The sequence below is a fragment of the Type-C symbiont of Plautia stali genome (assembly GCF_059730935.1).
Genome location: NZ_AP035923.1, coordinates 3,824,406 through 4,055,091, shown reverse-complemented (window position 1 = coordinate 4,055,091; position 230,686 = coordinate 3,824,406). Strand labels below are relative to the sequence as shown.

Annotated in this window: 204 protein-coding genes, 5 tRNA genes, 3 other RNA genes, 1 pseudogene and 1 riboswitch (1 of these 214 running past the window's edge); of the genes and pseudogenes, 135 read left to right on the top strand and 78 right to left on the bottom strand. The window is 58.3% G+C overall.

The features are described from left to right. Positions 1-386: 386 nt before the first annotated feature. Complete coding sequence (gene polA, locus AC6I7J_RS19065) at positions 387-3,176, top strand: DNA polymerase I (protein WP_498006442.1); 2,790 nt, start codon at positions 387-389, stop codon at positions 3,174-3,176. A 275-nt stretch (positions 3,177-3,451) separates the two neighbouring features. Then, the gene (spfP, locus tag AC6I7J_RS19060; RefSeq protein ID WP_071892919.1) at positions 3,452-3,499 is read left to right on the top strand and encodes a small protein SpfP; all 48 of its coding nucleotides are present in this window, start codon (positions 3,452-3,454) and stop codon (positions 3,497-3,499) included. Between the two features lie 87 nt (positions 3,500-3,586). Here the strand turns inward: spfP and yihA are convergent, their stop codons facing one another. Next, positions 3,587-4,228 (bottom strand): ribosome biogenesis GTP-binding protein YihA/YsxC, encoded by a 642-nt coding sequence (yihA, locus tag AC6I7J_RS19055; protein ID WP_031279643.1) that lies wholly within the window; start codon positions 4,226-4,228, stop codon positions 3,587-3,589. A 555-nt stretch (positions 4,229-4,783) separates the two neighbouring features. On the opposite strand from yihA, the gene yihI reads away from it, so the two are divergent. After that, positions 4,784-5,302: a Der GTPase-activating protein YihI gene (yihI, locus tag AC6I7J_RS19050; protein ID WP_058775454.1), complete on the top strand. Its 519-nt coding sequence runs from the start codon at positions 4,784-4,786 to the stop codon at positions 5,300-5,302. A gap of 237 nt (positions 5,303-5,539) precedes the next feature. Continuing rightward, a complete protein-coding gene (gene hemN / locus AC6I7J_RS19045) occupies positions 5,540-6,913 on the top strand; it encodes an oxygen-independent coproporphyrinogen III oxidase (protein WP_498006440.1) in 1,374 nt (457 codons plus the stop codon). Between the two features lie 29 nt (positions 6,914-6,942). Here hemN and AC6I7J_RS19040 read toward each other — a convergent pair whose 3' ends face one another. The 4 genes from AC6I7J_RS19040 to glnA all read right to left on the bottom strand — a co-directional run bounded on the left by AC6I7J_RS19040 (position 6,943) and on the right by glnA (position 11,249). Beyond that, complete coding sequence (locus AC6I7J_RS19040; RefSeq protein WP_021507120.1) at positions 6,943-7,068, bottom strand: YshB family small membrane protein; 126 nt, start codon at positions 7,066-7,068, stop codon at positions 6,943-6,945. Between the two features lie 106 nt (positions 7,069-7,174). Further along, a complete protein-coding gene (glnG, locus tag AC6I7J_RS19035; protein ID WP_031279642.1) occupies positions 7,175-8,584 on the bottom strand; it encodes a nitrogen regulation protein NR(I) in 1,410 nt (469 codons plus the stop codon). A gap of 7 nt (positions 8,585-8,591) precedes the next feature. Next, positions 8,592-9,641, bottom strand: coding sequence for a nitrogen regulation protein NR(II) (gene glnL, locus AC6I7J_RS19030; RefSeq protein ID WP_021507118.1), 1,050 nt, complete (start codon positions 9,639-9,641; stop codon positions 8,592-8,594). Positions 9,642-9,839: 198 nt separating this feature from the next. Further along, positions 9,840-11,249 (bottom strand): glutamate--ammonia ligase, encoded by a 1,410-nt coding sequence (gene glnA / locus AC6I7J_RS19025; RefSeq protein WP_031279641.1) that lies wholly within the window; start codon positions 11,247-11,249, stop codon positions 9,840-9,842. 440 nt (positions 11,250-11,689) lie between these two features. Between glnA and typA the strand changes: the two genes are divergently transcribed. The 5 genes from typA to fabY all read left to right on the top strand — a co-directional run bounded on the left by typA (position 11,690) and on the right by fabY (position 16,605). Beyond that, a complete protein-coding gene (gene typA, locus AC6I7J_RS19020; RefSeq protein WP_058771001.1) occupies positions 11,690-13,510 on the top strand; it encodes a ribosome-dependent GTPase TypA in 1,821 nt (606 codons plus the stop codon). 184 nt (positions 13,511-13,694) lie between these two features. Further along, positions 13,695-14,291, top strand: coding sequence for a glucose-1-phosphatase (yihX, locus tag AC6I7J_RS19015; protein ID WP_021507115.1), 597 nt, complete (start codon positions 13,695-13,697; stop codon positions 14,289-14,291). Positions 14,292-14,297: 6 nt separating this feature from the next. Further along, the gene (locus AC6I7J_RS19010) at positions 14,298-15,164 is read left to right on the top strand and encodes a virulence factor BrkB family protein (RefSeq protein WP_021507114.1); all 867 of its coding nucleotides are present in this window, start codon (positions 14,298-14,300) and stop codon (positions 15,162-15,164) included. Next, on the top strand, positions 15,161-15,598 hold the full coding sequence (gene dtd, locus AC6I7J_RS19005) for a D-aminoacyl-tRNA deacylase (protein ID WP_021507113.1): 438 nt from the start codon (positions 15,161-15,163) through the stop codon (positions 15,596-15,598). The genes AC6I7J_RS19010 and dtd overlap by 4 nt, the downstream gene beginning before the upstream one ends. A 59-nt stretch (positions 15,599-15,657) precedes the next feature. Further along, positions 15,658-16,605 (top strand): fatty acid biosynthesis protein FabY, encoded by a 948-nt coding sequence (gene fabY, locus AC6I7J_RS19000; protein ID WP_021507112.1) that lies wholly within the window; start codon positions 15,658-15,660, stop codon positions 16,603-16,605. A 201-nt stretch (positions 16,606-16,806) separates the two neighbouring features. Here fabY and AC6I7J_RS18995 read toward each other — a convergent pair whose 3' ends face one another. The 3 genes from AC6I7J_RS18995 to AC6I7J_RS18985 all read right to left on the bottom strand — a co-directional run bounded on the left by AC6I7J_RS18995 (position 16,807) and on the right by AC6I7J_RS18985 (position 21,023). Further along, entirely contained in the window at positions 16,807-18,486 is a 1,680-nt protein-coding gene (locus AC6I7J_RS18995; protein WP_498006438.1) for an AsmA family protein, read from the bottom strand. Between the two features lie 122 nt (positions 18,487-18,608). Further along, positions 18,609-19,997: a nucleobase:cation symporter-2 family protein gene (locus tag AC6I7J_RS18990; RefSeq protein WP_132466254.1), complete on the bottom strand. Its 1,389-nt coding sequence runs from the start codon at positions 19,995-19,997 to the stop codon at positions 18,609-18,611. Between the two features lie 90 nt (positions 19,998-20,087). Then, complete coding sequence (locus AC6I7J_RS18985; RefSeq protein ID WP_058771002.1) at positions 20,088-21,023, bottom strand: quinone oxidoreductase family protein; 936 nt, start codon at positions 21,021-21,023, stop codon at positions 20,088-20,090. 69 nt (positions 21,024-21,092) lie between these two features. Here AC6I7J_RS18985 and AC6I7J_RS18980 point away from each other — a divergent pair, with 69 nt between their 5' ends. Further along, positions 21,093-21,578, top strand: a complete 486-nt coding sequence (locus AC6I7J_RS18980) for a MarR family winged helix-turn-helix transcriptional regulator (RefSeq protein ID WP_058780488.1) — start codon at positions 21,093-21,095, stop codon at positions 21,576-21,578. Here the strand turns inward: AC6I7J_RS18980 and recG are convergent. The 5 genes from recG to gmk are packed head-to-tail and all read right to left on the bottom strand — an operon-like array spanning position 21,575 to position 27,437. Further along, complete coding sequence (gene recG, locus AC6I7J_RS18975; protein ID WP_021507107.1) at positions 21,575-23,653, bottom strand: ATP-dependent DNA helicase RecG; 2,079 nt, start codon at positions 23,651-23,653, stop codon at positions 21,575-21,577. The genes AC6I7J_RS18980 and recG overlap by 4 nt on opposite strands. After that, the gene (trmH, locus tag AC6I7J_RS18970; protein WP_058759437.1) at positions 23,650-24,345 is read right to left on the bottom strand and encodes a tRNA (guanosine(18)-2'-O)-methyltransferase TrmH; all 696 of its coding nucleotides are present in this window, start codon (positions 24,343-24,345) and stop codon (positions 23,650-23,652) included. The genes recG and trmH overlap by 4 nt, the downstream gene beginning before the upstream one ends. 3 nt (positions 24,346-24,348) lie before the next feature. Next, the gene (gene spoT, locus AC6I7J_RS18965; RefSeq protein WP_021507105.1) at positions 24,349-26,460 is read right to left on the bottom strand and encodes a bifunctional GTP diphosphokinase/guanosine-3',5'-bis pyrophosphate 3'-pyrophosphohydrolase; all 2,112 of its coding nucleotides are present in this window, start codon (positions 26,458-26,460) and stop codon (positions 24,349-24,351) included. A 20-nt stretch (positions 26,461-26,480) separates the two neighbouring features. After that, positions 26,481-26,756 (bottom strand): DNA-directed RNA polymerase subunit omega, encoded by a 276-nt coding sequence (gene rpoZ, locus AC6I7J_RS18960; RefSeq protein WP_021314198.1) that lies wholly within the window; start codon positions 26,754-26,756, stop codon positions 26,481-26,483. A gap of 57 nt (positions 26,757-26,813) precedes the next feature. Further along, complete coding sequence (gene gmk, locus AC6I7J_RS18955; protein ID WP_021507104.1) at positions 26,814-27,437, bottom strand: guanylate kinase; 624 nt, start codon at positions 27,435-27,437, stop codon at positions 26,814-26,816. Positions 27,438-27,675: 238 nt separating this feature from the next. On the opposite strand from gmk, the gene ligB reads away from it, so the two are divergent. Further along, positions 27,676-29,445: an NAD-dependent DNA ligase LigB gene (ligB, locus tag AC6I7J_RS18950; RefSeq protein WP_498006434.1), complete on the top strand. Its 1,770-nt coding sequence runs from the start codon at positions 27,676-27,678 to the stop codon at positions 29,443-29,445. Here the strand turns inward: ligB and AC6I7J_RS18945 are convergent. Next, complete coding sequence (locus AC6I7J_RS18945) at positions 29,359-29,976, bottom strand: trimeric intracellular cation channel family protein (RefSeq protein ID WP_031279636.1); 618 nt, start codon at positions 29,974-29,976, stop codon at positions 29,359-29,361. The genes ligB and AC6I7J_RS18945 overlap by 87 nt on opposite strands. 288 nt (positions 29,977-30,264) lie before the next feature. Between AC6I7J_RS18945 and AC6I7J_RS18940 the strand changes: the two genes are divergently transcribed. Further along, entirely contained in the window at positions 30,265-30,954 is a 690-nt protein-coding gene (locus AC6I7J_RS18940) for a response regulator transcription factor (RefSeq protein ID WP_021507101.1), read from the top strand. Positions 30,955-31,033: 79 nt separating this feature from the next. Here AC6I7J_RS18940 and AC6I7J_RS18935 read toward each other — a convergent pair whose 3' ends face one another. The 6 genes from AC6I7J_RS18935 to AC6I7J_RS18910 all read right to left on the bottom strand — a co-directional run bounded on the left by AC6I7J_RS18935 (position 31,034) and on the right by AC6I7J_RS18910 (position 36,560). After that, positions 31,034-31,678 carry an oligosaccharide flippase family protein gene (locus tag AC6I7J_RS18935; RefSeq protein ID WP_088516691.1) on the bottom strand — a complete coding sequence of 215 codons (645 nt, stop codon included), beginning with the start codon at positions 31,676-31,678 and terminating at the stop codon, positions 31,034-31,036. 74 nt (positions 31,679-31,752) lie between these two features. Continuing rightward, positions 31,753-32,019 carry a hypothetical protein gene (locus tag AC6I7J_RS18930; protein ID WP_264240994.1) on the bottom strand — a complete coding sequence of 89 codons (267 nt, stop codon included), beginning with the start codon at positions 32,017-32,019 and terminating at the stop codon, positions 31,753-31,755. A gap of 436 nt (positions 32,020-32,455) precedes the next feature. Next, positions 32,456-32,851, bottom strand: a complete 396-nt coding sequence (locus AC6I7J_RS18925; protein WP_021507099.1) for a hypothetical protein — start codon at positions 32,849-32,851, stop codon at positions 32,456-32,458. A 121-nt stretch (positions 32,852-32,972) separates the two neighbouring features. Then, a complete protein-coding gene (locus tag AC6I7J_RS18920; RefSeq protein WP_498006431.1) occupies positions 32,973-34,115 on the bottom strand; it encodes an alanine racemase in 1,143 nt (380 codons plus the stop codon). A 53-nt stretch (positions 34,116-34,168) separates the two neighbouring features. Further along, the gene (gene lpxP / locus AC6I7J_RS18915) at positions 34,169-35,092 is read right to left on the bottom strand and encodes a kdo(2)-lipid IV(A) palmitoleoyltransferase (RefSeq protein WP_021507097.1); all 924 of its coding nucleotides are present in this window, start codon (positions 35,090-35,092) and stop codon (positions 34,169-34,171) included. 604 nt (positions 35,093-35,696) lie between these two features. Next, positions 35,697-36,560 (bottom strand): YicC/YloC family endoribonuclease, encoded by an 864-nt coding sequence (locus AC6I7J_RS18910; RefSeq protein ID WP_058771011.1) that lies wholly within the window; start codon positions 36,558-36,560, stop codon positions 35,697-35,699. A gap of 566 nt (positions 36,561-37,126) precedes the next feature. Here AC6I7J_RS18910 and AC6I7J_RS18905 point away from each other — a divergent pair. From AC6I7J_RS18905 to pyrE, 15 genes are all read left to right on the top strand, one after another. Next, positions 37,127-37,651, top strand: coding sequence for a fimbrial protein (locus tag AC6I7J_RS18905; RefSeq protein ID WP_021507095.1), 525 nt, complete (start codon positions 37,127-37,129; stop codon positions 37,649-37,651). A 63-nt stretch (positions 37,652-37,714) separates the two neighbouring features. Further along, positions 37,715-38,251, top strand: coding sequence for a fimbrial protein (locus AC6I7J_RS18900; protein WP_021507094.1), 537 nt, complete (start codon positions 37,715-37,717; stop codon positions 38,249-38,251). 29 nt (positions 38,252-38,280) lie between these two features. After that, a complete protein-coding gene (locus tag AC6I7J_RS18895; protein ID WP_215480741.1) occupies positions 38,281-40,827 on the top strand; it encodes an outer membrane usher protein in 2,547 nt (848 codons plus the stop codon). A gap of 14 nt (positions 40,828-40,841) precedes the next feature. After that, positions 40,842-41,591, top strand: coding sequence for a fimbria/pilus periplasmic chaperone (locus AC6I7J_RS18890; protein WP_498006428.1), 750 nt, complete (start codon positions 40,842-40,844; stop codon positions 41,589-41,591). Between the two features lie 3 nt (positions 41,592-41,594). Then, positions 41,595-42,125, top strand: coding sequence for a fimbrial protein (locus AC6I7J_RS18885; protein WP_498006426.1), 531 nt, complete (start codon positions 41,595-41,597; stop codon positions 42,123-42,125). Next, positions 42,118-42,624, top strand: coding sequence for a fimbrial protein (locus tag AC6I7J_RS18880; RefSeq protein ID WP_498006424.1), 507 nt, complete (start codon positions 42,118-42,120; stop codon positions 42,622-42,624). Before AC6I7J_RS18885 ends, AC6I7J_RS18880 begins: the two co-directional genes overlap by 8 nt. Positions 42,625-42,633: 9 nt before the next feature. Further along, positions 42,634-43,149, top strand: coding sequence for a fimbrial protein (locus tag AC6I7J_RS18875; protein WP_132466149.1), 516 nt, complete (start codon positions 42,634-42,636; stop codon positions 43,147-43,149). Between the two features lie 9 nt (positions 43,150-43,158). Then, the gene (locus AC6I7J_RS18870) at positions 43,159-44,010 is read left to right on the top strand and encodes a winged helix-turn-helix domain-containing protein (protein WP_282955001.1); all 852 of its coding nucleotides are present in this window, start codon (positions 43,159-43,161) and stop codon (positions 44,008-44,010) included. Next, positions 43,977-44,486: a hypothetical protein gene (locus tag AC6I7J_RS18865; protein WP_127833493.1), complete on the top strand. Its 510-nt coding sequence runs from the start codon at positions 43,977-43,979 to the stop codon at positions 44,484-44,486. Before AC6I7J_RS18870 ends, AC6I7J_RS18865 begins: the two co-directional genes overlap by 34 nt. Positions 44,487-44,522: 36 nt before the next feature. Further along, positions 44,523-45,551, top strand: a complete 1,029-nt coding sequence (locus AC6I7J_RS18860) for a fimbrial protein (protein ID WP_215480744.1) — start codon at positions 44,523-44,525, stop codon at positions 45,549-45,551. A gap of 153 nt (positions 45,552-45,704) precedes the next feature. Continuing rightward, on the top strand, positions 45,705-46,763 hold the full coding sequence (locus tag AC6I7J_RS18855) for a fimbrial protein (protein WP_498006421.1): 1,059 nt from the start codon (positions 45,705-45,707) through the stop codon (positions 46,761-46,763). 277 nt (positions 46,764-47,040) lie between these two features. After that, positions 47,041-48,876, top strand: coding sequence for a PglL family O-oligosaccharyltransferase (locus tag AC6I7J_RS18850; protein WP_498006419.1), 1,836 nt, complete (start codon positions 47,041-47,043; stop codon positions 48,874-48,876). A 7-nt stretch (positions 48,877-48,883) separates the two neighbouring features. Beyond that, complete coding sequence (locus AC6I7J_RS18845; protein ID WP_498006417.1) at positions 48,884-49,288, top strand: DUF3574 domain-containing protein; 405 nt, start codon at positions 48,884-48,886, stop codon at positions 49,286-49,288. Positions 49,289-49,373: 85 nt separating this feature from the next. Then, a complete protein-coding gene (gene rph, locus AC6I7J_RS18840; RefSeq protein ID WP_498006415.1) occupies positions 49,374-50,090 on the top strand; it encodes a ribonuclease PH in 717 nt (238 codons plus the stop codon). A 49-nt stretch (positions 50,091-50,139) separates the two neighbouring features. Then, positions 50,140-50,781 carry an orotate phosphoribosyltransferase gene (pyrE, locus tag AC6I7J_RS18835; RefSeq protein WP_021507081.1) on the top strand — a complete coding sequence of 214 codons (642 nt, stop codon included), beginning with the start codon at positions 50,140-50,142 and terminating at the stop codon, positions 50,779-50,781. A gap of 451 nt (positions 50,782-51,232) precedes the next feature. Here pyrE and slmA read toward each other — a convergent pair whose 3' ends face one another. The 3 genes from slmA to coaBC all read right to left on the bottom strand — a co-directional run bounded on the left by slmA (position 51,233) and on the right by coaBC (position 53,601). After that, positions 51,233-51,829, bottom strand: coding sequence for a nucleoid occlusion factor SlmA (slmA, locus tag AC6I7J_RS18830; protein ID WP_021507079.1), 597 nt, complete (start codon positions 51,827-51,829; stop codon positions 51,233-51,235). A gap of 115 nt (positions 51,830-51,944) precedes the next feature. Then, positions 51,945-52,403: a dUTP diphosphatase gene (dut, locus tag AC6I7J_RS18825; RefSeq protein ID WP_031279631.1), complete on the bottom strand. Its 459-nt coding sequence runs from the start codon at positions 52,401-52,403 to the stop codon at positions 51,945-51,947. Then, entirely contained in the window at positions 52,372-53,601 is a 1,230-nt protein-coding gene (gene coaBC, locus AC6I7J_RS18820; RefSeq protein WP_058759428.1) for a bifunctional phosphopantothenoylcysteine decarboxylase/phosphopantothenate--cysteine ligase CoaBC, read from the bottom strand. The genes dut and coaBC overlap by 32 nt, the downstream gene beginning before the upstream one ends. A 190-nt stretch (positions 53,602-53,791) precedes the next feature. On the opposite strand from coaBC, the gene radC reads away from it, so the two are divergent. The 4 genes from radC (at position 53,792) to mutM (ending at position 55,987) form a co-directional block, all read left to right on the top strand. After that, entirely contained in the window at positions 53,792-54,448 is a 657-nt protein-coding gene (gene radC / locus AC6I7J_RS18815; protein ID WP_021507076.1) for a RadC family protein, read from the top strand. A gap of 243 nt (positions 54,449-54,691) precedes the next feature. Next, on the top strand, positions 54,692-54,928 hold the full coding sequence (gene rpmB / locus AC6I7J_RS18810; RefSeq protein WP_010616494.1) for a 50S ribosomal protein L28: 237 nt from the start codon (positions 54,692-54,694) through the stop codon (positions 54,926-54,928). Positions 54,929-54,939: 11 nt separating this feature from the next. Beyond that, positions 54,940-55,107, top strand: a complete 168-nt coding sequence (rpmG, locus tag AC6I7J_RS18805; protein ID WP_001051798.1) for a 50S ribosomal protein L33 — start codon at positions 54,940-54,942, stop codon at positions 55,105-55,107. A 70-nt stretch (positions 55,108-55,177) separates the two neighbouring features. Then, complete coding sequence (gene mutM, locus AC6I7J_RS18800; protein ID WP_088516674.1) at positions 55,178-55,987, top strand: bifunctional DNA-formamidopyrimidine glycosylase/DNA-(apurinic or apyrimidinic site) lyase; 810 nt, start codon at positions 55,178-55,180, stop codon at positions 55,985-55,987. Here mutM and coaD read toward each other — a convergent pair whose 3' ends face one another. The 8 genes and pseudogenes from coaD to AC6I7J_RS18760 all read right to left on the bottom strand — a co-directional run bounded on the left by coaD (position 55,988) and on the right by AC6I7J_RS18760 (position 64,157). Beyond that, positions 55,988-56,473, bottom strand: coding sequence for a pantetheine-phosphate adenylyltransferase (coaD, locus tag AC6I7J_RS18795; RefSeq protein WP_021507073.1), 486 nt, complete (start codon positions 56,471-56,473; stop codon positions 55,988-55,990). It abuts the gene before it with no gap. Next, positions 56,470-57,246 (bottom strand): glycosyltransferase family 2 protein, encoded by a 777-nt coding sequence (locus AC6I7J_RS18790; protein ID WP_058781675.1) that lies wholly within the window; start codon positions 57,244-57,246, stop codon positions 56,470-56,472. Before AC6I7J_RS18790 ends, coaD begins: the two co-directional genes overlap by 4 nt. Before the next feature lie 3 nt (positions 57,247-57,249). Further along, positions 57,250-58,524, bottom strand: coding sequence for a lipid IV(A) 3-deoxy-D-manno-octulosonic acid transferase (gene waaA / locus AC6I7J_RS18785; protein ID WP_021507071.1), 1,275 nt, complete (start codon positions 58,522-58,524; stop codon positions 57,250-57,252). An 85-nt stretch (positions 58,525-58,609) separates the two neighbouring features. Then, positions 58,610-59,743, bottom strand: a complete 1,134-nt coding sequence (locus AC6I7J_RS18780) for a glycosyltransferase family 4 protein (protein WP_215480752.1) — start codon at positions 59,741-59,743, stop codon at positions 58,610-58,612. Continuing rightward, entirely contained in the window at positions 59,736-60,812 is a 1,077-nt protein-coding gene (rfaQ, locus tag AC6I7J_RS18775) for a putative lipopolysaccharide heptosyltransferase III (protein WP_498006411.1), read from the bottom strand. Before rfaQ ends, AC6I7J_RS18780 begins: the two co-directional genes overlap by 8 nt. A 73-nt stretch (positions 60,813-60,885) precedes the next feature. Then, a complete protein-coding gene (locus AC6I7J_RS18770; RefSeq protein ID WP_072208994.1) occupies positions 60,886-61,887 on the bottom strand; it encodes a glycosyltransferase in 1,002 nt (333 codons plus the stop codon). Continuing rightward, positions 61,868-62,989, bottom strand: coding sequence for a glycosyltransferase family 9 protein (locus tag AC6I7J_RS18765; RefSeq protein WP_058759423.1), 1,122 nt, complete (start codon positions 62,987-62,989; stop codon positions 61,868-61,870). The genes AC6I7J_RS18770 and AC6I7J_RS18765 overlap by 20 nt, the downstream gene beginning before the upstream one ends. A 43-nt stretch (positions 62,990-63,032) precedes the next feature. Beyond that, a pseudogene (locus AC6I7J_RS18760) lies at positions 63,033-64,157 on the bottom strand (glycosyltransferase). A gap of 314 nt (positions 64,158-64,471) precedes the next feature. Here AC6I7J_RS18760 and AC6I7J_RS18755 point away from each other — a divergent pair. Further along, a complete protein-coding gene (locus AC6I7J_RS18755; RefSeq protein ID WP_498006409.1) occupies positions 64,472-65,437 on the top strand; it encodes a polysaccharide deacetylase family protein in 966 nt (321 codons plus the stop codon). Positions 65,438-65,451: 14 nt separating this feature from the next. Here AC6I7J_RS18755 and rfaC read toward each other — a convergent pair whose 3' ends face one another. From rfaC to rfaD, 3 genes are read right to left on the bottom strand one after another with little or no spacing between them, the layout of a single operon-like run. Then, positions 65,452-66,423, bottom strand: a complete 972-nt coding sequence (gene rfaC, locus AC6I7J_RS18750) for a lipopolysaccharide heptosyltransferase RfaC (RefSeq protein WP_498006407.1) — start codon at positions 66,421-66,423, stop codon at positions 65,452-65,454. 2 nt (positions 66,424-66,425) lie between these two features. Next, the gene (rfaF, locus tag AC6I7J_RS18745; protein ID WP_498006405.1) at positions 66,426-67,469 is read right to left on the bottom strand and encodes an ADP-heptose--LPS heptosyltransferase RfaF; all 1,044 of its coding nucleotides are present in this window, start codon (positions 67,467-67,469) and stop codon (positions 66,426-66,428) included. A 17-nt stretch (positions 67,470-67,486) separates the two neighbouring features. After that, entirely contained in the window at positions 67,487-68,419 is a 933-nt protein-coding gene (rfaD, locus tag AC6I7J_RS18740) for an ADP-glyceromanno-heptose 6-epimerase (protein WP_021507062.1), read from the bottom strand. Positions 68,420-68,650: 231 nt separating this feature from the next. Here rfaD and AC6I7J_RS18735 point away from each other — a divergent pair, with 231 nt between their 5' ends. Together AC6I7J_RS18735 and tdh are read left to right on the top strand one after the other, a co-directional pair. Beyond that, positions 68,651-69,862: a glycine C-acetyltransferase gene (locus AC6I7J_RS18735; protein WP_058771026.1), complete on the top strand. Its 1,212-nt coding sequence runs from the start codon at positions 68,651-68,653 to the stop codon at positions 69,860-69,862. Next, on the top strand, positions 69,859-70,887 hold the full coding sequence (gene tdh, locus AC6I7J_RS18730; protein ID WP_058759416.1) for an L-threonine 3-dehydrogenase: 1,029 nt from the start codon (positions 69,859-69,861) through the stop codon (positions 70,885-70,887). The genes AC6I7J_RS18735 and tdh overlap by 4 nt, the downstream gene beginning before the upstream one ends. A gap of 30 nt (positions 70,888-70,917) precedes the next feature. Here the strand turns inward: tdh and AC6I7J_RS18725 are convergent, their stop codons facing one another. From AC6I7J_RS18725 to envC, 4 genes are all read right to left on the bottom strand, one after another. Further along, positions 70,918-71,829, bottom strand: a complete 912-nt coding sequence (locus AC6I7J_RS18725; protein ID WP_498006403.1) for a hypothetical protein — start codon at positions 71,827-71,829, stop codon at positions 70,918-70,920. Next, positions 71,822-73,051: a glycosyltransferase gene (locus AC6I7J_RS18720; RefSeq protein ID WP_498006401.1), complete on the bottom strand. Its 1,230-nt coding sequence runs from the start codon at positions 73,049-73,051 to the stop codon at positions 71,822-71,824. Before AC6I7J_RS18720 ends, AC6I7J_RS18725 begins: the two co-directional genes overlap by 8 nt. Before the next feature lie 67 nt (positions 73,052-73,118). Next, on the bottom strand, positions 73,119-74,024 hold the full coding sequence (locus tag AC6I7J_RS18715; protein ID WP_498007245.1) for a divergent polysaccharide deacetylase family protein: 906 nt from the start codon (positions 74,022-74,024) through the stop codon (positions 73,119-73,121). A gap of 3 nt (positions 74,025-74,027) precedes the next feature. After that, on the bottom strand, positions 74,028-75,329 hold the full coding sequence (envC, locus tag AC6I7J_RS18710) for a murein hydrolase activator EnvC (RefSeq protein ID WP_498006399.1): 1,302 nt from the start codon (positions 75,327-75,329) through the stop codon (positions 74,028-74,030). Between the two features lie 249 nt (positions 75,330-75,578). Here envC and AC6I7J_RS18705 point away from each other — a divergent pair, with 249 nt between their 5' ends. The 5 genes from AC6I7J_RS18705 to cysE all read left to right on the top strand — a co-directional run bounded on the left by AC6I7J_RS18705 (position 75,579) and on the right by cysE (position 78,692). Continuing rightward, complete coding sequence (locus tag AC6I7J_RS18705; RefSeq protein WP_058759412.1) at positions 75,579-76,010, top strand: rhodanese-like domain-containing protein; 432 nt, start codon at positions 75,579-75,581, stop codon at positions 76,008-76,010. A gap of 19 nt (positions 76,011-76,029) precedes the next feature. Further along, a complete protein-coding gene (gene grxC, locus AC6I7J_RS18700; RefSeq protein WP_010616518.1) occupies positions 76,030-76,284 on the top strand; it encodes a glutaredoxin 3 in 255 nt (84 codons plus the stop codon). Positions 76,285-76,324: 40 nt separating this feature from the next. Continuing rightward, positions 76,325-76,789 carry a protein-export chaperone SecB gene (gene secB / locus AC6I7J_RS18695; RefSeq protein WP_021507054.1) on the top strand — a complete coding sequence of 155 codons (465 nt, stop codon included), beginning with the start codon at positions 76,325-76,327 and terminating at the stop codon, positions 76,787-76,789. Continuing rightward, complete coding sequence (gpsA, locus tag AC6I7J_RS18690) at positions 76,789-77,808, top strand: NAD(P)H-dependent glycerol-3-phosphate dehydrogenase (RefSeq protein ID WP_059010949.1); 1,020 nt, start codon at positions 76,789-76,791, stop codon at positions 77,806-77,808. The genes secB and gpsA overlap by 1 nt, the downstream gene beginning before the upstream one ends. Before the next feature lie 68 nt (positions 77,809-77,876). Further along, positions 77,877-78,692, top strand: coding sequence for a serine O-acetyltransferase (cysE, locus tag AC6I7J_RS18685; RefSeq protein ID WP_021507052.1), 816 nt, complete (start codon positions 77,877-77,879; stop codon positions 78,690-78,692). Here cysE and trmL read toward each other — a convergent pair. The 3 genes from trmL to cpxR are packed head-to-tail and all read right to left on the bottom strand — an operon-like array spanning position 78,689 to position 81,269. Beyond that, positions 78,689-79,162, bottom strand: coding sequence for a tRNA (uridine(34)/cytosine(34)/5-carboxymethylaminomethyluridine(34)-2'-O)-methyltransferase TrmL (gene trmL, locus AC6I7J_RS18680; protein ID WP_021507051.1), 474 nt, complete (start codon positions 79,160-79,162; stop codon positions 78,689-78,691). The genes cysE and trmL overlap by 4 nt on opposite strands. A 35-nt stretch (positions 79,163-79,197) precedes the next feature. Beyond that, entirely contained in the window at positions 79,198-80,574 is a 1,377-nt protein-coding gene (gene cpxA / locus AC6I7J_RS18675; protein ID WP_031279625.1) for an envelope stress sensor histidine kinase CpxA, read from the bottom strand. Beyond that, entirely contained in the window at positions 80,571-81,269 is a 699-nt protein-coding gene (cpxR, locus tag AC6I7J_RS18670) for an envelope stress response regulator transcription factor CpxR (RefSeq protein WP_007885339.1), read from the bottom strand. The genes cpxA and cpxR overlap by 4 nt, the downstream gene beginning before the upstream one ends. Before the next feature lie 150 nt (positions 81,270-81,419). Here cpxR and cpxP point away from each other — a divergent pair, with 150 nt between their 5' ends. The 5 genes from cpxP (at position 81,420) to AC6I7J_RS18645 (ending at position 86,219) form a co-directional block, all read left to right on the top strand. Next, positions 81,420-81,932: a cell-envelope stress modulator CpxP gene (gene cpxP / locus AC6I7J_RS18665; protein ID WP_021507049.1), complete on the top strand. Its 513-nt coding sequence runs from the start codon at positions 81,420-81,422 to the stop codon at positions 81,930-81,932. Positions 81,933-82,126: 194 nt separating this feature from the next. Further along, entirely contained in the window at positions 82,127-83,029 is a 903-nt protein-coding gene (gene fieF, locus AC6I7J_RS18660) for a CDF family cation-efflux transporter FieF (RefSeq protein ID WP_498006396.1), read from the top strand. Between the two features lie 207 nt (positions 83,030-83,236). Continuing rightward, positions 83,237-84,199, top strand: a complete 963-nt coding sequence (gene pfkA, locus AC6I7J_RS18655) for a 6-phosphofructokinase (protein WP_021507047.1) — start codon at positions 83,237-83,239, stop codon at positions 84,197-84,199. Between the two features lie 147 nt (positions 84,200-84,346). Continuing rightward, positions 84,347-85,336, top strand: coding sequence for a sulfate ABC transporter substrate-binding protein (locus AC6I7J_RS18650; protein ID WP_021507046.1), 990 nt, complete (start codon positions 84,347-84,349; stop codon positions 85,334-85,336). A gap of 127 nt (positions 85,337-85,463) precedes the next feature. Continuing rightward, positions 85,464-86,219 (top strand): CDP-diacylglycerol diphosphatase, encoded by a 756-nt coding sequence (locus AC6I7J_RS18645; RefSeq protein WP_215480757.1) that lies wholly within the window; start codon positions 85,464-85,466, stop codon positions 86,217-86,219. Positions 86,220-86,287: 68 nt separating this feature from the next. Here AC6I7J_RS18645 and AC6I7J_RS18640 read toward each other — a convergent pair whose 3' ends face one another. The 4 genes from AC6I7J_RS18640 to fpr form a co-directional block, all read right to left on the bottom strand. Beyond that, the gene (locus AC6I7J_RS18640) at positions 86,288-87,595 is read right to left on the bottom strand and encodes an IS4 family transposase (protein WP_498007244.1); all 1,308 of its coding nucleotides are present in this window, start codon (positions 87,593-87,595) and stop codon (positions 86,288-86,290) included. A 127-nt stretch (positions 87,596-87,722) separates the two neighbouring features. After that, positions 87,723-88,490: a triose-phosphate isomerase gene (gene tpiA, locus AC6I7J_RS18635; RefSeq protein WP_031279624.1), complete on the bottom strand. Its 768-nt coding sequence runs from the start codon at positions 88,488-88,490 to the stop codon at positions 87,723-87,725. 121 nt (positions 88,491-88,611) lie between these two features. Then, on the bottom strand, positions 88,612-89,202 hold the full coding sequence (locus AC6I7J_RS18630; protein WP_058771031.1) for a YiiQ family protein: 591 nt from the start codon (positions 89,200-89,202) through the stop codon (positions 88,612-88,614). Between the two features lie 105 nt (positions 89,203-89,307). Then, positions 89,308-90,054, bottom strand: a complete 747-nt coding sequence (gene fpr / locus AC6I7J_RS18625) for a ferredoxin--NADP(+) reductase (protein ID WP_021507043.1) — start codon at positions 90,052-90,054, stop codon at positions 89,308-89,310. Between the two features lie 291 nt (positions 90,055-90,345). Here fpr and emrD point away from each other — a divergent pair, with 291 nt between their 5' ends. Next, positions 90,346-91,539, top strand: coding sequence for a multidrug efflux MFS transporter EmrD (gene emrD / locus AC6I7J_RS18620; protein WP_498007243.1), 1,194 nt, complete (start codon positions 90,346-90,348; stop codon positions 91,537-91,539). Here emrD and glpX read toward each other — a convergent pair. The 3 genes from glpX to AC6I7J_RS18605 form a co-directional block, all read right to left on the bottom strand. Further along, a complete protein-coding gene (glpX, locus tag AC6I7J_RS18615; RefSeq protein ID WP_021507041.1) occupies positions 91,529-92,539 on the bottom strand; it encodes a class II fructose-bisphosphatase in 1,011 nt (336 codons plus the stop codon). The genes emrD and glpX overlap by 11 nt on opposite strands. 95 nt (positions 92,540-92,634) lie before the next feature. Beyond that, positions 92,635-94,146: a glycerol kinase GlpK gene (glpK, locus tag AC6I7J_RS18610; protein ID WP_498006393.1), complete on the bottom strand. Its 1,512-nt coding sequence runs from the start codon at positions 94,144-94,146 to the stop codon at positions 92,635-92,637. 29 nt (positions 94,147-94,175) lie between these two features. After that, complete coding sequence (locus AC6I7J_RS18605; protein WP_021507039.1) at positions 94,176-95,024, bottom strand: MIP/aquaporin family protein; 849 nt, start codon at positions 95,022-95,024, stop codon at positions 94,176-94,178. Between the two features lie 416 nt (positions 95,025-95,440). Here AC6I7J_RS18605 and zapB point away from each other — a divergent pair, with 416 nt between their 5' ends. Further along, on the top strand, positions 95,441-95,680 hold the full coding sequence (gene zapB, locus AC6I7J_RS18600; protein WP_021507038.1) for a cell division protein ZapB: 240 nt from the start codon (positions 95,441-95,443) through the stop codon (positions 95,678-95,680). A gap of 51 nt (positions 95,681-95,731) precedes the next feature. Here zapB and rraA read toward each other — a convergent pair whose 3' ends face one another. The 5 genes from rraA to AC6I7J_RS18575 all read right to left on the bottom strand — a co-directional run bounded on the left by rraA (position 95,732) and on the right by AC6I7J_RS18575 (position 101,319). Continuing rightward, positions 95,732-96,217, bottom strand: coding sequence for a ribonuclease E activity regulator RraA (rraA, locus tag AC6I7J_RS18595; protein WP_021507037.1), 486 nt, complete (start codon positions 96,215-96,217; stop codon positions 95,732-95,734). Between the two features lie 165 nt (positions 96,218-96,382). Continuing rightward, positions 96,383-96,931: a mannitol operon repressor MtlR gene (gene mtlR, locus AC6I7J_RS18590; protein ID WP_193717991.1), complete on the bottom strand. Its 549-nt coding sequence runs from the start codon at positions 96,929-96,931 to the stop codon at positions 96,383-96,385. A 60-nt stretch (positions 96,932-96,991) separates the two neighbouring features. After that, positions 96,992-98,140, bottom strand: a complete 1,149-nt coding sequence (gene mtlD / locus AC6I7J_RS18585) for a mannitol-1-phosphate 5-dehydrogenase (protein ID WP_282954987.1) — start codon at positions 98,138-98,140, stop codon at positions 96,992-96,994. A 94-nt stretch (positions 98,141-98,234) separates the two neighbouring features. Beyond that, positions 98,235-100,169, bottom strand: coding sequence for a PTS mannitol transporter subunit IICBA (locus AC6I7J_RS18580; RefSeq protein WP_058771034.1), 1,935 nt, complete (start codon positions 100,167-100,169; stop codon positions 98,235-98,237). A gap of 433 nt (positions 100,170-100,602) precedes the next feature. After that, complete coding sequence (locus AC6I7J_RS18575; protein WP_010616539.1) at positions 100,603-101,319, bottom strand: DUF3053 domain-containing protein; 717 nt, start codon at positions 101,317-101,319, stop codon at positions 100,603-100,605. A 270-nt stretch (positions 101,320-101,589) separates the two neighbouring features. Then, positions 101,590-101,684, top strand: a riboswitch (guanidine-I (ykkC/yxkD leader). Between the two features lie 63 nt (positions 101,685-101,747). Between AC6I7J_RS18575 and AC6I7J_RS18570 the strand changes: the two genes are divergently transcribed. The 7 genes from AC6I7J_RS18570 to AC6I7J_RS18540 all read left to right on the top strand — a co-directional run bounded on the left by AC6I7J_RS18570 (position 101,748) and on the right by AC6I7J_RS18540 (position 110,001). Next, positions 101,748-102,806, top strand: coding sequence for a putative urea ABC transporter substrate-binding protein (locus AC6I7J_RS18570; protein ID WP_058758070.1), 1,059 nt, complete (start codon positions 101,748-101,750; stop codon positions 102,804-102,806). A gap of 14 nt (positions 102,807-102,820) precedes the next feature. After that, complete coding sequence (locus AC6I7J_RS18565) at positions 102,821-103,633, top strand: ABC transporter permease (protein ID WP_058771035.1); 813 nt, start codon at positions 102,821-102,823, stop codon at positions 103,631-103,633. A 10-nt stretch (positions 103,634-103,643) separates the two neighbouring features. Then, positions 103,644-104,405 (top strand): ABC transporter ATP-binding protein, encoded by a 762-nt coding sequence (locus AC6I7J_RS18560; RefSeq protein ID WP_058758072.1) that lies wholly within the window; start codon positions 103,644-103,646, stop codon positions 104,403-104,405. Positions 104,406-104,416: 11 nt separating this feature from the next. Further along, positions 104,417-105,124: an urea amidolyase associated protein UAAP1 gene (locus AC6I7J_RS18555; protein ID WP_498006389.1), complete on the top strand. Its 708-nt coding sequence runs from the start codon at positions 104,417-104,419 to the stop codon at positions 105,122-105,124. Beyond that, complete coding sequence (locus AC6I7J_RS18550; RefSeq protein ID WP_021507029.1) at positions 105,124-105,759, top strand: urea amidolyase associated protein UAAP2; 636 nt, start codon at positions 105,124-105,126, stop codon at positions 105,757-105,759. The genes AC6I7J_RS18555 and AC6I7J_RS18550 overlap by 1 nt, the downstream gene beginning before the upstream one ends. A gap of 80 nt (positions 105,760-105,839) precedes the next feature. After that, positions 105,840-109,439 (top strand): urea carboxylase, encoded by a 3,600-nt coding sequence (gene uca / locus AC6I7J_RS18545; RefSeq protein WP_498006387.1) that lies wholly within the window; start codon positions 105,840-105,842, stop codon positions 109,437-109,439. Between the two features lie 265 nt (positions 109,440-109,704). Continuing rightward, entirely contained in the window at positions 109,705-110,001 is a 297-nt protein-coding gene (locus AC6I7J_RS18540) for an HTH-type transcriptional regulator (protein ID WP_058781651.1), read from the top strand. 46 nt (positions 110,002-110,047) lie between these two features. On the opposite strand, the gene AC6I7J_RS18535 is transcribed toward AC6I7J_RS18540, so the two are convergent. Further along, positions 110,048-110,641, bottom strand: coding sequence for an HD domain-containing protein (locus AC6I7J_RS18535; protein ID WP_021507025.1), 594 nt, complete (start codon positions 110,639-110,641; stop codon positions 110,048-110,050). A gap of 60 nt (positions 110,642-110,701) precedes the next feature. Here AC6I7J_RS18535 and AC6I7J_RS18530 point away from each other — a divergent pair, with 60 nt between their 5' ends. From AC6I7J_RS18530 to AC6I7J_RS18435, 20 genes are all read left to right on the top strand, one after another. Next, on the top strand, positions 110,702-111,166 hold the full coding sequence (locus AC6I7J_RS18530) for a MarR family winged helix-turn-helix transcriptional regulator (RefSeq protein WP_010616544.1): 465 nt from the start codon (positions 110,702-110,704) through the stop codon (positions 111,164-111,166). A gap of 96 nt (positions 111,167-111,262) precedes the next feature. Further along, positions 111,263-111,691, top strand: a complete 429-nt coding sequence (locus AC6I7J_RS18525; RefSeq protein WP_021507024.1) for an organic hydroperoxide resistance protein — start codon at positions 111,263-111,265, stop codon at positions 111,689-111,691. A 268-nt stretch (positions 111,692-111,959) separates the two neighbouring features. Further along, a complete protein-coding gene (gene eptB, locus AC6I7J_RS18520; protein ID WP_104094238.1) occupies positions 111,960-113,654 on the top strand; it encodes a kdo(2)-lipid A phosphoethanolamine 7''-transferase in 1,695 nt (564 codons plus the stop codon). A gap of 124 nt (positions 113,655-113,778) precedes the next feature. Continuing rightward, positions 113,779-113,855: transfer RNA gene (locus AC6I7J_RS18515), tRNA-Pro, on the top strand. A gap of 38 nt (positions 113,856-113,893) precedes the next feature. Then, a non-coding RNA gene (locus tag AC6I7J_RS18510) (RtT sRNA) lies at positions 113,894-114,023 on the top strand. Positions 114,024-114,458: 435 nt separating this feature from the next. Continuing rightward, entirely contained in the window at positions 114,459-114,860 is a 402-nt protein-coding gene (locus AC6I7J_RS18505) for a hypothetical protein (protein ID WP_498006384.1), read from the top strand. A 574-nt stretch (positions 114,861-115,434) separates the two neighbouring features. Continuing rightward, the gene (dppA, locus tag AC6I7J_RS18500; RefSeq protein ID WP_058758078.1) at positions 115,435-117,045 is read left to right on the top strand and encodes a dipeptide ABC transporter periplasmic-binding protein DppA; all 1,611 of its coding nucleotides are present in this window, start codon (positions 115,435-115,437) and stop codon (positions 117,043-117,045) included. 245 nt (positions 117,046-117,290) lie between these two features. After that, positions 117,291-118,310 (top strand): dipeptide ABC transporter permease DppB, encoded by a 1,020-nt coding sequence (dppB, locus tag AC6I7J_RS18495; protein WP_021507021.1) that lies wholly within the window; start codon positions 117,291-117,293, stop codon positions 118,308-118,310. Between the two features lie 9 nt (positions 118,311-118,319). Then, positions 118,320-119,222 carry a dipeptide ABC transporter permease DppC gene (gene dppC / locus AC6I7J_RS18490; protein ID WP_021507020.1) on the top strand — a complete coding sequence of 301 codons (903 nt, stop codon included), beginning with the start codon at positions 118,320-118,322 and terminating at the stop codon, positions 119,220-119,222. Between the two features lie 12 nt (positions 119,223-119,234). Then, complete coding sequence (gene dppD / locus AC6I7J_RS18485; RefSeq protein ID WP_021507019.1) at positions 119,235-120,221, top strand: dipeptide ABC transporter ATP-binding protein; 987 nt, start codon at positions 119,235-119,237, stop codon at positions 120,219-120,221. After that, complete coding sequence (gene dppF / locus AC6I7J_RS18480) at positions 120,211-121,221, top strand: dipeptide ABC transporter ATP-binding subunit DppF (protein WP_021507018.1); 1,011 nt, start codon at positions 120,211-120,213, stop codon at positions 121,219-121,221. The genes dppD and dppF overlap by 11 nt, the downstream gene beginning before the upstream one ends. A 474-nt stretch (positions 121,222-121,695) precedes the next feature. Next, positions 121,696-122,328, top strand: a complete 633-nt coding sequence (gene bcsO, locus AC6I7J_RS18475; RefSeq protein WP_498006382.1) for a cellulose biosynthesis protein BcsO — start codon at positions 121,696-121,698, stop codon at positions 122,326-122,328. Then, positions 122,319-123,119 (top strand): cellulose biosynthesis protein BcsQ, encoded by an 801-nt coding sequence (gene bcsQ, locus AC6I7J_RS18470; protein WP_349844065.1) that lies wholly within the window; start codon positions 122,319-122,321, stop codon positions 123,117-123,119. Before bcsO ends, bcsQ (AC6I7J_RS18470) begins: the two co-directional genes overlap by 10 nt. Positions 123,120-123,180: 61 nt before the next feature. Continuing rightward, complete coding sequence (gene bcsA, locus AC6I7J_RS18465) at positions 123,181-125,286, top strand: UDP-forming cellulose synthase catalytic subunit (RefSeq protein WP_021507015.1); 2,106 nt, start codon at positions 123,181-123,183, stop codon at positions 125,284-125,286. Further along, entirely contained in the window at positions 125,283-127,802 is a 2,520-nt protein-coding gene (gene bcsB, locus AC6I7J_RS18460) for a cellulose biosynthesis cyclic di-GMP-binding regulatory protein BcsB (protein ID WP_166712363.1), read from the top strand. The genes bcsA (AC6I7J_RS18465) and bcsB (AC6I7J_RS18460) overlap by 4 nt, the downstream gene beginning before the upstream one ends. Before the next feature lie 11 nt (positions 127,803-127,813). Next, on the top strand, positions 127,814-131,617 hold the full coding sequence (locus AC6I7J_RS18455) for a cellulose biosynthesis protein BcsC (protein WP_498006379.1): 3,804 nt from the start codon (positions 127,814-127,816) through the stop codon (positions 131,615-131,617). Further along, the gene (gene bcsD, locus AC6I7J_RS18450; RefSeq protein WP_058758083.1) at positions 131,617-132,063 is read left to right on the top strand and encodes a cellulose biosynthesis protein BcsD; all 447 of its coding nucleotides are present in this window, start codon (positions 131,617-131,619) and stop codon (positions 132,061-132,063) included. The genes AC6I7J_RS18455 and bcsD overlap by 1 nt, the downstream gene beginning before the upstream one ends. Before the next feature lie 9 nt (positions 132,064-132,072). Continuing rightward, entirely contained in the window at positions 132,073-133,077 is a 1,005-nt protein-coding gene (locus AC6I7J_RS18445; RefSeq protein ID WP_031279620.1) for a family 8 glycosyl hydrolase, read from the top strand. 223 nt (positions 133,078-133,300) lie between these two features. Continuing rightward, complete coding sequence (locus tag AC6I7J_RS18440; RefSeq protein WP_058771045.1) at positions 133,301-133,600, top strand: BrnT family toxin; 300 nt, start codon at positions 133,301-133,303, stop codon at positions 133,598-133,600. Beyond that, the gene (locus tag AC6I7J_RS18435; protein ID WP_058775497.1) at positions 133,581-133,883 is read left to right on the top strand and encodes a BrnA antitoxin family protein; all 303 of its coding nucleotides are present in this window, start codon (positions 133,581-133,583) and stop codon (positions 133,881-133,883) included. The genes AC6I7J_RS18440 and AC6I7J_RS18435 overlap by 20 nt, the downstream gene beginning before the upstream one ends. Before the next feature lie 5 nt (positions 133,884-133,888). On the opposite strand, the gene bcsC is transcribed toward AC6I7J_RS18435, so the two are convergent. Genes bcsC through bcsR form a run of 5 tightly spaced genes read right to left on the bottom strand, consistent with a single transcriptional unit; the run spans position 133,889 to position 143,100 of the window. Further along, a complete protein-coding gene (bcsC, locus tag AC6I7J_RS18430; RefSeq protein WP_498006376.1) occupies positions 133,889-137,269 on the bottom strand; it encodes a cellulose synthase complex outer membrane protein BcsC in 3,381 nt (1,126 codons plus the stop codon). Then, entirely contained in the window at positions 137,262-139,547 is a 2,286-nt protein-coding gene (gene bcsB / locus AC6I7J_RS18425; RefSeq protein WP_498006374.1) for a cellulose biosynthesis cyclic di-GMP-binding regulatory protein BcsB, read from the bottom strand. Before bcsB (AC6I7J_RS18425) ends, bcsC begins: the two co-directional genes overlap by 8 nt. A gap of 15 nt (positions 139,548-139,562) precedes the next feature. After that, positions 139,563-142,178: a UDP-forming cellulose synthase catalytic subunit gene (gene bcsA, locus AC6I7J_RS18420; RefSeq protein ID WP_498006372.1), complete on the bottom strand. Its 2,616-nt coding sequence runs from the start codon at positions 142,176-142,178 to the stop codon at positions 139,563-139,565. After that, on the bottom strand, positions 142,175-142,906 hold the full coding sequence (gene bcsQ, locus AC6I7J_RS18415; RefSeq protein WP_021507006.1) for a cellulose biosynthesis protein BcsQ: 732 nt from the start codon (positions 142,904-142,906) through the stop codon (positions 142,175-142,177). The genes bcsA (AC6I7J_RS18420) and bcsQ (AC6I7J_RS18415) overlap by 4 nt, the downstream gene beginning before the upstream one ends. Beyond that, positions 142,906-143,100: a cellulose biosynthesis protein BcsR gene (gene bcsR, locus AC6I7J_RS18410; RefSeq protein ID WP_021507005.1), complete on the bottom strand. Its 195-nt coding sequence runs from the start codon at positions 143,098-143,100 to the stop codon at positions 142,906-142,908. Before bcsR ends, bcsQ (AC6I7J_RS18415) begins: the two co-directional genes overlap by 1 nt. Before the next feature lie 198 nt (positions 143,101-143,298). On the opposite strand from bcsR, the gene bcsE reads away from it, so the two are divergent. From bcsE to AC6I7J_RS18380, 6 genes are all read left to right on the top strand, one after another. Then, on the top strand, positions 143,299-144,843 hold the full coding sequence (gene bcsE / locus AC6I7J_RS18405; RefSeq protein ID WP_498006369.1) for a cellulose biosynthesis protein BcsE: 1,545 nt from the start codon (positions 143,299-143,301) through the stop codon (positions 144,841-144,843). After that, complete coding sequence (bcsF, locus tag AC6I7J_RS18400; RefSeq protein ID WP_010617915.1) at positions 144,840-145,028, top strand: cellulose biosynthesis protein BcsF; 189 nt, start codon at positions 144,840-144,842, stop codon at positions 145,026-145,028. The genes bcsE and bcsF overlap by 4 nt, the downstream gene beginning before the upstream one ends. Then, complete coding sequence (gene bcsG / locus AC6I7J_RS18395; RefSeq protein ID WP_498006367.1) at positions 145,021-146,658, top strand: cellulose biosynthesis protein BcsG; 1,638 nt, start codon at positions 145,021-145,023, stop codon at positions 146,656-146,658. Before bcsF ends, bcsG begins: the two co-directional genes overlap by 8 nt. Positions 146,659-146,862: 204 nt before the next feature. Next, positions 146,863-148,875 carry a biofilm formation regulator HmsP gene (gene hmsP, locus AC6I7J_RS18390; RefSeq protein ID WP_021507002.1) on the top strand — a complete coding sequence of 671 codons (2,013 nt, stop codon included), beginning with the start codon at positions 146,863-146,865 and terminating at the stop codon, positions 148,873-148,875. Positions 148,876-149,107: 232 nt separating this feature from the next. Next, entirely contained in the window at positions 149,108-150,388 is a 1,281-nt protein-coding gene (locus AC6I7J_RS18385) for a dicarboxylate/amino acid:cation symporter (RefSeq protein WP_031279619.1), read from the top strand. Positions 150,389-150,630: 242 nt separating this feature from the next. Next, positions 150,631-152,145, top strand: a complete 1,515-nt coding sequence (locus AC6I7J_RS18380) for a M16 family metallopeptidase (protein ID WP_264249806.1) — start codon at positions 150,631-150,633, stop codon at positions 152,143-152,145. Positions 152,146-152,279: 134 nt separating this feature from the next. On the opposite strand, the gene AC6I7J_RS18375 is transcribed toward AC6I7J_RS18380, so the two are convergent. Continuing rightward, positions 152,280-153,152, bottom strand: coding sequence for an alpha/beta hydrolase (locus AC6I7J_RS18375; RefSeq protein WP_058771051.1), 873 nt, complete (start codon positions 153,150-153,152; stop codon positions 152,280-152,282). Positions 153,153-153,548: 396 nt separating this feature from the next. Then, complete coding sequence (gene kdgK, locus AC6I7J_RS18370; RefSeq protein WP_498006365.1) at positions 153,549-154,487, bottom strand: 2-dehydro-3-deoxygluconokinase; 939 nt, start codon at positions 154,485-154,487, stop codon at positions 153,549-153,551. Positions 154,488-154,770: 283 nt separating this feature from the next. Here kdgK and pdeH point away from each other — a divergent pair, with 283 nt between their 5' ends. Beyond that, on the top strand, positions 154,771-155,544 hold the full coding sequence (gene pdeH, locus AC6I7J_RS18365) for a cyclic-guanylate-specific phosphodiesterase (RefSeq protein WP_498007242.1): 774 nt from the start codon (positions 154,771-154,773) through the stop codon (positions 155,542-155,544). Positions 155,545-155,605: 61 nt separating this feature from the next. Then, positions 155,606-157,666 (top strand): AsmA family protein, encoded by a 2,061-nt coding sequence (locus AC6I7J_RS18360; RefSeq protein ID WP_498006363.1) that lies wholly within the window; start codon positions 155,606-155,608, stop codon positions 157,664-157,666. Here the strand turns inward: AC6I7J_RS18360 and ppiC are convergent, their stop codons facing one another. Next, on the bottom strand, positions 157,667-157,948 hold the full coding sequence (ppiC, locus tag AC6I7J_RS18355; protein WP_498006361.1) for a peptidylprolyl isomerase PpiC: 282 nt from the start codon (positions 157,946-157,948) through the stop codon (positions 157,667-157,669). A 166-nt stretch (positions 157,949-158,114) separates the two neighbouring features. Here ppiC and rep point away from each other — a divergent pair, with 166 nt between their 5' ends. After that, positions 158,115-160,136, top strand: a complete 2,022-nt coding sequence (gene rep / locus AC6I7J_RS18350) for a DNA helicase Rep (RefSeq protein WP_481658016.1) — start codon at positions 158,115-158,117, stop codon at positions 160,134-160,136. A 141-nt stretch (positions 160,137-160,277) separates the two neighbouring features. On the opposite strand, the gene ppx is transcribed toward rep, so the two are convergent. After that, positions 160,278-161,762: an exopolyphosphatase gene (gene ppx, locus AC6I7J_RS18345; protein WP_031279616.1), complete on the bottom strand. Its 1,485-nt coding sequence runs from the start codon at positions 161,760-161,762 to the stop codon at positions 160,278-160,280. Positions 161,763-161,768: 6 nt separating this feature from the next. Then, positions 161,769-163,064, bottom strand: a complete 1,296-nt coding sequence (gene rhlB, locus AC6I7J_RS18340) for an ATP-dependent RNA helicase RhlB (protein ID WP_031279615.1) — start codon at positions 163,062-163,064, stop codon at positions 161,769-161,771. 116 nt (positions 163,065-163,180) lie between these two features. Between rhlB and trxA the strand changes: the two genes are divergently transcribed. The 20 genes from trxA (at position 163,181) to AC6I7J_RS18240 (ending at position 179,114) form a co-directional block, all read left to right on the top strand. Further along, positions 163,181-163,513: a thioredoxin TrxA gene (gene trxA, locus AC6I7J_RS18335; protein ID WP_021313352.1), complete on the top strand. Its 333-nt coding sequence runs from the start codon at positions 163,181-163,183 to the stop codon at positions 163,511-163,513. A gap of 346 nt (positions 163,514-163,859) precedes the next feature. Beyond that, positions 163,860-165,119 (top strand): transcription termination factor Rho, encoded by a 1,260-nt coding sequence (rho, locus tag AC6I7J_RS18330; protein WP_021506991.1) that lies wholly within the window; start codon positions 163,860-163,862, stop codon positions 165,117-165,119. Between the two features lie 280 nt (positions 165,120-165,399). Beyond that, positions 165,400-166,476 carry a UDP-N-acetylglucosamine--undecaprenyl-phosphate N-acetylglucosaminephosphotransferase gene (gene wecA / locus AC6I7J_RS18325; protein WP_021506990.1) on the top strand — a complete coding sequence of 359 codons (1,077 nt, stop codon included), beginning with the start codon at positions 165,400-165,402 and terminating at the stop codon, positions 166,474-166,476. Between the two features lie 37 nt (positions 166,477-166,513). Continuing rightward, a complete protein-coding gene (gene wzzE / locus AC6I7J_RS18320; protein ID WP_021506989.1) occupies positions 166,514-167,563 on the top strand; it encodes an ECA polysaccharide chain length modulation protein in 1,050 nt (349 codons plus the stop codon). 10 nt (positions 167,564-167,573) lie between these two features. Beyond that, entirely contained in the window at positions 167,574-168,698 is a 1,125-nt protein-coding gene (gene wecB / locus AC6I7J_RS18315; protein ID WP_058758100.1) for a non-hydrolyzing UDP-N-acetylglucosamine 2-epimerase, read from the top strand. A gap of 2 nt (positions 168,699-168,700) precedes the next feature. Further along, the gene (wecC, locus tag AC6I7J_RS18310) at positions 168,701-169,960 is read left to right on the top strand and encodes a UDP-N-acetyl-D-mannosamine dehydrogenase (protein ID WP_021506987.1); all 1,260 of its coding nucleotides are present in this window, start codon (positions 168,701-168,703) and stop codon (positions 169,958-169,960) included. Then, entirely contained in the window at positions 169,957-171,033 is a 1,077-nt protein-coding gene (gene rfbB, locus AC6I7J_RS18305; RefSeq protein ID WP_132466023.1) for a dTDP-glucose 4,6-dehydratase, read from the top strand. The genes wecC and rfbB overlap by 4 nt, the downstream gene beginning before the upstream one ends. A 23-nt stretch (positions 171,034-171,056) precedes the next feature. After that, the gene (rfbA, locus tag AC6I7J_RS18300; RefSeq protein WP_021506985.1) at positions 171,057-171,938 is read left to right on the top strand and encodes a glucose-1-phosphate thymidylyltransferase RfbA; all 882 of its coding nucleotides are present in this window, start codon (positions 171,057-171,059) and stop codon (positions 171,936-171,938) included. Then, complete coding sequence (gene rffC / locus AC6I7J_RS18295) at positions 171,916-172,611, top strand: dTDP-4-amino-4,6-dideoxy-D-galactose acyltransferase (protein ID WP_058758102.1); 696 nt, start codon at positions 171,916-171,918, stop codon at positions 172,609-172,611. The genes rfbA and rffC overlap by 23 nt, the downstream gene beginning before the upstream one ends. Next, entirely contained in the window at positions 172,611-173,741 is a 1,131-nt protein-coding gene (gene rffA, locus AC6I7J_RS18290; protein ID WP_021506983.1) for a dTDP-4-amino-4,6-dideoxygalactose transaminase, read from the top strand. The genes rffC and rffA overlap by 1 nt, the downstream gene beginning before the upstream one ends. Further along, positions 173,741-174,994: a lipid III flippase WzxE gene (gene wzxE, locus AC6I7J_RS18285; protein ID WP_058758104.1), complete on the top strand. Its 1,254-nt coding sequence runs from the start codon at positions 173,741-173,743 to the stop codon at positions 174,992-174,994. The genes rffA and wzxE overlap by 1 nt, the downstream gene beginning before the upstream one ends. Next, positions 174,991-176,061, top strand: coding sequence for a TDP-N-acetylfucosamine:lipid II N-acetylfucosaminyltransferase (gene wecF, locus AC6I7J_RS18280; protein WP_498006357.1), 1,071 nt, complete (start codon positions 174,991-174,993; stop codon positions 176,059-176,061). Before wzxE ends, wecF begins: the two co-directional genes overlap by 4 nt. Further along, entirely contained in the window at positions 176,058-177,401 is a 1,344-nt protein-coding gene (wzyE, locus tag AC6I7J_RS18275; RefSeq protein WP_021506980.1) for an ECA oligosaccharide polymerase, read from the top strand. The genes wecF and wzyE overlap by 4 nt, the downstream gene beginning before the upstream one ends. Positions 177,402-177,429: 28 nt before the next feature. Further along, complete coding sequence (gene wecG, locus AC6I7J_RS18270) at positions 177,430-178,164, top strand: lipopolysaccharide N-acetylmannosaminouronosyltransferase (protein WP_021506979.1); 735 nt, start codon at positions 177,430-177,432, stop codon at positions 178,162-178,164. A 159-nt stretch (positions 178,165-178,323) separates the two neighbouring features. Continuing rightward, a tRNA-Arg gene (locus AC6I7J_RS18265) sits at positions 178,324-178,400 on the top strand. Positions 178,401-178,490: 90 nt separating this feature from the next. Next, a tRNA-His gene (locus tag AC6I7J_RS18260) sits at positions 178,491-178,566 on the top strand. Between the two features lie 16 nt (positions 178,567-178,582). After that, positions 178,583-178,669 (top strand) — tRNA-Leu (locus tag AC6I7J_RS18255). A gap of 36 nt (positions 178,670-178,705) precedes the next feature. Then, positions 178,706-178,782, top strand: a tRNA-Pro gene (locus tag AC6I7J_RS18250). Positions 178,783-178,819: 37 nt separating this feature from the next. Beyond that, positions 178,820-178,949, top strand: a non-coding RNA gene (locus tag AC6I7J_RS18245) — RtT sRNA. 35 nt (positions 178,950-178,984) lie between these two features. Beyond that, a non-coding RNA gene (locus AC6I7J_RS18240) (RtT sRNA) lies at positions 178,985-179,114 on the top strand. A 632-nt stretch (positions 179,115-179,746) separates the two neighbouring features. Here AC6I7J_RS18240 and hemY read toward each other — a convergent pair. Genes hemY through hemC form a run of 4 tightly spaced genes read right to left on the bottom strand, consistent with a single transcriptional unit; the run spans position 179,747 to position 183,778 of the window. Then, positions 179,747-180,943: a protoheme IX biogenesis protein HemY gene (gene hemY, locus AC6I7J_RS18235; protein WP_058775512.1), complete on the bottom strand. Its 1,197-nt coding sequence runs from the start codon at positions 180,941-180,943 to the stop codon at positions 179,747-179,749. A gap of 2 nt (positions 180,944-180,945) precedes the next feature. Further along, positions 180,946-182,076, bottom strand: coding sequence for a uroporphyrinogen-III C-methyltransferase (gene hemX, locus AC6I7J_RS18230; protein WP_058758109.1), 1,131 nt, complete (start codon positions 182,074-182,076; stop codon positions 180,946-180,948). Between the two features lie 23 nt (positions 182,077-182,099). Further along, complete coding sequence (gene hemD / locus AC6I7J_RS18225; RefSeq protein WP_058758110.1) at positions 182,100-182,840, bottom strand: uroporphyrinogen-III synthase; 741 nt, start codon at positions 182,838-182,840, stop codon at positions 182,100-182,102. Further along, entirely contained in the window at positions 182,837-183,778 is a 942-nt protein-coding gene (gene hemC / locus AC6I7J_RS18220; RefSeq protein WP_498006355.1) for a hydroxymethylbilane synthase, read from the bottom strand. The genes hemD and hemC overlap by 4 nt, the downstream gene beginning before the upstream one ends. Positions 183,779-184,095: 317 nt before the next feature. On the opposite strand from hemC, the gene AC6I7J_RS18215 reads away from it, so the two are divergent. From AC6I7J_RS18215 to AC6I7J_RS18175, 9 genes are all read left to right on the top strand, one after another. Next, positions 184,096-186,654 carry a class I adenylate cyclase gene (locus AC6I7J_RS18215; RefSeq protein WP_498006353.1) on the top strand — a complete coding sequence of 853 codons (2,559 nt, stop codon included), beginning with the start codon at positions 184,096-184,098 and terminating at the stop codon, positions 186,652-186,654. A gap of 125 nt (positions 186,655-186,779) precedes the next feature. Then, on the top strand, positions 186,780-186,986 hold the full coding sequence (gene lptM / locus AC6I7J_RS18210) for an LPS translocon maturation chaperone LptM (protein ID WP_022548017.1): 207 nt from the start codon (positions 186,780-186,782) through the stop codon (positions 186,984-186,986). Between the two features lie 29 nt (positions 186,987-187,015). Continuing rightward, positions 187,016-187,840 (top strand): diaminopimelate epimerase, encoded by an 825-nt coding sequence (dapF, locus tag AC6I7J_RS18205; RefSeq protein WP_031279612.1) that lies wholly within the window; start codon positions 187,016-187,018, stop codon positions 187,838-187,840. Beyond that, positions 187,837-188,541 carry a DUF484 domain-containing protein gene (locus AC6I7J_RS18200; RefSeq protein ID WP_021506972.1) on the top strand — a complete coding sequence of 235 codons (705 nt, stop codon included), beginning with the start codon at positions 187,837-187,839 and terminating at the stop codon, positions 188,539-188,541. Before dapF ends, AC6I7J_RS18200 begins: the two co-directional genes overlap by 4 nt. Continuing rightward, entirely contained in the window at positions 188,538-189,449 is a 912-nt protein-coding gene (xerC, locus tag AC6I7J_RS18195; protein ID WP_498006351.1) for a tyrosine recombinase XerC, read from the top strand. Before AC6I7J_RS18200 ends, xerC begins: the two co-directional genes overlap by 4 nt. Beyond that, entirely contained in the window at positions 189,446-190,162 is a 717-nt protein-coding gene (yigB, locus tag AC6I7J_RS18190; RefSeq protein ID WP_498006349.1) for a 5-amino-6-(5-phospho-D-ribitylamino)uracil phosphatase YigB, read from the top strand. The genes xerC and yigB overlap by 4 nt, the downstream gene beginning before the upstream one ends. A 173-nt stretch (positions 190,163-190,335) precedes the next feature. Beyond that, positions 190,336-192,498: a DNA helicase II gene (uvrD, locus tag AC6I7J_RS18185; protein WP_152391459.1), complete on the top strand. Its 2,163-nt coding sequence runs from the start codon at positions 190,336-190,338 to the stop codon at positions 192,496-192,498. Positions 192,499-192,819: 321 nt separating this feature from the next. Then, complete coding sequence (corA, locus tag AC6I7J_RS18180) at positions 192,820-193,773, top strand: magnesium/cobalt transporter CorA (protein WP_010617090.1); 954 nt, start codon at positions 192,820-192,822, stop codon at positions 193,771-193,773. Positions 193,774-193,990: 217 nt separating this feature from the next. Continuing rightward, positions 193,991-195,043 carry an AbrB family transcriptional regulator gene (locus AC6I7J_RS18175; RefSeq protein ID WP_150361813.1) on the top strand — a complete coding sequence of 351 codons (1,053 nt, stop codon included), beginning with the start codon at positions 193,991-193,993 and terminating at the stop codon, positions 195,041-195,043. Here the strand turns inward: AC6I7J_RS18175 and rarD are convergent. Together rarD and AC6I7J_RS18165 are read right to left on the bottom strand one after the other, a co-directional pair. Further along, entirely contained in the window at positions 195,014-195,913 is a 900-nt protein-coding gene (gene rarD, locus AC6I7J_RS18170) for an EamA family transporter RarD (protein WP_058771068.1), read from the bottom strand. The two genes, AC6I7J_RS18175 and rarD, sit on opposite strands and share 30 nt — an antisense overlap. A gap of 43 nt (positions 195,914-195,956) precedes the next feature. After that, positions 195,957-196,427 carry a thioesterase family protein gene (locus AC6I7J_RS18165; protein ID WP_031279610.1) on the bottom strand — a complete coding sequence of 157 codons (471 nt, stop codon included), beginning with the start codon at positions 196,425-196,427 and terminating at the stop codon, positions 195,957-195,959. A gap of 164 nt (positions 196,428-196,591) precedes the next feature. Between AC6I7J_RS18165 and pldA the strand changes: the two genes are divergently transcribed. The 3 genes from pldA to rhtC are packed head-to-tail and all read left to right on the top strand — an operon-like array spanning position 196,592 to position 199,950. Continuing rightward, on the top strand, positions 196,592-197,470 hold the full coding sequence (pldA, locus tag AC6I7J_RS18160) for a phospholipase A (protein WP_021506965.1): 879 nt from the start codon (positions 196,592-196,594) through the stop codon (positions 197,468-197,470). A 20-nt stretch (positions 197,471-197,490) separates the two neighbouring features. Next, entirely contained in the window at positions 197,491-199,314 is a 1,824-nt protein-coding gene (recQ, locus tag AC6I7J_RS18155) for an ATP-dependent DNA helicase RecQ (RefSeq protein WP_058758115.1), read from the top strand. A gap of 12 nt (positions 199,315-199,326) precedes the next feature. Then, positions 199,327-199,950: a threonine export protein RhtC gene (rhtC, locus tag AC6I7J_RS18150; RefSeq protein WP_021506963.1), complete on the top strand. Its 624-nt coding sequence runs from the start codon at positions 199,327-199,329 to the stop codon at positions 199,948-199,950. 81 nt (positions 199,951-200,031) lie between these two features. Here the strand turns inward: rhtC and rhtB are convergent, their stop codons facing one another. Further along, complete coding sequence (gene rhtB, locus AC6I7J_RS18145) at positions 200,032-200,655, bottom strand: homoserine/homoserine lactone efflux protein (RefSeq protein ID WP_021506962.1); 624 nt, start codon at positions 200,653-200,655, stop codon at positions 200,032-200,034. A gap of 103 nt (positions 200,656-200,758) precedes the next feature. Between rhtB and pldB the strand changes: the two genes are divergently transcribed. After that, a complete protein-coding gene (gene pldB / locus AC6I7J_RS18140; RefSeq protein ID WP_498006346.1) occupies positions 200,759-201,754 on the top strand; it encodes a lysophospholipase L2 in 996 nt (331 codons plus the stop codon). A gap of 32 nt (positions 201,755-201,786) precedes the next feature. Further along, entirely contained in the window at positions 201,787-202,587 is an 801-nt protein-coding gene (gene yigL, locus AC6I7J_RS18135) for a sugar/pyridoxal phosphate phosphatase YigL (RefSeq protein ID WP_058758117.1), read from the top strand. A 34-nt stretch (positions 202,588-202,621) separates the two neighbouring features. On the opposite strand, the gene glpT is transcribed toward yigL, so the two are convergent. After that, entirely contained in the window at positions 202,622-203,962 is a 1,341-nt protein-coding gene (gene glpT, locus AC6I7J_RS18130) for a glycerol-3-phosphate transporter (RefSeq protein WP_021506959.1), read from the bottom strand. Between the two features lie 404 nt (positions 203,963-204,366). On the opposite strand from glpT, the gene AC6I7J_RS18125 reads away from it, so the two are divergent. Next, positions 204,367-205,245, top strand: a complete 879-nt coding sequence (locus AC6I7J_RS18125; protein WP_088516577.1) for a carboxylate/amino acid/amine transporter — start codon at positions 204,367-204,369, stop codon at positions 205,243-205,245. On the opposite strand, the gene AC6I7J_RS18120 is transcribed toward AC6I7J_RS18125, so the two are convergent. Together AC6I7J_RS18120 and metR are read right to left on the bottom strand one after the other, a co-directional pair. Then, entirely contained in the window at positions 205,242-205,724 is a 483-nt protein-coding gene (locus AC6I7J_RS18120) for a YehS family protein (protein WP_021506956.1), read from the bottom strand. The two genes, AC6I7J_RS18125 and AC6I7J_RS18120, sit on opposite strands and share 4 nt — an antisense overlap. Before the next feature lie 90 nt (positions 205,725-205,814). Beyond that, positions 205,815-206,747: an HTH-type transcriptional regulator MetR gene (metR, locus tag AC6I7J_RS18115; RefSeq protein ID WP_021506955.1), complete on the bottom strand. Its 933-nt coding sequence runs from the start codon at positions 206,745-206,747 to the stop codon at positions 205,815-205,817. A 226-nt stretch (positions 206,748-206,973) separates the two neighbouring features. Here metR and metE point away from each other — a divergent pair, with 226 nt between their 5' ends. Beyond that, a complete protein-coding gene (gene metE, locus AC6I7J_RS18110) occupies positions 206,974-209,244 on the top strand; it encodes a 5-methyltetrahydropteroyltriglutamate--homocysteine S-methyltransferase (protein WP_498006344.1) in 2,271 nt (756 codons plus the stop codon). 53 nt (positions 209,245-209,297) lie between these two features. Here the strand turns inward: metE and AC6I7J_RS18105 are convergent, their stop codons facing one another. Beyond that, complete coding sequence (locus AC6I7J_RS18105; protein ID WP_021506953.1) at positions 209,298-210,137, bottom strand: dienelactone hydrolase family protein; 840 nt, start codon at positions 210,135-210,137, stop codon at positions 209,298-209,300. Between the two features lie 301 nt (positions 210,138-210,438). Between AC6I7J_RS18105 and udp the strand changes: the two genes are divergently transcribed. From udp to tatD, 10 genes are all read left to right on the top strand, one after another. Beyond that, positions 210,439-211,200, top strand: a complete 762-nt coding sequence (gene udp, locus AC6I7J_RS18100; RefSeq protein WP_498006342.1) for a uridine phosphorylase — start codon at positions 210,439-210,441, stop codon at positions 211,198-211,200. Positions 211,201-211,300: 100 nt separating this feature from the next. Then, positions 211,301-212,572, top strand: a complete 1,272-nt coding sequence (locus AC6I7J_RS18095) for a tetratricopeptide repeat protein (RefSeq protein ID WP_498006340.1) — start codon at positions 211,301-211,303, stop codon at positions 212,570-212,572. A gap of 117 nt (positions 212,573-212,689) precedes the next feature. After that, the gene (gene rmuC, locus AC6I7J_RS18090) at positions 212,690-214,201 is read left to right on the top strand and encodes a DNA recombination protein RmuC (RefSeq protein WP_021506950.1); all 1,512 of its coding nucleotides are present in this window, start codon (positions 212,690-212,692) and stop codon (positions 214,199-214,201) included. Positions 214,202-214,276: 75 nt separating this feature from the next. After that, positions 214,277-215,035, top strand: coding sequence for a bifunctional demethylmenaquinone methyltransferase/2-methoxy-6-polyprenyl-1,4-benzoquinol methylase UbiE (gene ubiE / locus AC6I7J_RS18085; RefSeq protein WP_021506949.1), 759 nt, complete (start codon positions 214,277-214,279; stop codon positions 215,033-215,035). 6 nt (positions 215,036-215,041) lie between these two features. Next, positions 215,042-215,647, top strand: a complete 606-nt coding sequence (gene ubiJ / locus AC6I7J_RS18080; RefSeq protein WP_498006338.1) for a ubiquinone biosynthesis protein UbiJ — start codon at positions 215,042-215,044, stop codon at positions 215,645-215,647. Continuing rightward, on the top strand, positions 215,644-217,281 hold the full coding sequence (gene ubiB, locus AC6I7J_RS18075; protein ID WP_498006336.1) for a ubiquinone biosynthesis regulatory protein kinase UbiB: 1,638 nt from the start codon (positions 215,644-215,646) through the stop codon (positions 217,279-217,281). The genes ubiJ and ubiB overlap by 4 nt, the downstream gene beginning before the upstream one ends. A gap of 110 nt (positions 217,282-217,391) precedes the next feature. Next, positions 217,392-217,634, top strand: coding sequence for a Sec-independent protein translocase subunit TatA (tatA, locus tag AC6I7J_RS18070; RefSeq protein WP_010618194.1), 243 nt, complete (start codon positions 217,392-217,394; stop codon positions 217,632-217,634). 9 nt (positions 217,635-217,643) lie between these two features. Next, positions 217,644-218,171, top strand: coding sequence for a Sec-independent protein translocase protein TatB (gene tatB, locus AC6I7J_RS18065; protein ID WP_260641717.1), 528 nt, complete (start codon positions 217,644-217,646; stop codon positions 218,169-218,171). A 2-nt stretch (positions 218,172-218,173) separates the two neighbouring features. Beyond that, a complete protein-coding gene (tatC, locus tag AC6I7J_RS18060) occupies positions 218,174-218,935 on the top strand; it encodes a Sec-independent protein translocase subunit TatC (RefSeq protein ID WP_021506945.1) in 762 nt (253 codons plus the stop codon). Positions 218,936-219,042: 107 nt separating this feature from the next. Next, the gene (tatD, locus tag AC6I7J_RS18055; RefSeq protein ID WP_058758125.1) at positions 219,043-219,825 is read left to right on the top strand and encodes a 3'-5' ssDNA/RNA exonuclease TatD; all 783 of its coding nucleotides are present in this window, start codon (positions 219,043-219,045) and stop codon (positions 219,823-219,825) included. Here tatD and rfaH read toward each other — a convergent pair. Continuing rightward, on the bottom strand, positions 219,822-220,310 hold the full coding sequence (gene rfaH, locus AC6I7J_RS18050) for a transcription/translation regulatory transformer protein RfaH (RefSeq protein ID WP_031279607.1): 489 nt from the start codon (positions 220,308-220,310) through the stop codon (positions 219,822-219,824). The two genes, tatD and rfaH, sit on opposite strands and share 4 nt — an antisense overlap. 209 nt (positions 220,311-220,519) lie before the next feature. On the opposite strand from rfaH, the gene pepE reads away from it, so the two are divergent. The 3 genes from pepE to fre all read left to right on the top strand — a co-directional run bounded on the left by pepE (position 220,520) and on the right by fre (position 223,542). Beyond that, on the top strand, positions 220,520-221,251 hold the full coding sequence (gene pepE, locus AC6I7J_RS18045) for a dipeptidase PepE (RefSeq protein ID WP_058758126.1): 732 nt from the start codon (positions 220,520-220,522) through the stop codon (positions 221,249-221,251). A gap of 73 nt (positions 221,252-221,324) precedes the next feature. Next, the gene (gene ubiD / locus AC6I7J_RS18040) at positions 221,325-222,809 is read left to right on the top strand and encodes a 4-hydroxy-3-polyprenylbenzoate decarboxylase (RefSeq protein ID WP_021506941.1); all 1,485 of its coding nucleotides are present in this window, start codon (positions 221,325-221,327) and stop codon (positions 222,807-222,809) included. Positions 222,810-222,840: 31 nt separating this feature from the next. After that, positions 222,841-223,542, top strand: a complete 702-nt coding sequence (gene fre / locus AC6I7J_RS18035) for an NAD(P)H-flavin reductase (RefSeq protein ID WP_021506940.1) — start codon at positions 222,841-222,843, stop codon at positions 223,540-223,542. A gap of 87 nt (positions 223,543-223,629) precedes the next feature. On the opposite strand, the gene fadA is transcribed toward fre, so the two are convergent. Further along, positions 223,630-224,793 (bottom strand): acetyl-CoA C-acyltransferase FadA, encoded by a 1,164-nt coding sequence (gene fadA, locus AC6I7J_RS18030; RefSeq protein ID WP_498006333.1) that lies wholly within the window; start codon positions 224,791-224,793, stop codon positions 223,630-223,632. A 10-nt stretch (positions 224,794-224,803) separates the two neighbouring features. Next, entirely contained in the window at positions 224,804-226,987 is a 2,184-nt protein-coding gene (gene fadB / locus AC6I7J_RS18025; protein WP_498006331.1) for a fatty acid oxidation complex subunit alpha FadB, read from the bottom strand. A 185-nt stretch (positions 226,988-227,172) separates the two neighbouring features. Between fadB and pepQ the strand changes: the two genes are divergently transcribed. The 4 genes in view from pepQ to hemG are tightly spaced (at most 27 nt apart) and all read left to right on the top strand, a layout consistent with a single transcriptional unit that may run on beyond the window. Then, the gene (gene pepQ, locus AC6I7J_RS18020; RefSeq protein ID WP_498006329.1) at positions 227,173-228,504 is read left to right on the top strand and encodes a Xaa-Pro dipeptidase; all 1,332 of its coding nucleotides are present in this window, start codon (positions 227,173-227,175) and stop codon (positions 228,502-228,504) included. Continuing rightward, on the top strand, positions 228,504-229,121 hold the full coding sequence (locus AC6I7J_RS18015) for an IMPACT family protein (RefSeq protein ID WP_498006327.1): 618 nt from the start codon (positions 228,504-228,506) through the stop codon (positions 229,119-229,121). Before pepQ ends, AC6I7J_RS18015 begins: the two co-directional genes overlap by 1 nt. A gap of 27 nt (positions 229,122-229,148) precedes the next feature. After that, positions 229,149-230,600: a Trk system potassium transporter TrkH gene (gene trkH, locus AC6I7J_RS18010; RefSeq protein ID WP_021506935.1), complete on the top strand. Its 1,452-nt coding sequence runs from the start codon at positions 229,149-229,151 to the stop codon at positions 230,598-230,600. Positions 230,601-230,617: 17 nt separating this feature from the next. Further along, on the top strand, positions 230,618-230,686 hold the 5' portion of the coding sequence (hemG, locus tag AC6I7J_RS18005) for a menaquinone-dependent protoporphyrinogen IX dehydrogenase (protein WP_498006325.1). It continues 480 nt past the right edge of the window; 69 of the gene's 549 nt are visible here — the first part of the coding sequence; its start codon is at positions 230,618-230,620; the stop codon falls past the right edge of the window.

Sequence of the window (230,686 nt, the reverse complement as noted above, 5' to 3'; positions counted from 1 at the left end):
CGCGGTTATCACCCGCCGCTACAGTGAAAACAACCCACACCACATCCTTAATTCACTAAGCTATTCATCCCTCACCGCCAGCGTTTTTTGATTACCCTTTCGCTTAATATCCACATAGACGATCGCCTTTTTAAAAAGGTGTTTCGTATCACGGCAAGATTATAACTGACTGATTGTAAAAAAATTTTAATCGTAAAATGATTGCAATTAACGTAAATAACAATACGTTATGAATTTTACGCACAAAGTTATCCACAAGATGATCCTTGCGATCCGCGCCGCGTAACCGCGAAAAAGATCCTCACTTTCTGCTGTTACTTCAACATTGTTCGCTGGTTGTGGCATCCTTATAACCCTGATTATCGCAACGAAGAAAATACAAACCTATGGCGCAAATTGCAGAAAATCCCCTGATTCTGGTAGATGGCTCTTCCTACCTCTACCGTGCATATCATGCCTTTCCGCCGCTGACCAACAGTGCGGGTGAGCCAACCGGCGCCATGTATGGTGTGCTCAACATGCTGAAAAGCCTGCTGATGCAGTATCAACCCAGCCATGTGGCTGTGGTCTTCGATGCCAAAGGCAAAACGTTCCGCGATGAGCTGTTTGAAAATTACAAATCGCATCGTCCACCGATGCCGGACGATTTACGCGCGCAAATCGCGCCGCTGCATGAGATGGTAAAAGCCATGGGGCTGCCGCTGCTGGCGGTGTCCGGCGTGGAAGCCGATGACGTGATTGGCACGCTGGCGCTGGAAGCGGAAAAGCAGGGGCGTGCGGTGCTGATCAGCACCGGCGATAAAGATATGGCGCAGCTGGTGACGCCGGGCATTACCCTGATCAACACCATGACTAACACCGTGCTCGGTCCGGAAGAAGTCGAGCAGAAATACGGTGTGCCGCCTTCGCTGATTATCGATTTCCTCGCCATGATGGGCGACAGCTCGGACAACATCCCGGGCGTTCCGGGCGTGGGCGAGAAAACCGCACAGGCGCTGCTGCAGGGGCTGGGCGGCATGCAATCCATCTACGACAACCTTGATAAAGTGGCCGGGCTCTCCTTCCGTGGAGCAAAAACCATGGCGGCGAAGCTGGAGCAGAATCGCGATGTGGCGTTTCTCTCCTACCAGCTGGCGACCATCAAAACCGATGTGGAACTGGAGCTGGCCTGCGAGCAACTGACGGTTAACGAGCCTGATGTTGAAGCATTGCAGACGCTGTTCAGCCGCTATGAGTTCAAACGCTGGCTAGCCGATCTGCAGGAAGGAAAATGGCTGCAGGGTAAAAAGAGTAATAGCCAGGCGCAGAAATCGCTGCCGGATGAACCCGTCGTGGCCGCAGCGGAAACGGTCAGCGTGCTGTCATCCGACGGCTATGTCACCATCCTCGACGAGGCGACCTTTGCCGACTGGCTGAAAAAACTGCAAAGCGCCGACGTGTTTGCTTTTGACCTGGAAACCGATTCGCTGGATACCCTGAGCGCCAATATTGTCGGCATTGCCTTCGCCGTGGCACCGGGCGAGGCCGCTTACCTGCCGTTGGCGCATGACTATCTTGACGCGCCACCGCAGCTGGATCGCGCCGCGGTGCTGAAGCAGCTGAAACCGCTGCTGGAGGACAGTAAAGCAGCGAAGGTCGGGCAGAACCTGAAGTACGATCGTGGCGTACTGAAAAATTACGATATTGAGCTGAACGGCATCAAATTCGACACCATGCTGGAGTCTTACTGCCTGAACAGCGTCGGCGGCAAGCATGACATGGACAGCCTGGCGGCCCGCTGGCTTAACCACAAAACCGTCACTTTCGAAGAAATCGCCGGTAAAGGTAAAAATCAGCTCACCTTCAATCAGATCGCGCTTGAGCAGGCGGCGCACTATGCGGCAGAAGACGCTGACGTCACGCTGCAGCTGCACCTGCAGATGTGGCCGAAGCTGGAGCAGGAAGCCGGTCCGAAGCAGGTATTCGAGGCGATTGAGATGCCGCTGGTGACGGTCATTTCCCGCGTAGAGCGCAACGGTGTGCTGATCGATCAGAACATCCTCGCGAAACATTCGCAGGAGCTGACCACGCGTCTGGCCGAGCTGGAGCAGAAGGCGCATGAGCTGGCCGGCGAGCCTTTCAACCTCTCCTCCACCAAACAGCTGCAAACCATTCTGTTTGAGAAGCAGGGGATTAAGCCGACGAAGAAAACGCCGGGCGGCGCGCCATCGACCAGTGAAGAAGTGCTGGCTGAGCTGGCGCTCGACTATCCGCTGCCGAAAGTGATTCTTGAGCATCGCGGCCTGTCGAAGCTGAAATCCACTTACACCGATAAGCTGCCGCAGATGATCAATCCGATCACCGGTCGGGTGCATACCTCTTATCACCAGGCGGTGACGGCCACCGGACGACTCTCCTCGACCGACCCGAACCTGCAAAACATTCCGGTGCGCAACGAAGAGGGACGGCGCATTCGTCAGGCGTTTATTGCAGGCGCGGATAAGCGCATCGTAGCCGCCGACTATTCGCAGATTGAGCTGCGAATTATGGCGCACCTGTCGCAGGACAAAGGCCTGCTGGATGCGTTCGCGCAGGGTGAGGATATCCACCGCGCCACGGCGTCCGAAGTGTTTGGTGTGGCGCTGAGCAAGGTTTCCGGTGAGCAGCGCCGCAGTGCGAAAGCGATTAACTTCGGACTGATTTATGGCATGAGCGCATTTGGTTTGTCGCGTCAGCTGAACATTGGTGCCGGCGAAGCGAAGAAGTACATGGATCTCTACTTTGAGCGCTATCCGGGCGTGCTGCGTTATATGGAAGCGACGCGCGCGCAAGCCGCGGATAAGGGATACGTCGAGACGCTGGATGGTCGTCGTCTGTGGCTGCCGGACATCAACTCCAGCAATGCCATTCGCCGTAAAGCTGCCGAACGTGCGGCGATCAACGCACCGATGCAGGGCACCGCGGCGGACATCATCAAACGTGCCATGATCGCCGTTGACGGCTGGCTGCTGCAGCAGAACAGTGATGAGGTGAAAATGATCATGCAGGTACACGATGAACTGGTATTTGAGATCCACAAAGATGCCGTCGCAGGTGCCAGCCAGACGATCCGCGAACTGATGGAGAACAGCATGAAGCTGGATGTACCGCTGCAGGTTGAAGTGGGAACCGGCGATAACTGGGATCAGGCGCACTAAGGGCCCGCTGCTCGCCACAGATGCTGGTGGCGGGCAGCGTCATAAGAAAAAAGTTTACTTAATCGGTTCAGCCGGTCATCAAAACTGCCGGTAAAATACAGGTTAAGTAACTGCTTATCGGCTAAGCATTTTTTTGGTAATTAAACTACATGCCCTGCGCGAAAATGTGACGAAGCTGGTAAAAAAGATGTCGAATTCTGAAACTTAACAACAAAAAACCCTTTGTTGGTCAGAAAAAATCGGGTAAAGTTCATCGCGTAGGGTACAGAGGTAAGATGTTCTATCTTTCAGACCTTTTACTTCACGTAATCGGATTTGGCTGAATATTAGCCGCCCCAGTCATTTATGACTGGGGCGTTTTTTATTGGGCTTTTTCTGAAAAAAAGCGGACGCAAAGGTCCGCTCAGGCGCTACTCTGACAGCGCTTCACCGTCGCCTTCCTGCGCCGGAGTCAGCTCGCTAAACCAGGTATCAAGTTTCTGACGCAGCTTATCGACGCCCAGTTTTTTCAGCGATGAGAACATCTCGACCTGGACATCGCCCATAAATGCCAGCGATGCCTCACGCACCATGTTCAGCTGCGCTTTACGGGCACCGGAAGCCAGCTTGTCGGCTTTAGTCAGCAGAATCATAACTGGAATACCGCTCTGCACCGCCCACTCAACCATTTGCTGATCGAGATCTTTAAGCGGATGGCGGATATCCATCAGTACCACCAGTCCTTTCAGGGCCTGACGTTTCTGCAAATATTCACCCAGCGCGCGCTGCCATTTACGCTTCATCTCTTCCGGGACTTCCGCATAACCGTAACCTGGTAAATCCACCAGGCGTTTGCCTTCCACCACTTCAAACAGGTTAATCAGCTGCGTTCGGCCTGGTGTTTTACTGGTACGCGCCAGGCTTTTCTGGTTGGTCAGGGTATTCAGCGCGCTGGATTTGCCTGCATTTGAGCGCCCGGCAAAGGCAACTTCAATGCCCGTATCCGCCGGTAGATGACGAATATCCGGCGCGCTGAGCATGAAATGGGTGACGTGATAGTTCAAAGCAGACAATGTAAAACTCCAGCAGAATGATCGGGCAATGGCGCTGATTATACCTGTTATGGCGCAAAAGTGCCCGACAGGCGTCTTAACGCGCCATTTTGTAAGAGATCGCCGCTAACTGCTACCAGTGATGACGGATTCATGCAACATTCATTCGTTATATTACTGTTTATTTTCAATAACTTACGTTAAGCATGAAAAAGACCGCTCTAAATTAGAGACAAGTCTCACTTGTTCAATTTACTGTTTGGTCTACATTTGTTGTCAGTGCACGGCAGCACCCATCAGGATGATGAGCTCAGGAGCGTCGGGGATGACCGCGAGCATGGCAGGAGAGCGATTCAGGCAGGAATCGGACAGGGACAGGGATTACTCGCAGGAGCGATGTGGCGATGGAGCAACCGGGACGTTGTGAGCCGTAAAGGATTTGACGCGTGTTTCCTTCGTATGAAGGTGCGAAATAAGGCGATAGCACAGGCTATCGCCTTTTTTCTTTGTCATCTTTCTGCTAGATTTCGCCGCAATTCTATACTGAACTCACCAGGCATCGCCGAGACCGAACACATGAAGCAACCTGCACCAGCCCAGCGTGGCAAACCTGCTGCTAAAGCGAAACGCAAATCGCGTGAAGAACTGAACCAGGAAGCCCGCGATCGCAAGCGCGATAAAAAGCACAGCGGCCACAAATCCGGCAGCCGCGCCAACCCGGAAACGCAGAGCGCCGGTAAAGGGCACAGCCAAAAGAGCGCCGATCCGCGCGTGGGCAGCAAAAAGCCAGTCGCGCTGGTGGCGGACGGCAAAACCCTGCCCGAGAAGAAAGTGGCGAAGCCAAAGCCCAAAGCCGAAAAAGTGCGTCTGACGCCGCAGGAAGAGCTGGCGAAGCTGGAGAACGATGAGCGTCTCGACACGCTGCTCGATCGCCTTGAGAGCGGCGAAACCCTGAGCGCAGAAGATCAGGCGTGGCTGGATGAGACGCTGGATCGCATTGACGAGCTGATGGAAACGCTGGGCATTGCGCTGGACGACGACGCCGAAGACGAGCAGGCAGAAGAGGATATGATGCGCCTGCTTAAGGGCCACTAACCGCCATTTTTGATCGGCATGCGGCTTTGCGCATGCCGCGCTAAACAGGTATTCACCTATGTTTTGGCCTGGATCAATTTTAGCGCTGCTGCTGACATGTTATCTGCTGTGGTTATTGTTTAAACTACGCCGCCTGTCGCGGCTGAAATCGCGCTTACGGCGGCGTTCCGCCCAGCGCTTCGTCTCCTCTTCTGCCACGCGACCCGCCCTCAGACGACGTCACCGTAAGGAGTGAGCATGTCATCGCAGCAGATTGAGTGGGATCAGCGGCTCATCGAAAAATACAATTACGCCGGTCCGCGTTACACTTCCTATCCCACCGCGCTGGAATTCAGTGAAAGCTTTGGCGCGAGCGATTTTCAGCGCGCGGTTGAGCGCTATCCCGAGCGCGCGCTATCGCTGTATGTGCATATCCCGTTCTGCCATCGTCTGTGTTACTTCTGCGGCTGCAATAAAATCGTGACGCGCCAGCTGCACAAGGCCGATCGCTATCTGGAGGTTCTGGCGCAGGAGATTCGTCAGCGCGCTCCTCTGTTTGCCGGCCGTCGCGTTACGCAGCTGCACTGGGGCGGCGGCACGCCTACCTTCCTTAATCAGCAGCAGGTCAGCCGGCTGGTGGCGCTGCTGCGCAGCCATTTCGACATCGCTGACGACGTTGAGATGTCGATCGAAGTCGATCCGCGTGAAATTGAGCTGGAGATGATCGATCATCTGCGCGCAGAGGGCTTCAATCGTCTGAGCATGGGCGTGCAGGATTTCAACAAGGCGGTGCAGGAGCGGGTTAACCGCGTTCAGGATGAAGAGACCATTTTCGCCCTGGTGCAGCGTGCCCGCGCGCAGGGATTCCGCTCAGTCAGTCTGGATTTAATCTACGGCCTGCCGCTGCAGACGCCAGAGAGCTTTGCCTTTACGCTACAGCGGGTGATTGCGCTCAATCCGGATCGCCTCAGCGTCTTCAACTATGCGCACATGCCTGCGCTGTTTGCCGCTCAGCGCAAAATCAAAGATGAGGAGCTGCCGACGGCGGCGCAGAAGCTGCAAATCCTGCAGCAAACCATCGCGACGCTGACCGGTGCGGGTTACCAGTTTATTGGCATGGACCATTTTGCCAAACCGGATGATGAACTGGCGGTGGCACAGCACGCCGGCGTACTGCATCGCAACTTCCAGGGTTACACCACGCAGGGCGAAACCGAACTGCTCGGGCTGGGCGTTTCGGCCATCAGCATGCTGGGCGACAGCTATGCGCAGAATCAGAAAGAGTTAAAAGCCTGGTATGCCAGCGTTGAGCAGCAGGGCCATGCGCTGTGGCGCGGCTTATCTCTCAGCGAAGATGATTGTCTGCGGCGGGATGTAATCAAAGCGCTGATCTGTAACTTTGCGCTGGATTTTGCCGACATCGAAGCCCGGTGGCCAGTGGTGTTTGAACGCTATTTTGCTGAGGATTTAGCGCTGCTGGCGCCGCTGGTGGCGGACGGCTTGCTTGAGATGGGTGAGCGCCGGCTGCAGGTCACCGGCATTGGCCGTCTGCTGATTCGCAACATCTGCATGTGCTTTGACCGCTATCTGCGGCAGAAAGCACGGATGCAGCAATTTTCGCGGGTAATTTAAGCATAAAGGGAGCCAGCGCTCCCTTTATGTTAACTGAACAGACTGACGCTGATGGCGCAGACCACGGCGGCCAGCGCGGTTTGCGGTGAGTGAGTCACAGCATTACCGATTGCCGCCACGTTATGCGCGATCAGCTGGATGACAGATTGCAACATGTTAGCCTCTCCCGATTGCCGCCCGTATGATACTGAACGGCACCGGTCTGTACAGATGTTACGCGCAGAAAGTGTGCAATAAATAATCCTTTTACACTTTTCCGCGTTATTCCATGCCCAGTTCTTTCAGTTTACGCGTGAGCGTATTACGGCCCCAGCCCAGTAAACGTGCCGCTTCCTGCTTGTGGCCCTGCGTATGACGCAGGGCAGTGGTCAGCAGCGTACGCTCCATCTCCGGCTGTGCTTCTGACAGCAGGTTTTGATGACCGGAACGCAGCGCGCGGTCTGCCCACTGCGCCAGCAGCGTTGCCCAGCTGTCCGGCAGCGACTGCACCGGATTTTCCGGCGTACTCGACTCAAACAGCTCCGGCGGCAGATCCTGAATCAGCACTTCCTGGCCTGCGGCCATGACCGTCAGCCAGCGGCAGGTGTTCTCCAGCTGGCGCACGTTACCCGACCAGTGCAGTCGCGTCAGCGCGGCTTCGGTCTCCGGATGCAGAATTTTCGCTTCTACGCCCAGCTCACGCGCTGCGACCTGCAGGAAGTAGCGCGCCAGACGCGGGATATCCTCGCGACGTTCACGCAGCGGCGGCAGATGCACGCGAATCACGTTGAGGCGATGGAACAGGTCCTCACGGAATTTGCCTTCCTGCACGCGCAGTTCCAGATTCTGGTGGGTAGCGGCGATGATGCGCACATCCACTTTGACCGGCGCATAGCCACCAACACGATAGAACTGGCCATCGGCCAGCACGCGCAGCAGGCGCGTCTGCACATCCAGCGGCATATCACCGATTTCGTCGAGAAACAGCGTGCCGCCGTCGGCCTGCTCAAAGCGGCCCTGACGAATCTGGTTCGCGCCAGTAAACGCGCCTTTCTCGTGGCCAAACAGCTCCGATTCGATCAAATCCTTCGGGATCGCCGCCATATTCAGCGCGATAAACGGGGATTTGGCACGCGGGCTGTGGCGATGCAGCGCATGCGCGACCAGCTCTTTACCGGTACCGGACTCGCCGTTGATCAGCACGCTGATCGACGAACGCGACAGACGGCCGATGATGCGGAAGACATCCTGCATCGCCGGCGCTTCGCCGATGATGTCGGTGGTCGGGCCGCTTACCGGCTGATTGCGCGGCTGCTGCTGCTCCTGATAGTGACTGATGGCGCGCTCTACCAGTGCGACCGCTTCATCAATATCAAACGGCTTTGGCAGGTAATCAAACGCGCCCTGCTGATAAGCGCTGACCGCCGCGTCGAGGTCCGAATGCGCGGTCATAATGATGACCGGCAGCATCGGATGACGCTGTTTGATCTGCTTCAGCAGTGCCAGACCATCCATGCCTGGCATACGAATATCCGACAATAATACGTCCGGGGTTTTGGTCGAGAGCGCATCCAGCACCTCGTTGCCGCTGTCAAAGGTGGCGCAGCTTAAACCGGCTCCAGTGAGCGCACGTTCAAGCACCCAGCGGATGGAGCTATCGTCATCGACGATCCAGACTATCCCTCGTTGCATAGAAACCTCACTGGCGAATAGGCAGGTAAACCGAGAATTCGGTGTGGCCTGGCCAACTGTTAAATTCAATTTTTCCCGAATGCTGATCGATCAGGCTGCGGGCGATAGAGAGACCTAAACCGGTGCCGCCTTCGCGTCCGCTGACCATCGGATAGAACAGCGTATCTTGCAGCTGGGCCGGAATGCCCGGGCCATCATCTTCAATGTCGATACGCGCCACTAGCCGGTAACGCGTGCCGTGTAACGTCAGCTGAAACGCGGTACGGGTACGGATGACAATGGTGCCGCCCGCTTCGCCCAGCGCCTGCAGCGCATTACGCACCACGTTGAGCAGCACCTGCTCAATCTGGTCCGGGTCGTGTGGCAGCTCCGGCAGGCTGGGGTCATAATCACGCACCAGCGAGACGTTTTCCGGCAGCTCCATCGACACCAGGTTAACCACACGTTCAGCCACCTGATGGATGCTCTGGGTCACGTGCAGTCCGGGCTGCTGCGGACCCAGCAGGCGGTCGACCAGGTTACGCAGCCGGTCGGCCTGCTCAATAATCACTTTGGTATATTCATTCAGCGCCGGATCGGGCAGGGCGCGCGATAACAGCTGCGCCGCGCCGCGCAATCCGCCGAGCGGGTTTTTAATTTCGTGCGCCAGGCCGCGTACCAGATCGCGCGCGGCAACCTGCTGGGCATGCTGAATTTGCTCCTGGCTGAGACGACGCTGATTATCCATCGGCGCCATTTCCAGCAGAATAAATCCGTCGGGTAGACGCTGTGCCGTGAGCGACATAATGTGCGCGCGGCCATCCACCACTAACGTGACTTCGCTATCGGTAAAGCCCTGGCCTGCCCCTAAACTCTCGCTCATTACCTCAATGTTCAGCGAAAAATAGCCGGTAAGTTCCGGTAAGGGCGTGCCGAACAATTTTCGTGAGCTTTGCGCCAGTAATTGCTGGGCCGCCGGGTTGGCGTAGTGGATAACCAGATCGTTATCGACCAGCAAAATACTGTTGATCAGGGAGTTGAGAATCTGCCCCGCGTCGGGCAGCGTGCCAGTTGCCATACAGCGTTCCTCTGCACTAAATTAGTGCATTATAGCCTTTGGGGACGCAAATCTATTCGTCGAACGATGAATTCGCGGTGAAAAAAGCCCATCCGGAGATGGGCTAAAGTTTCCACGGCAACAAAAAATCTTCAGCGCCAGGATTAGCACCGTCGCGGCGTTGGCGGCTACGGTGCATCTGCGCGAATCTTTTAAGGATTAAACGCTGTAGTACAGTTCGAACTCAACCGGGTGCGGCGTCATGCGTACGCGGTCGTTGTCAGCTTTACGCAGTTCGATGTAAGCATCGATAGCGTCGTCGGTGAACACGCCGCCACGGGTCAGGAACTCGCGGTCTTCGTTCAGTGCGTTCAGCGCTTCTTCCAGTGAACCGGCCACTTTTGGAATCTCAGCTTCTTCTTCCGGCGGCAGGTCGTACAGGTTTTTGTCCATCGCATCGCCAGGGTGGATCTTGTTGATCACGCCGTCGAGGCCGGCCATCAGCAGTGCGGTGAACGCCAGGTATGGGTTAGCCGCTGGATCCGGGAAACGCGCTTCGATACGACGTGCTTTCGGGCTGGCCACTACCGGGATACGGATAGAGGCAGAACGGTTACGTGCTGAGTAAGCCAGCATTACCGGTGCTTCGTAGCCTGGGACCAGACGCTTGTATGAGTTGGTGGTCGGGTTTGCCAGGGCGTTGATGGCTTTAGCGTGCTTGATGATACCGCCGATGTAGAACAGGGCAGTTTCAGACAGGCCGCCGTATTTGTCGCCAGAGAACAGGTTTACACCGCCTTTAGACAGTGACATGTGGCAGTGCATACCGGAACCGTTGTCGCCAAACATCGGCTTCGGCATAAAGGTAGCCGTTTTGCCGTAGGCGTGCGCGACGTTGTGCACGACATATTTGTAGATCTGAATTTCGTCAGCTTTCTTGGTCATGGTGTTGAAGCGGGTAGCCACTTCGTTCTGACCAGCAGTAGCCACTTCGTGGTGATGCGCTTCTACCACCAGACCCATCTGCTCCATGGTCAGACACATGGCAGAACGGATGTCCTGTGATGAGTCAACCGGTGGCACCGGGAAGTAGCCGCCTTTCAGACCTGGACGGTGACCTTTGTTACCGCCTTCGTACTCTTTACCGGTGTTCCAGGCTGCTTCGATGTCGTCGATAGCCACGTGTGAGCCGGAAGTTGAAGAGCCGAAACGGATGTCGTCAAACAGGAAGAACTCTGGCTCAGGTCCGAACAGTACGGTGTCGGCGATGCCGGAAGAACGCAGGAACTCTTCTGCGCGCTTGGCAATGGAGCGCGGGTCGCGATCGTAGCCCTGCAGCGTGCCTGGCTCGAGAATGTCACAGCGGATGATGAGCGTCGGATCTTCGAAGAACGGATCCATTACGGCAGTTGTTGCATCCGGCATCAGCACCATGTCTGATTCGTTAATGCCTTTCCAGCCGCCGATGGAAGAGCCATCGAACATTTTGCCTTCTTCGAAGAAGTCAGCGTTAACCTGGTGAGCAGGGATAGTAACGTGCTGTTCTTTACCTTTGGTATCGGTAAAACGCAGGTCAACAAACTTAACTTCGTGCTCGTTCATCATCGAGAGAACGTGTTCAGCGGACATACTCAACTCTCCTGGAAATGGTCATTTTGTCGTCGTGGTGAGAGAACTTCTGTTGCCGGGAATGTGTCACGACTACTGACCACCCCTGACCAAGATCTCGGCAAGCTCTTCAACCGTTGTGCAACTGTCGTTTTCGCTTAAAAGATATAAAGCGAATTCTGTGCCAACTTTATTACAATGGTGAAAATGGCGCTGTGATGCGCCCTGCGGTGAGACGACGGCTGCACCAGCGTGGATGGAATGCACCAAAATAGTGCCGTCAGTTTAGGGGTAAGCACTTAAATGGTGCAAAGCGCCATCAAAGTGCAGCTTAATGCACCGTTATTGGTGCTAAAAACGCGCACTGCGAGAATCTTTCGGCGAAAACTGTGATCATGTTCAGTCTTTCGCTTAATCCGTGTACAATACCGCGTTATTTCTATAATGCCTGAGGCAAAGCTGTGATCGAAAATTTGCGTAACATCGCCATCATCGCGCACGTTGACCATGGTAAGACCACCCTGGTTGACAAACTGCTGCAACAGTCCGGTACTTTTGATGCCCGTACCGAAGCGACTGAGCGCGTGATGGACTCCAACGATTTGGAGAAAGAGCGTGGGATTACCATCCTCGCGAAAAACACCGCCATCAAATGGAACGACTACCGTATCAACATCGTTGATACCCCGGGACACGCCGACTTCGGTGGTGAAGTTGAGCGCGTCATGTCCATGGTGGATTCGGTGCTGCTGGTTGTAGACGCGATGGATGGCCCTATGCCGCAAACCCGCTTCGTAACCAAGAAAGCCTTTGCCCACGGTTTGAAGCCGATTGTAGTGATCAACAAAGTTGACCGTCCTGGCGCGCGTCCGGACTGGGTTGTTGACCAGGTATTTGACCTGTTCGTCAACCTCGATGCGACCGACGAGCAGCTCGATTTCCCGATCATTTATGCGTCTGCGCTGAATGGTATCGCCGGTCTGGATCACACCGACATGGCTGACGACATGACCCCGCTGTATCAGGCCATCGTCGACCACGTTTCTCCACCGCAGGTTGAAGTTGAAGCCCCCCTGCAGATGCAGATCTCGCAGCTGGACTACAACAACTACCTCGGCGTAATCGGTATCGGCCGCATCAAGCGCGGTAAAGTGAAGCCAAACCAGCAGGTTACTGTGATCGACAGCGAAGGGAAAACCCGTAACGCGAAAGTCGGTAAAGTGCTGGGCCATCTGGGTCTGGAGCGTATTGAATCCGATCTGGCTGAAGCGGGCGACATCATCGCTATTACCGGTCTGGGCGAGCTGAACATCTCCGACACCATCTGCGACACGCAGAATGTGGAAGCGCTGCCAGCGCTGAGCGTGGATGAGCCAACCGTAACCATGTTCTTCAACGTCAACACCTCACCGTTCTGTGGTAAAGAAGGTAAGTTTGTGACGTCGCGTCAGATCCTTGAGCGTCTGAACAAAGAGCTGGTGCACAACGTAGCGCTGCGCGTAGAAGAAACTGAAGATGCTGATGCATTCCGCGTATCCGGTCGTGGTGAGCTGCACCTGTCAGTTCTGATCGAGAATATGCGTCGTGAAGGCTACGAGCTGGCGGTATCCCGTCCGAAAGTTATCTACCGTGAATTCGAAGGCCGCAAGCAGGAGCCATTCGAAAACGTTACCCTCGACATCGAAGAAACCCATCAGGGTTCAGTGATGCAGGCGATGGGTGAGCGTAAAGGCGACCTGAAAAACATGGATCCGGATGGTAAAGGCCGCGTACGTCTCGACTACGTGATCCCAAGCCGTGGTCTGATCGGCTTCCGTAACGAATTCATGACCATGACTTCCGGTACCGGTCTGCTGTACTCCACCTTCAGCCACTACGACGACGTGCGTCCGGGCGAAGTGGGCCAGCGTCAGAACGGCGTGCTGATCTCCAACGGTCAGGGTAAAGCGGTTGCCTTCGCCCTGTTCGGCCTGCAGGATCGCGGTAAGCTGTTCCTCGGTCACGGTGCGGAAGTGTATGAAGGCCAGATCATCGGTATTCACAGCCGTTCTAACGACCTGACCGTAAACTGCCTGACCGGTAAGAAACTGACCAACATGCGTGCGTCAGGTACTGACGAAGCTACCACCCTGGTACCACCGCAGAAAATGACGCTGGAGCAGGCTATCGAGTTCATCGATGACGACGAACTGGTAGAAGTGACGCCGCAGTCAGTACGTATTCGTAAACGCCACCTGACCGAGAACGATCGCAAACGCGCGTCTCGCGGCAGCAAAGAGTAAGCGAAATCGTCTGATAATGAGCCCCGCACCCGCGGGGCTTTTTTTTTGCCTGCCGTCTGAGGCAGCGCGACCCGCACGAAATCAGACCCCGCTTGCGGAATGCGGATTTCCCCTAAGCGTACCTGTTCAGGCTTGCCTTTTACCGCTAGAGTGAATGATCCAGGGAACGTAGAGGAGAGGTGTCATGCTGTACATCTTTGATTTAGGCAATGTGATTGTTGATATCGATTTCAATCGGGTACTCGGCGTCTGGAGCGATCTGGGACGCGTGCCGCTTGCCACGCTGCAGAGTCGTTTTCGCATGGACGAGACTTTCGAGCAGCACGAGCGGGGCGAAATCAGCGACCCGGAGTTTGCCGCGCGGCTGTGTGACCAGCTCGATATTGCCCTGAGCTATCCGCAGTTCACCGCTGGCTGGCAGGCGGTGTTTGTCGGCGTGCGTCCGGAAACACTGGCGATCATGAACCAGCTGCGCGCCAGCGGCGAGCGCGTGGTGATTCTGTCTAACACCAACCAGCTGCATTTCGAGTTCTGGCCAACGCAGTATCCGGAAGTGCAGCAGGCTGCCGACCACATCTATATGTCGCAGGATATCGGCATGCGCAAACCAGAAGCGCGCATCTGGCACTACGTACTGGAGCATGAAGGCTTCACCGCCGATCAGGCGGTATTCTTTGATGACAACCAGGCCAATGTTGATGCGGCGCGCGCGCTGGGTATTGAGAGCGTGCTGGTCGAAGATGCGAAAACCGTGCCTGACTGGTTTGCGAGCCGTCGCTGAGTGACCATGCGAACTCATCTGCGCCACTCGGCGCATGCGTTTTTCCTGTGGATCAAACTGCTGTGGCGCCGCATCGATGAAGACAACATGACCACGCAGGCTGGTAACCTGGCCTACGTGTCACTGCTGGCGCTGGTGCCGCTGATTGCCGTGGTATTCGCGCTGTTTGCCGCCTTCCCGGTGTTCTCGGACATCAGCGTGCAGCTGAAGAACTTCATCTTCACTAACTTCATGCCAGCCGCCGGGGATGTGATTCAGCGCTATCTCGATCAGTTTGTCGCCAACGTCAACAAAATGACGGCGGTGGGGGCGGTCGGGCTGATTGTCACTGCGCTGCTGCTGATGCACTCGGTCGACAGCGCGCTCAATGCCATCTGGCGCAGCGACAAGCCGCGCCCGATGGTCTACTCCTTTGCGGTCTACTGGATGATTCTGACGCTGGGACCGCTGCTGGCCGGTGCCAGTCTGGCTATCAGCTCCTATCTGCTGTCGCTGCGCTGGGTGAACGTGACCGGCGTCACCAGCCTGATCGATCAGGCGCTGCGCATCTTCCCGCTGGTTTTGTCGATTCTCGCCTTCTGGCTGCTGTACAGCATTGTGCCGACGCGGCGCGTGCCGGGACGCGATGCGTTGATAGGTGCGGTGGTCGCGGGTCTGCTGTTCGAGCTGGGCAAAAAAGGCTTTGCGCTCTATGTTACGATGTTTCCTTCGTATCAGTTAATTTACGGCGTGCTGGCGGTGATCCCCATCCTGTTTCTGTGGGTTTACTGGACCTGGTGTATTGTGTTGTTAGGCGCGGAAGTGACCGTCACGCTGGATGACTATCGCCAGTTAAAACAGCAGGAACGCGATAAAGAACGAGAGGAAACATGATTGCTTTGATTCAGCGTGTGACGCGCGCCAGCGTCAGCGTGGATAACGCCACGGTGGGCGAAATTGGCGCCGGTCTGCTGGTGCTGCTGGGGGTAGAAAAGGGCGATGACGAGCAGAAATCACAGCGCCTGGCGGAGAAAGTGCTGGGCTACCGCATCTTTGGCGATGAGAACGACAAAATGAATCTCAGCGTACAGCAGACAGGCGGTAGCGTGCTGGTGGTTTCGCAATTCACCCTGGCGGCCGACACGCAAAAAGGCATGCGTCCCTCTTTCTCTGGCGGCGCGCACCCGGCGGAAGCCGAGCGCCTCTATCACGACTTCAGCGATCGCTGCCGGGCGCTGGGTGTCACCACCGCCAATGGGCGCTTCGCCGCCAATATGCAGGTTTCGCTGATTAACGATGGTCCGGTGACCTTCTGGTTACAGGTGTGAGATTTTTAGCCGAGCGGCAAGGGATCAGCCACGCAAGCTCCGAACGAGAGAATCACTTTATGTATCATCTTCGCGTACCGCAAACGGCGGAAGAGCTGGATATGTATTACCAGTTCCGCTGGGAAATGTTACGGAAGCCGCTGCGCCAGCCGCAGGGCTCAGAACGTGATGCCTGGGATGCGCTGGCGCATCACCAGATGGTGGTGGATGAGCACGGCAAACCGGTAGCGGTAGGCCGGCTGTATATCAATGCGGAAAATGAAGCGGCGATCCGCTTTCTGGCGGTGCATCCGTCGGTGCAGGGCAAAGGGCTGGGTACGCTGGTGGCGATGACGCTGGAGTCGGTGGCGCGCCAGGAAGGGGCCAAACGCGTCACCTGTAGCGCGCGCGAGGATGCGGTGGAGTTCTTTGCCAAGCTCGGCTTTGTCAATCAGGGCGAAATTACTGCACCGCAAACCACGCCGGTGCGCCACTTCCTGATGATTAAACCAGTGGTGACGCTGGATGATATTCTGCATCGCGCCGACTGGTGTGGACAGCTGCAGCAGGCGTGGTACGAACACATCCCGCTGAGCGAAAAGATGGGCGTGCGCATTCTGCAGTATACCGGGCAGAAGTTTGTTACCACCATGCCGGAAGCCGGCAACCAGAACCCGCACCACACGCTGTTTGCCGGCAGCCTGTTTTCACTCGCCACGCTCACCGGCTGGGGATTGATCTGGCTGCTGCTGCGCGAACGCCATCTCGGCGGCACCATCATTCTGGCCGATGCGCATATACGCTATAGCAAACCCATCAGCGGACGGCCCGGCGCCATCGCCGATCTCGGCTCGCTGAGCGGCGATCTCGACCGGCTGGCGCGCGGACGAAAAGCACGCGTACAGATGGAGGTGGAGCTGTTTGGGGATGATGAACTGGGCGCGGTGTTTGAAGGTGTTTACATCGTGTTACCCGCCGATCCCGACGGACCGCTGGAAGAGGGCGGTTCAGGCGCGCGTATTAATTAACCACGCAGCGCGCAAAAAACCACAGGGTCACTCTGCATGGCGTAATGCTTGCCAGCTAAGATTCAAATGCATTCAACAACAGTTGCATTTTTGGTAGCGGCGCAATTTATTGCGCGATAAATCGCGCCGCTACAAATATTGTGCGATTGGCGATGACCTGACGCGCCCGCATCGCGCTTTTCAGCGCGATCGGTCATGCAATCACTGCACCTGCCCGCCACGCATCGTCTGCTGCAGCGACTGCGTATCCGTCGTCACCGACAAACTGCCTTCTGCGCTGGTACGTAACGGTGCGCCCGCGCTGAGCGAGCCCTTCAGCTGCAGCTGCAAATTACTGCTGCCGCTCAGCGGCAGCGCAGGCCAGCCCCAGTTTTGCAGCACGTTTGCCGGTACCGCCTGGCCTTTCAGGTTCAGCGTAAACGGACGCTGTGCTTCCTGTCCTGCGGTTGCCGTGCCTTCCAGTAATCCGCTACCGTTGAAGGCGCTCATCTCGCTGACCTCAATCTGCCGATCGCTGGCGTTCAGGCTAATCGACGGATGGCGCAAATCGGTGCGGTTAAAGGTGGCTTCCGCCGCGTTAAAGCTGGCTTTGCCCGCCCAGATGCCCCATTGATGCTGGCGCGCCAGCAGCAGATTCTCTGCATTACCATCAAGCGCGGTCATCTGGAACGGGAAGGCCGGATTAATATCAATCACCAGATTACGGTTAGCGGTTGCACGCTTCACCAGCACGCTATCCAGCCAGCCCGGCAGCGTCTGCTGCCAGCGATCGCGCCAGTTTTGCGGCAGCGTGTATTCCAGGCCGGCAATGGCTAAATCGTCAAGCGTCAGGCGCTTGTCGCTGCGCGTCCAGCTGCCGCTGGCGCGAATCACGCCGTTGACCCAGCGTGAGCTGAACTGCGTCAGCTGAATGCCCTGCGGTGAGAATTCGGCGTTGACGATCGGATCGTTGAGTTCAAAGCTGCCGTTAATAAAGTTGCCGGCGTTCATGGCCAGCGAACCGTCGTCGCTCTGCCAGTCATCGCCGCGCAGCGTGATGTTTTTCAGGGTCAGATCGAGATCGGTCACCGCCCAGTCCGGCCCCTGCAGGCGCGCATCGGTCATATCCAGCCGGTTAATGCTCACCGAAGGCACGTCACGCAGCGGACTGAGGAACTCGCTCAGGCTCTGCTGGGTTTGCAGGCGAATATCGTTAAGACGCAGCTGGTTGATTTGCCAGTTACCCCGCGCGTCGCGCTCGGCCCGTCCGGTCATTGAGCCGCGCGCCAGATCGGCGCCGATATTGCTCAGCACCAGCCGGCGTTTGGCGATATTGCCCTGCAGCAGCACGTTGTTACCGGCGACGCCGTCCAGCGTCATGGCACCTGCGCTCATCTGGAACTGCGCATCGCTGCCCAGCATATCGTCAGGCGTGGGCTTCCACGGCACAATGCCGCCGTTGACCCGCTGCGCCGCCAGCGGCAGGGCGCTGTGCGGGCTTTCGATCTGCACATTATTGAGCTGCAGCCGGTTGGCCTGGATCGGCAGCGTGGTTTGTGGTGACTGGTTAGCGAGGTTGATGTCGCCGTCGCGCACTTCAATGCTGTCGAAATGCAGCGGATCGCTGAACTGCACCAGTGCCAGTCCGAGATCGACGCGCTTCGCCACCAGCACCGCCGGCTGGCCGTCGTGGCCGAAGCTGAAGTCATCCAGGATGATGTGGGAAGGCGAGGAGAAGTTGTGCTCAATCTTACTCAGCGACAAATGCCAGGCGGTTTTATCGCTTACCCAACGGCTAAACCAGCCTGCGCCCCACTGGGTTTGCAGCAGCACATAGAGAACCACCAGCGCCAGCAGAATCAGTAGTAACAAGGTAAGGAAAAACTTGCCTAAAAATTTCATCGCATCCATCCATCCCGATATTTATCCGGTGAGTGGTTGTTATGCCTGAATTACCGTTACAGCTCAACAGCCTGGATGAAAAAGCGGATAAATAACAGGCAGGCCGTAGCCTGCCAGCAGCATTACTTTTCCTGCGGAAAGACGAGGTTAAGCACGATAGCGGTGATACCCCCGGCGGCGATGCCGGATGACAGCAGGGTTTTCAGCCAGTCCGGGGCAAATTGCAGAATCAGCGGCTGTTGCGATACGCCGAGGCCCACCGCCAGCGACAGCGCGATGATCATGATGGCGCGGCGATTGAGCGGTTCGCGCGACACGATGCGCACGCCAGAAGCGGCAATGGTACCAAACATCACGATGGTGGCTCCGCCCAGTACCGGTTCCGGAATATGCTGCACAAAGCCGCTCACCGCCGGGAACAGGCCGAGTACGATCAGCATCAGCGCTACCACAAAGCCCACGTAGCGGCTGGCCACGCCGGTCAGCTGAATCACCCCGTTGTTCTGACCGAAGCAGGAGTTAGGGAAGGTGTTGAACAGCGCCGACACAAACGAGTTGAGACCATTGGCCAGCACGCCGCCTTTCAGACGCTTCATATACAGCGGACCGCTGACCGGCTGTTCGGAGACATCGGAGGTGGCGGTAATATCGCCGATGGTTTCCAGCGAGGTCACCATAAACACCAGCATCAGCGGGATCAGCAGATTCCAGTCAAAACCCAGGCCGTAATAGAGCGGCGATGGCACGGCCAGCAGCGCCTGGTTGGTGGGTGCAGGGGTAGCGGGCAGCATATCCAGCGCCCAGGCCAGCGCATAACCCACCGCCATGGCGATCACCAGCGACGCGACGCGCAGATAAGGGTTGCGCTGGCGGTTGAGCAGGATGATAACCACCAGCACGGCACCGGCCAGCAGCAGATTTTTCGGCGCCCCAAAGCTGTGATCGTTCATGGCGGCGAAGCCACCGCCAATCGAGGTCAGGCCGACCTGAATCAGCGACAGACCGATAATCATCACCACAATGCCGGACACCAGCGGCGTGATGATGCGGCGCGCGAGGTGCAGCACGCGTGACAGCAACATCTCAGTACAGGAAGCCACCATCAGGGTACCAAACAGCGCCGCCATCATGGTTGGCACATCGGCACCGCCGTTTTTCAGCGCCATACCGCCCATGATCAGCGGCGTGACAAAGTTAAAGCTGGTGCCCTGGATCGACAGCAGGCCAGAACCCACCGGTCCCCAGGTTTTAATTTGCAGAATGGACGCCACGCCCGAAGCAAACAGCGACATGCTGATGATGTGCTGCGTGTCCTGCGCCGGTAAGCCGAGCGCCTGGCAGATCAGCAGTGCCGGGGTAATCACCGCCACAAACATCGCCAGCAGATGCTGGCAGGCAGCAAACAGCGTTTGCGGCAGCGGCGGACGATCTTCAAGACGGTAAATCAGTTCACTTTTGCTCTCGCCTGGCGCAGTGGCAGGCTGGCGGGATTCAGCAGTATTGACGGACATGGTGGCTTCTCAATAACAACAAAGGGGCGATTTTAAACGGTTGCGTTGTGAAAGCAATCGTTTGCAATGCCCCTTTTAGTTGCGATTGATTTAGAGCGTAAACACCGTGCGGCAGCGGCTGTCATCCTGCTGCCACGCCTGCTCTACCTCACTCAGCGGACGCTGCTGAAAAGCGATGGAAAAGTCACTTTCAGCGGCGGCGTTCAGCATCTCACCAATGCAGGCGATCAGTTCGCTGTCAGAGACGCTGCCCAGTCCGCTGCCCATCAGCGTTAGCCCGGATGAGCGCAGCAGTTTACTGTGCAGCGCGATCTCCTGCCCGCTGAGCGAGCCAATCTGCACGAAGCGCACCGTTTTCTCACCGCCGGCCACCGCCGCGTGCATGATGTCGAGCGCACTCTGGCCCCACAGATAATCCAGCACCACATCAATGCCCTGCTGCATCAGCGCTGGCAGCGCGCCGGGCAGTTCATCCAGCGTCAGGATGATATCCGCGCCCTGCGTGCGCAACTGCTCCAGCACCGCGCGGTTACGGCCGGTGGCGATGATTTTCCCGGCACCGAGGTGACGCGCAATGCGCACCGCCAGCCCGCCGGAGGTGCCGGTTGCGCCGTTGATCAGCACGGTTTCACCCGCCTGAAACTGCGCGCGACGCGTCAGTGCGGCCCACGAGGACATGCCGGGATTGGCGATTGCCGCAGCCAGCAGCGGATCAAGCGTCGGCGGCAGCGCAACCACCGCCGCAGCCGGCACCCGGGTCTGCTGCGCCATACTGCCCCACGGCGCGCTAAAGGCGAGAAAATAGACCGGATCGCCGTTGCTCAACGTGCCGGTGCCATCAATACCGGCGATAAACGGATAGTGGCTACCGGCGCTGTAATGGGCGCCGGCGGCTCGCGCTTTCGCCAGCTGGCTGATGGCGGCGGCCTTCACCGTCACCACCACATGCTGTTCATCGGCCTGCGGTGCCGGGAAATCGGCCCATACCGGTTTCTCACCTGCGGCACTGACAATAGCTGCTTTCATGTTTCACCTTCAGTTCATCGGATAATATGTGTAATATGCACACATTAGGCCTGCTCTGGGATGACGTCAATGAAAAGCGTGCAAAATACACATAATAATGCCGGTTTCGATGATTTGCACAACGCGCTGCTAATGATCGTCGGCACCTTTAATCGTCCGCAACGCGATGAATTATTAATAAAAGAGTCCGGTATCCAGCTGGATCGTGCCCTGTTTCCGCTATTGATCCAGATTGGCCGCTTTGGTCCCCTCGGCGTGGTCGAGCTGGCGGATCGCGCCGGGCGCGATTACACCACCGTCAGCCGCCAGGTGGCGAAGCTGGAAGAGCTGGGGCTGGCGCAGCGGCAGAAAAATGCCAGAGACAAGCGGATCAATGAGGCGGTGATCACGGCGGCGGGAAAAGCGATGACGGACAAAATCGACGCGGCGCGCACGCAGATCTATCAGCAGCTGTTCGCTGGCTGGCCAGCTGAAGAGCGTGCTGAGTTAACGCGCCTGTTACAGCGCTTCGTCGGGGATTTTATGGCGGTGGATCGACAGCCGCAGCTGGATTAAGCGTGGCTGTAGCGCTCGGTTTCCGGCAGCCAGCGCTCGATCAGCGCCTGAGCCTGTTCGGGATAATGCTGGTGGATATGGCGCGCCACGCGCTGAACTTCCGGAATCATGCTTTGATCGCGTAGTAAATCGGCGACTTTAAACTCGGCGTTGCCGGTCTGGCGCGTGCCGAGCAGTTCACCCGGACCGCGAATTTCCAGATCGTGCTGGGCGATGACAAAACCGTCGTTGCTGTCGCGCAGCACCTGCAGGCGTTTCTGCGCGGTTTTACTCAGCGGCGCTTTGTACAGCAGCACGCAGTGTGAGGCGACGGCACCGCGGCCAACGCGTCCGCGCAGCTGATGCAGCTGTGCCAGACCAAGTCGTTCCGGGTTTTCGATGATCATCAGGCTGGCGTTGGGCACATCCACGCCAACCTCAATCACCGTGGTGGCCACCAGCAGCTGGATTTCGTTGGCCTTGAACGCCGCCATTACCGCCTGTTTCTCCGCCGGCTTCATACGCCCGTGTACCAGACCGACCTGCAGGTCCGGCAGCGCCACTTTCAGCTCCTGCCAGGTGGCTTCCGCCGCCTGCGCTTCCAGCACGTCGGATTCATCGATCAGCGTACACACCCAATAGGCCTGACGGCCCTCGTGGCAGGCGCTCTGCACCCGGGTGATGATGTCGCTGCGGCGGGTATCGGGAATCGCCACCGTGGTCACCGGCGTACGGCCCGGTGGCAGCTCGTCAATGGTTGAGGTATCGAGATCGGCGTAGGCCGTCATCGCCAGGGTGCGCGGAATCGGGGTGGCGGTCATGATCAGCTGATGCGGATGGAAACCCTGCTCTTCGCCTTTTTCCCACAGCGCCAGCCGCTGATGCACGCCGAAACGGTGCTGCTCATCAATGATCACCAGCGCCATGCCGTTGAACTTCACCTGTTCCTGGAACAGCGCGTGCGTGCCCACCACCATCGCCACCTGACCGCTGGCAATCGCCTCCTGCTGCGCTTCGCGCGCTTTGCCTTTCTGCTTTCCGGCCAGCCAGCCAACCTCTACGCCAAGCGGCGCAAACCACTGGCGGAAATTACTGGCGTGCTGTTCTGCCAGCAGTTCGGTCGGCGCCATCAGCGCTACCTGCTTGCCGTGGGCGATCACGTTCAGCGCCGCCAGGGCAGCCACCAGCGTTTTACCGGAGCCGACATCACCCTGTACCAGGCGCATCATCGGGAAGTCATGCGCCAGATCGCGCTCAATCTCTGCGACCACGCGCCGCTGCGCCGCGGTGGGCGAGAATGGCAGCGCGGCCAGCAGTTTATCCACCAGTTGGTGGCGTGCCGGCATGGGCAGGGCGTGATGGCGCTGCGCGCCGGCGCGTACCGCCAGCATGCTGAGATTGTGCGCCAGCAGCTCTTCGAGAATCAGACGCTTCTGCGCCGGATGACGGCCGGTTTCCAGCTCGCTCAGGCGCAGGTCCGGCGGCGGCCGGTGCAGGGTGCGCAGCGCCTCCGGCAGGCTGATCAAACCGCCGCTCAATTCCGGCGGCAGCAGCTCGGCAATCGGGCAGCTCTCCAGCAGCGTCAGTGCCTGATCGGTGAGATTGCGCAGCGTGGCCTGGCGAATACCTTCGGTGGTGGGATAAACCGGCGTCAGGGTTTCCTGCAGCTCAACGCCACCCAGCTCGCCCTGGACGCGATACTCCGGATGAATGATTTCAGCGCCGCGCTGGCCGCGTTTGATCTCGCCATAAGCGGTAACGCGACGGCCCGGTGCCAGGCTGTTTTTCATGCCGGCGTTGAAGTTGAAGAAGCGCATCGTCAGCACGCCGCTGCCGTCGCTGATCTGGCATACCAGCATGCGGCGGCGGCCAAAGGTGATTTCGCTGTGCAGCACTTCACCTTCCACCGTCGCCCAGATGCCGGGCAGCAGATCGTTAATTTTGTACAGCTGGGTGCGGTCTTCGTAGCGCAGCGGCAGGTGCAGCAGCAGATCCTGAATGGTAAACAGGCCGAGTTTCGCCAGCTTACCCGCCTGGCTGGCGCCGACGCCGGTCAGGGTACTGAGCGGAATGGCATCCAGCAGACGGCCTTTCATTTTTTACCCGTCGCTTGCATGGTGGCCCACCAGGCGGCATCGGCTTCGACTTCGCCCTGCGCGTTGATGTGCGGATAGGGCAGGCCTTTCTGCTTCGCTACGCGCGCCAGCACCGGATACCCGCCCTCAAACAGCAGACGCTGCTGCTCATCCTCGTCCAGCAGGCTGTGCTGGCGGCGATACATGCCGGCGTTTTGCCGCTGACGCTGGGCTTCATACAGAATCAGCGCGGAGGCCACGGAGACATTCAGTGACTGCACCATACCGACCATCGGAATGATGATATCGCGGTCGGCCAGCGCCAGCGCTTCAGCGGTGATGCCGGTTTTCTCCTGGCCCATCAAAATACAGGTCGGTTTGGTGTAATCGATCTCGCGGAAATCGACCGCTTTGTCTGACAGATGGGTCGCCAGCACCTGCATGCCGCGATCTTTCAGATGGCGCACCGCATCAGCAATGTGGCGATGGGTTTTCACCTTCACCCAACTGTTACTGCCCGCCGACGCGGACACCATGGTGCGCATACGCACGCTGGGCCATACGGCGTGCACTTCGTGGATGCCGACGGCGTCGGCGGTGCGGATCACCGCAGAGACATTGTGCGGCTTATGCACCTGCTCCATGCAGACGGTGAGATCGTGCTGGCGCATGGCCAGCATCTCCTGGATACGAGCAAAACGTTGAGCGTTCATGCACTAATTACGGTTACGGTGAACTTTAATCACGTCCGGCATCACGCGGATTTTACGCATGATATTGGCCAGATGGACGCGATCGTTCGCGGTGAGGCGGATGAAGGCGCTGTAAACGCGACCGTCACGCTCTTCGGTATTGAGGCTTTGAATATTCGAACCTGCGGTATTGATTGCCGCGGTCAGGTTGGCCAGCGCGCCCTGGTGGTTAAACATATCCACCTTAATCTCGGCGACAAACTCCTGATCGGTCACTTTATCCCATTCAACCGGCATGAATTTTTCCGGTTCTTTCTGGTAGCCGCGAATGTTACGGCAGGATTCGTGATGCACCACCAGCCCTTTACCGGGACTGACGTGCGCGACAATCGGATCGCCAGGGATTGGACGGCAGCACTTGGCGAAGGTAATCAGCACGCCATCAGCGCCCTTGATTGGCAGCTTTTTACTGCGCTTGCTGCTGCCAGATGACGGTTCGCTACCGGATTGCAGCAGGTTCTTCGCCACCACCACGCTCATGGCATTGCCGAGGCCAATCTCCGCCAGCAGATCGTCGATGCTGGAGAGCTTCATACGCTCCAGCTCCTGCTGAATATTCTCCGCCGGAATTTCGGCCAGCTTTTTGCTGCCGCCGAGCGCGTGGCTCAGCAGACGACGACCGAGGTTAACGGAATCTTCGCGCTTGAGGTTTTTAAGCAGCTGGCGAATTTTGGCACGCGCTTTTGAGCTCACCACAAAGTTGAGCCACGCGGCATTTGGCCGGGCGCCAGGTGCGGTAATGATTTCAATCGTCTGGCCGCTGGTCAGCGCCTGCGACAGCGGATACGGCTGGCGATCGACGCGCGCACCGACGCAGGCGTGGCCGATATCGGTGTGCACCGCATAGGCGAAATCCACCGGCGTGGCGCCAGCGGGCAGTTCGACGATACGGCCTTCCGGCGTAAACACGTAGATCTCATCCGGGAACAGATCGGATTTTACGCTTTCGATGAATTCAAACGAGCTGCCGGCGCTCTGCTGCAGCTCCAGCAGGCTTTGCAGCCAGCGCTGGGCGCGAATTTGCGCGGTGGTACCGCTTTCGCCGGCTTCTTTATAAGCCCAGTGGGCCGCCACCCCCATCTCCGCCATCTGATCCATATCTTCGGTACGGATTTGCACCTCAACCGGCACGCCGTGCGGGCCGATCATCGAGGTGTGCAGTGACTGATAGCCGTTGGCTTTGGGAATGGCGATGTAATCTTTCACGCGTCCGGGACGCGGTTTGTACAGGCTGTGCATCTGACCGAGCACGCGATAACAGGTATCGAGGTCTTTCACGATGACGCGAAAGGCATAAATATCCATGATCGAGTGAAATCGCTGCTCTTTCAGGTGCATTTTGCGGTAGATCGAATAGAGATGCTTTTCACGTCCGCTGACGCGGCACGGAATGCCGGCTTCCTGCAGACGCCCGTCGATTTCCGACAGGATCTTCTGAATCATCTCTTTACGGTTACCGCGCGCCGCTTTCACCACCTCTTTAATCACGCGGAAACGGTTTGGGTAGAGCGCTTCAAAGCCGAGCTCTTCCAGTTCCGTTTTCAGGTGATGAATACCAAGGCGGTGCGCCAGAGGACTGTAAATCTCCAGCGTTTCCAGCGCGATGCGCCGTTTTTTATCCGGACGCAGCGCGCCCAGCGTGCGCATGTTGTGCGTGCGGTCAGCCAGTTTGATCAGGATGACGCGAATGTCCTGCACCATCGCCATGATCATTTTGCGGAAGTTTTCAGCCTGCGCTTCTTTCTTGTCGCGGAATTTCAGCTTATCGAGCTTGGAAACGCCTTCCACCAGCTCGGCCACGCTTTTTCCGAACAGCTGTTCCATGTCCTGATAGGTGGCGGGCGTATCCTCAATCACATCATGCAGCAGCGCCGCCATCAGCGTTTCGTGGTCGAGCTTCATCTCGGCCAGAATGCAGGCAACCGCAACGGGATGGGTGATATAGGGTTCGCCGCTGGAGCGTGTCTGGCCCTCGTGGGCATCACGTGCGACAAGGTAAGCTTGCTTGAGGCGCTTGATTTGCTCCTCAGGCAAGTATTTTTCAATCAGCTGATTGAGGCTTTCAAACAGATACAAGGTTGACCTGCAGAGTGCTGTTAACGACGACCTTCAGCGATAGCGGTAACGGCTTGTAACTCAGCGGCTTCCTGCTCTTGCTGTTCCTGACGATCACGGACATCCAGAATCTGGTTGGTGATCAGGCCTTCTTCGATTTCGCGCAGGGCGATAACCGTGGCTTTATCGTTCTCTTCCGGAACCAGCGGATCTTTGCCGCCTACCTGCATCTGACGTGCACGACGTGCAGCGACCAACACCAGGTCAAAACGGTTACCAACTTTCTCTACTGCGTCCTGAACGGTTACGCGTGCCATAGGTGTGCTACTCCACAGATGATGAAGAAATGACTGGGCATAATACTGAAAGTGACTTCAGACTGCCAATAGTTTGCTGATTAAAGCATCATGTCGCGCTTTCTGGCGACCCATACGCAGACGTTCTGCGCGAATAATGGTTTTCAGATCCGACAGCGCCAGATCGAAATCATCATTAACAATCAAATAATCGTATTCGGCATAGTGGCTCATTTCTGCCACTGCCTGCGCCATGCGGCGGGCGATCACCTCTTCGCTGTCCTGACCGCGGCCGCGCAGGCGGCGATCCAGCTCTTCGGTGGACGGCGGCAGAACAAAGATACTGCGGGCGGCCGGCATTCTCTGGCGAATCTGCTGTGCGCCCTGCCAGTCAATGTCGAGAAACACGTCAACGCCGGTCGCCAGCACCTGCTCAATCGCCGCGCGTGAGGTGCCGTAATAATTGCCAAACACTTCCGCATGCTCAAGGAAAGCATCCTCGGCGATCATGCGTTCGAATTCAGGCTTTGAGACGAAAAAGTAGTGTTCACCATGCGCTTCGCCGGGGCGCACGCCGCGGGTGGTATGAGAAACAGACACCTGCGTATCGTACAGCGGTTGTGTCTTTAACAGCGCCTGAATCAGGCTGGATTTACCTGCGCCGCTGGGGGCGGAAACAATATAGAGCGTGCCTTGAGCCATGGTTATCTTGAATTGAGTAAAGAGCGGAGTCGATTTCCTGCACAGTATACACGGCTTAAGCGCAGCACGCAGCGTTTGCCGCCCGCGCGCGGCAATTCTTTTTCTGTGCGCGCCCTCCAGCGGCAGCGCAACTTTCTGCAATTCGCACAAAAACCCGTCAGCCTCGCTCCACAATCGGCTTTTTAACGCTGGTGTCACTCACCGCGGCACGCTGCAATCAGCAAAAAAGGAGGCGACGATGAAAGGATGGAGATGGCTGGGTGCGATGTTGCTGGCGGGATGTGCGAATGGGATGGCGGTTTGTCCCAACTGGTCACCGGTGCGCGCTGAACAGGAGATGGGCGTGCTGCACAACCAGCTGCGCTACTGGGATGATGCCTACTACCGTCAGGGGCAAAGCCCGGTAAGTGATGCCGATTACGACAGCCTGCAGCAGCGCTTACAGCAGTGGCAGCGCTGCTTCACGCCGGCGTTGCCCGGCTATGCGGCACAGCTCAGCACCGACGGCAGCACGCTGCACCCGGTGGCGCATACCGGCGTACGCAAGCTGCGTGACAAGCTGGCGGTGGCCTACTGGATGCAGGATAAACCGGCGCTGTGGGTGCAGCCGAAAGTCGATGGCGTGGCGGTGACGCTGGTGTATCGCCACGGCGAACTGGCTGGCCTGATCAGCCGGGGCGACGGACTGCGCGGTGAACAGTGGCTGGCGAAAGCGCCGCACATTGCGGCGATCCCGCAGCATATCGCGACCGACCGTGCGGAAGTGGTATTGCAGGGCGAACTGTTCCTGGCGATGACCGATCACCAGCAGGCGCGCGACGGCGGTCAGAATGCGCGCGCCCAGGTGGCGGGCGCCATGATGCGGCGCGAAGCCAGTCCGCTGTTGTCGCGCATTGGCGTGTTTATCTGGGCATGGCCGGATGGGCCGCCGATGATGCAGGCGCGGCTGGCGCAGCTTACGCAGTGGGGCTTTGCCCTGACGCAGCAGTGGAGCCGCCAGGTCAGTAATGAAGAGGAGGTCGCGGCCTGGCGTGAGCGCTGGTATCGCCAGCCGCTGCCTTTTGTCACCGATGGTGTGGTGATTCATCAGTCACCGCAGCGCGTCGGACGCGACTGGCAGCCCGGGCAGGGCAGCTGGTCGGCCGCGTGGAAATATCAGCCTGCTGAAGTCAGCAGCGAAGTGCTGTCGGTGGATTTCAACGTCGGACGCACCGGCAAAATTGCAGTGGTGCTGAACCTGCAGCCGGTGCAGCTGGAGGATAAAACAGTCCGGCGGGTCAATCTGGGCTCGCTGCGTCGCTGGAAGCAGTGGGATGTGATCGCCGGCGATCAGGTCACGCTGTCGCTGGCCGGGCTGGGGATCCCGCGGCTGGAACGGGTGATCTGGCGCGTGGCGCAGCGCGACTATCCGCTGCCGCCACAGGACGACGCATTCAATCCGCTGAGCTGCCTGCACTTCAGCGCAGGGTGTCGCGCGCAGTTTCTGTCGCGCCTCAGCTGGCTGAGTCATAAGTCAGTGCTGGATATTGCTGGCATGCAGCGCAGTAGCTGGCAGCGTCTGCTGGACGGCGGCAGCATCAGCCACCTGTTCTCCTGGCTGACGCTCACGCCAGAGCAGATTGCGCAGGCGCAGGGCATCTCCACCGTACGCGCCCGGCAGATCTGGCATCGCTTTAACCTGACGCGCCAGCAGCCGCTGCGCCGCTGGATCAGCGCGCTGGGCTTACCGCTGCCGCGCACGGCACTCCAGGCGTTGCCCGATACGCAGTGGTCGCAGCTGCTGGCGCGTTCAGCCGACAGCTGGCAGCAGCTGCCGGGTATCGGCAACGTCCTGGCACAGCGGCTGGTGACGATGCTGCAGGATGCGCGCCTGCAGTCGCTGATTCACTTTCTGCAGCAGCAGAATATCCCGGCGCAGCCGTCAGTGCTCGGGGTGGGGGTAGTTGAAAATCGGCAGACCGAGGCGGAAGCGCAGCGCCAGCAGGCGGGCGAAGAAGCCGAACAGTAGCGTGATGATCACCACCACTTCATGCGCCAGCGGTGTTTTCAGCAGCAGGATATACATCCAGCCGGAGGCAAAAGCGATGCCGGCGTACAGCTCTTTCTGGAACACCAGCGGAATGCGGTTGCAGAACATATCGCGCAGCACGCCGCCAAAAACGCCGGTGATGACTGCGGCGATGGCGGCGATGATCGCCGCATGGCCGGAATCCAGCGCAACCTGTGCGCCGATAATCGAGAACACCACCAGACCCAGCGCATCCAGCACCAGAAACACTTTACGCAGATGATTCATCAGCGGCGCGACAAAGGTGGTGACCACGGCCGCCGCCGCGACGATCATGATGTATTCCGGGTGTTTCACCCAGCCGAGCGGATAGTGGCCCAGCAGAATATCGCGCACCGAGCCGCCGCCAATCGCCGTGACCGACGCAATAATAATGACGCCGAACAGGTCCATTTTGCGTCGGCCTGCTGCCAGCGCACCGGTCATTGCTTCGGCGGTAATACCAATGATGTACAGGACGGTTAATAACATAGAGCACTCCAGTAAACTGGCGGCAAGGCTAAAGATTTCCCAGAGTGTAGACCACTGAGATTTTCTAAAAAAATGTTTTCGGATTAGCCATCCTGATGGCGAGCCTGCTGATGGGCTTGCTACAGAGGAACTACGGTTATCAGCTGGTGTTTTCGCATCAATAAAAATGATGCGAGACGGCGGATCGGCCCTGATTTAAGTTTCGCCGATGATGTGTCGTACCTGATTAATGCCTGCTCATTCAGGCTCATCATTTACGGGCGCGACGTGCAGCAACTCTGGACAGGCATGAAAAAACACAGCGAAGACATCCTCTACTACTCCTCCGATAAGCTGGCGGCACTCGGGCTGGAAAGCCTGCTGACGGCATTACCGGTGGGCTGCCGGGCGCATGAGCTCTGGTCGCTCAGTACCGTCATCTCGCAGTGTGAAAAGCTGCGACCCCGCTTGCTGGTGTTTATCTTTCACGAAAATATGCCGCTGAGTGGCACCTTCAAAGTGCTGTATGCGCTGCAGCAGCAGTTTCCGGCTATGCAGGTGCTGGTACTGACGCGACGCCTGTTGCCGATGATGCACGCCCTCAGTCGTTATCTGCCCGGACTCAGCGTCCTCGATTTAAAATCCTCACACACCGCGCTGTGTCGTTGCCTGCTGGCCTGTATCGCCGGCGGGATACCGCAGTTGCAGGAGGGGGCTGACATTCTGCTACCGGACCGGCAGCTACGGGTGCTGCTGATGTTGGCGTGGGGCTATAACACGGAGCAGATTGGTAACCGGCTCGGTATCAGCCATAAAACGGTCAATGCACACAAGCTGAATGCGCTAACCCGCCTGCAGGTGAAAAGCAAAAACGACATGGCCGATCTGTTTATGGTGATTGACGAGCTGCGCATGCTGGTGGGATGGCTGCGCCTGCACCGCAATGGCAAGCTGAGCGAGCTGGCTTATCATTCGCTGGAAGAGTTACTGGAAGCATAAAAAGAAAAAAGCGTGCTGGTAACCAGCACGCGAACGCATCTTGCAGATGCCCAGAGCCCACCATACAGACTTGTTGTTATTATCCGTTTCTTGCTCGCACTGCGGCGAAAGCTTTCAGGCTAAAACGGTATTCCGGCTGGAACCAGGGACGCCCGTAGTAGCAGTAGATCAGCATTCTGATGGAAACCATCGCCAGGTAACCCCAGATGGCGCACAGCACTGACGGCGTCAGCCACACGGTAAACAGCGTGACCGCCAGCCCTGCCAGCACGGAAGACGTTTCCGTAAAGGCAATGCGCGTAAATTGTTTTTCCCGTTGCAGGATGGCGCGATAGTGCTGCCCCTGCGGAATAATAATAAAGATAACGGAAATCATCTCCAGCATAATTGCCAGTTCCGGCTGTCCCATTATTCGGCTGTAAATGTCACTGCCGATAAACAGCGCGGCAAAAATAAATAAACCGCTTAATACATTACCCCAGTAAAGCGTCGAGAGTTCGCTGTTATTTAAACTTTGATAGCGAATAAGTGCGTTACCGAAGCCGCGATCGGCTAGTGTATCAATTACTAATAATATCACTACGGCAATCGCGAGCAAATTGAGCTCATTTGCCTGCAGGATTTGCGCCAGCAGTGAAAGCTGTAATACCCCAATGCCAACGATTTTTATGGATGACAACACTGACCATTTGGCGCTGGCCAGATTTCTTTCGCGTATCGCCATACTCTGCTCATTATGGTACATGTACCAGTGCAATTAAGGGTTCACCCGGGCGGCGGCCCAGAGTACAGATCACATCAATGCAGCGCTTCCTGTCGCAGTCCTGAGATACCTTTCAGGGCCGGCCACGTTGCGATGCTGTTAATTAAGTGATGCTCTGATAATAAAATGATGCCCCTGGCGCGTAATTGTTGTGGCGTCTGCGCGGTATCTCCTCCGGTCAGGAGGAAATCCGCGAGATCGTTATAAAATCCTTTTGCATTATTATATTTTCCGGCCAGTATCCGTCTGGCAACCTCAACGAATTCTTTTTCAGATAACAAAGGATAGGTTGAGCGATCCATGTTATGTCCCTGCTGTTTTTATTATTAAGTACTGCTGTGTGTGAAGGAGTTATACCGTGTTTTATTTAAATTAACACCATAAGAAAACTCCTATAAATCGACTGCAGGAATAAATGGTTTCAGAATATGGATGTGAATATATAAGTTCTGGTCTTTACAATTTATTAGTCCTTTTCCACCTTTTATGGCGCTGCAAAGTTGAACAAGTCAGTGCACAGGAAAAAACAGAGATAAATCAGAAGCACTCAGCTCTCGCCAGTCCGGCACGACCAGGAATTTTCCCGGTTATGACGCTTTAGCCAGACTAGTGAATGGTGCGAAAATGCGCTTTGCGCGCGGTGAAACAGTTAAACACCGCTGCGCGAAAAAAATGCCGCTTTTTAGTGATTGCGTCCAGCGCAGGATAAAGGGCGGCTGGTGGGATAATGCATTGATTCTAATGGGTTAACAGATGCAGGAGACGCTCGAGATCGCGTTTTACCCAGGCAACATCCCCGGCGAACTTCTCGTCAGACATCAGCGGCTGGCGATAAACCACCATGACGACTTCGGCACCCTGCTCGTTGGCAATGACCCGCATCGGCATATAAATCTCTTTACCGCTGCCGGTGTCGATCCAGTGATCCATCACGCCAAACGGGTTATAGGGGGTAAAACGAATCTTCACTGTGCCTTCCGGGCCTTTCGCTTTCCAGTACTGGCCTTCCTGCGTCAGCGTGCTGCTACTCAGGCCGCTGGCCCACTTTGCAAAACATTCGGGTTTCCAGATGGTTTCGTACAGATCTAACCAGTTACGGGGAATGGTGAGCGTCACTGTCTGAGATGGCAGCATGGAGCCTCCGCGGGGCAGGTAAACGACAAATTAAACCTGAAGCATCGCCTGTCACCTTAACTGAAGGGCACCGGACTGCAAACGGCCCGGTGACGGAAGTGTGCTGCAACAGCGTTTTTTGTCAGATAAAACGGCCGCGCCCCTGAATGTCATGCAGTCCGGCGCTGCCGTCGGCCTGACGCAGCACGAAGCGATCGGATTGCGCCACCACCGCGCAGCTGTGATTAGGGAAGATGCGCAACAGGGCGCCAACTGCAGGCGCATGTTCGCCGTAGGTTAAAAAGCCGTGCTCTTCCGACAACTTCTGCACTTCATACTGATGGCCATGCTTGTCCACCGCGATGCCGAAACCGCTGGCATTGGTGCCGTGCGGGCCTTTGTCCGAGCTCAGCATTTTGGAGCCAGCATCAATGATGGCGTAATAAGGATTAACGGCCACCACGCGCGTCACGACCGTTAACGCCAGCGCATCCGCCTCACACAAGCCCAGACGCCAGGCAGTGAGATCCAGCAGGGCATAATTGCCGGGACGAATTTCATCGCTGCCAGCGGCTACCGGTGCCGCCAGCGCCGTGGGCGTGGAGCCAACCGAGACGGGACAAGGGGCAAAACCGGCATCCAGCAGCCGCCGTTGCAGGTCACGCATCAGCGCGATCTCCTGCTGCGCCACCTCAGCTATCGCCGTGGCATGACCCGCAGCGTACGCATGACCCGCATGCGAGATCAGCCCGGCGAAGGGCAATCCGCTGGCGACAATCTGCTGCGCCAGCGTCAGCGCGCTATCGCTATGCGGATCGACGCCAACGCGATGCAGACCCACATCCACTTTAATTGCGATCGCCAGCGCGCAGTCCGGCTGCTGCTGATGGGCGGCGGCAATGGCGCTCACGCCCGCCGCGCAATCTGCGATGCAGGTAATGCGTGCCTGATGCTGTGCCGCCAGCTGCAACAGTTCGGTCAGCGCGGCGGCGTGCACCACGGGATAGGCCAGCAGCACATCGCGTGCCCCGCCGAGCACAAAAGCCACGCCTTCGCTCGGTTTCGACACGGTAATGCCGCGCGCACCCAGCTGGTGCTGCTGTTCAGCGATCCAGACGCTTTTATGAGTTTTGATGTGGGGACGCAGCGCGACGCCGGCGGCATCGGCTTTCTGTTGCATCAGTTGCAGGTTACGCTGCAGGCGCGCAGCATCAACTTCCAGGTAGGGCGTAAGCTGGTCGGCGTGCAGCGGTCGCAGCCAGCCTGCTGTCTCAGAGTGTTCCATTATAATAGTCCGCAGGTTATGTCTTGGTGCGGACTATCATTCACGAGCGCCGGTTAGACGTAAAGTGAAGCTTCGCCTGGCGGACGGGTTTTAAAGCGGCGATGCAGCCACAGATATTGCTCAGGTGCACGCAGAATTTCTTTCTCAATCACCCGATTCATGTACGCCGCGGCGGCCGCTTCATCATCATGCGGGTAGTTTTCCAGCTGCGGCTGAATGATCAGCTGATAGCCGTCTTTGCGCGCATTACGAATCAGCACGATGGTCAGCATCGCCGGTTTCGCCAGCCGCGACAGCACAAAGGTGCCATTAGTGGTGGCCGCTTTCTCGACCGCGAACAGCGGGGCAAACACGCTGCCTTTCGGGCCGTAGTCCTGATCCGGCGCGAACCAGACGGCTTCGCCCTGTTTCAGCGCCTGAACCATGCCGCGCAGATCGCGTCGATCAATCATTGCTTTATTGGATCGCATGCGCCCTTTGGTTTGCGCCCACTCCATCGCCTGATTATTGTGCGGGCGATACATCGCCATCATCGGCTGGCACAGTCCGGTAATACGGCCGCCCAGCTCCAGCGACATAAAGTGCACGCCAATCACCATCACGCCGCGCTGCTGGCTCTGCGCATGCTGAAGATTGGCGATGCCGTGCACCTGAAACAGCTGCCGCACGCGCGCATCGGACCAGAACCAGGCGATGCCGGTTTCCGCCAGCGCCATGCCCAGCGACTCAAAATTGCCGGCAATCATCATCTCTTTCTCGTCTTCATTAATGTGCGGGAAGCAGAGTTCGATGTTACGCCGCGTGATGCGTTCGCGCCGCTTCAGGAAGTGGCGTGATAACCGGCCCGCCGTCGCACCCAGCCGGATTAATAAAGGATAGGGGAGCTGCACCAGCAGCCAGAGCACTGCCAGCCCGAACCAGGTAAACCAGTAGCGGGGATGCAAAAGTTTGGAACAGAACTGCCCGGTTTTCTTCATAGCGCCTTCATGTCAGGAGTGAATGTAACGCGCGAAGAAGTCGGTCCATGGTTCCTGGTGCGGTACAACTGTAGTTATTACGACCGGCACTTTAGCAAATAGTGCCGTATAAGATATGTAAACTCTGCAATCTTCAGGATTCAGATGATTGATGGATCGTGCACTAACTGGCGTGAGAATGAAATCGGATTGGGTTTAAACTGCTTAAAAACAATAGGTTGGTGGATTGGCTGGCTAAATTTATATGTCATTTTCGGTCAGTAACAGACACAGTTGTTCATCATTCAGGCAATAATCCTTACATTGCGAAAATTAAATATTGGTCTACCACTGCAACTGGTAGCTTCTGCAAGCCAGTTCCAGACACAGTAATGTCCATTTGACGCTAAAAAAGCCATGCTCAGACACTATTGTGTCTATATGGAAGCGTTATAGCTCAATCAGGCTTACCCTATGGCTACGGTGTGCAGCAAAATCTCACCGCATACCTGCGGCAGGCCGTAAAACCGTGGGATCCAGCAACCAGGCGCTATACAAACCGGCGTAATGGCTGCTGTTAGCAAGGAAAGATAAAGCCCTGAGCAGGGCTTTACAGAGATAAGCGTTACTCGATGTTCTGGATCTGCTCGCGCATCTGCTCGATCAGCACCTTGAGCTCAATTGCCGAGGCGGTGATGTCCGCATTGATCGATTTCGACGCCAGCGTGTTCGACTCGCGGTTGAACTCCTGCATCATAAAGTCGAGGCGACGGCCGACGGCTTCTTTCTTCTTCAGAATGTTGTAAGTCTCTTTTACGTGCGCATCGAGGCGATCCAGCTCTTCGGCTACATCAATACGCTGGGCCATCATCACCAGTTCCTGCTCAAGGCGATTGTTCTCCAGCTGAACCTCAGCTTCTTCCAGCTTGCTCACCAGACGCTCGCGCTGCCATTTCAGCACTTCTGGCATCTGCGCGCGCACTTTGCTGACCTGCTCGGTCACGCCCTGCAGCCGCTGTTCGATCAGCGCTTTCAGCGCGTTGCCTTCACTTTCACGCGCAATGATGAAATCGTCCAGCGCGCCATCCAGCGCTAGCAGCAGTTCCGCGTTGATGGCATCCAGATCCTGCTCCTGCGCGGTCATCACGCCCGGCCAGCGCAGAATATCCAGCGGGTTAATTGCGCCTTCATCACTCTGCATCTTCACCCAGTTCGCCGCCTGCACCAGCTGTTTAGCCAGCGACTCATTCAGCTGCAGCTCACCCTGGGCGCTGGCATCGGCGTCGAAGCGCAGGTTGCACTCGATTTTGCCGCGCGTCAGGCGGTTGCGGATGCGTTCGCGAATCACCGGCTCCAGGCTGCGAAACTGCTCCGGCAGGCGGATGTAGGTTTCGAGGTAACGCTGGTTGACGGAACGCAGTTCCCAGGCGGCGCTGCCCCAGCTGCCTTTGGCTTCACGGCGGGCGTATGCGGTCATACTGCGGATCATAAGCTTCTACTCATTCAGGAAATGTTCTTCGAATTATAGCGAGGGTGCTCCCGGCATGATAGGCGTAAACGCACAGCAGGGTGCCAGGCCTTTGACAACCGCGTTTATTGTTATTTACCGATGTTTTCAGGCGATAAAAATATCAAGGTTGTGAATGCAGAGATAAATAACGTTTTAATCTGGCGAAAAAATAGCTACTGCGTGAATTGACCTGCGGTAATTATCGCCAGCTTGTGAACGGGCAGGGTTTTTCCCTTGATTAAAATCATTAAAACACTGATGCAAAGCTGTGAATTGTGTCAATACCTTGATTTTAATAGCTTTAATAACCGTTAAAACATAATGGATTTGTGAGTGTTGTTTTTGATCATATATAACGAAAATACCGTTGCGCAGGGCAAAATTGATCTCTATCGTTGGCACCACTTGAGGACGACAACCACAAAAATGATGTGGACGGCCATCAGGAAAAATATAAGTAATTAAATTTTTCTATACACAGCAAATTGAATAAGACCGACGCAGAACGCGCTCCTTGTTTTATTCACCTAAATGGAAATCAGCAAATGAACATGAACAAAATCGTTGTGGCTTTAGGTCTGTCTATGTCTCTGGTGGCGGGTTCTGCGATGGCAGCAGGTGAAGGTAACGGTACTGTGACGTTTAAAGGTGCGATTGTTGATGCGCCATGCTCCATCGAACCAGGTTCAGTCGATCAGACGGTTGAGCTGGGTCAGATTTCCAACCTGGCGCTGAAAGACGGTGGCCGTTCTACACCGCGTCCATTCCAGATCAAACTGGAAAACTGCGACACCGCAACGAAGAAAGAAGTGACCGTGACCTTTGCCGGTACTGGCTCTCAGGTTATCCCGGGCAAACTGGCTATCACCGGTACTGCATCAGGCGCGGCGATCGGCATCAACTTCGGCGATACCGAAATTGAACTGGGTACCGCAACACCAGCGCAAAAACTGATGGACGGCAACAACCAGCTCTCCTTCGCAGCCTTCCTGCAGGGTGGCGGCGCTTCTGAGACTATCGTCCCGGGCGAATTCCAGAGCGTGGCTGACTTCGCACTGAACTATCAGTAATGGTCAGAGACTGGCGGGCTTCCTTGCCCGCCACTCTATCTTTTCGCTTAAGGAACTGCGGCGATGAGTCGTTTTATGCCTGCGGCGATAGTTTCGGCATCGGTGCTTTTCATCAATGACTGCCGCGCCGAACAGTTGATCGACCGCGGCCGCGTTGCGTTACGCGGCGCCATTCATCAGGGTGCCTGCGCCATTAAGGTCGATGATGCTGAACAAACCATCGCGATGGGGGTGCTGCCGCTGGCGCGCCTGCAACGTGACGGTAAAGGGCCGGGTTTTCCCTTCTCTATCCAGCTGGTGAATTGTCCGGTGGAGTACAGCGCGTCGGGAGGCGTGGCACGCACCTTTTCTATCACCTTTGACCACGATGGCCCGCCGGGTCAGCAGCGTTTTGCTGTGTATGGCGATGCCAAAGGGGTAGAGCTGATGATTACGGATACGCAGGGCAACACCATTGCTCCCGGTGAGGCGCAGCCGATCGATCAGCATCTGACGCAGCAGCACGACCTGCGTTATCGGCTCACGCTGGTCAGCAACCAGCAGCAACTGCACAGCGGGAGTTACGCCGCCGCGATTCGTTTTCACATTAATTACAACTGATCTTTCACGGTTTACGGACACCGCTTGCCATGAAAAAGGCTTCATTAACTGCGCCAGCCTCATGTGCGCGCAGGCAGCGTATCAGGCTGACGCCGCTCAGCGTGGCGTTAATGTTAGCCCTCGGCTACAGTGCTCCGCTCTTCGCTGCCGGTGCAGTGTCATTCAACACCGATATTCTTGATCTCAACGATCGGCAAAACATCGATCTGTCGCAGTTTGCTCAGGCTGGCTACATCATGCCGGGCGAATACATGATGGAGCTGCGCGTCAACCAGACACAGATTCCGGAAATGCTGGTGCGCTACTACGCGCCCGAAAACGCGCCGAATGAAAGTCTGCCCTGCCTGACACCCGAAATGGTGGATAAACTGGCGCTGAAACCGGAAGTGCTGAAAAACGCGTCGTGGCTGCAGGACGGCCAGTGTCTGGCGGTGGATTCCATCTCCGGCATGCAGGTGCGCGGCAATCTGGGTGAATCTCGCCTCAACATCACCATTCCACAAGCATGGCTGGAGTACAGCGCCGCCAACTGGGAACCGCCGTCTCGCTGGGATAACGGCGTCCCGGGCCTGTTAATGGATTACAACCTGTTTGCCTCCACTACGCGTGCGCAATACGGCGCTAAAAGCCAGAGTGTGAGCGGCAACGGCACCGGTGGCGTTAACGCCGGTGCCTGGCGCCTGCGTGCGGACTGGCAGATGCAGCAAAATCGTGGCACGGGCAGCCATCGCCAGGAATTCACCTGGACACGCTTTTACGCCTATCGGCCGCTGCCTTCTCTCCAGGCGAAAGCCACGCTGGGCGAGAACTATCTCGATTCCGGCATGTTTGACAGCTTTCGCTATCTTGGTGCGGCGATCACCAGCGATGACAACATGCTGCCGCCCAACCTGCGTGGCTATGCGCCGGAAGTAACCGGTATCGCCAAAACCAACGCCAAAGTCACCATTAGCCAGCAGGGACGGGTGATTTATGAATCGCAGGTGGCTGCCGGTCCATTTCGTATTCAGGATCTCAATGATGCCGTCTCCGGCCAGCTTGACGTGCGCGTCGAGGAGCAGGACGGCAGCGTACAGACCTTTAGCGTCGATACCGCCACCATCCCGTATCTGACCCGTCCGGGCCGCGTGCGTTACAAATTCGCCAGCGGCAAACCAGGCAGCGAAGAGCACAAAACGCAGGGCCCTACGTTTGCCACCGGCGAATTCTCCTGGGGGATCAGTAACGGCTGGTCGATGTACGGCGGCGGGCTGGCCGCAGGCAATTACAAAGCGTTATCGATGGGTCTGGGACGCGATCTGCTGTTGCTGGGCGCCATTTCGTTTGATGCCACCCAGTCTCAGGCTGGCTTGCCGCAGCAGGGCAACAAAAGCGGCGGCTCTTATCGCCTGAGCTATTCCAAACGCTTCGAGGAACTTGATGGTCAGGTGACGTTTGCCGGCTACCGCTTTTCGCAGCGCAACTTTATGAGTCTGCCGCAGTATCTCGACGCGCGTTATCGCAACCAGCAGGTTTCTAACAGCAAAGAGCTCTACACCATTACGCTCAACAAGCACTTTCGCAGCCTGAACCTGAGTAGTTACCTCAGCTACAGCCATCAGACCTATTGGGATCGTGCCCCGCTGGATCGCTGGAGCTTTTCCACCTCGCGCTACTTTGATGTCGGCCGGTTTAAGAATCTGAGTTTAAGTCTGTCGCTCAACCGGACGCAATATAACGGCAAAAACGATGACAGCGTTTACCTCAACTTCAGTATGCCGATTGGCGGTGACAGTAGCCTGAGCTACAGCCAGCAAACCAGCGGTAAGCAAACCACCCACTCGGCCAGTTTTTATGACCGGCTGGACAGTAACAACAGCTACAGCCTGAGCGCCGGCCTCAATAACGATCGCCGTCAGTCGTTCAGCGGGTTTTACAGTCATCAGGGCAGTCTGACCAGCATGACGGCCAGCGCCAGCGCGCAGCAGGGTCAGTACCGCAGCGCCAGCCTGTCACTGCAGGGCGGTTTAACGCTCACGCCGCAGGGCGCGGCGCTGCACCGGCTGGGTATGCCCGGCAGCACGCGTCTGATGGTCGATACCGATGGCGTCTCCGGCGTGCCGGTCAACGGTGGCGGCAGTAACACCTACACCAATTTCTTTGGCAAAGCGGTGATTTCGGATGTGAACAGCTATTACCGCAACACCGCCAGTATCGATGTCACCGGACTGGCTGACAACGTGGAAGCGTCGCGCCCGGTAACCCAGATCACTCTGACCGAAGGCGCCATCGGTTACCGGCGTTTTGGTGTGATTAAAGGCATTAAAGCCATGGCTGCTATCCGGCTGGAAGATGGCAGCTGGCCGCCCTTTGGTGCCAGCGTCCAGAGTAACGGACGCGAAGTGGGCATTCTGGATGATGACGGCCTGGTATGGCTGAGTGGCATTGAGGCCGGTGCCAGCATGGATGTGCGCTGGAACGGCGAAACCCAGTGTCAGCTGGCATTGCCCGATCCTCTGCCGCAGCAGTTGCTCGACGAAGGACAGAACTTGTTATTACTTTGCACGCGCCGCGCCGCGCCTGCTTCTTCAACGTAAGGAAAGAGTTAATCATGCTGGTAAAAACGCTGAGCGGCGCCTTGCTGCTCTCCACGCTGACGCTATCGCTGCAGGCTCACGCGGCGATTGCGCTTGATCGCACCCGGGTCATTTTTAACGGTAACGAAAAAAACGTCTCACTGAATATCAGCAATGAAAACAAGCAGCTGCCTTATCTGGCGCAGGGCTGGATTGAAGACAGCAGCGGTAAAAAAATTACGTCACCGCTGGTGCTGCTGCCACCGGTGCAGCGCGTCGAACCGGGCGAACGCAGCGTGGTGAAAGTGCAGGCGCTGCCAGCCATCAAGGCGCTGCCACAGGATCGTGAATCGGTGTTCTATTTCAGCATGCGTGAAATCCCGCCGCGCAGCGAGAAGAGCAACGTGCTGCAAATCGCGTTGCAGACGCGTATCAAGCTGTTCTATCGCCCGGAAGCGATCGTGGTGAGCAATCCGTCAGTGGTGACGCCATGGCAGGAAAAACTGACGCTGACGCGCAAGGGTGCACGCTACCAGCTGAATAATCCCACGCCTTACTTCATTACGCTGGTGGATGCACAGCCAGCGAAAGGCCAGTCGCTGAAGAAGAGCTTTGAACCGGTAATGGTCGCGCCAAAAACCAGTATCGATCTGGGCGTGAACGCAGCAGACCTGGGCAGCGCGCCGCTATTAACCTACATCAACGACTACGGCGGCCGTCCAACGCTGGCGCTGAAGTGTGCCGGCGACAGCTGCAGCGTCGTCAGTAACAAGGTGGAGCAGTAAGCGATGCGTGTGCTGTTGCTGGCGCTGACGCTGTTGAGCCTGACTTTGCAGGCAGCAACCAACGGCGTGGTGCATGTGTATGGCGCGCTGCAGGAGAGCCCATGCTGGCTTGACGTTGGTAAAAATGATCAGGCGGCTGGCCTCGATACCACGCCGACTGCCGCGCTGCAACAGGTCGGCGAGCAGGTGATGAAGCAGGCGTTAACGCTGCATTTGCAGGACTGTCCGTACAGTATCCGCAATGTCGCCGATCCGCTATGGCTGCAACATGTGCCGTCCATCAGCATCGACTTTTTTGCCCCGCAAAGTCTGGCCGACCCGCAGCTGATTCGCGTACAGGGCTCTGACGGCGTGGGCCTGCAATTGTTTGATGAGAACCATCAGCCGCTGCCGCCCACCTTCCGCAATCTGCGCGTGCCGCTCAGCGCTGGCAGCAATGTGCTGAGCTGGCTGACGGTAGAGGAACGCACCGCGCTGCCGCTGCAGCCGGGTGCCTGGTCAGCCAGCGGTCAGTTACAGGTGAACTATGACTAAGCATCGACTTGTTCCGTTGATGAAGTATTACAGCAGGCTGCCGATCGGTAGCCTGCTGCTGTGTATCTGCTGGCCGCTGCATGCGGTGGAGCTGCGCCTGCACGGTACGCTGATTGAGAATCCGCCCTGCACGCTGAATGACAACCAGAGCCTGATGATTGAGTTTGGCGATGCGCTGAGCGTGAAAAAGATCGATGGCGTCAACTATCTGCAGCGTAAGGCGATACCGGTCAAGTGCACCGAGGATCCGGGTGCGGCATTGCAGGTGCGTCTGACCGGTACCGCTTCCGGTTTCGACAGCAGCGCGCTGCTCAGCAGTGTGAGTGCGCTGGGTATTCGCTTTTATCTGGCCAGCAAGCCGCTGGCGGTCAACAGCACGTTGCCGATTGTTTTCCCCGGCACACTCGATCTCAGCGCGGTGCCGGTACAGCAGCCGGGCGTGACGCTGGAGGGTGGGGAGTTCACCGCCAGCGCGGCGCTGCTGCTGGAATATCAGTAAGGAGAGGCGATGAGAGCGGGCGTAATGCTGGTACTGGGATGGCTGCTGGTGTCACAGGCACAGGCGATAGAGATGCAGCTGCACGGCACGCTGGTGGCGGAACCCTGTTCGCTGGAGCCGGATCAGCAGCAGCTGGAACTCAACTTTGGCGATATCGTCGCGAAATCGCTGTATCAGAATCCGCGCACGCCGGCGCGTCCGCTGGTGATGCGTCTGAGCGGTTGTGATACCGAACTGGGTAAAGACGTCGAGCTGGTGTTCAACGGCATTGCCGATGCCGAGCAGCCCGATCTGCTGGCGCTGGCCGGTGATGCCGGTGCCAAAGGCGTGGCCATTGGCCTGAGTGATGCGGACGGAAAGCTGGTGCCCATTAACCGCGGCGTGATGCATTTTCCGCTGCAGCAGGGCGACAACCAGCTGCAGTTCAGTGCCTGGCTGCAGGCTTCGGCGAGCGCGATTGCCGAGCGCACCATTGAGCCTGGCAACGTATCGGCGATTGCTACTTTTTATCTGAACTATCCCTGAGTGCCTGTTATGTGGTTGATAAATCAACATATCACGTTTGACCCGGATCGGCGCCTGTTGCGCGATCGGCATGATAACGAGCTGCTGCTCAACCAGAGCAGCGCACGCTGCCTGGCGCTGTTTCTGCAAAAGCCGGGTGAGGTAATTAGCCACGAAACGCTGCTGGATGAAGGCTGGCGTAGCCAGGGGGTGCACGTGACGGAAAACTCGCTGCGCCAGATGCTATCGATGCTGCGTAAGCAGTTTCTGCAACTGCGGGTGGAAGGAGAAACCTTTGTCACCGTTCATCGTCAGGGCTACCGGCTGCATGAGTCGGTGCGGGTGGAAGCCTGTTTACCGCTGGCTGAAGCCGTAGAAGAAGCGCGCATTGCGTCGGAAGCACGTATTCAGCCTCTGGTGACCACCCATGTGCACACGGCGCCGCTGCCGGTGATAGCGCCGCCGATCACCGCCACAGTGGAGGAGGAAACGCCCGCTGCGGCGCCACGCAGCCGTTCCGGGCTGGTGCTAATCGGCATGTTGATCAGCGCGGTGCTGTTACTGGTGCTGGCCTTACTCGGTATTAAAGTGCTGGAGATTCGCGACGTGGTGACTGTGACCTATGCACCCTATCGCCACGTGCAGGGCCGACAGTGGTATATCCAGGACGACTTCAGCGCCACCGAGCGTGAAGAGATCGATCAAAATCTGCAGCTGGTGAGTGACAGCATGGCGCGCTTTATCCAGCTGGCCGAAGAGGAACGCCACATTTATATCAACCGCACCAAGCTGGCTGACCGTTACAGCTGGTTTATCTGTCAAAACCCTATCGAGCAGAAGGATGCGTTATGTCGGTCAGCCATATATTTCGTCGCCGAGTAACCTGGGTGTTGCAGGGGGGATTACTGATGCTGGCGCTGGTACTGGCGGCCATCCTGATTTATCAGCTGTCACGTCGCATTCCCCATTGTGAAGCGGATTCGATTCTGATTTCCAGAGAGGCGGGACAGCTGGTGGTGTCGCACGGGCAGTGGAAAGTGCAAAACAGTCTATTTCAGGCCACCGGCAATTACAGCGGCATGATCAGTTATTACTCGCCACAACAGCAACTGCAGCGCCGCGAACCGGTTGATGTCTCTTTTGAACTGCGCCACAGCTTCTCCGGCGCCGCGCTGCGCAGCGAAACCACTGCTATCTCCTACAACCTCGCTAATCGTGCCTCACCACAGAATATTGAACGCTATATTTCCGCCGGACTGGCGCCCGGCCATGTCAATTACGGCTGGATTTATCGTCTGCAGAATGTGCGTTATGTGATTGGCAATAATGCGAATCCGTCTGTGATTTGTAAGAAATAACATTATTTTTAAGCTTTAAAATTAAGGGCGCTACAAATGGGAAAATTAATTATTATCTTCATTTCTTTCACGATGATTAATTCGGTAGTCGCTTATGCAAGGAATGAAAACGCATGCTGGGGAGAACCCGTAAATATCACGGCAATTTCAGCAACTTCAATTGGCTCTTTCCCTTCTAATAGAAAAGGTACAGAGAAAAGAATTTTCTTTAAGACAGAGCCAACAACATTTCCTGGTTATTGTAATAAAAGTTTTGCGGGAACACCGAATGGCATGCATTATTATGGGGATATGAATCCATTATTTTCTCTTTCTGAGTTAAATCAAGGGTACTATAAATTAAGTGAAGATGTTGATATCAGAATATCTCTTGGGACAATTTATAAAAGTTATAAGTTTCCTATGATTCCTCCGAATTCTGTAAGCGGAGCTGTCAAGCCAAATGGTGTGGGTGAAAGAATATACGTTAATAATTTTTCAGCCGCAGGTGAGGGTTTTATAGATTTAGTACTTAGGCGGGATATCATTGGTGGGGCTATAATTATACCGGCTGGTGTAAAGCTCTACGATATGTATAGAGTTTTAACTATATCTCCATACCCACCTAAACCTGAAGATCCACTTCTTCAAGGTGTTATTATGGGCGGAGGAGTTATAATCCCAGTTCCTGTTGTCTGTAAAATTAATCAGGATAATCTAATTCAGGTAGAGTTTGGTAATTTAAGTATTGCAGCTGTTTCTGATTCTGAATCAAATCCGTCCTTCATCAAAGACATTCCTATTGACGTGTCGTGTAGTGAGAGTATCACAAAAAAGGTTGGAATAAAGCTGGTTTCAGAGTTCTCTCCATTTTCGAGTAATCTGGTGGCAACAAGTAATCAAAGTTTAGGTCTTGCCATGCTTCATAATGGGGTAATAATAAAGCCGTACGACTCTTTTCCAATGGATATATATGATGGGTTAGGTCATGCTGCCTTTAGTATATTTCCTGTAAAAAATAAAATGTCCAAGTTAGAATCAGGTGAATTTACTGCTTCTGCGATCTTAATTGTGACACCAGACTGAGCTCTGTTTAAATAAAGCATGATGGTTGTTGTATTGCACATTGTAAGTCTGGCTCGATTCTGATTTCTCAGGAGGCAGGTATCTTTTGCGATTCTTTGCAAAATAACAACGGTCTAATTTGATTGTTTTAAAATATTTGTGCGTGAATAGACTATGATGATTATTTTGTTGCGAAGGAAATATATATTATTTATTGCTAAGGCTTTTTTCATGAGCACCTTTTCTCATCAGGCTCATGCTGGTCTTGATTATGCCTGCTGGACTGACCCCTTAGCGGTAATGGTGTTGACATCAGGCCGTTTGGCTAGCTACACGCCTCCTAAAGAAGGAGCGAGTGGCAGGATATTCTTTGATGAATCATTAGGGTATTTTTCTGGCATATGTAACAACCCTGGAAAATATGAATGGAATAGTGTGCGTATCGAGGCTGACCTTGGCGCCTATTTCATCCCATCAGTTAAAAATAGCGGATATTACAGGCTCACCGATGAAGTAGACGTGAAGGTGCAAGTATATGCGCCAGACTGGTATCCTTATCCAGTGCGCTTCGAAGATGGTAGATATAAAGGTCCTGGTCGTGGGGTAATAAAGCCAGGTTTAGGTAGGGTTCATGATGTTTTTTCAACTGCTGGATATAACCTGACTGATTTTATTATAACTAAAGATATTGTGGGTGGAGCAATTTTTGTTCCACCCAATGTAGAGATTGCCACCATTTATACTATTGGATATGTAACGCGGCCTTATCCTCCGAGACCCGAAAAACCCTTGCTAAAAATCGTTATCGGACCTCACGGCATTATCATCCCGGTACCCATTGTCTGCGATATCAATAACGGCACGGATATTAACGTTGAATTTGACCGCATCGCCGTGAGCTCCGTTTCTGAATCAGTGTCCAATACTGCCAACTACAAAGATGTGCCGTTAGAAGTTAAATGCAGTTCTGCATTAAATCAGGAAGTTAATTTACGCCTGGTCGCCGGAACCACCTCTTTCTCGGATGAACTCATCGCCACCAACTATCCTGATCTGGGGATTGCGGTTAAACATAAAGGACAATTGCTCAAACCGATGGGCACTTCTGCTGTCCGGTTAATCAACGGCATGGCGTCAGAAGTTATCACCGTGTTCCCGGTGAAAAAGAAAGGACAACCGCTGAGCGGTGGTGAATTCAATGCTTCAGCAACATTGCTGATCAGCCTGCCATGATGATGCTTTAATCCGCGTTATTGATATTAATGTTAATTAATCTTTTTATCATGGTTAAAGTTAAACACTTATCAGAGGGAGATCGGCTTAATCTGAAGCGGCACAGGTTAACGGTGCTTGAAAATATTTTTCATCATCACAGCTGTGTGAATCACCATGATTCACGGGGGTTTTCACACCATTCACAGCTTTTTGGCCGTACATTTTCTGTAGCCAAAGTCTATCAACCATTATTCAACGAGACAGTTTTTGGCCTGTTTCGGCAATTGGGTTTGCTATGCTCTTTCTCTGTTTTATGTCGTGGTATCTGTCCGGACGAGACCCGCGCGTCACGCCGCCTTTGCTGATGCAGCAATTTCTGCAACGGCGGCGTCGGGGACAGTGCGGTGAGAAAGTCGCTTCTTTCCCTTTCGCTTCGCTGGCCTGCCTTATCTGTTTTCTCCCCACGCTGATTTATCTGCCCAACAGTGGTGGCAATGGCTTTGATCTGCCGCTGAATTTGCTCACTGCAGGCTGCCTCGCGCTGCTGGCGGCCACGCTGTTGTTGAAGAACTGGCGCCAGCCGCGCGATTTAATTGATGACAACGTCATGACGCATGCGCTGTTGCTGATGCTGTTTTGCTTTGCGCTGGCGGTGATCCTGCAGGAGAACGATAACGGACTGCTGACCGGCGTTATCCGACTACTGGGGCTCAGTGCCATACTCATTCTGTGGCTGCTGCTGGGCCTGATGCCGCAGCTCTGGCAGCAGCGTCAGCAAATCATTGCCGGCATCGTATTGCTCAGCACCTTGCAGGCGCTGCTGGCGATTGCGCAAACCTGTTTTCCGGCCCAGCTGCAAACGCTGATGGAGTTTCGTTATCACGCCGGCCAGATTCGCCCTTACGGTATTTTTCAGCAGTTCAATTTGCTGGCCAGCTTTCTGGCGACCGGTCTGGCGGCAACGGTCTGGCTCTGTCTGCAATCTGACACCAGGCACCGCTTCTTGCTGCTGCCGGCAGTGCTGATCAACAGCCTGGCGCTGCTTCTGACGCAGTCGCGTACCGGTGCGTTTGGTTTTGCGCTGGCGCTGCTGGTGATGCTGCTGGTGTGCGATCGTCGCCAGCGCGCGGTAATCATCAGGATTGTCATGGTGATGGCGCTGGCCGTGCTGTGCGCCCTGCTGCTGCGCAATGAATTCGCGCCTGGCATGCGTGAATTTGCGGCGTCCGACCTGGCGCGCCAGCAGCTGCTGGAATACACGCTGCGGATGATCATGGAAAAACCGTTCAGCGGCTGGGGCTTTGGTCAGTTTGAGTATCATTTTTCGCGGATACGCATGGTGGACGCGATCCACCTGAAAGATTTCAACGCCACCCATCCCCATAACGAGTGGCTGTATAGCTGGGTGGAGGGCGGTGTTTTGCCGATGGTAGGCTTCACCGCCGTGTTGCTGGCCTGGCTGACGCCGCTGTGGCGCTGGCGCAGTCAGCCGCAGCGCCTGATGCTGTGGAGTCTGACGCTGCCCGTCATGCTGCACACCATGGTCGAATTTCCGCTCTATCAATCGCTGCCGCATCTGTGGCTGCTGATGCTGCTTACCCATCTGGCGTTACGTCAGCCCGAAGATCGGTCAATGATTGAACCTGCGACGCCGGGGCTGCCGTCGCGTATGCTGCGCCTGAACATGGCCGGCGGCGCGATTGCGCTGATGCTGTTTTTCTTCAGCGGCCTGCAGACCAACGCGCTGCTCACCCAGGCGGAGCGCGGTCAGTTCCTCTCCTATCCTTCACGCGATCAGCTGTGGAATCCGTGGATTCAGGGCGAGCGCTATGAATTCGGCGAAATGGTGCATTGCCTGATGCGCTACAACCAGACGCGGGATGAGCGCCTGCTGGCGCGCTTTGTGCAGCAGTCGTCGCTGTGGCTGGAGCGCCATAACGACCTCAACGTATTCCGGAATGCGGTGATGATTGAGTGGCATCTGCGTCACTATCAGCGCTCGCGCAGGCTGCTGCGTCAGGCGCTGACCCTCTATCCAGCAGATGAAAGTCTGCTGCAGCTGAAAGCAAAAATGATGACGGAATGGTCATCGGCGGCCTATGCTGTGACAGATGAGACAGGCAACTTCTGAGGCTAAGATGTTGAATAAATGGATGAGGCCGCTGGGCTTCGCCATGATGTTAAGCGGATGTCAGACTTCTCCGCCCACCCCGCAGGTTATTCCGCCGCACACCGCGCCCGTGGCCGTGTGCGGGGCCGGCGAGATGATGATGCAAACCACGCTGTGGTTTGACCTGCCGTCCTCCGCTGGCGCAGCGGGCTGGTCGCAGTTTGCTGAACGCGACATCACGCCGCACTTTCCCTCGCCGCTGACGATTTACGATGGCCGCGGCCCGCAGGGCAATCGCAAGGTACTGGTACTGCTTCATCCGGCGGATCGGGCCAGCTCCGAAAGCATTAACGCGCTGCGCGACAAGTTTAAACATCGTTTTGCGACACAACCGGTGACGCGTATCGACTCGCTGGTGTGCGCGGCGCTGTAACACGCGCTGGCTGCACGCGGGCAGGACAGCCGCCTGTGAAGTCCGTATAATGCGCAGCCAAACCCAAGCAAGCCGGAGAGAAACCATGCGTCCAGCAGGCCGTAGCACTTCTGAAGTGCGTCCCGTCACCCTCACTCGTCACTTTACCAAACATGCGGAAGGCTCGGTTCTTGTCGAGTTCGGCGAAACCAAAGTCCTGTGCACCGCGACCGTTGAAGAGGGCGTGCCGCGTTTTCTCAAAGGCAAAGGTCAGGGCTGGGTAACCGCTGAATATGGCATGCTGCCGCGTTCGACGCACAGCCGTATGGCGCGTGAAGCCGCCAAAGGCAAGCAGGGCGGACGTACGCTGGAAATCCAGCGCCTTATCGCCCGCTCGCTGCGTGCGGCGGTTGATCTGCAGGCGCTGGGTGAATTCACCATCACGCTGGACTGCGACGTAATTCAGGCCGACGGCGGCACGCGCACCGCGGCAATCACCGGTGCCTGCGTGGCGCTGACGGATGCGCTGAACGCGCTGGTGGCAGCCGGTAAACTGAAAGCCAGCCCGCTGAAAGGTATGGTAGCGGCGATCTCGGTCGGCATCGTAGCCGGTGAAGCGGTGTGTGATTTAGAGTATGTCGAAGACTCCGCCGCTGAAACGGATATGAATGTGGTGATGACCGAAGATGGCCGCATGATTGAGGTGCAGGGCACCGCAGAAGGCGAGCCGTTCAGCCATGACGAATTGTTGCAGCTGCTGGCGCTGGCGCGCGGCGGCATTGAGCAGCTGATTCAGGCGCAGAAAGCGGCGTTAATTGATTGATGTAACAGGCGACCACAGAGTCGCCTTTTCTTTATTTGAGGAGTGAGAAATGAAAGCCTGGCAGCGTCAGTTTATTGAGTTCGCCCTGAACAAAGGGGTGCTGAAGTTTGGTGAGTTCACCCTGAAGTCTGGCCGTAAAAGTCCCTATTTCTTTAATGCCGGTCTGTTCAATACCGGGCGCGATTTAGCGCTGCTGGGCCGTTTCTATGCGCAGGCGCTGGTGGATGGCGGCGTCGATTTCGACCTGCTGTTTGGCCCGGCCTACAAAGGCATTCCGATTGCGACCACTACCGCCGTGGCGCTGGCCGATCATCATGACCGCGATGTGCCGTACTGTTTTAACCGTAAAGAGGCCAAAGATCACGGCGAAGGCGGTTTACTGGTGGGCAGCCCGCTGCAGGGCAAAGTGATGCTGGTCGATGATGTGATCACCGCCGGCACGGCAATTCGTGAATCGATGGACATCATCAACGCCCACAACGCCACGCTGGCCGGTGTGCTGATTTCGCTCGACCGCCAGGAGCGTGGCCGTGGCGAGATTTCCGCGATTCAGGAAGTGGAGCGCGATTATCAGTGCAAGGTCACCGCGATCATCACGCTGAGCGAGCTGATTGATTACCTGGCGGAGAAGCCAGAGATGGCCGACCATCTGGCGAAGGTGAAGGCGTATCGCAAAGAGTACGGTATTTAAGATTTGCCGCGGTCGCCATGAATGGCGCCCCACAGTCGCAGGATGCCAGGGCGTAGGGTGCGCATTGATGCGCACCAGGTGGCGAAGGACGGGGCGTATCGCAAAGAGCACGGTATTTAAGGTTTGCGGCGGTCGCCATGAATGGCGACCCTACAGTAGCAGGATGTTTGAGCGTAGGGTGCGCATTGATGCGCACCTGGTGGCGAGGGTGAAGGCGTATCGCAAAGAGTACAGTATTTAAGGTTTGCTGCGGTCGCCATGAATGGCGCCCCTACAGTTGCAGGATGTTTGGGCGTAGGGTGCGCATTGATGCGCACCTGGTGGCGAAGGTTGGGGCGTATCGCAAAGAGTACGGTATTTAAGGTTTGCCGCGCTAGTCAGCGCCGCACGATAGCGTAGCGGCGCAATTTATTGCGCGATGGATCGCGCCGCTACAAATCCGCTGTGCGTATTAAACCAGCTGCGCGGCAATCAGCGGCCAGCGGCTGTCGAAATCGGCGGTCGGACGATAACGGAACTCCGAGCGCACATAGCGTGACAGCAAACCTTCGCAGAACGCCAGCAGCTGGCTGGCGAGCAGCGTCTCATCGGTCTGGAAACCTTCGCCGTCGCGCATCTTCTTCTCTTTCATCACCTGGCGCAGCTGAACTTCGATACGCTCAAACAGCTGATTAATGCGCCCCTGCAGACGATCCTGTTCAAACATCAGCGCGTGGCCGGTCAGGATGCGCGTCAGCCCTGGATTACGCTCACCAAATCCCAGCAGCAATTGCACAATCAGGCGCAGGCGCGCCATCGTCTCTTTTTCATCTTTCAGGATCAGATTGATGCGGGTAATCAGACTGTCTTCAATAAACTCAATCAGGCTATCAAACATGCGCGTTTTGCTGGGAAAGTGGCGATATAACGCCGCTTCCGAAACGCCGACATTGGCGGCCAGCTTGGCGGTGGTGATACGCTGACTGCCATCGCCCGACTCCAGCATTTGCGCCAGCGCCTGCAAAATCTCTTCGCGACGATTCCGTTTCGCGACTTTTTTTTCTGCCATGACCTTCAACACCCCTGAAATTCACCAAAAACAGGCAATACTGCCTTATCTGCCACAGATAAAGCGGCCTGTGGCGACAAGAAATAAAAAGATGGCTATGCGAAAAGTGAGCGTATTACTGACGGCCAGAGTGACCGAAACCGCCTGCGCCGCGATCGCTGGCGTCAAAATCTTCCACCAGGTTAAATTCGGCCTGCACCACCGGTACAAACACCAGCTGAGCCAGGCGATCGCCAGGCTGCAGCGTGAAGCTATCCTGGCCACGGTTCCACACTGAAACCATCAGCTGGCCCTGATAGTCGGAGTCAATCAGCCCCACCAGGTTACCCAGTACGATGCCGTGTTTGTGACCGAGACCGGAGCGCGGCAGGATGACGGCGGCCAGTGACGGATCGGCAATGTGAATCGCCAGGCCGGTCGGCACCAGCGTGGTCATGCCCGGTGCGATTTCCAGTGCGTCATCAAGGCAGGCGCGCAGATCGAGACCCGCGGAGCCAGAGGTCGCATAGGTGGGTAGTGGAAATTCCTTGCCTACGCGCGCATCAAGTATTTTTACGTCGATTTTTTTCATCATAACGGCTGACAATCTCGTCTATTAATTGTTGGCCAAGGAGCGTCTTATCACTGAGCGGTAAGACTTTCTCTCCCTCCTGCCAAAAAAGGTGAAGAGCATTGGTGTCGCTATTGAAGCCCTGCCCGGCCTGCGCCACATCATTGGCGCAAATCAGGTCCAGGTTTTTCCGCACCCGTTTTTGCCGCGCGTATTCTTCCACATTCTGGGTTTCGGCAGCAAATCCCACCACGAAAGGGCGCTGCACTTTGAGCGCCGCGACGCCTGCGACAATATCCGGGTTCTTCACCAGCTGCAGCGTGACGTTATCATCGCCACCCTGTTTTTTAATTTTCTCTGCGGCAATGTTTGCCGCCCGGTAGTCTGCCACGGCTGCGCTGGCAATGAAAATATCTTGTTGGCTGATTTGCGCCATCACCGCCGCTTCCATCTCCAGTGCGCTGTTGACATCAATGCGCGTCACGCCGGCGGGCGTGGCTAAGTTCACCGGACCGGAAATCAGCGTCACGTTTGCGCCGCGCTTTGCCGCCGCCGCCGCAACCGCATAGCCCATCTTGCCGGAGCTGTGATTACTGATATAGCGCACCGGATCCAGCGCTTCACGCGTCGGACCGGCGGTGATCATAATGTTGAGATGTTGCAGATCGTTGACGGGCGCGGCCCACTCCAGCGCATGCGCAACGATGGCCAGCGGGTCCAGCATACGGCCCGGGCCGATATCACCGCACGCCTGGCTACCGCTGTCCGGTCCCCAGACCAGCACGCCGCGCTGCGCCAGACGCTGCAGATTCTCCTGCGTGACTGCCGCGCGGTACATCTGCTGGTTCATGGCTGGCACGATGGCGACCGGTGCCGCGCTGGCCAGGCAGGCGGTGGTGACCAGGTCGTTTGCCATGCCAGCGGTAATACGTGCAATCAAATCGGCGGTTGCGGGCGCAAGCACAATCAAATCGGCCCATTTTGCCAGTTCGATATGGCCCATTGCCGCTTCGGCCGCCGGGTCGAGCAGGTCATCAAACACCGGATAGCCGGAAACCGCCTGCAGGCTGAGCGGCGTAATAAAGGCTTTGGCCGCATCGGTCATCATCACGCGGACATCCGCGCCGCGATCGCGCAGACGGCGCACCAGTTCCGGTGCTTTATAGGCCGCGATGCCGCCACTGACGCCCAGCAGAATTTTTTTTCCGGCTAATCCCATCATGTTGTTTGCCTCACTTCAACGCAGAGTGCCGCGCCTGGCGCGACAGATGCAGGCAACTTTATCACAAAATCGGCAACCCGCCTTTTCACTGCCTGCGCCCTTTGCGAGCCGGCTCTGGAATTTGTCACGCGCCGCTGGTGGCCTGCAATGCACCGGCGCAGAATGGCGGCATTGCAGGGAGGGCGGAACGATGACGGAACTGGCACCACGGGAAAAACTGACGCTGCTGGGCGCCGAGGCGCTAAGCGATGCCGAACTGCTGGCGATCTTTTTACGTACCGGCACGCGCGGCAACAGCGTGATGGGGCTGGCGCGGCTGATGCTGAATGAATTCGGTTCGCTGTATCGCATCATGACCGCCAGTAAAGAAGAGCTGGGGCAGATAAAGGGCGTCGGCAGCGCCAAAATGACGCAACTGCATGCCATTGCGGAACTGGGACGGCGCTTTTTTGCCAGCCAGCTGGCGCGCGAAAATGTGATGGAGAATCCGCAGGTCACGCGCCACTACCTGCAAAGCGTGCTGGCACATCAGGAGCGTGAAATCTTTATGGCGCTGTTTCTGGATAACCAGCACCGCGTTCTGCAGGCGCAGAAGATGTTTTCCGGCTCCATTGCCAGCGTGGAAGTGCATCCGCGTGAAATCGTGCGTGAGGCGCTAAAGCTCAACGCGGCGGCGGTGATACTGGCGCATAATCATCCGTCCGGCATGGCGGAACCGAGCCGTGCCGATCGCGAGATTACCAGCAAGGTGGCGCAGGCCTGCGCGCTGCTGAATATCCGCTTATTAGATCATCTGGTGATTGGTCACGGCGAGTTTACCTCTTTCGCCGAGCGCGGCTGGCTGTAATTCGCGGCGTCAACTGGGCAGAAATCCGGCGTTTTTGCGCGATCCGGAGGGATCTTTATCTGTTCGGGACTTGAGCACTTCGGCTTAGCGGCGTATACTACGCCACCTTTGAGAATCTCGGGTTTGGCGTTTGGGCCAGCTTAGCGGGTTCACATGGAACTCGCCTGGGCGGGCTAAGGCCTGACGAGGCGGCCAAAACCTAGTTTTTAAAGCTCGAGCTGATTTGATTTTTGGAGAATAGAAATGTCACGAGTCTGCCAGGTAACTGGAAAGCGTCCGGTGACCGGTAACAACCGTTCCCACGCAATGAACGCGACGAAACGCCGTTTCCTGCCGAACCTGCACTCTCACCGTTTCTGGGTTGAGAGCGAGAAGCGCTTCGTTACTCTGCGTGTATCTGCTAAAGGTATGCGTGTTATTGATAAAAAGGGCATCGATACGGTTCTGGCCGAAATCCGCGCCCGTGGTGAGAAGTACTAAGGAACTGAATCATGGCTAAAGGTATTCGTGAGAAGATCAAGCTGGTTTCCTCTGCTGGTACAGGTCACTTCTATACCACCACGAAGAACAAACGTACTAAACCTGAGAAACTGGAACTGAAAAAGTTCGATCCGGTTGTACGTCAGCACGTGATCTACAAAGAAGCCAAAATTAAGTAATTTTGGTGTTCTTGCGAAAAACCCGGCTCCGGCCGGGTTTTTTGTTTCTGCGCTACGTTGAGGAGATGAGATGCCTGAATTACCTGAGGTAGAAACCAGCCGACGCGGTATAGAACCTCACCTGGTGGGAGAAACCATTCTGCATGCCATTGTGCGCAATCCGCGTCTGCGCTGGCCGGTTTCCCATGAAATCCACGCGCTGAGCGACCAGCCGGTGCTCAGCGTACAGCGCCGCGCCAAGTATCTGCTGCTGGAGCTGCCGCACGGCTGGATCATCATTCATCTTGGCATGTCCGGCAGCCTGCGCGTCCTGCCCGGCGAACTGCCGGCTGCGAAGCACGACCACGTCGATTTGGTGATGAGCAATGGCAAAGTGCTGCGCTATACCGATCCGCGGCGTTTTGGCGCCTGGCTGTGGACTACCGATCCGGAAGGCAGCAGCGTGCTGGCGCACCTCGGTCCGGAACCGCTGAGCGATGCCTTCAGCGGCGGGTATCTGTATGAAAAGTCGCGCGGCAAACGCACGGTGATCAAGCAGTGGCTGATGGATAACAAAGTGGTGGTGGGCGTGGGGAACATCTATGCCAGCGAATCGCTGTTTACCGCCGGGATCTTACCCGATCGTCCGGCGATGAGCCTGAGTGAAGCGGAAGCGGAACTGCTGGCGAACACCATCAAAGCCGTACTGCTGCGTTCGATTGAGCAGGGCGGCACTACGCTGCGTGATTTCCTGCAGACCGACGGTAAGCCAGGCTATTTTGCGCAGCAGCTGCAGGTGTATGGCCGCACCGGCGAGCCTTGTCGCGCCTGCGGTACGCCGATCCTCAGCGGTAAACACGGTCAGCGCAGCACCTTCTGGTGTCCACGCTGCCAGCACTGATTACGGCTGCGCCAGCTTCGCCAGCAGCGCCTGATGCACCACGGCAGGCAGAAATGCCTGCACGTCACCCTGATGACGCGCCACTTCCTTGACCAGCGACGACGAGACAAATGAGAAGCCTTCGGAGGGCATCAGAAACACGCTCTCCAGCGTGGGCAGCAGATGACGATTCATGTGCGCCAGCTGCAGTTCATACTCAAAGTCCGATACCGCACGCAGACCGCGCACCAGCACGTTCGCGTTCTGCGCCTGGGCAAAATTCGCCATCAAATCGCTAAAGCCAACCACCTCAACATTTGGCAGATGGGCCGTAACCTGGCGCGCCAGATCGACACGTTCATCAAGGCTAAACAGCGGCTTCTTACTCGGGCTGGCGGCGATTGCCAGCACGATGCGATCAAACATCTGCGCTGCGCGCGTGACGATATCCAGATGGCCCAGCGTCATCGGGTCAAACGTGCCGGGATAAATCGCTTTAGTGCTCATACGCGGCCCTGTGTTGAGGTGTGATGCAGCGCCCAGAGCGCCGAGTATTTATTAAAGGTGTATTGTGCGTTGACCACCGCCAGAATCCAGCCCTGTTTACCATCGAGAAAACCGGCGCGCAGCAGCAGCGTCTTAATAAACGCGCCTGCGGTGTGGCTGAAAACAGAGAGAATACTGCAGCGCTTGCCGCGCTGAAAGCGCTCCTGCGCCCAGGCTTCGGCATAGTTCATCTGCTTGCGCTGGAAGGCGATCAGGTCGCGGCAGGTCAGGTGTTGCAAATCACCCGGCAGCGCCACCACCGGCGTGCCCTGCGTCTCCAGCGATTCGTGCACCAGATTGTCGTTATAGCGCAGATGGCGCGGATAGAGGCGCAGCACGCGGTCGGGATACCAGCCGCTGTGGCGCATAAAGCGGCCGAGAAACAGATTACTGCGCCCGAGGCTGTAAACCTTATCGCTGGGTGGCTGTGTCAGCACCTGCTCAATGGCGCGGCGCAGTTCTGGCGTAACCCGTTCATCAGCATCCAGCATCAGAATCATATCGCCGCTGGCAAAGGCCTGGGCGCGCTGACGCTGCTTACCAAAGCCGGCCCAGCCGTCTGCGTGATAGACCTGCGCACCGTGCGCGCGTGCCACCTCGATGGTCGCATCGCTGCTGCCCGAATCCAGCAGAATGATTTCATCTGCCCAGCTGACGGAAGCCAGCGCCTCCGGAAGGAGTTCAGCTTCGTTTTTGGCGATCATCACCACGGAAAGACGTTGGCGTTGCGACATGCGTTAATGAGCTCGTGGAGGCAGATGCGGTTCGAGTAACTGTAGCAGACGCTGCAGTGCGCCCTGATTCTGGTGCAGCACGTCTACCGCGTGGCGGCCGTAGTAGCGGCGATAATCGTCATCCTGCAGCAGGTTCGCCACTTCTTTTTCCAGCGACACCACATCAGTAACGGTAATCAGCCCTTCCGCCTGTTGCAGACGGGCGCAGATATCTTTGAAGTTCCAGATGTGCGGGCCCATCAGCACCGGAATGGCATGTGCAGCGGGCTCGAGCGGATTGTGGCCGCCGCGCTCCACCAGGCTGCCGCCAACAAAGGCCAGATCGGCGATGCCGTACAGCAGCATCAGTTCGCCCATGGTATCGCCAATCACCACCTGCGTGGCGCTGGAGGGGATCTCGCCGCTGCTGCGCAGGGTAAAGCTGAAGCCGCGTTTTTGCGTCAGGTTGCAGGCATCTTTAAAGCGTTCGGGATGGCGCGGCACCAGAATTAGCAGCAGATCCGGGAACTGTTGCAGCAGGCGGCGATGGGCGTCGAGCACGATGGCCTCTTCGCCTTCGTGCGTGCTGGTGGCGATCCACACCGGCCGGCGCGATGCCCACTGGCGGCGCAGTGTCACCGCGCGTGCCGCCAGCTCCGGCGTAACGGAGATATCAAACTTAAGACTGCCGGTCACGGCCAGGTGCGAGCGCTTCAGGCCAAGGCTGAGGAAACGATCGCCGTCCTCAACGTTCTGCGCGGCGATCAGCGTAATGCGCTGCAGCAGGTCACGCATGAAACCGCCGAGCTTTTTATAACCTCTGGCGGAGCGTTCAGACAGGCGCGCATTGGCAATCACCAGCGGAATCTGGCGCTGATGCAGAATGCGAATGATGTTCGGCCACAGCTCGGTTTCCATGATAATCACCAGCCGCGGGTCGACGGTATCGAGGAAACGGTTGATTGAACCGGGCAAATCGTACGGCAGATAGACGTGGTGCACGTCTTTGCCAAACGCCGACTGGGCGCGCTCGGAGCCGGTGGGCGTCATGGTGGTCACGGTAATGGGCAGCGTCGGATAGCGATGACGCAACGCGCGCACCAGCGGTACGGCGGCGAGCGTTTCACCGACCGAAACCGAGTGCAGCACAATGCCGTGCGGCGCCACTTTACCGCTGCAGTAGCCGTAGCGCTCCGCCCAGCGTTTGCGATAGGCCGGTGCTTTTCGACCGCGCAGCCACAGGCGCAGCCAGATCAGTGGCTGAATCAGATAAAGCAGGGCTGTATAGAGAGTCGTCATAGTTAAGGTTACGACCAGTTCGCGTCAAAAAACACAGGAAAGGCGGCATGTTAACAGAAACTGACCGCCTGCTCATACCACTTCGTCAACGGGTTTGCAGGACGTGCTGATAAAGCGAAGTCAGTGCCTGCGCCAGTCTCTGTGGACCATAAGGTTCAATTTTGCGACGTGCGGCTTCGCCCAGCGCCGGATTGAGCGAAAGTGCGGGCGTTGCGATTACCGCTTCGTTTAACGCTTTGATATCCAACGCATCGCAGACAAAACCCTGTTCACCGTTGGTGATAAATTCTGCGCCGCCGCAGCCGGTGCTGGTAATGATTGCCAGCCCGCAGGCCATCGCCTCCAGCACCACATTGGGGAACGGATCGTACAGGGTTGGCAACAGCAGCGCATCGGCGGCGTGATAAAACGGCTGAACGTCCTGCTGCACGCCCGCAAAGCGCAGGCGGTCAAGACAGTTAAGCTGGTTCGCCAGCTGCTGATAGCGCGCCAGCTGTTTGTCCTGGCCGACCACCACCAGGTAGCGATCGCTATTAGCGACCGCTTCGATAGCGGCCTTTAGCCCTTTGCGTTCGAAGCCGGAGCCGACGTAGATCATCACCGTGGCGTCCTGCGGCAGGTTGAGTCGCTGACGCGCGGCGTGACGCAGCGTATCGCTGGCAGGCTGAAAACGCTGGCTATCAATGGCGTTGTGAATCACGTGGATTTTGCTGGCATCCAGCGCGAAGTGGCGCAAAATATCCTGCTTCACCATGTGCGAATTACAGATCACCGCTTTCAGCGAGGGCGCGTTGAACATCTCCGCTTCCGCCTGCAGCACATAGCGATGGTACGGGCTCAGGCTGGCGCTCAGCCGCTGCCACGGCGAAACAATGCGCGCGCGCTGCTCCAGCCATACGCGATGCACACCGTCGCCGGCGCGGAAAATATCGCAGCCGGCGATGCGCTCGTGGCTCTGTACGATATCGAACTTTTCCCGCTCCCAGCAGGCGCGCGCCGCGCGGGCAAAGCCGCGTTCACGCGAGATGCGGCCGAACTTTGCCGGATTGCAGATGTGCAGGTGCCAGGCCGGGTTCGGCGTGCCCTGCCAGCTGCGGGTAATGATGTTGAGATCGAGCTGCTCGCCGTCCAGCGCTTCCAGCGCGCGTGAGATAAAGCGCTCGGCACCGCCGTCCGGCCGGTATTTCTGCCGGACAATCGCCAGCCGTAACTTAGTCATGCAAAAGGCTCCTGGCGGCGGCAAGCACATCCTCAACCGGGATGGCAGACAGATAGCGCTGCTCGGTATTGGTATTGATCGAATCCGGTGACGGCAGCGGCGCATAGTCGCCCGCCCAGATAACGCGGTTATTGTCGCCCCACGGGCGCCAGTGCTGCAGCTTGGTCGGGCCGAACAGCGCCAGGCACGGCGTCTGCAGCGCCGCGGCCATGTGCATCGGTGCGGAATCGACGCCAATAAACAGCTGTGCCGCGTCGATCAGCGCCGCCAGCTGCGGCAGCGAGAGCTGGCCCGCCAGCGACACCACGTTCGGCGTGCGGCACAGCGACTGGATATGGGCGATCATCGCCAGCTCTTTCTGATCGGGCGCGGCGGTCAGCACCACGCTGCGACCATCAGCGGCCAGTGCATCTATCAGCTGCGCCACCTTTTCATCTTCCCAGCACTTAAAAACCCAGCGCGAGGTGGGCTGCAGCACCACAAACGGGCCGGTAATCGACTGCTGAGCGAGGACGTCCTGCACTTTTTGCTGGTCGGCGGCGCTGAAATGCATGGAGGCTGTCGCCCCGGCGGTGGGAATGCCGAGCGGCTGCAGCGCCGTCATGTTTTGTTCCACGGTGTGCAGCTGATGGTGACGGTCGGTGGAAACCAGCTGGTTATGGCACCAGCGCCAGAACGCGTTGTCGCGCTTGCGGTAGGCAAAGCCAATGCGAACCGGCGCACCGGACAGGCCGGTAATAATGGCGCTGCGCCACTGGTCGGCCAGATTAATCACCACATCGTAATGGCAGGCGCGCACCGCCCGCACCAGCGCGAGCTCATGGCGAAACTTCTGCCAGCCGCCTTCCTTTTTCCAGTTGCGATCGATGATATGCAGCTGACGGATCGCCGGATGCGCTTCCAGCATCGGGCGCGTCTCTTTGTACAGCAGCACATCAATGTTGGCCTGCGGATAGCGCTGGCGCAGCGCATTGATGGCAGGCGTGGTCAGCAGCATATCGCCATGATGACGCAGCTTTATCAGCAAAATATTTTGCGGTGCAAAGTGGGCTGGAATCGGGCTTGCCATACTCAAATCATCTCAAAATTCAGTGAGCTGATTGTAGGGCAAACCCTGGAGGGGTTAAAGCCGCGGCGGGCGCTTATTTATTGCGCCAGCGATAAATGCGGCTCAGCCACAGCAGCAGCTGATACCACTGACGCGCGCCGCGCGCATTGCGCAGCATGCGTTTGTGCGTCTGGCTGCTAAACAGATCGGCGATCATTGCCTGGCGCGCTGCGGCGTCCGGTTCGCGCCGGATAGCGTGGCACACGCTAAGCGCTTCGCGGGTAATCTGCGCGTGGAAGCTCGGGTAAATCTTCACCTTGTGACGATAGCGCGTATTAATCTCTTCCAGCATGCGCGCGATTTTCAGGTAGTGACGCTGATAGTCGACGTTGTGCTGGCCGGTGCGCTTGCGGTTGCTGATCGACGCATCGTGCATGTAGTAGCGATACAGCACCCGATCGGTGTAGCGCACGCGCTGTACGTTGAGCATGAACTCAGTGGTCCACGGGATGTCCTGATGATGCAGACCGGGTTCAAACTGCAGATTAAGCTGTTCGATCAGCTCACGGCGGTAGATACCGAGCCACACGACGTGCAGGTAACGCCGGGTTTTCAGCGCCTTGTCGAGCCACTCCGGCCCGCTTAACACGCCGGTGCTGGTGAGGCGATCCCGCGGAATCATCGGCTTAATTGTCTGGCTGGCCTTGAAAAACCACTCGGCGTTGCACTGCGCAGCGTCCAGACGATCGCGCTCCGCCATGTCGACCAGCGTCTGGTACATCGCCGGGTCCATGGTGTCGTCGGCGTCGGGAAAGCTGACGTATTTACCCCGCGCCACAGCCAGTCCGGCATTGCGCGCACGCGACACGCCACCGTTCGGCTGATGAATCACCTGGATATGTGGGTACTGCTGCGCCAGCGCGTCGGCGCGCTCGCCGGAGCCGTCGGTGGAGCCATCGTCAACAATGATGATCTCCAGCGACGTCAGGGTTTGTGCCAGCAATGCATTGATACAGCCGGTAAAGTCAGCACCAGCGTTAAACATCGGGATAATGAGACTGAGTAGCGGGGATGAGCTATCGGGCTGCGCTGTCATGTTCTTCGTTGTTCCGTCGCGCCAGGCGCTGCTGCTGCCGGGTGCGGATAAAATCATGGATATCATTTAGCTTGCGTTCATCCAGCTCGAACAGCTGTTCAACCGGATGGGCAAATTTGTATTGCGCAGCGAACACAAACGAAGAGGGCGCGATGTGGTTCGGGCCAATTAAGAGCACGTCACCCAGCGGCCTTTGCTCCTCTACGCAGCAGGGACCATAAATTAAAATCACCGGTACCTGTTGCGCGTCGGCAATATACACATTGCCGGAATCCGAGGCGATATAGAAATCCATCTCGTTAATGGCGGCAGGCAGCGCCTCGAGCGGAATTTTACCTACCAGACTCACCAGATTGTTTCGCTGACCGGCAACTTTAAACAACTCCTGAACGCGTGATTGTTCATTCGGTGCGCCGAAAGCAAAAAAAGTGCAGGGGAGATCGCTCAGGTGGTCGAAAAGCCGACACCAGATTAACGGCGGAATGGTTTTGGCCTGATTCCCTGCCGTTACGCTAATACCAATGCGGATGCCCGGCGCCTGCGTAATTTCCGCGGGCAGCGTTTCCGGTTGCCACAGTGGCAGGGTGGCATGTTTGGGATAACTCTCTTTGGTAAAAGAGCGATCGGCCAGTTTCAGGTAATTTTCCAGCGTTAAGGTATTTTTCTCGTGATAAACCACGCCGCTGGCCGTTAAATAAAACAGGCCCTGATAGCCTTTGCGCCGATAGCTGGAAAGAAATTGTTTGTTGCTGGCATTGCAGCAGGCGGCAATAAATAAATTGAGATTGGTGGGATGCAGCAAATAAATATTGTCGTAGCGATTGAGCAACTGCCACACCAGTTTTATTTTTTTCATCAAACCGGAGCGGTGATCTTCGATATACCAGATGTGCTCCAGCGTGGCGTCACGTTCAGCCAGCGGGGCGACACTATAGCTCAGCAGGGCATCGCTTTTTCCCAGGTGGGATAATAACGGCGTGATATTAATATAGTCGCCAATTTTAGCGGTCTGTATCACCAGATTTTTACCGGTGCGGCCATGAACAAACTTCATCACCCATTTGACCGGCGAAAAAAGAATAAACAGTAGTACGTACGTCAAGTAGTCATCCCCATGATTCGGTCACACCGTCATGGGGGACCTGTTAACCTGAAACGTGCTGCGTGGTTGAAAATGACGTCTCCGCCACCTGAATAAGCTGCAGGTATTGCTGGCAAACAACGCTCAAACTATAAATGCTTAAGTCCAGATGTTGCAACCTGGGGGGAGTTGTCTAAATTTCTCGCATTTTTTCTGCCAGCGATGTTGCATTCATCTCTGCCAGACCGCGTGACAGTTCGCCGGTGAGGATCGAAACAGGACCGCCCGGACAGCGCGTACTGACCACCGGGGTGCCGCAGCTCAGGGCTTCGACCAGCACATTACCAAAACCTTCACTGTCGGAACTGACCACCAGCAGGCGCGCGTGCCGTATCCAGGGGTACGGATTGCGCTGAAAACCCTCGAAGCGCACGCGCTCCGCAATGCCTGAATTCTGCGCCTGCTCACGCAATTTTTGCGTTATTTTTTCGCTTCCCTGTCCCAGCAAAACCAGCGGCGCGGTGATGCCACTCAGGGCATAGGCTTCGAGCAGGCGGTCATGGCGTTTGGTTTCATGGAAGCGTCCCACGTGCACCAGGAAATCGGTGCCGGCCAACGGGCAGGGTTCAGCCGCCAGTCGGGCGAGGCTGTCAAAATCGAAAGGATTGGCGATCACTTTGGCCTGGCGGGGCTGTACGCCAATGTTTTGCACCATATCGTCGATGACGTACTGCGAAACCCCAACGATTTGGCGATCCTGATAAACGTGACGGATTTTCAGCCGCTTCAGCCACAGCGAGAAGCCGGTTTTACGTGCCAGATACGAAGCAGAAAACACGCCGTGCAGACAGAACCAGGTCTTGTCTCCATCGAGCGCCGGCGTTTGCCTGACAATGCGGTCAGTTTTATGCAGATGAGAGAGGATCAGATCAAATTTGCCGTGCCGCGCTTCACTGTCGCGCACCGCACGATCCAGCAGGCGCGCGCGGCGCCATGTTTCTGTCAGCTTGCGCCACGGGTGGTTACAGCGATCAAGAATCACCTGGTAATCCACGCCAGCCGGAATAGGGTAATCACATACCTTCCGCAATGAGAAGATCGAAACCTGGTGTCCCTGACTGAGGAAGCCCCCCGCCAGAGTCAGTACGACTTTTTCGGCGCCGCCGCCCGGCAGGCCATCAATCACCATTAAAATGCGTTTCGACAAAATTTTTTACCCCTACATGCCAGTCTGCTGTAAAGACTTAGCTGCTATCATTCCCGGTGCTATCAGGACTAAATATAAGAAAATTCAATTAATTATTTTTATGGCCAGGTAATTTTACACGAACGTGCGCTCGGTTAATTGATAAAATTCAGGCCAGTGAAGAGTTTAAATTATTCTAGTTTAACTAATCTTATACCGCTATCGACTTCCCCCTGAACCCGCATGGGAAAAGTTTGCGCCCGTCAGGAGCGTTGCGTACCATAGCGATTATAACACTGTAATTCACCGGATAAGTTATGGAAAAACCTGCCTTTTTAATTACCCTTGATACCGAAGGGGATAACCTGTGGCGCAATCGCAGCGGCAAGGTCACTACCCATAACGTCCGGTTTTTACCGCGCTTCCAGGCGCTGTGTGAGAAATACGCTTTTAAACCGACCTGGCTGACCAACTATGAGATGGCCAGTGACCCGGCTTATGTCGAGTTCGGGTGCGATCTGCTGGCGCGCGGTCAGGGCGAAATCGGTATGCATTTACATGCCTGGTACAGTCCACCTGAATATGCGCTGACCGACGATGAGTGGCGTTACCAACCTTATCTGATCGAATATCCGGAAAACGTCCTGCGCGATAAAGTCGCCTTTATGACCGATCTGCTGGAGAACGCTTTTCAGCGTAAAATGACCAGCCACCGCGCCGGCCGCTGGGCATTTAATGAAGTGTACGCCCGCGCCTTGATCGATCAGGGCTATCTGGTTGACTGCTCGGTTACGCCGCGCGTGAGCTGGCGTAATGCGCAGGGTGCACCGCAGGGACAGGGCGGAACGGATTACAGCCATTTCCCCGATCGCGCTTATTTCCTCGATGAACAGGATATTTCCAGGCCGGGCGGCAGCCCGCTGCTGGAACTGCCAATGAGCATTCAGTATCGCTATGGCACGTTCACCAATCAGCTCAAACAAGTGTGGAATGGCATCCGCGGCAGGCAGCGTGGACCTTCAGTGAACTGGCTGCGTCCGGTGGGGGGAAATCTGGCCCAGATGAAACAGGTGGCAGAAAAGACGCTCGCACAGGGCAACGACTATGTGGAGTTCATGCTGCATTCATCCGAGTTTATGCCAGATGGCAGCCCCACGTTTAAAACGGAGGCTGATATTGAACGCCTGTATGACGATCTGGAAGGCCTGTTCAGCTGGCTGGCGACCCGGACGCAGGGCATGACGCTCACGGAGTTTGCCCGGCTGAAGCAACAGCAGCGCTAAGCCGCCCAATCGCGTTACAGCGCGATCTCAGCCAGAATGGCCATCACGTCGTCAGGCTGAATGTCTGCCATGCTGCTGCTGCCCTGTGCGGGCCGTAACGCATGCTGATTCCTGCCGTAGCCACCAATCAGCCCCGGATCGGTCGGGCCGAACAGCGTGATGTTGGGGCGATCCAGCGCGGCGGTCAGATGGCTCAGACCGGTATCCACCGAGACCACTGCCCGGGCGCCCGCCAGCTGCTGCGCCACCTGCTCCAGCGTCAGCTTCGGCAACACCTCTGCATGATCAAACCCTGCTGCCAGCCGCTGCGCGCGCTGGTGCTCGTGTTCGGCGCCCCACGGCAGCCTGACGCGCAGGCCAGTGGGCTGAACCTGCGCGATGAGCTGGCGCCAGTGATCTTCCGGCCAGTGTTTGTTGTCGCGCGTTGTGGCGTGCAGAAACACCAGGTACGGTTGGCCATCCTGCGGTTGTGCCGCGAGAAAATGACCGGCAATGGCATAGTCGCCCTGCGTGGCCGGTTTTTCATAGCCCAGACTTTTCGCGAACAGTTCGCGCGTGCGTTCCACGGCGTGCTGCTGCTTACCAATCTCATGACGCTTGTCATACCACCAGCTGGCGAACGGTTCACGTGCGCTGCGGCTGTCCTGGCCATGTTTGATGCCTTTGGCCAGGCGCGTCACCAGCGCGGCGCTTTTAATCAGCCCCTGGGCATCAATCACCACGTCGTACTGACGTGACTGCAGCTCGCGTTTGAATTGCACGCGCTCTTCGCGCTGCTGGCTACCAAACCAGTGTTTGCGCCAGCGACGAATCGCCACCGGCAGGACTTTGTCAACGGCCGGATGCCAGCCGGGGATCTGCGCAAAATTCTCTTCCACCACCCAGTCGAAGCGAATGCCGGGAATCGCCTGCATCGCGTCGGTCAGCGCCGGCAACGTATGCAGCACATCACCCATCGACGAGGTTTTAACAATCAAAACGTGCATGGTTACTCCTGCACCGGATGCAGTAACTCGTTGAGTTTCTGATGCACGCGTGCCGGTTGAATATCAATCAGGCTCTGGTGATAGCCCTCTGCGGCATCGCCTTTGCGCACTTTGTGGTAGCCGGTAATCAGGCGAATGATGCGCGCCTGATGGGACAGTGGCGGCGTGAAGTCCGGGCTGCTCGGGCCATACAGCGCCACCAGCGGCCGGTTGAGCGCGGCGGCAATGTGCATCAGTCCGGAATCATTGCTGACGACCGCAGCACAGTGGGCGATCAGAATCACCGCCTGCTCCAGCTGCGTTTCGCCCGCCAGATTGCGGCAGTGCGCGCGTGCCGTGTCCGGCAGCGCCTGCAGGATCGCCTCGCCGGTTTCCCGATCTTTAGCCGAGCCGAACAGCAGCACCTGATAGCCTTCAGCAATCAGCTGTGCCGCCAGCGCGGCGTAGTGATAGTGTGGCCAGCGCTTCGCGGGACCAAACTCGGCACCGGGGCAGAAGCCGATGGCCGGGCGATCGGCCGACAGCGCAAACTGCGCCGCGGTCATGCGTTTTTCATCGTCGTCGACGCGCAGCTGCGGCCACAACAGCGGCTGAGGCAACTGTGCTGCCGCCGCAACCGGCTGGTCATAGCCCAGCGCCACATAGCGCTCCACCATTAAGGGAAACGCGGCTTTGTCCAGCACCCGCACGTCATTCAGCACGCCATAGCGCATTTCGCCGCGCCAGCCGATGCGGCGTTTGATGCCGGCAAAAAACGGCACCAGCGCCGATTTAAAAGAGTTTGGCAGCACATAGGCGCGATCGTAACCGCTGGCCCGCAGCGCTTTGCCCAGGCGACGGCGCTCACCCAGCGCCAGCGCACCGTGGCCAAGCGGCATCGCCAGCGCCTGATTCACTTCCGGCATGCGTGACAGCAGCGGCCGGCACCAGGCCGGCGCCATCACATCAATTACCGCCTCAGGGTGCGCCTGTTTCAGCGTGCGATAGAGACTTTGCGACATCATCATATCGCCGACCCAGGAGGGGCCAATAACCAGAATTTTCATCGCCGGTGCCGGTTTCCTTATGCGTGACGGTTCAGCCAGGCCATGTATTCGCCCACGCCCTGCGCAACGGTTTTAAACGGTTTGTCATAGCCCGCGGCGCGCAGTTTGCTGAGATCCGCCTGCGTAAAGGCCTGGTAGCGCCCTTTCAGTTTGTCCGGGAACGGGATGTATTCGATCTGGCCTTGCTGGTGGAACTTCAGCACCGCATCCGCCACTTCCTGGAAAGATTCGGCGCGGCCGGTACCACAGTTATAGATGCCGGATACGCCGTTTTCCCAGCACCACAGATTGACCGCCACCACATCATCGACGTGGATGAAGTCACGACGGAAGCTGTCGCTGCCCTCGAACAGCTTAGGATTTTCACCGTTGCTGATCTGCGTATTGAGGTGGAACGCGACGCTCGCCATGCTGCCTTTATGGCCTTCACGCGGCCCGTACACGTTGAAATAGCGGAAGCCGCACACTGGCGAATCCGCTTCCGGCAGAATCTGGCGGACATAGTGGTCGAACAGCATTTTTGAGTAGCCGTACACGTTGAGCGGCTGCTCGTACTGGCGCTCTTCAATGAAGTTCTCGTTACGCCCGCCGTAGGTGGCGGCCGATGAGGCATACAGGAACGGAATTTCACGTTCGAGGCAGAAGTGCAGCAGATCTTTTGAGTACTGATAGTTGTTATCCATCATGTACTTACCGTCCCACTCGGTGGTGGCTGAACAGGCACCTTCATGGAACACCGCTTCAATCGGACCCAGATCTTCACCCGACATGATGTAGGTGAGGAACTCCTCTTTATCCATGTAATCCGCGATGTCCAGATCCGCGAGGTTCACGAATTTGGTGCCATCTTTCAGATTATCCACCACCAGGATATCGGTATGACCGCGATCGTTGAGCGCTTTCACAATGTTGCTGCCAATCATGCCCGCGCCGCCGGTTACGATAATCATATGCTTTGCCTTTAAACAGTTGGGGTGAAACAGGAGGTTTCACGCACGAATACCTAACATCATAACATTTCAGCCCGATGCGGACAGCCAGATGACGCCGATCGCGCTGCACAAATCCTGCGCGCCGCGTGAACTATGCTGCAAAACGGAGATTTCCCTGGCTGAATTGTCGTCCATTCGCTTTTCGATCAGTAATATGTGCCAAAATTTTGCTATCTGAGGAGCAGAATCATGTCCGATCAGTTCTATTCACAAATCCGGCAACAGCTTGAGACAACGCGGCAGGACGGATTGTTCAAACAGGAGCGCACCCTGACCTCGGCGCAGCAGGCGGAAATCAACGTCGCCAATAGCCCGCCGGTGATCAACTTCTGCGCCAATAATTATCTCGGCCTTGCGAACCATCCGGCGCTGATTCAGGCCGCCAAAGACGGCATGGACACGCATGGTTTCGGCATGGCGTCGGTGCGTTTTATCTGCGGCACGCAGGACAGCCATCAGCTGCTGGAACGCCGGCTGGCGGAGTTCCTCGGCATGGAAGAGGCCATCCTGTTCTCCTCATGCTTCGACGCCAACGGCGGGCTGTTTGAGACCCTGCTGGGCGCGGAAGACGCGATTATCTCGGATGCGCTCAACCATGCGTCGATCATCGACGGCATCCGCCTGTGCAAAGCCCAGCGCTATCGTTACGCCAACAATGATATGGCTGAGCTGCGCGCGCGCCTGCAGGAGGCCCGTGACAAGGGGGCGCGCCACCTGCTGATTGCCACCGACGGCGTGTTCTCCATGGATGGCGTGATCGCTAACCTGCAGGGCATTTGCGACCTGGCCGATGAGTTTAATGCGCTGGTGATGGTGGATGACTCGCACGCGGTGGGCTTTGTCGGCGCAAGCGGACGCGGCACGCATGAATACTGCGGCGTGATGGATCGCGTGGATATTCTGACCGGCACGCTGGGTAAAGCGCTGGGCGGTGCGTCCGGCGGTTACGTGGCGGCAAAACGCGAGGTGGTTGAATGGCTGCGTCAGCGCTCGCGCCCTTATCTGTTCTCCAACTCGCTGGCACCGGCGATTGTGGCCGCGTCGCTGCGCGTGCTGGATCTGCTGAACGAAGGCGATGGGCTGCGGCAGCGGCTGTGGGAAAACGCCCGCTTCTTCCGGGAAAAAATGACCGCCGCGGGCTTTACGCTGGCCGGTGCCGATCACGCCATCATTCCGGTAATGCTGGGCGATGCCAAAGTGGCGCAGCAGTTTGCCAGTCTGCTCCAGCAGGAAGGCATCTACGTTACCGGCTTCTTCTATCCGGTGGTGCCGCAGGGCCAGGCGCGCATTCGCACGCAGATTTCTGCCGGCCACACTCAGGCGCAGCTGGAGCACGCGGTAGCGGCCTTCACGCGCATCGGACAACAGTTAGGGGTTATCACTGCAGGAGCCAACGGATGAAAGCACTGGCTAAACTGAAAGCGGAAGAGGGGATCTGGATGGTGCACGACGCGCCGGTGCCGGAGCCCGGTCATAACGATCTGCTGATTAAAATCCGCAAAACCGCCATCTGTGGCACCGATGTGCATATCTATAACTGGGACGACTGGTCGCGCAAAACCATTCCGGTGCCGATGATCACCGGCCACGAATACGTGGGTGAAGTGGTCGGCATCGGTCAGGAAGTGAAGGGTTTCGCCATTGGCGATCGCGTATCGGGCGAAGGTCACATCACCTGTGGCCACTGCCGCAACTGTCGCGCCGGCCGTACCCATTTATGCCGTAATACCGTGGGTGTCGGGGTTAATCGTCAGGGCTGCTTCGCTGAATATCTGGTGATCCCGGCGTTTAACGCATTCAAAATTCCCGACAATATTTCCGACGAGCTGGCGGCGATTTTCGATCCGTTCGGTAACGCGGTGCATACCGCGCTCTCGTTTGATCTGGTAGGTGAAGACGTGCTGATCTCCGGTGCCGGACCGATTGGCATTATGGCGGCAGCGGTGTGTAAGCACGTCGGCGCACGAAACGTGGTGATCACTGACATCAATGAGTACCGCCTCGGGCTGGCGCGTGAAATGGGCGTGACGCGTGCGGTCAACGTGGCGCAGCAGAATCTGCGCGAGGTGATGACGGAACTGGGCATGACCGAAGGCTTTGATGTCGGACTGGAGATGTCCGGCGCGCCGCCGGCGTTTCGTACCCTGCTGGAGACGATGAATCACGGCGGACGCATTGCGCTGCTGGGCATTCCGCCGGGTGAGATGTCGATTGACTGGAATCAGGTTATCTTCAAAGGGCTGTTTATCAAGGGGATTTACGGCCGTGAGATGTTTGAAACCTGGTACAAAATGGCCGCGCTGATTCAGTCCGGCCTCGATCTGACGCCGATCATCACGCATCGCTATCACATCGACGACTTCCAGCAGGGCTTCGACGAGATGCGTTCCGGGCGTTCAGGCAAAGTGGTGCTGAGCTGGGATTAAACGACACACCGGCCTGCGGGCCGGTGATGCTCAGGATTGCTGTTTTTCCGCATCGGTCAGGTAACGCACCTTACGCGTGTAGTCCTGGCCTTTGAAGCTCAGCGGCTGGTGCGGATCCTGCAAATATTTTTGCCATTCACTTAAGGGAAAACCGCCATGCGCGCCAATCACCTGCGGTGGAATCACGGCCGACTGACCACCAATGCGTTTCGACACCGGCCAGTTAGCCCACTCGCCCAGATTGACCGTGCGGATATCCAGCAGGTCGAGCAGGGCCGCGAGCGGTAGCTGATCGGTCGGTGGCTGGTCGTCGTTCATCAATTCCCAGGTATCATTAAATAACGTCAGCCACAGCGGACAAATACGCTGCCATGTGCGACGGGAGGCCGCCAGATAGGCGCCATTCACGTGATCCTGCAAATAAGGGCGAACGGTGTGGTGGTAATAGGCCGGAATATGTTCTTCTGGCGCGCCGGCCAGTTTGGCGATCATCTTGCCCTGACGGAAGCTGCTGTACAGATGATGCTCACGCATCGCAATATCCGGCGTTTTTAATAAATTGAGATCGGAATCGATCATCAATATACCTTCACCGGTCGCCTGCAAGGGGGCCTGAAGTTTAATCAGGCGGCTGCGGTAGATCTGTTTATAGCGGTAGTTTTCTTCACGAAACGGCACCTCCAGCGTCACCACAAGCACGCGTGCCGGCAGCGGCGGAAAAGCGCTGGAAGGCTGATCGCTGACGATGACAATTTCGCTGATGGTGTCGGCGCAGCGGCTGGCAAAATAAGCGCTGAGCACCGCTTCTTCAATGTAATCAGCGCCGGTACAGGGGATGACGACGGAACTGACGGCAATTGTGCCCTGCGCATCCGCCTGCGTGGCGGGAATGTTGTGGCGCGAGAGAATATAGCGACGGTGTTTATTTAAAAAATCAAACATGCTTTTTTCTCTCCATGACGTTTTCCAGAGTGTTTTCCACGCCCGATACGTAATGTTCAATGCTATAGCGCTCGCGTACCCGGGCGGCGGCGGCGGCGACTAAACGCTGGCGCAGTGCAGTATCCTGCCACAGCGCGCTAAGATGCTGGCTAAGCTGTTGCGTATTGCCATAGTCAAACAGTAAACCGGTCTCGCCGTGTTGAATTAATTCCGACGTACCGACGACATTCGAACCTATCACCGCCGTATTCACCAGCATCGCTTCCAGCACCACGCGCGGCAGCCCTTCACTGGCTGAGGCGAGAATAAACGTATCGAATGCCGCCAGATAATCCAGCGCGTTATTTTGAAAGCCGGTAAAAATAACCTGCGCGGCGATACCCTCTTTTTGCGCCAGCTGCTGTAAGTGCTGCTGCTCCGGGCCGGCACCGACGATCACCATTTTCCATTTAGCGGCAGGATGCGCGCGGCTGAATGCACCCAGCGCCTGCAAAATATGATGGTTAGATTTACGCGCAATCAGAGAACCGATGGAGCCGAAAATAAAGGTATCCGCGGGATAATCAAAGCGCTGACGCACCGCCTCACGCACCGGCAGCGGCTGATGAATATCGATAGCGTTGGATACGGTAAAGCAGCGCTGCGCATCAACACCGCTTTCGCTCAGGGTGCGGTGTACGCCCTGTGACACGGCAATCACCGCATCACAATGCCGATTAATCATCTTGACCAGCGCATTATTGAGTAATGGATCAATGCGGCAGTGCTGAATTAACGCCACGTGAGTCTGTTCAGCGGCGAGATAGCCTTCAACGTTGGTGCTGGGCTGATTATTCATGTACAGCGCATCATAGCCACCGTCGCGTAAAATCGTCGCGATTTGGCGGGCGTTAGGCTGCATGCGCCACTGGCGATCGATGCGGTCGATGGCGTTTTTTTTCACCGCGCGGTTAAAAAACAGCAGGGTGCGCAGCAACTCTTTGGTGATTTTTGCCCATAGCGGCTGGCGACGCTGCGCAATAAATATCACCGGAATGCCGATCGCGTCTAATACCGAGGCAATGGTCTCCTGATTGCCACGCGCATAATTCTGATAAAAACAGCAGGTGATAGCGAAACGCTGGCGATCAATGCGCTTGAGTAATTCCAGCATGCTGTTGGTGCCGCCGCCCCATTCGCGCCCGGTATCCAGCAGCAGAATTTTCTTTCTGGTTGACGTCATCTGTTCCGATATCCTTGCGCGGAAAAGGTGTGGCGTTAAATAAGGCGCAGCACGCTGCGCCTTATAATCAGAATAGCTGTTTAAGCGACTGCACGAGTGGACTGCCGGTAATGCTCTCTGTCACCACCTCCACCGCACGACTCTGCGGTACGGCAGGCAGCGGCTGGCCCGGCTTACACACGCCCGGCGCACGGAACACCGGGGTGCGCGGTTTCACCGGCGTGCTGGCCGGCGGCGTAGCGCCCTGGCGCAGCGGTTCGTTGAGCAACTGGCTGGGGCGGACCAGGGTGATATCGCCCGGTAGCGTCGGCAACATCTGCTGCAACACCCGTACCGTGGTGGGATGCGGATGGCCAATAGCGATGGCGTAGCCATCACGCTGTGCCAGCTTCACTGCGCGGGTGAACTGGGTGCGAATCGCCGCTTCATTCTGGCTGTCGTCGAGGAATACGCGCCGCTTCAGCACCTTAACCTGCGTACCCTGTGCGGCCGGGACCGACTGGCTGTTGCCAATGGTCATGCTATCGAGGAAGTAGTAGTTGTAGTGATTGAGCACCTGCATCACTTTCTGCATGCCGGGCAGGCTGGAGGTCATTTTGCTGCCCATATGGTTGTTCAGGCCAACCGCATACGGCACTTTGTTGCTGGCGTCACGCACGATGCGCGCGATCTCTTCGCTGCTCATCTCCGGCGTCAGCGTGTCCTTCTCCAGCGGCTGTTTGCTCAGCGGCGCCATCGGCAGGTGAATCAGCACTTCATGACCGCCCTGATGCGCTTTGGTTGCCATATCACGCGCATGAGGCGCGTTGGGTAGCACCGCTACAGAAATCGCGGCAGGCATCTGCAGCACTTTATTCTCTTCAGCCGGGCGGTAGCCGAAGTCGTCAATGACGATAGCCAGTTTTCCCGCATGGGCGGCAAAGGTTAAAAACAGCCCGCACAGGGCGGCGCTAAGCTTTTGGGACTGAAACAACACTTATCTTCCTAACCACGGCAGTGGATTGACGGCCTGTCCCTGACGACGAATTTCAAAGTAGAGCGAGGGCGTGCCGCGGCCGCCGCTGGTGCCCACGAGGGCGATAGGCTGTCCTGCCTTCACCTGCGCACCGACGCTCACCAACGCGCTCTGATTGTAGCCATAAAGGCTCATATCGCCTTTACCGTGTTCGACGACCACAACCAGGCCGTAGCCTTGCAGCCAGTCGGCCATCAGCACGCGACCATCAGCAATGGCTTTGACTTCAGTGCCTTCCGACGCATCAATCACCAGACCTTTCCAGCGCAGTTCGCCCTGCATTGCTTCACCAAAGCGATGTTCAATCCGACCGCGTACTGGCCAGATGGCCTGTCCGCCCGGCCGGCCAAGGCCGCCGGTGCGCGCCATCAGCTCGCGCTCGCTTTGCGTAGGGGAATAGCTGGAGCCTTTGGCTTTTGCCTGAGCCTGACGCTGGCGCACTTTTTCCGCCTCGCGCGCTTCGCGTTGCGCCCGTTCGCGCGCCTCACGTTCGGCTTTGGCAATTTTGTCCTGCAGGCGGCTTTCGTTCTGGCGCATCTCGACCAGATCGGCCTGGTCTTTCTCCAGCGCGCTCTCCAGCGCGGACAGCGTTTTCTTGCGTGCGGCGCTGGCGGTTTCCAGCTTGTTCTGTTGCGTCTGCTGCTGGGCTAATAGCGACTTTTGCTGCTCCTGCTTGCCCTGCAGCGCCTGACGCTGCTGCGCCAGCTCCTGCTGAGTCTGCTTAAGCTCGTCGATGTTTTTCTGCCGGGCGGCATTGAGGTAGCCAAAATAGGCCAGAATGCGTTCGCTACGCTGTGCTTCTTCACCGCCGAGCAGCAGCTGTACGCCGTTGTGCTGGCCCTGACGAAACGCGGCATCCAGCTGCTGCGCCAGCAGTTTTTCCTGCTGCGCCTGCTGCTTTTCCAGCCGGGCAATCGCGGCGGTGGTTTGAGCGATTTCGCCGTTCAGCGCGCTCAGGCTGTTGCGGGTTTCACGCAGCTGGCGACTGGCCTGGGCAATCACTTTTTCCTGACTCTGCAGCTGATCCAGCAGCTTACTGCGCTGCAGCTTCTGCGCTTTAACGCTTTTCTCTTTTTCGGCGATGTCCTGCTGAATGGACTTTAGCTGCGTTTTGCTGTCATCGGCGCTATGCGCGGCGACGGGCAACAGCAACGCACCCGCACAAAGCAGGCTGAGGGAGATATCGGACCAGCGAAATGACAACGGAGATGCCGGGTCGTTGTAACGGGTCCTTGTGTGTGTAACGGTCGCTTTTCCCTTCATAGTCGATAATTATTCCACGATGAACAGCCGCTTACCAGTTATCCCGGCCGGGTTTTGCTTTACGAAAGATGTCGGCCACAGCTTACCGGGATAAAGATTGTCTCAATTTTGCGATTAGAACACTTTTTTTGGAAAATGACGCACAAATCGTAACTCTGCCCGCTTCGCGACTGTACATGCGAAGTGGCGCAGGTATACTCAGAACCCTTGTTTTAGCTTATTAGCCCCGGTCTGGAGTCGTTACCCCTCATGCAAGAAATTATGCAGTTTGCAAGCAATCACCCCATCCTTAGTCTGGCATGGGTCGCTTTACTTATTCTGGTGATTGTAACCACCGTTAAAGGTATGTTCTCTAAGGTAAAAACCATCAGCCGTGGTGAAGCAACCCACCTGATCAACAAAGAGGACGCGGTGGTGGTAGACGTTCGTTCACGCGACGACTATCGCAAAGGACACATTTCAGGGGCTATTAACATCGCCGCAGCCGATATCAAAAAAGGCAGCTTCGGCGAGCTGGAAAAGCACAAGTCGCAGCCCATAATTGTGGTATGTGCCACCGGCCAGAGCGCCGCAGAACCGGCAGCCACCCTTAGCGCAGCGGGTTTTGACAAAGTGACCGTGCTGAAAGATGGTGTGAGCGGCTGGAGTGGCGAAAACCTGCCGCTGGTTCGCGGTAAATAACTTCCTGAGGTATCACCGCATGGCTAATGTTGAGATTTACACCAAAGTGACCTGTCCTTACTGCCACCGGGCAAAGGCGTTGCTGGATCAAAAAGGCGTGTCATACCAGGAGATTCCCATTGATGGGGACGCGGTAAAGCGCGAAGAGATGATCAAACGCAGCGGCCGCACCACGGTGCCACAGATCTTTATTGACGCGCAGCACATTGGCGGCTGTGACGATCTCTACGCGCTGGACGGGCGTCAGGGACTCGATCCCTTGCTCCGCGCATAACATTTTCGACCGACAATTTTCACTTAAAGGATTCAGTAACATGTCAGAGCATAGCAGCAACGAAATGCAGTTCCAGATTCAACGCGTTTACACCAAAGACGTCTCATTTGAAGCGCCTAATGCACCTCAGGTTTTCCAGAAAGAGTGGGAACCGGAAGTGAAGCTGGATCTGGACACCGCCTCTTCTCAGCTGGCGGATGAAGTGTATGAAGTCGTGCTGCGCGTTACTGTCACCGCCACCGTGGGCGAAGACACCGCGTTCCTGTGCGAAGTACAGCAGGCCGGTATCTTCACCATCAGCGGTATCGAAGGCACGCAGATGGCACATTGCCTCGGCGCTTACTGCCCGAACATTCTGTTCCCGTATGCGCGTGAATGTGTCACCAGCCTGGTGTCACGCGGTACCTTCCCTCAGCTCAATCTGGCGCCGGTCAACTTTGATGCGCTGTTCATGAATTATCTGCAGCAGCAGGGTGAAGGCGAAGCGCCACGTCAGGATGCCTGATGACTACACTCAACGCTTCGATTAGCGTCATCGGTGCCGGCTCGTACGGCACCGCACTGGCCATTACGCTGGCCCGTAATGGCCACCCGGTGCTGCTGTGGGGCCACAATCCGCAAAGCGTGGCGCAGCTGCAGGCTGACCGATGTAATACCGCTTTCCTGCCCGATGTTCCCTTCCCCGATAATCTCGTTCCTGAAGCCGATCTGGCCCGCGTCGTCAGCGCCAGCCGCGATCTGCTGGTGGTAGTGCCAAGCCATGTGTTCGGCGACGTGCTGATGCAGCTTAAACCGCTGCTGCGTGCCGACTCACGCATTGTCTGGGCGACCAAAGGACTGGAAAAAGAGACCGGACGGCTGCTGCAGGATGTGGCGCGCGAAATCCTCGGCGACAGCATTCCGCTGGCGGTGATTTCCGGCCCGACCTTTGCCAAAGAGCTGGCGGCCGGTTTGCCGACGGCGATTGCGCTGGCGGCCACTGACGCGCAGTTTGCCGACGATCTGCAGCAAAAGCTGCACTGCGGCAAAAGCTTCCGCGTTTACAACAATCCGGACTTCATCGGCGTGCAACTGGGCGGCGCAGTGAAAAACGTCATTGCGATTGGTGCCGGGATCTCCGACGGCATTGGCTTTGGTGCCAATGCGCGTACGGCACTCATCACCCGCGGTCTGGCGGAGATGAGCCGTCTCGGTGCTGCGCTGGGTGCCGATCCGACGACCTTTATGGGCATGGCGGGTCTTGGCGATCTGGTGCTGACCTGTACCGATAATCAGTCGCGCAACCGCCGTTTCGGCATGATGCTGGGGCAGGGCGAAAGCGTGGATGAGGCGCAACGCATTATCGGACAAGTTGTAGAAGGCTACAGAAATACCAAAGAAGTCAAAGCATTAGCTGCTCGTGTGGGCGTGGAAATGCCAATAACCGAGCAAATTTATCAGGTATTATATTGCGAAAAATCGGCGCGAGAGGCAGCATTGAGCCTGCTTGGTCGTACAAGGAAGGACGAGAACAGCCAAAGCTAAAGCAGGACGCTTAAGCATTATCACCTGTAGCGCCTCATCGGGCGCTTTTTTATCGGGAGCAAACAGCAATGTCGTCTGAAGAGTTAGAACTGGTCTGGAACCATATCAAAGCCGAAGCCAGAGCGCTGGCCGATTGTGAACCGATGCTGGCCAGTTTTTACCACGCGACCTTGCTCAAGCACGAAAATCTCGGCAGCGCGCTCAGCTACATGCTGGCTAACAAGCTTGCTAACCCGATCATGCCCGCTATTGCCATACGCGAAATTGTTGAAGAAGCCTATCGTCAGGATCCTGAGATGATTGTCTCGGCCGCGTACGATATTCAGGCGGTGCGTCAGCGCGATCCGGCGGTCGACAAATATTCCACGCCATTACTCTATCTGAAGGGCTTCCACGCGCTGCAGGCGTACCGTATTGGCCACTGGCTGTGGAAAGAGGGACGGCGCGCGCTGGCGGTGTATCTGCAAAACGAAATCTCGGTCTCTTTTGCCGTGGATATTCATCCGGCGGCGCGCATCGGGCGTGGCATCATGCTGGATCACGCCACCGGCATCGTAATTGGTGAAACGGCTGTGGTGGAAAATGACGTCTCCATTCTGCAGTCGGTCACGCTGGGCGGTACCGGTAAAACCAGCGGCGATCGCCATCCGAAGATCCGTGAAGGGGTGATGATTGGCGCGGGGGCCAAAATCCTTGGCAATATTGAAGTCGGGCGCGGTGCCAAAATCGGTGCCGGTTCGGTGGTCTTGCAACCGGTGCCGCCCCATACCACGGCGGCCGGCGTGCCGGCGCGCATTGTCGGCAAACCAGCCAGCGACAAACCGTCGATGGATATGGATCAGCACTTCACCGGCGCCGGGTTTGAGTACGGCGACGGCATCTAGCCTTTGATCAGCGCGCCCGCATAATCCAGCTGGCGCCACGCCTCATACACCACCACTGAAACCGCATTCGACAGGTTCATGCTGCGGCTCTCCGCGCGCATCGGAATGCGGATCTTCTGTTCTGCCGGCAACGCATTAAGAATTTCTGGTGGTAAGCCACGGCTCTCCGGGCCAAACAGCAGATAGTCGCCCGGCTGATAGCTGACGGCGCTGTGCGCCGGTGTGCCTTTGGTGGTCAGCGCGAATAAGCGCTGTGGCGCTTCTGCCGCTAGAAAAGCAGCGTAGCTGGCGTGCTTTTTCAGCGCGGTATATTCATGGTAATCCAGTCCGGCGCGGCGCAGGCGTTTATCATCCCAGGCGAAGCCTAACGGCTCAATCAGGTGCAGCTGAAAGCCGGTATTGGCGCACAGGCGGATGATATTGCCGGTATTTGGCGGGATTTCAGGTTCAAATAAGACGATGTTTAGCATAAGGCCCCCGGAAACGAGGGCCGCAGCATAGCAAATTATTGCCGGGCGGAGTACAGCGGCAGCCACAGCGTCAGGCGCAGACCGCCTAACGGGCTGTCATCGGCTTTCACCCAGCCGCGGTGCTGTTGCACGGCGGTTTCGACAATCGCCAGCCCGAGCCCGGTGCCGCCGGATTCACGGTCACGCGCTTCATCGGTGCGGTAGAACGGACGGAAAATCTGCTCGCGATCTTCCGGGCTGACGCCGGGACCGTCGTCGTCCACGTGCACGGTAATGCCCTGAATATCCACCGCAAAGCTAACGCTGATGTGCGTGTGTGAATAGCGCAGCGCGTTACGCACAATGTTCTCCAGCGCGCTTTCCAGCGCATGCGGGTTGCCGTACAGCGGCCATGGACCGGGCGGATAGGGCACGTCCATGGTTTTACCCATCTGCTCCGCTTCGAATTTGGCATCTTCCAGCACGCCATTCCACAGCTGGTTGGCCTTCATCGCTTCGCTCACCAGCGCGTTCTTGTGCTGGGTGCGCGACAGTACCAGCAAGTCGTTGATCATGCCGTCCAGACGCTGCGCTTCGGTCTCAATGCGCTCCAGCTCTTTGCCTTCGCCATGACGCCGGCGCAGTAGCGCCGTCGCCAGCTGCAGACGCGTCAGCGGCGTGCGTAATTCATGGCTGATATCCGACAGCAGACGCTGCTGTGCCGTCATCATGCGTTCGAGCGCGCTCACCATCTGGTTGAAACTGGAGCCGGCAGCGAGAAATTCCTGCGGGCCCGATTCCAGTTCCGGATGCTGACGCAAATTTCCGCTCGCCACTTCATCCGCGGCATGTTTTAGTTTGCGTGCCGGACGCGCCAGGCTCCACGCCAGCCACAGCAGCAGCGGTGAGCTGATTAACATCGTGACGATGAGCAGCAGCAGAGGACGGTCAAACAGCAGGTTGACGAAATCGAGCTGGGAACTGGTGGCGGGACGGATCAGATACAGCTGGTAATTGTCTTCGCCGTCGCGCACCGCGAAGGGACCGACCATCTCGACGCGGCCGTACTTTTTCTTCTGCGGATGATCGGCATTATCAGACTGGCCGATAAAGTTGCGGATCACCTGCATTTCATTGTGCTGCGCACCGATCACCCGTCCTTCGCTGGTCACCAGCAGCAGGCGCTGACCGGGCGGTGCCCATTTGTCGATGGCGCGAAACAGCCGGCGCCACCACATCAGGTCGTTGGGCGGATCCTGTGACAGCTCCGCCTCAACGTGTTGCTCAATCATGGTACCCTGGCGCTGTTCGCTCTCCATCAGTGAGGTCATCTGGCGCGAATCGAGTTTGGGCACCATCAGTACCAGCATCAACACCAGCGCCAGGGTGAGCCAGAAGATGGCGAAGATGCGGGTGGTCAAACTTCCAATCATGATGCCGAAACCATCAGATAGCCGCGTCCGCGCAGAGTTTTGAACCACGGATGACCATCACGACGTTCCGGCAGCTTACGACGCAGGTTAGAGATGTGCATATCAATAGCGCGGTCAAACGGCGTCAGGCGCTTGCCCAGCACTTCCTGGCTGAGATGCTCGCGTGACACCACCTGGCCAAGATGCTGCGCCAGTAAGTAGAGCAGGGTGAACTCGGTGCCGGTGAGATCCAGCGTTTCGCTGTCGAAGCTGGCTTCCTGACGGCCCGGATTCAGGCGCAGGCAATCCACTTCCAGCGTCGGTGAGCTGTTATCGTGCTGTTGCTGCTGTTCGCTCCAGTTGGAACGGCGCAGAATCGCACGGATACGCGCCACCAGTTCGCGATCGTTGAACGGCTTTGGCAGATAGTCATCCGCGCCCAGTTCCAGGCCCAGAACGCGGTCCAGCTCGCTACCGCGGGCGGTCAGCATGATGACAGGGGTTTGATGTTGCTGGCGTAGCTCTTTTAACGTGTCGATACCGTTCTTCTTCGGCATCATGACATCGAGCAAAAGCAGGTCGACGGTGTTGTCCAGCAGATTGAGCGCCTGCTCGCCATCGCTGGCGACAATCACCTCAAAACCTTCCATTTCAAGCAGTTCTTTAAGCAGCGAAGTCAATTCGCGGTCGTCATCAACCAACAGGATTTTATTCATTTTTTGTTGCCCTCCGCAGGCAAAATACCGTGTTCCTATAGTGGCAATCCAACGCTTTACGTAGTTTTACACCCCCTGACGGATGTTTGCAGCTGTCGCCGTACACTAGCTCTCGTTGAATCGCAAAACGGAACGAACCGGGAGTAAACGATGCGCTACTTAACCGCCGTCGTCTTTGCCTCAGCGATGGTTCTCAGTCACGCCAGCGCAGAAGCAGCAGACACGACGACGATTGACGAGATGCATCATAACGGCGGATTGACGACAGGCAGTATGACGCAAAATCCGCAAAGCCACATGTTCGATGGCATTGAGCTGACTGAACAACAGCGGCAACAGATGCGTGACCTGATGCAGCAAGCGCGCCATGAACGCCCGGTGTTAAGCGTTCAGGACATAGAAACTATGCATGACCTTGTCATTGCAGACAAATTTAACGAATCGGCTATCCGCCAGCAGGCAGAGAAACAGGCCCGTGAGCAGGTAGAACTGCAAATCGAGATGGCCCGGGTTCGTAATCAGATGTATCACTTGCTAACGCCTGCACAGCAAGCGACATTGCAGAAGAATTTTGAGCGGCGTCTGAACGAAGCGCGTCGGCTCTCCGGATTGCAGCCATCATCACCGCTGCAAGCAGTGAGTAGTACCAGCAGTAACCAGTAACATAGTATCCCTGTTTTCCTTGCCATAGACACCATCCCTGTCTTCCCCGCCATGATGGCGGGGTTTTTTTTGCCCTGGATTTGCGGGCAAACTGCATCCGTTTCGCTATCCTGTCACGCAGTCTGCACGGGACGGTGATAAACTTGAGCCATTTTCCACTGCATGGCGTGCTGCAGCGCCTGACGAGGCAAGGCATGGAACCTTCCTACGCAAAACTGGTAAACCGCGCGGCGCTGGCGGCGACCACGCTGGCAACGCTGTTGCTGATCGTGAAAATTTTCGCCTGGTGGTACACCGGTTCGGTCAGCTTGCTGGCGGCGCTGGTGGATTCGCTGGTCGATATCGCCGCGTCACTGACCAATCTGCTGGTGGTGCGCTATTCATTGCAGCCTGCCGATGACGATCACACCTTTGGTCACGGTAAAGCGGAATCGCTGGCAGCACTGGCGCAAAGCATGTTTATCTCCGGATCGGCGCTGTTTCTGTTTCTTACCGGGCTGCAGCATCTGGCCACGCCGGAAACGCTGCGCGCGCCGCTGGTTGGCGTAGTCGTGACGCTGATCGCCCTCAGCTCCACGCTGATACTGGTCGCTTTTCAGCGCTGGGTGGTGCGGCGTACCCGCAGCCAGGCGATTCGCGCGGACATGCTGCATTATCAGTCGGATGTGGTGATGAACGGCGCGATTCTGGTGGCGCTGGGCTTAAGCAGTTATGGTTTCAAGCGTGCGGATGCGCTGTTTGCGCTCGGCATTGGCGTATATATCCTCTATAACGCGCTGCGCATGGGCTATGAAGCGGTGCAGTCGCTGCTCGATCGTGCGTTGCCGGAGCAGGAAAAACAGGCGATTATCGCGCTGGTAAGCCACTGGCCCGGCGTACGCGGTGCCCATGCGTTACGTACGCGGCAGTCTGGCCCGACGCGGTTTATTCAGCTTCATCTGGAGATGGACGATCATCTCCCGCTGGTGCAGGCGCATCAGGTGGCGGATCAAATTGAGCAGGCATTACGGCAAAAATTTCCCGGCTCAGATGTGATCATTCATCAGGACCCCTGTTCTGTCGTGCCGCAAAATCAGCAGGGTTTTTTTCAGTTTTAGCCGTTATAAAACATAGGATTGCGTGAAAAAAATGACGTAACGCTAACAACTCTGTAAAAAATTAGCGAAAACTTGTCTGACCTGAATCAATTCAGCATCAAGCCTTTGATATACTATCTGCAACTATTAAGCCGTGCGATCGCGAGCTGGTCCACACCGGTCGACAGGCAGGAATAATCCTTAGTTTTGAACAATCCAGAGGTTGTCATGATCAAAAAAATCGGAGTACTGACCAGTGGCGGCGACGCCCCAGGCATGAACGCAGCCATTCGCGGAGTTGTCCGTTCCGCGCTGAGTGAAGGCCTTGAAGTTTTTGGTATTTATGACGGCTATCTGGGTTTGTACGAAGACCGCATGATCAACCTCGACCGCTACAGCGTGTCGGACATGATTAACCGCGGCGGCACCTTCCTCGGCTCGGCGCGTTTCCCGGAGTTCCGCAACGAAGAAGTGCGTCAGGTCGCGATCGAAAACATGAAAAAGCGCGGCATTGATGCGCTGGTGGTAATCGGCGGTGACGGTTCTTACATGGGTGCTAAGCGCCTGACTGAGATGGGCTTCCCGTGCATTGGCCTGCCGGGCACCATCGACAATGACGTCGCCGGTACCGATTACACCATCGGTTATTTCACCGCGCTGGAAACCGTAGTTGAAGCGATTGACCGTCTGCGCGACACCTCTTCTTCGCATCAGCGTATCTCCATCGTAGAAGTGATGGGCCGCTACTGCGGTGACCTGACCTTAGCGGCGGCCATCGCCGGTGGCTGTGAGTTCATCGTGCTGCCTGAAATCCCTTACACGCGCGAAGAGCTGGTGGCAGAAATCCAGGCTGGCATTGCGAAAGGTAAAAAACACGCCATCGTGGCGATCACCGAACATATCTGTGACATCGACGATCTGGCGCACTTTATTGAAGCGGAAACCAAGCGTGAAACCCGTGCCACCGTGCTCGGTCACATCCAGCGCGGCGGTGCGCCATGCGCTTACGACCGCATTCTGGCATCACGCATGGGTGCTTATTCAATTGAGCTGCTGCTGCAGGGCTACGGCGGTCGCTGCGTGGGGATTCAGAACGAGAAGATGGTGCATCATGACATCATCGACGCTATCGAAAACATGAAGCGTCCGTTCAAGCGCGACTGGCTGGATACCGCGAAAAAACTCTACTAATCAACGATAAATCGGGCGCGATCGCTTTCGCGCCCTTTTTTATGCCTTGCTATATTCTCCATAGTTATAACAGCTTATTTTTAATTCTTTAATCCATGGATTGCTTTGTGTCAGTCTTGTTCTATAACGACCTCGGGAGAGCAAGCAATGAACAAGTGGAGTATTGGTGTCACCCTGTTACTGGCTTCAACCAGTGTTCTGGCAAAGGATATTCAGCTGTTAAACGTCTCTTACGATCCAACCCGTGAGCTGTACGAGCAGTACAACAAAGCGTTTAGCGCGCACTACAAGCAGGAAACCGGCGATAACGTGGTGATCCGCCAGTCGCACGGCGGTTCGGGTAAGCAGGCGACATCCGTGATCAATGGCATCCGCGCGGATGTGGTTACGCTGGCGCTGCAATCCGACGTGGATGCTATTGCTGACCGTGGTCGTATCGATAAAAACTGGATCAAGCGTCTGCCGGATAACTCGGCACCTTATACTTCCACCATCGTGTTCCTGGTACGCAAAGGCAATCCTAAAGGCATTCATGACTGGCCAGATCTGATTAAGCCAGGCGTTTCCGTGATCACGCCAAATCCGAAAACCTCCGGCGGCGCACGCTGGAACTATCTGGCGGCCTGGGGCTGGGCGCTGGACCAGAACCACGGTGACCAGGCCAAAGCGCTGGCTTACGTCCGGGCGCTGTTCAAAAACGTTGAAGTGCAGGATTCCGGTGCACGTGGCGCGACCAATACCTTCGTTGAGCGCGGTATCGGTGATGTGCTGATTGCATGGGAAAACGAAGCCTATCTGGCCGTCGATAAGCTGGGCAAAGACAAGTTTGAAATCGTTACGCCGAGCGAATCGATCCTCGCCGAACCAACGGTCTCCGTGGTCGATAAAGTGGTGGATGAGCAGGGCACGCGTAAGGTGGCGGAAGAGTACCTGAAATATCTCTACTCACCGGAAGGCCAGACCATCGCGGCGCAAAACTTCTATCGCCCGCGCGATCCTGAGGTGGCGAAGAAGTTTGCCAGCAGCTTCGCGCCGGTTAAGCTGTTTACCATCGATGACAAGTTTGGCGGCTGGAGCAAAGCGCAGAAAGCACACTTTGCCGACGGCGGCAGCTACGATCAGGTCATGAAACCGTAACCGCGTTTTCATCATGACGAAACGGTCAGCCCTGCGCTGGCCGTTTTGCTTTGCGGCGCGGAAAAAGCCGTGACTTTCCGCTGGCGACAGGTGAGGATGCTGACAGCTCATCACTGAGGATCTGGCCATGCAGGCGCGCCGCCGTAGTGTTACGTTGCTGATTATCGCGTTCATCCTTCTGATTGCCGGGCTGATCGCCGGTGCGGTGCATTTACATAAAAACGCCGATGCGCTGTGGCAGATTGTCAGCGAAAAGTGCGTACCGGACATGACGCAACGCGGCAATCCTGCCCCCTGTCAGCAGGTCAATCTGGTGCAGGGTTACGTTACGCTCAAAGATCTGAATGGCCCGCTGCAATATCTGCTGATGCCGATAGCGAAAATCACTGGCATGGAGAGCCCAATCCTTCTCGAACCTACCACGCCGAACCTGTTTGCTGCCGCCTGGCAGCAGCGCCGCCTGCTGGCGCAGAAGCGCGGTGCGCCTGTCGACGACCGCGTGCTGTCGCTGGCCATCAACGCGCAGTATGGTCGTACGCAGAATCAGCTGCACATTCATATCTCCTGCCTGCGACCGGATGTGCGTCAGCAGCTGGATACGCTGGCACCGAAGCTGAATGCGCAGTGGCAGACGGCAACGCTGCTGCGGCATACCTGGCTGATTCGCACGCTGAGCACCGCCGAACTGGCGCAGCAGAGCGTGTTTATCCGGCTGGCAGAGGAGGTGCCGCATGCGCGTGGTGAGATGGGCAAATACGGGCTGGCGCTGGCCCAGCTGCCGGATGGACGCCTGGCGCTGCTGGCGCTGGAGCGCAACTGGCTCAAGCTGAATCGCGGTTCGGCGGAAGAACTGCAGGATCATCAGTGCCGTTTGCTGGAGTGAGTGGCACCGCGACCGATTAAGGCAATAAAAAAGGCGGCTCATCAGCCTAATGCTTGTCAGTTAAGCTTTTAAGAACGCCGCAGCGGGTAACGCTGCGGTTTCTTTTTTACCGCCCGCGGATAATGCCGCTGACGACGGCCGGGTAATACGAAGCTTCCCGCCATCGCCATTATTTCATTCATCACCTTCGGTATTCTTCCCGGTGCAACCGCAGGCAGCAGACTCAGCTGACCGCTCAGATACAACGCCGCCTGTTTAAAGCCCAGCTGATAAGGCTCCACATTTTTAAGGCTGTATGCCATCTGTGCCATCATAAAGCGCAGCAGGTTATACGCCAGTGCCACCCCCCACAGCTCCTGCTGCACCAGCTCCGGCTTTTTACTTCTCAGCGTCAGCTCATTATTCAGCGGGTGCTGCTTCATCTCCCTGAAGCCATGCTCGATTTCCCAGCGATGACCGTACAGGTCCACGATATCGGCTTTCGGATAGCGAAGCGGATCACACATGGACGTCAGTATCTGTACCGTTCTGCCGCCGGTTTCCTTACTGATAAGTCTTGCCGTCAGCTTGGCCGGTGCGCCGCTCCATTTTTTTCGCGCCTGCGGCGTCAGGCTCAGCTCAACCAGCTCATGTCCGGGACCCAGCCTCTCTTTTACCCGGTACTGAGCACCTTTTCGCAGCGGTATCATCCAGTGCTTTTCGGTGCCTGATGTCTGCCAGTGATGAAGGAGGCCCGGAGCATAGAAGCCCTTGTCCATTATCGTCAGGGAATGAGCAGGCGTCTGTGCCGCCAGCCGGGCGGCGAGCTCAACTTCGCTGGTTTCAGAGACGCTGCCGAAGGCAACGCCCGACAACAGGTGACTGGTGACCTCCATCTGACAGACCATGCGCAGCTGTGGCCAGTCAGAACGGGCGTGTTCATTGGCCGTGCGGCCGAATGCGGCGTCGTTTTCCGGCGTGTCCGGCGTTCGCCACAGCGTCCCGTCCACCGCCATCAGCGTGAGGCCGTTCCAGTGCGACATCGGTGTTTTTTCGAACCAGAGCTGGCGGGTCTTTTCAAAAACCAGGCGGACGGCTTCAGCCCCGAGCCGCTGACGTGCCTGCACAACCGCGCTGGGTGCGACGAAGGGACGTTTACCCGGGAGGACAATATCAAGGTGGGAAACGAGCTGATTCATGGAAAGAGAGCGGAAAAGCGCCATGCCGGTCACGGCCCATACCATCATTTCCATGGGCAGACGGCGCTTTCGCACCGTGACAACCCCGGTATCCGCCAGGCATTCATCAATAAGCTCAGGTGAAAGCAGGTCAGAAAGCGCAGAAAACTCTTTCGGAGAGAACTTAAGAACAGCATCAAGGGCCTGGCTGAGGAGCATAAAAAAATCCGTAATCATCCATGAGAGATTACGGATTTTCACACAGCGACCGGATCGTTCAACCGATCATTTTTGTCTTAACTGATCGGCATTAGGCTCATCAGCCGCCTTTCTTTGCGTCAGCAACTTACGCGTTTTTGGCTGCTGCAGCGGCTTTGACGATCACCGCGAAAGCATCTGCCTTCAGCGACGCACCGCCCACCAGCGCGCCGTCGATGTCCGGCTGGGTGAACAGTTCTGCGGCGTTTTTGTCGTTAACCGAACCGCCGTACTGAATGATTACCTGCTCAGCGATAGCGGCATCTTTCTTCGCGATGTGATCACGAATAAATTTGTGTACTGCCTGCGCCTGCGCTGGGGTCGCTGATTTGCCGGTACCGATGGCCCAGACTGGCTCATAGGCGATAACCGCGCCTTCGAAGGCCGCTGCGCCCTGGGTTTCCAGCACGGCGTCGATCTGACGTGCGCACACTTCTTCAGTTTTGCCAGCTTCGTTCTCGGCTTCGGTCTCACCGATGCACAGCACCGGTACCAGGCCTGCGGCCTTCAGCACGGCGAATTTCTTCGCGATGAACTCGTCGCTCTCTTTGTGGTAGGTGCGGCGCTCAGAGTGGCCGATGATGATGTATTTCGCGCCGATGTCTTTCAGCATCTCGGCAGAGGTTTCACCGGTGAAAGCGCCAGACAGGTTCACGTCCACGTTCTGCGCACCCAGCGCAATGTGGCTGCCGGAAATGGCGTGTTTGGCCTGATCCAGATAGATCGCCGGCGGAGCAATCGCCACACCGCAGCCTTCCACACCTGACAGCTCTTTGCGCAGGCCTTCAATCAGCTCGCCCGCCATGTGCTTGCTGCCATTCAGTTTCCAGTTACCCATAACCAGTGGATGTCGCATTCTTTCCTCCGCATAACGCGATTCATGAAATAGCGCTGCCATCGGGGCAGCGATGTCTGCCAGACAGTATAGAGATCAAATGGGGCGCTGGCTTTGCTTTTCGTCATTTTTGCCGGGGAGATCAGGGGCTAGCGAGCGCCAGTTTAATGGGCTCAACGGCGAAGGTCAGTCCCTTGTCGCCGTTGTCTGCGACCACAAAGCGCAGTGCACCTTCGGTGCGGGAAAAATAGCGTGCACCCTTGCCGGCGCTGAGCAGGCCGTCGAGCTTCTTGTGTCCCTCTTCCGCTGACAAACCGGGCACAAAAAAGCGCAGTAGCGCAGTCATGTAATCCATGGCGCGTGTCTGTGCCGCTTTCATATCCGGGCCCGGCACCGGCAGCCAGGTAATCTGCAGCGTTTTAATCTTGCCGGTGCCCTGTTCCAGCGCGGTAGAGGCATACAGCGTTTCGCTGATTTTGCTGGCGGCACGTGTCAGGTGGCTCTTGTCATCGCGGTTATCGATGGCGCGATATTCCTGCAGCGGGAGGTCAGGATTGGCGGCGTTATACTTTTCGCGGAACTGCGCGATGGTCATATCAAAGGTGGGCGCACCCGCCAGCAGATACGGCGCCGCAGGCAGGTGATCGTTGCGATCCTGCGCGGGCGCGTCCTCCGCCCAGGCGGGAAATGTCAGTGCGACGCTGAGCAGCAGCGCGACTGGCAGATTCTTCATTGCTTCGGCCCTAAATCATTCACTTAGCCCACGATTAGAACGGTTTTTACCGCTGAAAGTCAAAACCCGCGCCGGGAAAAATCTGACATTTTGCTGCCAGCGCGATTACCAGTAATGCTCGCTGGTCATGTGACCGGGTTTACGTTTGAAATGCTTGCGCATATCGCGGGTCTCTTTCAGCAATTGCTGGGTATCGCGCACCATCTGCGGGTTACCGCACAGCATCACGTGGCTGGTGTCGGCGAGCATCGGCAGGCCCACGGCGTTTTCCAGTTCTCCGCTCTCGATCAGCTGCGGTACGCGGCCATGCAGTGAACCGGGCATCTGCTCGCGGCTGACCACCGTCTGAATGTGCAGCTTGCCCTGATAACGCTGCTGCAGTTGCTGCATCAGCGGCAGAAAACTCAGGTCGGCGGCATAGCGCGCAGCGTGTACCAGCACAATGTTGTCGAAGCGCTCCAGCCCTTCGCCCTGTTGCAAAATCGACAGATACGGGCCGATCGCCGTGCCGGTCGCCAGCATCCACAGCGTCTGGCAGTCGGGGATCTCATCCAGCACAAAGAAACCGGCCGCCTCTTTGGTCACCATCACCTGATCGCCGGGCTGCAGCGCCTGCAAACGCGGGCTGAGCTTCCCTTCCGGCACTGTTACCAGATAGAACTCCAGCAGCGGATCCTGCGGCGCATTAACGTAGGAGTAGGCGCGCTGCACGCGCTCGCCGTCGACTTCCAGCGCCAGCTTGGCAAACTGGCCGGCGGTAAAAGGGTCGATGGGCGCAGTGACGCGCAGGCTGAACAGTGCATCGGTCCAGTTTTTCACTTCTTTTACTTCTGCATTGACCCACTCTGCCATGTTCGCTCCTGATGATTGATAATTGGTCTCTTTCTATCTTCGTCAGCCCGGCACCAGATTTCCAGCCCGCCAGCCGGCAAAGGGCTCTCTGCGACAAATCGTCCGCACACATCAGCAACTGTAGCGGCCACGTTACAGCCTGGTACAGAAGCTTGACGGTGTCTGAGCTATCGCTTTACGCCCGCCTCTCGCTTTGTGCGCAATTCCTGATATTTTTGCCGCCATAACTCTCCGGCAGCCCTGTTTAGTGCTGTCATTACTTTGTTTCTCAGGCAGACATTTTGTTCCATGATGATGAGTAATACGCAAAACCGCTTCCTGCTGTTCATGCTGATTGTGCTGGTGGCGGTGGGACAGATGGCGCAGACCATCTATGTGCCCGCCATGGCGAACATGGCAGAGGCGCTTAACGTGCGCAGCGGCGCCATGCAGCAGGTGATGGCGGCCTATCTGATGACCTACGGCGGATCGCAGCTGATCTACGGGCCACTGTCGGACAGCATTGGCCGGCGTCCGGTGATCCTCGCGGGCATGACGATCTTTGCGGCGGGCGCGCTGATCGCCCTGTTTGCGCCGTCGCTGAGTGTGCTGGTGCTGGGCAGTGCGGTGCAGGGACTGGGTACCGGCGTGGCTGGCGTGATGGCGCGCACCATGCCGCGCGATCTTTACTCCGGCATTGCGCTGCGTCAGGCCAACAGCCTGCTCAACATGGGCATTCTGGTCAGCCCGCTGCTGGCGCCGGTAATCGGCGCGCTGCTGACCCATCTGTTTGGCTGGCACGCCTGCTTTGCTTTCCTGCTGCTGCTGTGTGTTGGCGTAACGGCGGCGATGGCCCGCTGGCTCCCGGAGACCCGTCCGGTGGATGCGCCCGCGACACCTTTTCTGCGCCGTTACATCACGCTGCTCAGCGACGGCAACTTTGTGCGTTATCTGCTACTGCTGATCGGCGCGCTGGCGGGCATTGCGGTATTTGAGGCCAGCTGTGGCGTACTGATGGCGGGCGTGCTGGGGCTCGACGGGCTGACGGTGAGTATTTTGTTTATCCTGCCGATTCCGGCGGCGTTTTTTGGTGCCTGGTTTGCCGGCCGCGAGCAGAAATCCTGGCATACGCTGGTGTGGTATGGCGTGAACAGCTGCCTGCTGGCGGGACTGCTGATGTGGCTGCCGGCGTGGTTTGGCGTGATGAATATCTGGACGCTGCTGGTACCGGCCGCGCTGTTTTTCTTCGGCGCAGGCATGCTGTTTCCGCTGGCAACTTCTGGCGCGATGGAGCCCTACGCGTGGCTGGCCGGCAGTGCCGGTGCGCTGATTGGCGGCCTGCAGAATCTGGGTTCCGGTGTGGTGGCGTGGCTCTCAGCGCTGCTGCCGCAGCACGATCAGTCGAGCCTCGGTATGCTGATGTTTGTGACGTCGCTGGTGATGCTGCTGTGCTGGTGGCCGCTCTCGCGTCATCCGGAGAGCGGCAAACAGACGGTTACAGGATAAAAGGGTGCAGCGCCGCGTCTTTGCGGTCCAGATAGTGGATCGACTGAATGCGGCGAATGGTGCGCGATTTACCGCGCACCAGCAGCGTTTCGCTGGTGGCGATATTGCCCTGGCGCGTGATGCCCTTTAGCAGATCGCCCGTGGTGATGCCGGTCGCCGCGAAAATCACGTTATCGTTACGCGCCATCTGTTGCAGCGTCAGCACTTCCCCGGCGTTGATACCCATTTCGGCACAGCGCGCCAGTTCCTGCTCACCCAGACGGCGGTTTTCGGCCGAATCCCCTTTGACCTGATGACGAGCCAGCAGGCGCGCCTGCATGTCGCCATCCATGGCGCGGATCACCGCCGCCGACACCACGCCTTCTGGCGCACCGCCGATGCCATACAGCACGTCCACTTCGCTGTCCGGCATACAGGTGAGAATCGAGGCCGCCACGTCGCCGTCCGGAAAAGCAAACACGCGCACGCCCAGCTGCTGCAGCTGCGCGATGACCGCATCGTGACGCGGTTTGGCGAGAATCGACACCGTCAGCTGGCTGAGCGGTTTATTGAGCGCCTGCGCAATCGCCTGCAGATTGGTGGCGAGCGGCAGGTTGAGATCGATAGCGCCGCGCGCCCCCGGACCGACAATCAGCTTTTCCATATACATATCAGGTGCGTGCAGGAAGCTGCCTTTATCGCCCACCGCCAGCACCGCCAGCGCGTTGGCCTGGCCCATCGCAGTCATGCGCGTGCCTTCGATAGGATCAACTGCAATGTCCACCGCATCGCCGTGGCCGGTACCGACTTTCTCACCAATGTAGAGCATCGGTGCTTCGTCGATTTCGCCCTCGCCAATCACGATCTGGCCGTCGATGTTGATGGTGTTGAGCATAATGCGCATGGCGTTGACGGCGGCGCCGTCAGCGGCATTCTTGTCGCCGCGTCCTAACCAGTGATAGCCCGCTAACGCAGCGGCTTCGGTCACACGGGAAAATTCAATCGCGAGTTCTCGTTTCATGGTCTGCACCTGACAAAAAACAGGCGGGCAGTGTAGCACAGCGGGGCAGGGGGACGGGAAAAACCCGCGGCAGGGCGCCGCGGGTCAGCACAGTGTTACTCTTCTTCTTCCCATGTCTGGGCGCGCGCCACGGCTTTTTTCCAGCCGGCATAGCGTACGTTGCGTTCGGTGGTTTCAATGCTTGGACGGAACTCGCGTTCCACCACGGCTTTAGCACGAACTTCTTCCAGATCGTTCCAGAAACCGACTGCCAGACCGGCGAGGTAAGCCGCACCCAGCGCGGTCACTTCGCGCACTTCCGGACGCTCCACGCGCGTGCCGAGAATATCGGACTGGAACTGCATCAGGAAGTTGTTGGCCACCGCACCGCCATCCACGCGCAGCGACTGCAGGCGGGTATCGGCATCGTTCTGCATCGCTTCCAGCACATCACGCGTCTGGTAAGCAATGGACTCCAGCGTGGCGCGAATGATGTGGTTGGCGTTGGCACCACGGGTCAGACCGAAGATTGCGCCGCGCGCATACGGGTCCCAGTACGGTGCGCCAAGACCGGTAAAGGCCGGCACCATGTACACGCCGTTGGTGTCTTTGACTTTCATCGCGAAGTATTCGGAGTCGCCCGCATCGCTGATCAGCTTCATCTCATCGCGCAGCCACTGAATGGACGCACCACCGATGAACACGGCACCTTCCAGCGCGTAGTTCACCTCGCCGCGTGGACCGCAGGCGATGGTGGTCAGCAGACCGTGAGTTGAGGTAACCGCTTCGGTACCGGTGTTCATCAGCATAAAGCAGCCGGTGCCGTAGGTGTTTTTCGCCATGCCAGGTTGCACACACAGCTGGCCATACAGCGCAGCCTGCTGGTCACCGGCGATACCGGCGATAGGAATACGCGTACCGCCCTTACCACCAATGTTGGTCTGGCCGTAGATTTCGGACGATCCTTTCACTTCCGGCAGCATTTCACGCGGAATATCCAGAATCTCCAGCATGCGCGCATCCCACTCCAGCTTGTGGATGTTGTACATCATGGTACGCGATGCGTTGGTGTGATCGGTGATGTGCACGCGGCCCTGGGTCATTTTCCACACCAGCCAGGTGTCGACGGTGCCGAACAGCAGTTCGCCGCGTTTCGCCCGCTCGCGCGCGCCTTCCACATGGTCGAGAATCCACTTCACCTTGGTGCCGGAGAAGTACGGGTTAATCACCAGGCCGGTGGTGTGCTGGATGTACTCTTCCAGACCTTCTTTCTTCAGCTTGTTACAGTAGTCGGCGGTACGTGGATCCTGCCAGACGATGGCGTTGTAAATTGGTTTGCCGGTCTCTTTGTCCCAGACAATCGCGGTTTCACGCTGGTTGGTGATACCGATGGCGGCGATCTGGTCAGAACGGATATCAGCGTGCGCCAGCACTTCCACCAGCGTGGAGCTCTGCGAGGCCCAGATGTCCATCGGATCGTGTTCAACCCAGCCGGCTTTCGGGTAGATCTGGGTGAATTCGCGCTGTGAGACGGCGACGATGTTGGCGTCATGATCGAGCACCACGGCACGTGAGCTGGTTGTGCCCTGATCGAGCGCGACAATATATTTTTTATCAGTCGTAGTCATTATGGTTTCCTGATGATTAACGATGAAACTTACGCTTTACGCTGCTCAGCGCGCGCGACCGGTTTTTCTGTTTTACTGGTTTCTGCAAGGTTGCCCGGCAGGTGACGGCCAATCAGCGCACGATAACCAAAGGCACCGAGGCAGGCTCCGACCAGCGGGCCAAAAATTGGCACCAGGAAGTAAGGAATATCTTTACCACCGGTGAACGCCACGTTACCCCAGCCCGCGAAGAAGGCGAACAGCTTCGGACCGAAGTCACGCGCCGGGTTCAGGGCGAAGCCGGTCAGCGGACCCATGGAACCGCCAATCACCGCCACCAGCAGACCAATCAGCAGCGGCGCCAGCGGGCCACGCGGTACGCCGTTGCCGTCGTCGGTCAGCGCCATGATCACCGCCATCAGCACGGCGGTAATTACCATTTCCACCAGGAACGCTTGCGCCACGGTGATGTGCGGGTTCGGATAGGTGGAGAAGATACCGGCCAGATCGAGGCTCTGCACGCTGCCGCGTACCATCTGGTGGCTGGCTTCGTAATCAAAGAACAGATTGTAGTAAAGACCGTAGACCAGCGCCGCCGCACAGAACGCGCCAGCGATTTGCGACACAATATAAGGTAAAACTTTGCGGCCTTCGAAGTTGGCGAACAGGCACAGGGCAACCGTGACTGCCGGATTGAGGTGAGCGCCGGATACGCCTGCGCTCAGATAAACCGCCATGGAGACAGCAAGACCCCAGATGATACAAATTTCCCACTGGCCGAATGCGGCACCGGCCAGCTTCAGCGCCGCCACACAGCCGGCACCAAAAAAGATGATCAAACCGGTACCGAGAAACTCGGCGATGCACTGACCTTTGAGTGTGTTCGTTGTCTGACTCATAATGGAATTCCTGAAGCGAGGTTAAATTTTATCAGTTTTTGTTCTCAATCCTTGAGTCGCCCAGCTCTAATGTAGGGTTGATGTGAATTTATCGTTAACGAGCATAAACGAGAAATAGCGAAATCGAATTTTGTGTGCCGTGTCATAAAAATGCGCGTTTTCGCGTCTTTTGCCTGTGTTTAGGGCCAAAAACCCCCGCTGCGCTGCACCCTGCGCGTGTGACCGCGCGCAAAATGCGCGAAGTTGCGCGTTTTCCAGGTATAAACTGAAAAGTGTTACAGACTTCCCTCGCAGGCCTTGTGCTGCTGGACTTGCCGGGTGTGGCTACATACAATCGGGACATCGTGGCTGGACGCACTATTTTAAGGCACGCCCGGTCTATCAACGCCTTGCACGATTTAGGAGAGGTCAGAAAGATGTCATTTGAAGTATTCGAGAAACTGGAAGCGAAAGTACAGCAGGCGATTGATACCATCACCCTGCTGCAGATGGAAATTGAAGAGCTGAAAGAGCAGAACAATAACCTGAAAAACGAAATGAGCCAGGCATCCGGCAATCACGAAGCGCTGGCGCGTGAAAATCAGCACCTGAAAGAAGAGCAGCATGTATGGCAGGAGCGCCTGCGTGCACTGCTGGGAAAAATGGAAGAAGTTTAAGCCTTAGCGCTTAAACCAACGGGTGCCGCGGCACCCGTTTTTGTTTGTCGCTTACTCGATGTCGAGTGCGTCTTCAGACAGGATCATGCCGGTGTTGTCGGCGTAGAGATGATCGCCGGAGAAGAAGGTGACGCCGCCGAAGTTAACCCGCACGTCGCTCTCGCCGATGCCTTCGCCTGCGGCGCCAGCCGGAATGGCCGCAATCGCCTGAATGCCGATCTCCAGCTCTTCCAGTTCATCGACCTGGCGAACCGAGCCGTACACTACGATGCCTTCCCACTCGTTTTGCGCCGCCAGTCTTGCTAACTGTGCGTCAACCAGCGCGCGCCGCACTGAGCCGCCGCCATCGACCAGCAGCACGCGACCGCGACCGTTCTCTTCGAGCAGGTCATACAGCAGGCCGTTGTCTTCGAAACATTTCACTGTGGTAATTTGACCACCGAATGAGGTGCGCCCACCAAAGTTCGAAAAAAGCGGTTCAACAACGTTCACTTCTTCATGGTAGATGTCGCAGAGTTCAGATGTATCGTATTTCATAGGGATGTCGTCTGTTTGCCACAGGAGCGGTAAGTATATCGCTTTCTGACGATTGTTGGCAAAATCATCAACCGCCAAAAAAAGCGCTGCATCAATATCCTGCGTAATATTTTGTCTGCGGCGGAGAGAACAGCGGCGCGTGGCAATAGCGCCGCAGGGGAAGCGTTACACGGCGGGCTTCTTGAAGGCCTGTTTGTGCGAGATACGGGAAATCAGCTCGGTCAGCGACAGCACCATGGTGGATCGCACCATCTGCAGGTAGCGCTGCTGCTGCATGGCGCGCAGCGCGGCGTCGTCGCGGGTGAAATCGGGTTGAGGCGGCCAGGCCAGCACGCAGTGCAGTTCGCCGAACGGGCCGAGTATTTCATCGTCGGTAAAGCGGTAGTCGCTGGTGTCGTGATTCAGCTCCTCACGCAGCGCCAGCAGCAGCTCGCAGTCTTCGTATTCGTGGCGATTGATCACCCCCAGGCCGTAGATGAGCTTCAGGCGTACCGACAGCTCGCCCAGCGGGCCGTCGCCCAGCAGCAGCGGTTCCACCGCATATTTCACCGCGTAGTCGTCTTTGCGAAAGACCTGCAGCACCAGCAGATTGACTGCTTCCGCCAGCAGTTCGACAGCGGCGATCAGGAAGCTTCTCACCGAACGACCGGCGTTCAGCCGCTCAAGCACCCGGTTTTCAAAAGCCTGCTTCTCTTCCATTATTGCCTGCATCATTCAGCTACCGTCGACGGGCACGCGGCTGCCGTGCCCGAATTGACCACTAAAGGGCGCGCATTATGCCATAGCGTGGTAAGCGCTCACCACTGAGCTCACCACTTCGCTATTGGCATCGAGGCCAGAAATCTCCGCCAGCGCCGCCTGTGGGCCTTTCTGCGCGATCAGTGACGCCAGCTCCTGCGCCTGCGGATCGGCTTCGCTGCGATAGTGCATCGCGGCGGCAATGCCCTGCACCAGGCTGGCGTGCGGCAGCTGATACTCCAGCGTGCCCAGCGTCGGCTTGATCAGGCGATCGCCGGCGCTCAGCTTGCGCAGCGGCTGACGGCCCACGCGCTCGACGTCATCTTTCAGGTACGGGTTTTCGAAACGCGTCAGGATTTTCTGGATATACGCGGCATGTTTCTCCGCATCGAAACCATAACGCTTGATCAGCACCGCGCCGCTCTCCTGCATCGCGCCCTGCACCACGGCACGCACTTTCTGGTCGAGAATGGCTTCGCGAATGGTGGCGTGACCGGCGAGCTGGCCGAGATAAGCGGTAATGGCGTGGCCGGTGTTGAGGGTAAACAGCTTACGCTCGACGAACGCCATCAGGTTATCGGTCAGCTCCATGCCAGGAATGTCCGGCAATGCGCCTTTAAACTGGGTTTTGTCGACGATCCACTCGCTGAAGGTTTCTACGGTAACTTCCAGCGGATCGGTGCTGCCGGCTTCAGATGGCGGCACGATGCGGTCAACTGCCGAATCGACAAAGCCAACATGCTCTTCAACCCACGCATGATACTGCTGCGGCAGCACCTTCAGTACGTGCTGCTTCAGCTGGCTGGTGCCGCGCACCATGTTTTCACAGGCGATGATATTCAGCGGACGGACATTACCGTTGTCACTGCGTTTGGCCAGACCCTGCGCCACGCTGCCCGCGATGCGCTCAAGGATCTGCGGACCAACCGCCGTGGTAACGATATCAACCTCAGCGATCAGCGTGACGATGTCGTCGCTGGTGCTGTTCACCGCGCTGACGCCGGTAACGATTTCGACCTGCGCCTGCTCGCCCACCACGTGAACCGGATACTCATGACGGGCGTTAAGGGCATCAAGCACCACCTGATTCACATCAGCAAACACCAGTTCGATACCGGCATCCGCCAGCAGCTTACCGATAAATCCACGGCCGATGTTACCTGCTCCAAAATGTAACGCTTTCATAAATTTGACCCATATCAAATGACGAAAGGGCGGGCATGTCCGCCCCGGAAAGTGGGGACGGGCTTGCCCGCCCCAGGGAAGTTAAAACCGCGAATTACGCGTTGGCAGTGCTGCCAGACAGCAGATCCAGCACGTCCTGCACGCTGGTGGTGTTCGCCAGCTTCTCAATTACGCTGTCGTCGTCGAGCGCATTGGTCAGGCTGGTTATCACCTGAATGTGTTCGTTATTGCGTGCGGCAATACCAATCACCAGTCGCGCGACTTCGTCCGGCTCATCGCCAAACTGCACGCCGGCCGGATACTGGCAGAATACCACGCCGGTTTTCAGCACGCGGTCTTTGGCTTCGACGGTGCCGTGCGGCACGGCGATGGATTCACCGAGGTAGGTTGGCGTCAGCTGCTCGCGCGCCAGCATCGCTTCAACATATTCCGGCTGCACGTAGCCGCCTTTCACCAGCTGCTCGCCGGCGAAGCGAATCGCCTGCTCTTTATTGCTGGCGCTCAGGCCGAGGAACACGTTATCAGCGCCCAGTTTGAACAAGTGCGCGCTGCCGTCGTCATAGCTGTCTGCCAGCGCGGTCTGCACCGTTTCACGGTGGGCTTCGCTGCGGTTCGCCGCCACCAGACGCTCGGTAAGGTTGGTGTACAGCGCGCTGTCGAGGAAGTTGTTCAGCGAGATGTGCTGCGCCTGTGGCGCCTGACGCATCGCACGTTCGGTCAGATCGCGGTGAGTAATCACCAGATCGACATCGCCCGGCAGCGAGTTAATCGCGCTGTTGGTCACAGAGATATTGCTCAGGCCCGCATCCTGCACCTTCTTGCGCAGCACGCCTGCACCCATCGCGCTGGAGCCCATACCGGCATCACAGGCGACGATGATTTTGCGCACGTGGCTGACGTCAACGCTGCTGGCATCGGCTACCACCGGTGAACCGGCAACGGCCTGGCCTTTTGACTGCGCTTTCATGTCTTTCATGCGCTGGGTCGCCGCTTCGATGTCGTCTTCTTCTTTTACTTTGCTGGTTTTCAGCAGAATCGAGGAGACCACGAAGGAGACGGCGAAAGCCGCAACGATAGCCGCGATGTTAGCGAAGTAAGCGCCTTTTGGCGTCATCGCCAGTACGGCCAGAATCGAACCTGGTGAGGCCGGTGATACCAGACCGCCGTTCAGCAGCGTCAGGGTGAACACGCCGGTCATACCGCCGAGGATTACTGCCAGCAGCAGGCGCGGCGCCATCAGCACGTACGGGAAGTAGATTTCGTGGATACCGCCAAGGAAGTGGATGATCGCTGCGCCGCCCGCAGACTGCTTGGCGCTGCCGCGGCCGAAGATCATATAAGCAACCAGCACGCCCATACCCGGACCCGGGTTCGCTTCAATCAGGAAGAAGATCGATTTGCCCGCTTCGCTGGCCTGCTGGATACCCAGCGGCGAGAAGATACCGTGGTTGATGGCATTATTGAGGAACAGGATTTTCGCCGGTTCAACAAAGATTGAGGTCAGCGGCAGCAGGTTGTTCTGCACCATCAGGTTTACGCCGGCGGCGAGAATGTGCGACAGACCTTCTACCAGCGGACCGATAGCGAGGAAGGCCAGCAGCGCCAGCAGCATACCGATAATACCGGCCGAGAAGTTGTTAACCAGCATCTCGAAGCCGCTTTTGATTTTGCCGTCAACCGCGCGGTCAAACGACTTGATCGCCCAGCCGCCCAGCGGACCGGCAATCATCGAGCCAAGGAACATCGGCATATCGGCACCGACGATCACGCCCATGGTGGTGATGGCACCGACCACGCCGCCGCGATCGCCACCCACCAGACGACCACCGGTGAAGCCGATGAGCAACGGCAGCAGGTAGGTAATCATCGGGCCAACCAGCTTGGCCAGCGTTTCGTTAGGAATCCATCCGGTTGGAATGAACAGTGCTGTGATGATACCCCAGGCGATAAACGCACCGATGTTTGGCATCACCATATTACTCAGAAAGCGACCAAAGCTCTGAACCTTGACCTTGACTGATGAGGACATAAACCCACCCCTTATTGAGACGCGCTGCAATAAGAGAGCGCGTTTGTTTTTGTTAAGACGTTACGGCGGGGGCCGTGGCATTACTGTATGCACGCGGACTCTAGCACTAGTTGATTACACTGCGTAGCGTCAGGAAAAAGTGTGATGTATATCACGCTAAATTGGGGTGGACAGGGGGATTAAAGGTGACTTTGATCACAAAAATACCCTGTAAGAAAGCAACGCTGACGAAAAAATGCGCGCAACAGCGGTAGAAATGTGACAAAAATCACCTTTCACCTGGGCCGGTTTGTTTCACAAATGTGATTGAGATCACAAACTATTTTTGGTTGAAAATGCGCCAGATCACACTCTGTGCTGACAGAAAAAGGCGATGTAAGGAAGTGACGAAAATCTGAAAAAGCGGGCAGGGGAGAACTGCCCGCTGAACGGCTTACTGCAAACCGCCCTGTACGGCATTTTGTGCCTGCGTCAGCGCCTGCGTGTTGCTGGCAAGATTGCTCATCAGCGTGTTGTACTGCGTGGCCTGCTCCTGCGTCGGGAACTGAACGCCGCCGTCATTGAAGCTGACGCGCGCGCCCTGCGACTGCAGATAATCACCGGCCTGAACTGCCGACTGGCTCAGCGCCTGCAGCTGCGGCAGCAGCGGGATCAGCGTGCTGGCTGGCTGCGTCACCACTTTGGCGTACACGCTGTCGTACACTTTCTTCAGATCGTCTGGCTGCTTCAGCGTGGCTTTGCTGCTGTCGGCCTGCATTTTGGCGCTCTGAATCTGCTGCGTCAGCACGCTCAGATTGCCGCTTGCCTGGCGCAGGCTGTCGCGGCGTGTCAGATAATCCTGCGGCACGCGGATGGCCGCCAGCTCATCAACCACCGGGCGCATGCCCTGATCCACCGCCTGATTCACCTGCTGCGAGAAGCCATACAGGATGGCGTAATCACTGGCGTAGTTACCGAAGGTTTGCTTCTGGTTTTCGCTCAGGCTGGGCAGATGTTCACCGCTGCGCATCACGGTGTTTTGCAGAAAATCAGTAAAGGCTTTGCGCTGATCGCCCTCTTTATCGCCGCAGGCGGTAAGCTGCAGCACAAGTAGCACGCCGGTCAGCAGCATGCCGCTACGCATCCAGATGCGGGAAATTCCTGACGCCATAATTCAACTCCTGTTGTGACGATGGCTAAATTCGATTCGCTGGGAAAGGTCCTAAAGAATAGTGCAATGGCCCCGGCTGTACAACGGCTGGTCTGCAGTGCTTCACGCTGGTGCGTGCCTGCTGCACAACTGTGCAGCGCAGCCTGCCTGCAAGCGCAGCGCTGTGCAATAACGCATGTAATTCAGGCTGATAGCAACCTGGCATTGATATTGCCTGCTTTCTGGCAGATGCAGGAGCGATCGCGGGCAACCGACGTCGCCACACAATTTGCAATGGGTCACTAGGGTTCCGATCGCGAGATGCTGGTCCGAGAGTGACCGACCGTCCTCTGACGGTTACACGGCGGGAAAAAAGCCCGGGAGGAAAGCGAGAACGTTGCTCGCCGCCTCCTGCCTGATTTTCGTCCGTTAACGCCAGAGGAATCATCATGATTAAAGCCTGTCTGCGCCTGCTGCTGATTTGCAGCGTCGCCCTGTTCAGCGTTCCGTCGCTGGCCGCCGCTAAACCTTCCTTTAAGCTTTGCTGGTCCATCTACGCTGGCTGGATGCCGTGGGATTACGCCCAGCAAAGCGGCATCGTGAAAAAGTGGGCCGATAAGTACGGCATCGATATTCAGTTTGTGCAGGTTAATGACTATATCGAGTCGGTCAATCAGTACACCGCAGGTGGATTTGACGGCTGCACCATGACCAATATGGATGCGCTGACCATTCCGGCGACCGGCGGCGTCGACAGCACCGCGCTGATTGTCGGCGACTACTCCAACGGTAACGACGGCATTCTGCTTAAAGGCGCGGACAGCGTCAGCGCGCTGAAAGGCAAACCCATCAACCTCGTCGAACTGTCGGTCTCACACTATCTGCTGGCGCGCGCGCTGGAGAAATCCGGCATGAGCGAGAAAGATGTCAGGGTGGTTAACACCGCCGATGCCGATCTGGTGGCGGCGTTTGGCACTGCTGACGTTAACGCCATCGTCACGTGGAATCCGCTGCTGGCGGAAGCAGAGAAGCAGCCGGACAGCCATCTGGTGTTCTCCTCGGCGCAGATCCCGGGCGAAATCCTCGACCTGCTGGTAGTTAACACCGCCACGCTCAACAAATATCCTCAGCTCGGCAAAGCGCTTACCGGTGCCTGGTACGAGACGCTGCACAGCATGGCCGGGCAGAGCGACAGTGCCAAAGCGGCGCGCACGCAGATGGCGCAGGCATCCGGTACCGATCTGGCCGGTTTTGATCAGCAGCTTGCCGCGACACACCTGTTCAGCGATGCCAAAACCACGCTGGATTTTGTCGACAGCCCGCAGCTGAAAGCCACCATGCAGCTGGTGGCTGAATTCTCCTTTAAACACGGCCTGCTGGGTGAAGGCGCGCCGGGGGCCGATGCGGTAGGGGTCGCTACCCCGGCCGGTAACTGGGGCGATGCCGGCAACATCAAACTGCGCTTTACCGACACCTTCACCAAACTGGCCGCCGCCGGTCAGCTGTAAGCGAGGCGCTGCCGATGCGTAAATTGATTAACTACCAACCGCTGCCGCTCGGCCGCCTGCTGCTTGGCATTCTGCCGCTGCTGGCGGTGCTGCTGGTCTATCTGTTCGCGTCGGATGCGCGTCTCAGCCTGAACGCGGCAGACAAGCTGCTGCCGGGATTCAACGCCATGGGCGAGGCCATCAGCCGGATGGCGTTTCAGCCCAGCCCGCGCACCGGCGAGTATCTGCTGTGGAGCGATACCGCCGCCAGCCTGCTGCGTTTGCTGAGTGGTGTCGCTATCAGCGCGCTGCTGGCACTGGCAATTGGCCTGTTCACCGGCGCGCTACCGGTGGTGCGCGCGGTGCTGGCGCCGCTGGTGACGCTGTTTGCGCTGGTGCCGCCGCTGGCGATTCTGCCCATTTTGTTTATCTGCTTTGGCCTTGGCGAAGTCTCCAAAGTGGTGCTGATCGTTATCGGCATCACGCCGCTGATCGCCCGCGATCTGCAGCTGCAGGTGCAGAAAATCCCGCAGGAGCAGCTGGTCAAAGCGCAGACGCTGGGTGCGCATAGCGCTCAGATTCTATGGCGGGTGATTCTGCCGCAGCTGATGCCGCGTCTGTGCGATGCGGTGCGGCTGTCGCTCTGTTCGGCGTGGCTGTTCCTGATTGCTGCCGAAGCGATTGCGGCCACGGAAGGCCTCGGTTACCGCATCTTCCTGATGCGCCGCTATCTGGCCATGGATGTGATTCTGCCGTACGTGGCGTGGATCACCCTGCTGGCCTTTGCCCTCGACCTGCTGCTGCGGCTCGTCAGCCGACGCTGCTGGCCGTGGTATCACGCCAAATAAGGAGCGCGCGATGCCCTTACTGCAACTGAAAAATCTGGAAAAACACTACGGCGATCAGGTGGTGCTGGAGCGGCTGAATATGCAGGTCGAGCGCGGCGAGTTCGTGGCGATTGTCGGCGCCTCAGGCTGCGGCAAAACCACGTTTCTGAATATGCTGCTCGGCACCGAAGCGCCGACCAAAGGCGAGCTGCTGCTGGATGGCGCACCGATTCCCGACGAGCCGGACGCCCATCGCGGCGTGGTGTTTCAGCGCTACTCGGTGTTTCCGCATCTGACGGTGCTCGGCAACGTAATGCTGGCCGACGAGTTCAGCAGCGCACGCTGGCTGGGACGCGTCTGGGGGCGCAAACGTCAGGCGATTCGTCAACGCGCGCAGGCAATGCTGGCGCAGGTCGGACTGGAACAGGCGCAGAGCAAATATCCGCATCAGCTGTCGGGCGGCATGCAGCAACGTCTGGCCCTGGCGCAGGCGCTGATGAAACAGCCGCGCATTCTGCTGCTGGATGAACCTTTTGGCGCGCTCGATCCCGGTATTCGCAGCGAGATGCATCAGCTGATCACCCAGCTGTGGCAGCAGCATCAGCTGACCATTTTCATGATCACCCACGATCTGAAAGAGGGCTTCAGCCTCGCGTCACGCCTGCTGGTGTTCGACAAACTGCGCCACGATCCGCACGCGCCGCAAGCCTGGGGCGCCACTATCACTTACGACCTGCCGCTGGATCGCACTCAGCCCGCCGCTGAAGTGCTGTCCGCAACGCAGGTGGCTTAAAGGAGAGCACGATGCAGCCATACCAAACCCTGCTGCCCGCCGGGGCGCACTGGTCTTTTGTCATGCGCAGCGGCAGCGCGCTGACGCTGACCGATGTGGTGGGCGGCGCCAGCGCCAGCCTGCTGTTTTATAACCCGGAAAACCTGCTGGAGCGCTACAACGCGCCGGATACGCTCAAATGCCAGCACACTTTCCGACTCACAGCCGGCCACTGTCTCTACTCGGACATGGGGCGCATTTTCTGCGGCATTGAACACGACAGTTTCGGCTGGCACGAGAGTGTGTGCGGCACGCTGAACGCGGCACAAACGGCCGCGCGCTATGGGGTCAGCGACTATCAGCAGGCGCGCAACCTGCGCCATCAAAACGGCTACGACAGCTTCCTGGTCGAGCTGGCGAAATATGGCCTTGGCCAGCGCGACATGGCGGCCTGCCTCAATCTGTTTGCGCAGGTACGCGCCGATGATAGCGGGCGCTTAACGCTGGAGCGGCAGGGCGAAGCGGGCGCGCAGGTTCGGCTGCGTTTCGCCATGGACACGCTGGTACTGCTGCACACCTGTCCGCACCCGCTCAGCCCGGCGAGCGATTATCCGCGCCAGCCGCTGCAGCTGACGCTGGATGCGCAGCGCGCGCCGCTGCCGGAAATCTGTCTGCAGCGCGCGGAAAACCAGCGCGGCCTGCGCAATAACGCCCTCTATCAACTGCAGGGAGAAGTGTGATGATTAAAGAGAGTGAACGAAACCCGGCGCAGGCGCGTCTGCAACAGCAGATCGACGCCGGTGATTACTGGCTGCAGCGCATTGCCGCCGGAGAAACGCTGCGCATTACCGATCTGGAAGGCAATCAGGCGGCGGATACGCTGTTTTTCAACGCCGACGATACCGCCGAGCGCTACAGCATGAGCGAGACGCTGCGCGGCCAGCACAACGTGTTTCTTACGGCCGGCAGCGTGCTGCGTTCTAATCTTGATCGGCCGATGCTGACCATCACCGCCGATACCTGTGGCCGTCACGATACGCTCGGCGGTGCCTGCTCGTGCGAGAGTAATACGGTGCGTTATGACCTCGAAAAGCGCCACATGCACTCCTGCCGCGACAGCTGGATGCTGGCGGTCGCCGCGCATCCGGAGTCTGGCCTGACGCGCCGCGATATCACGCACAACATTAACTTCTTTATGAATGTGCCGGTGACCCACGACGGCGGCCTGACATTTGCCGATGGCATCTCCGCGCCGGGTAAGTATGTTGAGATGGTGGCGCAGATGAACATTCTGGTGCTGATCTCCAACTGTCCGCAGCTCAACAATCCCTGTAACGGTTACAACCCGACGCCGATTGCCGTCAGCGTGTGGTGATTCTCTGACGCAACGGGACGACCCGTTTTACGCCGTCACAGCTGGTGCAGGACGACCTGCCGCAATAAGAGTATTCAGTCATGATTGATCGCGTATTGATTGCCAACCGTGGCGCGATTGCCGTGCGCATCATCCGTACCCTGCAGGCCATGAATATCCGGGCGATTGCCGTCTATGCCGAAGCCGACCGCCATGCGCGCCACGTGCGGCTGGCCGATGAAGCCTGGTCGCTGGGCGAGGGCCAGGTGCGCGACACCTATCTCAACCAGGACAAACTGCTGGCGATTGCCGCGCAGAGCGGCGCGCAGGCGCTGCATCCGGGCTATGGCTTTCTCAGTGAAAAACCGGAGTTCGTCACGCGCTGCGAAGCGGCGGGCCTGCATTTTCTCGGGCCGGATGCGGCGCAGATGCGGGCGTTTGGCCTGAAACATCGCGCGCGCGAACTGGCTGAGCAGAACGCGGTGCCACTGCTGCCGGGCAGCGGCCTGCTGACCTCCCTGCAGCAGGCACAGGCCGCCGCGCAACAGATTGGCTATCCGGTGATGCTGAAAAGCACCGCCGGCGGGGGCGGCATTGGGATGCAGCGCTGCAACAGCGCGGACGAGCTGGAGGAAGCCTTTATCCGCGTGAAGCGTCTGGCAGGTAACAACTTCGCCGACGATGGCGTCTTCTTAGAGAAATTTATCGCCCGGGCGCGCCATATTGAAGTGCAGATTTTTGGCGATGGCCAGGGCAACGTGATTGCGCTGGGCGAACGCGACTGCTCGGCGCAGCGCCGCAATCAGAAGGTGCTGGAGGAGACGCCCGCGCCGCGGCTCAGCGATGCGGTGCGCGCGCAGTTGCAGGCCACCGCCGTACGGCTGGCGCGCGCCGTCAACTATCGTAGCGCCGGCACGGTGGAGTATGTCTACGATGAGGCCAGCCAGCAATTCTGGTTCCTTGAGGTAAATACCCGCCTGCAGGTTGAGCATGGCGTCACTGAACTGGTATACGGCGTGGATCTGGTGCGCTGGATGGTCGAACTGGCGCAGCAGCGCCTGCCGCCGCTGGCGACGCTGCAACCGGTGGCGCAGGGCCATGCCATTCAGGTGCGGCTGTACGCTGAGGATCCGGCGAAGCAGTTTCAGCCGAGCGCCGGACTGCTCAGCCACGTGCAGTTCCCGACGGCGCTCGATCACGCCACGCTGCGCATCGACAGCAGCGTAGAGAGCGGCATGGAAGTTTCACCGTTTTACGATCCGATGCTGGCGAAGATCCTCGTGCACGCGGCCGATCGCCAGCGCGCGCTCGACGGCATGATCGCGGCGCTGGCGCAGAGTGAGCTGTATGGCATCGAGACCAACCTGCGCTGGCTGCGTCAGCTCTGTACGCTGCCGGACGTGCAGCAGGGGCGCATCATTACCGCCACGCTCGGCAGCGTGGCGTGGCAGCCGCCGACGCTGGATATCCTCAGCGGCGGCACCCTCACCACGGTGCAGGATGCGCCGGGCCGCGTCGGCTACTGGCACGTCGGCGTACCGCCTTCCGGGCCGTTCGACAGCCGCGCCTTTCAGCTGGGCAATCGCCTGCTGGGTAACGAGGCCCAGGCGGCCGGGCTGGAAATCACGCTGCGCGGTCCGACGCTGCGCTTTAATCAGGCGTGCAGCTTTGTGCTGAGCGGCGCGCCGCTGGCAGCCACCCTCGACAGCCAGCCGCTGGCGATGCATCAGGTGCTGCATGCGCAGGCCGGGCAAACCCTGACGCTGGGCGACGTGCGCGACGGCTGCCGCAGCTATCTGCTGCTGGCGGGCGGGCTGGATACGCCGCGCTATCTGGGCAGCCGCAGTACCTTTACGCTGGGTAAGTTTGGCGGTCACGCCGGGCGGGCGCTGCGCGCCGGCGACGTGCTGCAGCTGGCCGCGCCGCGTCAGGCTGCGGCGGCGCGCCTGCCTGAGACGCTGCTGCCGCCGCTTAACGGTGAATGGCAGCTGCGCGTTATTTATGGTCCGCACGGCGCACCTGCCTTCTTTACCGATGACGATATCGACGAATTTTTCGCTGCTGAGTGGCAGGTGCACTACAACTCCAGCCGCACCGGGATTCGGCTGATCGGCCCGAAACCTGACTGGGCGCGCAGCGACGGCGGCGAGGCGGGCATGCATCCGTCCAATATTCACGACAACGCCTATGCCTTTGGCACGGTGGATTTTACCGGTGATATGCCGGTGATTCTTGGTCCGGACGGCCCTTCGCTGGGCGGCTTTGTCTGTCCGGCGACGGTGATCGACGCCGATCTGTGGAAGCTGGGTCAGCTCAAAGCGGGCGATCGACTGCGCTTTGTGCCGATCGCTCTTGCTGATGCCGATCGTCTGGCGCAGGCGCAGCGTCGCGAGATCGCGCACCTGCAACCGGAAGCGGTGCGCGTGGCGCCAGCACTGCCGCTGATCGATCCGATCTTGCACCAGCATGCAGCAACTGCAGGGCGGCCTGCACTGTGCGTGCGCGCCGCGGGAGACCGTTTTCTGCTGGTGGAGTATGGCGCGCTGACGCTGGACATTGCGCTGCGTTTCCGCGTTCACGCTCTCATGCAGTGGCTGGAGGCGCATCCGCTGGCGGGTCAGCTGGAGCTGACGCCCGGCATCCGCTCGTTACAGGTGCATTATGATGCGCAGCAGTGCGCAAGAAGTGAGCTGTTGGCGCAAATTTTGCACGCTGATAATCTGCTGGGCGACCTCGCCGACGCGGCTGTGCCATCGCGCACTGTGTGGCTGCCGCTCAGCTGGGATGATGCCGCCTGCCGAGAAGCCGTGACACGCTATAGCCAGTCGGTGCGTCCGAATGCGCCCTGGTGCCCGAGCAACATTGAGTTTATCCGGCGCATCAACGGGCTCGAAAGCGTGGAGGCGGTGAAACAGATTGTGTTCAGCGCCTCGTATCTGGTGATGGGGCTGGGCGATGTCTATCTCGGCGCACCGGTGGCGACGCCACTCGATCCGCGACACCGCCTGGTGACCACCAAATACAATCCGGCGCGCACCTGGACAGCGGAAAACTCGGTGGGCATCGGCGGCGCGTATCTGTGTGTTTATGGCATGGAAGGGCCGGGCGGCTATCAGTTCGTCGGACGTACGCTGCAGATGTGGAATCGCGATCGCCGCACCAGCGCCTTTACCCAGCCGTGGCTGCTGCGTTTCTTCGACCAAATCCGTTTTTATCCGGTCAGTGCCGACGAACTGCTGCAAATCCGCGAACGTTTCCCGTGGGGCGATTATCCGCTGCGCGTGGAAGCCGGTGAGTTCCGGCTCGCCGAGTATCAGGCGCTGCTGACTGCCCAGGCGACGGAGATCGACGCGTTCCAGCAGCAGCGTCAGCAGGCGTTTGACGCCGAGCTGGCACGCTGGCGCGCCGATGGCCAGTTCACCTTCGACAGCCAGCTGCAGGCGCAGAGCAGCGAGGAAGTGGTGGTGCCGGCGGGCTGTCACAGCGTCGAGAGCCAGGTAGCGGGCAGCGTGTGGCAATGGCTGGTGGCGGAAGGCAGTGATGTGACCGCGGGTGCCACGGTAGGCATTCTCGAATCCATGAAGATGGAAATCCCGATCGTGGCGCCGGTCAGTGGCAAAATCCACAGCCTGCAACGCCAGGCCGGGCAGCAAGTGCAGGCGGGTCAGTTACTTATGGTGATCGATCCGTTTGCAGTATAAGAAAGAAGAAAAAATAATCAGGAAACAGGCAGCAAAGCCGGGGATCTGACCCATACTTAGAGACCCGGTTCAATGTTGCATTGCCCTGACATCTTTTCGCAGTGTGCAACAGGCTGTGTCCCGTAACGGTTTCATTAAAACACTATTTTCGCCCTGATAAGGAAAAACTGTTTCGGGATACAGCCTGATAAGGCCGGTTTCAGCGCCTGGTGGCGCTTACCTCTCTACTTTCACGTGCTTCATAGTGAGTTTTAAGGAGTTCTCTATGGAAATAAAAGATCCAATGGTCGAATTACTCAGCAGTCTTGAGCAAATTGTTTTGACACGTGATGCAAAGACTCCCGTATCAGAAATTGCACTCAATACCGTTTCCGTTCCCGAACCGCAGCGTTTACGCGAGATGACCGGCATGCAGGTGGATGAATTCGCCCGCGTGATGGGGGTGAGCGTCTCGTCAGTAAAAAGCTGGGAAGCGCAACGTACGCGCCCATCCGCCACGGCTCGCAAACTGATGAAACTGCTGCAGGCCAATCCGTATCTGGGCCGACAGCTGCTGGAATAACGCCGACTATCGGTTCTCTGTGACCCGCCTGCACGGCGGGTTTTTTTCAGCTTAAGCCACCGTATTTCGCCGCCTGTTTGACAAACCAGCTCTCCGGCACGCTGTACGGCGGTTTTGCCAGCTGCGCGATGCCCTGTTCAATGATGTGATTCGCCTGCTGCCATAAACGCCGATCGCCCTGCTGTAACAGCTGAATCTGAATCTGTTTCTCAACCAGGTAAACCCGGGCAAAGTTGGGGTCGAACTGCACGATGGCACGGGTGTTATCGATGATATCGGCCAGCTTGATGGTTTGCGCCTCGGGCGAGGCTTCGGCAGTGTGGCGAAAGTGTGCCAGCTTCCGGGCGGTACGATTTTTCGCCTGCGGCTGGGCGCTGTCGGTAAGCATGTCCACCAGGTGTGCAACGCGCGCACCAAAGTGTTCTTCAATATCCTGTAAGGTACTGGCGGTGTCCTCCACCGTGTCGTGCAGCCAGGCGGCAGCGATCATCGCTTCGTCATCGCTTACGCTGCGCACCAGCTCCGCGACGGCAGCCGGATGCACAATATAGGGTTCGTCGGTGTATTTGCGACGCTGGCCCGCATCGGCATGTGCCTGAGTGGCATAACGGCGCGCCTGCTCTTCCAGTGAATCACGCATCTTCACACTCCAGGAAAAAGTTGCTTGCAATTATCTAGCGCGCTATCTATATTGAGTCGCATGAACAGTAATCAAGATGACAAAAAAGTGAAGCCTGCGCCACTCCAGCTTGATCAGCATCTGTGTTTCGCGCTCTATTCGGCGAACCTGGCGATGCATAAAGTCTATCGCCAGCTACTGGCGGCGCTGGAGATCACCTATCCGCAATATCTGGTGATGCTGGTGCTGTGGCATCAGGATGATCTGACGGTATCGGAGATTGGTGAAAAGCTGTTTCTCGATTCGGCCACCCTGACGCCACTGCTGAAACGACTGGAGAGCGCTGGTTTGCTGCGCCGCCAGCGTTCGCGTCAGGATGAGCGCCAGGTCGTGGTCACGCTGACCGACCAGGGACGCGCGCTGCAGGAAAAAGCCGCCAGCATTCCGGAAGCGGTCCAGTGCGCGACCGCCTGCGATACCGACACCATGGCGGCGCTGAAACAGCAGCTGGACGATCTGCGCGGCAACCTGAATCGCGCCACCTGAGCATCAGGGATGTCGCTGCGGCGGCATCCTGACAGTGAAGTTTTCCCCTGTGCCTTATAAATAGCACGCGATTATATAGCGAATAGTGAGGTTATGATGTCTTTAGAAAAAGTGATTTACACCGCCAAAGCCAAAGCAACCGGTGGCCGCGATGGCCGCGCCACCTCGTCTGATAACGTGCTGGACGTGAAGCTGGGCGTGCCAAAAGAGATGGGCGGCGCGGGCGGCGAGGTGACGAACCCGGAGCAGCTGTTTGCTGCCGGCTACTCTGCCTGCTTCCTCGGCGCGATGAAATTTGTTGCCGGCCGCGACAAAATCGCCATGCCAAAAGACGCGTGGATTGAGGGCGAAGTGGGGATTGGTCCTATCCCCACCGGTTTTGGCATTGAAGCAAAACTGAATATCCATCTGCCAGAGATGGACGCGGCGGAAGCGCAGAAGCTGGTTGATGCGGCACACATTGTTTGTCCGTACTCAAACGCGACGCGCGGCAACATCGACGTGACGCTGAATATCATCAACTAAGTTGATGCATGGATAAAGGCTCCTGCGGGAGCCTTTTTTGTCACGAACAACATCCCGCATCCCATCGAACTAAAGAATTTTCTGGTCTTACCATTGGTTAAATGTTCTACTGCTGCGCTCCGTGCATCATCGTAATTATTTGGGTTCAGATTCGTCCCGATCCTACTCGCCAGGTCACGCTTTTCTGCTACGCAAGCGAACCTTACGCTCTTTGCACAGTCACATTTACGGTTGAAGCATCGACACCAGGTCGGGAACAGAAATTTATATGAATTACATTAAAAGTTTAACGCAGCAAAAGTTGTCGCTTTTGCTGGCGCTCTATCTTGGCATCTTATTGAATTTGCCAATCTTTTATCGCCGTTTTGACGGCTTCTTAACGAAATCCACCGTCACCAACTGGTTATCCGCCGCGGCGGAAGTGACCGCTGCCGTACTGCTGACCTTCTTCCTGATGCGACTGCTGTCGCTGGGTGGCAAATGGTTTTATCGCGTCATCGCCAGCCTGCTGGTGGTGATTTCGGTTGCCGCCGCCTATTACATGGCGTTCTTTAACGTGGTGATCGGTTACGGCATCGTGGCGTCGGTCATGACCACCGATGTCGATCTCTCTAAAGAGGTTATCGGGCTGCACTTTGTGTTGTGGATGGTGCTGGTGAGCGCACTGCCGCTGCTGCTGATCTGGCGCAATAACCTGAGCCTGACGCTGATTGAACAGCTGAAAACCCCCGGTCAGCGCCTGAAACCTACAGTGATCCTGCTGCTAAGCGTGGCGCTGGTATGGCTGCCGATTCGCTACTTCGACAAGCTGCAAAAAGCCAATGAAGAGCTCACCAATATCGATCTGCCAAGCTATGGCGGCGTAGTGGCGCACTCTTATCTGCCTTCGAACTGGATCGCGGCGCTGGGCCTGTTCGCCTGGACTAAGGTGGACGAGAAGCTGGACAGCCAGGAGTTGCTCGATCCGGCTAAGAAGTTTACCTATGTGGCGCCGCCTGGCATTGACGATACCTATGTAGTGTTTGTGATTGGCGAGACCACGCGCTGGGATCACATGGGCATGCTGGGCTATAACCGCGATACCACGCCGAAGCTGTCGAAAGAGAAGAATCTGGTGGCATTCCGCGGTGAATCCTGTGATACCGCCACCAAGCTGTCGCTGCGCTGCATGTTTGTGCGCGAGGGCGGCACCATGGATAACCCTGGCCGTACGCTGAAAGAGCAGAACATTTTTGCGGTGATGAAAGAGCTGGGCTTCACCTCCGAGCTGTTCGCCATGCAGAGCGAAGTGTGGTTCTACGATAACGCCGATGTGAATAACTTCTCGTTCCGCGAGCAGATTGGTTCTGAGAAGCGCAATCAGGGCAAAGCGGTGGACGATATGCTGCTGGTGCCGGAGCTGCAGGCTTCACTGCAGCGCTTCCCGAAAGGCAAGCATCTGGTGGTGTTGCACACGAAAGGTTCACACTATCTCTATTCGCAGCGTTATCCGCGCGAGTTTGCCCGCTATCAGCCTGAGTGTATCGGCGTGGACGATAAGTGCAGCAAAGCCCAGCTGATTAACGCCTACGACAACTCGATTCTGTATGTTGATACTATGCTGGACAGTGTGCTGGATCAGCTGCGTGATAAGAAGGCGATTGTGTTTTATGCCGCGGACCACGGTGAGTCGATCAGCGAAAATATGCACCTGCACGGTACACCGCGCGAGATGGCGCCGCCGGAGCAGTTCCGCGTGCCGATGATTGTCTGGGCGTCCGATAAGTATCTGCAGGACCCGACTAACCGCAGCAACTTTGAGCGGTTACAGGCGCAGCAGCGCGTCGGCAAAACCCATCGTCATGTTGAGCTGTTCGACACCATTTTAGGGTGTCTGGGTTATACCTCGCCGGATGGCGGTATTAAAGCAGCGAATAACTGGTGCCAGGCACCTGCCACTGCCAGCAGTGCGAAAGCGCTGTAATTCGTGCCTGGAACTTATTGAGCAGGCAGGTGTTTAAGGCACTGCTTGCTTTCCAGGCAATCAGGCGGATTTTCGGGAAAAGGGATTGACGCTCTAAAGTCACGGCAGTAATATTCGCCCCCATCGGCGAGTAGCGCAGCTTGGTAGCGCAACTGGTTTGGGACCAGTGGGTCGGAGGTTCGAATCCTCTCTCGCCGACCATCATTCAAGAAACCTGCTTTGCAAAAAGCAGGTTTTTTTTCGTCTGTAGCAAATAGAGGATGAGAACCTCCGAAGGAGGTTTGAGCCGAGCGCAGCGAGACAACGTTGCGTCAGCAACGGCCCCCAGGGCGCTTCTCGCAGAGAAGCGTAATCTTCTCTCGCCGACCATCATTTAAGAAACCTGCTTTGCAAAAAGCAGGTTTTTTTTCGTCTGTCGTTTTTGCAGTTTCAGGGTGAAATACGCGACCGCTCCGTAAAGACGCTGTCTCGTCCCTGATCGCTCGGCACACGCCATCCCTGGCGTGTGACGCTTTACTCCACGGCCCCGCATTCCACCCTTTATCCGGCTTCGGTGATGGCCGAAGGTTTACTGGCTGCCGTGCACATCCCCCAGGTGCGTATAAATACGCACCCTACAAAAGTGCATAATCCTGTAGGGGCACCATTCATGGCGACCGGACGGCCAAGCCGGAATCCACATCCATCATTTATCAGCACATTCCCTGTAGGGGCGCCATTCATGGCGACCGGAGGGCCGCGCCAGAATCCACGCCCATCATTCAGCAGCACATTCCCTGCAGGGGCGCCATTCATGGCGACCGGATGGCCGCGCCGGAATTTACGTCCATCATTCAGCAGCACATTCCCTGTAGGGGCGCCATTCATGGCGACCGGACGGCCGCGCCGGAATTTACGTCCATCATCCAGATGCACATTCCCTGCAGGGGCGCCATTCATGGCGACCGGATGGCCGCGCCGGAATTTACGTCCATCATTCAGCAGCATATTCCCTGCAGGGGCGCCATTCATGGCGACCGGATGGCCGCGCCGGAATTTACGTCCATCATTCAGCAGCACATTCCCTGTAGGGGCGCCATTCATGGCGACCGGACGGCCACGCCGGAACCCACGCCGATCATCCATAGCGATCTGATGACCTTCCCTGAACCAGACTCACATTCTCGCAGCCATCAAGCAAAGTCATCAATTTACGCGTTCCATTAATCATCACCGGGATAAACCGTATTATCCTTCAACACCGCTCTTCATCCCTTGCTGCATCAAAGCACCCCTCTTAATTCGCGACACATTCTGCTTATGACCGGCTTTTGCTTTTTGCTGATTTCTTATGCCATTACGCCAGCATATTTCGCTGCCTGAACGTCATAACGCACGGGGAATCGTTCAGATATTCAACATTTACCGACAACTTTAAGACGTTTTTTAACGGTGATAATCACTGTCATCAGGCGCTATTGCCAGAGAATCACACGGCATTGCGCGCTTTATCACCTTTTTAAATTTTGGCTTAGCGTGCAAACACTGTTTTTTATCGTTGCTTGCACTTACTCACACTCTGTGTAAATAACCCCACGTTGTATTGACGTTCATTGCAACTGTTGACAAATTGATGCGTCAATAAGATGCAGAGACGGCCAGCGCTGGCAGGTTCCACGGCGTCAGCGCTACAACAATAACCGCTCGCATTTTGGTCATTACATAACTGACCTGCCCGAACCGCATAAAAAAATCAGAGGTCGGGCGACGCACACAACATCACATCACAATGGAGCAAAACATGATCAACTCCCTGGCCAAATCCAGGATGCTGAAGGTCGGTCTTAGCCTGATTGCTATGACCGTGGCCGCGGGCGTTCAGGCGAAAACCCTCGTTTACTGTTCAGAAGGTTCGCCGGAAGGCTTCAACCCGCAGCTGTTCACATCCGGCACCACTTACGATGCCAGCTCAGTACCGATCTACAACCGTCTGGTTGAGTTCAAAACCGGTACCACTGAGCTGCAGCCGGGCCTGGCAGAAAAATGGGACGTCAGCGAAGATGGTAAAACCTATACCTTCCATCTGCGTCAGGGCGTGAAGTGGCAAACCACCAAAGACTTCAAGCCGACCCGCACCTTCAACGCTGATGACGTCGTGTTCTCCTTCGAGCGCCAGCTCGATAAAAACAACAAGTACCACGGTGTCTCCGGCGGCAGTTACGAATACTTCGAAGGCATGGACATGCCGAAGCTGATCGCCAAAATCGAAAAAGTGGATGACTACACCGTACGCTTCACGCTGACCCGTCCGGAAGCGCCGTTCCTCGCCGACCTTGGCATGGACTTCGCGTCAATCCTGTCGAAAGAGTACGCCGACAACATGCTGAAAGCCGGCACGCCAGAAAAACTGGACCTCAACCCGGTGGGTACCGGTCCGTTCGTGCTGCAGCAGTACCAGAAAGACTCACGTATTCTGTACAAAGCCAACCCGGACTTCTGGGGCACCAAGCCAAAAATCGATCGTCTGGTATTCTCCATCACGCCAGATGCTTCGGTGCGCTACGCCAAACTGCAGAAAGGCGAGTGTCAGGTGATGCCGTATCCCAACCCGGCTGATATCGCCAGCATGAAGAAAGACACCAAAATCAACCTGATGGAACAGCCAGGGCTGAACGTCGGTTACCTGTCTTTCAACACCGAGAAAAAACCGCTGGATAACGTCAAAGTGCGTCAGGCACTGACCATGGCGGTGAACAAGCAAGCGATCATTGATGCGGTCTATCAGGGCGCCGGTCAGGCAGCGAAAAACCTGATCCCACCAACCATGTGGGGCTATAACAATGACGTCAAAGACTACGCTTACGATCCGGCCAAAGCCAAAGAGCTGCTGAAAGAAGCGGGCATGCCGGATGGCTTCAGCATTGACCTGTGGGCGATGCCGGTACAGCGTCCGTACAACCCGAATGCCCGTCGTATGGCGGAAATGGTTCAGGCTGACTGGGCGAAAATCGGCGTGAAAGCCAAAATCGTTACTTTCGAGTGGGGCGAGTACCTGAAGCGTGCTAAAGCCGGTGAACACCAGACCGTGATGATGGGCTGGACCGGTGATAACGGGGATCCGGATAACTTCTTCGCCACCCTGTTCAGCTGCGCGGCAGCGAAAGACGGTTCCAACTACTCACGCTGGTGCTACAAGCCGTTTGAAGATCTGATTCAGCCAGCGCGTGCTGAAGCCGATCACAACAAACGTATTGAGCTCTACAAGCAGGCGCAGGTGGTGATGCACGACCAGGCGCCAGCACTGATCATCGCGCACTCAACCGTGTACGAGCCAGTGAGCAAGAAAGTGAGTGGCTATGTGGTTGATCCATTAGGTAAACATCACTTCGAAAACGTCGACATCCAGGAATAACCTTTCGGATTATCGCGGTCAGGGCCAGCCATGCTGGCCCTCGGGCGGCACCTTCGCCGCCCGTACTCCGCACTTTATTTCCGGCTAATTTCTTATAAACCCTCAATACCTTGCGCTGATGCAGCGTGAAGTATGACGGGGATTTTGAAGCGCTTCTTGCGTCGCGTCCGGCTATGCCGGCTGCGGATTGTGAGCAATGTAGTCCATGGCGTTAGCGCCACGGAAAATGACTGAGAATCCGGCTTATGCTGCAATTCATACTCCGACGTCTGGGCCTTGTCATCCCGACGTTCATCGGTATTACATTATTGACCTTTGCCTTCGTTCACCTGATCCCCGGCGACCCGGTGCTGATCATGGCCGGTGAACGCGGCATCTCCCCCGAACGTCATGCGCAGCTGATGGCCCAGTTTGGTCTCGATCAGCCGATGTGGAAACAGTACATCACTTACATCAACGGCGTGCTGCATGGCGACCTCGGCATCTCGCTGAAAAGCCGCATCCCGGTGTGGGATGAGTTCGTGCCGCGCTTTAAAGCCACGCTTGAGCTGGGCATCTGCGCCATGATCTTCGCCGTTGCCGTGGGTATTCCGGTCGGCGTGCTGGCGGCGGTGAAACGCGGCTCAATTTTTGATCACACCGCAGTGGGCATCTCGCTGACCGGCTACTCAATGCCGATCTTCTGGTGGGGCATCATGCTGATCATGCTGGTGTCGGTGCAGCTCAACCTGACGCCGGTCTCCGGCCGCGTCAGCGACACCATCTTCCTTGACGACAGCCATCCGCTCACCGGCTTTATGCTGATTGATACGCTGCTGTGGGGCGAAGAGGGTGATTTCAAAGATGCGGTGATGCACATGATCCTGCCGGCCATCGTGCTGGGCACCATTCCGCTGGCGGTGATTGTGCGTATGACGCGCTCCTCAATGCTGGAAGTGCTGGGTGAAGATTACATCCGTACCGCGCGCGCCAAAGGCCTGACGCGCATGCGCGTGATCGTGGTGCATGCGCTGCGTAACGCCATGCTGCCGGTGGTCACGGTGATCGGTCTGCAGGTGGGCACGCTGCTGGCGGGCGCCATCCTCACCGAAACCATCTTCTCCTGGCCGGGACTCGGCCGCTGGCTGATCGAAGCACTGCAGCGCCGTGATTATCCGGTGGTGCAGGGCGGCGTGCTGCTGGTGGCAATCCTGATCATTCTGGTCAACCTGCTGGTTGATCTGTTGTACGGCGTGGTGAATCCGCGCATCCGTCATAAGAAATAAGGGGGAATCATGTCTGCTGTTGATCCCGCAAGCGTCACCGCTGCACCGAAGCCGATGACCCCGATTCAGGAATTCTGGCACTATTTTAAACGTAACAAAGGCGCGGTTATCGGCCTGGTTTACATCATTCTGATGCTGCTGATCGCCATCTTCGCCGATGTGCTGGCACCGCATGCCCCGGCTGAGCAGTTCCGCGATGCGCTGTTGCACCCGCCGGTGTGGCAGGAAGGCGGCAGCTGGAAATTTATTCTCGGCACCGATGACGTCGGCCGTGACATCCTGTCGCGCCTGATGTTTGGTGCGCGCCTGTCGCTGCTGGTGGGCTGCATGGTGGTCGTGCTGTCGCTGATTCTGGGGGTGATTTTCGGTCTGATGGCCGGTTATCTCGGCGGCGTGGTGGATGCAGTGATCATGCGCCTCGTCGATATCATGCTGGCGCTGCCAAGCCTGCTGCTGGCGCTGGTGCTGGTGGCCATCTTTGGCCCGTCGATTGTCAACGCCTCGCTGGCGATCACCTTCGTCGCGCTGCCGCACTACATTCGCCTGACGCGCGCAGCGGTGCTGGTGGAAGTCAATCGCGACTACGTAACCGCCTCCAGCGTGGCCGGTGCCGGTACGCTGCGCCAGATGTTCATCAATATTCTGCCTAACTGCCTGGCACCGCTGATCGTGCAGGCGTCGTTAGGTTTCTCCAACGCCATCCTGGATATGGCCGCGTTGGGCTTTCTCGGTATGGGGGCGCAGCCGCCGACGCCGGAGTGGGGCACCATGCTCTCCGACGTGTTGCAGTATGCGCAGAGTGCCTGGTGGGTCGTGACCTTCCCCGGAGTGGTCATCCTGCTGACGGTTCTGGCCTTTAACCTCATGGGCGATGGTTTGCGTGATGCACTCGACCCGAAACTCAAGCAGTAAAGAGGCACCGAGATGGCGTTATTAAATGTAGAAAAACTGTCGGTGCATTTCGGCGACGAAAAGGCACCGTTCCGTGCGGTTGACCGCATCAGCTACCAGGTAGAACAGGGCCAGGTCGTCGGGATTGTCGGCGAGTCCGGCTCCGGTAAATCGGTCAGCTCGCTGGCGATCATGGGGCTGATTGACTATCCCGGCCGCGTGAAAGCGGAGAAGCTGGAGTTCAATCAGCGCGACCTGCAGCGCATCTCCGAAAAAGAGCGCCGCCAGCTGGTGGGCGCAGAAGTGGCGATGATCTTTCAGGACCCGATGACCAGCCTCAACCCGTGTTACACCGTGGGCTACCAGATCATGGAAGCGCTGAAAGTGCATCAGGGCGGCAGCAAGCGCACGCGGCGTCAGCGTGCCATCGACCTGCTGGAGCAGGTGGGCATTCCCGATCCGGCATCGCGGCTCGATGTCTATCCGCATCAGCTGTCCGGCGGTATGAGCCAGCGCGTGATGATCGCCATGGCCATTGCCTGTAAGCCGAAGCTGCTGATTGCCGATGAGCCAACCACGGCGCTCGACGTGACCATTCAGGCGCAAATCATCGAACTGCTGCTGGAGTTACAGAAGCAGGAGAACATGGCGCTGATCCTGATCACGCACGATCTGGCGCTGGTGGCCGAAGCGGCGCAGCACATCATCGTGATGTACGCCGGTCAGGTGGTGGAGAGCGGCAAAGCGGTGGATATCTTTAAAGCGCCGCGTCACCCGTATACGCAGGCGCTGCTGCGTGCGCTGCCGGAGTTTGCCGCCGACAAAGCGCGGCTGGCGTCGCTACCGGGCGTGGTGCCGGGCAAGTATGACCGCCCTAACGGCTGTCTGCTCAATCCGCGCTGCCCGTACGTGACCGACCGCTGCCGTACTGAAGAACCTGAGCTGCGCGATATTCCGGGCCGCCAGTCCAAATGTCACTTCCCACTGGATGATGCCGGGAGACCGACTTATGAGTCTTGATAACACGAAGCAGGATTACCTGCTGCAGGCGATTGACCTGAAAAAACACTATCCGGTGAAAAAGGGCCTGTTCGGCCAGGAGCGCCTGGTGAAGGCGCTGGACGGCGTCTCCTTTAACCTCGAGCGTGGCAAAACGCTGGCGGTTGTGGGCGAATCCGGCTGCGGTAAATCCACACTCGGACGCCTGCTGACGATGATTGAAACGCCGACCGCCGGCGAGTTGTACTGGCACGGGCAGGATCTGCTGAAACACGATCCGCAGGCGCAAAAACTGCGCCGGCAGAAAATCCAGATTGTGTTCCAGAACCCGTATGGCTCGCTCAATCCGCGTAAGAAAATCAGCCAGATTCTGGAAGAGCCGCTGGTGATAAATACCGCGCTGAGCAAAGCGGAACGGCGGGAAAAAACGCTGGAGATGATGGCCAAAGTGGGCCTGAAAACCGAGCACTACGATCGCTATCCGCACATGTTCTCCGGCGGTCAGCGCCAGCGTATCGCTATTGCGCGCGGCCTGATGCTCGATCCCGACGTGCTGATTGCCGATGAGCCGGTCTCGGCGCTCGACGTCTCGGTGCGCGCTCAGGTGCTCAACCTGATGATGGATTTACAGCAGGATCTCGGCCTGTCCTATGTGTTCATCTCGCATGACCTGTCGGTGGTGGAGCACATCGCCGACGAAGTGATGGTGATGTACCTCGGACGCTGTGTGGAAAAGGGCAGCAAAGAGGCGATCTTCAGCAACCCGCGCCATCCGTATACTCAGGCGCTGCTGTCGGCCACGCCACGCCTCAATCCGGACGAACGCCGCGAGCGCATCAAACTGACCGGTGAGCTGCCGAGCCCGCTGAATCCGCCGCCGGGCTGCGCGTTCAACGCACGCTGCCGCCGTCGTTTCGGTACCTGCGTGCAGCTGCAGCCGAAACTGAAGCAGTATGGTGAGCAGCAAATCGCCTGCTTCGCCGTCGACCAGGATGAGAATCAGCCGGTGGCGACGCCGTAATTACGGCCAGTCAGTGCGAAAGGCTCCTGCGGGAGCCTTTGTTATTGGTGGCCTGATACATCAGTAAAATTAACCTGACGTGTCTTAATCGCCTGTGATGCCAGAAATGTATTACGCGACTGAATCTTTAAATCGCTGGTCCTGAACGACAGCGAAAAGGTTAAGGCAAATTCTGAATCCGTGCCGCATTGTGTGAGCGCCGTCACGGCCAGAGATAACTGCACATTTCAATAGTAAGTTGTTTATTATCAGTGTATTAGCTTAATTATCTTCCGGCTGCTATTTCCGTTAATCGATTTTTATTAATCCTGCTCAATTAATCAGTGCATGCTTTTTGCATCTGTATATTTTCAATCTTTCAGATAAAACTCTTTTGTCGAATCTGCGGTTTTAATAATCAGAATTCTCTCACCGTGTCTTAACGTGTGTGTTATATTCGCGGAAATTACCCCTCCGCTTTAACAGGCTCTGATCATGAAGAACTACGACGATCTGCAGCGTTTCCAGGAAAAAACGCAAACGCTGGACATTGCTTTTAAGGATATGTCCGGGCAATCGCTGGAAGCCGATCACAGCCAGTGGGCGATCATCCGTCAGCTGGCGACGGATGATGAGCCGGAGCTGGGTAGCGGCCAGCGCGTCGATCTGCCGCAGCCGCAGCCAATTCGCGGCGATGAGTTTGTCGCGCCGCCGCAGGCTCTTAATCCGGCGTCCGTCGCTCGCAGTGAAAAGGCATCGCTGCTGCAGAGCCTCGCCGCCAGCGCGCCGGCACCCGACACAGAAACACCGCGCAGCGCGCTGTTTCCACCGGCAAGCAGCGCGCCCACTGCCGCGTCCGTGTCGTCGCTGGCACCGGCAGCCACGCACGTAGCACGTCAGGTGGCCACTTCACTGTTCCCACCGCCGCCGGTCAGCGCGCCGGTCGCTGAACAGGCGGTCGCCCCTGCTGCCGCAGCACCGGCCACTGCGCCCGCCGTGGTGCAGCCGGAGCCTGCTACGCCCTCGCGCTTTGGCGCACTGTTCCGCTCGCGTGCGGCGGAACCGGTTCATTTATCTAAAGAAACACTGCTCAAACCGTTACTGGAGAAGATCGCGCTATGCCATTAGTTTGTGTGTGCTCGCCAAAAGGGGGAGTAGGAAAAACCACCATGGCGGCCAACCTGGCCTGGAGTCTGGCGCGTGCCGGCAGCAAAGTGCTGGCGATCGATTTTGACGTACAAAATGCGCTGCGCCTGCATTTTGGCGTACCGCTGCACGACAGCCGCGGCTTTGTGGCGCGCTCGGAAGAGCAGGCTGACTGGAGTCAGTCGATCCTTACCACCGGCAGCAACATCTTTGTCATGCCTTACGGTGAGGTGACTGAAGCGCAGCGTGAGCGCTTCGAACACAACCTGGCGCACGATGCCCATTTCTTAAAACGCGGTCTGGATACCGTCCTGAATTATCCGGGTCTGGTGATTATTGCGGATTTTCCGCCGGGACCCGGTCCGGCGCTGAAAGCCATGCAGGAGCTGGCCGATATGCATTTAGTGGTGATGCTGGCGGATACCGCCTCGGTGGCGCTGCTGCCGCAAATTGAAAACCATCGCATGATTGGCCAGCCATTAAATAATCAGCACGGTCATTATTTCGTGCTCAACCAAAGTGATAATCGCCGGAATATCAGCCGTGAAGTAACCGCATTTATGCAGCAACGGCTGGGCGATAATTTACTTGGCGTGGTGCACCGCGATGAAAGCGTGGCTGAGGCCAATGCCTCGCAGCAGTCAATCTATGATTTCAGCCCGGCTTCGGCAGCGGCGTTTGATATTGAACTGGTGGCAAAACGGGTGGCGAATATCCTGAATATCAACGTAGGCAACGGCGAAGTTCAGGCACCGATCCGCAGTCATTATTAACAAGCCCGGCCGCCAGCGGCCTGGTTCAAATAATAACAACACAGCTTCTTCAGGGTGAATCATGAGTAAACTCGGGTTTTACCTGCTGCTGCTGGTGCTTGCACCGGTCGCTGCGGTAATCGTCATCACGCCTATGGACAGCCAGAAACAGTATATTTTTGGTTTGATCAGTATTGGCATGATGTTTTTACTGGGCTTCAGTAAAAGCCGTAAAATAACCATTGTGATGGTTTTTCTTTCCGCGCTGATGTCGACCCGATATATCTGGTGGCGCACCACGGAGACGCTGCAGTTTAATTCCGAGATTGAAGCGATTCTCGGTATCGGCTTATATCTGGCCGAGCTGTACGTGTGGCTGATCTTAATTCTCGGCTTCCTGCAAACCAGCTGGCCATTAAAACGCACCATCGAACCGCTGCCGGATGATACCCGCTTGTGGCCGACGGTCGATGTCTACGTGCCGACCTATAACGAAAGCCTCGACGTGGTGCGGGATACCGTGCTGGCGGCGCAGTGTATCGACTACCCGCGCGATAAGATCAAAGTTTACCTGCTGGATGACGGCAAACGCAGCGAGTTCGCGGTATTTGCCGCCGACGTTGGCGTCGGCTATATCACGCGTGACGATAACCGCCACGCCAAAGCCGGCAACCTCAATCACGCCATGAAAATCACCAAAGGCGAGCTGATTTGCGTGTTTGACTGCGACCACGTGGCAACGCGCACGTTCCTGCAGGCCACCGTCGGTCCGTTCCTGAAAGATCCGAAGCTGGCGCTGCTGCAGACGCCGCACTACTTTTATTCGCCGGATCCGTTCGAACGTAACCTGCGCGCCGCGCGCAGCATCCCGAATGAGGGCTCGCTGTTTTACGGCCCGGTGCAGCAGGGCAACGACAACTGGAACGCCACGTTCTTCTGCGGCTCCTGTGCGGTGATTCGCCGCAGCGCGCTGGAACAGATTGGCGGCTTCGCGGTGGAAACCGTCACCGAGGACGCGCATACCGCGCTGAAAATGCAGCGTCTCGGCTGGGGTTCGGCGTTTCTGGCAATTCCGCTGGCGGCGGGACTGGCGACCGAACGTCTGGGTCTGCACGTGATTCAGCGTACCCGCTGGGCGCGCGGCATGACGCAGATTTTCCGCGTCGACAATCCGCTGCTGGGCCGTGGGCTCAAATGGCAGCAGCGGCTGTGCTACCTCAACGCTATGCTGCACTTCCAGTTTGGCCTGCCGCGCGTGGCGTTCCTCACTGCGCCGCTGGCTTACCTGCTGTTTAACCTGAATATTATCCACTCGTCGGCGTCACTCATCTTCGCTTACGTGCTACCGCATCTGGTGATGTCGCTGTACGTCAACTCGCGCATGAACGGCAAATTCCGCTACACCTTCTGGGGTGAAATCTACGAAACCGTGATGTGCTTCCACCTGGTGATTCCGACGCTGCTGACCCTGCTGTCGCCAAAGCACGGCAAATTCAACGTGACGGATAAAGGTGGCCTGCTGGACCAGGGCTTCTTTGACTTCCACATCGTGCGGCCTCACGTCATCGTTGCCGCGCTGCTGTCGATTGGCATCGTGGCCGGCGTGGTGCGCGCCGTGGCGCATGATTACTTCGGGGTGGACCCGTATGTGATTGCGCTCAACGTCGGCTGGGCGGTGTTCAGCCTGATCATCCTGATGGCAGCGATTGCCGTGGCGCGTGAAACCAAACAGGTGCGTAAAACCATTCGTATCGAGGTGCAGATCCCGGCGGTGATTCACTATGCCAGCGGCATCTCTTCGCGCACGCAAACCAGCGATCTGTCGATGGGCGGCGCGCAGTTGGATGCGCCGGACAACCGGCATGAGCACGATGAAATCGAAGAGATCGATCTGCTGCTGAAATCGGGTGCCATCACCATTCCGGTGAGCAAGATCTCCGGTGATGAGGAGACCATTCGCCTGCGCTTTGGCGCGATGCCGCTGGCGCGCCGCCGTGAACTGGTGCGCGTGGTGCTGGCGCGGGCCGATGCGTGGATCCAGCCGGAATATAAGCAGGACAATCCGCTGGTGTCGCTCGGCACCATCATCCGTACCGTCTTTGAGCTGTTCTGGCTGAGCTGGAAAGATCGCCGTGAGGCGCGCAAGCGTGATGGCCAGGCAACGGCCAAAGAGGACAGCGCAGCATGAAAACATTGACGTACACGCTGCTGGCCAGCGCGCTGACCACCACGCTGCTGCTCGCCCCTGCCTGGGCAGAGACGCCGGCGGTAACCCAGGACAGCGCCGCGCTCTCTGACGTACCGCCGCCGCAGGGGCTGGATGGCAGTGCCGATCCGCAGCTGAAGCAGGCCGCGGGCGACGCGCCGTACACGCCGGGCGATGCAGCGCCGCTGCAGGAAAATACAGCACCCGCACAGTCGGCAGAGTCAGCACCGCCGGCAGAGGCAGCAACGCCAGCAGCATCGGCTGCGCCTGACATCGTCATACCGCCGGTGGCTGCGGAGGCACCGGCTGCCGCTGATCCCGCTGGCGCGCTGTTAAACCAGCCGGTGAGCAGCACCATTTCGGTGGCGCAGATGGGGCAGCCGCGCGGCATCACCCTGACCGGCGGCCAGCTGCAGTCCGGTATTCTGTTTACCCTGCCGGGCGATGAGGTGATCACTAATGCGCGGCTCAACCTGTCGCTGCGCGTCTCTGCCGCGCTGGCGGCGCGCAACACGTCGCTGCAGCTGATGCTCAACGGCCAGCCGCTCGGCACCCTGCCGCTGGGTGCCAGCGACAGCGATGTCAGCGACTATCAGCTGGATATTCCGGCGGCGATGGTGGTTTCCAGTAATAACCTCAGCTTTAAAATCAACGATGCCGACAAGCTGCTGTGCGAAAAAGAGAGCGCGCAGCAGTATCAGGTCACCATTCTGCCGAAAACCACGCTCAGCCTTGAAGGCCAGCAGCTCAACATCGGCACCAGCCTGCGCAACTTCCCGCGTCCGTTTATTGATGTGCAGCGCATGACGCCCGCCAGCGTGACCTTTGGTTTTGCCGCTAACGTTTCGCCGGATAGCGTCAGCGCCGCCGCGCTGGTGGCTTCCTGGCTCGGCATTCAGTCGGATTACCGTGGCATCCGTTTCCCGGTGGTGCGCGGCGATCTGCCCGAGCACAACGGTATCCTGATCGGCCATCCGGGTGACAAAATCGGCAGCGTGACGCTGCCTGCGGCGAAGGGTCCGCTGCTGCAGGTGATCGATAACCCTAACAATCCGGTGTACAAACTGTTGCTGGTGGTCGGTGCGGATGATGCCCAGCTGCGTCAGGCGGCCAACCGCCTGACCACGCAGCCGCTGGCCACCGATGCCAGCAGCCTGAACGTACCGCCGCAGCCGATTGGCACGCGCAAACCGTACGACGCACCGCGCTGGATCAACACCAGCCGCCCGGTGCGTCTCAGCGAGCTGCTGCGTAAAGATCAGAGCCTGACCACCACCGGTATCTGGCACGATGCGCTGCGGGTTAACTTCCGCGCGGCGCCGGATCTGTTCCTGTGGGACGGCGACGCGATTCCGGTCAATCTGCACTACCGTTTCCCGTCCGAAAGCTGGATCGATGAAAACAATTCGTTCCTCAACGTCACGCTGAACGGCACTTTCCTGCGCAACCTGACGGTGAATAAAGTCGGGCTGCTGGAGAGCGCCTGGCACCGGCTGGGCGGCGATGCACGCCAGGAGCAGTACACGCTGAAGCTGGAGCCATACCTGATTTACGGCGACAACCAGCTGGCGCTCTACTTCAACATCAAGCCAAAGGCGGATGCGCCGTGCGGCGTGCTGCTCAACAACAACATCAAGAGCCGTATCGAAGAGGATTCGTGGATCGATCTGAGCCACACGCGTCACTTCACCATGCTGCCGAACCTGTCGTACTTCGTCGGTGCTTCGTTCCCGTTCTCGCGGCTGGCGGATTTTTCGCAAACCACGCTGCTGCTGCCGGAGGCGCCGGGTGATGCCGAGATCGCCACGCTGCTGGACATGGCCGCGCGCGCCGGTAACGCCACCGGCGTGCCGCTGGTACAGAACCAGGTATTGTTCGGCCTGCCGAATGGCGGCACCAATCTGACGCGCCTGCAGCACAGCGATGTACTGGCGGTGAGCACCATGCAGCACAGCGCCTTCACGCAGCAGATGCTGGCCGGCACCGCTTACCAGACCAGCGGCAACACGCTGGGCGTTAAAGAGCCGACCACCGTCGATAAGCTGCGCGGCTGGCTGACCGGTGACTGGTCTCGCCAGCAGCTGGATGCCGATCGCTACTTCTCCTCAAATGAAGCGTGGCGCGGCTTTGTCAGCTATCGCTCACCGTGGAGCGCCGATCGTCTGGTGGTGATGACGGTCGCCACCAGCGATCAGCAGCTGCTGCGTTTGCACGATGATTTGAATTCGGCGCGCATCAACGCCGGCATCCGCGGTGATACCGCCATCATCACCGATGAGAACGGTATCCGCAGCTTCCGCGTCGGGCCGCAGTTCCCGAGCGGTGAAATGCCGTGGTACATGATGGTGGTGTGGTATGCCAACCAGCACTCGGTACTGATGGCGCTGGCGGCGCTGCTGCTGTCGGCGCTGATCGGCAGTGCGGCCTGGGTGATGCTGAAGCGCCACGCGTGGCGCCGTCTCCACCCGCAAGACGATAGCCACTCCGGCCGGAAGTAAGGATAAAAATAATGAAAAAACAGCTGATAAGTGCCGGTATTCGTCAGGCGTTGCTGCTGGGCGGCGCGCTGGCCTTCTCACAGCCGCTGCTGGCGGCGGAGAGCACCAATCCGGCGTTACAGGCACTGTTCGACCAGGCGGCCTACTGGCATCAGAAAGCGCATGACGATCTGGCGAAAGCCTCGCTGCAAAAAATCCTGATGGTGGAGCCGAACAATACCCAGGCGCTGTATCTGCTGGCGCTCTATTCACAGCAAAGCGGCAGCGCGGCCGATGCGGCACAGTGGCGCGCCCGCCTGAGTGCGGTATCGCCCAACGATCCGCATCTGACGGAGCTGGACAACGCCCGGCAGCTGCAGAGCATTCCGCAGGCGCAGCTGTCGCTGGCGCGTCAGCAGGCGCGCAGCGGTAACATCGCCGCCGCGCTGCAAACCTGGCGCAACACCTTCAGCGGCAACGAGCCGCCACCCAGCGTGGCGGCAGAATATTATCTGACCATGGCCGGCGACCGCACGCTGCTGCCCCAGGCGGTGGAGGCGCTGCGGCAGTTTGCCGCTGATCATCCACAGGATACCGGCGCTCAGCTGGCGCTGGGCAAAGCGCTGACCTATCAGGAAGCGACGCGCCGCCAGGGCATTGATGTGCTGGCCAGCATGGCGGACGGTAATAAAGAGGCCGATCGCTCGCTGCGTCAGGCGCTGCTGTGGCTGGCGCCGCAGGCGTCGGACGCCGCGCTGTATCAGACCTGGCAGCAGCGCCATCCGCAGGACAGTGCAGTGGTGGATTACTACCGCAAAAACGTCGGTGGCGCGGAGAAGGGCGCGGGCTTTAGCGCGCTGAACAGCGGCGACGTCAGCGGTGCGCAGAACAACTTTGAAAAAGTGCTGCAGGCCAACCCGCAGGACGCCGATGCGCTGGCCGGTATGGGCTACGTGGCGCAGCGCGCCGGACGCTACGCCGAAGCCGCCGATTATCTGACGCGCGCCGCACAGCTGGGCGGCGATCAGAGCCAGCAGCGTCAGCAGCAGGCGGCCGACGCCCGCTTTTACGCGCAGCTGGCGAATGCCCAGCAGGCGCTGAAAAACGGTGACAGCGCGCAGGCGCTGGCGCTGAGTGAGCCGCTGACGCAGGCCGAGGGCGAAAAAGGTATATCGGCGAAGCTGTTCCGCGCTGATGTGCTGCGCCGCAGCAATCAGCTGCAGCAGGCGGAGCAAACCTACCGGGCTATTCTGCAGAGCGATGCCGATAACCGCAGCGCCAAAGAGGGGCTGTTTTACGTGCTGCGCCAGCAAAACCGCAGCGCCGAAGCCAATACCCTGCTGGCATCATTGCCCGACAGCGTGCGCCAGAGCGTGGCACCGCGCGGTAACAGCAGCGATCCGCTGCGTGCGCAGGCAAAACGCGAGCTGGCGGCAGGCAATCGCAGTGCTGCCATCGCCACGCTGAACAGCGCCATTCAGCGCTATCCCAGCGACGGCTGGCTGCGACTCGATCTGGCGCGCATCTACCGCGCGCAGGGCGATAATTTACTGGCCGCCAACGTCATGCAGCCGACCCTGCGCAGCGGTGCCAGCACCAGCGAGCTGTATGCCGGTGCGCTCAACGCCAGCGAGAGCGGTGCCTGGCAGCAGGCCAGCCAGCTGCTGGCGCGCATTCCCAACGGCAGCAAGAACAGCGAGATGCGCGAACTGGCGCAGCGCGTGAATTTCAATCTGCAAATGGCCACCGCCGATCGCTATCTGGCGCAGGGCTCTGACGCGGCGGCGGCCAATACGCTGCGCGCGCTGGCCGCCACGCCGCCAGCCAATCCGGTCGATGCCGGTAATCTGGCGCAGAAACTGGCCAAAGCCGGCGATCTCACCACGGCGGTGACGGTGGTGCGCGGCAACATGCAGCGCGGCGTGCAGGGCAACGCCGGTGATTACGCCGCGCAGGTGGCGGTACTGAATCAGGCGGGACTGACGACCGAAGCGCAGAGCTTCCTCAGCAGTCCGGAGCTGCAGGCGCGCAGTACGCCCACGCAGCTGGCCGGCATCCGCAACGGTTATGTCATCAATGAAGTCGATCGCCTGCGCGAGCAGAAGCAGTACGCCGCCGCCTATGACAAGCTGGTGGGTGCGCTGCAGCACGATCCGCAGAACCGCGATCTGATGTTTGCCATGGCGCGTCTGTATCAGTCCGGCAAGATGAACAAAGAAGCGGGCGTGGTGTATGACTATCTGCTGACGCAGGATACGCCCACTCAGGATGCGCGCACCGGTGCTATTGATGTGGCGCTGGCGCAAAACGACGTCGACAAAGCGAACACCTTAACCCGCGGCCTGCGCAATGAGCAGACGCCGGATCGCCTGTTACTGCTGGCACGCGTGGCGGAATCCAACGGCGAGCACAGCCAGGCGATGAGCTACCTGCGCAGCGCGCGCGGTCAGCTAATTGGTCTGCAGGGCGCACAGAGCGGCAGCGTGCCGACCGTCGGCGGCCTGGCGCTGGCGGACAATCCGTTTATCAACCGCAGCACCTCGCCGGTGTCCGGTTCGCCTTCCAGCTATGGCACAGTGATGCCGTGGCAAACGGCGCCGGCCACCAGCAGCAGTGCGCAGGATGTCACGCTGGCGAGCACCACGCCGGCGGTCCGGCAGAGCCAGACGCTGCGCCAGATTGACGAGATGATGGACAATCTGCAGGAGAAAACCGGCACCTGGGTGCAGGGACAGATGCAGGTGCGCGGACGCGACGGCGAATCGGGGCTCAGCAAGCTGACCGAAGCCAAAGCGCCGCTGACCTTCTCGACCGTGCCGTTCGGCGAGTCGCGCTTCGACTTTACTATGACGCCGGTGTCGCTCACCGCTGGCAGTGCGGCCGGTGATGCGTGGCGTCGCTTCGGCAGCAACGCGCTGGTGCAGGGCAATGTGGTGGCATCCGGCGCGGCCAAAATAGACGACACGCCGTCTTCGTCGACCGATTCGCAAAAGGCCACCGGCGTGGAACTGAATATGGCGCTGAAGGGCGACAGCTACAAAATCGACCTCGGCAGCACGCCGCTCGGCCAGGATCTCAGTACGCTGGTGGGCGGCGTGCAGTGGTCGCCGAAGCTGACCGATTTCCTGACGCTGATCCTCACCGGTGAACGCCGCGCCATGACCGACAGCCTGCTGTCGTACGTTGGCGTGGAGGACAAGACCAGCGGCAAGCGCTGGGGGCGCGTCACCAAAAACGGCGGCAACGCCATGCTGAGCTTCGATAACGGCGACGCGGGTTTCTACGTCGGCGGCGGCGCTTACAGCTATCTGGGCGAGAACGTGGCGAGCAACAACAGCGTGCAGGCCACGGCGGGCGCTTACGTGCGGCCTTACCACTACGACGACCGCGAGCTGAAGGTCGGCATGAGCCTGTCGTGGATGGATTTCTCCAAAAACCTGAGTTACTTCAGCTACGGTCAGGGCGGCTATTTCAGTCCGCAGAATTATGCCGCGGTGTCGTTCCCTGTCGACTTCAGCCGCAAGTTTGATGATCTGAAAGTCAACGTTGGCGGTTCGGTCGGCTATCAGTCGTACAGCCAGGACAAGAGCGCGTATTTCCCCAACGATCCGTCGCTGCAGTCCCAGCTGCAAAGCCTCGCCGATCAGGGCTTTGTCAAAAGCGCCTACTACAGCGGTGAGAGCAAAAACGGCATCGGCTATAACCTGCACGCCGGTGCCGATTATAAGATTAATAAAGACGTCACCATCGGCGGCCAGCTCGGCTATGACACCTTTGGCGATTACAACGAAAGCACAGCCAATCTGTACTTCCGTTATCTGTTTGGAGACAACTAATGAGTGAGCAACCGGGCGCACGCATCAGCCATCCGTATCAGCCGGGCTGGTTTGATCTGGTCAGCGTGATGATTGAGAGCATGCTGGACAACGCTGGCGCGGAGGCGGAAGCCTTCCTCAACGGCGTGGGCGAATTGCTGGCAACGCGCTATCCTTTGCCGGAGGCGCGTACGGTGCAGGATCTGGAGCGCGAAATTAATCTCCAGCTGGCGCGCTTTAACTGGGGCTTTGTTCAGCTACAGCCGCAGCAGAACGCGATTATGCTTGAGCACCATGCCCTGCCGCAGGGTGACAGCCAGCTTGATGCAGAACGCTGGCAGCTGGCGCTGAGCGCAGTGCTGGCCGGCGTGTACGCGCAGTGGTTACGTGCGCAGGGTGGTAGCGCGGCGGTACCGCTGACGCTGGAAAAAATCGACGGCGGCACGCTGCATTATCGATACCAATAGGAAGCTGTGATGAGAGTGATGCGGTTCTGGCGTCAGTGGATGCTGTGTTTCATGGTGATATTTTTCAGTGCTCAGGCGGCCGCCGATGGCTGGAGCAGTTACAAAAGCCGCTTTATGAGCAGCGACGGCCGCATCAGCGATACGGCCAACAACAACGTCAGCCACACCGAAGGCCAGGGCTACGGCATGCTGCTGGCGGTGGCGTATAACGATCGCGCCACCTTTGATTTGCTGTGGCAGTGGACGCGTACCCATCTGCGCAATCCGCAGAATGACCTGTTCTACTGGCGCTATACGCCGGGCGCAGCCGATCCCATCGCCGATAAAAATGATGCTTCGGACGGGGATGTGCTGATCGCCTGGGCGCTGCAGCGCGCGGCGCAGAAGTGGGGCGGTGATTATCAGCAGGCGTCGGATCGCATTCAGCGCGCGGTCATCAAGCTAACGGTGATCGACTACGCCGGCCGCAAGGTCATGCTGCCGGGCGCGCAGGGCTTCAATAAAACCAGCTATGTGGTGCTTAACCCTTCCTATTTCCTGTTCGCCGCATGGCAGGAGTTTGCGCAGCACAGCCATCTGCGCGTGTGGAACACGCTGATTGATGATGGCCTTGCGCTGCTGGGCGACATGCAGTTTGGCAAAACCGGCCTGCCGCTGGACTGGGTGGCGCTGAACGCCGATGGCTCTGTCGCGCCGGCGGTCGGCTATTCCAACCGCTTCAGCTATGACGCGATTCGTATTCCGCTGAATATCTGGTGGTACGATCCGCAAAGCCTGCGGCTGGTGCCATTCCAGCGCGTCTGGCAGGGCTACGCGCGCGACACCACGCCAGCGTGGTTTGATGTGCTGGCCAATACCCCGGCACCTTACAATATGGAAGGTGGCCTGACCGCGGTGCGCGACCTGACGCTCAACCAAACCGGCTACCTCAGCGACCGCCTGGCGCCGGAGCAAAACTATTTCTCCGCCAGCCTGCAACTGCTGACCTGGCTGGCTTATCAGGAGAAGCGATAGCCTCTCTGTGCCGGACGGAATCAACCTTCCGTCCGGCCGATCACCATCAGGCCCGCCCGCCTGGCTTCAAACCGCTGTTCCAGCGTTTCACTCGATTCCAGACCTGTCTGTATTTCATTTCATTCCTGTACTGACCGCGCAGCTATTGCGCCCGATCAACACCATCAGCGCGTACTACACGCAATTTGTCATGCTAAAATGTATAGACAAAAGTGTATGATAAATGCAAACGGAACCGGAGTTTGAGTGGGATACCACCAAGGCGGAAACAAATTTCCGCAAGCATGGTATCCGCTTTGAAGTTGCAGCCCGCGTGTTTGAGGATCCTTTCCACCTGTCGGTGCAGGATCGTTATGAAAATGGGGAATATCGCTGGCAAACCATTGGTAATGTTATGGGGCATGTGGTCATTCTGGTGGCCCATACGGTGCGCTTCGAAACAGATGTTGAGCGAATAAGGATTATCAGCGCACGCCATGCAACGCGTATTGAGAGGAGGCGCTATGAGCAAAGTCAGGTTTAAACGCAGTGAATTACCGCCGCTCACCGATAAGCAACAGGCGGAGCTGGATGCTTTGAGCCGGAAACAGGACAGCGACATCCAGTGTGATGATATTGCGCCGTTAGACGACAGTTTCTGGCAGGCTGCCGAACGGGGGCGTTTTTACCGCCCGGTAAAAACCCAGGCTTCGATCAGAATCGATGCGGATATTCTTGAGTGGTTAAAGGCGCCTGGCAAAGGTTACCAGACGCGCCTCAACGCGATCCTGCGAGCCGCGATGCTAAGAGAACTGCAGGGTAAATAGTGTGCTTATTTAAAATCCGCATACGGTTCCAGTGGCTGTGGTGGCATATCCATGTCGCCGTTCCAGCCGGCCATTGAGTAGCGCACATACAGCAGCCCGTGGCTTGGGGTGTAATCTTTCGCCTGCTGAATGTCCATGGCCAAACCCAGCGACCAGTGCGGCGTGATGCGCCGCTCTATCAACGCCTGCACGGTATAGCCGAAACCGCGTCCGGAACTGCTGTCCGATGACGGATTGCTGGCCAGCGTAAAGCCTGGATTCACCGGGTAGCGCGCCTGAGCGTCGGTGGTTGACTGTGACCACGACACCGAACCGCCGAGTTCATACGACCAGTTTTCCGTGCGCTGACGCCAGGTCAGCGGCACCGCCAGTGAGAAGTAGCGCTGCGGGCTGTAATAGCCGCCCTGGCCAAAGGTGTAGTCGCTCAAATCTTTCTGATAGTGCCACAGCATACTGTTCAGGCCGATGGTGGCGCGCTGGTTGTCGCTATTGATCAGCTTGTAGTAATAGCCTGCCATCAGCCGTTCGCGGCTGTTGTCCGCCACGTTTTCACCGCTGATTTGATGGGCGCTGAGATCGGCCCACACCCCGTGCGCGCCGCCCCGATCGTAGCTCAGGCCGATGCCGCCGCCGGTCGCGACGACGCCGCCCCAGTTTTTGCCGCCGTTAGTGGCCGGATCGCGCGCGCCGGCGTAAGCCAGCAGCGAACTGGAGATCGGGCGACGTGAAGCGGTAAAAGTCACCCCGAGATCGTCGATGTCAGTTTTCCAGCTTACGCCGCCGACCCAGTTAGTGACGGTAAAACCGAGCGGCGTGGTGCCGATATCGGCTGACCAGCGATCGTTGTGCCAGCCGACGCCCAGCGCGGTGCCTTCGTCCCGCTGGGTGAAATCGCGCCGGCAGCCCCCGGCGTTGGCGTCGTTACAGCTGCCGAACTGTTCACTGTGGCTGCCATCAGTGGTGGAAAACGTACCGGCAGACACCTGTACGTGATCGACGCGCACAAAGCTGCGGCCATCGGCTAGCGGGGTTTCCGCCTGCAGCATGGTGGTATGAGCGGTAAAGTCAGAGGTGCCACCGTTGCCCTTATCGCGCGAGTAGTCCTGTTCCAGCGTCACGGTGGTGTCCTGCTGGCGATACAGGTCAGCGGCGTCGCTGCGGATGCTGCGCTTCAGCCAGTCGTCCTGGGCCTGCGTGCGCGTCAGCCGGGTATAGCGGGCGTTATCGTCTGGCAGCGCAGGGGTGATGCCGCTGGCGACCATCGCCGCGCGGTAATCCTGCTGTGCCAGCGCGGGCTGGCGCTGCTGTCTCTCCAGCCGCGCGGCATCACGCAGCACCAGCGCTTTTTCCTGTGACGGCGCGACAGCGGCGGCGCGGGTTTTCAGCGCGCTGAACAGCTGCTGCGCTTTGAGGAGATCGCCGCTGTTTTGCCAGGCGAGTGCCACGCGCCGGCCGCTGTTCAGGCTCTGCTGCGCCACGCTGTCCGGCAGGCTGTGCAGCGCTGCGCGCGCTTCGGTGGTGCGCTGCAGCGCCAGCAGCGCCTCGATGCGGCCGAGCGCGGCATCGTTGTTGCTGGCGTCCTGCTGCAGCACCTGCTGATAACCGGCCAGCGCTGTTGTGGCATCGCCCCGCTCCAGCGCCCAGTCGGCCAGCGTAATGTCGCGGCGCGGCGAGGCCGGCTGCTGTTGCAGCAAGCGGATGGCGGCGGCTTCATCACCGCGGGCGCGTAGCTCCCCGGCACGCCCGAACGCCTGGTTTTGCGCCAGGCGATCCGCCAGTTCATGCATGTTGCTGTCCCAGCGGGCGGTGGGTAAACGGTGCAGCGTGGCCAGCGCGGCGGCATCGTCGTCGCCGGATGACTGCCACAGTGCCGTGGCATACAGCGCGGCTGGCTGCTGCGGCTGCTGGCGCACCATCGCGGCCATTACCGCCGCGCCTGCCTGGTTGTCACCGCTGCTGCGTAGCGCATTGGCCAGCCGCCAGGCCAGCCAGACATCATCCGGTCGCGCCTGAGCCGCCTCACGGTATTTCGCTACCGCCTGCGGCCATTGCTGCTGCTGCGCCAGCGCGTCTGCGTCGGCCAGCAGGCTCTCAATACGTAAATTGCTCAGGCGCTGCTGCGCCGTGCCGTTACTGCGGTCAAGGCGCAGCGCCTGCTGCCAGTACTGCCGGGCTAACGCGCTGTTTTTACGCGCCTGCGCCACATCACCGAGGCCGATGAGCGCCCAGCTATCATTACTGTCGATGGCCTGCGCGCTGCGGTACTGCCGCTCAGCGCCGGATAAATCCCCCTGCTTCAGCGCCGCGTCGCCGCTGTCGATAGCCAGCCAGTAACGATTGGTCTGTAACAGGGACTGCCACTTGCCGATTTGCGTGCTGGCCTGGCCCGCCTGAATCGCTTTCTGTAGCCAGCTGATGGCGGCGGCGCGGTGACCGGCACGCGCCTGTGCCTGGCCCATAGCACCGAGCAGTTCGGCGTCGTCCGGATTGGCCTTCAGCGCCGCCTGTAATGCGCCGATTGCCGCCGCGCCGCCGCCAGCTTCGACCAGCGCCAGGCCGCGCATGCGCTGGCGGAAGGCCGGATCGGCCAGCATTTTTTGCTGACGCGCCAGCTCATCCGCTCCGCGCTGTTGCGCATCGCCGCTGGTGAACACCTGCAGATACTGCTGCAGGCTGGCAACGCTGCGCTCGCTCACCGGCTGGTTCTGGATCTGCTGCAGCCACAGTTCGGACGCGGCATCGCGGCCGCCGTCGCGGTTGGCCAGCTGACGCAGCTGGGTCACCGCCTGATCCGGCTGATTATTATCAAACGCCATGCGCGCCAGCTGTAGCTCGACGCCGATATTGCCCGGATAACGCTGTTCCAGCGCCTGCAACTGACGCCAGGCGAGCGGCTGCTGGCCCGGCAGGCGCGCCACCAGTCGCCAGTACTCCAGTTCGGTGTTTACATCGGGAAAGACGCCGTGAAATAGCGCATCCCACGCTGCTTTGGCCTCCGGCAGCCGTCCGGCGGTGGCCAGCAGCCGCGCCTGCTGCAGCTGCTGACGTCCTTCGGGGCTCATCAGGCGCAAACCTGCCGCAGATTCGCGTGTGGCGGCGTCATCCGGCGCAGCCTTTTGCAGCGCATCGAACAGCTGCTGCGCTTTGGCCTGATCGCCCTGACGCAGCGCCATACGAATGCGTGCCGCCAGCACCTGCGGGTTATCCGGATCGATTTTTTCCAGCCGGTACAGCGACTGCTGCACCAAATCGTATTTGTTGGTGGATTCGCCGGTACGAATCTGCATCAGCAGCCACGCTACCGGCGCCACCTGCGGACCGGGCGCGGCCGCCACGCTGCCGGCCAGCGCACTGGCGATCAGCAGCGCAAGCGGTAACTTATTCATCGTCATCCAGCTCAGCCAGGCGACGACGGCTCACCATGCGCATCAGGCGCCAGGCCATCAGGGCGAACAGGATCACCACCAGCACGGCACACATGGCCAGCCATACCGGATGGGTGGCCAGCAGATTCCACAGCCGCTCCCACCACGGCAGATGCCCGACGAAGTAGGTATCGCCCACGCGCACGCTGTTGACGCCGGACTCCCGGACGATGCTGACAGAACCGAACATCGCCGCGCGTTTGCCGCTGTCGCGCAGCGCTGCATTCAGCAAATCCCAGCCGCGCGGGCTGTCAGCCAGCAGCGCCACCACGCTGCGCTGATCGTGGAACGGCGACTGGAAGCCAACCAGGGCGCCGATCGGACCGCGCGAACTGATGCCGGTCTGGCTTTCGGCAGTGCGCTCGCTGGCTGACAGTGGCACGTTGGGCGCGCTGCCCGGGCGCGATGGCATGTTGAGGGTGCTGCGCGTGCGATCCACCAGCAGATTGATCGCCGTTTCCGCCTGCAGATCCGGCGGAATGCTGCCGATCAGCAGCAGATCGGCATCGTGGTCTTTGGCGTTGCGCCAGTCATCGCTCATCTGCACGCGCAGTGCCGGATAGCCGGTCTGGGCGCCGATCGCCCCCAGCGCGTCAAGCAGCGTACTGACTTCGCCGCTCTCCGGTTTTGCCGGCACCAGCACCAGGGTTTGCGCCAGATCGGCGAAGCGGCTGAACGGGAAGCCAGCGCTGGCAAACGCGCCGAGCGAGGGCATTTCGATGTAGTGACGATAGCCGGAGAAATCGATGCTGGAGCGATCGTCGATCACCGCATGATGCGCGACGGGGGTGACGGTTTCACAGCGGCCATCGGCAGTGCCGCCGATAAAGGTATTGGCGTAGTCAAAATCAAAGCGCAGCTGGTTCACCACACCGAGACGCAGTGCCGGAATGGTCAGCTGACGGCTGTTGTCCTGCAGGCCCTGCATCAGCGGAATGCGCATCAGCTGCTGGCCCGCGCCATCTTTACTGGTCAGCGGATAATCCTGCATGAACTGGTTATTGAGATGCACCGCCAGCCGTGAGCCGTCCTGCTGCACCGGTGAGGTGTAGCGATAGATCAGGTCCATATCAATGCCGCGTGCGCGCACCAGGAACAGATCCGGCGGCAGGTTGAGCGTCAGGCTAATCGGGTTGGGTTGCAGGCCATCAGCCTGCAGCTGGTTCTGATACTGCGTCAGTTCACCAAAGGTGGTGCGGCGATCGGTGCGTACCCAGTTTGGCGCATCGTACGGCTGGCGCGGGGCCAGCAGTTTCACGCTGTCGATGGTGGCGCGCTCGCCGCGCAGTAGCAGTTCACCCTGCGCAATGCCCTCTACTGCGGTGATCAGATCGTTATCGTCGCGGCCGAGAATCAGCAGCATCTTCTGATAGGGATTGTCCGGCTGGCTGACCATTTCCACGGTGGGTTTGTCCACCGGCGGCAGCGTTTGCAGGAAGTCAGGCCGGCGATCGTTGGTGGCGAACACCACCGCATGCTGCCCTTCCGGCAGCTGGTTATACAGCACCGGGAAGGACTGGCCGCGCCATTGCGCCTGGCTACCGAACCACGAGGCCAGCAGGCCTGCCGCACGCTGTTGCTGCACATCCGGCTGGCCGCTGAACACCATCGGCAGCTGCAGCGGCCGGTTGTCGCGCGCGTCAAAGAATGGCTCCGGGAAATGGGAGAGATCATTTTTCAGCGGCAGCTTCTGCAGCGTCAGGTCCAGTTTGCTCGCTTTACCGATATCCAGCCAGATGGTGCTGTTGGCCGGATTTTCACACACGTTGGCGTAATGGCCGACCAGTTCCAGGCGGATGCGGTTGAAGTCGCTAATGTAGCGCGGGTCGATCTCCAGCTGCGTCTGGTTCTCTTTGCCGAGCTGATCGGCGGTGACGGTGACCAGTCCCACCAGTTCATCGTTGAGATACACCTTGAGCTGCGACTGCGTCGGCAGCAGCGCCGGCGAAGGCCGGTAGTTGAGCGTCAGCAGCGCGCGCGTGACCACCTCGTCGCTGCGCACGCCGAACTCAATCTGGCTGGTGGGGACGGTGCCGCGCAGCGTCATGCTACCCGGCGGCGGTGCCACCTGGGTAAACAGCAGCTGGCTATCGCGCAGCGGGGCGCTGGCATCGAGCGGTTGGTTCACGTCGGGCAGCGGCGCAGAGGTTGCCGCAGGCGGTGCATCAGGAAGTGCCGCCTGCGCCAGAGACGCCGTGCCCAGCAGCAGGGCGGTGAACCAACTCAGTTTTCTCGTCATGGTCATATCATCAGCTTAGGTAAAATCAGTGTTGAGCGTTGCCGGTCGCGGACGGACGTTATGCGGCAACAGCGTTGCCAGCCAGTGCAGTCCGGCGGTCAGGCCACGGAACAGGCGGCGCAGCGGTGCCGGACCATACTCCGCCAGCCGCAAATAGCCTTTGAAGCCGAGCAGCATAATGTCCGCCAGGCTCTGCACCGGTTTATCCTCCGGAAAACCGTCCTGCCACAGCGCCCAGGTATCGGCGCGCGCAAAGGTGCACTGAATAAATTCGATGTGCTGGCGGGTGGAGAGCTGGTGCAGGCGGATACCCGCGCGGCGGCCAAATACGCGCTGTACCTGGCACGGGAAGCTGAACTCCTGCTGTCCGCGCCGCAGCAGCAGCGAGACGCTTTCGTTCTCGCGCAGTGCATCCGGCTCGCGCAGTTCGACGCCCACGCCGCCGTCAGAGTAGTCGCGCAGCGTGCACGGCAGCATATGACCATCGGCGCGTGCCAGCGCCGCCGGCATGGCGATCTCCACGCGGTGCGCTTCACGGATTTGACGCGCTTCCACCGACACCGCCACCGCGCCGCCGAGAATAATCATGTTGTAAACCACCCACACCAGACTGACCCAGATGGTGAGCAGCTCATTGGCCGGGCCATGCGCCATGCGCCAGAAGCCCATGCCGATACCGGCAATGTTCAGCAGCACCAGCAGCATGTAGGGTTTGGTGATCACCCAGTCGAGATGGCGCTCTTCTACCAGGCCCCCTTTGGCGGTCACGTTGAATTTGCCTTTGTGCGGATTAAACAGCGCGACCGTGGTGGGGCGGGCGATGTACCAGGCGAGCACGGTTTCATACACCTCGCTCCAGAACGAGTGGCGCCAGCGCCCCTGGATGCGCGAGTTGGTCAGACTGGTATGCACCATGTGCGGCAGCACGTAGATGGCGATGGCCAGCGCGGGTGCATAGATGATGTAGGCATGGCACAGCAGAAACGCCAGCGGCGCCAGCAGAAAGATCAGCCGGGGAATACCGGCAAGAAAGTGCAGCATGGCATTGGCGTAACACAGTCGCTGTACCAGCTTCAGCCCTTTGCCAAACAGCGGATTATCGAGACGGAAGATCTGCACCATGCCGCGCGCCCAGCGGATGCGCTGGCCAATATGCGCTGACAGACTTTCGGTCGCCAGCCCGGCGGCCTGTGGAATGCGGATGTAGGCTGAGGTGTATCCGCGGCGGTGCAGTCGCAGCGAGGTGTGCGCATCTTCGGTTACCGTCTCTACCGCGATACCGCCAATCTCATCCAGCGCGCTGCGGCGCAGCACTGCGCAGGAGCCGCAGAAAAAGGCGGCATCCCAGGTGTCGTTACCATCCTGCACCAGACCGTAAAACAGCGAGCCTTCATTCGGCGTCTGGCGGAAACGGCCGAGGTTGCGCTCAAACGGGTCTGGCGAGAAGAAGTGGTGCGGCGTCTGCAGCATGCCCAGCCGGTGATCTTTCAGGAACCAGCCCATGGTGAGCTGCAGGAACGAGCGTGTCGGCACGTGGTCGCAGTCAAAAATCGCCACGTATTCGCTGCGGCAGGTGGTTTTCAGCGCATGGTTGATGTTGCCGGCCTTGGCGTGTTCGTGGCTGGGACGCACCACGTAATTGACGCCCACGCTGGCGGCAAACTCGCGGAACTCCTCGCGCGTGCCGTCATCAAGAATATAGATGTTGAGTTTATCCTGCGGCCAGTCGATGCCCAGCGCAGCATAGATGGTGGGTTTGACCACGCTGAGCGGCTCGTTGTAGGTCGGCACCAGAATATCGACGCTGGGCCAGCTGGCGATCTCCGGCGGCATAGAGACCGGCTGGCGGTTGAGCGGCCACAGCGTCTGGAAATAGCCCAGCACCAGTACTGTCCACGCGTAGGTTTCCGCGCCAATCAGCAGCAGACCAAACGTCAGGCTGAGCGGATCGTCCCAGTTGAGGGTTTCCGTATAGCGCCACCACAGATAGCGGCAGGAGATGGTGAGCGACAGCACAATCAGCATGATGGTCACCAGCCGGCCCGGCATACGGCGCACCAGCATGGCCAGCGCCCACAGCAGCAGCACAAATACAAACTGCGTGGTGATATCAAACGGCTGCGAGATGCACAGCAGCGCCAGCAGGCTGGCAGCGATCGCCACTACGATGAACAGCAGCTGACGCACGCGCCGTGGCAGGCACTGCAGCCAGCGTTCGCTGCGCTGCGGCACGCCGCTGTGCTCCAGCCGCGCCGGCAGCTGCGCCAGCCATTGATACAGCTGCTGGCGCCAGCGAAACAGCGAGCCAAAGGCGTTAAAACGTTTACGCTCGCTGCGCGCGCTGCCGTCCAGCGGCAGCGTGATAAGCAGCCACAGGCTCTGAAGTGCATAGCGCACAATATCGAGCGGACGCGGGCGCAGCGGAGAGATATGCGGGAAGTAGCGCTGACGCTGCTGCAGCACGCGCCGCCACGCCGGCGTTTCCAGCCGCAGCAGCGACCAGGCGAGCACGCACCACAGCAGATGCAGCGCGACCGTTAACCGCCCGGCGCCGTGCTGACGCGCCAGGTGCGCGCGCTGCTGCAATGCCTGCGAGGCCTGCGGCACCAGCAGCCAGCGCAGCGCATTCATGCGCCACCTCCGGCGACATGCAGCAGCAGCCAGTTGGCCAGCGTATTGATCTCTTCGCTGGCCAGCGCATGCGGACGCCAGGCGCCCACCGGCTGTTTCATCATCAGCGCTTCCGCCAGCGCTTCATCGCGATGAATCACCTGTGGAATCAGGTTCTTAAGCGAGCGCAGCCACAGCTGATGCAGATCCTGCTGCAGCTGGCTGTTGGCGTTGAACTGGTTAATCAGAAACAGCGTCTGCGGCGAAAAGTGCGCGCGGTGCAGGCGCAGCTGGCAGTTGGCATCCAGCGTTAACAGCTGAAGCAGCCGATCGGCGGCCGGGATGAACGCCTGCTGCCACGGCAGCAGATCCGCCGGAAGGTCGAAAATAATCCACTGATAGCGCTGTTTCAGGGCCGGCAAAGCCTTAAGCAGCGGTTGTGCAATTTCCGCTGTCGCTGCGTTCAAGGATAAGGTCTGCTGATGCGTGAGCGTGCCAGACGGCAGGAAATCCAGCCCCGGCTGATAGCGCAGCGCGCTGTGCTGCCACGGCTGGTTATCCAGCTGCGCACGCAGCCAGCCGTGCGGCGTGTCGAGCGGCAGATTAAAGTGGGCCGCCAGTTGGTTGGCTGGCGAAAGGTCGATAAGCAGCACCGACTGCTGCAGCGCGTTTAGCGCCCAGCCCAGCGCGGCACTGAGTGCCGTCGCGCCGCACCCGCCGCGCAGCCCCTGTAAGGCGAGAACCGGCATTAGCGTGGTGACTCCGGTCCCTGCGTGCATTCCTGCAACAACGGCCAGCGCGACAGCAATTGTTGCAGACGCGCTTCACGGGCAATATCAATATAGCGAAACGCCTTCAGTGAAAAGGCGTCACTCAGGGCGTTAATATCATCCTGATCTTCGCTGCCGACAGCGATCAGTGAAAAAGCATTTTCAGTTTTCATTACTTTTTTGCCACCAAAGAAACGACAACGGATAAAGAGGGGTGATATTTTTCTTGTCGCGTATAAAACCGCAGCCAGCGATTTCTGACCCGGCAAAGTCAAACAGTCTGGCGCGTGCGCAGCTTTTTTTATTTCAGCAGTTCCAATCGTTGCCGTCTATATTAAACTAGCCTGGATTGTACAGATCGCGACGCTAATATGAAAAATCTTTATACGCTTGGCCTGCAGCAGGTACAACAGGAATTAATCGCCCTGCAGTCGCCGGGATTTTACTGGATAACCTGCCAGCGGCCCGAAGACGCACGAACGCTGTTACGTCAGGTGGTTAGCCAGCAAAAGGCGGCCACGCTGGTGAGCGCGGATGAACCCCCGCAGGCGCTGTTAACGCCCGATCCGCCCGGCGGTCCGGAACGTATTCCCTTATTTTCGCTGTCTGCCAATAAAGCCAGCCTGCAACATCTGGCCAGCGATATGGCGCGCGTAATGAATAAACGTAGCGGTCTGGTCATGTTTTATAGTCAGGCGGCGCTGTGGAACAAATTATCCCCGGATGAACTGACCGTGTGGATAAAAGGCTTGCGCCGGGTTCTGTTAAAAAAACAAATGACGCTGCTAATGATCACCTGCGGAACCGCAATTATTCCCCTGCGAAATCATCTGCAGCGTTATTTTCGTCAGCTTGATGGTGTCGCTCATTTAGAATTTCAGCAGGATAGCTGGCAATATCGAATTAACTGGTGGTACTCCGCCGATAAATTGCTGGCCGACCGCGCTATCCGCCTGAACTGTATTGATAATCAGTTTATTGCGCAGGCTGAAGCCGCCGCGTCGCAGCCGCTGAGCCTCAATGATGAAAACCAGTTTCTGGCCCAGCAGGATGTGCTGGAAGGGGCGCCGCCGCTTTCCGCGCAGTGGCAACTGTTCAGCGATAACGAGAGCGTGTATGCGCGCGCGCAGCAGGCTAACGCCGCCACGGTCATCTTTAGCCTGGCCCATAATCAGGATGTACCGACTCTGGCGAGCATGGTCCATGGTTTGCGGCGATCGCGCGGCAACGCGCTGAAAATAGTGGTGCGGGAACTCGGTACCAGCCTGCGCTACAGCGATGAACGTTTGCTGCTGGCGTGCGGCGTTAACAGCATTGTCCCAACGGCGGCGCCGCTGTCGCGCTTGCTGACTGCACTGGAAGGCGTGCAGGGCCAGCAGTTTACCCGCCACGTGCCGGCCGATCTGCCGGCGCTGGTGCAGGCGCTACAGCCGCTGCAGCAGAAAGGCTATTTGCCGCTGGAGCGTTTCTGTGCGGCGGTACAGCAGTTGATGAACAATACGCTGCTGCCGGAAAACGACAAAGGGCTGATGGTGGCGCTGCGCCCGGTGCCGCAGCTGTCGCCGCCTCAGGTGCTGACGCTGTGTAAACCACGTCGTTTTGGCGACCTGGTGACGCTGGTTGACGATCGGCTCTATTTATTCCTCTCTTCCTGCCGCTTTAACGACCTGGACATTGCCCTGAAATCGATATTTTCCCTGCCGCACGACGAGCTGTTCAGCAACCGCATGGTGTGGTTTGCCGACAATCAGATTTTGTCGGAGGTGAATAAAGTGCGGCAGCTGACGCCGGTGGCGCAGTTCGAACCGCTCAGGGTACCGGCCGCTGCTCAACCTGCCGCGCCGGCAGCGGCCGCGCCGCGCGGCCCTCAGACGCCGCAGCCGATCATCATCGACCTCGGGGAACCGCACGTATGACGCTGATGGATGGTGTGCAGGTGGCGATCCTGCTGTTACTGATTTTGCTGTTCCTGAAATCGCTGTGGCGACGCTGGCTGCCGCAGCGCAGCACCAGCCTGCTGATGCGCCTGTTACCTGCCCGCGCCCTCAAATCGGAAGGGCAGTGGCAACGCCAATCGACCAAAACGGATAAACATGGATAACACACCTTCGACGCTGCACGCGGCGCGCTGGCGCGGCCTCGGCGGCTGGAACTTTTACTTTCTGATCAAATTTGGTCTGTTGTGGTACGGCTATCTCAACTTCCATGCACTGAGTAATCTGGTGTTTCTGGCGTGGCTGCTGTTTCCGCTGCCGTCAGCGCGGCTGCATCGTCTGCGCCAGTGGGTTTCGCTGCCGATTGGCTTCGCGCTGTTCTGGCACGATACCTGGCTGCCGGGTCTGAACTCGCTGCTCAGCCAGGGCAGCCAGGTGGCGGGATTCTCGCCGGCCTATCTGCTGGATTTGCTGCAGCGCTTTATTAACTGGGAGATGATCGGCGCGGCCTTTGTGCTGCTGGTGATTTACCTGTTCGTGGCGCAGTGGATTCGCGTCACCGTGCTGGTGTCACTGGCGCTGATCTGGCTGAACGTACTGACGCTCGCCGGCCCGGCGGTCAGCCTGCTGCCCAGCAAAGCCGCCGCACCGCCGGTGGCGCTGAACGACAAACCGGCCGCCAGCCCGGCCGCGGCGGGACTCGATCAAAGCGCGCCGCCCACCAGCGCCAACCTCACCGCGTGGCTGAATCGCTTTTACGACAGCGAACGCCAGCGCGTCACGCACTTCCCTGATGCGCTGCCCGCCGATTCGCAGCCGTTCGATATTCTGGTGATCAACATCTGTTCGCTGGCGTGGTCGGACATTGATGTGGCGCAGCTGCGTGACCATCCGCTGTGGAAGCACTTTGATATCGTGCTGAACAACTATAACTCCGCCACCGGCTACAGCGGCCCGGCCGGTATTCGCCTGCTGCGCGCCAGCTGCGGCCAGACCTCACACAGTAACCTGTATAAAGCCACCGACCAGCGCTGCTATCTGTTTGATAATCTGGCGAAGCTGGGCTTTAAGCAGCAGCTGATGATGGACCATACCGGCGTGTTCGGTAACTACCTGAAAGAGCTGCGCGAGGACGGCAACATGCAGGCGCCGCTGATGTCGCAGGCCGGGATTGCGCCAGAGCTGACGTCTTTTGATGGTTCGCCGGTGTACAACGACGGGCAGCTGATGCAGCGCTGGCTTGATGATCGCAGCAAAAGCAGCGATGCGCGCAGCGCCACCTTCTACAACCTGATTCCGCTGCACGACGGTACGCGCGAGCTGGGCAGCACCCACACCGCCGAGTGGCAGCCGCGCGCACGGATGCTGTTCGACCAGCTCGATACCTTCCTGACCAATCTGGAGAAGTCGGGACGCCGGGTGATGGTGCTGGTGGTGCCGGAGCACGGTGCGGCACTGCAGGGGGATAAAATGCAGATGTCCGGGCTGCGCGACATTCCGAGCCCGGGCATCACCCACGTGCCGGTTGGCATTAAATTTGTTGGCATGAAAGCGCCGCATCAGGGCCAGCCGCTGACCATCGATACACCTGTCAGCCTGCTGGCGATTTCCGAGCTGGTGTCGCGGGTGGTGGACGGTCAGGTGTTTAACGCACCGAACGTCAACATGTCGGTGCTGGCGGACAACCTGCCGCAGACGCCGGTGGTGTCGGAAAATGATAACGCCGTCGTGATGATGTATCAGGGCAAACCGTGGATTCGCCTTAACGGCGGCGACTGGGTAGCCTATCCGCAGTAAAACCTGAGCGGCAAACGGTGCGGGCTGGCGCGCACCGTTTTGTCTCTGCGCCGCTAATGGCTGACAAAATGCTGAAACCGCGCGCAAAGCGGGGCAGTTGCGTGATTTTCGCCTTTATCCCGGCGCAAAAAAATGCTGACCTGGGATATACTTGCTGCGCATTCCGGCAACTGTCACGGCCCCCGGCGGCCAGGAGAGGTTTTGTTGCGCGTCAGTCGTTCGTTAACGATAAAGCAGATGGCCACCGTGTCCGCCGTGGCGCTGGTCACCATCTGTATTTTTATCGTCATCCAGTTATTCCATTTTGTGCAGCAGCGCAGGGTGGATTACGCCCAGCAGATGGAGAACGTCGCGCATACCGTGCGTCAGCCGCTGTCCGAAGCGGTGCTCAAAGCCGATATCCCGCAGGCCGAACGCATTCTGAATACCCTTAAGCCGGCGGGCATTCTGTCGCGCGCCGATGTGGTGCTGCCGAACGCCTTCCAGGCGCTGCACGCCGACTTCGCGCCGGAGAAACCGGTGCCGCGCTTTGTCGCCCGGCTATTCGAACTGCCGGTGCAGATTACGCTGCCGCTCTATTCGGTCGAGCGCAGCGGGCTGCCGAAGCCGATTGCCTATCTGGTGCTGCAGGCTGATTCGTCGCGCGTTTATCAGTTCCTGCTCAGCACGCTGTCCACCATGATCACCACCTATCTGCTGCTGGCGCTGATTCTGTCCGTGGCGATCAGCTGGTGTATCAACCGGCTGATCGTGCATCCGCTGCGTAATATTTCGCGTGAGCTGCAGGAGCTGCCGCCGCCCGCCATTCTCACTCATAAGCTGGCGCTGCCGCACAATCATCGCGACGATGAGATCGGCATGCTGATTCGCAGCTACAACCGCAATCAGCAGGTGCTGGAGTCGATTCACGATGAGATGAGCCGGCTGACCACCCATTTCGCGGTGACCGATTTGCCCAACCGCGCGCTGTTTCTGGCGCTGCTTGATCAGCACATCCGCCATCGCCACAGCCAGCAGCCGTGGGGGCTGATGGTGATCCGCATCGAAACCCTGCAGGAAGCCAATGGCGTCCTGAGCGATGAGCAGCGCGATACGCTGATGCTGACGCTGGTGGAAAAAATCCGCAGTACCATTGATGACCATACGCTGCTGGCACAGACCGGACCGAGTGACTTTGCGCTACTGATGAAGCGCGCGCACAACCCGTTTCGCGCCATGCGGCTGGCGCGCAACCTGATGCTACGCATCAACCAGCCGGTGAACCTGTATCAGCTGCAGCTGCGCCCTAACGCCAGCATTGGCCTGGCGCTGCACGATGACAACACCGTGTCCGCAGGCGAACAGCTGGCGCGCGCCACGTCGGCGATGATGTCGGCGCGCCATCAGGGTAAAAACCAGATTCTGTTCTTTGACCCGGCGCTGACCGAGCGGGCGCAGAAGCGCTTAACCCAGGAGCACGACATCCTGCAGGGCCTGCAGGATGGCCAGTTTGCGCTCTATCTGCAGCCGCAAATCAATATGGCCACCGGCGAGCTGGCCGGCGCAGAAGCGCTGCTGCGCATGCGAATGCCGGACGGCAGCTATGGTTTATCCGAAGAGTTCATCGCCAGCGCCGAAGAGATTGGCGTCATCTCCGCGCTCGGCCGCTGGGTATTTGAAGAGGCGTGCCGCATTATCGCTGGCTGGCAGCGCCACGGCATCAATCTGCCGCTCAGCGTGAATATCTCCGCAGTACAGCTGCGCGATGCCAGCGTGGTGAGCCATCTGCAGGGGCTGCTGGAGCGCCACCGCATTGCGCCGGGTAACTTCGTGCTGGAGATCACCGAAACCGCGCAGATTGGCGATGCTGAACAGGCGATGGCGCTGCTGCGCTCGCTGCAGCAAACCGGGGTGGCGGTCGCGCTGGATGATTTCGGCATGGGCTACTCCAACCTCAACTACCTGCATCAGTTCAAAGCGCTGCCGGTCAATAAGCTGAAAATGGATCGCAGTTTTGTCGCCGCGCTGCCGGATGATGACACCATGGTGCGCATCGTGGCGGCAATTGCCGATATCATTCACCTCGACGTGATTGCCGAAGGCGTCGAAACCGCCGAGCAGCGCGACTGGCTGCTGGCGCGCGGAATTACTATAGGACAGGGCTATTTATATGCTGAAGCCCTGCCGTTATCGGTGTTTAACCAGCGCTGGCTGGCCAGCTCGTCACCGTCTGAATAATCACCTTATTTATTGATTTTCCTTGCAGAATTGCACCGTTATGGGGTGCTGAAGCGTTTCAGTTCATAGTTAGAGTTTTGTAACTTTTGTAAGGAATGTAAGGGTATACTAATCCTGTTAACAGAGTGTTATTTTCCTCGCCATCGGTAAGGTCATACGCTTCCAGGCGGCTTGCCGCATGCGTTTCTCCATAACAATGGCGGTGAATGCCGTCTATACCTGGACACCTGTTATGAAACTGTTCAAAAGCCTCTACTTTCAGGTGCTGGTTGCCATCGGCATCGGCGTCCTGTTAGGCCACTACTACCCTGAGTTAGGCGCGCAAATGAAGCCGCTTGGCGATGGCTTCGTTAAGCTAATCAAGATGATCATCGCCCCCGTGATTTTCTGTACGGTGGTGACCGGTATTGCCGGCATGGAGAGCATGAAAGCAGTTGGACGGACCGGCGCAGTAGCGCTGCTCTATTTCGAAATTGTCAGCACCATCGCGCTGATTATCGGTCTGGTGGTGGTCAACGTGATCCAGCCGGGCGCGGGGATGAACGTCGATCCGGCGACGCTGGATGCCAAAGCGGTTGCGGTCTACGCGCAGCAGGCTGAGCAGCAGGGCGTGATTGCCTTCCTGCTGGACGTGATCCCGAACAGCGTAGTCGGTGCCTTCGCCAGCGGTAACATCCTGCAGGTGCTGCTGTTCGCTATCCTGTTTGGCTTTGCGCTGCATCGCCTCGGTAACGCCGGCACCGTGATGTTCAACGTCATCGAGAGCTTCTCGAAAGTGATTTTTGGCGTGATCAACATGATCATGCGTCTGGCGCCGATTGGTGCGTTCGGCGCCATGGCGTTCACCATCGGTAAATATGGTGTCGGATCGCTGGTGCAGCTCGGTCAGCTGATTATCTGCTTCTACATCACCTGCGTACTGTTCGTGGTGATTGTGCTGGGGATTATTGCCCGCTGGGCCGGCTTCAACATCTTTAAGTTTGTTGCCTACATCAAAGAAGAGCTGCTGATTGTACTGGGTACATCTTCTTCCGAGTCGGCGCTGCCGCGCATGCTGGATAAGATGGAGAAGCTGGGCTGTAAGAAATCGGTGGTCGGGCTGGTGATTCCAACTGGCTACTCGTTCAACCTCGATGGCACGTCGATTTACCTGACCATGGCGGCGGTGTTTATCGCTCAGGCGACCAACGCCCACATGGATGTCTTCCACCAGATCACGCTGTTAGTGGTGCTGCTGCTCTCCTCCAAAGGCGCGGCAGGGGTGACCGGCAGTGGCTTTATCGTGCTGGCGGCAACGCTGTCGGCGGTGGGACATCTGCCGGTGGCCGGTCTGGCGCTGATTCTCGGCATTGACCGCTTCATGTCGGAAGCCCGTGCGCTCACCAACCTGGTGGGTAACGGTGTGGCGACTGTGGTGGTGGCGAAGTGGGTCGGCCAGCTCGATGAAGCGCAGATGAAAGCGACGCTTTCTTCAGCGAAAAAGGTCAATAACGCTTCACAGACCAGCGCGTAACCCTCTATTTGCGTTAATTTGTCGTGAAATGCCCGCTGTCGCTTGCCCTGACAGCGGGCATTTGCATAATAACCCCATTGATTTTTTTCCCGATTTTTTTCCTCGTCGCGCGACATCCTGGCCTTCCTGTGGTCAAAGAGTCTGTCGTTGAATAAACGTGGCGGCAGCCTGCCGCCGTGGTTCGCTGAAAAGCGGCCGCCTATGGCGCGCACGAGCGTTTATCTGTTTGAGTAGGGGTTCACATGCAGGGCACCAGAATTCGGCTTTTGGTTGGCGGATGGCTGCTTGCGGCATCTGGCTTCGGCGTCCACGCCGAAACACTTCAGCCTGATCCCGCCTGGCAGGAAGGCAAACTGGACAATGGTTTCAGCTGGCAGCTGCTGACCACACCACAACGTCCGAGCGATCGCATCGAGCTGCGCCTGATAGTTAATACCGGTTCGCTGGTGGAAAGCGCCCAGCAAACCGGGTTCAGTCATCTTTTACCGCGTCTGGCAATGGTGCATAACACCGCGCTGGATACCAATCAGCAGCGCGCACTGTGGCAACAGGCGATGGATCCGCAGCGACCGCTGCCGCCGGCCATCTCGTCTTATGATTTCACCCAATACAACCTTAGCCTGCCGAACAACCGGCCGGAGCTGCTGAAAGAGGCGCTCAGCTGGCTGGCGGCCACCGCCGGTAAAATGACCATCAATGAGCAGGTGGTGTCGACCGCACTGACCGCCACCGATCCCATCGCGACCTGGCCGCCCAATACGCAGGATGTGTGGTGGCGCTATCGCCTGAAAGGGTCGACCATGCTGGCGCATGATCCTGGCGAACAGCCGCGCGCGCCGGTGGATATCGCGCAGCTTAATGCCTTTTACCAGCAGTGGTACACGCCGGACGGCATGACGCTGTACGTGGTGGGCAACGTGGATAGCCGCAGCATGGCGGAGCAAATCAACAAAGCGTTCTCGCCACTGCAAGGCAAACGGGTGGCGCCCGCGGCGCTGCCCACGCTGTCGCCGCTGCCGCATCAGCCAATCAACCTGGTTAACGGCGGCATGATGCAGGATCGCCTGTCGCTGGTGTGGGATACGCCATGGCAGCCGATTCGCGACTCGCAGAATCTGCAGCGCTACTGGCAGAGCGATCTGGCGCGTGAAGCGCTGTTCTGGCACGTCCAGCGCGCGCTGGCCGACAGCAAAGCGCAAAGCGTGCAGGTTGGCTTCGACTGTCGCGTGCTGTATCAGCGTGCGCAGTGCGCCATTAACATGGATTCGCCTAACGCGTCGCTGGCGCAGAACCTGAACCAGGTGGCGCGTGAGCTGGCCACCGTGCGTGACAAAGGTCTGCCGCAGGAGGAGTTTGATGCGCTGATGGCGCAAAAGCTGCTGGAACTGAACAAACTGTTTGCTACCTACGCGCGCACCGACACCGATATTCTGATGGGGCAACGTCTGCGCTCGCAGCAGAATTCCGTGGTGGATATCGCGCCGGAGCAGTACCAGAAACTGCGTCAGGCGTTTCTCAGCGAGTTAACGCGCGACCAGCTCAACCAGGAGCTGCGCCAGCAGTTAACGCAGGAGCTGACCATGGTGCTGATTCAGCCGCAGGGTGAGCCCGAAACCAACGTCAGGATGCTGCAGGACAGCTGGGACAAGGTGATGAAGGTTCCGGATGCGCCTGCCGCCGCCGCTACCCCGGATGAGGCTAAACCCGAAAATAATGGCAGCGCGAGCGCGACTGATGCGGCTCAACCCTCGTCATGACACAGGGCGCATGAATCCCCGCAATAAGGTGCGCTGCAGCAAGGCGGCACGGGTGTTCATCCTCAGGAGCTTACGTAAGCGACCGGGATGAACGCGCGCCGCCAGCGCCGCTGCGGTTCAAAGTAGCAGGGGCATCAGGTCTTTGCGCGCAGCCATTCGGTCACCAGCATCGGCCAGCTGGCCAGCGGCAGATCCGCCACGCCACGAATCCCAAAGCCGTGGCCGCCTTTCTGATAAAAGTGAATTTCCGCCGGCACCTTGTGCTCACGCAGGGCACTAAAAAACACCATGCTGTTATTAACGGAAACCGTCTCATCGTCAGCGGCGTGGATCAGCAGCGTCGGCGGCGTCTGGCCGTGCACGCGCGTCTCCAGCGAATAAGCCTCAATGCTTTTCTGATCCGGCCACGCGCCCAGCAGGCGGGTGCGTGAACTTTCATGCGCCAGACCGTCGCGCATGCTAATGACCGGATAAAGCAGTACCATCGCATCAGGCCGCGGTGACAGGCTGTCGGCCTGATCCTGCAGCGGATAGATTTTTTCGCCAAAGCGGGTGCCGAGGCTGGCGGCCACGTGCCCGCCGGCCGAAAAGCCCATCATCACGATGTACTTTCCGTTCAGGCCGCGCTGTGAGCGCTCGCGCAGCACGCGCACCGCACGCTGGGCATCAGCCAGCGGCGCATCCGGTCCTTCATGATGGCCGTCGTACGGCAGGCGATAGGTCATTACCGCCAGGGTGTAACCCATCGAGGTGAAAAAGGTGGCGAGGGCGCTGCCTTCGCGGTCGATCAGTACGCGCTGATACCCGCCGCCCGGTGCCACCAGCAGGGTGATACCGTTTGAGGTTTCCGGATGCCAGATCGCCATCTCCGGGCAGCGCACACCGGTGGCGGCGCGGTCGTAAGGTTCGAACTCTCTGGCCAAATCGACGATCTGCGGCTGAGCGCGCGAGTCACTCGCGCCTGGCGCGTCGCCGTGCGGCCAGATATTGATAATTTCTGTGTGCATAAATCTGTCCTGAGCGAGTCATGTTGTCGTTATTGTGTTCGCGGTCGACCTGACAGCTTCCTGCTGTGGTTGATTAAAACATGGTCTTTTTTCGCGCGATCGTCCAGCCGAAAACCGCCGGCGTCGCCAGTTTCGGACTATGCCTGGCGGTCGGGTTTATCGTCGTAATGCATTGAATTTAAATCAGTCTGATTAGCGGCATTTAAGTGGTGAGCGTCAGGCAGAGAGGAGGCTGGATGGCGTGCGTCATTAGTAAAAATTGCCCGGTGAATCTGCGTCATTAAGCCAAATTTTCACGGTGATATTTTTCAGCGTAATAATCAATTTGCCGTCAGGGCAGAGGGGAAACTGTCGCGACGCGTAGCAGGCAGCGCGGCGCGACACTCGTATGCGGTATTAAACGGTTTTTGGCATCGCGCTGTGCGGAATAATCGCGCCGCGATGCTGGATCACCGTACTGGCGGTGAGATGGCCGCGCGCTGCGGCCTGCTCCACGCTGCCACCCGCGAGGCGCACGGCCAGATAACCGGCGCTGAAGGAGTCACCTGCGGCGGTGGTATCGACAATCTGCGCCGGAGCCAGTTTGATGGCCGCAACATCCCGCAGCGGCTCGTCGCCGTGCGCCACCAGGCAGGAGTCGGCACCACGTTTGATCACAATCTCCTGCACGCCGGCGGCGCGCGTGCGCGCAATCACGTCCGCCAGCGGCTGTTCGCCCCACAGCAGGTGTTCATCATCCAGCGTCAGGAAGGCGATATCGGTGTGGCGTAGCATCGCCGCATACGCCTGCTGCGCACTGGCGCTATCCGCCCACAGACGCGGCCGGTAGTTGTTGTCAAAAATCACGGTACCACCGTTTTGCCGGCAGGCACTGAGCAGCGCCATCAACTTTTCGCGGCTGGCCTCAGGCAGGATCGCCAGGCTGATGCCGCTCAGGTAGAGATAGTCGTAATGCGCCAGCTGCTGACAGATGGCCCCGGCCTGCGGGCTATCCAGCCAGAAGCGCGCGGCAGCATCGCTGCGCCAGTACCAAAAGGTGCGCTCGCCGTGGGCATCGGTTTCGATGAAGTAAAGCCCGGGCATTTTGTCCGGCAGGCGCTGCACCAGTTGCGTGTGCACCTGCTCCTGCTGCCAGGCCGCGATCATCTGGTCGCTGAAGCTGTCGGTGCCAAGCGCGGTGACATACTCCACACGCAGCTGGCTGGAATCGCTCTGCCGTGCCAGATAGACCGCGGTATTCAGCGTATCGCCGCCAAAGCCGCGTTTGATGTTCTCACCTTTTTCGGACAGCTCAATCATGCATTCGCCAATAATGGCGATGGTTTTCTGCGTCATGGTGTTTGGCCTGTAGTGAATGCTGCGCTCTAGTCTCGCGTCTGGTATGGCAGTCGTCAATGCTTTTTAAAACGCTGTTTTAATTTGCCTTAAGGCGTAAAACCGCGCTTCTGCACCGATTTAGCGGCCAAACCGGGGGTTGTTTTGCCGATTAAGCCGCGGACACGCTGCTAGACTCAACAGCTCGTGTGGCTGCGCAGACCAATAAAGTTATCCAGGGGAGAGCCGATACTTGCCACTGAGATGCTATTTGCAGGCACTCAATACCAACCAGGAAAACACCATGGTGATGAAGAATTTGAGTCATCGGCTGCCTTTTTCTCCCGAACTTGAGCAACAACAGGAAACCCGTCTTTACTGGCAGCAGTGCCAACGGTGCTACACTTTCCAGCCGATTTACCAGGTTTCTGGCCGCTTACTGGCTATTGAACTGCTTACCGCCGTGGTGCATCCCGCCGCACCTGAGCAAAACGTGTCACCCGAAGACTATTTCGAGGCGCTGACCATTGCCCAGCGTCTCGACATCGTCCAGGAGCAGCTTGAACTGTTAATACAATGGGCTTCTTTCTTCAGTCAGCGTCAGCTGGTGGCCTCCGTCAATATTGATGGGCCCACGTTACTGGCCATTCAGCAGCATGCGCCCGTGCGCGCGCTGATCGTCCAGCTGCCGTGGGTGCGCTTCGAACTGACCGAGCATCACGCGCTGCCGCAGGAAGAGATGGTGGCGCAGATGCCGGAGCTGGGCCCGCTGTGGCTGGATGACTTTGGGTCCGGCATGGCGAACTTCTCCGCGCTGACCGAACTGCGCTACGACTACATCAAGCTTTCGCGCGAGCTGTTTATGCTGCTGCGCGCCAGTGATGAAGGGCGCTCGCTGTTCTCCATGCTGCTGGCGCTGATTAACCGTTACTGTAACGGCGTGATCGTCGAAGGGGTGGAAAACGAGGAGGAGTGGCAGCAGGTACGCAACTCGCCCGCCATGGCCGCACAGGGCTATTATTTTTCACGTCCGCTGCCGTTTAACCAGCTGGAAAACCTGGTACTTGAGCTTCCGTGATTCCGTTCTGCCGCGTCTCGACTATCTTTAAGGAGACGTGGAAGGGCAAGGAGGAGGCAAAATGTCGCGTACAGGAAAAATAATTAGCTGGGTGGTCGGGATTTTATTGTTGCTGGTTGTGGTGGTCGTGGTGATTATCGCCACCTTTGACTGGAACCGCCTGAAGCCAACCATCAACCAGAAAGTCTCGGCAGAACTGAACCGGCCGTTCGCTATTCGCGGCGATCTTGGCGTAGCCTGGGTGCGCAATCGCGAAGAGCCAGGCTGGCGCAGCTGGGTGCCGTGGCCGCAGGTGCACGCTGACGATGTCATGCTCGGTAATCCGCCCAGCGTGCCGGAAGTGACGATGGTGCATTTGCAGCGGGTGGAAGCCACGCTGGCGCCGCTGGCGCTGCTGCACAAAGAGATTTACCTGCCGTGGATTAAGATGCAGCAGCCGGATGCGCGACTGGTGCAGACCGCCGATAAGAAAAATAACTGGACCTTCAACCTCGCCAGCAGCGAAAACAGCGATCCCAACGCGCCGCCTTCGGCATGGTCATTCCGCCTTGATAATATCCTGTTCGATCAGGGACAGCTGCGCTATCGCGACGCCATCAACAAAGCCGATGTCACGGTGAAGATCAATCCGCTGGGCAAACCGGTGCCGTACGCGCAGGTCGCGGGCGGTAACGACCAGCAAAAAGGGGCCGGCGATTTTGTGTTTGGCTGGCAGGCAAGCGGGACCTACAACAACCAGAAACTCGATGGCGACGGTAAGATTGGCGGTATGTTGTCGCTGCGCAGCAAAACCACGCCGTTTCCGTTGCAGCTCGACGTACGCAACGGCACCACACGTGTGCGCGTGGATGGCACCCTGCAGGATCCGCTCAATCTCGGCGGGCTGGATGTGCGGCTGCGTTTCTCCGGCGACACGCTGGCAAATCTGTACGGCTTAACCGGCGTGCTGCTGCCGGACACGCCACCGTATGAAACTGACGGCCATCTGATTGCGCGTTTCAACGAAGAGAAAGGGCCGCTGTTCCGCTACGAAAAATTCAACGGTAATATTGGTGACAGCGATATTCACGGTTCGCTCAGCTACCGTCAGGGCAAACCGCGTCCGACGCTGAGCGGCGAGCTGACGTCGAACCAACTGCGTATGGCGGACCTTGGGCCGCTGATTGGGGTTAACTCCGGCAAGGGCAGTGAAAAAACGGCGCAGGCCAAAGCGCAGCGCGGTGAGGCCAGCACCCAGCCGGCGGATCGCGTGTTGCCACATGACAAGTTCGATACCAAAAACTGGGATGTGATGGACGCTGACGTGAAGTTCAGCGGCAAGCGTATCGAGCACAGCAGCAAGCTGCCGCTCAGCGATCTCTACACCCATCTGCAGCTGAAAAATGGCGACCTGCTGCTGGATCCGCTGCGCTTCGGCATGGCCGGCGGCAGCATTAATTCGACCATCCATCTGGAGGGCGATCGCTCACCGATGCGCGGCCGCGCCGACCTGCATGCGCGCAAGCTGCAGCTGCGTCAGCTGTTCCCGGATGTCACCGCCATGCAGCGTAGTCTCGGCCAGCTCAACGGGGATGCCAGCCTGACCGGCACCGGCAATTCGGTGGCCGACCTGCTGGGCACCAGCAATGGCGAGCTGAAACTGTTGATGAACGATGGCCTGATCAGCCGCAGCCTGATGGAGATTGCCGGGCTGAACGTCGGTAATTATGTGGTGGGTAAACTGTTTGGCGACGATGAGGTGCGCATCAACTGTGCCGCGACCGACCTGAATATTAGACAGGGACTGGCGACGCCGCGGCTGTTCGTGTTCGATACCGAGAACGCGGTGATTAACGTTACCGGCAACGCTAACTTTGCTAATGAACGACTGGATCTGTCGATCAATCCGGAGAGCAAGGGCATTCGTATCATTACGCTGCGTTCGCCGCTGTATGTGCGCGGCACCTTCAAAAATCCGGATGCCGGAGTCAAAGCCGGTCCGCTGCTGGCGCGTGGTGCCGCAGCCGTCGCGCTGGGGGCGGTGGTCGCGCCGGCGGCTGCACTGCTGGCGCTGATTTCGCCGAGCGACACCGATGACAATCAGTGCAGCAACGTGCTCCAGCAGATGAAAAGCAAAAAGTGATCAGTTACGCCACAGCACTTTGATGATGTGGTAGCCAAAAGCGGTTTTCACCGGTCCGTAAGGTTGCAGCAGCGGGCAGGTGAACACCGCTTTATCAAACGCCGGCACCATCTGCCCTTTGCGAAACTCCCCCAGATCGCCCCCGTTACGCCCGGACGGGCAGGTCGAGTGTTTTTTTGCCAGTTGCTGAAAGTTCGCGCCTTTTTCCAGCTGCGCCAGCAGCGCTTTCGCCTGCGCTTCCTGTTTCACCGGGATATGTAAAGCCGCCGCGGTTTTCGCCATGATGGTGTTCCGTTATGTATGTATAATATTCGACGCATTATAGCGTAGTGCGCGTCAGTTGTAGGGTCGCCATTGATGGCGACCTTTGCGCTCAGGTGCGCATCAATGCGCACCCTACGGCGCGATGTAAATCTTCCTGTCTGATTAAATTGAGTGATGTTTTTCTATGCGTCTTAATCCCGGCCAACAACGTGCTGTCGAATTTGTCACCGGTCCCTGTCTGGTGCTGGCCGGTGCGGGCTCCGGTAAAACCCGCGTGATCACCAATAAAATCGCCCATCTGATCCGTGAATGCGGCTATCAGGCGCGCCATATCGCGGCGGTGACCTTCACCAACAAGGCGTCGCGCGAAATGAAAGAGCGCGTGGCGCAAACGCTGGGACGCAAAGAGGCGCGCGGCCTGATGATCTCAACCTTCCACACGCTGGGCCTGGAGATCATCAAGCGCGAGTACAAGGCGCTCGGCATGAAATCGACCTTCTCGCTGTTCGACGATCAGGATCAGCTGGCGCTGCTTAAGGACCTGACCAAACAGTGGCTGGAAGAAGATAAAACCCTGTTGCAGCAGCTGATTTCCACCATCTCCAACTGGAAAAACGACCTGGTCGATCCGCAGGGCGCGGCCGGCCTCGCCAAATCACAGCGCGACCAGATTTTTGCCCACTGCTACGCGCTGTACGATCAGCATCTGAAAGCCTGTAACGTGCTGGATTTCGACGATCTGATTCTGCTGCCGACCCTGCTGCTGCAGCGGAATCAGGAGGTGCGCGAACGCTGGCAACAGCGCATCCGCTATCTGCTGGTGGATGAGTATCAGGACACCAACACCAGCCAGTATGAGCTGGTGAAGTTGCTGGTCGGCGCCCGGGCGCGCTTTACCGTGGTCGGCGATGACGATCAGTCTATCTACTCGTGGCGCGGCGCGCGGCCGCAGAACCTGGTGCTGCTGAAAGAGGATTTCCCGGCGCTGGAAGTGGTGAAGCTGGAGCAGAACTATCGCTCGACGCAGCGTATTCTTAAATGCGCCAATATCCTCATCGCCAACAATCCGCACGTGTTTGAAAAGCGGCTGTTCTCTGAGCTGGGCGAGGGCAGCGAGCTGAAAGTGCTGAGCGCCAACAACGAAGATCACGAAGCCGAGCGCGTGGCGGGCGAGCTGATTGCCCATCACTTTATTAATAAAACCCAGTACAAAGATTACGCCATTCTTTATCGCGGTAACCATCAGTCGCGCGTGTTTGAAAAGCTGCTGATGCAGAACCGTATTCCTTATCGCATCTCCGGCGGCACGTCGTTCTTCTCGCGGCCAGAAATCAAAGACTTGCTGGCCTATCTGCGCGTGCTGACCAATCCGGAAGATGACAGCGCGTTTCTGCGCATCGTGAACACGCCGCGCCGCGAGATCGGCCCCGCGACGCTGCAGAAGCTGGGTGAATGGGCCAATCTGCGCAACAAAAGCCTGTTTAACGCCAGCTTTGATATGGGGCTGGAACAGACGCTTTCCGGGCGCGGGCTGGAGCATCTGCAGCGCTTTACCCACTGGCTGAATGACATCATTCAGCTCACCGAGCGTGAACCGGTGAATGCGGTGCGCGACCTGATTCGCGGCATCGACTACGAAAGCTGGCTGTTCGAAACCTCCCCCAGCCCGAAAGCGGCGGAAATGCGCATGAAGAACGTCAATACGCTGTTTCAGTGGATGACCGAAATGCTGGAGGGCGACGAACTTAACGAGCCGATGACGCTGGCGCAGGTGGTGACGCGCTTTACCCTGCGCGACATGATGGAGCGCGGTGAGAGTGACGAAGAGCTCGATCAGGTCCAGCTGATGACGCTGCACGCCTCGAAAGGGCTGGAGTTCCCCTATGTCTATCTGGTGGGCATGGAAGAGGGGCTGCTGCCGCATCAGAGCAGTATCGATGAGAACAATATCGAAGAGGAGCGTCGCCTGGCCTACGTGGGCATCACCCGCGCGCAGAAAGAGCTGACTTTTACCCTGTGCCGCGAGCGCCGTCAGTACGGCGAGCTGGTGCGTCCGGAACCAAGCCGCTTCCTGCTGGAATTGCCGCAGGATGATGTGGCGTGGGAGCGTGAGAAAAAGGTGATCAGCGCCGAAGAGCGGGTGAAAACCGGGCAAACGCGTGTCGCCGGCTTACGTGCGATGCTGGAGAACGCGAAGAAGGGGTAATGGTTTCGTCACAGCCGCAAGCCTGGCCTGTGGCGAAATCTGTTGCGCGCGCCGCAGAGGCAAAGCGCCCGGCAAAGCAAACTTCACTCGCGTAAAGGCGCAGTTGCCGGGCGTTTTTCAACGCAGCAGCAGCAGGTTCGATCAGGAAATCGTCAGCAGCCAGTGCACATACGACTGGTAATGGCTCTCCTGCTCCAGCAGCTCGGCGCGCAGCGGATGCGCAGCCAGCCAGCCTGCCGGCAGCGTCAGATGCAGCGCATCATCATCCGCCTGCAGACGCACCGCCGGCAGCGTGTCGTCGCGCCGCCGGCTGGAGAAGATGATTGCCAGCCGCAGCAGACGGCTCAGTCGCTCAGCCATGCGCGGCGGCACGGCGTTTTGCTGCGTCAGCAGCGCCAGATCAATGCTGCCGCTCTGGTTCTGCAGCAGGCAGGCCAGCATTTTTTTCTGTGCGGGGGTGAAACCAGGAAGATCGAGATGGCGAATCAGATACGCGGCGTGCTGCGGTGCCTGGCGGAAATCGACGCTCAGGCCAATTTCGTGGATTGAACAGGCGCTGAGGAGTAAATCGCGACATCGCTGATCCAGCTTCCAGCTGCTGCTCACCTGACGGAAAAAGCTCTCTGCCAGCTGGCGCACGCGGCCCGCCTGCTCAACATCAATGGCGAAACGACGCTGAACGTTCTGCAGCGTGCGGCTGCGAATATCGCGGTCAATCGGCAGATGCAGCATGCCGTACACCAGCCCTTCGCGCAGTGCGCCGCCGGCCAGCGTCATGCTCTCAATGCTCAGCTCGTGGAAAATGGCGATCAGAATCGACAGGCCGCTGGGAAACACCAGCGCGCGCTCCAGCGTCAGCCCTTCAATCTCCAGCTCCTCCAGCTTGCCGCACTGAATGGCACGCTGTTTGAGCTGCTGCAGTTTGCTCAGAGTGATGCGCTCATCCATGCCCTGCGCCACCATGATCTCCTGCAGCGCCTGGACGGTGCCGGACGCGCCCACGCAAATCTGCCAGCCTTTCTCTCGCAGTGCCGGCGCAATCGGACGGATCATTTCACGTGCGGCCTGTTCGGCCTGGGCAAAGTTCTCTTTGGCGAGATGACGATCGCTGAAGAAGCGCTCCAGCCAGGTCACACAGCCCATCGACAGGCTAAACAGCGTCGTGGCGTGCGCACCTTCGCCGGTCACCAGCTCGGTGCTGCCGCCGCCGATATCGACCACCAGCCGCTGGTCAGAGCCGCCGGTGGTGTGCGCAACACCCTGATAGATCAGGCGCGCTTCTTCCTCGCCGCTGATGACGTTCACCGCACAGCCGAGAATCTGTTCCGCCTGAGTCAGAAAATCCTGCGCGTTGCTGGCAATGCGCAGCGTGGCGGTTGCCACCACGCGGATTTGTTCCGGGGGAATGTCCTGCAACTGCTCGGAGAACAGACGCAGGCACTGCCAGCCGCGCTGCATCGCCTCAGCTGAGAGATGGTTGGCCGCATCAAGACCTGCCGCCAGACGCACCTTGCGTTTAATTCGCGCGACGGTCTGAATACTGCCGGACACTTCGCGCACCACCAACATATGAAAGCTGTTAGAACCTAAATCAATCGCAGCATAAAGTGACGATGCGCTTAGCATGTGTGCTTAACCCGAACGTTTACGGTTGTTGTTGCGCGGGGCACCGCCGCGACGGTTGCTGTTGTTGCCACCGCGACGTGGACCGTTGCCCGAGCGGTTACGCTGCAGGCGTTTCGGTGGCGGCAGGTCGCTCAGCAGGGCGTCGCTGTTGTACTTGCTCACCGGAATACCATGACCGATGTACTCTTCAATCGCCGGCAGGTTGAGCGCGTACTCTTCACAGGCCAGGCTGATGGAGTGACCGCTGGCGCCAGCACGACCGGTACGGCCAATGCGGTGCACGTAATCTTCGCGATCGTCCGGCAGGTCGTAGTTGAAGACGTGCGTAACTGCCGGGATGTGCAGGCCGCGCGCGGCGACGTCGGTGGCAACGAGGATATCCACATCACCTTTGGTGAAGTCGTCCAGAATGCGCAGGCGTTTTTTCTGCGCCACGTCGCCGGTCAGCAGGCCTACGCGGTGACCATCGGCAGCCAGGTGGCCCCAGATATCTTCACAGCGGTGCTTGGTGTTGGCGAAGACGATGGCGCGATCCGGCCACTCTTCTTCCAGCAGGGTCTGCAGCAGACGCATCTTCTCTTCGTTCGAAGGATAGAACAGCTCTTCTTTAATGCGGTGGCCGGTTTTCTGCTCGGGCTCAACTTCAACGTATTCGGCGTTGTTCATGTGCTCGAACGCCAGTTCACGTACGCGATAAGAAAGCGTGGCCGAGAACAGCATACTCAGGCGCTGGGTGGCCGGCGGCATGCGGCGGAACAGCCAGCGAATGTCTTTAATGAAGCCGAGATCGAACATGCGATCTGCTTCATCCAGTACCACGACCTGAATGGCGCCGAGGTTGATGTGATTTTGTTTGGCGTAGTCAATCAGGCGTCCGGTGGTGCCCACCAGAATATCGACGCCGTCTGCCAGCACTTTCAGCTGCTTGTCATAGCCATCGCCGCCATAGGCGAGGCCCAGCTTCAGACCGGTGGCCTGCGCCAGCGGCTCGGCATCGGCATGAATCTGCACCGCAAGCTCACGCGTCGGTGCCATGATCAACGCGCGTGGCTGATTAACCTGGCGGCCTTCAGCAGCAGGATGAGAAAGAAGATAATGAAACGTTGACGTCAGGAACGCCATCGTTTTGCCGGTACCGGTTTGCGCCTGACCCGCGACATCACGCCCTGAAAGCGCAAAAGGCAACGCGAGCGCCTGAATCGGCGTGCAGTTATGAAAGCCTTTCTTATCAAGGGCTTCCACTACCTGTGGGTGCAGGGCGAAGTCGGAAAACTTCTGTTCTGTTAAGTGTGTTTTGCTCATAGTGTGGTAGAATATCAGCTTACTATCGCTTTACGAAAGCGTATCCGATGAAATAAAGTCAACCTACGTTGGTATATTTTACGCCAATTCGCCAGGCATAATCTTTGGAGTTAAACATGAGCAGCGATAAAATCGTTCACCTGACCGATGACAGTTTCGACACTGACGTGCTGAAAGCCGACGGTGTGACGCTGGTAGATTTCTGGGCTGAATGGTGTGGTCCTTGCAAAATGATCGCCCCGATTCTCGACGAAGTCGCAGAAGAGTACGACGGTAAGCTTACCATCGCCAAGCTGAACATTGATGAAAACCCAGGTACTGCGCCAAAATACGGTATTCGCGGTATCCCGACCCTGCTGCTGTTCAAGAACGGCGAAGTGGCGGCGACCAAAGTGGGTGCGCTGTCTAAAGGTCAGCTGAAAGAGTTCCTGAACGCTAACCTGGCCTAAGCCCGGCGCGGTGTTTGTTCGGCAGTGGTGAATTTTTTCGCCACTGCTGGACGTCTCCCTTCAGGCGTGTTAAGTTGACCTCACTGCATTACGCACTTACCTTGTAGTTTGCATCTAAAGTTTTCCCTTGTCAGACCCAGCTCGCATTGAACGTTTTCGTGGTTTGGCAATCTGACGGCTAGCACATTCGGCATCACCTTTCGACCGTCTCCTCGCTTCCTATCGCCACATCTGACGATAACCGTCGAGCAGCGTTGAAAAAGAGCCATTAACAGGCATGGAATTTTTGCCATACCATTCACGACAAACATTTCGAGAATTACCCCGAGTTTAAGAACCCATCACTATGAATCTTACCGAATTAAAGAATACGCCGGTTTCTGAGCTGATTACTCTCGGCGAAAATATGGGGCTGGAAAACCTGGCGCGTATGCGCAAACAGGACATTATTTTCGCCATCCTGAAACAACACGCGAAGAGCGGCGAAGACATCTTCGGTGATGGTGTGCTGGAGATACTGCAGGATGGATTTGGTTTCCTCCGCTCCGGAGACAGCTCCTACCTCGCCGGTCCCGATGATATCTACGTTTCTCCCAGCCAAATCCGCCGCTTCAACCTCCGCACTGGTGACACCATTTCTGGCAAAATCCGCCCACCGAAAGAAGGTGAACGCTATTTTGCGCTGCTGAAAGTTAACGAAGTTAACTACGACAAGCCAGAAAACGCCCGTAGCAAGATTCTGTTTGAAAACCTGACGCCGCTGCACGCGAACAACCGTCTGCGCATGGAGCGTGGTAACGGTTCGACCGAAGACCTGACGGCGCGCGTGCTGGATCTGGCATCGCCAATCGGTCGTGGTCAGCGTGGTCTGATCGTCGCACCGCCGAAAGCCGGTAAAACCATGCTGCTGCAGAACATCGCGCAGAGCATCGCGTACAACTACCCTGACTGCGTGCTGATGGTGCTGCTGATTGACGAGCGTCCGGAAGAAGTGACCGAAATGCAGCGTCTGGTGAAAGGCGAAGTTATCGCATCTACCTTTGACGAACCGGCCTCGCGTCATGTGCAGGTTGCAGAGATGGTGATCGAGAAGGCTAAGCGCCTGGTCGAGCACAAAAAAGACGTTATCATCCTGCTGGACTCCATCACCCGTCTGGCGCGCGCCTACAACACCGTAGTGCCGGCGTCGGGTAAAGTCCTGACCGGTGGTGTTGACGCCAACGCCCTGCATCGTCCGAAGCGTTTCTTCGGTGCGGCACGTAACGTGGAAGAGGGCGGCAGCCTGACCATCATCGCCACCGCGCTGGTTGATACCGGTTCGAAGATGGACGAAGTGATTTACGAAGAGTTTAAAGGTACAGGTAACATGGAACTGCACCTGTCACGTAAAATCGCTGAGAAGCGCGTGTTCCCGGCTATCGATTACAACCGTTCCGGTACGCGTAAAGAAGAGCTGCTCACCTCTCAGGAAGAGCTGCAGAAGATGTGGATCCTGCGCAAAATCATCCATCCGATGGGTGAAATTGACGCGATGGAGTTCCTCATCAATAAACTGGCAATGACCAAAACCAACGACGAATTCTTCGATATGATGAAACGCTCGTAATCTGTTGCCGCCGGTAACGGCCTGAGCCAGCCGGCTAACGGCACAAATTGCCAGGATTTATGACTAACGCCACGTCTTAACGTGGCGTTTTTCATTTGTGGGCATTAGGATTATGCCTGTCAGGAAGCAGACATATTGACTGAGGCAGCAAAGCGGCGGTTTTTTCAGCAAACGCACGCGCTGCGACAGAATTCAGACCAGGGATATACAGCAATGGCGGGAAAATTGCTTATTGTTGTCCATGATTTTAGCTGAGAGCGTTAACGTGAATTTACTCACTATGAGTACTGAGCTTGGTTTAGTTTTTCTTTTTTCTTTAGCGTTCCTGTTTTTTGCTCGTAAAGCGGCTAAAAAAATTGGGCTTGTGGACACGCCGAATTCCAGAAAACGACACCATGGCGCCATTCCGTTAGTCGGCGGTATCTCCGTGTATGCGGGGATTTGCTTCGCCTTTGCCATCTCAAATTATTATCTGCCGCACGCCGTACTGTACCTCTTCTGCGCCGGGGTACTGGTGCTGGTCGGCGCGCTTGATGACCGCTTTGATATCAGCGTCAAAATCCGTGCCGTGGTTCAGGCGGCGATTGCCATCGTGATGATGGTCGGGGCAAAACTCTATTTACTGAGCCTGGGGTTTATCATTGGTCCGGTCGAGCTGATCGTCGGGCCTTTCGGCTATGTGCTGACGCTGTTCGCGGTATGGGCAGCGATCAATGCTTTCAATATGGTGGACGGTATTGATGGTCTGCTGGGTGGCTTATCCTGCGTCACCTTCGCCGCGATGGGCATCATCCTCTATTTTGACGGACAGACCAGCCTGGCGATGTGGTGCTTCGCGATGATCGCCGCCACTATTCCCTACATTCTGCTTAATCTCGGCTTTTTAGGCCGCCGTTATAAAGTGTTTATGGGTGATGCCGGCAGTACCATGATCGGCTTCACCATCATCTGGATTCTGCTGGAAACGACGCAGGGCCTCAGCCATCCCATCACGCCAGTCACCGCCCTGTGGCTGATTGCTATTCCGCTGATGGACATGGTGGCGATCATGTATCGTCGTCTGCGCAAGGGCATGAGCCCGTTCTCGGCCGATCGTCAGCATATCCATCACCTGATCATGCGGGCCGGTTTTACCTCCCGCCAGGCCTTTTTATTGATTACCGTGGCCGCCGCGCTGCTGGCCGGGATCGGGGTGCTGGGCGAATATCTGGCATTTATTCCCGAGTGGGTCATGCTGGCGCTGTTCCTCGCTGCTTTCCTCCTTTACGGTTATTGCCTGAAACATGCATGGCGCGTCGCGCGCAAAATCCGTCGTATCAAACGTCGCTGGCAAAGCAGCGGCGAAGAGAAAAAATAATTACCCAGATAAGTACCCGGATAAGGACACTTTTGTTATGACCTCTGTCGTTGTGGAGAACGAACTGGATGTACGCGGCCTCGGCTGCACGCTGTGGCGCGGCAAAGGCTGGATTATTGGCCTGGCGCTGCTGTTTGCGCTGCTGGCGTGGCTGGCTTCTATGTTAATGAAGCAATCCTGGAGCGCCACGGCGGTGACCGATCGGCCGACGGTGAATATGCTGGGCGCATTCTTTGTGCAGCAGCAGTTCCTCAATAATCTGGATGTGCGCAACGAGACCGTCAGCCTGAATACGCCAGCGCCGACGGTGATGGATGAGGTCTATCAGGAGTTCACCATGCAGCTGGCGTCGTGGGATACGCGTCGCGATTTCTGGCTGCAGACTGATTACTATAAGAGCCGAAAAAGCGGTAATGCACACAATGATGCCGCGCTGCTCGACGATCTGATCACCAACATTCAGTTCACCCCGGCCGATGCCACCCACAATACGCTGGATAACATTAAGCTGATCGCGGAGACCGCCGGCGACGCCAACAATCTGCTGCGGCAGTACATTGCCTATGCCAGCGAACGCGCCGCGCGCCATCTCAACGATGAGCTCAAAGGAGCGTGGCAGGCGCGCAGCGTGCAGCTGCAGGCGCAGGTCAGCCGTCAGCAGGAAGTGGCACAGGCGGTGTTTGATCGCCGTCGCCAGCGCATCGAGCAGGCGCTGAAAGTGGCCAGCCAGCAGGGCATTAAAGAGAACCGCGCGCCGGTCAGCGGTGAAGCGCTGCCGGACAGCGATCGCTTCCTGCTGGGGCAGCAGATGTTGCAGGCGCAGCTGGATACTCTGCAAGCCAGCGGACCTGCTTACGATTTAAGCTATGATCAAAACAGGGCGATGCTCAACACACTGCAGGCCGGACCGCGCCTGGATAAACCGTTCCAGACCTACCGTTACCTGCGCACGCCGGAAGAGCCGGTCAGCCGCGATAGCCCACGTCGTCTGTTTATGATGGTGATGTGGGGCGCGATCGGTGCGCTGGTGGGTGCCGGCGTAGCGCTGGTGCGTCGTCCGCGTGCAACATTCGCCAACCGTCACTAAGAGAATCCGCGTGAAAGTTCTGACTGTATTTGGCACGCGCCCTGAAGCGATCAAAATGGCTCCGCTGGTGCAGGCACTGGCGCAGGATGCTGCCTTCGAATCGCGCCTGTGCGTGACGGCACAGCATCGTGAAATGCTTGACCAGGTACTGCGCCTGTTCCGGCTGCAGCCCGACTATGACCTCAATATTATGCGGCCCGAGCAGGGGCTGACCGAGATCACCAGCCGCATTTTGCAGGGTATGAAGACCGTGCTGGCAGACTTCCAGCCGGATGTCGTGCTGGTGCACGGCGATACCACCACCACCTTTGCCGCCAGCCTGGCCGCGTTTTACCATCAGATTCCGGTGGGCCACGTTGAGGCGGGTCTGCGGACCGGTAACCTGATGTCACCGTGGCCGGAGGAGGCCAACCGCACCCTGACCGGTCATCTCGCCAGCTATCACTTCACGCCGACAGAAAATTCGCGGCAAAACCTGCTGCGCGAAAATCTGCCCGACGCGCGCATTTTCGTCACCGGCAATACGGTGATCGACGCGCTGCTGTGGGTACGCGATCGCGTGCTGGATGATGCCGATCTCAATGCCCGCCTGGCGGCGCGTTACCCGTTCCTTGAGGCCGGTAAAAAGCTGATTCTGGTTACCGGCCATCGGCGCGAAAGCTTTGGCGAAGGCTTTGAACGCATCTGCAGCGCGCTGGCGCAGCTGGCGCGTCAGCATCCGCAGCTGCAAATTGTCTATCCGGTGCACCTCAACCCTAACGTCAGTGAGCCGGTAAACCGTATTCTGAGCGGTATCAACAACATCATTCTGATTGAGCCGCAGGAGTACCTGCCGTTTGTCTGGCTGATGAATCGCGCCTGGCTGATTCTTACCGATTCCGGTGGCATCCAGGAAGAGGCGCCGTCGCTGGGCAAACCGGTGCTGGTGATGCGCGAAACCACCGAGCGGCCGGAAGCGGTCGCGGCCGGTACGGTGAAGCTGGTCGGCACCGACGTGAATAAAATTGTTGCTGAAGTCAGCCTGCTATTGCAGGACGACGAGGCGTGGCAGGCGATGAGCCGTGCGCACAATCCGTATGGCGACGGCCATGCCTGCGCGCGCATCCTGCAGGCACTTAAACAACACAGAGTTTAACTATGCGTTTTTCAACCATTTCCGTTATCGGACTGGGCTACATTGGGCTGCCGACGGCAGCCGTTTTTGCTTCGCACGGGAAACAGGTCATCGGCGTGGATATCAATGCGCGCGCGGTGGAAACCATTAATCGCGGCGAAATTCATATCGTCGAGCCTGAACTGGGCGACGTAGTACGTGCAGCGGTGCACAACGGCAACCTGCGCGCCACCACCCAGCCTGAAGCTGCCGACGCCTTTCTGATTGCCGTGCCGACGCCGTTTGTCGGCGATCATCAGCCGGATCTCAGCTACGTGCAGGCGGCTGCGCTGTCGATTGCGCCGGTGCTGAAGGCCGGCGATCTGGTAATCCTCGAATCAACTTCGCCGGTGGGCGCTACTGAACAGATGGCGCAATGGCTGGCGGCGGGGCGCCCGGATCTGCGCTTCCCGCAGCATGGCGAGCAGCCTGACGTGTTTATCGCTTACTGCCCGGAGCGCGTGCTGCCGGGGAAAGTGATGGTCGAGCTGCTGGAAAATGACCGCGTGATTGGCGGCATGACGCCGGCCTGTTCGGCGCGCGCCAGCGAGCTGTATCGCATTTTCCTGCGCGGCGAGTGTGTGGAAACTAACGCGCGCACCGCAGAGATGTGCAAGCTGACGGAAAACAGTTTCCGCGATGTGAACATCGCCTTTGCCAACGAACTGTCGCTGATCTGCGCCGAACAGGGGATCAACGTGTGGGAACTGATTGCGCTGGCGAACCGCCATCCGCGCGTCAATATCCTGCAGCCGGGACCGGGCGTTGGCGGCCACTGCATTGCGGTCGACCCGTGGTTTATCGTGGCGCAAAACCCGCAGCAGGCACGGCTGATCCGGACCGCGCGTGAGGTTAACGATGCCAAGCCGGGCTGGGTGCTGGATCAGGTTAAACAGGCGCTGGCCGAGTGCCTGACGGCCAGCGGCAAGCGTGCCACGGACGTGACCATCGCCTGCTTCGGTCTGGCATTCAAACCTAATATCGATGACCTGCGTGAAAGCCCGGCGATGTCGGTGGCGCAGCGTATTGCGGGCTGGCACAGCGGCCGTACCTGGGTGGTCGAGCCGCATGTGGCGGATATTCCGCCGCAGCTCGCCGAACGCGCTACGCTGGTGTCGCTGGCTGATGCCCTGCAACACGCCGACATCCTGGTGATGCTGGTCGATCATGCGCAGTTCCGCGCCGTCACCCCTGAACAGGTGACGCAGCCGTGGATTGTGGATACCAAAGGAGTCTGGCGATGAAACAGTTTTTAGTCACCGGCGGTGCCGGTTTTATTGGCTCCGCGCTGGTGCGCTTCCTGATTGCCAATACCGACCACCGGGTGGTGGTGGTGGATAAGCTGAGCTATGCCGGCAATCTGGCGTCGCTGGCACCGGTTGAGCAGGATGCGCGCTTTGCTTTTGAGCAGGTCGATATCTGCGACCGCGCCGCGCTGGATCGCGTGCTGGCGCAGTACCAGCCGGACTGCATCATGCATCTGGCGGCAGAGAGTCACGTGGACCGCTCGATTGACGGGCCAATCGCCTTTGTCGAAACCAATATTGTCGGCACCTACCAGCTGCTGGAGGCGACGCGCCATTACTGGAACGGCATGACGGATGAGCGCAAGAAGGGCTTCATCCTGCACCACATCTCCACTGACGAGGTGTTTGGCGATCTGCACGGCTCGGAAGATTTCTTTACCGAAACCACGCCGTACGCCCCGAGCAGCCCTTACTCGGCGACCAAAGCCAGCAGCGACCATCTGGTGCGCGCGTGGCTGCGCACCTACGGACTGCCTGTGGTGGTCACCAACTGTTCCAACAACTACGGGCCTTACCATTTCCCGGAAAAACTGATTCCCCTCACCATTATCAATGCGCTGGCCGGTAAGGCGCTGCCGGTGTACGGCAACGGCAGCCAGATTCGTGACTGGCTGTATGTGGAAGATCACGCCCGCGCGCTGTACACCGTGGTCAGCAGCGGCAAAGTGGGCGAGACCTACAACATTGGCGGCCACAACGAGCGGCGCAATATTGAGGTGGTGGAGACGCTGTGTGATTTGCTGGATGAGCTGGCACCGCAACAGCGCGCTGCCGGGCTGAGCAGCTACCGGGAACTGATCACCTTTGTTCACGATCGTCCCGGCCACGACCTGCGCTATGCCATTGATGCCAGTAAAATCGCCCGTGAACTGGGCTGGACGCCGCAGGAAACATTCGACAGCGGCATCCGCAAAACCGTGCAGTGGTATCTGGCCAATCCGCAGTGGTGGCAGGCGATTCTCAACGGCAGTTATCGCGGCGAGCGTCTGGGCTTGGCTACCCCGCGTTAAGCACGCATGCAGGAGGAGCAACGATGAAAGGTATCATCTTAGCCGGTGGCTCGGGCACACGCCTGCACCCGATAACCCGGGCGATATCCAAGCAGCTGCTGCCGGTGTACGACAAACCGATGATCTACTATCCGCTGTCGGTGCTGATGCTGGCGGGGATTCGCGACATTCTTATTATTACCACGCCGGACGATCGCGCCCATTTTGAGCGGCTGCTGGGTGACGGCAGTGAATTTGGCCTGCAGCTGCAGTATGCCGAGCAGCCGAGCCCGGATGGCCTGGCGCAGGCCTTTATCATCGGTGAATCCTTCATTGGCGACGACAGCTGTTGTCTGGTGCTGGGCGACAATCTCTACTTCGGCCAGGGCTTCAGTCCGAAACTGAAAAAGGTGGCCGCGCGCAGCCACGGTGCCACGGTCTTTGCCTATCAGGTCATGGATCCGGAACGTTTTGGCGTGGTGGAATTTGATGACGACTTCAACGCGCTGTCGATTGAAGAGAAGCCGCAGCAGCCGAAATCGCGCTGGGCAGTCACCGGCCTCTACTTTTACGATAACCGCGTGGTGGAGTTTGCGAAGCAGGTGCAGCCCTCGGCGCGCGGCGAGCTGGAAATTACCGCCATCAACCAGATGTATCTGGAGCAGGGCGAACTGGCGGTGGAGCTGTTGGGGCGCGGCTTTGCCTGGCTGGACACCGGCACCCACGACAGCCTGATTGAGGCCAGCGTGTTCGTGCAAACGGTGGAGAAACGCCAGGGCTTTAAAATTGCCTGCCTCGAAGAGATTGCCTGGCGCAACGGCTGGCTGAGCGACGAGCAGCTGCTGGCAGCGGCACAGGCGTTGACCAAAACCGGCTACGGCCAGTATTTGCTGGATATTCTGCATGCCCGTCCGCGTCAGTATTGATCCCCTTGCATGGGAGAGCGACTTCTTCCGCTGCGCCACGGCGCGGCTGACGCTGGACGGCGATGTGCCGCTGGCCGAGGCGCTGCAGCAGCCTTACACGCTGTGGCAGGTTAAGGTGCCGGCGCAGGACAGCGCGGCGATAGATGCGCTGAGCCAGCACGGTTTTCAGCTGGTGGAAGGCGAAGCGGATCTGGCGATCAATATCAAACGCACCGAACGGCAGACCGGCGTGCGCATCGCGCGCGAAGCGCAAATCCCGCAGCTGCGCGCGGCAGCGGCCCAGGCGTTTAGCCAGAGCCGTTTTCGTGCCCCCTGGTTTGACGCTGAAGACAGCGGCCGCTTCTACGCACAGTGGATTGAGAACGCGGTGCGCGGCACTTTTGATCACCAGTGTCTGATCGCCTGCGACGAGCAGGGCGCGCTGCAGGGTTTCGTCTCCATGCGCGAAGTCGCCGGTGATGCGCGTATCGGTCTGCTGGCGGTGCTGCCGGCGGCGCAGGGCAACGGCGTCGGTCAGCGTTTGCTGCTGGCAGCTGCCGACTGGGGCCGGGTGCGCCAGCTCGAGCGTCTGCGGGTCGCGACCCAGCTCAGCAATCTTACGGCGATGCGCCTCTATTTACGCAGCGGTGCCCGGCTGGAAAGCACCGCCTACTGGTTTTACAGGAAAGCCTGATGATCCCATTTAACGCGCCCCCGGTTGTGGGCACCGAAGTTGACTATATGCAGTCGGCGATGGCCAGCGGCAAGCTGTGCGGCGACGGCGGTTTTACCCGACGCTGTCAGCAGTGGATGGAGCAGCATTTTGGCAGCAAAAAAGTGCTGCTGACGCCCTCGTGCACCGCTTCGCTGGAGATGGCCGCGCTGCTGATCGATATCCAGCCCGGCGATGAAGTGATCATGCCGAGCTACACCTTTGTCTCCACCGCCAACGCCTTCGTGCTGCGCGGCGCCACCATTGTGTTCGTCGACGTGCGTCCGGATACGCTGAATATCGACGAAACGCAGATTGAAGCAGCAATCACGCCGAAAACGCGCGCCATCGTGCCGGTACATTACGCGGGCGTGGCGTGCGAGATGGATACCATCATGGCGCTGGCAGCGAAGCATCAGCTGTATGTGATTGAAGATGCGGCGCAGGGCGTGATGTCGCAGTACAAAGGGCGCGCGCTGGGCACCATCGGCCATATTGGCTGTTTTAGTTTCCATGAGACGAAAAACTACACCGCTGGCGGTGAAGGCGGCGCCACGCTGATCAACGAGGCGAAACTGATCGAGCGTGCGGAGATCATCCGCGAAAAAGGCACCAACCGCAGCCAGTTCTTCCGCGGACAGGTGGATAAATATACCTGGCGCGATATTGGTTCCAGCTACCTGATGGCGGATTTGCAGGCGGCTTATCTGTGGGCGCAGCTGGAAGCGGCGGAACGCATCAACCAGCAGCGTCTGCGCCTGTGGCAAAACTATTACGACGCGCTGCAGCCGCTGGCAGCCAGCGGGCGCATTGCGTTACCGGCGGTGCCGGCCAGTTGCCGTCACAACGCCCACATGTTCTATCTCAAATTGCGCGACAGCGAGGATCGCCAGGCGCTGATTAACTGGATGAAGGAAGCGGAGATCCTCACCGTGTTCCACTATATCCCGCTGCACTCCTCACCGGCCGGCACGCGTTTTGGCCGCTTCCACGGCACGGATGCGTTCACTACGCGCGAGAGCGAGCGCCTGCTGCGGCTGCCGCTGTTCTACAACCTGTCGGACAACAACCAGCGTACGGTAATCAGTTCGCTGCTGAGCTTCTTTGCCTGATGTCGTTAGCCAGAGCCTCAGTGTGGACCGCCTCGTCCACGCTGGTAAAAATTGTCGCTGGCCTGCTGGTGGTGAAACTGCTGGCCGTGAGCTTCGGCCCCGAGGGCGTCGGCCAGGCGGGTAACTTTCGCCAGCTGATTACCGTGCTCGGCGTGCTGGCCGGCGCGGGTATCTTCAACGGCGTAACCACCTATGTCGCGCAGTTCCGCCAGCAGCCGGCACAGCTGCGCGCCGTGACCGGCACCGCGTCGGCAATGGTGCTGGGGTTTTCCACGCTGCTGGCGCTGCTGTTTCTGCTGGCGGCGGAGCCCATCAGCCGGGCGCTGTTTGGCCACGCCGCCTGGCAAAACGTGGTGCGCATCGTCGCCTTTTTGCAGCTGGGCATTGCCTGGGCCAACCTGACGCTGGCGCTGCTGAAAGGTTTTCGCGATGCGCGCGGTAACGCGCTGGCGCTGATCGCCGGCAGCCTGATCGGCGTGGTGGGTTATGTGCTGTGCTGGTGGCTGGGTGGCTATGCTGGTGCGCTGGTCGGGCTGGCGCTGGTGCCGGCGCTGCTGGTCGGGCCGGCGCTGTGGATGCTGCGACGCCACCGCGAGGAACTGCCGCTGCGCTGGCTGATGCCGCAGTGGCAGCCGGCGCTGGCGCGTAATCTTGCCAAATTTACCCTGATGGCGCTGATGACGGCCGTGACCCTGCCGGTAGCCTGGGTGATGATGCGTAATTTGCTGGCGCAGCAGCAGGGCTGGGCGCAGGTCGGGCTGTGGCAGGGCGTCACCAGCATCTCCGATGCGTATCTGCAATTTATCACCGCCACGTTCAGCGTCTGGCTGCTGCCAACGCTGGCGCGGCTGGAGCATAAAGCTGACATCGCGCGCGAAATTGGCCGTGCGCTGCGCTTTGTGTTGCCGGCGGTGGCGGCGGCCAGCTTTTGTGTCTGGCTGCTGCGCGATGTCGCCATCTGGCTGCTGTTTTCCCCGCAGTTCAGCGCCATGCGCGATCTTTTTGTCTGGCAGTTGTGCGGTGACGTCTTTAAAGTAGGCGCCTATGTTTTCGGATACCTGGTGATCGCCAAAGCCTCACTGCGCTTTTATATTCTCACGGAAATCAGCCAGTTTGTGCTGCTGACCGCCTTTGCGCACTGGTTGATCCCACTGCACGGAACGGCGGGCGCGGCGCAGGCTTATATGGCGACCTACGTGCTCTACTTTGCCCTTTGCTGTGGCGCTTTCTTGATTTATTGCCGGAAAAAATGACGCTATTTCACGTGCTGGGCTCCGATATCCCGCATCACAATCACACGCTGCTGCGCTTTTTTAACGACGTCATGAGCGTCGAAGCGCCAGCCGACGCGCCGCGTCAGTTTATGGTGGTATCGGCCGCGCCGGATACCCTGCTGGCCTATCCTCAGCTGCAGATCGACGTGTATCCCAGCAAGCGCGCGCTGGCGCAGGCGGTGATCGCACGCGCCGCCGATCGCCGTCAGCGCTTCTTCTTTCATGGCCAGTTCAATCCGCGCCTGTGGCTGGCGCTGCTCAGCGGCAAGCTGCGGCGACAGCAGGCGTTCTGGCACGTCTGGGGCGCCGATCTCTATGAAGAGGGCGCCGGGCTGAAGTACCGCCTGTTTTATCTGCTGCGGCGTATCGCCCAGGGGCGCATGGCGCAGGTGTTTGCCACGCGCGGCGATCTGCACTTTTTCCAGCAGCGCCATCCGCGCGTGCCCACTTCGCTGCTCTATTTTCCAACGCGTATGCCGGAGGCCGCGATACCCGCACCTGCCGCCAGCGACAGCTTTACCATTCTGCTCGGCAACTCGGGCGATCGCAGCAACCGGCACATTGAAGGATTGCAGGCGATTCGCCGCCAGTTTGGTGAGCAGGTTAACGTGGTGATCCCGCTCGGTTATCCGGCCAGCAACTATGAGTACATCGATGAGATTGATGCTGCCGCGCAGCGCCTGTTTCCGCGCGGCCAGGTGACGCTGCTGCGCGACAAAATCGACTTCACTGCCTATCTGCAATTGCTGAGTCGCTGTCAGCTCGGTTATTTTATGTTCGAGCGTCAGCAGGGCATCGGTACGCTGTGCCTGCTGATTCAGGCCGGCATTCCGTTTGTGGTTAACCGTAAGAATCCGTTCTGGCGTGACCTGAGCGAGCAGGGGCTGCCGGTGTTATTTAGCACTGATGCGCTGGATCGCACGCGCGTGGCGGAGGCGCAGCGTCAGCTGGCGCAGTGCGATCGTTCCGCTATCGCCTTTTTTGCCCCGGGCTATCTGGCGGGATGGCGCCACGCCCTGGCGGAGAGTGAAAGGGAGTCAACATGAGCCTGCTGCAGTTTAGTGGTCTGCTGGTGGTGTATCTGTTTTCGCTGGGCTTCATTCTGACGCTGACCTGGCGCGAATTTAAACGGGTGCGTTTTAATTTCCACCTGTTCTTTACCCTGCTGTTTTTACTGACCTTTTACTTTGGCTTTCCGCTGACCAGCGTGCTGGTGTTCCGCTTTAACGTCAGCGTGGTGCCGGCAGACTATCTGCTGCAGGCACTGCTGGCCGCTACCAGTTTCTACGCCATCTATTACGTCAGCTACAAAGTGCGGCTGCGGCCTGCGCAGGCGGCGCCGCGCAAACCCTGGCTGACGATGAACCGGGTGGAAACCCATCTGACCTGCCTGCTGCTGGCGCTGGTGGCGGTGGGAACCGTCACGGTGTTCTTTATGCATAACGGCCTGCTGCTGTTCCGGCTGTCGGCCTATAACCAGATCTTCTCCAGCGAAGTGTCCGGCGTGGCGCTCAAGCGTTTCTTCTACTTCTTCATTCCGGCGATGCTGATCCGCTATTTCCTTAATCCTACCCAGCGCCAGTGGCTGCTGTTTTTGCTGATCACGGTGGCGTTTGGTCTGCTGACCTATGCGCTGGTGGGCGGGACGCGCGCCAATATCATCATCGCCTTTGCGCTGTTCCTGTTCATCGGCATTACGCGCGGCTGGATTACGCTGTGGATGCTGGTGGGGGCCGGCGTGATGGCGATTGGCGGCATGTTCTGGCTGGCGCTGCGTCGTTACAATCTCGACGTGGTAGGCGATGAAGCGTTTTATACGTTTCTCTATCTGACGCGCGACACCTTTTCGCCGTGGGAAAACCTTGCGCTGCTGCTGCAGAATTACGACAAAATCGATTTTCAGGGGCTGGCCCCGATCTGGCGTGATTTCTACGTGTTTATCCCGGGCTGGCTGTGGCCGGATCGGCCATCGATGGTGCTCAACAGCGCCAACTATTTCACTTGGGAAGTGCTGAATAACCACTCCGGGCTGGCGATTTCGCCCACGTTGCTCGGTTCGCTGCTGATCATGGGTGGCGCAGGCTTTATTCCCCTTGGGGCGATAGCGGTCGGGCTGTTGATGAAAGGGTTTGATTCTCTCTACCAGCAGGGGCGCGAAGCCGGCAACCGCTACAGCGGTGCCATTTTGCAAAGCTTCTGCTTTGGCGCGGTGTTCAATATGATCGTGCTGGCGCGCGAAGGGCTGGATGCATTCGGCTCGCGCGTGGTGTTCTTTTGCCTGATTTTCGCCGCCTGCGTTGGGCTGGCGAAGTTACTTTTCTGGCTGTTAGCGCGTGCCGGGCTGATTCGCCCGCGCGCGGAGCCAGTTTTATCGCGCTCTGCTTAACCTCCGGGCCTGACGGGAAATACCGACCATGGAAACCGATCATCCGCGTTATACCCTGCGCGGCATCGATTTACACGCTTTCGCTGATATGGCGAGCTTTCTTCACTTTCTGCTGCCGGACGGCAAGCCGCGCAGCGGCACGCTGGTGGCGATCAACGCTGAAAAGATGCTGACGCTGGAAGAGGATGCCCAGCTGCGCGCGCTGATCGCCGCCGCGGAGATCAAATACCCGGACGGCATCAGCATTGTGCGTTCGCTGCGTAAAAAATACCCGCAGCTAACGGTGAACCGCATCGCCGGCGCCGATCTGTGGGAAGCGCTGATGGAACAGGCGGGCCGCAGCGGTATTCCGGTGTTTTTAATCGGCGGGCGTGAGCAGGTGCTGCAGGAAACCTGCGATAAATTACGCCGTCAGTGGAATGTCAACATCGTGGGCAGCCAGAACGGCTACTTCGCTCCAGCCGAACGCGAGGCGCTATTTGCGCGCATCGCCGCCAGCGGGGCACAGATTGTGACCGTGGCGCAGGGATCGCCGCGCCAGGAGCTGCTGATGCGCGACTGCCGCGAACACTGGCCGCACGCGCTGTATATGGGCGTCGGCGGCACCTATGATGTCTTTACCGGCCACGTCACGCGTGCGCCGCGCATCTGGCAGCAATTAGGGCTGGAGTGGCTGTATCGCCTGATACGCCAGCCATCACGCTGGCGCCGTCAGTTAAAACTGCTGAAATATTTACGCTATCACTGGCGCGGCGATCTGTAACGCGGCAGGAATAGTGCTGTAATTCCGGCAGGTTAAGCAGGCAAATTGCGTTATTTATCGACGGAATGCACAAAGCGTAAGCAAACGCGATTTTTTTATGAAAAAGCACTGGACAGCCTGGAGTCAAATACGTAGTATGCCCATCCGCAACGGCGCTACGCGCCCGTAGCTCAGCTGGATAGAGCGCTGCCCTCCGGAGGCAGAGGTCTCAGGTTCGAATCCTGTCGGGCGCGCCATTTAGTTTGTGCGCAAGAGCTTCGGTGGTTGGTTTAACCGCGTTATGCAGTGCATTGAGTAAGCGGTTACGCTTACGCACCAGAATTATGGTGGCTATAGCTCAGTTGGTAGAGCCCTGGATTGTGATTCCAGTTGTCGTGGGTTCGAATCCCATTAGCCACCCCAGATTTTGCTGGGACATGCGAAGGTGGCGGAATTGGTAGACGCGCTAGCTTCAGGTGTTAGTGTTCTTACGGACGTGAGGGTTCAAGTCCCTCTCTTCGCACCAGGCAAAACAAGTAAGCAGTAACAGGCAGTACAAAATCGGCGAGTAGCGCAGCTTGGTAGCGCAACTGGTTTGGGACCAGTGGGTCGGAGGTTCGAATCCTCTCTCGCCGACCATCATTTAAGAAACCTGCTTTGCAAAAAGCAGGTTTTTTTTCTTTCGTAGCAAAAGAGGATGAGAACCTCCGAAGGAGGTTTGAGCCGAGCGCAGCGAGACAACGTTGCGTCAGCAACGGCCCGCAGGGCGCTTCTCGCAGAGAAGCGTAATCCTCTCTCGCCGACCATATTCGAAAAGCCCGCTTTGCAAAAAGCGGGCTTTTTTCGTTCGCAGCAAAAGAGGATGAGAACCTCCGAAGGAGGTTTGAGCCGAGCGAAGCGAGACAACGTTGCGTCAGCAACGGCCCGCAGGGCGCTTCTCGCAGAGAAGCGTAATCCTCTCTCGCCGACCATCATTTAAGAAACCTGCTTTGCAAAAAGCAGGTTTTTTTTCGTTCGTAGCAAAAGAGGATGAGAACCTCCGAAGGAGGTTTGCGCCGGGCGCAGCGAAGGAAGAGCAGTCGGGGAAGTTGTCGCTATTACGCGACACCTAACCTGCTGATTTTTAACAGCCTTACCTTTCCTTGCACAGCCTGTCGCTCAGCGGAGACAGCTTTAAACCGGTCTGTCGCGTTTTCGCGACATCGTAACCGCTGTTAGCAGGCAGGGATTATCTAAATGACTGATATATAATAACTTCCCGTGATTCATGCCATTCTGGCACGCTTTGTGCAATAATCTCTGCGTAGATGCTCATTCCACCTCTTATGTTTGCGGATGCAACATAAACCTGGGAATGATGCAGAGCCCCTTACGGTATCCGTTGTCCAGCTGGCAGTAACGTGCACGCGCTACTGCAGTAAGAAGGACATTACGTTGAGTCGGATACCATCAGTTGTCTTACCGACCTGATCTTACACCTGCTTCTGGCAGGTGTTTTTTTATCTGCCGTTTACGGATTGATGCCGCATTCACTGCACTTTCTTTCAGGCAAAAAAAAGCCGGGACTGGCCCGGCGTGCACAAAAATAACAACTGTAAAATAATCAGGCGCCAGGATTGTTCTTCAGCGTCAGTAACAGACCTTCGCGACGCATTTTAGCCGCGTCTTCCGGGCGATGCAGGCGATCGTAAACGTCCGCCAGCCAGGCGTAGTCAAAGCCATCCGGACGCTGTGCCAGCGCCTGCTGGAAGGCTTCTGCGGCCTGCTGCCATTCACCGTGGCGCATCAGCAGCTGGCCGAGCGTGCTGTGCAACAGCGGCGTGGCACCGTGCTGCTTAATCTGCTGACGCAGCGCTTTCTCCAGGGCCTGCGGGTCACCGCTTTTGATGCGCGGCATCAGCAGCACCAGCCGATCGTCATACTGACGCTTCAGCCCTTCCAGCACGATGCTTTGCGCGGTGTCCGGATCGTCGCACTCGATCAAATGCTCAGCCATCGCCACCTGCAGCGCGGTCTCCTGGCGGGTCTTGCGACTCTGGTTCTGCCACCATTTTTTCAGGCCTTCGCTGCCCTGATCGGCCATAGCCTGATTCATCAGACCCAGCCACGCCTGCTGCTGCAGCGCGTTACGCTGGTTCTCATCGTTAATCTGCGCCTTCTGCATAGAGGGCAGGATATCCAGCAGTGCGCCCCAGGCGCCGGTGCGGATATAAGCCTGCTCGGCCAGACGCAGCACTTCCGGATGGCGCGGCGCCACTTCCAGCAGGCGATCAATACCGTGACGTGCGGCGTGATCTTCGTTACGCGCCAGCTGCAGTCGCACGCGGGTGATCTCAACCGGAATGGTATCGTTCTCGGAGAGCTCAGAGGCGCGCTCCAGGTGCTGGTTAGCACGGATTTCATCGCCGCGCTGCTGGGCCGCTTCCGCCGCCAGCAGATAGTTCGCCACCGGCTGATCGGCGTGATCGGCATTCTTTGACAGCAGCTTTTCTACCTGACGGTAATCACCTTCCGCCAGCTTCATCAGCGCGCTTTGCGTGTGACGCTGGGCGCTGCGACGTTTCCGCCCGGTGAACCAGCCGCGGGTGCGGGCGCCGGTGCGGAACAGGCGACGCAGAATCCATTCGACCAGCAGAATCACCAGCAGGCTGAGAATCAGGATGATGGCCAGACCGGTGACGCTGGTCTCAATGTTCCAGTTATCGGTCTGGATCAGCACGTAGCCCTGATGGCCGGCAACCATCGGTCCCAGCACAATGCCGGCAATCAGCAGCAGGAAAAGCACCAATACTTTCAGCATGGTTAGCCTCCCTGTTGATCAGCCGCAGCCGATGGCTGCGCCAGCAGATTGCGCACGCGTGTTTGCATCAGTTTTTCCAGCAGCGCCTGGCTCTCCAGCGTGTCCGGCACGTCCATCGAAATACTTTGCTGACTCAGCTCGTCGAGCTGGGCGAGGAAGGCTTTGGTTGCCGCATCGTTAGTGTCGTACCAGGCTCGCACCCAGGTGGATACCGCATCGATGGACTGTTTGTAGATCTCATCCTGATGGCGCGGCACCGCCTGCGCGGCAATCAGCAGACGTGAACGGATGTTTTCGCGCAGATAAACATCCTGATTCGGTGCCAGCAGCGGCTGCGCGGTGTTATCGCGGCGGCGGATGGTGATGAAATCATCCATGAAGTTGTGCCAGCTCTTCACCAGATTCTGGCGCCATTCGTGCAGCGAGCTGGAGAGCTCACCGCTGTCGGCATCCATCGGCGACTCATCGCTGTCGTTATCGGCCAGACGCAGATTATCCACGCCGTTCGACAACTGGTTCAGCTTGAGGATGATGCCGTCGTAGTCCACCTGGCTGACCGCCGCCAGTGAACTGATGTCCTGGGTCAGCGCGCGGCGCACGTTCATGATGCTGGGATCGTTCATCTCCGCCAGGCTGGTGTCCGCGCTTTTCAGCAGCGCTGCCGCGGTGGTGACGTCCTGATCGCTCCACAGTTTGCGACCCGCCAGTTTGACGAGGTAGTCGGCCTGCGCCAGCAGCCAGGTGCGGGTATCGTTGCCGGAAATAGTGGCCACTTTTTCACGCAGCGTCTCCAGCTCTTTCGCGCTGTTATCCTGCTGGCTGCGCGCTTCCTGCAGCGCGGTGTTGGCGTCCGCCAGCTGCTGCGAGAGCTGTTGTTTATCGCTGCCCAGTTGCTGCTGCAGGGCGCTCAGCTGCTCGCTCAGGTTCTGGTTAGTCTGAGCCTGTAAGTCGGCCTGGTGTTTCCCATTCAGGTAAAGTCCCGCGCCAATCGCCAGTGCAATGACAATTGCCACCGCGCTCAGCACCTTGCCGTCGCTCTTTTTCGCACGAGGCGGCTGGCTGGCTGGCGTCGGGGAAGTGTCCGCAGGGGTGGTTTCTTCAACCATGGCGGAGGAGTCTTTTTGTTCCGTCATTGTGGCTCATCCCAATGTTAAGTTCAGCGTAACGCACGCAGCAGCGCGTCGTTATCCGCACCATCGGCTACCTCAATCTCCTGCCAGCCTAATTCGGCGGCCTGGGTAGCCAAACGTTCACTGACGACCAGCAGTCGACAGTGCAGCAGCCATTCCCGCCGATCGATTGGCGGAAACAGCGCAAACAGTTGTTGTAACATTTCACCGCTGGTCACCACCAGCGTGGTAATACCGCGATCGCGCCAGCGACGGCCTTCAATCGCGCCGTCGTACTGCTTTTCACAGCGCTGATAGCACTCACAGTATTGCACGTCCGCGCCGCGGGCGATCAGCGTCTCCGCCAGCAGTTCACGGCCCGGACTGCCGCGCAGAATCAGCGCACGCTTGCCGCTGACCTGCTGCAGGCGATTCAGCCGCACCAGCTCTTCGCTGGTTTCCCGCGCATGCGGATAGTCAACTTTCAGATTACTGACGGTGTGCAGCGCCAGCGCGGTGCTGCGACCAATGGCATAATAGTCGAGAAATGCCGGCCACGCGCTGCGCTGCTGCTGTAAAGCGGGCTGGGCAAAGTGCACCACCTGCTGCGACAGCAGAAATACCAGGTCACCGGGCTGCAGGGCGGCCAGCTTCAGCGGCAGTTGGGGGAGATCGCGACCCGGCGTGAATTCAATCAGCGGAAACGACCACGCCAGTTTGCCCTGGCTGCGCAGGCGCGCGACCAGTTCGCTGGCGGCGGGTTCCGGACGGGTCACGAGGATAGTCATGCGGGCGGCTGTCCCTGATAAACTTCACGCAGAATGTCGCGCGCGCCGCCGTCCAGCAGCTCTTCGGCCAGTGAAATCCCCATCTGTTCGGCCTGCTCACGCGGGCCGCGGCGTTCGCCCACCACCATCTGGCTGCCATCCGGCGCACCGACCAGGCCGCGCAGCCACAGCTGATCGTCTTCCAGCACGGCAAAACTGCCGATCGGCACCTGACAGCCGCCTTCGAGACGGGTATTCATGGCGCGCTCGGCGCGCACGCAGACGGCTGTGTCGCTGTGGTTCAGCGCCTGCAGCAGCGTAATTAACGGCTGATCGTCGAGGCGGCACTCAATGCCGACCGCGCCCTGGCCCACCGCCGGCAGGGAAAACTCCGCCGGCAGCGCCTGGCGAATGCGATCTTCCAGTCCAAGGCGTTTCAGCCCGGCGGCAGCAAGAATGATGGCGTCATACTCGCCGGCGTCCAGTTTGCTGAGACGCGTACCGACGTTACCGCGCAGCGAGCGGATCACCAGATCCGGGCGCCGTGCGCTGATCTGGCACTGGCGACGCAGGCTGGACGTGCCGACCACCGCGCCCTGCGGCAGCGCGTCAATCAAGGAATAATGATTCGAGACGAACGCGTCGCGTGGATCTTCGCGCTCGCAGATGGTCACCAGTCCCAGACCGTCGGGAAAATCGACCGGCACATCTTTCATGGAATGCACCGCCATATCGGCACGGTTTTCCAGCATCGCCAGCTCAAGCTCTTTGACAAACAGTCCTTTGCCACCCACTTTCGCCAGCGGCGTATCAAGGATGACATCACCTTTGGTGACCATCGGCACCAGCTCAACCTGCAAGCCGGGATGCGCAGCCATCAGGCGCTGTTGGACATATTGTGCCTGCCACAAGGCAAGCGGGCTTTGCCTGGTAGCAATTCTGAAAATTTTGTTTAACATGCTGTTAACCATTTTGATCGTTCATCGATTATCCTATCATTGATAGGGGAATGCTGTCAGTTTCAACGGATTGACCAGGCTGCAATCTCAGACCGGAGCCCGCTTTTTACGGCGTCAGATTCTGAGGCTGGAGTCCGAAAATGCAGGGCTACGTTTGGAACGTGCTAAACTGTCAGGTAGCGCAACTTTCTTTACGGTCAATCTTCCAGGTGTTAGATTGATCACGTTTCCAGCAATAATTTGCCCGACATCTTTATTATTAAGCGGCAGATTTTGGAAACAGGGTGCTTAACACTGGGACAATCAGGCGAAACGTCTTGTACCTCTACATTGAGACACTGAAACAGAGACTGGATGCGATTAACCAGCTGCGTGTAGATCGCGCACTGGCTGCCATGGGACCTGCTTTCCAGCACGCCTACAGTCTGCTGCCAACATTACTGCATTATCATCATCCGCTGATGCCGGGTTACCTTGAAGGTAGCGTTCCCCATGGCGTCAGCTTCTTTGCGCCTGATGAAAACCAACAGCAGCTGCTGCAACAGTTAGCGGGCGACCATCCGCTCGAACTCAGCAGCGCGGTGAAGGGCGAACTGCCTATCACCGGCATCTACTCGATGGGCAGCACCTCGTCCGTCGGCCAGAACAGCGTCTCCGATCTCGACATCTGGGTATGCCATCAGTCATGGCTGGATAACGAAGAGCGTCTCAATCTGCAGCGCAAGTGTACGCTCCTGCAAAAATGGTGTGTGTCGCTGGGTGTGGAAGTCAGCTTCTTCCTGATCGACGAAAACCGCTTCCGCCACAATGAGAGCGGCAGCCTCGGCGGTGAAGACTGCGGTTCTACCCAACATATTTTACTGCTGGATGAGTTCTACCGTACCGCCGTGCGCATGGCGGGGAAACGCATTCTGTGGAACATGGTGCCTGGCGAAGAAGAACATCACTACGACGATTACGTGATGTCGCTCTATTCACAGGGCGTGCTGACGCCGAATGAGTGGCTGGATCTCGGCGGTCTCGGCACGCTGTCGGCGGAAGAGTATTTCGGTGCCAGCCTGTGGCAGCTGTATAAAAGTATCGATTCGCCGTATAAAGCGGTGCTGAAAACCCTGCTGCTGGAAGCTTACAGCTGGGAATACCCGAACACGCAGCTGCTGGCGATGGATATCAAACAGCGGCTGCACGACGGCGAAATTGTCTGCTTCGGTCTCGATCCCTACTGCATGATGCTGGAGCGCGTGACGCGCTATCTGACCAGCGTCGATGACACCGCGCGCCTCGACCTGGTGCGCCGCTGTTTTTACCTCAAAGTGTGCGAAAAACTCTCCAGCGAGGAGCAGCATCCGCGCGCGGGCTGGCGGCGTGAAATTCTGTCGCAGCTGGTGAAAGAGTGGGGCTGGGACGATGAGAAGCTGGCGGTGCTGGATAATCGCGCGCAGTGGAAAATCGAACGGGTGCGCGAGGCGCACAACGAGCTGCTGGATGCGATGATGCAGAGCTATCGCAACCTGATCCGTTTTGCCCGTCGCAACAATTTAAGCGTCAGCGCCAGCCCGCAGGACATCGGCGTGCTGACGCGTAAATTGTACGCCGCGTTTGAAGCGCTGCCGGGCAAAGTCACGCTGGTGAACCCGCAAATCTCGCCCGATCTGTCGGAAGAGAACCTGACCTTTATTCATGTGCCGGCGGGGCGCGCCAACCGTGCCGGCTGGTATCTGTATAACCAGTCGCCGGACATGAGTTCAATCATCAGCCATCAGCCGCTGGAATATAACCGTTATCTCAACAAGTTAGTGGCATGGGCGTGGTTTAACGGACTGCTGACGCGCAAAACCCGTCTGCACATTAAGGGCAACGAGTTCTGCGATCTGCCGCGCCTGCAGGAGCTGGTCAACGATGTCTCCAGCCACTTCCCGCTGCGCCTGCCGGCACCGACGCCGAAAGCGCTCTACAGCCCGTGCGAAATCCGGCATCTGGCGATCATCGTTAACCTCGAACACGATCCAACCTCGGCGTTCCGCAATCAGGTGGTGCACTTCGACTTTCGTAAGCTGGATGTATTTAGCTTTGGCCAGCAGCAGCAGTGCCTGATCGGCAGCATCGATCTGCTGTACCGCAACTCGTGGAACGAAGTGCGCACGCTGCACTTCAGCGGCGAGCAGGCGATGATTGAAGCGCTGAAAACCATTCTGGGCAAAATGCATCAGGACGCCGCACCGCCGGACACGGTAGAAGTATTCTGCTACAGCCAGCATCTGCGCGGCCTGATTCGTACCCGCGTGCAGCAGCTGGTGTCGGAATGCATTGAGCTGCGTCTGTCGAGCACGCGTCAGGAGCCGGGCCGCTTTAAAGCGCTGCGCATGGCCGGTCAGACCTGGGGCCTGTTTTTCGAACGCATGAGCGTCTCGGTGCAGAAGCTGGAAAACGCGGTCGAGTTTTACGGCGCGATTTCCAACAACAAGCTGCACGGTTTGTCGATCAAAGTTGAATCGAACCAGACGCCGCTGCCGCCGGTGGTCAACGGCTACGCCAGCGAAGGCATCATTCAGTTCTTCTTTGAAGACACCAGTGACGATCGCGGCTTCAACATCTATATCCTTGATGAAAGCAACCGGGTTGAGGTGTATCACCATTGCGAAGGCAGCAAAGAGGAGCTGGTGCGTGACGTCAGCCGCTTCTATTCGTCGTCGCACGATCGCTTTACCTACGGCTCGAGCTTTATCAATTTCAACCTGCCGCAGTTCTATCAGATTGTGCACGCCGGCGATCGCTTCCAGGTGATTCCGTTCCGCAGCCAGACGCTGACGCAGCTGTGCGCCACCCAGCCGGACAACGACAACGGCGACTTCCAGCCGCGCTACCAGATGCACTAAAGCCGCTGCGCTGCACGCAGTGGCCTGCCCCCGTTTCTGAACCTTCTGCCGGATATTTCCTGTTGCTTTTACAACGTCAACTGCGATGATAAGCAGCTGGGATTTGGATAAAAAGAGCAGACAGAATGATACGAGTGATGAGCCAGCTGGGTATGGCGCTGGCACTGGTCAGCCTGGTAGGCTGTGGCCTGAAAGGACCGCTGTATTTCCCGCCCAACGATCGGCCGCAACAGAAAAATCAGCCGGTGACTGAGCAGCAGCAGAAAGCGGCACAGGATGCGGATACCAGCGGCCTGGTCACCAGCAAACCGGCTGGCGTGCAGGCGAATTAAACCCGATGAGTCATCCGGCGGAGCAGAAAATGCAGTTCTCGAAAATGCACGGTCTCGGTAACGACTTTATGGTCGTCGATGCCGTGACGCAAAACGTCTTTTTTTCGCCGGAACTGATTCGCCGCCTGGCGGATCGGCATCTGGGGATCGGCTTCGATCAGTTGCTGATCGTCGAGCCACCTTACGATCCGGATCTCGATTTCCACTACCGCATCTTCAACGCTGACGGCAGCGAAGTGGCACAGTGCGGCAACGGCGCGCGCTGTTTTGCCCGCTTTGTTCGTCTCAAAGGGCTGACCAATAAAAGCGACATTCGCGTCAGCACTCAGACCGGCCGCATGGTACTGAGCGTCACCAGCGATGAGCTGGTACGCGTTAACATGGGCGAGCCCAACTTTGACCCGCAGCAGGTGCCGCTACGCGCTAACAAGGCGGAAAACCTCTATCTGCAGCGCGTGGCCGAGCAGACCGTGATGTTTGGCGCGGTATCAATGGGCAATCCACACTGCGTGATTCAGGTTGAAAGCGTGAAAACCGCCGCGGTGGAGACGCTCGGTCCGGCACTGGAGAGCCATGAGCGCTTTCCCGAGCGCGTGAACGTCGGCTTTATGGAAGTGGTCAATCCGGAACACATCCGTCTGCGCGTGTATGAACGCGGCGCGGGCGAAACCCAGGCGTGCGGCAGCGGCGCCTGCGCCGCAGTGGCCTGCGGCATTCAGCAGGGTATTCTGGCGGAGAAAGTGCGCGTCGATCTGCCCGGCGGCACGCTGCATATCGCCTGGAAAGGAGCCGGTCAGCCGCTGTTTATGACCGGGCCAGCCACACACGTCTATGATGGGTTTATTCATCTATGAAAAATATCGAAGAGCAGACCGACAGCGCGGTTTTGCTGGACGATCAGGCGGTGAGCGCCTGGCTGCGTCACAACCCCGATTTCTTTATTCGCAATGCGCGCCAGGTTGAGCAAATGATGGTGCCGCATCCGGTGCGCGGCAGCGTATCGCTGGTGGAGTGGCATATGGCGCGTCAGCGCAACCACATCCAGCAGCTGGAAGAGGAGATCACGCTGCTGATGGAGCAGGCAACCGCCAATCATCAGCTGTTCGATCGCCTGCTGGCGTTGCAGAGCCATCTCGCGGCGGCCGATAGCCTGCAGGAGATGCTGACGCGCCTGCATCGCTGGGCGCGCGAGCTTGGCCTGGCGGGCGCTAATGTGCGGCTGTTCAGCGACCGCTGGCGCATCGGCGCACCCTCCGATTTCACCCAGCTTGGTCTGTCACGCCAGGCGTTTGAGCCGCTGCGCATCCAGCGCTTTGGTCAGCAGCATCACTACCTTGGCAGCCTGAACGGACCGGAGCTGCTGCTGCTGCTGCCGCAGGCAAAAGCCGTCGGATCGGTGGCGATGTCGCTAATGGGCGAGCAGGGCGATCTCGGCGTACTGATCTTCAGCAGCCGCGACAACCAGCACTATCAGGCGGGCATGGGCACGCTGCTGCTGCAGCACCTGGCGCAAATGCTGCCCGACCTGCTGTCTCGCTGGGTTGAGCGCGCATGAGCAGCGCCAGCCCGCTGTTGCCGGCCGTTGAGGGTTTTCTGCGCTATCTGAAAGTCGAACGCCAGCTCAGCCCGCTGACGCAAAAGAATTACCAGCGCCAGCTGCAGGCGCTTATCGCCATGGCGGATGACATGCACATTACCGCGTGGTCGCAGCTGGAACCGGCACAGGTGCGCAGTCTGGCGGCGCGCAGCCGGCGCGGCGGTCTCGGTGCCAGTAGCCTGGCGCTGCGCATGTCGGCGCTGCGCAGCTTTCTCGACTGGCAGGTCAGTCAGGGCATGCTGAGCGCCAATCCGGCGAAAGGCATCGCCACGCCGCGCGACGCACGGCATCTGCCAAAAAATATGGATGTCGACGAAGTCAGCCAGCTGCTGGAGATCGAGCTCGACGATCCGCTGGCAGTGCGCGACCGCGCCATGCTGGAAACCATGTACGGCGGCGGTTTACGTCTCGCTGAGCTGGTGGGCATCGACTGTCGTCATCTGGACCTGGAGAGCGGTGAGGTCTGGGTGCGCGGTAAAGGCAGCAAAGAGCGCCGCGTGCCGATTGGCGGCACCGCCGTCACCTGGCTGCAGCACTGGCTGCCGCTACGCAACAGCTTCGCGCCGCAGGATGATGCGGTTTTTGTGTCGACGCGCGGCAGCCGTATTTCGGCGCGCAATGTGCAGAAACGCTTCGCCGAATGGGGCATTAAGCAGGGCGTCGCCAGCCATATCCACCCGCATAAGCTGCGCCACTCGTTTGCTACCCATCTGCTGGAATCGAGCGGCGATCTGCGCGCGGTGCAGGAGCTGCTCGGCCACGCCAACCTCTCGACCACGCAAATCTATACCCACCTGGATTTCCAGCATCTGGCGTCGGTATACGATGCGGCACACCCGCGTGCCAAACGAGGAAAGTCTGAATGAAGTTTTATCGCCCGCTGGGCCCGATCAAAGCCATCACCTTCGATCTTGACGATACGCTGTATGACAACTATCCGGTGATCCGTAAAACCACGGCGGAATCGCACGCTGCACTGCAGGCGTATCACCCGGCGCTGCGCGAGTTTACGCCGGAAGATTATCAGGCGCTGCGCGATGAACTGCTGCTGCGTGAGCCGGAAATTTATCACGATGTCTCTGAGTGGCGTCGCCGCTCGGTAGAGCTGGCGCTGCTCAACGCCGGACTGCCGGCCGCGCAAGCCAGCGCAGGTGCCCGGGACGTGATGAGCGTGTTTCACCAGTGGCGCAGTGCGGTGGAGATGCCAGAAGAGACGCATCAGACACTGACCTGGCTCGGCGAGCGCGTGCCGCTGGTGGCGATCACCAATGGCAACGCCGACCCGCAAAAGCTCGGCATTGATCACTACTTCCAGTTCGCGCTGCGCGCCGGTCCGCACGGGCGCGCCAAGCCGTGGCAGGATATGTACCATCTGACCGCCGAACGGTTGGGCATTGCGCCGCAGCATATTCTGCACGTCGGCGATGACCTGACCACCGACGTCGCCGGTGCGCTGCGCGCTGGTCTGCAGGCGTGCTGGATCAACCTGCGTGACGGCAATCTGATGAAGATTGATGACGCGCGCCTGCTGCCACACGTGGAAATTCATCAGTTGGCATCGCTGACCTCGCTGCTATAATGGCTGTAAATTTATCCAGTCGTATTCTGTATTCTGCAACGCGCGGCCGTGCAGGCTGTGCGTCACCAGCCTGATCGCATAGCTGATTACGCCCTCGCAGATATCTGCCCTTGCCGCCTGGCGACAACGCGAACGGTGCAGGATACGCATCCTACTTGCTTAAAACGGTGCTTATGGACGTTTCCGATCTGCTTAACGGCTTGAATGACAAACAGCGCGAAGCGGTCGCCGCGCCGCGCAGCAATCTGCTGGTGCTGGCCGGAGCAGGCAGCGGTAAAACCCGCGTGCTGGTGCATCGCATCGCCTGGCTGTTGTCGGTAGAGAACTGCTCGCCTTACTCAATCATGGCGGTGACCTTCACCAACAAGGCGGCGGCGGAGATGCGCCACCGTATCGACCAGCTGATCGGTACCAGCCAGGGCGGCATGTGGATTGGTACCTTCCACGGCCTGGCGCACCGTTTACTGCGCGCGCACCACCTGGATGCCGGGCTGCCGCAGGATTTCCAAATCCTCGACAGCGAAGATCAGCTGCGTCTGCTCAAGCGCCTGATCAAAGCCATGAACCTCGACGAGAAACAGTGGCCGGCGCGCCAGGGAATGTGGTACATCAACGGCAAAAAGGACGAAGGGCTGCGGCCTAAGCACATCGAAAGCTACGGCAATCCGGTGGAGCAGACGTGGCTGCGTATCTATCAGGCGTACCAGGAAGCCTGCGATCGCGCCGGGCTGGTCGACTTCGCCGAACTGCTGCTGCGGGCGCATGAGCTGTGGCTCAACAAGCCGCAGATTCTCAATCACTACCGCGAGCGCTTCAGCAATATTCTGGTGGACGAATTCCAGGACACCAACAACATTCAGTACGCGTGGATTCGCATGCTGGCTGGCGACAGCGGCCGGGTCATCATCGTTGGCGATGACGATCAGTCCATTTACGGCTGGCGCGGCGCGCAGGTGGAGAACATCCAGCGTTTCCTGCAGGATTTCCCAGGCGCGGAGACCATCCGTCTTGAGCAGAACTATCGCTCCACCAATAACATTCTGAAAGCAGCCAACGCCCTGATTGCCAACAACAATGGCCGCCTGGGGAAAGAGCTGTGGACCGACGGCAGCGACGGCGAAAAGATTTCGCTGTATTGCGCGTTCAACGAGCTGGATGAAGCGCGCTTTGTCGTCAATCGCATCAAAACCTGGCATGAAAACGGCAACGCGCTGCAGGATTGCGCCATTCTCTACCGCAGCAACGCCCAGTCGCGCGTGCTGGAAGAGGCGCTGCTGCAGGGCAGTATGCCGTACCGCATTTACGGCGGCATGCGCTTCTTCGAGCGCCAGGAGATCAAAGATGCGCTGGCCTATCTGCGGCTGCTGGCCAACCGCAATGACGATGCGGCATTCGAGCGCGTGGTCAACACGCCGGTGCGTGGCGTTGGCGATCGCACGCTCGACGTGGTGCGCCAGACCGCACGTGAGCAGCAGCTGACGCTGTGGCAGGCCACGCGCGCACTGCTGCAATCCAAAGCGCTGGCTGGCCGTGCCGCCTCGGCGCTGCAGCGCTTCTGCGAGCTGGTGGATGCGCTGGCAACGGAAACCGCTGAGCTGCCACTGCACGTACAGACCGATCGGGTGATTAAAGACTCCGGCCTGTGGCTGATGTACGAGCAGGAAAAGGGCGAAAAAGGCCAGGCGCGTATCGAAAACTTAGAGGAACTGGTCACTGCCACGCGCCAGTTCAGCTATCAGGACGAAGACGAAGATCTGATGCCGCTGCAGGCGTTTCTGTCGCACGCGGCGCTGGAAGCTGGCGAAGGCCAGGCGGACAAGTGGCAGGATGCGGTGCAGCTGATGACGCTGCACTCGGCGAAAGGGCTGGAGTTCAGCCAGGTGTTTATCGTCGGCATGGAAGAGGGCATGTTCCCGAGCCAGATGTCGCTGGACGAAGGCGGCCGGCTGGAGGAGGAGCGTCGCCTGGCGTATGTCGGCGTGACGCGCGCGATGGAGAAGCTGACGCTGACCTACGCCGAAACCCGCCGCCTTTATGGTAAGGAAGTGTATCACCGGCCATCGCGTTTCGTTGGTGAACTGCCGGAAGAGTGCGTGGAAGAGGTGCGGCTGCGCGCCAGCGTGAGCCGGCCGGTGAGCCATCAGCGCATGGGCACACCGGTGGCGAAGAGCGACAGCGGCTTCGCGCTCGGGCAGCGCGTGCGCCACGCTAAGTTCGGCGAAGGCACCATTATCAATCTGGAAGGCAGCGGCGAGCACAGCCGTCTGCAGGTGGCCTTCCAGGGCCAGGGCATCAAGTGGCTGGTGGCGGCTTACGCCCGGCTGGAAACCGTGTAGCGCGGTTGCGCTACCTTGACGACTTTTTCGTCTCAGCGTAACATGCGCGCACTATTATCATGAGAGGACAATGCCTTGGACGCGCCCAGTCGATGCTGGCTCTATACCCTGGTTAACAGGGACAATTTCTAAGGCTACCTCTTTAACGCGGGTAGCCTTAGCGGTTATCAGCGACCTCCCTTTTTGATCCCGTCGCACGAGTCAGCACTGATTTACCCTTGAAGCGAAAGTTTCCGCGTTCAGGCTTTGCCGTGCCCGTGGTGCCAGCAGCACTGCGGTTCACCGCCTTGTCCCATGTCGTCTGCAATGGGGAGTATTGCTATGCTGAGCGCATTTAAACTGGAGCGCGATCGCCTGACGCGCATCGAGCTGGAAGACAACAACGACAAACTCAACACCTCGGTGTGGGTCGATCTGATCGAGCCGGACGACAGCGAGCGTGAGCGCGTGCAGTCGGAACTGGGGCAGAGCCTGGCAACGCGTCCCGAACTGGAGGACATTGAGGCCTCGGCGCGTTTCTTCGAAGACGAAGACGGCCTGCACATCCACTCCTTTTTCTTTTTTGAAGATGCTGAAGATCACGCCGGCAACTCCACCGTGGCGTTTACCATCCGCGAAGATCGCCTGTACACACTGCGCGAGCGTGAGCTGCCGGCGTTCCGCCTGTACCGCATGCGCGCGCGCAATCAGCAACTGACCGACGGCAACGCCTACGAGCTGCTGCTCGATCTGTTCGAAACCAAAATCGAGCAGCTGGCGGATGAGATCGAGAACATCTATAGCGCGCTGGAAAAACTCAGCCGCGTGATCATGGAAGGGCAGCAGGGCGAAGAGTACGACGACGCGCTGTCGCGCCTGGCGGAGCTGGAAGATATCGGCTGGAAAGTACGCCTGTGTCTGATGGATACCCAGCGTGCGCTGAACTTCCTGGTGCGAAAAGCGCGGCTGCCGGGCAATCAGCTGGAGCAGGCGCGCGAGATCCTGCGCGACATCGAATCGCTGCTGCCGCACAACGAATCGCTGTTCCAGAAGGTTAACTTCCTGATGCAGGCGGCGATGGGCTTTATTAACATCGAGCAGAACCGCATTATCAAAATCTTCTCGGTGGTGTCCGTGGTGTTCCTGCCGCCAACGCTGGTGGCCTCCAGCTACGGCATGAACTTTGAGTTTATGCCGGAGCTGAAGTGGAGCTTTGGTTATCCCGGTGCGATTGGCCTGATGATTCTCGCCGGGCTGGCGCCGTATCTCTATTTCAAACGGAAGAACTGGCTGTAAGTTTACCTGGTGCGCATTAATGCGCACCCTACGGGTTAACGCACCGATTATGCATACATACCGTTAACTTCACGCGCGCGTTCTGTTCAACCTGCCAGGCCGTCGTAGGGTCGTCATTCATGACGACCGTCTCCATCGCTATCCGTGGCCTTACCCCTGACGCGCCAGCGCTAATCTGCTAACCTGTTGCCTCAACTCACTTTCTGATTTCCACCTTATGGCGCGTTTCTCTTTGCGGCAGCAGTGGGCGCTGCTGCTGACGGCTTCGCTGGTGCTGGGCTGCCTGCTGCAGCTATTGCACCTGCCGGCCGCACTGCTGCTCGGTCCGATGATTGTCGGTACCATTATGGGGCTGAGCGGCGCAACCGTGCGCATCGACAAACGGCTGTTCGTGCTGGCGCAGGCGGTGCTGGGCTGCATGATCGGCCAGAGCCTGTCGCCAGCGATCCTCTCACCGCTGCTCGATGACTGGCCGGTGGTGCTGGCGGTGCTGCTGCTGACGCTGGCGGCCAGCGGGCTGTCCGGTTTTCTGCTGGTGCGCTTTAGCTCGCTGCCGGGACCGACCGGCGCGTGGGGATCGTCGCCGGGCGGCGCGTCCGCAATGGTGGCGATGGCGGGTGATTTCGGCGCCGACGTGCGGCTGGTGGCGTTTATGCAATATCTGCGCGTACTGTTTGTCGCCACCGCGGCGGCCGTGGTGGCCCGCATCGGCCTTGGCAGCAGCGGTGCCGCCGCCCACATTGTCTGGCTGCCGCCGCTGCACAGTGGCTTCGCGCTGACGCTGCTGGTGATGGTGGCGGGTGCGTGGCTGGGGCAGAAACTGCGTATCCCGTCCGGCGCGCTGCTGCTGCCGGCGCTGATGGGTGCCACGCTGCACGGAACGGGGGTCGCGACGCTGCAGGTGCCGGAGTGGCTGCTGGCACTGGCCTATGCGCTGATCGGCTGGAGCGTTGGCCTGCGCTTTACCCGGCCGATCTTTTTGCTGGCGCTGCGCACGCTGCCGCAAATGATCGCCTCGATTATCGGCCTGATGCTGTTGTGCGGGGGGCTGGCGTGGATGCTGACGCGCGTGCTGCACGTCGATCTGATGACCGCTTATCTGGCAACCAGCCCGGGCGGGCTGGATACGGTGGCAATTATTGCTGCTGGCAGCCGGGTCGATATCGCGTTTGTCATGGCGCTGCAGACGCTGCGTCTGTTTACCATTCTGCTCACCGGCCCGGCGATGGCCCGTTTTATCTCACGCTATGCGCACGCGCGTGCGGGCTGAAAACAGCAGCGCGTCCAGAATGAAGATCGCCAGCGCCAGCCAGATGAAGCCGAAGGTCACCATTTTATCCGGCGTCAGGCTCTCACCGTAAAACAGCACCGCCAGCAGGAACATCAGCGTCGGCCCCAGATACTGAAAGAAACCGACCGTCGACAGGCGCAGGCGCGCGCAGGCGGCGGCAAACAGCATCAGCGGAATGGTGGTAATGATGCCGGCGGCGATCAGCTTGAGGTTCAGGCTGAGCGGATTAGCGCTGAGGTGGCTGGTGGCGCTGTCAGCAAAGCCAAACAGATAGATGGCCGCCAGCGGGAACAGCCACGCGGTTTCAATCAGCATACCGCTCTGTGCATCAACCTGAATCTTCTTGCGCACCAGCCCGTACAGCGCGAAGCTCAGCGCCAGGCCGAGACCGATGATCGGCAGCGAACCGAACTGCCACAGCTGCACCAGCACGCCGGTGGCCGCCAGCAGCACCGCCAGCCACTGCAGACGGCGGAAGCGCTCACGCAGAAATAGCATGCCAAACACCACGTTAATCAGTGGGTTGATAAAGTAGCCGAGGCTGGCCTCCAGCATATGCTGATTATTCACCGCCCAGATAAACAGCAGCCAGTTGCCGCCGATGGTCAGTGCGGTCAGCGCCAGCAGCAGCACTTTTTTCGGCTGGGCCAGCACGCTGCGTACCTGACGCCAGCTGCGGCTCAGGGTAATCAGCCCCAGCATAAACAGGGCCGACCAAATCACACGGTGGGTCATAATTTCTGTCGGTGGCACCTCTTTGACCAGCTTGAAATAGGCCGGCGCGATGCCCCAGATAAAGTAAGCGCCCAGCGCATAAAAAATGCCCTGACGCGTTTGTTGCGTATCCATCATCTATTCCAGAAAAGCGGCGAGTGTCGCAGGCCGCGTGAGATTACCCAATAAGATAGGTCGCAGTCGCAGTGGCGATGTAATCGCCCTGCTGATTGTGCAATTCGACGCGCGCTACCGCGACTTTATTCCCGGCGCGCAGCAGGCTGCTGGTGGCGACAAAGCGCTCGCCGCGGCCCGGGCGCAGGTAGTCGACGCGCATATCAATGGTGCCCATGCGCGACAGGCGCTGACGCAGCTCCTCTTCGCTGATGCTCTGCTGGCGCGACAGCGCATGGCTGACGCACACCAGCCCGGCGGCAACATCCAGCACTGAGGCAATCACGCCACCGTGCAGAATCTGCTGCGCGGCGTTACCCACCAGCATGGTTTTATTGGCAAAGCCGAGTTCGGCGTAATCGGCTTCAAGGCGATCCAGCTCAAGGCCCAGTGCCTGATTAAACGGCATGTGATAGACAAAAATTTCGCCAATCAGCCGGCGCGCTTCCTGCTGTGTCAGCATCGGGGATGACATTTTTCCTGCCTTAAGATGTTAAAGAATTGTGTATATTATGCCGCGTTCGCGCCGCTTTCCAGTTTCAGAAATCCGCGCTAATCAACCACCGGGTTTGCGTGTAGAATGGCGTGCTTTTTGAACCGTCGCCCGACGATAACTTTTGCAGCGCTCTGGAGAATTCTATGCGTAAGCAGTACGCCTTGCTGGCCGCGGCATTTATGGTTCCTGCGCTGGCGCAGGCCGATGAAGCCACCGTGAAAGAGGTTCATGACGCACCAGCAGTGAAGGGCAGTATTATCGCTAACCTGCTGGAAAAACACGATAACCCATTCGTGCTTTATCCCTATGAAAATAACTATCTGCTTTACACCTACACCAGCGACATGAATAAAGAGGCGATTTCCTCTTACAACTGGGCAGACAAAGCGAAAAAGGATGAAGTAAAATTCCAGCTCAGCCTGGCGTTTCCGCTGTGGCGCGGCATTTTGGGTGACAACTCGGTGCTGGCCGCGTCGTATACTCAGCGCTCCTGGTGGCAGTTGTCGAACCGGGGGGCTTCATCACCGTTTCGTGAAACCAACTATGAGCCGCAGATTTTTCTCGGCTGGGCCACCGATTATTCACTGGGCGGCTGGACATTACGCGACGTCGAGCTGGGTCTGAATCATCAGTCAAATGGCCGTAGCGATCCCACGTCACGCAGCTGGAACCGCGCTTACGCCCGTCTGATGGCGGAGAATGGCAACTTCCTGGCGGAAATCAAACCCTGGTATCGTCTGCCGGAAAGTGCCAGCAACGACGATAACCCGGACATCACCAAATACATGGGCTACTACCGCGCGAAGCTGGGCTATATGCTCGGCGACAGCATTTTCAGCGTGGAAGGCAATTACAACTGGAATAGCGGCTACGGCGGTGCAACCTTCGCGTGGAGCTATCCGATTTCTGAACACGTACGCTTTTACACGCAGCTGTTCAGCGGTTATGGTGAATCCCTTATTGACTATAACCATCGCCAGACGCGTCTTGGCGTCGGCGTAACGCTTAACGATCTGTTCTAACCAGTCAAAACAGGATTACCGTGGCAACATCGGCAGTGCTTAATCAGGAAATGCTGGCGCAGCAGGTATTACAGGATACCTTCGGCTATCAGCAGTTCCGTCCGGGTCAACAAACCATCATCGAAACCGCGCTGTCAGGGCGCGACTGCCTGGTGGTGATGCCGACCGGCGGCGGCAAATCGCTGTGCTATCAAATCCCGGCGCTGGTGCGCGAAGGGCTGACGCTGGTGGTTTCGCCGCTGATTTCACTGATGAAAGATCAGGTCGATCAGCTGCTGGCGAACGGCGTGGCGGCGGCGTGCCTTAACTCGACGCAGACGCGTGAGCAGCAGCAGCAGGTGTTTGCGGACTGCCGCAGCGGCAAACTGCGGCTGCTGTACATCGCGCCGGAACGTCTGATGATGGATAACTTCCTCGACACCCTGCAGCACTGGAATCCGGTGATGCTGGCCGTCGATGAAGCGCACTGTATTTCGCAGTGGGGCCACGATTTCCGTCCGGAATATGGCGCGCTCGGTCAGCTGCGCCAGCGCATTCCGCAGCTGCCGGTGATGGCGCTGACCGCCACCGCCGATGAAGCCACGCGTAACGACATCGTGCATCTGCTGCAGATGCACGATCCGCTGATTCAGATCAGCAGTTTTGACCGTCCTAACATTCGCTACACGCTGGTGGAGAAGTTCAAGCCTACCGAGCAGCTGCTGCGCTATGTGCAGGATCAGCGCGGCAAAAGCGGCATCATCTACTGTAACAGCCGCGCCAAAGTGGAAGACACCGCTGCGCGTCTGCAGAGTCGCGGTATCAGCGTTGGCGCTTATCATGCCGGCATTGACAGCGAGCAGCGCGCACGCGTGCAGGAAGCCTTTCAGCGTGACGATTTGCAAATCGTGGTCGCGACCGTGGCGTTCGGCATGGGCATCAACAAGCCCAACGTGCGTTTTGTGGTGCACTTCGACATTCCGCGCAATATCGAATCCTACTATCAGGAGACCGGCCGCGCCGGGCGTGATGGTCTGCCGGCGGAAGCGATGATGCTGTACGACCCGGCCGACATGGCGTGGCTGCGTAAGTGCCTGGAAGAGAAAGCGCCCGGGCCGCTGCAGGATATTGAACGCCACAAACTCAACGCCATGGGCGCGTTTGCCGAGGCGCAAACCTGCCGTCGTCTGGTGCTGCTTAACTACTTTGGTGAAGGTCGCCAGCAGCCGTGCGGCAACTGCGATATCTGCCTCGATCCGCCGCGTCGCTATGACGGCCTGGTCGAAGCGCAAAAAGCGCTGTCGGGCATTTATCGTACCGGGCAGCGTTTTGGGATGAGCTATATTGTTGAAGTTTTGCGCGGCTCAACCAACCAGCGCATCCGTGATAACGGCCACGACAAACTGCCGGTGTACGGCCTCGGGCGCGAGCAGAGTCAGGAGCACTGGGTCAGCGTGCTGCGCCAGCTGATCCATCTGGGCATGGTGACGCAAAACATCGCCATGCACTCGGCGCTGCAGCTCACCGAGGCCGCGCGCCCGGTGCTGCGTGCTGAAGTGCCGCTGATGCTGGCGGTACCGCGCACCGTGACGGTGAAAAGCCGCAGCAGCGCGCCAAAAGTCTACGGCGGCAATTACGATCGCAAGCTGTTCGCCAAGCTGCGTAAGCTGCGTAAAGCCATCGCCGACGAAGAGAATATTCCGCCTTACGTGGTGTTTAACGACGCCACGCTGATTGAAATGGCAGAACAAATGCCGGTCAGCGCTTCAGAGATGCTGAGCGTGAACGGGGTCGGTCATCGCAAACTGGAGCGCTTCGGTAAGCCGTTCCTGCTGATGATCAAAGAACATCTTGATGAAGAATAAGGGAAATAAACCATGCTGATGTTATTTGCCACCGTCGCGCTGGTGCATCTGGTTGCGCTGATGAGTCCGGGACCGGACTTCTTTTTTGTCTCACAGACCGCCGCCAGCCGCTCGCGCAAAGAAGCGATGATGGGCGTGCTCGGCATTACGCTGGGGATTGTGATTTGGGCCGGTGTCGCGCTGATGGGCCTGCATCTGATTCTGGAAAAAATGGCGTGGCTGCATGAAATCATTATGGTCGGTGGCGGTCTGTATCTGCTGTGGATGGGCTGGCAGCTGCTGCGCTCGGCGCGTCAGCGTCACAAGCAACCTCATACGGAAGCGCCGGTGGTTGAGCTGCCAAAGCGTGGTATGAGCTTCCTCAAAGGGTTTCTCACCAACCTGTCTAACCCGAAAGCCATCATCTACTTCGGCAGTGTGTTTTCATTGTTCGTGGGCAACGATGTGGGCGCGATTGAGCGCTGGGGCCTGTTCCTGCTGATCGTCGGTGAAACCTTTGCCTGGTTTACCCTGGTGGCGGCGATTTTTGCCCTGCCGTGGATGCGCGATAAGTATCAGCGGATGGCGAAGTGGGTGGACGGTATGGCGGGCGTGCTGTTTGCCGGATTTGGTATTCACCTCATCATCTCCCGATAACATCCCGAACCGTAGCGGCGCAATTTATTGCGCGTTTCAACTGGGCGCGATAAAGCGTGCCGCTACGATCAGTGCAAATCGTTACGCCATTTTACGTGCGCTGGCCAGCAGTGCGCCGACCGCCATAAACAAGCCACCAAACACCCGGTTCAGCAGCTTCATCTGCTTCGGACCTTTGATCCAGCCAGCGATGCGCGTCGCCAGCGTGGCGTAACCAATCATCACAATGATGTCGACCACGATGGTGGTCACGCCGAGCACCAGATACTGCATCAGCTGCGGCTGGTGCGGCACGATAAACTGCGGAAACAGCGCGGCGAGAAACACAATGCTCTTCGGATTGGTGAGATTCACCAGCAGCGCGCGCTGAAACAGACGACGACGCGGCATCGCTTTGGCCACCGCATTGAGATCGATTCCGCCCGCTGAGCGCCACTGCTGAATGCCAAGCCACACCAGATAGGCCGCGCCCGCCCATTTCAGTACCTCAAACGCCAGCACCGACTGCGAAAACAGCGCGCCCAGACCGGCGCCCACCAGCACAATATGCACGGCAAGACCCAGCTGTAATCCGGTAATTGAGGCTGCCGCACCGCGATAGCCGTGGCTGATGCCGGTGCTCATGGTGTTGATCGCGCCGGAACCGGGCGAGAGGCTGAGGATGGTCGTGGTTAACAGGTAGGTTAACCACCATTCAATGGTCATGGGTGACATTCCCTGAAGAGAGTGAAGTGTGACACAATACGCCAGAAAATCGCGCTGCGCTATTAAGTGCAGAGCCGCGTTTGACGTTTTTTCAGGGGGACGGATGCAGCAGCATAAACAGAGTTGGCTCGGACGTGAGCACGCTTTTTCAGCCTTTGCTACCGGTCCGCTGCTCGACTTCTGGCGTCAGCGTGAAGAGTGTGAATTCAGCGGCGTGGGCAATCTGACCATTCGCTATGTGCGCTTCACCTCACCGCAACACCGGCGTGTCATCCTGATTGTGCCCGGACGCATTGAAAGCTACATCAAATACCCCGAGCTGGCCTATGACCTGTTCCACTGCGGCTACGATGTGGTGATTATCGACCATCGCGGTCAGGGGCGTTCAGACCGGCTGCTGGCCGATTCGCATCGCGGTCACGTGGTGGAGTTCAGCGATTATGTCGACGATCTGGAAACGCTGTATCTGAAAGAGATGGTCAGCCATCACTATCAGCAGCGCTACGTGCTGGCGCACTCGATGGGCGGCGCAATTGTGGCGCTGTTTCTGGCGCGTCAGCCGCAGGCCTTCCACGCGGCGGTGTTTTGTGCGCCGATGTTTGGTATCGTGCTGCCGCTGCCGCCGTTTCTGGCGCACCGTATTCTCGACTGGGCGGAAAAGCTGCCCGCGCTGCGCGACGGCTACGCGCTGGGCACCGGACGCTGGCGCGCCAGCCCGTTTGGCATTAACCGGCTGACGCACAGTCGCGAACGCTATCGTCGCAATCTGCGCTTTTACGCTGACGATCCGGCGATTCGCGTCGGCGGCCCCACCTATCACTGGGTGCGGGAAGGGATTCAGGCCGGACGCCATATCCTTAATCAGGTGGCGCAGATTACGACACCGATTCTGCTGCTGCAGGCCAGTGAAGACGACGTGGTGGATAACCGCGCGCAGAATCTGTTCTGTGAAGCCATGGCGGCAGCGGGACATGCGGTGGAAGGCACCACGCCTTACATCATTCAGGGCGCGCGTCACGAGATCCTGTTTGAAACAGACGCCATGCGCGCCGAAGCGCTCAATGCGGTGGTCGACTTTTATCAGCGCCACCGTGACTAATATATTCTTAGACATCAATACCAGAGGCCTACATGTACCACATCGTTGCATCCGACCTGGATGGCACGCTGCTTTCTCCGCAACATCGTCTGACGCCGTTTGCCCGCACCACGCTACAGGAACTGGTGGCGCGCGATGTGCATTTTATTTTTGCCACCGGACGCCACTACATCGACGTCGGTCAGATGCGCGATAAGCTCGGCATTCCGGCGTATATGATCACCTCAAACGGCGCGCGCGTGCACAACGCCGACGGCGAACTGGTGTTCAGCCACAATCTGGACAGCGATATCGCCAGCGAGCTGTATGGCCTGAAGTATCACGATGAGAAAATCCTGACGCACGTTTACCGCGACGATGAGTGGCACATCAGCCGCCATAATCCGCAGGAAGCGGAGTTTTTCCAGGAATCGGTGTTCACCTATCAGGTGTATCAGCCCGGCATGCTGGCCACCGATGGCATCAGCAAAGTGTTCTTCACCTGCGACGATCCGGAGCATCTGGTTCCGCTGGAACAGGCGATTGAAGCGCGCTGGGGTGACCGGGTTAACGTCAGTTTCTCGCTGCCCACCTGTCTGGAAGTGATGGCTGGCGGCGTCTCGAAAGGGCACGCGCTGGAAGCGGTGGCGAAACAGCTTGGCTATTCGCTGAAAGAGTGCATCGCGTTTGGCGACGGCATGAATGATGTCGAGATGCTGAGTATGGCGGGCAAAGGCTGCATCATGCGTAACGCCCATCAGCGCCTGAAAGATACCCTGCCGACGCTGGAAGTGATTGGCAGCAACGCCGACGACGCGGTGCCGCAGACGCTGCGTAAATTATTCCTCGCCTGAATAAAACGGGCCGGTATGCACCGGCCCGCTCAGATTATGCCTGCTGCTGCTTGTGGCGATGCTCGCTGACCATGGTCAGCAGCAGTAACACCACCGCCAGCACCGATCCGACAATCATCACTAAGAAACCGCCGTCCCAGCCGAAGAAATCCACGGTGTAACCGACAATCGCACTGGCTGCCACCGATCCGCCGAGATAGCCGAACAGACCGGTAAAGCCTGCCGCAGTGCCGGCCGCTTTTTTCGGTGCCAGCTCCAGCGCGTGCAGACCAATCAGCATCACCGGACCGTAGATCAGGAAGCCAATGACGATCATGCAGATCATATCTATGCCCGGATTGCCCGGCGGGTTCAGCCAGTAAATGATGGTGGCGATGGTCACCAGCGTCATGAAAAATACCCCGGTGGCGCCGCGATTGCCGCGGAATACCTTGTCCGACATCCAGCCGCACAGCAGCGTGCCCGGAATCCCGGCGTATTCGTACAGGAAATAGGCCCACGAGGATTTATCCAGCGTGAAGTGCTTCACCTCTTTCAGATAGGTCGGTGACCAGTCGAGGATGCCGTAGCGCAGCAGATAAACGAATACGTTGGCCAGCGCGATGTACCACAGCAGCTTATTCGGCAGCACGTACTGCATGAAAATCTGCTTCGCCGTCAGCTCCTGTTCGTGGTTCTCGCTGTAATCCGGCGGATAGTCATTCTTCCATGCCTCAATCGGCGGCAGCCCGCACGACTGCGGCGTATCGCGCATCAGCGCAAAAGCGATGATGGCGACGAGGATGGCACCAAACGCCGGCATATAGAGCGCAGCTTTCCAGTCGTTAAACCACGCCATGCCGAGCAGGAACAGCAGCGGAGGAATGCCGCCACCCACGTTGTGCGCGCAGTTCCATACCGACACAATGCCGCCGCGCTCTTTCTGCGACCACCAGTGCACCATGGTGCGTCCGCACGGTGGCCAGCCCATGCCCTGGAACCAGCCACACAGAAACAGCAGCACGAACATCACCATGATGCTCGAGGTTGCCCATGGCACGAAGCCCATCACCAGCATCACGGCGGCGGCGAGAATCAGGCCGGCGGGCAAAAATACCCGCGGGTTGGAGCGATCCGAGACCGATCCCATGATGAATTTGGAAAAACCGTAGGCGATGGAGATGCCGGAGAGGGCAAAGCCAAGGTCGCCACGGGAAAAGCCCTGTTCGACCAGGTAAGGCATCGCCAGCGCAAAGTTTTTGCGCACCAGATAATAGGCGGCGTAGCCAAAGAAAATGCCGAAGAAGATCTGCCAGCGCAGACGACGATAGAGCGGATCGACGCGATCGTCCGCCACCTGGGGCTGGTGTGGTGCAGGTTTAAAAATACTCAACATCAGAATGGCCCTCCAGGGCGCAATATAGTTATCGATTCCCAGCAGGTTGGGGCAAAAAAAAGTACGACAGCGAACAGAAAGCAACCTTTCCATTTCGCGCACAGAATAGTGATGGTTACGCGCAGTTACTGTGACGTGTGACACATATGTTACAGTTTTATGACAATAAAGAGCGATATAAACCAGCAAATGTTGGATTTCGCGCATTTGTGCCAGAGAAAAGGGCGCGCTGCCTCATAAAAATCGCCGCCCGTCGGTCAACCTGCCATGCGAACACGTGCCTGCTGACCGGGCAGTGAAGATGCTATCGTGTTTAATTTCATCACATGTCAACCAGATTATCCCGCCAGCGCGCTGTAGTTTGTTTACACTAGCGCCAGTGTTGAACTTTAGGATGCATAACCGTGCTGTTGCTGATCGTTACCACCATTCTGTGGGCTTTTTCTTTTAGTTTAATCGGGGAGTATCTGGCGGGGCAGGTGGATACCTGGTTCTCGGTGCTGATGCGTTTAGGCCTGGCGGCGCTGGTCTTTCTGCCGTTTCTGCGCTGGCGCGGTTACCGCGCTTCAACGTTGCTGCTCTATATGCTGGTGGGCATGCTGCAATTAGGCATTATGTATCTGATCAGCTTCGAGGCTTATCTCTATCTCAGCGTGCCGGAATTTCTGCTGTTTACGGTGATGACGCCGCTGTATGTCACGCTGATTTATGACCTGCTCAGCAAGCGCCCGCTGCGCATTGGCTATGCCTTTAGCGCGCTGCTGGCGGTGCTCGGTGCGGCCATTATCCGCTACGACAAAGTCAGCGATGATTTCTGGTTCGGACTGCTGCTGGTGCAGGCGGCTAACATCTGCTTTGCGATTGGCATGGTGGGCTATAAGCGCCTGCAGGAAGTGCGCCCGATGCCGCAGCACACCGCGTTCTCGTGGTTCTATCTCGGCGCAGTGCTGATCGCGGTGATCGCCTGGTGCATCTGGGGCAATCCGCACAAGCTGCCGACCACCACGCTGCAGTGGGGTGTGCTGGTATGGCTGGGCGTGGCCGCGTCCGGGCTGGGTTACTTCATGTGGAACTACGGCGCGACCCAGGTCGATGCCGGGACGCTGGGCATTATGAACAACATGCACGTGCCGGCAGGATTACTGGTGAACCTGGCGATCTGGCAGGAGAAGCCGCACTGGCCGAGCTTTATCGCCGGGGCGATAGTGATTTTTGCGTCCCTGTACGTGCATAAACGCTGGGTACTGGGACACACGGCCAAAAGCGGCAGTTCAGGCGCTTAGCTTTTTTTCGCGGGTGTCGATGGCCGCTGAATCAGCGTTAAGCCTTTCAGGAAGTTACGCAGAATCTGGTCACCGCACTCGCGATAATTTTTATGATCCGGATTACGGAAAATCGCGCCGATCTCAGCCTGTGACACCTTGAAGTTAGCCTTCAATAAGATATCCGGGATATCGGTGGTTTTCAGCGCGAAGGCGATGCGTAACTTCTTGAGAAAGATATTATTGTTCATGCGGCGCTCAACCGACGGGGCCGGCGCGTCTTCGCTTTTGCCGCGACGGTAGAAAATCAGACCGTTGAGGAAGTAGCCCATCAGCACATCCGGCAGTTTACGAAACGCTTCATCGTCATCTTTCTTCAGCCACGCCTGCACATCTTCACGCGGTACTTCACTGCCCGCCAGCGCAAAAATCTCCACCACTTTGCTGTCGCTCAAATCCAGCATATAGCGCACGCTGCGCAGCACATCGTTATTGGTCATGGTGAAACTCTCCGGTAGCGGTTAAGGCGGCGCATTATAGAGCAGGCAGGGCGGGGATAACAGCACGGGCGACATTGGCCGCCCGCGGCATCAGGACGAGACCGGCTGCAGGGAACCGGGGCGCGAGGCATCGCGCACATAAGGCAGGTGTTCGCAGGCGTGCTGACGGGCAAAGCGCACAAAGGCCTCCAGCACCGGCTGCCGCTGCTCGCCGTCGCGCATCGCCGCGTATAAACGGCTCCACAATCCGTCGCCCAGCGTGCGTGTCACCACCAGCCCCTGGTGCTCAAAGCTCTCTACCACCCAGTGCGGCAGCGCGGCAATGCCCATGCCGGCCGACACCATCTGGATCAGCAGCAGCGTATTATCCACGCTCTTCAGCGCCGGGCTGACGCCGGCTGGCTGTAAGAAGTTACGCCACACGTCCAGCCGCTGACGCTGTACCGGATAGATCATCAGCACCTCATCGGCCAAATCTTCCGGCGTGATGTGGGCCAGCTGCGCCAGGCGGTGATCCGGCGCCAGCACCAGCCGCACCTCAAAATCAAACATCGGCGCATAGAACAAACCGCTGCGCGGCAGAATATCGGACGTCAGCACCACGTCCAGTTCGCCCTGCTGCAGCGCCGGCTGCGGATCAAAGGTCACGCCGGATTTGAAGTCCATCACTACCTGCGGCCAGCTCTGACGGAAATTGTTCAGGGCCGGTGTCAGCCACTGGATGCAGCTGTGGCATTCGATAGCGATGCGCAACGTGGTCTGATGCGGCTCATGACAGGCCTGCAGCGCCTGCTGGATCTGCGGCAGAATCTGCTCCGCCAGCTGCAACAGAATCTCTCCCTGCGGCGTAAAACGGAGCGGCTGGCTCTTACGCACGAACAGCCGGAAGCCCAGCCGCTGTTCCAGGTCGCTGAACTGGTGAGACAACGCCGATTGCGTCTGATGAAGCTGGGCGGCGGCGGCAGCCAGCGAGCCGGTGTGCCGTAACGCCTGCAGCGTCCGCAGGTGTTTGAGTTCGATCATGAGAGTCCTTCACATCGAGATTGAACAAATTGCGCTTGAGACACATACAGTACCCGCAGATTATAGCGGTGTAAACATCTGGACGGCTAAACATCTCAGTCAGACGCGACGGCCACTTTACCTTTGTCCAGCTAATACGCTCAGCGCACGGCAGGATTGCCCGCTGGATGAACGTAAATCGGTTGCTGCGACTGTCGCACAGCGAATAACTTCTGGAGAATCTCACATGACCATTCTGAACCATACTCTCGGTTTCCCTCGCGTCGGACTGCGCCGCGAACTGAAAAAAGCGCAGGAAAGCTACTGGGCCGGGAACAGCTCACAGGACGAACTGCTGGCGGTGGGTCGTGAACTGCGCGCCCGTCACTGGCAGCAGCAGAAAGACGCCGGTGTTGATCTGCTGCCGGTCGGCGATTTTGCCTGGTACGATCACGTGCTGACCACCAGCCTGCTGCTCGGTAACGTACCGGCACGGCACCAGAATAAAGACGGCTCGATTGACCTCGACACCCTGTTCCGTATCGGTCGCGGTCGGGCGCCCAGCGGTGAGCCTGCGGCGGCGGCAGAGATGACCAAATGGTTTAACACCAACTATCACTACATCGTGCCGGAATTTACCCAGGGTCAGCAGTTCCGTCTCAGCTGGACGCAACTGCTGGACGAGGTGGATGAAGCGCTGGCGCTCGGCCACACCATCAAACCGGTGCTGCTGGGGCCGGTGACCTATTTGTGGCTGGGTAAGGTGAAAGGTGACGCCTTTGACCGCCTGTCGCTGCTGCAGGCCATTCTGCCGGTGTACCGTCAGGTGCTGGCAGAACTGCGTCAGCGCGGCATCGAATGGGTGCAGATTGATGAGCCGGCGCTGGCGCTGGAACTGCCGCAGGCGTGGCGCGAGGCGTTTAAACCGGCTTACGACGCGCTACAGGGCGAAGTGAAACTGCTGCTGACCACCTACTTTGACAGCATTGGTCAGAATCTTGATGTCATCAAAACGCTGCCGGTGCAGGGCCTGCACGTGGACCTGGTGCACGGCAAAGACGATCTTCAGCAGCTCAACCAGCAGATCCCGGCGGACTGGCTGCTGTCGCTGGGGGTGATCAATGGCCGTAACGTCTGGCGCGCCGATCTCACCCGCTGGTATGAGCGCCTGCAGCCACTGCTTGGCCAGCGTCAGCAGCTGTGGATTGGATCTTCCTGTTCACTACTGCACAGCCCCATTGACCTGAGCGTGGAAAACCGCCTCGACGACGAGGTAAAAAGCTGGTTCGCCTTTGCGTTACAGAAGTGTACGGAGCTGTCGCTGCTGAGTCAGGCACTGAACCAGCACGATGCCGCTGCGCTGCACGCCTGGAGCGCGCCGATTCGTGCCCGGGCAAATTCTGCTCGCGTGCATAATCCCGCCGTGGCGCAGCGTCTGGCGCAAATCCAGGCCAGAGACACTGAGCGCAACAGCAGCTACACCGTGCGTACTCAGGCGCAGCGTCAGCGCTTTAACCTGCCGGCGTGGCCCACCACCACCATCGGTTCTTTCCCGCAGACCACCGAGATTCGCGGCCTGCGCCTCGACTTCAAAAAAGGCAACATTGACGGCGGCCACTACCGCACCGGTATCGCGGAACACATCCGGCAGGCGATTGCGGAGCAGGAGCGTCTGGGGCTCGACGTGCTGGTGCATGGCGAAGCCGAGCGTAACGACATGGTGGAGTACTTCGGCGAAAACCTCGACGGCTTTGTTTTCACCCAGAACGGCTGGGTTCAGAGCTACGGCTCGCGCTGTGTTAAGCCGCCGGTGATCATCGGGGACGTCAGCCGCCCGCAGCCGATTACCGTCGAGTGGGCAAAGTATGCGCAGTCGCTGACCGACAAACCGGTGAAGGGCATGCTGACCGGACCGGTCACCATCCTGTGCTGGTCGTTCCCGCGGGAAGACGTGACGCGCGAAACCATCGCTAAACAGATTGCGCTGGCGCTGCGCGACGAAGTGCAGGACCTGGAAAAAGCCGGTATCGGCATCATTCAGATTGACGAACCGGCGCTGCGTGAAGGCTTGCCGCTGCATCAGTCTGACTGGGCAGCCTATCTGCGCTGGGCGGTGGACGCGTTCCGCCTTAACGCCGCGGTGGCGCAGGACGAGACGCAGATTCACACCCACATGTGTTATTGCGAGTTCAACGACATCATGGATTCGATTGCCGCGCTGGACGCCGACGTGATCACTATCGAAACCTCACGTTCTGATATGGATCTGCTGGATGCGTTTAAAGCGTTTGAATATCCCAATGAAATCGGGCCGGGCGTGTATGACATCCACTCACCCAACGTACCGAGCGTGGAGTGGATGGAAGATCTGCTGCGCAAAGCGGCGCAGAGTATTCCGCAGCAGCGCCTGTGGGTGAACCCGGACTGTGGCCTGAAAACGCGCGGCTGGAGTGAAACGCGTCAGGCGCTGGCCAACATGGTGAAAGCGGCGCAGAAGCTGCGCGCCGAAACCGTTTGATGGCAGGATAATACGTTGTGTTGTTGAGTTGGGGCGCGCTGGCGCCCCTTTTTTTATTCCGCGTTTGGCGCGACGCCATACTGCTTAAACCACGCCAGCATGCGCTGCCAGCCATCCTGTGCGGAATCGGCGTGGTAGCTCGGACGATAGTCGGCGTTAAAGGCGTGGCCAGCTTCCGGATACACCACAATCTCGGCTTTGGCATTGGCCGCGTGCAGGGCCTGGCGCATCTTATCGATACTTTCCAGTGGAATGCTTTCATCCTGGCCGCCATACAGGCCCAGCACCGGTGCATTCAAATCTACTGCAATATCAATAGGATGTTTCTGCTGCTTCAGCGTTTTCTCGCCCTCCAGGCGACCGTACCAGGCGGCGGCGGCGCGCACCTGCGGATTATGGGCGGCAAACAGCCAGCTGATGCGACCGCCCCAGCAGAAACCGGTGATCGCCAGACGACGGATATCGCCGCCGTGGCGCGCCGCCCAGTTGGCCACGTGGTCGAGATCCGACAGTACCTGCGAATCCGGCACTTTGCTCACCAGCTCTTTGAACAGGGTGGGGATATCGTTGTAATCGTTGGGATCGCCTTCGCGGAAATAGAGCTCCGGCGCCACGGCGAGATAGCCTTCCAGTGCCAGACGGCGGCACAGATCGCGGATGTGCTCGTGCACGCCGAAAATTTCCTGCACCACCAGCACGACCGGCAGCGTGCCGCTAAACTGTTGCGGACGAGCATAATAAGCCGGCAGGTTCTCACCCTGGCTCGGCACGGACGTCTCGCCCGCGTGAATGGCGTCGCTGGCGGTAATGATGGTGCTGGCTGCGGTGGGCTGCACCGCTGGCGCAAAGCCGTCGGTGGCGGATTTTTGTGCCATATTGTCTTCGGTTTTCATGGTTCTCTCCGTGCTAGCAAGTGCGCAATCACGTAACTATAGCCTGGCCTTACGGCAAGGCTGGCGTAGGGTACGGGGGATGGTTAACCTGATCTGCTTCTCTATTAACACTGCCTTTTACGGTTACACAGCACCGCTTGTAGCAATTCAGCGCAGCAGACCGCTAATATGTGATTGGAGTCACACAATATCTTTAGTTCAATGTAACTTTCATTATTGATAGTGAATTCAGTCACATATTTATCCGGGCCGCTGACGTAAAGTGGCGCGCTTATTCCCCCTTATCTTCCAGGAGTCTGATATGGCCCAGTCTGACGTTTTCCACCTTGGCATCACCAAAGCCGATTTGAAAGGAGCCACGCTGGCGATTGTTCCTGGCGATCCGGAGCGCGTGAAGAAAATCGCAGCGCTGATGAAGAATCCACAGCACCTCGCGTCGCATCGTGAATTCACCACCTGGCTGGCGGAGATCGACGGCAAAGCGGTGGTCGTCTGTTCCACCGGCATCGGCGGTCCGTCCACCTCTATCGCCGTTGAAGAGCTGGCGCAGCTGGGCGTGCGTACCTTCCTGCGTGTGGGTACCACCGGCGCGATTCAGCCACACATCAACGTGGGTGATGTGCTGGTGACCACCGCCTCGGTCCGTCTGGACGGTGCCAGCCTGCACTTTGCACCGATGGAATTCCCGGCGGTAGCTGATTTCGCCTGCACCACCGCGCTGGTGGCCGCGGCAGAAGCCTGCGGTGCGACCACGCATATTGGTGTCACTGCCTCGTCAGACACCTTCTATCCTGGCCAGGAGCGCTACGACACCTTCTCCGGACGCGTAGTGAGCCGCTTCCAGGGCTCGATGAAAGAGTGGCAGCAAATGGGCGTGCTTAACTATGAGATGGAATCCGCTACACTGTTAACCATGTGCGCCAGTCAGGGACTGCGTGCCGGCATGGTGGCTGGCGTCATCGTGAATCGCACGCAAAAAGAGATCCCGGATGCGGCCACTATGAAGCAGACAGAAAGCGATGCGGTCAAAATTGTGGTGGATGCCGCGCGTCGCTTACTTTAGCGCGCCAGTCAGGGAATGATTTCGAGACCAGGCTTATAGGGAGCTCAGCAATTGCCTGATTAGAATGCGCGCAATTTCAGCCGATTCTGAGAAATTTCCTATGCGCAAAACGATCTCTGTCCCACGTCCGGGTTTTACCAGCCGCCCTGCTGCAATGCAGGCCCGCATTGAGAGTGCCGCCGCGCGGTTTCGTCAGGCAATGGCCGCGTCAGATTATCCTCTGGCGCGCCAGTGCTGCGAAGAAGTGCTGCGCGTCATGCCTAACCAGATGCAGGTGCTCAGCGACTACGCGCTGACGCTGATGCGCGTCGGCGAACATAAAAAATCCTACAAGATTTACCAGAAAATCTATCAGGCACCGGCGGCGCAGCGCGCGCAGGCGTCGGAAACCTGGCTGGATGGCCTGACGGAAGTGTGTGGCTGGCTGGGTAAGACAGATGAAGTGGCGCGTTATGGCCTCGAATCGCTCACCCAATCCGACATGCGTTTCAGTCAGGGCGCGAAAGCGACTTTTCCCGCACCGGCGCCTGCGCCGATTAACCGCAGCAATCCGGCAGAAAATATCATCTCCTTCAGCCTGTACGGCGGTCAGCCGCGCTACTGCGAAACCCTGATTAAAAACGTTGAGGTGGCGCGCGAGCTCTATCCGGACTGGATGTGTCGCATCTATCTCGACGATAGCGTGCCGCAGCACGTGTGGCAGCGCCTGACCCAGCCAAACACCCAGCTGGTGGATATGTCGCAGGAGAAAACCATTTTCCCTACGCTGTGGCGCTTTCTGGTGATGGACGATGCCAGCGTAAAACGCTACATCGTGCGCGATGCGGATTCGCTGCTGTCAGAGCGCGAAGTGGCGGCCGTCGATGCCTGGCTGGCTTCGCCATTCTGGTTCCACCACATGCGCGATTATTACTCGCACACCGAGCTGTTACTGGCCGGCATGTGGAGCGGCTGTCACGGCGTGTTTCACAACGTGGAACAGCAGATGCGCGACTTTATCGCGCAGTATGACGGCAGCGAGCGCTTTACCGACCAGTACTTCCTCAAGGTAGCGCTGTGGCCCACGGTACGCGACAGCATCCTCAATCACGACGATATCTTTCACTTCCACCACGCGCAGCCGTGGCCGGCGCATGCGCCGATTCGCTGGCAGACCGACAGCTTCCACGTCGGCAGCAACGCCGGTTTCGCCAGCATGGCCGGCAAAGTGGCCAACGCCGAAAATGGCCAGCAGCAGGTGGAGCTGACTTACGGCGGCAACAGCTGGTGCTATCCGGCGAAGGTGAAAAGCGACAGTGAATGGGTGCTGCCGATGCCGTTTTTCCTGATCGACGCCTGGAAAGCGGGCGACCTGACCGTGCGCGCCCTGTAGTGGCCCGGACGATGCCCATCGCGCCCGCGATAAAATCCGCGGGTTGCCATGAATGTTCTGGACATTCATACAGTGGCGCTCTACCTTCTCCTCAGCGAGACGATCCGCGGGGGGATTATGGATCAGCAACTTATCATCAGCGGCGCGCTGGCGCTGGCCGGTTTGGGCATTGGCTGGATTATTGCCCAGCTGCGCGCCGGCCATCAGCACGCCAGCTTCACCACCGAACGCCGCCTGCTGGAACAGGCGCAGCAGCGTCAGCAGCAGCAGCTGGAACAGCTGCAACAGCAACTGCAGCAGCGCGAACAGGAGCTGCGCCAGCTTCACGGCACGCTAAGCGGCGCGCAGGAGCGCCTGCAGCAGCTGGATTACTGGCGGGCCGAGAGTGAACAGCTCAGCCGCGAGCTGCGCAATCAGCTGGAAGTTAACAGCGCGCAGGAAGCCGAACTGCGGGAAGTCACCATTCGATTAGAAGAGACGCGTTTCGCCGCTGAGGAGAAGCAGCGTCTGCTGACCAACAGCGAACAGCGCCTGAGTGCGCAGTTTGAAAACCTCGCCAACCGAATCTTCGAAAACAGCGGAAAACGCGTCGACGAGCAGAACCGGCAGAGCCTCAACAGCCTGATCGGCCCGCTGCGCGAACAGCTGGACGGCTTCCGCCGCCAGGTCAACGATAGCTTCGGCCAGGAAGCGCGTGAACGCCACACGCTGGCGCACGAGATTCGCCAGTTGCAGCAGCTCAACGCGCAGATGGCGCAGGAAGCGATCAACCTCACCAAAGCGCTGAAGGGCGACAACAAAATTCAGGGCAACTGGGGCGAAGTGGTGCTCAGCCGGGTGCTGGAGGCCTCAGGCCTGCGCGAAGGCTACGAGTACCAGACCCAGGTCAGCGTGCAACTGGAGCAGCAGGGCCGTATGCAACCGGATGTGATTGTGCGTCTGCCGCAGGGTAAAGATGTGGTAATTGACGCCAAAATGACGCTGATTGCCTATGAGCGCTACTTCAACGCCGACGACGAACTGACGCGCGAACAGGCGATTCAGGAGCATATCAACGCGGTGCGCGGCCATATCCGGCTGCTGGGGCGTAAAGATTATCAACAATTGCCCGGTTTACGCTCGCTGGATTATGTGCTGATGTTTATTCCGGTCGAACCGGCGTTTCTGCTGGCGATCGACCGTCAGCCGGAGCTGATCAGCGAAGCGCTGCAGCAAAACATTATGCTGGTCAGCCCGACCACGCTGCTGGTGGCGCTGCGCACCATCAATAATCTGTGGCGCTATGAGCATCAGAGCCGTAATGCCCAGCGCATCGCAGACCGCGCTGCGCGCTTGTACGACAAGATGCGGCTGTTTGTCGATGACATGAGCGGCATCGGGCATAGCCTCGACAAAGCGCAGCAGAGTTATCAGCTGGCGATGAAAAAGCTGGCGCAGGGGCGCGGCAACCTGATCGCCCAGAGCGAGTCGTTTCGTGCGCTTGGCGTAGAGATCAAACGGCCCATCAACCCGCAACTGGCAGAGCAGGCGCAGCCCGACGCGGCGGATGATACATGGGCCGATGACAGCGAGCCCGCTGAAAATGCGGCAGATTCTTCCGCCGCTTCCCTGCGCCGCATCAACGAATAACACGCCGGTGGCGTGCTCGGATCGCCCGACTCTGATACACTTCGGGAAGTATTATTTGTGGAACAGGTAAAACCGATGGCAGATGAATCACAGCAGGAAACTACCCATTTTGGCTTTCAGACCGTCGCCAAAAGTGAAAAGGCCGATAAAGTCGCGGACGTGTTTCACTCCGTCGCGGCGAAATATGACCTGATGAACGATCTGATGTCGTTCGGCATCCATCGCGTCTGGAAGCGTTTTACCATCGACAGCAGCGGCGTGCGCCGCGGTCAGCGCGTCCTGGATCTGGCTGGCGGTACCGGCGATCTGACGGCAAAATTCTCGCGCCTGGTCGGTGAAACCGGTCAGGTGGTGCTGGCGGACATCAACAGCTCGATGCTGAAGATGGGACGCGAAAAGCTGCGCAATCTCGGCGTAACCGGCAACGTCAGCTACGTGCAGGCTAACGCAGAAGCGCTGCCGTTCCCGGATAACTACTTCGACTGCATCACCATCTCCTTCGGCCTGCGTAACGTGACCGAAAAAGAGAAGGCGCTGGCGTCGATGTTCCGCGTGCTCAAGCCGGGCGGCCGTCTGCTGGTGCTGGAGTTCTCTAAACCGGTTTTCGATCCGCTGAGCAAAGCCTACGACACTTACTCTTTCCACATTCTGCCGCGCATCGGCCAGCTGGTGGCAAAAGACGCGGAGAGCTATCGCTACCTGGCGGAGTCGATTCGTATGCATCCGGATCAGGAAACCCTGAAGGCGATGATGAACGACGCTGGCTTTGAAAATACCAGCTACTACAACATGACCGGCGGCATTGTGGCGCTGCATCGTGGCTTTAAGTTCTGATTAATCATGACTTTTACCCCTCTCATCACCGGCGGTCTTGAGACCGCCCTGAACCGTGTGTTGTACCGCGATCGCAGCCTGAAAACCGCACGCCAGCGTCTGGCCGGCAAAGTCCTGCTGCTGCGCCTGCAGGAGCTGGATTTTCCGCTGGTGCTGGTGTTCAGTGAAAACCAGCTGGATGTGCTGAGTGACTGGCAGGACCGCAGCGACTGCAGCGTCAGCCTGCGTTTCAGCACGCTGCCTAAGCTGCGCGATCGTCAGCAGCTGACCAGCCTGATTCGCAGCGGTGAGCTGGACGTGGAAGGCGATCTGCAGGTGGTACAGCAATTCTCCGCACTGATGGATCTGGCTGAACTCGACCCGGCGGAATATCTCGCGCCGTGGGTGGGCGACGTCGTGGCACAGGGCATCAGCCAGGCCGCTCAGCGTGCGCTGGCCCAGCTCAGACAGCAGGTCACCCGCCGTCAGGATTATCTGGGGCAGGTGCTGACCGAAGAGTGGCGCGTGGCACCGGGGGCGCTGGAGCAGGCGTGGTTTTGTGAGGAGGTAGAAGCGATGGAACGTGCGCTTAATGCGTTTGAGGCGCGTTTGGCACAGCTGGAGGCGAAATGACGCTGGGAGAAATTCGGCGCTTATACTTCATTATCAAAGTTTTTCTGACCTACGGGCTGGATGAACTTATTCCGCATATGCGCATTACGCTGCCGCTGCGGCTGTGGCGGCGCTGTGTTTTCTGGATCCCCAACCGGCACAAAGAAGCCGAGATGGGCATCCGTCTGCGTCTGGCCATGGAGCAGCTCGGTCCGGTTTGGATCAAGTTCGGTCAGATGCTCTCGACGCGGCGCGACCTGTTCCCGCCGAAAATTGCCGATGAGCTGGCGATTCTGCAGGACCGCGTGGCACCGTTCGACGGCGTGAAAGCCAAAGCGCAGATTGAGCGTTCGATTGGCGGCCCGGTGGAAACCTGGTTCGACGACTTCGATATCAAACCGCTGGCATCGGCTTCGATCGCCCAGGTGCATACCGCGGCGCTGAAATCCAACGGCCGCGAAGTGGTGATCAAAGTGATTCGCCCGGATATCCTGCCGGTGATCAAAGCTGACATGAAGCTGATTTACCGCCTGGCGCGCTGGGTGCCACGTCTGCTGCCGGACGGTCGCCGTCTGCGCCCGATGGAAGTGGTGCGCGACTACGAAAAAACGCTGATTGATGAACTCAATCTGCTGCGTGAAGCCGCCAATGCGATTCAGCTGCGTCGCAACTTTGACCAGAGCCGCATGCTGTACGTGCCGGAAGTGTTCTCCGACTACTGCAGCGAAACCATGCTGGTAATGGAGCGCATTTACGGCATTCCTATCTCCGACGTCGCCACGCTGGAGCAGCACGGCGTCAACATGAAGCTGCTGGCCGAACGCGGCGTGCAGGTGTTCTTCACCCAGGTATTCCGTGACAGCTTCTTCCACGCCGATATGCATCCCGGCAACATCTTCGTCAGCTACGAGCATCCGGAAGATCCGCAGTATATCGGCATCGACTGCGGCATCGTTGGCTCGCTGAACAAAGAAGATAAGCGCTACCTGGCGGAAAACTTCATCGCCTTCTTCAACCGCGACTACCGCAAAGTGGCCGAGCTGCACGTCGACTCGGGCTGGGTACCGCCGGATACCAACGTGGAAGATTTTGAGTTCGCGATCCGTACCGTGTGCGAGCCGATTTTCGAAAAGCCGCTGGCGGAAATCTCCTTTGGTCACGTGCTGCTCAATCTGTTCAACACCGCGCGCCGTTTCAATATGGAAGTGCAGCCGCAGCTGGTGCTGCTGCAGAAAACCCTGCTGTACATCGAGGGCATCGGCCGTCAGCTCTATCCGCAGCTCGATCTGTGGAAAACCGCCAAGCCGTTCCTGGAGGACTGGATTAAGGATCAGATCGGCATTCCGGCCATCCTGCGGGCGGTGAAAGAGAAGGCGCCGTTCTGGGCGGAGAAACTGCCGGAGCTGCCGGAGCTTTTTTACGACAGTATGCGCCAGCACAAGTTATTGCAGCACAGTGTCGATAAACTCGTCACCGATTTGAACGCGCAGCGCACCCGTCATCATCAGGCACGTTATCTGTTTGGCGTCGGGGCTACACTGTTATTAAGTGGCACCGCCGTGCTGTTGAGCCGGCCTGACTGGGACTTCTTCCCGGCGCTGTTAATGGCCGCCGGCATCGTCACCTGGCTCATCGGCTGGCGCAAGACAAACTGATTGTCTGCCTGGTGCAAATCGCGTAATGTCGCAGGCTTAAGTCCGGGTAAAAACGGACTTTCTGTGCGTTACAGTTAACCGTTTTTCACAGAATATTAGAGGCATATCTCATGGGCGGTATCAGTATTTGGCAATTGTTAATCATTGCCGTCATTGTTGTACTTCTGTTCGGTACCAATAAGCTTCGTAACCTGGGTTCGGATTTAGGCTCTTCCATTCGCGGCTTCAAAAAAGCCATGAGCGATGAAGACGAGAAAAAGGATCAACCGAAAGAGCAGGACGCTGACTTCAACGCCAAACTGGCAGACAAACAGCACACCCCGGCGAGCAAAGACGACGCCCGGGACAAGTAAGGTAAAACTGTGTTCGATATTGGTTTTAGTGAACTGGTATTGGTGTTCGTGATCGGGCTGATTGTACTGGGCCCGCAGCGCTTACCGGTTGCGGTGAAAACCGTCGTTGGCTGGATCCGGGCCATTCGCTCGCTGGCTGCTAATGTGCAGAACGAACTGGCCCAGGAGCTGAAACTGCAGGAGCTGCAGGACAGCCTGAAAAAGGTCGAAGAGGCAGGACGCGGCACGCTGTCGCCGGAGCTGAAGCAATCCATGGAAGAGCTGCGTAAAACTGCGGACTCCATGAAGCGCTCGGTGCAGCAGAGCATCGATATCGAAAAAGCGGAAGATGAAGCCAACACCATTCATCAGCCGCCCGCTGCCGCGCCACAGCCCGCTGCCGCACCGCAGCCCGCTGAGCCGCACAGCGTCGTGACGCCGGCCAGCGCGGCACATCAGGCCAGCGCCCCGGCGCAGGCGCCGCAGCCTGCACCAGCCACCAGCCACACCGATTCCGTCGCGTCTGCGACCACTCCTCCCGTAAAAGATGAACGATAAACATGGCCGTTGAAGATACCCAACCGCTCATCAGCCACCTGATTGAGCTGCGCAAGCGTCTGCTGAACTGCATCATCGCGGTGTTTGTTATCTTCCTGTGTCTGGTTTACTTCGCCAACGACATCTATCACGCGGTGGCAGCGCCGCTGATTAGCCAGATGCCCGCCGGCGCCAGCATGATCGCCACCGACGTGGCCTCACCGTTCTTTACGCCGATCAAACTGACCATCATTGTGTCGGTATTTCTTGCGGTGCCGGTGATTCTTTATCAGGTCTGGGCGTTTGTCGCCCCCGCGCTGTATCGCCATGAGCGCCGCCTGGTGATGCCGCTGCTGTTCTCCAGTACGCTGCTGTTTTATGTCGGCGTGGCCTTTGCCTACTTCATTGTGTTCCCGCTGGCATTTGGCTTCTTCGCCAAAACCGCGCCGCAGGGCGTCACCATCGCCACGGACATCACCAACTACCTCGACTTTGTCATGACGCTGTTCATGGCGTTTGGCGTGGCGTTTGAGGTACCGATTGCCATCGTGCTGCTGTGCTGGACCGGCATTACCAGCCCGGACGATCTGAAAAAGAAACGGCCGTATATTCTGGTCGGCGCGTTTGTGGTTGGGATGTTGCTCACACCGCCGGACGTTTTCTCGCAAACTTTGCTCGCTATTCCGATGTACTGCCTGTTTGAAGTCGGCGTATTCTTCTCCCGCTACTATGTGGGTAAAGGACGTCAGGCGGCAGACGATGAGGAACAGAACCCCGACGCCTGATGTCTTTTATGCAGGGCATCCCGCTGATGGGGTGATGATGAATCTTAACCGCCCGCCTGCCGGGCGGTTTTTCTATCCGTCGCTTGAAGACGGAATGGGGAGCAAACATGTTTGATATCGGTGTAAACCTGACCAGCACGCAATTCGCAAAAGATCGCGATCAGGTGGTAAAACGCGCGCGCGAAGCAGGCGTCACCGGCCTGTTAATCACCGGCACCAATGCCCTGGAGAGCCAGCAGGCGCGTCAGCTGGCGACCCGGCACGCGGGCTACTGCTGGTCGACCGCCGGCGTGCACCCGCATCATGCCAGCGAGTGGTCGGCGGAAACCGCCAGTACGCTGCGCCGCCTGGCTGACAGCGAGCAGGTGGTGGCGATTGGTGAATGCGGACTCGACTTCAACCGTAATCTTTCCGCGCACGAGCAGCAGGAGTACGCGTTTGATGCGCAGCTCCAGCTGGCGGCAGAACTGCAGCTGCCGGTGTTTTTACACTGTCGTGAGGCGCATGAACGTTTTCTGGCGGTGCTGCAGCCGTGGCTGCCGAAACTGGTGGGCGCGGTGGTGCACTGTTTTACCGGCACGCGTGACGAGCTGGAAGCCTGCCTGGCGCTGGGTTTATCGGTGGGCATTACCGGCTGGGTGTGCGATGAACGGCGCGGAATGGCACTGCGTGACATGCTGCCGCTGATTCCGGCAGATCGTCTGCTGCTGGAGACGGACGCGCCCTATCTGCTGCCGCGCGATATGCGACCGCGTCCGACCTCGCGCCGTAACGAACCCTGCTTTCTGCCGCATATCGTTCAGCAGGTGGCGCACTGGCGTGGTGAACAGCCAGACGCACTGGCGGCACGCGTCGACCACAACGCACGTCAGCTATTCAGACTGGCTTAAACCTTACGGAACTGCTTGTTGTCCACGCTGCGCATCACCTGTTTATTCAGCAGGTTAAGCAGCAGGATTGAGCGGGTTTCACCATCGGGCTCGGCAAAGATAGCGCGCAGCCCTTCAAAGGTGCCGTCGGTGATCAGCACTTCATCACCAACCTGCGGCGTTTCCGGATCCAGCAGGATCTGCGGCGCATCGGTTTGCAGCGCTTCGATGACTTCATACGGCACCGTGGCGGGCATGGCACCAAAGCGCACAAAGTGGCTGACGCCGCGCGTGCTGCTGATGGTGGTGGTGTGAATCGCTTCCGGATCGAATTCGATAAACAGATAGTTGGGAAACAGCGGCTCACTCACGGTGGTGCGTTTGCCGCGCACAATCTTCTCCAGAGCGATCATCGGGCTGAGGCAATTCACCTCCTGCCGCTCAAGATGCTCCTTCGCGCGCAACAGCTGACCACGTTTGCAATAGAGTAAGTACCAGGATTCCATAACTGCTCCCAAATAATGGACGCTAAGAATAACAAACCTGTTGTCAGAGTTATAGCGCATCGGCGGCCGGAAACCCGGTCACACAAGAAAAATCTCTACGAATTTTCCGATTGGTGCGGCGAACTAACGCTTTTCAGCAAGAAAATTGACGTCTGGCGATCATCTGTATCAGACTGCCAACCCATTAGACGAAGAAAAAGGACGGGCTGATGGAACTGTTTTTACTGAGTAATGGCAAAGTGGCCGACGATGCGCCGCTGCTGAGCTATGCGCATCCGCAGCTGCACGCGATGATTGCCCAGCGCGGCATCACCTCGGCGGTGCTGGTGCCCTACGCCATTATTCGTGACGATCACGCCCAGCGTGCGCAGGCGTTGTCTCAGTCACTGGGCATTCCGGTGCGCACGGTACACGAGTTCGAGACACCGGTTGCGGCCATTGAGCAGGCGGAGCTGATTCTGGTGAGCGGCGGCAATACCTGGCTGCTGAACCAGATGCTGCACGAGCAGGGGCTGATCGTGGCGATTCAGCGCGCAGTGCGCGAGCGCGATGTCCCTTACGTTGGCTGGAGCGCGGGCTGCAACGTGGCGACACCGTCGATTCGCACCACCAATGATATGCCGGTACGCAGCAGCGTGGTGCTGCCTGCGCTGGGGCTGTTCCCGGTGCAAATCAATCCTCACTATCTTGATGCGCACGTCAGCGGCCACATGGGCGAAACCCGTGATGAGCGTCTGGCCGAGTTCTGCGCGGTGAATCCGCAGGAGTCGGTGATTGCGCTGCGGGAAGCCAGCTTCCTGCACGTCAGTGAGAACCGTCTGCGCTACTACAGCGCGCGCGGTGAAGATTTCAAAGTGTTCCGTCACGGTGAAGCGATTGCCGCTTATCACGATGTGCTGGCCCTGCAGTCGCTGGTACCCTTTTCCTGTCAGCCCGCCTGACGCAGAAACTCAAACACGCTGGCGTGAACAAACTTATAATGACGCTTCACTCTGGCCGGAAGACTAACGCCGCATGAAATATCAGGATTTACGAGACTTTCTCGCGCTGCTGGAACAGCGCGGCGAGTTAAAGCGCATCACTCAGGAGATCGATCCTGTCCTCGAGATGACCGAAATCGCCGACCGCACGCTGCGGGCCGGTGGCCCGGCGCTGCTGTTCGAAAACCCGAAGGGCTACAGCATGCCGGTGCTGTGCAACCTGTTTGGCACGCCGAAGCGCGTGGCCATGGGTATGGGCCAGGAAGAGGTCAGCGCGCTGCGCGAAGTGGGTAAGCTGCTGGCGTTTCTGAAAGAGCCGGAGCCGCCGAAGGGCTTCCGCGATCTGTTCGATAAGATGCCGCAGTTCAAACAGGTGCTGAATATGCCGACCAAACGGCTGCGTAATGCGCCGTGTCAGGAAGAGATTTTCAGCGGTGACGAGGTCGATCTGGCGCGCATCCCGGTCATGAAATGCTGGCCGGGCGATGCGGCGCCGCTGATTACCTGGGGTTTAACCGTCTCGCGTGGACCGCATAAAGAGCGGCAGAATCTCGGCATTTATCGTCAGCAGGTGATTGGTAAAAACCGTGTGATCATGCGCTGGCTGTCGCATCGCGGTGGCGCGCTGGATTTCCAGGAGTGGTGCAAAGCGCATCCCGGTGAACGCTTCCCGGTGGCGGTAGCGCTGGGCGCCGATCCGGCCACCATTCTTGGTGCGGTCACGCCGGTGCCGGATACGCTATCGGAATATGCGTTTGCCGGTCTGCTGCGCGGCAACAAAACCGAGGTGGTGAAGTGCGTCTCGAACGATCTGGAAGTGCCGGCCAGCGCCGAAATCGTGCTGGAAGGCTACATCGAACCGGGCGACATGGCGCCGGAAGGGCCGTACGGCGATCACACCGGCTACTACAATGAAGTAGACAGCTTCCCGGTGTTTACCGTGACGCACGTGACCCAGCGGCGCAACCCGATTTACCACTCCACCTACACCGGCCGTCCGCCGGATGAGCCCGCGGTACTGGGCGTGGCGCTGAACGAAGTGCTGGTGCCGATTCTGATCAAACAGTTCCCGGAGATTGTGGATTTCTATCTGCCGCCGGAAGGCTGCTCTTATCGCCTCGCGGTAGTGACGATTAAAAAACAGTATGCCGGTCACGCCAAGCGCGTGATGTTCGGCGTGTGGTCGTTCCTGCGCCAGTTTATGTACACCAAGTTTGTGATTGTGTGTGACGATGACGTCAACGCGCGTGACTGGAACGACGTGATTTGGGCCATCACCACGCGGATGGATCCGGCGCGCGATACGGTACTGGTAGAAAACACGCCAATTGACTATCTCGACTTCGCTTCGCCGGTTTCCGGACTTGGCTCGAAGATGGGACTGGATGCCACCAACAAGTGGCCGGGTGAAACCCAGCGTGAATGGGGGACGCCGATTGTGAAAGATCCTGCGGTTACGGCGCGTATTGATGCAATCTGGGATGAGTTAGCGATCTTTGCCGAGCCGCCGCAGCGCTGATGGCGGCTGAGAACCATAAAAAAGGGCACCTATGACGACGTTAAGCTGCAAAGTGACTTCGGTTGAAGCAATTACGGACACGGTTTACCGCGTGCGGTTAATTCCGGCGGCGGATTTTAGCTTCCGCGCCGGCCAGTATCTGATGGTGGTGATGGATGAGCGCGACAAGCGCCCGTTTTCGCTGGCATCGACGCCAATGGAAAAGGACATCATTGAGCTGCACATTGGTGCCTCAGAGCTGAACCTGTACGCCATGGCGGTGATGGATCGCATCAAAAATGATCGGCAGATCACCGTGGATATGCCGCACGGCGACGCCTGGCTGCGTGAAGACAGCGCGCGGCCGATTGTGCTGATTGCCGGCGGCACTGGCTTCTCCTATGCGCGTTCGATTCTGCTGACCGCGCTGGCGCAGCAGCCGGATCGCGACATCGCTATCTACTGGGGCGGCCGCGAGCTGAGACATCTGTACGATCTGGATGAGCTCAATGCGCTGGCGGTGAAGCATCCGAACCTGAAAGTGATTCCGGTGGTGGAGCAGCCGGCGGAGGACTGGCAGGGGCGCAGCGGCACGGTGCTGACCGCGGTGATGCAGGATTATGCCAGCCTGAGCGGACACGATATCTATATTGCTGGCCGGTTTGAGATGGCAAAAATTGCCCGCGAGCGCTTCTGTGCCGAACGTGGTGCGTTAGAAGCGCAGATGTATGGCGATGCGTTTGCCTTTATCTGATGTGTGATGCGGTGCGCATGCACATGCCGCTGCAAAAAAAGCCCGCCCGGTTGGGCGGGAACACGTGCAAGTGTAGTGGTCAACGTATTAAACCCGTTCGAATACCGTCGCGATGCCCTGGCCTAAGCCAATGCACATGGTTGCCAGACCAAACTGTGCATCGCGTCGCTCCATCAGATTCAGCAACGTGGTGCTGATACGAGCGCCGGAACATCCCAGCGGATGCCCGAGTGCGATTGCGCCGCCGTTAAGGTTCACTTTCTCATCCAGCTGCTCCAGCAGTCCTAAATCTTTCAGGCACGGCAGCGTCTGCGCGGCGAAGGCTTCGTTGAGTTCGAACAGATCGATATCCTGCACGCTCAGCCCGGCGCGCTTCAGCGCCAGCTTACTGGCCGGTACCGGACCGTAACCCATGATCGACGGATCGCAGCCAACCACCGCCATGCTGCGGATGCGTGCGCGCGGCGACAGCCCCAGTTCGCGCGCGCGGCTTTCGCTCATGATCAGCATGGCGGCCGCGCCGTCGGACAGCGCCGACGAACTGCCGGCGGTAACCGTGCCGTTGACCGGATCGAACGCCGGACGCAGCGCGGCTAAGCCTTCAAGGCTGGTGTCTTCGCGAATCACTTCATCGCTGTCATAGCGTTTCAGCACGCCATCGGCATCGTGGCCGTAGGTCGGCACGATTTCGCGTTTGAAATCACCGCGCTGAGTGGCGGCCGCAGCGCGCTGGTGTGAACGCAGCGCGAAGGCATCCTGCTGTTCACGGCTGATGTGGTGCATGCGCGCCAGCATCTCGGCGGTCAGCCCCATCATGCCCGCCGCTTTCGCCACGGTGCGCCCCAGGCCGGGATGAAAATCCACGCCGTGGTTCATCGGTACGTGGCCCATATGTTCCACGCCGCCAATCAGACAGCTGTGGGCATCGCCGACCATAATCGCGCGCGCCGCATCGTGCAGGGCCTGCATGGACGAGCCGCACAGGCGATTGACGGTGCTGGCCGGCACGCGATGCGGGATCTCCGCCAGCAGCGCGGCGTTGCGGGCGATATTAAAGCCCTGTTCCAGCGTCTGCTGCACGCAGCCCCAGATAATGTCATCCAGCGCGGCGGCATCGACGGTCGGATTGCGGCTGAGGAGTTCGCGCATCAGATGGGCGGAGAGATCCTCAGCGCGCACCTGGCGAAAGGCGCCGCCTTTGGAACGGCCCATCGGCGTGCGCACGGCATCAACAATCACTACGTTTTCCATGTTCATTACCTCAGGCAGTTTGCAGCGCCGCTGCGTCAATCGGTTGGGCGACGGGATACCAGCTTTGATGCTGATGGGCTTTCTGAACCAGCAGCTCAGGCAGCGCGTACAGCGGGCCGAGCGCGAGGTAGCGTTTGGCCTGATCGACGACATTGCTGATGCCCAGCGTATCCATATAGCGGAACGCGCCACCGCGGAACGGCGGGAAGCCTAAGCCGTACACCAGCGCCATATCGGCCTCGGCGGGGGAAGCGATGATGTTTTCTTCGAGGCAGCGCACCACTTCGTTGAGCATCGGCAGCATCATGCGGTTGGCGATCTCTTCATCGCTGAATACCCGCTTCGGTTCACATACCGGCTCCAGCAGCGTATCGACCTCTACATCGGCGCGCTTCTGCGCTTTGCCTTTTTTGTCCTGCTCCCAGCGATAAAAGCCCTGGCCATTTTTCTGGCCGTAGCGTTTGGCTTCAAACAGCACATCAATGGCATCGCGGTAATCTTTCTGCATCCGCGACGGGAAGCCCTGCGCCATCACCTGTTGCGCATGATGCGCGGTATCAATGCCCACCACGTCCAGCAGCCACGCCGGCCCCATCGGCCAGCCAAACTGCTTCTCCATCACTTTATCGATCTGGCGGAAGTCCGCGCCGTCGCGCAGTAGCAGGCTGAAGGCGGCAAAGTAGGGGAACAGCACACGGTTCACAAAGAAGCCGGGGCAGTCATTCACCACAATCGGCGTTTTGCCCATCTTGCTGGCCCACGCCACCACTTTACTGATGGTGGCTTCAGAGGTTTGCGCACCGCGAATCACTTCGACCAGCGGCATACGCGGCACCGGATTGAAGAAGTGCATGCCGCAGAAATTTTGCGGACGCTGCAGCGCCTGCGCCAGCTGGCTGATTGGAATGGTGGAGGTATTCGAGGCCAGCACGGCATCATCCCGCAGCTGCTGCTCGGTTTCAGCCAGCACTTTGGCTTTGATTTGCGGGTTCTCGACCACCGCTTCGACCACCACATCGGCGCGATCAAAGCCGCTGTAATCCAGCGTCGGCTGAATGCTCGCCAGCACGCTCGCCAGCCTGGTACCATCGATTTTGCCGCGCTCCAGCTGCTTATTAAGCAGCTTACTGGCTTCATTCATGCCCAGCGTCAGCGCCTGCGGATTAATATCTTTCATCTTCACCGGCACGCCTTTCCAGGCCGACTGCCAGGCGATCCCGCCGCCCATGATGCCTGCGCCGAGTACCGCCGCCTGCTCTGGCGTGCCGGCCGCGCTGCTGTGTTTTTTCGCCAGGCCTTTTACGTACTGGTCATTGAGGAAGATGCCGACCAGCGCGCGTGCCACATCACTCTGCGCCAGCGGCACAAAAGCAGCGGTTTCCAGCTTCAGCGCATCATCACGACCTAAGCCCGCTGCCGCTTCGATGGTTCGCACCGCGGCGATCGGGGCTGGATAGTGTTTACCGGCGGTTTGCTGCACCATGCTTTTGGCGAGGGTAAAACTCATCGCGGCTTCAATCGGACTGAGCTTAAGCGGTGCCAGCTTCGGCGCACGACGCGCCTGCCAGCTGCCCTGGGCTATGGCATCCTGCAGCATGGTCAGCGCCGCGCTGCGCAGCTTCTCGCTGCTGACCACCGCATCCACCAGACCGAGCTTCAGCGCGCTCGCGCCATCAATATCTTTACCGGCGGCGATGATCTCCAGCGCGCTGTCGGCACCGAGCAGGCGCGGCAGACGCACGCTGCCGCCGAAGCCCGGCATAATGCCGAGTTTGGTTTCCGGCAGGCCAATGCGCGCGGTGGGCGTGGCCACGCGGAAGTCGGTCGCCAGCACACACTCGCAGCCCCCGCCCAGCGCGTAGCCGTCGATGGCGGCGATGGTTGGCACCGGCAAATCTTCCAGACGATTAAAGATGCTGTTGGCGAATGTCAGCCACTGGCTAAGCTGCTCAGCGGGCGCATCAAACAGCGACAGGAATTCTGTGATATCCGCCCCGACAATAAACGCCGGTTTGGCGGAAGAGAGCAGCAGGCCGCGCAGCGTGCTTTGCTGCTCCAGTACGCTCAGCGCCTCGCCTAAGGCGGCGACGGTTTTGGTATCAAGTTTGTTCACCGAACCGGGCGCATCAAAAACCAGCTCGGCGATGCCATCGTCAAGCCAGTGCACTGAAAGGGTATCGCCTTGGTAGAGCATGTCCGTCTCCTGAAACGCGAAAGGTGATCTGGTCATACCAGATGATCAGGAGTGTGGGTGTCATGTTAATTTTTTGCAAACGAGAGTTTGCTTATTTGATACGGCGATCACAGCGCGCGCAGCACGGCATCCCCCGCGCGGCTGTGCTACACTGCCGCCACTTTCGCGACATCGGAGACAAGTCCATGGATTCACTGAAAACCCTGTATCACGCGCATATTTCAACGCTGCAGCAGCGTGTGCAACAGGTGCTGGCGCGCTTTAAGCTGGACGCCATGCTGATTCATTCAGGCGAGTTGCTGACCGTATTTCTTGACGATCATGACTATCCGTTTAAGGTGAATCCGCAGTTTAAAGCCTGGGTGCCAGTGACCCAGGTGCCCAACTGCTGGCTGTGGATCGATGGCGTGAATAAACCCAAACTGTGGTTCTACTCGCCGGTCGATTACTGGCACAACGTCGAGCCACTGCCGGACAGCTTCTGGACCCAGGATGTCGAGGTCATCGGCCTGAAAAACGCTGACGATATCGCTCAGCTGTTGCCGGCACAGCGCGACAATGTGGCCTATATCGGGCCGGTACCGTCCCGCGCCACCCAACTGGGCATCCGCAGCGAGGGGATCAATCCTCAGGGCGTCATCGACTTCCTGCATTATCATCGCAGCATCAAAACCGATTACGAGCTGGCCTGTATGCGCGAAGCGCAGAAGCTGGCGGTGGCAGGCCATCGCGCAGCGAAAGAGGCATTCTTCTCCGGCATGAGCGAGTTTGATATCAATCTTGCCTATCTGACCGCCACCGGCCACCGTGACATTGATGTACCGTATGGCAATATCATCGCGCTGAATGAACATGCTGCGGTACTGCACTACACCCGGCTTGATCACCAGCCGCCGGCGAAACGTCACAGCTTCCTGATTGATGCCGGCGCAGAGTATCTTGGCTATGCGGCCGATTTGACGCGGAGCTACGCGGCGCAGAGCAAAACGCGCTACGCGGAAATGGTTGCTGCGATGAATAAAGAAGAGCTGGCGCTGATCGCCACGCTGAAAGCTGGCGTGCGCTATACCGATTACCATCTGCAAATGCATCAGCGTATCGCGCGTCTGCTGCTGAAGTTTGAACTGGTGCAGGGGCTGAGCGAAGAGACGCTGGTGGCGGAAAACCTCACCGGCCCCTTCATGCCGCACGGCCTCGGCCATCCGCTGGGCCTGCAGGTGCACGACGTTGCCGGGTTTATGCAGGACGACAGCGGCACGCATCTGGCGGCGCCATCGCAATATCCTTATCTGCGCTGTACGCGGGTGCTGCAGCCGGGCATGGTGCTGACCATTGAACCGGGCTTCTATATTATCGATTCACTGCTGGCGCCGCTGCGCAGCGGTAAGTTCAGTCAGCACTTTGACTGGCAGGCGATTGATGCCCTGAAGCCGTACGGGGGCATTCGTATCGAGGATAATGTGGTGATTCACGCCAGCCGCATCGAAAACATGACGCGTGACTTGCATCTGGCCTGATGGACGCTTACGACATTCCCGCTGAGGCCGTCAGTCTCAGCGAGGAGACCATCAAAAAGAGCCGCTTTATTACCCTGCTGGCGCATACCGATGGGGTGGCCGCTGCGCGCGCCTTTGTGCAGCAGGTAAAGCACGAACACCCGACCGCGCGGCATCACTGCTGGGCCTGGGTGGCGGGCGCGCCCGATGATTCACAACAGCTGGGGTTTTCTGACGATGGCGAACCCTCCGGCACGGCCGGTAAGCCGATGCTGGCGCAGCTGATGGGCAGCGGCGTGGGCGAGATCACCGCCGTGGTGGTGCGCTATTATGGCGGTATCATGCTGGGCACCGGCGGGCTGGTGAAAGCCTACGGTGGCGGCGTGCAGCAGGGGCTGAAGCTGCTGGCGCGCCAGCGTAAAGTGCCGATGCAATGTTTCACCCTGCAGTGTGACTATGCGCAACTGAGCGATATAGAGCGTCTGCTGCAGCGTTTTGACGGTAGCCTTGAACAGAGCCATTATCAGGATCGCATTACGCTACGTCTGGCGTTGCCCCATCCGCAGATTGATGGCTTCAGGCAAAACCTTTCTGATTACAGCCGGGGCGCTTTGGCGCTGATCCCGCTGGACAACTAACCGCATCTGTTTAAAGGAAACGGCTGAATGCATTTTCGCGCCATTACCCGCATCGTGGGCCTGCTGGTGATTCTGTTCTCGGTAACCATGATCCTGCCTGGCTTAGTGGCCCTGATTTATCGCGACGGTGCCGGGCGCGCGTTCAGTCAGACGTTTATGATGGCGATCGTCATCGGTTCGCTGCTGTGGTGGCCCAACCGCAAACAAAAAAGTGAGCTGAAACCGCGTGAAGGCTTTCTGATTGTGGTGCTGTTCTGGACCGTGCTGGGCAGCGTGGGGGCAATGCCGTTTATCTTCGCCGAGCAGCCACATCTGTCGGTGACCGACGCCTTCTTCGAATCGTTCTCTGGCTTAACCACCACCGGTGCCACTACGTTAGTAGGGCTCGACTCGCTGCCCAAAGCGATTCTGTTCTATCGCCAGATGCTGCAGTGGCTTGGCGGCATGGGGATCATCGTGCTGGCGGTGGCCATTCTGCCGATTCTTGGCGTCGGTGGTATGCAGCTGTATCGCGCCGAAATGCCGGGGCCGCTGAAAGATAACAAAATGCGCCCGCGGATTGCCGAAACGGCGAAAACCCTGTGGCTGATTTATGTACTGCTAACGGTGGCCTGTGCGCTGGCGCTGTGGCTGGCGGGCATGCCGATGTTTGATGCTATCGGCCACAGCTTCTCGACCATCGCCATCGGCGGTTTTTCTACCCATGATGCCAGCATCGGCTACTTCAATAGCCCGACCATTAATACCATCGTGGCGATTTTCCTGCTGATCTCCGGCTGTAACTACGGCCTGCACTTCTCGTTGCTCAGCGGGCGAAACCTGAAAGTCTACTGGCGCGATCCGGAATTCCGCATGTTCATTGGCGTGCAGCTGACGCTGGTGCTGATTTGTACCCTGGTGCTGTGGTTCCATAATGTCTATTCCAGCGGCTGGCAAACCCTCAATCAGGCGTTTTTCCAGGTGGTATCGATGGCGACGACGGCGGGCTTTACCACCGACAGTATTGCGCGCTGGCCGCTGTTCCTGCCGGTGCTGCTGCTGTGTTCAGCCTTTATTGGCGGTATGGCGGGTTCGACTGGCGGTGGCCTGAAGGTGATTCGTATTCTGCTGCTGTGCAAGCAAGGGTCGCGCGAACTGAAACGCCTGGTGCATCCCAATGCGGTCTATACCATTAAACTGGGCAACCGTGCGCTGCCGGAACGTATTCTCGAAGCGGTGTGGGGCTTTTTCTCGGCTTACGCGCTGGTGTTTCTGGTCAGCATGCTGGCGATTATCGCCACTGGCGTGGATGACTTCTCGGCCTTCGCCGCGGTGGCGGCAACGCTGAATAACCTTGGCCCGGGTCTGGGTGTGGTGGCAGATAACTTCACGTCGATGAATGATGTCGCCAAGTGGATTTTAATCTCCACCATGCTGTTTGGACGCCTTGAAGTGTTCACGCTGCTGGTGCTGTTCACGCCCACCTTCTGGCGCGAATAATAAAACAGGAATGAGTGATGAAAGCGTTAATTCTTTATTCCAGCCGTGACGGGCAAACCCGCGAAATCGCGGCGCGTATTGCCCGC

What these genes read in the sequence shown, in the direction of transcription:
- polA (WP_498006442.1), top strand. Translation starts at nt 387, where the DNA reads ATGGCGCAAATTGCAGAAAATCCCCTGATTCTGGTAGATGGCTCTTCC.
- yihI (WP_058775454.1), top strand. Translation starts at nt 4,784, where the DNA reads ATGAAGCAACCTGCACCAGCCCAGCGTGGCAAACCTGCTGCTAAAGCG.
- hemN (WP_498006440.1), top strand. Translation starts at nt 5,540, where the DNA reads ATGTCATCGCAGCAGATTGAGTGGGATCAGCGGCTCATCGAAAAATAC.
- AC6I7J_RS19040 (WP_021507120.1), bottom strand. Translation starts at nt 7,068, where the DNA reads ATGTTGCAATCTGTCATCCAGCTGATCGCGCATAACGTGGCGGCAATC.
- glnG (WP_031279642.1), bottom strand. Translation starts at nt 8,584, where the DNA reads ATGCAACGAGGGATAGTCTGGATCGTCGATGACGATAGCTCCATCCGC.
- glnL (WP_021507118.1), bottom strand. Translation starts at nt 9,641, where the DNA reads ATGGCAACTGGCACGCTGCCCGACGCGGGGCAGATTCTCAACTCCCTG.
- glnA (WP_031279641.1), bottom strand. Translation starts at nt 11,249, where the DNA reads ATGTCCGCTGAACACGTTCTCTCGATGATGAACGAGCACGAAGTTAAG.
- yihX (WP_021507115.1), top strand. Translation starts at nt 13,695, where the DNA reads ATGCTGTACATCTTTGATTTAGGCAATGTGATTGTTGATATCGATTTC.
- AC6I7J_RS19010 (WP_021507114.1), top strand. Translation starts at nt 14,298, where the DNA reads ATGCGAACTCATCTGCGCCACTCGGCGCATGCGTTTTTCCTGTGGATC.
- dtd (WP_021507113.1), top strand. Translation starts at nt 15,161, where the DNA reads ATGATTGCTTTGATTCAGCGTGTGACGCGCGCCAGCGTCAGCGTGGAT.
- fabY (WP_021507112.1), top strand. Translation starts at nt 15,658, where the DNA reads ATGTATCATCTTCGCGTACCGCAAACGGCGGAAGAGCTGGATATGTAT.
- AC6I7J_RS18995 (WP_498006438.1), bottom strand. Translation starts at nt 18,486, where the DNA reads ATGAAATTTTTAGGCAAGTTTTTCCTTACCTTGTTACTACTGATTCTG.
- AC6I7J_RS18990 (WP_132466254.1), bottom strand. Translation starts at nt 19,997, where the DNA reads ATGTCCGTCAATACTGCTGAATCCCGCCAGCCTGCCACTGCGCCAGGC.
- AC6I7J_RS18985 (WP_058771002.1), bottom strand. Translation starts at nt 21,023, where the DNA reads ATGAAAGCAGCTATTGTCAGTGCCGCAGGTGAGAAACCGGTATGGGCC.
- AC6I7J_RS18980 (WP_058780488.1), top strand. Translation starts at nt 21,093, where the DNA reads ATGAAAAGCGTGCAAAATACACATAATAATGCCGGTTTCGATGATTTG.
- recG (WP_021507107.1), bottom strand. Translation starts at nt 23,653, where the DNA reads ATGAAAGGCCGTCTGCTGGATGCCATTCCGCTCAGTACCCTGACCGGC.
- trmH (WP_058759437.1), bottom strand. Translation starts at nt 24,345, where the DNA reads ATGAACGCTCAACGTTTTGCTCGTATCCAGGAGATGCTGGCCATGCGC.
- rpoZ (WP_021314198.1), bottom strand. Translation starts at nt 26,756, where the DNA reads ATGGCACGCGTAACCGTTCAGGACGCAGTAGAGAAAGTTGGTAACCGT.
- gmk (WP_021507104.1), bottom strand. Translation starts at nt 27,437, where the DNA reads ATGGCTCAAGGCACGCTCTATATTGTTTCCGCCCCCAGCGGCGCAGGT.
- ligB (WP_498006434.1), top strand. Translation starts at nt 27,676, where the DNA reads ATGAAAGGATGGAGATGGCTGGGTGCGATGTTGCTGGCGGGATGTGCG.
- AC6I7J_RS18945 (WP_031279636.1), bottom strand. Translation starts at nt 29,976, where the DNA reads ATGTTATTAACCGTCCTGTACATCATTGGTATTACCGCCGAAGCAATG.
- AC6I7J_RS18940 (WP_021507101.1), top strand. Translation starts at nt 30,265, where the DNA reads ATGAAAAAACACAGCGAAGACATCCTCTACTACTCCTCCGATAAGCTG.
- AC6I7J_RS18935 (WP_088516691.1), bottom strand. Translation starts at nt 31,678, where the DNA reads ATGGCGATACGCGAAAGAAATCTGGCCAGCGCCAAATGGTCAGTGTTG.
- AC6I7J_RS18930 (WP_264240994.1), bottom strand. Translation starts at nt 32,019, where the DNA reads ATGGATCGCTCAACCTATCCTTTGTTATCTGAAAAAGAATTCGTTGAG.
- AC6I7J_RS18925 (WP_021507099.1), bottom strand. Translation starts at nt 32,851, where the DNA reads ATGCTGCCATCTCAGACAGTGACGCTCACCATTCCCCGTAACTGGTTA.
- AC6I7J_RS18920 (WP_498006431.1), bottom strand. Translation starts at nt 34,115, where the DNA reads ATGGAACACTCTGAGACAGCAGGCTGGCTGCGACCGCTGCACGCCGAC.
- lpxP (WP_021507097.1), bottom strand. Translation starts at nt 35,092, where the DNA reads ATGAAGAAAACCGGGCAGTTCTGTTCCAAACTTTTGCATCCCCGCTAC.
- AC6I7J_RS18910 (WP_058771011.1), bottom strand. Translation starts at nt 36,560, where the DNA reads ATGATCCGCAGTATGACCGCATACGCCCGCCGTGAAGCCAAAGGCAGC.
- AC6I7J_RS18905 (WP_021507095.1), top strand. Translation starts at nt 37,127, where the DNA reads ATGAACATGAACAAAATCGTTGTGGCTTTAGGTCTGTCTATGTCTCTG.
- AC6I7J_RS18900 (WP_021507094.1), top strand. Translation starts at nt 37,715, where the DNA reads ATGAGTCGTTTTATGCCTGCGGCGATAGTTTCGGCATCGGTGCTTTTC.
- AC6I7J_RS18895 (WP_215480741.1), top strand. Translation starts at nt 38,281, where the DNA reads ATGAAAAAGGCTTCATTAACTGCGCCAGCCTCATGTGCGCGCAGGCAG.
- AC6I7J_RS18890 (WP_498006428.1), top strand. Translation starts at nt 40,842, where the DNA reads ATGCTGGTAAAAACGCTGAGCGGCGCCTTGCTGCTCTCCACGCTGACG.
- AC6I7J_RS18885 (WP_498006426.1), top strand. Translation starts at nt 41,595, where the DNA reads ATGCGTGTGCTGTTGCTGGCGCTGACGCTGTTGAGCCTGACTTTGCAG.
- AC6I7J_RS18880 (WP_498006424.1), top strand. Translation starts at nt 42,118, where the DNA reads ATGACTAAGCATCGACTTGTTCCGTTGATGAAGTATTACAGCAGGCTG.
- AC6I7J_RS18875 (WP_132466149.1), top strand. Translation starts at nt 42,634, where the DNA reads ATGAGAGCGGGCGTAATGCTGGTACTGGGATGGCTGCTGGTGTCACAG.
- AC6I7J_RS18870 (WP_282955001.1), top strand. Translation starts at nt 43,159, where the DNA reads ATGTGGTTGATAAATCAACATATCACGTTTGACCCGGATCGGCGCCTG.
- AC6I7J_RS18865 (WP_127833493.1), top strand. Translation starts at nt 43,977, where the DNA reads ATGTCGGTCAGCCATATATTTCGTCGCCGAGTAACCTGGGTGTTGCAG.
- AC6I7J_RS18860 (WP_215480744.1), top strand. Translation starts at nt 44,523, where the DNA reads ATGGGAAAATTAATTATTATCTTCATTTCTTTCACGATGATTAATTCG.
- AC6I7J_RS18855 (WP_498006421.1), top strand. Translation starts at nt 45,705, where the DNA reads ATGATGATTATTTTGTTGCGAAGGAAATATATATTATTTATTGCTAAG.
- AC6I7J_RS18850 (WP_498006419.1), top strand. Translation starts at nt 47,041, where the DNA reads ATGCTCTTTCTCTGTTTTATGTCGTGGTATCTGTCCGGACGAGACCCG.
- AC6I7J_RS18845 (WP_498006417.1), top strand. Translation starts at nt 48,884, where the DNA reads ATGTTGAATAAATGGATGAGGCCGCTGGGCTTCGCCATGATGTTAAGC.
- rph (WP_498006415.1), top strand. Translation starts at nt 49,374, where the DNA reads ATGCGTCCAGCAGGCCGTAGCACTTCTGAAGTGCGTCCCGTCACCCTC.
- pyrE (WP_021507081.1), top strand. Translation starts at nt 50,140, where the DNA reads ATGAAAGCCTGGCAGCGTCAGTTTATTGAGTTCGCCCTGAACAAAGGG.
- slmA (WP_021507079.1), bottom strand. Translation starts at nt 51,829, where the DNA reads ATGGCAGAAAAAAAAGTCGCGAAACGGAATCGTCGCGAAGAGATTTTG.
- dut (WP_031279631.1), bottom strand. Translation starts at nt 52,403, where the DNA reads ATGATGAAAAAAATCGACGTAAAAATACTTGATGCGCGCGTAGGCAAG.
- coaBC (WP_058759428.1), bottom strand. Translation starts at nt 53,601, where the DNA reads ATGATGGGATTAGCCGGAAAAAAAATTCTGCTGGGCGTCAGTGGCGGC.
- radC (WP_021507076.1), top strand. Translation starts at nt 53,792, where the DNA reads ATGACGGAACTGGCACCACGGGAAAAACTGACGCTGCTGGGCGCCGAG.
- rpmB (WP_010616494.1), top strand. Translation starts at nt 54,692, where the DNA reads ATGTCACGAGTCTGCCAGGTAACTGGAAAGCGTCCGGTGACCGGTAAC.
- rpmG (WP_001051798.1), top strand. Translation starts at nt 54,940, where the DNA reads ATGGCTAAAGGTATTCGTGAGAAGATCAAGCTGGTTTCCTCTGCTGGT.
- mutM (WP_088516674.1), top strand. Translation starts at nt 55,178, where the DNA reads ATGCCTGAATTACCTGAGGTAGAAACCAGCCGACGCGGTATAGAACCT.
- coaD (WP_021507073.1), bottom strand. Translation starts at nt 56,473, where the DNA reads ATGAGCACTAAAGCGATTTATCCCGGCACGTTTGACCCGATGACGCTG.
- AC6I7J_RS18790 (WP_058781675.1), bottom strand. Translation starts at nt 57,246, where the DNA reads ATGTCGCAACGCCAACGTCTTTCCGTGGTGATGATCGCCAAAAACGAA.
- waaA (WP_021507071.1), bottom strand. Translation starts at nt 58,524, where the DNA reads ATGACGACTCTCTATACAGCCCTGCTTTATCTGATTCAGCCACTGATC.
- AC6I7J_RS18780 (WP_215480752.1), bottom strand. Translation starts at nt 59,743, where the DNA reads ATGACTAAGTTACGGCTGGCGATTGTCCGGCAGAAATACCGGCCGGAC.
- rfaQ (WP_498006411.1), bottom strand. Translation starts at nt 60,812, where the DNA reads ATGGCAAGCCCGATTCCAGCCCACTTTGCACCGCAAAATATTTTGCTG.
- AC6I7J_RS18770 (WP_072208994.1), bottom strand. Translation starts at nt 61,887, where the DNA reads ATGACAGCGCAGCCCGATAGCTCATCCCCGCTACTCAGTCTCATTATC.
- AC6I7J_RS18755 (WP_498006409.1), top strand. Translation starts at nt 64,472, where the DNA reads ATGGAAAAACCTGCCTTTTTAATTACCCTTGATACCGAAGGGGATAAC.
- rfaC (WP_498006407.1), bottom strand. Translation starts at nt 66,423, where the DNA reads ATGCACGTTTTGATTGTTAAAACCTCGTCGATGGGTGATGTGCTGCAT.
- rfaF (WP_498006405.1), bottom strand. Translation starts at nt 67,469, where the DNA reads ATGAAAATTCTGGTTATTGGCCCCTCCTGGGTCGGCGATATGATGATG.
- rfaD (WP_021507062.1), bottom strand. Translation starts at nt 68,419, where the DNA reads ATGATTATCGTAACCGGCGGCGCGGGCATGATTGGCAGCAACATTGTG.
- AC6I7J_RS18735 (WP_058771026.1), top strand. Translation starts at nt 68,651, where the DNA reads ATGTCCGATCAGTTCTATTCACAAATCCGGCAACAGCTTGAGACAACG.
- tdh (WP_058759416.1), top strand. Translation starts at nt 69,859, where the DNA reads ATGAAAGCACTGGCTAAACTGAAAGCGGAAGAGGGGATCTGGATGGTG.
- AC6I7J_RS18725 (WP_498006403.1), bottom strand. Translation starts at nt 71,829, where the DNA reads ATGTTTGATTTTTTAAATAAACACCGTCGCTATATTCTCTCGCGCCAC.
- AC6I7J_RS18720 (WP_498006401.1), bottom strand. Translation starts at nt 73,051, where the DNA reads ATGACGTCAACCAGAAAGAAAATTCTGCTGCTGGATACCGGGCGCGAA.
- envC (WP_498006399.1), bottom strand. Translation starts at nt 75,329, where the DNA reads ATGAAGGGAAAAGCGACCGTTACACACACAAGGACCCGTTACAACGAC.
- AC6I7J_RS18705 (WP_058759412.1), top strand. Translation starts at nt 75,579, where the DNA reads ATGCAAGAAATTATGCAGTTTGCAAGCAATCACCCCATCCTTAGTCTG.
- grxC (WP_010616518.1), top strand. Translation starts at nt 76,030, where the DNA reads ATGGCTAATGTTGAGATTTACACCAAAGTGACCTGTCCTTACTGCCAC.
- secB (WP_021507054.1), top strand. Translation starts at nt 76,325, where the DNA reads ATGTCAGAGCATAGCAGCAACGAAATGCAGTTCCAGATTCAACGCGTT.
- gpsA (WP_059010949.1), top strand. Translation starts at nt 76,789, where the DNA reads ATGACTACACTCAACGCTTCGATTAGCGTCATCGGTGCCGGCTCGTAC.
- cysE (WP_021507052.1), top strand. Translation starts at nt 77,877, where the DNA reads ATGTCGTCTGAAGAGTTAGAACTGGTCTGGAACCATATCAAAGCCGAA.
- trmL (WP_021507051.1), bottom strand. Translation starts at nt 79,162, where the DNA reads ATGCTAAACATCGTCTTATTTGAACCTGAAATCCCGCCAAATACCGGC.
- cpxA (WP_031279625.1), bottom strand. Translation starts at nt 80,574, where the DNA reads ATGATTGGAAGTTTGACCACCCGCATCTTCGCCATCTTCTGGCTCACC.
- cpxR (WP_007885339.1), bottom strand. Translation starts at nt 81,269, where the DNA reads ATGAATAAAATCCTGTTGGTTGATGACGACCGCGAATTGACTTCGCTG.
- cpxP (WP_021507049.1), top strand. Translation starts at nt 81,420, where the DNA reads ATGCGCTACTTAACCGCCGTCGTCTTTGCCTCAGCGATGGTTCTCAGT.
- fieF (WP_498006396.1), top strand. Translation starts at nt 82,127, where the DNA reads ATGGAACCTTCCTACGCAAAACTGGTAAACCGCGCGGCGCTGGCGGCG.
- pfkA (WP_021507047.1), top strand. Translation starts at nt 83,237, where the DNA reads ATGATCAAAAAAATCGGAGTACTGACCAGTGGCGGCGACGCCCCAGGC.
- AC6I7J_RS18650 (WP_021507046.1), top strand. Translation starts at nt 84,347, where the DNA reads ATGAACAAGTGGAGTATTGGTGTCACCCTGTTACTGGCTTCAACCAGT.
- AC6I7J_RS18645 (WP_215480757.1), top strand. Translation starts at nt 85,464, where the DNA reads ATGCAGGCGCGCCGCCGTAGTGTTACGTTGCTGATTATCGCGTTCATC.
- AC6I7J_RS18640 (WP_498007244.1), bottom strand. Translation starts at nt 87,595, where the DNA reads ATGCTCCTCAGCCAGGCCCTTGATGCTGTTCTTAAGTTCTCTCCGAAA.
- tpiA (WP_031279624.1), bottom strand. Translation starts at nt 88,490, where the DNA reads ATGCGACATCCACTGGTTATGGGTAACTGGAAACTGAATGGCAGCAAG.
- AC6I7J_RS18630 (WP_058771031.1), bottom strand. Translation starts at nt 89,202, where the DNA reads ATGAAGAATCTGCCAGTCGCGCTGCTGCTCAGCGTCGCACTGACATTT.
- fpr (WP_021507043.1), bottom strand. Translation starts at nt 90,054, where the DNA reads ATGGCAGAGTGGGTCAATGCAGAAGTAAAAGAAGTGAAAAACTGGACC.
- emrD (WP_498007243.1), top strand. Translation starts at nt 90,346, where the DNA reads ATGATGAGTAATACGCAAAACCGCTTCCTGCTGTTCATGCTGATTGTG.
- glpX (WP_021507041.1), bottom strand. Translation starts at nt 92,539, where the DNA reads ATGAAACGAGAACTCGCGATTGAATTTTCCCGTGTGACCGAAGCCGCT.
- glpK (WP_498006393.1), bottom strand. Translation starts at nt 94,146, where the DNA reads ATGACTACGACTGATAAAAAATATATTGTCGCGCTCGATCAGGGCACA.
- AC6I7J_RS18605 (WP_021507039.1), bottom strand. Translation starts at nt 95,024, where the DNA reads ATGAGTCAGACAACGAACACACTCAAAGGTCAGTGCATCGCCGAGTTT.
- zapB (WP_021507038.1), top strand. Translation starts at nt 95,441, where the DNA reads ATGTCATTTGAAGTATTCGAGAAACTGGAAGCGAAAGTACAGCAGGCG.
- rraA (WP_021507037.1), bottom strand. Translation starts at nt 96,217, where the DNA reads ATGAAATACGATACATCTGAACTCTGCGACATCTACCATGAAGAAGTG.
- mtlR (WP_193717991.1), bottom strand. Translation starts at nt 96,931, where the DNA reads ATGATGCAGGCAATAATGGAAGAGAAGCAGGCTTTTGAAAACCGGGTG.
- mtlD (WP_282954987.1), bottom strand. Translation starts at nt 98,140, where the DNA reads ATGAAAGCGTTACATTTTGGAGCAGGTAACATCGGCCGTGGATTTATC.
- AC6I7J_RS18580 (WP_058771034.1), bottom strand. Translation starts at nt 100,169, where the DNA reads ATGTCCTCATCAGTCAAGGTCAAGGTTCAGAGCTTTGGTCGCTTTCTG.
- AC6I7J_RS18575 (WP_010616539.1), bottom strand. Translation starts at nt 101,319, where the DNA reads ATGGCGTCAGGAATTTCCCGCATCTGGATGCGTAGCGGCATGCTGCTG.
- AC6I7J_RS18570 (WP_058758070.1), top strand. Translation starts at nt 101,748, where the DNA reads ATGATTAAAGCCTGTCTGCGCCTGCTGCTGATTTGCAGCGTCGCCCTG.
- AC6I7J_RS18565 (WP_058771035.1), top strand. Translation starts at nt 102,821, where the DNA reads ATGCGTAAATTGATTAACTACCAACCGCTGCCGCTCGGCCGCCTGCTG.
- AC6I7J_RS18560 (WP_058758072.1), top strand. Translation starts at nt 103,644, where the DNA reads ATGCCCTTACTGCAACTGAAAAATCTGGAAAAACACTACGGCGATCAG.
- AC6I7J_RS18555 (WP_498006389.1), top strand. Translation starts at nt 104,417, where the DNA reads ATGCAGCCATACCAAACCCTGCTGCCCGCCGGGGCGCACTGGTCTTTT.
- AC6I7J_RS18550 (WP_021507029.1), top strand. Translation starts at nt 105,124, where the DNA reads ATGATTAAAGAGAGTGAACGAAACCCGGCGCAGGCGCGTCTGCAACAG.
- uca (WP_498006387.1), top strand. Translation starts at nt 105,840, where the DNA reads ATGATTGATCGCGTATTGATTGCCAACCGTGGCGCGATTGCCGTGCGC.
- AC6I7J_RS18540 (WP_058781651.1), top strand. Translation starts at nt 109,705, where the DNA reads ATGGAAATAAAAGATCCAATGGTCGAATTACTCAGCAGTCTTGAGCAA.
- AC6I7J_RS18535 (WP_021507025.1), bottom strand. Translation starts at nt 110,641, where the DNA reads ATGCGTGATTCACTGGAAGAGCAGGCGCGCCGTTATGCCACTCAGGCA.
- AC6I7J_RS18530 (WP_010616544.1), top strand. Translation starts at nt 110,702, where the DNA reads ATGAACAGTAATCAAGATGACAAAAAAGTGAAGCCTGCGCCACTCCAG.
- AC6I7J_RS18525 (WP_021507024.1), top strand. Translation starts at nt 111,263, where the DNA reads ATGTCTTTAGAAAAAGTGATTTACACCGCCAAAGCCAAAGCAACCGGT.
- eptB (WP_104094238.1), top strand. Translation starts at nt 111,960, where the DNA reads ATGAATTACATTAAAAGTTTAACGCAGCAAAAGTTGTCGCTTTTGCTG.
- AC6I7J_RS18505 (WP_498006384.1), top strand. Translation starts at nt 114,459, where the DNA reads ATGGCCGCGCCGGAATTTACGTCCATCATTCAGCAGCACATTCCCTGT.
- dppA (WP_058758078.1), top strand. Translation starts at nt 115,435, where the DNA reads ATGATCAACTCCCTGGCCAAATCCAGGATGCTGAAGGTCGGTCTTAGC.
- dppB (WP_021507021.1), top strand. Translation starts at nt 117,291, where the DNA reads ATGCTGCAATTCATACTCCGACGTCTGGGCCTTGTCATCCCGACGTTC.
- dppC (WP_021507020.1), top strand. Translation starts at nt 118,320, where the DNA reads ATGTCTGCTGTTGATCCCGCAAGCGTCACCGCTGCACCGAAGCCGATG.
- dppD (WP_021507019.1), top strand. Translation starts at nt 119,235, where the DNA reads ATGGCGTTATTAAATGTAGAAAAACTGTCGGTGCATTTCGGCGACGAA.
- dppF (WP_021507018.1), top strand. Translation starts at nt 120,211, where the DNA reads ATGAGTCTTGATAACACGAAGCAGGATTACCTGCTGCAGGCGATTGAC.
- bcsO (WP_498006382.1), top strand. Translation starts at nt 121,696, where the DNA reads ATGAAGAACTACGACGATCTGCAGCGTTTCCAGGAAAAAACGCAAACG.
- bcsQ (WP_349844065.1), top strand. Translation starts at nt 122,319, where the DNA reads ATGCCATTAGTTTGTGTGTGCTCGCCAAAAGGGGGAGTAGGAAAAACC.
- bcsA (WP_021507015.1), top strand. Translation starts at nt 123,181, where the DNA reads ATGAGTAAACTCGGGTTTTACCTGCTGCTGCTGGTGCTTGCACCGGTC.
- bcsB (WP_166712363.1), top strand. Translation starts at nt 125,283, where the DNA reads ATGAAAACATTGACGTACACGCTGCTGGCCAGCGCGCTGACCACCACG.
- AC6I7J_RS18455 (WP_498006379.1), top strand. Translation starts at nt 127,814, where the DNA reads ATGAAAAAACAGCTGATAAGTGCCGGTATTCGTCAGGCGTTGCTGCTG.
- bcsD (WP_058758083.1), top strand. Translation starts at nt 131,617, where the DNA reads ATGAGTGAGCAACCGGGCGCACGCATCAGCCATCCGTATCAGCCGGGC.
- AC6I7J_RS18445 (WP_031279620.1), top strand. Translation starts at nt 132,073, where the DNA reads ATGAGAGTGATGCGGTTCTGGCGTCAGTGGATGCTGTGTTTCATGGTG.
- AC6I7J_RS18440 (WP_058771045.1), top strand. Translation starts at nt 133,301, where the DNA reads ATGCAAACGGAACCGGAGTTTGAGTGGGATACCACCAAGGCGGAAACA.
- AC6I7J_RS18435 (WP_058775497.1), top strand. Translation starts at nt 133,581, where the DNA reads ATGAGCAAAGTCAGGTTTAAACGCAGTGAATTACCGCCGCTCACCGAT.
- bcsC (WP_498006376.1), bottom strand. Translation starts at nt 137,269, where the DNA reads ATGAATAAGTTACCGCTTGCGCTGCTGATCGCCAGTGCGCTGGCCGGC.
- bcsB (WP_498006374.1), bottom strand. Translation starts at nt 139,547, where the DNA reads ATGACGAGAAAACTGAGTTGGTTCACCGCCCTGCTGCTGGGCACGGCG.
- bcsA (WP_498006372.1), bottom strand. Translation starts at nt 142,178, where the DNA reads ATGAATGCGCTGCGCTGGCTGCTGGTGCCGCAGGCCTCGCAGGCATTG.
- bcsQ (WP_021507006.1), bottom strand. Translation starts at nt 142,906, where the DNA reads ATGCCGGTTCTCGCCTTACAGGGGCTGCGCGGCGGGTGCGGCGCGACG.
- bcsR (WP_021507005.1), bottom strand. Translation starts at nt 143,100, where the DNA reads ATGAAAACTGAAAATGCTTTTTCACTGATCGCTGTCGGCAGCGAAGAT.
- bcsE (WP_498006369.1), top strand. Translation starts at nt 143,299, where the DNA reads ATGAAAAATCTTTATACGCTTGGCCTGCAGCAGGTACAACAGGAATTA.
- bcsF (WP_010617915.1), top strand. Translation starts at nt 144,840, where the DNA reads ATGACGCTGATGGATGGTGTGCAGGTGGCGATCCTGCTGTTACTGATT.
- bcsG (WP_498006367.1), top strand. Translation starts at nt 145,021, where the DNA reads ATGGATAACACACCTTCGACGCTGCACGCGGCGCGCTGGCGCGGCCTC.
- AC6I7J_RS18385 (WP_031279619.1), top strand. Translation starts at nt 149,108, where the DNA reads ATGAAACTGTTCAAAAGCCTCTACTTTCAGGTGCTGGTTGCCATCGGC.
- AC6I7J_RS18380 (WP_264249806.1), top strand. Translation starts at nt 150,631, where the DNA reads ATGCAGGGCACCAGAATTCGGCTTTTGGTTGGCGGATGGCTGCTTGCG.
- AC6I7J_RS18375 (WP_058771051.1), bottom strand. Translation starts at nt 153,152, where the DNA reads ATGCACACAGAAATTATCAATATCTGGCCGCACGGCGACGCGCCAGGC.
- kdgK (WP_498006365.1), bottom strand. Translation starts at nt 154,487, where the DNA reads ATGACGCAGAAAACCATCGCCATTATTGGCGAATGCATGATTGAGCTG.
- pdeH (WP_498007242.1), top strand. Translation starts at nt 154,771, where the DNA reads ATGGTGATGAAGAATTTGAGTCATCGGCTGCCTTTTTCTCCCGAACTT.
- AC6I7J_RS18360 (WP_498006363.1), top strand. Translation starts at nt 155,606, where the DNA reads ATGTCGCGTACAGGAAAAATAATTAGCTGGGTGGTCGGGATTTTATTG.
- ppiC (WP_498006361.1), bottom strand. Translation starts at nt 157,948, where the DNA reads ATGGCGAAAACCGCGGCGGCTTTACATATCCCGGTGAAACAGGAAGCG.
- rep (WP_481658016.1), top strand. Translation starts at nt 158,115, where the DNA reads ATGCGTCTTAATCCCGGCCAACAACGTGCTGTCGAATTTGTCACCGGT.
- ppx (WP_031279616.1), bottom strand. Translation starts at nt 161,762, where the DNA reads ATGCTAAGCGCATCGTCACTTTATGCTGCGATTGATTTAGGTTCTAAC.
- rhlB (WP_031279615.1), bottom strand. Translation starts at nt 163,064, where the DNA reads ATGAGCAAAACACACTTAACAGAACAGAAGTTTTCCGACTTCGCCCTG.
- trxA (WP_021313352.1), top strand. Translation starts at nt 163,181, where the DNA reads ATGAGCAGCGATAAAATCGTTCACCTGACCGATGACAGTTTCGACACT.
- rho (WP_021506991.1), top strand. Translation starts at nt 163,860, where the DNA reads ATGAATCTTACCGAATTAAAGAATACGCCGGTTTCTGAGCTGATTACT.
- wecA (WP_021506990.1), top strand. Translation starts at nt 165,400, where the DNA reads ATGAGTACTGAGCTTGGTTTAGTTTTTCTTTTTTCTTTAGCGTTCCTG.
- wzzE (WP_021506989.1), top strand. Translation starts at nt 166,514, where the DNA reads ATGACCTCTGTCGTTGTGGAGAACGAACTGGATGTACGCGGCCTCGGC.
- wecC (WP_021506987.1), top strand. Translation starts at nt 168,701, where the DNA reads ATGCGTTTTTCAACCATTTCCGTTATCGGACTGGGCTACATTGGGCTG.
- rfbB (WP_132466023.1), top strand. Translation starts at nt 169,957, where the DNA reads ATGAAACAGTTTTTAGTCACCGGCGGTGCCGGTTTTATTGGCTCCGCG.
- rfbA (WP_021506985.1), top strand. Translation starts at nt 171,057, where the DNA reads ATGAAAGGTATCATCTTAGCCGGTGGCTCGGGCACACGCCTGCACCCG.
- rffC (WP_058758102.1), top strand. Translation starts at nt 171,916, where the DNA reads ATGCCCGTCCGCGTCAGTATTGATCCCCTTGCATGGGAGAGCGACTTC.
- rffA (WP_021506983.1), top strand. Translation starts at nt 172,611, where the DNA reads ATGATCCCATTTAACGCGCCCCCGGTTGTGGGCACCGAAGTTGACTAT.
- wzxE (WP_058758104.1), top strand. Translation starts at nt 173,741, where the DNA reads ATGTCGTTAGCCAGAGCCTCAGTGTGGACCGCCTCGTCCACGCTGGTA.
- wecF (WP_498006357.1), top strand. Translation starts at nt 174,991, where the DNA reads ATGACGCTATTTCACGTGCTGGGCTCCGATATCCCGCATCACAATCAC.
- wzyE (WP_021506980.1), top strand. Translation starts at nt 176,058, where the DNA reads ATGAGCCTGCTGCAGTTTAGTGGTCTGCTGGTGGTGTATCTGTTTTCG.
- wecG (WP_021506979.1), top strand. Translation starts at nt 177,430, where the DNA reads ATGGAAACCGATCATCCGCGTTATACCCTGCGCGGCATCGATTTACAC.
- hemY (WP_058775512.1), bottom strand. Translation starts at nt 180,943, where the DNA reads ATGCTGAAAGTATTGGTGCTTTTCCTGCTGCTGATTGCCGGCATTGTG.
- hemX (WP_058758109.1), bottom strand. Translation starts at nt 182,076, where the DNA reads ATGACGGAACAAAAAGACTCCTCCGCCATGGTTGAAGAAACCACCCCT.
- hemD (WP_058758110.1), bottom strand. Translation starts at nt 182,840, where the DNA reads ATGACTATCCTCGTGACCCGTCCGGAACCCGCCGCCAGCGAACTGGTC.
- hemC (WP_498006355.1), bottom strand. Translation starts at nt 183,778, where the DNA reads ATGTTAAACAAAATTTTCAGAATTGCTACCAGGCAAAGCCCGCTTGCC.
- lptM (WP_022548017.1), top strand. Translation starts at nt 186,780, where the DNA reads ATGATACGAGTGATGAGCCAGCTGGGTATGGCGCTGGCACTGGTCAGC.
- dapF (WP_031279612.1), top strand. Translation starts at nt 187,016, where the DNA reads ATGCAGTTCTCGAAAATGCACGGTCTCGGTAACGACTTTATGGTCGTC.
- AC6I7J_RS18200 (WP_021506972.1), top strand. Translation starts at nt 187,837, where the DNA reads ATGAAAAATATCGAAGAGCAGACCGACAGCGCGGTTTTGCTGGACGAT.
- xerC (WP_498006351.1), top strand. Translation starts at nt 188,538, where the DNA reads ATGAGCAGCGCCAGCCCGCTGTTGCCGGCCGTTGAGGGTTTTCTGCGC.
- yigB (WP_498006349.1), top strand. Translation starts at nt 189,446, where the DNA reads ATGAAGTTTTATCGCCCGCTGGGCCCGATCAAAGCCATCACCTTCGAT.
- uvrD (WP_152391459.1), top strand. Translation starts at nt 190,336, where the DNA reads ATGGACGTTTCCGATCTGCTTAACGGCTTGAATGACAAACAGCGCGAA.
- corA (WP_010617090.1), top strand. Translation starts at nt 192,820, where the DNA reads ATGCTGAGCGCATTTAAACTGGAGCGCGATCGCCTGACGCGCATCGAG.
- AC6I7J_RS18175 (WP_150361813.1), top strand. Translation starts at nt 193,991, where the DNA reads ATGGCGCGTTTCTCTTTGCGGCAGCAGTGGGCGCTGCTGCTGACGGCT.
- rarD (WP_058771068.1), bottom strand. Translation starts at nt 195,913, where the DNA reads ATGGATACGCAACAAACGCGTCAGGGCATTTTTTATGCGCTGGGCGCT.
- AC6I7J_RS18165 (WP_031279610.1), bottom strand. Translation starts at nt 196,427, where the DNA reads ATGTCATCCCCGATGCTGACACAGCAGGAAGCGCGCCGGCTGATTGGC.
- pldA (WP_021506965.1), top strand. Translation starts at nt 196,592, where the DNA reads ATGCGTAAGCAGTACGCCTTGCTGGCCGCGGCATTTATGGTTCCTGCG.
- rhtC (WP_021506963.1), top strand. Translation starts at nt 199,327, where the DNA reads ATGCTGATGTTATTTGCCACCGTCGCGCTGGTGCATCTGGTTGCGCTG.
- rhtB (WP_021506962.1), bottom strand. Translation starts at nt 200,655, where the DNA reads ATGACCATTGAATGGTGGTTAACCTACCTGTTAACCACGACCATCCTC.
- pldB (WP_498006346.1), top strand. Translation starts at nt 200,759, where the DNA reads ATGCAGCAGCATAAACAGAGTTGGCTCGGACGTGAGCACGCTTTTTCA.
- yigL (WP_058758117.1), top strand. Translation starts at nt 201,787, where the DNA reads ATGTACCACATCGTTGCATCCGACCTGGATGGCACGCTGCTTTCTCCG.
- glpT (WP_021506959.1), bottom strand. Translation starts at nt 203,962, where the DNA reads ATGTTGAGTATTTTTAAACCTGCACCACACCAGCCCCAGGTGGCGGAC.
- AC6I7J_RS18120 (WP_021506956.1), bottom strand. Translation starts at nt 205,724, where the DNA reads ATGACCAATAACGATGTGCTGCGCAGCGTGCGCTATATGCTGGATTTG.
- metR (WP_021506955.1), bottom strand. Translation starts at nt 206,747, where the DNA reads ATGATCGAACTCAAACACCTGCGGACGCTGCAGGCGTTACGGCACACC.
- metE (WP_498006344.1), top strand. Translation starts at nt 206,974, where the DNA reads ATGACCATTCTGAACCATACTCTCGGTTTCCCTCGCGTCGGACTGCGC.
- AC6I7J_RS18105 (WP_021506953.1), bottom strand. Translation starts at nt 210,137, where the DNA reads ATGAAAACCGAAGACAATATGGCACAAAAATCCGCCACCGACGGCTTT.
- udp (WP_498006342.1), top strand. Translation starts at nt 210,439, where the DNA reads ATGGCCCAGTCTGACGTTTTCCACCTTGGCATCACCAAAGCCGATTTG.
- AC6I7J_RS18095 (WP_498006340.1), top strand. Translation starts at nt 211,301, where the DNA reads ATGCGCAAAACGATCTCTGTCCCACGTCCGGGTTTTACCAGCCGCCCT.
- rmuC (WP_021506950.1), top strand. Translation starts at nt 212,690, where the DNA reads ATGGATCAGCAACTTATCATCAGCGGCGCGCTGGCGCTGGCCGGTTTG.
- ubiE (WP_021506949.1), top strand. Translation starts at nt 214,277, where the DNA reads ATGGCAGATGAATCACAGCAGGAAACTACCCATTTTGGCTTTCAGACC.
- ubiJ (WP_498006338.1), top strand. Translation starts at nt 215,042, where the DNA reads ATGACTTTTACCCCTCTCATCACCGGCGGTCTTGAGACCGCCCTGAAC.
- ubiB (WP_498006336.1), top strand. Translation starts at nt 215,644, where the DNA reads ATGACGCTGGGAGAAATTCGGCGCTTATACTTCATTATCAAAGTTTTT.
- tatA (WP_010618194.1), top strand. Translation starts at nt 217,392, where the DNA reads ATGGGCGGTATCAGTATTTGGCAATTGTTAATCATTGCCGTCATTGTT.
- tatC (WP_021506945.1), top strand. Translation starts at nt 218,174, where the DNA reads ATGGCCGTTGAAGATACCCAACCGCTCATCAGCCACCTGATTGAGCTG.
- tatD (WP_058758125.1), top strand. Translation starts at nt 219,043, where the DNA reads ATGTTTGATATCGGTGTAAACCTGACCAGCACGCAATTCGCAAAAGAT.
- rfaH (WP_031279607.1), bottom strand. Translation starts at nt 220,310, where the DNA reads ATGGAATCCTGGTACTTACTCTATTGCAAACGTGGTCAGCTGTTGCGC.
- pepE (WP_058758126.1), top strand. Translation starts at nt 220,520, where the DNA reads ATGGAACTGTTTTTACTGAGTAATGGCAAAGTGGCCGACGATGCGCCG.
- ubiD (WP_021506941.1), top strand. Translation starts at nt 221,325, where the DNA reads ATGAAATATCAGGATTTACGAGACTTTCTCGCGCTGCTGGAACAGCGC.
- fre (WP_021506940.1), top strand. Translation starts at nt 222,841, where the DNA reads ATGACGACGTTAAGCTGCAAAGTGACTTCGGTTGAAGCAATTACGGAC.
- fadA (WP_498006333.1), bottom strand. Translation starts at nt 224,793, where the DNA reads ATGGAAAACGTAGTGATTGTTGATGCCGTGCGCACGCCGATGGGCCGT.
- fadB (WP_498006331.1), bottom strand. Translation starts at nt 226,987, where the DNA reads ATGCTCTACCAAGGCGATACCCTTTCAGTGCACTGGCTTGACGATGGC.
- pepQ (WP_498006329.1), top strand. Translation starts at nt 227,173, where the DNA reads ATGGATTCACTGAAAACCCTGTATCACGCGCATATTTCAACGCTGCAG.
- AC6I7J_RS18015 (WP_498006327.1), top strand. Translation starts at nt 228,504, where the DNA reads ATGGACGCTTACGACATTCCCGCTGAGGCCGTCAGTCTCAGCGAGGAG.
- trkH (WP_021506935.1), top strand. Translation starts at nt 229,149, where the DNA reads ATGCATTTTCGCGCCATTACCCGCATCGTGGGCCTGCTGGTGATTCTG.